This window comes from Streptomyces sp. NPDC001530, assembly GCF_042894545.1.
In the GTDB taxonomy this organism is placed as follows: domain Bacteria; phylum Actinomycetota; class Actinomycetes; order Streptomycetales; family Streptomycetaceae; genus Streptomyces.
In genome coordinates, this window is the sequence record NZ_JBIAVS010000005.1 from 56,385 (window position 1) to 277,808 (window position 221,424).

231 protein-coding genes, 4 tRNA genes, 2 pseudogenes and 1 riboswitch (2 of these 238 running past the window's edge) are annotated in these 221,424 nt (G+C 69.0%); of the genes and pseudogenes, 148 read left to right on the top strand and 89 right to left on the bottom strand.

The window, feature by feature from the left end; translation table 11 throughout:
* From nuoE to recQ, 11 genes are all read left to right on the top strand, one after another.
* Positions 1-529 carry the 3' portion of an NADH-quinone oxidoreductase subunit NuoE gene (nuoE, locus tag ACFY0T_RS10770; RefSeq protein WP_388867212.1) on the top strand. Its footprint begins 317 nt before the window's first position, so the window shows 529 of its 846 coding nt (coding positions 318-846); its start codon lies off the left edge, out of view; the stop codon is at positions 527-529.
* The gene (gene nuoF, locus ACFY0T_RS10775; protein WP_388867215.1) at positions 529-1,878 is read left to right on the top strand and encodes an NADH-quinone oxidoreductase subunit NuoF; all 1,350 of its coding nucleotides are present in this window, start codon (positions 529-531) and stop codon (positions 1,876-1,878) included. Before nuoE ends, nuoF begins: the two co-directional genes overlap by 1 nt.
* Complete coding sequence (locus tag ACFY0T_RS10780) at positions 1,875-4,379, top strand: NADH-quinone oxidoreductase subunit G (protein ID WP_388867218.1); 2,505 nt, start codon at positions 1,875-1,877, stop codon at positions 4,377-4,379. Before nuoF ends, ACFY0T_RS10780 begins: the two co-directional genes overlap by 4 nt.
* A complete protein-coding gene (gene nuoH, locus ACFY0T_RS10785; RefSeq protein WP_388867221.1) occupies positions 4,376-5,749 on the top strand; it encodes an NADH-quinone oxidoreductase subunit NuoH in 1,374 nt (457 codons plus the stop codon). The genes ACFY0T_RS10780 and nuoH overlap by 4 nt, the downstream gene beginning before the upstream one ends.
* Positions 5,742-6,344 (top strand): NADH-quinone oxidoreductase subunit NuoI, encoded by a 603-nt coding sequence (gene nuoI, locus ACFY0T_RS10790; RefSeq protein WP_388867224.1) that lies wholly within the window; start codon positions 5,742-5,744, stop codon positions 6,342-6,344. Before nuoH ends, nuoI begins: the two co-directional genes overlap by 8 nt.
* A complete protein-coding gene (locus ACFY0T_RS10795; RefSeq protein WP_388867227.1) occupies positions 6,341-7,156 on the top strand; it encodes an NADH-quinone oxidoreductase subunit J in 816 nt (271 codons plus the stop codon). The genes nuoI and ACFY0T_RS10795 overlap by 4 nt, the downstream gene beginning before the upstream one ends.
* Positions 7,153-7,452, top strand: a complete 300-nt coding sequence (gene nuoK, locus ACFY0T_RS10800) for an NADH-quinone oxidoreductase subunit NuoK (RefSeq protein ID WP_006133113.1) — start codon at positions 7,153-7,155, stop codon at positions 7,450-7,452. The genes ACFY0T_RS10795 and nuoK (ACFY0T_RS10800) overlap by 4 nt, the downstream gene beginning before the upstream one ends.
* A 14-nt stretch (positions 7,453-7,466) precedes the next feature.
* Positions 7,467-9,362, top strand: a complete 1,896-nt coding sequence (gene nuoL / locus ACFY0T_RS10805) for an NADH-quinone oxidoreductase subunit L (RefSeq protein ID WP_388867229.1) — start codon at positions 7,467-7,469, stop codon at positions 9,360-9,362.
* A gap of 5 nt (positions 9,363-9,367) precedes the next feature.
* A complete protein-coding gene (locus ACFY0T_RS10810) occupies positions 9,368-10,939 on the top strand; it encodes an NADH-quinone oxidoreductase subunit M (RefSeq protein ID WP_388867232.1) in 1,572 nt (523 codons plus the stop codon).
* Positions 10,936-12,585: an NADH-quinone oxidoreductase subunit NuoN gene (gene nuoN, locus ACFY0T_RS10815; protein WP_388867235.1), complete on the top strand. Its 1,650-nt coding sequence runs from the start codon at positions 10,936-10,938 to the stop codon at positions 12,583-12,585. The genes ACFY0T_RS10810 and nuoN overlap by 4 nt, the downstream gene beginning before the upstream one ends.
* Before the next feature lie 297 nt (positions 12,586-12,882).
* Positions 12,883-14,871 carry a DNA helicase RecQ gene (gene recQ, locus ACFY0T_RS10820; RefSeq protein ID WP_388868266.1) on the top strand — a complete coding sequence of 663 codons (1,989 nt, stop codon included), beginning with the start codon at positions 12,883-12,885 and terminating at the stop codon, positions 14,869-14,871.
* 178 nt (positions 14,872-15,049) lie between these two features.
* Here recQ and ACFY0T_RS10825 read toward each other — a convergent pair whose 3' ends face one another.
* Together ACFY0T_RS10825 and fahA are read right to left on the bottom strand one after the other, a co-directional pair.
* Positions 15,050-15,532, bottom strand: a complete 483-nt coding sequence (locus tag ACFY0T_RS10825) for a hypothetical protein (RefSeq protein ID WP_388867239.1) — start codon at positions 15,530-15,532, stop codon at positions 15,050-15,052.
* A 268-nt stretch (positions 15,533-15,800) separates the two neighbouring features.
* The gene (fahA, locus tag ACFY0T_RS10830) at positions 15,801-17,021 is read right to left on the bottom strand and encodes a fumarylacetoacetase (RefSeq protein WP_388867243.1); all 1,221 of its coding nucleotides are present in this window, start codon (positions 17,019-17,021) and stop codon (positions 15,801-15,803) included.
* Between the two features lie 228 nt (positions 17,022-17,249).
* Between fahA and ACFY0T_RS10835 the strand changes: the two genes are divergently transcribed.
* The 4 genes from ACFY0T_RS10835 (at position 17,250) to ACFY0T_RS10850 (ending at position 21,524) form a co-directional block, all read left to right on the top strand.
* Positions 17,250-18,512 carry an ATP-grasp domain-containing protein gene (locus ACFY0T_RS10835; RefSeq protein WP_388867246.1) on the top strand — a complete coding sequence of 421 codons (1,263 nt, stop codon included), beginning with the start codon at positions 17,250-17,252 and terminating at the stop codon, positions 18,510-18,512.
* A gap of 98 nt (positions 18,513-18,610) precedes the next feature.
* Entirely contained in the window at positions 18,611-19,852 is a 1,242-nt protein-coding gene (locus tag ACFY0T_RS10840; protein WP_388867249.1) for an FAD-dependent oxidoreductase, read from the top strand.
* A 374-nt stretch (positions 19,853-20,226) separates the two neighbouring features.
* Positions 20,227-21,039 carry a Cof-type HAD-IIB family hydrolase gene (locus tag ACFY0T_RS10845; protein ID WP_388867252.1) on the top strand — a complete coding sequence of 271 codons (813 nt, stop codon included), beginning with the start codon at positions 20,227-20,229 and terminating at the stop codon, positions 21,037-21,039.
* 47 nt (positions 21,040-21,086) lie between these two features.
* On the top strand, positions 21,087-21,524 hold the full coding sequence (locus ACFY0T_RS10850; protein WP_388867255.1) for a GNAT family N-acetyltransferase: 438 nt from the start codon (positions 21,087-21,089) through the stop codon (positions 21,522-21,524).
* 148 nt (positions 21,525-21,672) lie between these two features.
* On the opposite strand, the gene ACFY0T_RS10855 is transcribed toward ACFY0T_RS10850, so the two are convergent.
* The 4 genes from ACFY0T_RS10855 to ACFY0T_RS10870 form a co-directional block, all read right to left on the bottom strand.
* Positions 21,673-22,404, bottom strand: coding sequence for a transglycosylase SLT domain-containing protein (locus ACFY0T_RS10855; protein WP_388867258.1), 732 nt, complete (start codon positions 22,402-22,404; stop codon positions 21,673-21,675).
* A gap of 3 nt (positions 22,405-22,407) precedes the next feature.
* A riboswitch (cyclic di-AMP (ydaO/yuaA leader) is annotated at positions 22,408-22,564 on the bottom strand.
* Positions 22,565-22,835: 271 nt separating this feature from the next.
* On the bottom strand, positions 22,836-23,135 hold the full coding sequence (locus ACFY0T_RS10860; protein WP_388867261.1) for a hypothetical protein: 300 nt from the start codon (positions 23,133-23,135) through the stop codon (positions 22,836-22,838).
* A 75-nt stretch (positions 23,136-23,210) separates the two neighbouring features.
* Positions 23,211-25,208: a CocE/NonD family hydrolase gene (locus ACFY0T_RS10865; RefSeq protein ID WP_388867264.1), complete on the bottom strand. Its 1,998-nt coding sequence runs from the start codon at positions 25,206-25,208 to the stop codon at positions 23,211-23,213.
* 19 nt (positions 25,209-25,227) lie between these two features.
* The gene (locus tag ACFY0T_RS10870; protein WP_388867267.1) at positions 25,228-25,560 is read right to left on the bottom strand and encodes a hypothetical protein; all 333 of its coding nucleotides are present in this window, start codon (positions 25,558-25,560) and stop codon (positions 25,228-25,230) included.
* Positions 25,561-25,894: 334 nt separating this feature from the next.
* Between ACFY0T_RS10870 and ACFY0T_RS10875 the strand changes: the two genes are divergently transcribed.
* The 5 genes from ACFY0T_RS10875 to ACFY0T_RS10895 all read left to right on the top strand — a co-directional run bounded on the left by ACFY0T_RS10875 (position 25,895) and on the right by ACFY0T_RS10895 (position 31,725).
* Positions 25,895-26,905: a polyprenyl synthetase family protein gene (locus ACFY0T_RS10875; protein WP_388867270.1), complete on the top strand. Its 1,011-nt coding sequence runs from the start codon at positions 25,895-25,897 to the stop codon at positions 26,903-26,905.
* A gap of 268 nt (positions 26,906-27,173) precedes the next feature.
* Positions 27,174-28,187, top strand: a complete 1,014-nt coding sequence (locus tag ACFY0T_RS10880) for a CHRD domain-containing protein (protein ID WP_388867273.1) — start codon at positions 27,174-27,176, stop codon at positions 28,185-28,187.
* Positions 28,188-28,463: 276 nt separating this feature from the next.
* The gene (locus ACFY0T_RS10885) at positions 28,464-29,669 is read left to right on the top strand and encodes an outer membrane lipoprotein carrier protein LolA (RefSeq protein ID WP_388867276.1); all 1,206 of its coding nucleotides are present in this window, start codon (positions 28,464-28,466) and stop codon (positions 29,667-29,669) included.
* Positions 29,670-29,714: 45 nt separating this feature from the next.
* Complete coding sequence (locus ACFY0T_RS10890) at positions 29,715-30,707, top strand: ABC transporter ATP-binding protein (protein ID WP_388867280.1); 993 nt, start codon at positions 29,715-29,717, stop codon at positions 30,705-30,707.
* A complete protein-coding gene (locus tag ACFY0T_RS10895; RefSeq protein ID WP_388867283.1) occupies positions 30,694-31,725 on the top strand; it encodes an ABC transporter permease in 1,032 nt (343 codons plus the stop codon). The genes ACFY0T_RS10890 and ACFY0T_RS10895 overlap by 14 nt, the downstream gene beginning before the upstream one ends.
* Here the strand turns inward: ACFY0T_RS10895 and ACFY0T_RS10900 are convergent.
* From ACFY0T_RS10900 to ACFY0T_RS10920, 5 genes and pseudogenes are all read right to left on the bottom strand, one after another.
* On the bottom strand, positions 31,715-32,323 hold the full coding sequence (locus ACFY0T_RS10900; RefSeq protein WP_388867286.1) for a flavodoxin family protein: 609 nt from the start codon (positions 32,321-32,323) through the stop codon (positions 31,715-31,717). The genes ACFY0T_RS10895 and ACFY0T_RS10900 overlap by 11 nt on opposite strands.
* 62 nt (positions 32,324-32,385) lie before the next feature.
* Positions 32,386-33,165: an amidase family protein gene (locus ACFY0T_RS10905; protein WP_388868269.1), complete on the bottom strand. Its 780-nt coding sequence runs from the start codon at positions 33,163-33,165 to the stop codon at positions 32,386-32,388.
* A gap of 180 nt (positions 33,166-33,345) precedes the next feature.
* A pseudogene (locus ACFY0T_RS10910) lies at positions 33,346-33,978 on the bottom strand (amidase family protein); the annotation flags it as partial.
* Positions 33,971-34,210, bottom strand: coding sequence for a hypothetical protein (locus tag ACFY0T_RS10915; RefSeq protein WP_388867289.1), 240 nt, complete (start codon positions 34,208-34,210; stop codon positions 33,971-33,973). The gene ACFY0T_RS10915 and the pseudogene ACFY0T_RS10910, both read right to left, overlap by 8 nt.
* Positions 34,211-34,351: 141 nt before the next feature.
* Positions 34,352-36,970 (bottom strand): hypothetical protein, encoded by a 2,619-nt coding sequence (locus tag ACFY0T_RS10920; protein WP_388867292.1) that lies wholly within the window; start codon positions 36,968-36,970, stop codon positions 34,352-34,354.
* Between the two features lie 44 nt (positions 36,971-37,014).
* Here ACFY0T_RS10920 and ACFY0T_RS10925 point away from each other — a divergent pair, with 44 nt between their 5' ends.
* The gene (locus ACFY0T_RS10925; RefSeq protein ID WP_388867296.1) at positions 37,015-37,569 is read left to right on the top strand and encodes a hypothetical protein; all 555 of its coding nucleotides are present in this window, start codon (positions 37,015-37,017) and stop codon (positions 37,567-37,569) included.
* Here ACFY0T_RS10925 and ACFY0T_RS10930 read toward each other — a convergent pair.
* The 12 genes from ACFY0T_RS10930 to ACFY0T_RS10985 form a co-directional block, all read right to left on the bottom strand.
* On the bottom strand, positions 37,550-38,089 hold the full coding sequence (locus ACFY0T_RS10930) for an NUDIX domain-containing protein (RefSeq protein WP_388867299.1): 540 nt from the start codon (positions 38,087-38,089) through the stop codon (positions 37,550-37,552). The two genes, ACFY0T_RS10925 and ACFY0T_RS10930, sit on opposite strands and share 20 nt — an antisense overlap.
* Positions 38,090-38,347: 258 nt before the next feature.
* Positions 38,348-39,487: a zeta toxin family protein gene (locus ACFY0T_RS10935; protein ID WP_388867302.1), complete on the bottom strand. Its 1,140-nt coding sequence runs from the start codon at positions 39,485-39,487 to the stop codon at positions 38,348-38,350.
* Positions 39,484-39,789 (bottom strand): hypothetical protein, encoded by a 306-nt coding sequence (locus ACFY0T_RS10940; RefSeq protein ID WP_388867305.1) that lies wholly within the window; start codon positions 39,787-39,789, stop codon positions 39,484-39,486. The genes ACFY0T_RS10935 and ACFY0T_RS10940 overlap by 4 nt, the downstream gene beginning before the upstream one ends.
* Before the next feature lie 58 nt (positions 39,790-39,847).
* On the bottom strand, positions 39,848-40,306 hold the full coding sequence (locus ACFY0T_RS10945) for a DUF4913 domain-containing protein (RefSeq protein WP_388867309.1): 459 nt from the start codon (positions 40,304-40,306) through the stop codon (positions 39,848-39,850).
* The gene (locus ACFY0T_RS10950; protein WP_388867312.1) at positions 40,303-42,057 is read right to left on the bottom strand and encodes a type IV secretory system conjugative DNA transfer family protein; all 1,755 of its coding nucleotides are present in this window, start codon (positions 42,055-42,057) and stop codon (positions 40,303-40,305) included. Before ACFY0T_RS10950 ends, ACFY0T_RS10945 begins: the two co-directional genes overlap by 4 nt.
* A gap of 271 nt (positions 42,058-42,328) precedes the next feature.
* Positions 42,329-43,813: an ATP/GTP-binding protein gene (locus tag ACFY0T_RS10955; RefSeq protein ID WP_388867314.1), complete on the bottom strand. Its 1,485-nt coding sequence runs from the start codon at positions 43,811-43,813 to the stop codon at positions 42,329-42,331.
* Positions 43,810-45,303: an SCO6880 family protein gene (locus ACFY0T_RS10960; RefSeq protein WP_388867317.1), complete on the bottom strand. Its 1,494-nt coding sequence runs from the start codon at positions 45,301-45,303 to the stop codon at positions 43,810-43,812. Before ACFY0T_RS10960 ends, ACFY0T_RS10955 begins: the two co-directional genes overlap by 4 nt.
* Positions 45,304-45,425: 122 nt before the next feature.
* On the bottom strand, positions 45,426-46,595 hold the full coding sequence (locus ACFY0T_RS10965; protein WP_388867320.1) for a hypothetical protein: 1,170 nt from the start codon (positions 46,593-46,595) through the stop codon (positions 45,426-45,428).
* A 1-nt stretch (position 46,596) separates the two neighbouring features.
* On the bottom strand, positions 46,597-47,382 hold the full coding sequence (locus ACFY0T_RS10970; RefSeq protein ID WP_388867323.1) for a hypothetical protein: 786 nt from the start codon (positions 47,380-47,382) through the stop codon (positions 46,597-46,599).
* A gap of 47 nt (positions 47,383-47,429) precedes the next feature.
* Positions 47,430-47,723, bottom strand: coding sequence for a hypothetical protein (locus ACFY0T_RS10975; protein WP_388867325.1), 294 nt, complete (start codon positions 47,721-47,723; stop codon positions 47,430-47,432).
* 354 nt (positions 47,724-48,077) lie between these two features.
* Entirely contained in the window at positions 48,078-48,350 is a 273-nt protein-coding gene (locus tag ACFY0T_RS10980) for a hypothetical protein (RefSeq protein ID WP_388867328.1), read from the bottom strand.
* Positions 48,347-48,889, bottom strand: coding sequence for a DUF6668 family protein (locus ACFY0T_RS10985; protein WP_388867330.1), 543 nt, complete (start codon positions 48,887-48,889; stop codon positions 48,347-48,349). Before ACFY0T_RS10985 ends, ACFY0T_RS10980 begins: the two co-directional genes overlap by 4 nt.
* A 173-nt stretch (positions 48,890-49,062) precedes the next feature.
* Here ACFY0T_RS10985 and ACFY0T_RS10990 point away from each other — a divergent pair, with 173 nt between their 5' ends.
* Genes ACFY0T_RS10990 through ACFY0T_RS11000 form a run of 3 tightly spaced genes read left to right on the top strand, consistent with a single transcriptional unit; the run spans position 49,063 to position 52,861 of the window.
* Positions 49,063-50,097, top strand: a complete 1,035-nt coding sequence (locus tag ACFY0T_RS10990; RefSeq protein ID WP_388867333.1) for a peptidoglycan DD-metalloendopeptidase family protein — start codon at positions 49,063-49,065, stop codon at positions 50,095-50,097.
* A gap of 14 nt (positions 50,098-50,111) precedes the next feature.
* Complete coding sequence (locus tag ACFY0T_RS10995; protein WP_388867336.1) at positions 50,112-50,894, top strand: hypothetical protein; 783 nt, start codon at positions 50,112-50,114, stop codon at positions 50,892-50,894.
* A gap of 8 nt (positions 50,895-50,902) precedes the next feature.
* Positions 50,903-52,861: a hypothetical protein gene (locus tag ACFY0T_RS11000; protein ID WP_388867339.1), complete on the top strand. Its 1,959-nt coding sequence runs from the start codon at positions 50,903-50,905 to the stop codon at positions 52,859-52,861.
* A gap of 790 nt (positions 52,862-53,651) precedes the next feature.
* Here ACFY0T_RS11000 and ACFY0T_RS11005 read toward each other — a convergent pair.
* A complete protein-coding gene (locus ACFY0T_RS11005) occupies positions 53,652-54,122 on the bottom strand; it encodes a VOC family protein (RefSeq protein ID WP_388867342.1) in 471 nt (156 codons plus the stop codon).
* A gap of 37 nt (positions 54,123-54,159) precedes the next feature.
* On the opposite strand from ACFY0T_RS11005, the gene ACFY0T_RS11010 reads away from it, so the two are divergent.
* Positions 54,160-54,762 carry a CGNR zinc finger domain-containing protein gene (locus ACFY0T_RS11010; protein ID WP_388868272.1) on the top strand — a complete coding sequence of 201 codons (603 nt, stop codon included), beginning with the start codon at positions 54,160-54,162 and terminating at the stop codon, positions 54,760-54,762.
* A gap of 103 nt (positions 54,763-54,865) precedes the next feature.
* On the opposite strand, the gene rarD is transcribed toward ACFY0T_RS11010, so the two are convergent.
* A complete protein-coding gene (gene rarD, locus ACFY0T_RS11015; RefSeq protein WP_388867345.1) occupies positions 54,866-55,840 on the bottom strand; it encodes an EamA family transporter RarD in 975 nt (324 codons plus the stop codon).
* Positions 55,841-55,992: 152 nt separating this feature from the next.
* The gene (locus ACFY0T_RS11020) at positions 55,993-56,847 is read right to left on the bottom strand and encodes an SDR family oxidoreductase (protein ID WP_388867348.1); all 855 of its coding nucleotides are present in this window, start codon (positions 56,845-56,847) and stop codon (positions 55,993-55,995) included.
* Positions 56,848-56,940: 93 nt separating this feature from the next.
* Here ACFY0T_RS11020 and ACFY0T_RS11025 point away from each other — a divergent pair, with 93 nt between their 5' ends.
* Positions 56,941-57,345, top strand: a complete 405-nt coding sequence (locus ACFY0T_RS11025; RefSeq protein ID WP_388867350.1) for a winged helix-turn-helix transcriptional regulator — start codon at positions 56,941-56,943, stop codon at positions 57,343-57,345.
* 33 nt (positions 57,346-57,378) lie between these two features.
* Here ACFY0T_RS11025 and ACFY0T_RS11030 read toward each other — a convergent pair whose 3' ends face one another.
* From ACFY0T_RS11030 to ACFY0T_RS11050, 5 genes are all read right to left on the bottom strand, one after another.
* A complete protein-coding gene (locus ACFY0T_RS11030) occupies positions 57,379-58,458 on the bottom strand; it encodes a 2-oxoacid:ferredoxin oxidoreductase subunit beta (protein ID WP_388867353.1) in 1,080 nt (359 codons plus the stop codon).
* On the bottom strand, positions 58,451-60,379 hold the full coding sequence (locus ACFY0T_RS11035) for a 2-oxoacid:acceptor oxidoreductase subunit alpha (protein ID WP_388867356.1): 1,929 nt from the start codon (positions 60,377-60,379) through the stop codon (positions 58,451-58,453). Before ACFY0T_RS11035 ends, ACFY0T_RS11030 begins: the two co-directional genes overlap by 8 nt.
* 283 nt (positions 60,380-60,662) lie before the next feature.
* A complete protein-coding gene (locus tag ACFY0T_RS11040; RefSeq protein ID WP_388868275.1) occupies positions 60,663-61,322 on the bottom strand; it encodes a response regulator in 660 nt (219 codons plus the stop codon).
* Between the two features lie 257 nt (positions 61,323-61,579).
* Positions 61,580-62,935, bottom strand: coding sequence for a sensor histidine kinase (locus ACFY0T_RS11045; protein ID WP_388867359.1), 1,356 nt, complete (start codon positions 62,933-62,935; stop codon positions 61,580-61,582).
* 382 nt (positions 62,936-63,317) lie between these two features.
* Positions 63,318-64,511, bottom strand: coding sequence for a sensor histidine kinase (locus tag ACFY0T_RS11050; RefSeq protein WP_388867362.1), 1,194 nt, complete (start codon positions 64,509-64,511; stop codon positions 63,318-63,320).
* A gap of 296 nt (positions 64,512-64,807) precedes the next feature.
* Between ACFY0T_RS11050 and ACFY0T_RS11055 the strand changes: the two genes are divergently transcribed.
* The 14 genes from ACFY0T_RS11055 (at position 64,808) to ACFY0T_RS11120 (ending at position 78,050) form a co-directional block, all read left to right on the top strand.
* Positions 64,808-65,200, top strand: a complete 393-nt coding sequence (locus ACFY0T_RS11055; RefSeq protein WP_388867365.1) for an NADH-quinone oxidoreductase subunit A — start codon at positions 64,808-64,810, stop codon at positions 65,198-65,200.
* Positions 65,191-65,808 carry an NADH-quinone oxidoreductase subunit B gene (locus ACFY0T_RS11060; protein WP_388867368.1) on the top strand — a complete coding sequence of 206 codons (618 nt, stop codon included), beginning with the start codon at positions 65,191-65,193 and terminating at the stop codon, positions 65,806-65,808. The genes ACFY0T_RS11055 and ACFY0T_RS11060 overlap by 10 nt, the downstream gene beginning before the upstream one ends.
* The gene (locus tag ACFY0T_RS11065; protein WP_388867371.1) at positions 65,805-67,067 is read left to right on the top strand and encodes an NADH-quinone oxidoreductase subunit C; all 1,263 of its coding nucleotides are present in this window, start codon (positions 65,805-65,807) and stop codon (positions 67,065-67,067) included. The genes ACFY0T_RS11060 and ACFY0T_RS11065 overlap by 4 nt, the downstream gene beginning before the upstream one ends.
* A complete protein-coding gene (locus ACFY0T_RS11070; protein ID WP_388867374.1) occupies positions 67,064-68,032 on the top strand; it encodes an NADH-quinone oxidoreductase subunit H in 969 nt (322 codons plus the stop codon). Before ACFY0T_RS11065 ends, ACFY0T_RS11070 begins: the two co-directional genes overlap by 4 nt.
* Positions 68,032-68,655: a NuoI/complex I 23 kDa subunit family protein gene (locus ACFY0T_RS11075; RefSeq protein WP_388867378.1), complete on the top strand. Its 624-nt coding sequence runs from the start codon at positions 68,032-68,034 to the stop codon at positions 68,653-68,655. The genes ACFY0T_RS11070 and ACFY0T_RS11075 overlap by 1 nt, the downstream gene beginning before the upstream one ends.
* Positions 68,652-69,332 carry an NADH-quinone oxidoreductase subunit J gene (locus ACFY0T_RS11080; RefSeq protein ID WP_388867381.1) on the top strand — a complete coding sequence of 227 codons (681 nt, stop codon included), beginning with the start codon at positions 68,652-68,654 and terminating at the stop codon, positions 69,330-69,332. The genes ACFY0T_RS11075 and ACFY0T_RS11080 overlap by 4 nt, the downstream gene beginning before the upstream one ends.
* The gene (nuoK, locus tag ACFY0T_RS11085; protein ID WP_388867384.1) at positions 69,332-69,706 is read left to right on the top strand and encodes an NADH-quinone oxidoreductase subunit NuoK; all 375 of its coding nucleotides are present in this window, start codon (positions 69,332-69,334) and stop codon (positions 69,704-69,706) included. The genes ACFY0T_RS11080 and nuoK (ACFY0T_RS11085) overlap by 1 nt, the downstream gene beginning before the upstream one ends.
* On the top strand, positions 69,703-71,694 hold the full coding sequence (locus ACFY0T_RS11090; protein WP_388867387.1) for an NADH-quinone oxidoreductase subunit L: 1,992 nt from the start codon (positions 69,703-69,705) through the stop codon (positions 71,692-71,694). The genes nuoK (ACFY0T_RS11085) and ACFY0T_RS11090 overlap by 4 nt, the downstream gene beginning before the upstream one ends.
* A gap of 6 nt (positions 71,695-71,700) precedes the next feature.
* Complete coding sequence (locus ACFY0T_RS11095; protein ID WP_388867389.1) at positions 71,701-73,278, top strand: NADH-quinone oxidoreductase subunit M; 1,578 nt, start codon at positions 71,701-71,703, stop codon at positions 73,276-73,278.
* Entirely contained in the window at positions 73,275-74,774 is a 1,500-nt protein-coding gene (locus ACFY0T_RS11100; protein ID WP_388867393.1) for an NADH-quinone oxidoreductase subunit N, read from the top strand. Before ACFY0T_RS11095 ends, ACFY0T_RS11100 begins: the two co-directional genes overlap by 4 nt.
* Positions 74,775-74,997: 223 nt before the next feature.
* On the top strand, positions 74,998-75,861 hold the full coding sequence (gene htpX, locus ACFY0T_RS11105; RefSeq protein ID WP_388867396.1) for a zinc metalloprotease HtpX: 864 nt from the start codon (positions 74,998-75,000) through the stop codon (positions 75,859-75,861).
* The gene (locus tag ACFY0T_RS11110) at positions 75,858-76,250 is read left to right on the top strand and encodes a YccF domain-containing protein (RefSeq protein WP_388867399.1); all 393 of its coding nucleotides are present in this window, start codon (positions 75,858-75,860) and stop codon (positions 76,248-76,250) included. The genes htpX and ACFY0T_RS11110 overlap by 4 nt, the downstream gene beginning before the upstream one ends.
* A gap of 33 nt (positions 76,251-76,283) precedes the next feature.
* Positions 76,284-77,432 carry a barstar family protein gene (locus ACFY0T_RS11115; protein ID WP_388867401.1) on the top strand — a complete coding sequence of 383 codons (1,149 nt, stop codon included), beginning with the start codon at positions 76,284-76,286 and terminating at the stop codon, positions 77,430-77,432.
* Positions 77,433-77,483: 51 nt separating this feature from the next.
* Positions 77,484-78,050 carry an SMI1/KNR4 family protein gene (locus ACFY0T_RS11120; protein WP_388867404.1) on the top strand — a complete coding sequence of 189 codons (567 nt, stop codon included), beginning with the start codon at positions 77,484-77,486 and terminating at the stop codon, positions 78,048-78,050.
* A 77-nt stretch (positions 78,051-78,127) separates the two neighbouring features.
* Here the strand turns inward: ACFY0T_RS11120 and ACFY0T_RS11125 are convergent, their stop codons facing one another.
* The gene (locus tag ACFY0T_RS11125) at positions 78,128-79,372 is read right to left on the bottom strand and encodes an APC family permease (protein ID WP_388867407.1); all 1,245 of its coding nucleotides are present in this window, start codon (positions 79,370-79,372) and stop codon (positions 78,128-78,130) included.
* 202 nt (positions 79,373-79,574) lie between these two features.
* Here ACFY0T_RS11125 and ACFY0T_RS11130 point away from each other — a divergent pair, with 202 nt between their 5' ends.
* The 4 genes from ACFY0T_RS11130 to ACFY0T_RS11145 all read left to right on the top strand — a co-directional run bounded on the left by ACFY0T_RS11130 (position 79,575) and on the right by ACFY0T_RS11145 (position 81,074).
* Positions 79,575-79,841, top strand: coding sequence for a GlsB/YeaQ/YmgE family stress response membrane protein (locus ACFY0T_RS11130; RefSeq protein WP_388867410.1), 267 nt, complete (start codon positions 79,575-79,577; stop codon positions 79,839-79,841).
* Between the two features lie 354 nt (positions 79,842-80,195).
* Positions 80,196-80,594 (top strand): hypothetical protein, encoded by a 399-nt coding sequence (locus ACFY0T_RS11135; protein WP_388867412.1) that lies wholly within the window; start codon positions 80,196-80,198, stop codon positions 80,592-80,594.
* A complete protein-coding gene (locus ACFY0T_RS11140; RefSeq protein WP_388867415.1) occupies positions 80,591-80,842 on the top strand; it encodes a hypothetical protein in 252 nt (83 codons plus the stop codon). Before ACFY0T_RS11135 ends, ACFY0T_RS11140 begins: the two co-directional genes overlap by 4 nt.
* Positions 80,843-80,909: 67 nt before the next feature.
* A complete protein-coding gene (locus ACFY0T_RS11145; RefSeq protein WP_306511108.1) occupies positions 80,910-81,074 on the top strand; it encodes an Rmf/CrpP fold protein in 165 nt (54 codons plus the stop codon).
* 93 nt (positions 81,075-81,167) lie between these two features.
* On the opposite strand, the gene ACFY0T_RS11150 is transcribed toward ACFY0T_RS11145, so the two are convergent.
* On the bottom strand, positions 81,168-81,377 hold the full coding sequence (locus ACFY0T_RS11150) for a hypothetical protein (protein ID WP_388867418.1): 210 nt from the start codon (positions 81,375-81,377) through the stop codon (positions 81,168-81,170).
* Positions 81,374-81,562, bottom strand: coding sequence for a hypothetical protein (locus ACFY0T_RS11155; protein ID WP_388867421.1), 189 nt, complete (start codon positions 81,560-81,562; stop codon positions 81,374-81,376). Before ACFY0T_RS11155 ends, ACFY0T_RS11150 begins: the two co-directional genes overlap by 4 nt.
* 242 nt (positions 81,563-81,804) lie before the next feature.
* Here ACFY0T_RS11155 and ACFY0T_RS11160 point away from each other — a divergent pair, with 242 nt between their 5' ends.
* The 3 genes from ACFY0T_RS11160 to ACFY0T_RS11170 are packed head-to-tail and all read left to right on the top strand — an operon-like array spanning position 81,805 to position 83,446.
* Positions 81,805-82,062, top strand: a complete 258-nt coding sequence (locus tag ACFY0T_RS11160; RefSeq protein ID WP_388867424.1) for a hypothetical protein — start codon at positions 81,805-81,807, stop codon at positions 82,060-82,062.
* Positions 82,037-82,570 carry a DUF6879 family protein gene (locus ACFY0T_RS11165; protein ID WP_388867427.1) on the top strand — a complete coding sequence of 178 codons (534 nt, stop codon included), beginning with the start codon at positions 82,037-82,039 and terminating at the stop codon, positions 82,568-82,570. Before ACFY0T_RS11160 ends, ACFY0T_RS11165 begins: the two co-directional genes overlap by 26 nt.
* 24 nt (positions 82,571-82,594) lie before the next feature.
* Positions 82,595-83,446, top strand: coding sequence for a helix-turn-helix domain-containing protein (locus ACFY0T_RS11170; RefSeq protein WP_388867430.1), 852 nt, complete (start codon positions 82,595-82,597; stop codon positions 83,444-83,446).
* Between the two features lie 55 nt (positions 83,447-83,501).
* On the opposite strand, the gene ACFY0T_RS11175 is transcribed toward ACFY0T_RS11170, so the two are convergent.
* The 11 genes from ACFY0T_RS11175 to ACFY0T_RS11225 all read right to left on the bottom strand — a co-directional run bounded on the left by ACFY0T_RS11175 (position 83,502) and on the right by ACFY0T_RS11225 (position 91,643).
* Positions 83,502-83,840, bottom strand: a complete 339-nt coding sequence (locus ACFY0T_RS11175; protein ID WP_388867433.1) for a DUF6303 family protein — start codon at positions 83,838-83,840, stop codon at positions 83,502-83,504.
* Complete coding sequence (locus ACFY0T_RS11180; RefSeq protein ID WP_388867436.1) at positions 83,837-86,056, bottom strand: phage tail tape measure protein; 2,220 nt, start codon at positions 86,054-86,056, stop codon at positions 83,837-83,839. The genes ACFY0T_RS11175 and ACFY0T_RS11180 overlap by 4 nt, the downstream gene beginning before the upstream one ends.
* Positions 86,057-86,063: 7 nt before the next feature.
* Positions 86,064-86,771 (bottom strand): hypothetical protein, encoded by a 708-nt coding sequence (locus ACFY0T_RS11185; protein ID WP_388867439.1) that lies wholly within the window; start codon positions 86,769-86,771, stop codon positions 86,064-86,066.
* On the bottom strand, positions 86,768-86,914 hold the full coding sequence (locus ACFY0T_RS11190) for a hypothetical protein (protein ID WP_388867442.1): 147 nt from the start codon (positions 86,912-86,914) through the stop codon (positions 86,768-86,770). Before ACFY0T_RS11190 ends, ACFY0T_RS11185 begins: the two co-directional genes overlap by 4 nt.
* Positions 86,911-87,420 (bottom strand): helix-turn-helix domain-containing protein, encoded by a 510-nt coding sequence (locus ACFY0T_RS11195; protein WP_388867444.1) that lies wholly within the window; start codon positions 87,418-87,420, stop codon positions 86,911-86,913. Before ACFY0T_RS11195 ends, ACFY0T_RS11190 begins: the two co-directional genes overlap by 4 nt.
* Positions 87,413-88,012, bottom strand: coding sequence for a hypothetical protein (locus tag ACFY0T_RS11200; protein WP_388867447.1), 600 nt, complete (start codon positions 88,010-88,012; stop codon positions 87,413-87,415). The genes ACFY0T_RS11195 and ACFY0T_RS11200 overlap by 8 nt, the downstream gene beginning before the upstream one ends.
* Positions 88,005-88,325 (bottom strand): hypothetical protein, encoded by a 321-nt coding sequence (locus ACFY0T_RS11205; RefSeq protein WP_388867450.1) that lies wholly within the window; start codon positions 88,323-88,325, stop codon positions 88,005-88,007. The genes ACFY0T_RS11200 and ACFY0T_RS11205 overlap by 8 nt, the downstream gene beginning before the upstream one ends.
* A 391-nt stretch (positions 88,326-88,716) precedes the next feature.
* Positions 88,717-90,234 (bottom strand): phage/plasmid primase, P4 family, encoded by a 1,518-nt coding sequence (locus ACFY0T_RS11210; RefSeq protein ID WP_388867453.1) that lies wholly within the window; start codon positions 90,232-90,234, stop codon positions 88,717-88,719.
* The gene (locus ACFY0T_RS11215) at positions 90,234-90,758 is read right to left on the bottom strand and encodes a hypothetical protein (RefSeq protein WP_388867456.1); all 525 of its coding nucleotides are present in this window, start codon (positions 90,756-90,758) and stop codon (positions 90,234-90,236) included. Before ACFY0T_RS11215 ends, ACFY0T_RS11210 begins: the two co-directional genes overlap by 1 nt.
* A 139-nt stretch (positions 90,759-90,897) precedes the next feature.
* Positions 90,898-91,275 carry a hypothetical protein gene (locus tag ACFY0T_RS11220; RefSeq protein WP_388867458.1) on the bottom strand — a complete coding sequence of 126 codons (378 nt, stop codon included), beginning with the start codon at positions 91,273-91,275 and terminating at the stop codon, positions 90,898-90,900.
* Positions 91,276-91,424: 149 nt separating this feature from the next.
* Complete coding sequence (locus tag ACFY0T_RS11225) at positions 91,425-91,643, bottom strand: helix-turn-helix domain-containing protein (protein WP_388867460.1); 219 nt, start codon at positions 91,641-91,643, stop codon at positions 91,425-91,427.
* 89 nt (positions 91,644-91,732) lie between these two features.
* Here ACFY0T_RS11225 and ACFY0T_RS11230 point away from each other — a divergent pair, with 89 nt between their 5' ends.
* Both ACFY0T_RS11230 and ACFY0T_RS11235 read left to right on the top strand, forming a co-directional pair.
* On the top strand, positions 91,733-92,575 hold the full coding sequence (locus ACFY0T_RS11230) for a helix-turn-helix domain-containing protein (protein WP_388867463.1): 843 nt from the start codon (positions 91,733-91,735) through the stop codon (positions 92,573-92,575).
* On the top strand, positions 92,568-93,926 hold the full coding sequence (locus ACFY0T_RS11235; protein ID WP_388867465.1) for a tyrosine-type recombinase/integrase: 1,359 nt from the start codon (positions 92,568-92,570) through the stop codon (positions 93,924-93,926). The genes ACFY0T_RS11230 and ACFY0T_RS11235 overlap by 8 nt, the downstream gene beginning before the upstream one ends.
* Positions 93,927-93,945: 19 nt before the next feature.
* Here ACFY0T_RS11235 and ACFY0T_RS11240 read toward each other — a convergent pair whose 3' ends face one another.
* On the bottom strand, positions 93,946-94,434 hold the full coding sequence (locus ACFY0T_RS11240; RefSeq protein WP_388867468.1) for a YajQ family cyclic di-GMP-binding protein: 489 nt from the start codon (positions 94,432-94,434) through the stop codon (positions 93,946-93,948).
* Between the two features lie 223 nt (positions 94,435-94,657).
* On the opposite strand from ACFY0T_RS11240, the gene ACFY0T_RS11245 reads away from it, so the two are divergent.
* Positions 94,658-94,739, top strand: a tRNA-Tyr gene (locus ACFY0T_RS11245).
* Between the two features lie 134 nt (positions 94,740-94,873).
* Here ACFY0T_RS11245 and ACFY0T_RS11250 read toward each other — a convergent pair.
* From ACFY0T_RS11250 to ACFY0T_RS11290, 9 genes are all read right to left on the bottom strand, one after another.
* Positions 94,874-96,286, bottom strand: coding sequence for a tyrosine-type recombinase/integrase (locus ACFY0T_RS11250; RefSeq protein ID WP_388867470.1), 1,413 nt, complete (start codon positions 96,284-96,286; stop codon positions 94,874-94,876).
* 60 nt (positions 96,287-96,346) lie between these two features.
* Positions 96,347-96,535 (bottom strand): helix-turn-helix transcriptional regulator, encoded by a 189-nt coding sequence (locus ACFY0T_RS11255; RefSeq protein WP_388867473.1) that lies wholly within the window; start codon positions 96,533-96,535, stop codon positions 96,347-96,349.
* Positions 96,536-96,691: 156 nt separating this feature from the next.
* Complete coding sequence (locus ACFY0T_RS11260) at positions 96,692-97,948, bottom strand: DUF3631 domain-containing protein (RefSeq protein ID WP_388867475.1); 1,257 nt, start codon at positions 97,946-97,948, stop codon at positions 96,692-96,694.
* The gene (locus ACFY0T_RS11265; RefSeq protein ID WP_388867477.1) at positions 97,945-98,133 is read right to left on the bottom strand and encodes a hypothetical protein; all 189 of its coding nucleotides are present in this window, start codon (positions 98,131-98,133) and stop codon (positions 97,945-97,947) included. Before ACFY0T_RS11265 ends, ACFY0T_RS11260 begins: the two co-directional genes overlap by 4 nt.
* A gap of 152 nt (positions 98,134-98,285) precedes the next feature.
* Positions 98,286-99,200 carry a bifunctional DNA primase/polymerase gene (locus ACFY0T_RS11270; RefSeq protein ID WP_388867480.1) on the bottom strand — a complete coding sequence of 305 codons (915 nt, stop codon included), beginning with the start codon at positions 99,198-99,200 and terminating at the stop codon, positions 98,286-98,288.
* Positions 99,201-99,288: 88 nt separating this feature from the next.
* Complete coding sequence (locus ACFY0T_RS11275; protein WP_388867482.1) at positions 99,289-100,572, bottom strand: DNA cytosine methyltransferase; 1,284 nt, start codon at positions 100,570-100,572, stop codon at positions 99,289-99,291.
* A gap of 88 nt (positions 100,573-100,660) precedes the next feature.
* Positions 100,661-101,095, bottom strand: coding sequence for a single-stranded DNA-binding protein (gene ssb, locus ACFY0T_RS11280; RefSeq protein ID WP_388867485.1), 435 nt, complete (start codon positions 101,093-101,095; stop codon positions 100,661-100,663).
* Positions 101,096-101,117: 22 nt separating this feature from the next.
* A complete protein-coding gene (locus tag ACFY0T_RS11285; RefSeq protein WP_388867488.1) occupies positions 101,118-101,411 on the bottom strand; it encodes a hypothetical protein in 294 nt (97 codons plus the stop codon).
* A 16-nt stretch (positions 101,412-101,427) separates the two neighbouring features.
* Complete coding sequence (locus ACFY0T_RS11290; RefSeq protein WP_388867491.1) at positions 101,428-101,736, bottom strand: hypothetical protein; 309 nt, start codon at positions 101,734-101,736, stop codon at positions 101,428-101,430.
* 57 nt (positions 101,737-101,793) lie between these two features.
* On the opposite strand from ACFY0T_RS11290, the gene ACFY0T_RS11295 reads away from it, so the two are divergent.
* A complete protein-coding gene (locus ACFY0T_RS11295; RefSeq protein WP_388867494.1) occupies positions 101,794-101,937 on the top strand; it encodes a hypothetical protein in 144 nt (47 codons plus the stop codon).
* A gap of 21 nt (positions 101,938-101,958) precedes the next feature.
* On the opposite strand, the gene ACFY0T_RS11300 is transcribed toward ACFY0T_RS11295, so the two are convergent.
* From ACFY0T_RS11300 to ACFY0T_RS11350, 11 genes are all read right to left on the bottom strand, one after another.
* Entirely contained in the window at positions 101,959-103,356 is a 1,398-nt protein-coding gene (locus ACFY0T_RS11300; protein ID WP_388867497.1) for a transfer protein, read from the bottom strand.
* On the bottom strand, positions 103,356-104,162 hold the full coding sequence (locus tag ACFY0T_RS11305; protein ID WP_388867500.1) for a hypothetical protein: 807 nt from the start codon (positions 104,160-104,162) through the stop codon (positions 103,356-103,358). The genes ACFY0T_RS11300 and ACFY0T_RS11305 overlap by 1 nt, the downstream gene beginning before the upstream one ends.
* A 58-nt stretch (positions 104,163-104,220) precedes the next feature.
* The gene (locus ACFY0T_RS11310) at positions 104,221-104,649 is read right to left on the bottom strand and encodes a hypothetical protein (protein ID WP_388867503.1); all 429 of its coding nucleotides are present in this window, start codon (positions 104,647-104,649) and stop codon (positions 104,221-104,223) included.
* A gap of 5 nt (positions 104,650-104,654) precedes the next feature.
* Positions 104,655-105,647 carry a hypothetical protein gene (locus ACFY0T_RS11315; RefSeq protein ID WP_388867504.1) on the bottom strand — a complete coding sequence of 331 codons (993 nt, stop codon included), beginning with the start codon at positions 105,645-105,647 and terminating at the stop codon, positions 104,655-104,657.
* Positions 105,648-106,648: 1,001 nt separating this feature from the next.
* Positions 106,649-106,843 (bottom strand): hypothetical protein, encoded by a 195-nt coding sequence (locus ACFY0T_RS11320; RefSeq protein ID WP_388867507.1) that lies wholly within the window; start codon positions 106,841-106,843, stop codon positions 106,649-106,651.
* A 3-nt stretch (positions 106,844-106,846) separates the two neighbouring features.
* The gene (locus ACFY0T_RS11325; RefSeq protein ID WP_388867510.1) at positions 106,847-107,350 is read right to left on the bottom strand and encodes a hypothetical protein; all 504 of its coding nucleotides are present in this window, start codon (positions 107,348-107,350) and stop codon (positions 106,847-106,849) included.
* Positions 107,351-107,366: 16 nt separating this feature from the next.
* On the bottom strand, positions 107,367-107,876 hold the full coding sequence (locus ACFY0T_RS11330) for a hypothetical protein (RefSeq protein ID WP_388867513.1): 510 nt from the start codon (positions 107,874-107,876) through the stop codon (positions 107,367-107,369).
* A gap of 143 nt (positions 107,877-108,019) precedes the next feature.
* On the bottom strand, positions 108,020-109,141 hold the full coding sequence (locus ACFY0T_RS11335; RefSeq protein ID WP_388867516.1) for a hypothetical protein: 1,122 nt from the start codon (positions 109,139-109,141) through the stop codon (positions 108,020-108,022).
* A 36-nt stretch (positions 109,142-109,177) separates the two neighbouring features.
* Positions 109,178-109,555, bottom strand: a complete 378-nt coding sequence (locus ACFY0T_RS11340) for an RRQRL motif-containing zinc-binding protein (RefSeq protein ID WP_388867518.1) — start codon at positions 109,553-109,555, stop codon at positions 109,178-109,180.
* On the bottom strand, positions 109,555-109,884 hold the full coding sequence (locus ACFY0T_RS11345; protein WP_388867521.1) for a hypothetical protein: 330 nt from the start codon (positions 109,882-109,884) through the stop codon (positions 109,555-109,557). Before ACFY0T_RS11345 ends, ACFY0T_RS11340 begins: the two co-directional genes overlap by 1 nt.
* Positions 109,881-110,174, bottom strand: a complete 294-nt coding sequence (locus ACFY0T_RS11350) for a hypothetical protein (RefSeq protein ID WP_388867523.1) — start codon at positions 110,172-110,174, stop codon at positions 109,881-109,883. The genes ACFY0T_RS11345 and ACFY0T_RS11350 overlap by 4 nt, the downstream gene beginning before the upstream one ends.
* 664 nt (positions 110,175-110,838) lie before the next feature.
* Here ACFY0T_RS11350 and ACFY0T_RS11355 point away from each other — a divergent pair.
* Positions 110,839-111,597, top strand: coding sequence for an XRE family transcriptional regulator (locus tag ACFY0T_RS11355; RefSeq protein ID WP_388867526.1), 759 nt, complete (start codon positions 110,839-110,841; stop codon positions 111,595-111,597).
* 2 nt (positions 111,598-111,599) lie between these two features.
* Positions 111,600-112,073 (top strand): NUDIX domain-containing protein, encoded by a 474-nt coding sequence (locus tag ACFY0T_RS11360; protein ID WP_388867529.1) that lies wholly within the window; start codon positions 111,600-111,602, stop codon positions 112,071-112,073.
* Here ACFY0T_RS11360 and ACFY0T_RS11365 read toward each other — a convergent pair.
* A complete protein-coding gene (locus ACFY0T_RS11365) occupies positions 112,061-112,627 on the bottom strand; it encodes an HD domain-containing protein (protein ID WP_388867532.1) in 567 nt (188 codons plus the stop codon). The two genes, ACFY0T_RS11360 and ACFY0T_RS11365, sit on opposite strands and share 13 nt — an antisense overlap.
* Position 112,628: 1 nt before the next feature.
* Positions 112,629-113,090 carry a GntR family transcriptional regulator gene (locus ACFY0T_RS11370; protein ID WP_388867535.1) on the bottom strand — a complete coding sequence of 154 codons (462 nt, stop codon included), beginning with the start codon at positions 113,088-113,090 and terminating at the stop codon, positions 112,629-112,631.
* Positions 113,091-113,214: 124 nt separating this feature from the next.
* Between ACFY0T_RS11370 and ACFY0T_RS11375 the strand changes: the two genes are divergently transcribed.
* Together ACFY0T_RS11375 and ACFY0T_RS11380 are read left to right on the top strand one after the other, a co-directional pair.
* The gene (locus ACFY0T_RS11375; protein ID WP_388867538.1) at positions 113,215-113,442 is read left to right on the top strand and encodes a hypothetical protein; all 228 of its coding nucleotides are present in this window, start codon (positions 113,215-113,217) and stop codon (positions 113,440-113,442) included.
* Positions 113,439-113,666, top strand: a complete 228-nt coding sequence (locus ACFY0T_RS11380) for a LexA family protein (RefSeq protein ID WP_388867540.1) — start codon at positions 113,439-113,441, stop codon at positions 113,664-113,666. Before ACFY0T_RS11375 ends, ACFY0T_RS11380 begins: the two co-directional genes overlap by 4 nt.
* Positions 113,667-114,023: 357 nt before the next feature.
* Here ACFY0T_RS11380 and ACFY0T_RS11385 read toward each other — a convergent pair whose 3' ends face one another.
* The 3 genes from ACFY0T_RS11385 to ACFY0T_RS11395 are packed head-to-tail and all read right to left on the bottom strand — an operon-like array spanning position 114,024 to position 116,616.
* Complete coding sequence (locus tag ACFY0T_RS11385) at positions 114,024-114,233, bottom strand: hypothetical protein (protein WP_388867543.1); 210 nt, start codon at positions 114,231-114,233, stop codon at positions 114,024-114,026.
* A 9-nt stretch (positions 114,234-114,242) separates the two neighbouring features.
* The gene (locus tag ACFY0T_RS11390; RefSeq protein WP_388867545.1) at positions 114,243-115,781 is read right to left on the bottom strand and encodes a S8 family serine peptidase; all 1,539 of its coding nucleotides are present in this window, start codon (positions 115,779-115,781) and stop codon (positions 114,243-114,245) included.
* The gene (locus ACFY0T_RS11395; protein WP_388867548.1) at positions 115,774-116,616 is read right to left on the bottom strand and encodes a hypothetical protein; all 843 of its coding nucleotides are present in this window, start codon (positions 116,614-116,616) and stop codon (positions 115,774-115,776) included. The genes ACFY0T_RS11390 and ACFY0T_RS11395 overlap by 8 nt, the downstream gene beginning before the upstream one ends.
* A 127-nt stretch (positions 116,617-116,743) precedes the next feature.
* Between ACFY0T_RS11395 and ACFY0T_RS11400 the strand changes: the two genes are divergently transcribed.
* Positions 116,744-116,980 (top strand): hypothetical protein, encoded by a 237-nt coding sequence (locus tag ACFY0T_RS11400; RefSeq protein WP_388867550.1) that lies wholly within the window; start codon positions 116,744-116,746, stop codon positions 116,978-116,980.
* 88 nt (positions 116,981-117,068) lie between these two features.
* Positions 117,069-117,215, top strand: coding sequence for a hypothetical protein (locus tag ACFY0T_RS11405; protein ID WP_388867553.1), 147 nt, complete (start codon positions 117,069-117,071; stop codon positions 117,213-117,215).
* A gap of 347 nt (positions 117,216-117,562) precedes the next feature.
* Here ACFY0T_RS11405 and ACFY0T_RS11410 read toward each other — a convergent pair whose 3' ends face one another.
* The 3 genes and pseudogenes from ACFY0T_RS11410 to ACFY0T_RS11420 form a co-directional block, all read right to left on the bottom strand.
* A complete protein-coding gene (locus ACFY0T_RS11410) occupies positions 117,563-118,786 on the bottom strand; it encodes a DNA cytosine methyltransferase (protein WP_388867556.1) in 1,224 nt (407 codons plus the stop codon).
* A gap of 117 nt (positions 118,787-118,903) precedes the next feature.
* Positions 118,904-122,983, bottom strand: coding sequence for an AAA domain-containing protein (locus ACFY0T_RS11415; RefSeq protein ID WP_388867559.1), 4,080 nt, complete (start codon positions 122,981-122,983; stop codon positions 118,904-118,906).
* A gap of 349 nt (positions 122,984-123,332) precedes the next feature.
* Positions 123,333-123,401: pseudogene (locus ACFY0T_RS11420) on the bottom strand (50S ribosomal protein L37); the annotation flags it as partial.
* Between the two features lie 238 nt (positions 123,402-123,639).
* Between ACFY0T_RS11420 and ACFY0T_RS11425 the strand changes: the two are divergent.
* The 3 genes from ACFY0T_RS11425 (at position 123,640) to ACFY0T_RS11435 (ending at position 127,050) form a co-directional block, all read left to right on the top strand.
* Positions 123,640-125,058: a DNA sulfur modification protein DndB gene (locus ACFY0T_RS11425; RefSeq protein WP_388867561.1), complete on the top strand. Its 1,419-nt coding sequence runs from the start codon at positions 123,640-123,642 to the stop codon at positions 125,056-125,058.
* A gap of 536 nt (positions 125,059-125,594) precedes the next feature.
* The gene (locus ACFY0T_RS11430; RefSeq protein WP_388867563.1) at positions 125,595-126,254 is read left to right on the top strand and encodes a hypothetical protein; all 660 of its coding nucleotides are present in this window, start codon (positions 125,595-125,597) and stop codon (positions 126,252-126,254) included.
* A gap of 583 nt (positions 126,255-126,837) precedes the next feature.
* Positions 126,838-127,050 carry a hypothetical protein gene (locus ACFY0T_RS11435; RefSeq protein ID WP_388867566.1) on the top strand — a complete coding sequence of 71 codons (213 nt, stop codon included), beginning with the start codon at positions 126,838-126,840 and terminating at the stop codon, positions 127,048-127,050.
* 94 nt (positions 127,051-127,144) lie between these two features.
* Here ACFY0T_RS11435 and ACFY0T_RS11440 read toward each other — a convergent pair whose 3' ends face one another.
* Positions 127,145-127,519 carry a nuclear transport factor 2 family protein gene (locus tag ACFY0T_RS11440; protein WP_388867568.1) on the bottom strand — a complete coding sequence of 125 codons (375 nt, stop codon included), beginning with the start codon at positions 127,517-127,519 and terminating at the stop codon, positions 127,145-127,147.
* Between the two features lie 8 nt (positions 127,520-127,527).
* Positions 127,528-128,184, bottom strand: a complete 657-nt coding sequence (locus tag ACFY0T_RS11445) for an SDR family oxidoreductase (protein ID WP_388867570.1) — start codon at positions 128,182-128,184, stop codon at positions 127,528-127,530.
* Between the two features lie 111 nt (positions 128,185-128,295).
* Between ACFY0T_RS11445 and ACFY0T_RS11450 the strand changes: the two genes are divergently transcribed.
* Positions 128,296-129,372 carry a hypothetical protein gene (locus ACFY0T_RS11450; RefSeq protein WP_388867573.1) on the top strand — a complete coding sequence of 359 codons (1,077 nt, stop codon included), beginning with the start codon at positions 128,296-128,298 and terminating at the stop codon, positions 129,370-129,372.
* Positions 129,373-129,616: 244 nt separating this feature from the next.
* On the opposite strand, the gene ACFY0T_RS11455 is transcribed toward ACFY0T_RS11450, so the two are convergent.
* On the bottom strand, positions 129,617-130,867 hold the full coding sequence (locus ACFY0T_RS11455) for an amidohydrolase family protein (RefSeq protein ID WP_388867576.1): 1,251 nt from the start codon (positions 130,865-130,867) through the stop codon (positions 129,617-129,619).
* A 303-nt stretch (positions 130,868-131,170) separates the two neighbouring features.
* Between ACFY0T_RS11455 and ACFY0T_RS11460 the strand changes: the two genes are divergently transcribed.
* The 9 genes from ACFY0T_RS11460 to ACFY0T_RS11500 all read left to right on the top strand — a co-directional run bounded on the left by ACFY0T_RS11460 (position 131,171) and on the right by ACFY0T_RS11500 (position 136,822).
* Positions 131,171-131,243, top strand: a tRNA-Thr gene (locus ACFY0T_RS11460).
* A gap of 46 nt (positions 131,244-131,289) precedes the next feature.
* A tRNA-Met gene (locus ACFY0T_RS11465) sits at positions 131,290-131,362 on the top strand.
* Between the two features lie 88 nt (positions 131,363-131,450).
* Positions 131,451-131,615: a 50S ribosomal protein L33 gene (rpmG, locus tag ACFY0T_RS11470; protein ID WP_004571794.1), complete on the top strand. Its 165-nt coding sequence runs from the start codon at positions 131,451-131,453 to the stop codon at positions 131,613-131,615.
* Between the two features lie 211 nt (positions 131,616-131,826).
* On the top strand, positions 131,827-132,279 hold the full coding sequence (locus ACFY0T_RS11475) for a MaoC family dehydratase N-terminal domain-containing protein (RefSeq protein ID WP_369248548.1): 453 nt from the start codon (positions 131,827-131,829) through the stop codon (positions 132,277-132,279).
* Position 132,280: 1 nt separating this feature from the next.
* On the top strand, positions 132,281-132,709 hold the full coding sequence (locus tag ACFY0T_RS11480) for a MaoC family dehydratase (RefSeq protein ID WP_388867580.1): 429 nt from the start codon (positions 132,281-132,283) through the stop codon (positions 132,707-132,709).
* Positions 132,710-132,934: 225 nt separating this feature from the next.
* On the top strand, positions 132,935-133,504 hold the full coding sequence (locus ACFY0T_RS11485; protein ID WP_388867583.1) for a TetR/AcrR family transcriptional regulator: 570 nt from the start codon (positions 132,935-132,937) through the stop codon (positions 133,502-133,504).
* A gap of 104 nt (positions 133,505-133,608) precedes the next feature.
* Positions 133,609-135,075 (top strand): DHA2 family efflux MFS transporter permease subunit, encoded by a 1,467-nt coding sequence (locus ACFY0T_RS11490; RefSeq protein ID WP_388867585.1) that lies wholly within the window; start codon positions 133,609-133,611, stop codon positions 135,073-135,075.
* Positions 135,076-135,102: 27 nt separating this feature from the next.
* Positions 135,103-135,483: a DUF3291 domain-containing protein gene (locus ACFY0T_RS11495; RefSeq protein ID WP_388867588.1), complete on the top strand. Its 381-nt coding sequence runs from the start codon at positions 135,103-135,105 to the stop codon at positions 135,481-135,483.
* Positions 135,484-135,766: 283 nt separating this feature from the next.
* Positions 135,767-136,822: a UDP-N-acetylmuramate dehydrogenase gene (locus tag ACFY0T_RS11500; protein WP_388867591.1), complete on the top strand. Its 1,056-nt coding sequence runs from the start codon at positions 135,767-135,769 to the stop codon at positions 136,820-136,822.
* A gap of 97 nt (positions 136,823-136,919) precedes the next feature.
* Here the strand turns inward: ACFY0T_RS11500 and ACFY0T_RS11505 are convergent, their stop codons facing one another.
* Positions 136,920-137,552: an NAD(P)-dependent oxidoreductase gene (locus ACFY0T_RS11505; protein WP_388867594.1), complete on the bottom strand. Its 633-nt coding sequence runs from the start codon at positions 137,550-137,552 to the stop codon at positions 136,920-136,922.
* Between the two features lie 136 nt (positions 137,553-137,688).
* On the opposite strand from ACFY0T_RS11505, the gene ACFY0T_RS11510 reads away from it, so the two are divergent.
* A complete protein-coding gene (locus ACFY0T_RS11510) occupies positions 137,689-138,300 on the top strand; it encodes a TetR/AcrR family transcriptional regulator (RefSeq protein WP_388867597.1) in 612 nt (203 codons plus the stop codon).
* Positions 138,301-138,330: 30 nt separating this feature from the next.
* A complete protein-coding gene (locus tag ACFY0T_RS11515; RefSeq protein ID WP_388867599.1) occupies positions 138,331-139,011 on the top strand; it encodes a hypothetical protein in 681 nt (226 codons plus the stop codon).
* On the opposite strand, the gene ACFY0T_RS11520 is transcribed toward ACFY0T_RS11515, so the two are convergent.
* Positions 138,992-140,020, bottom strand: a complete 1,029-nt coding sequence (locus ACFY0T_RS11520) for an adenosine deaminase (protein WP_388867602.1) — start codon at positions 140,018-140,020, stop codon at positions 138,992-138,994. The genes ACFY0T_RS11515 and ACFY0T_RS11520 overlap by 20 nt on opposite strands.
* A 128-nt stretch (positions 140,021-140,148) precedes the next feature.
* Entirely contained in the window at positions 140,149-141,375 is a 1,227-nt protein-coding gene (locus tag ACFY0T_RS11525; RefSeq protein WP_388867605.1) for a pyridoxal phosphate-dependent aminotransferase, read from the bottom strand.
* A 248-nt stretch (positions 141,376-141,623) separates the two neighbouring features.
* Between ACFY0T_RS11525 and ACFY0T_RS11530 the strand changes: the two genes are divergently transcribed.
* From ACFY0T_RS11530 to tuf, 16 genes are all read left to right on the top strand, one after another.
* A tRNA-Trp gene (locus ACFY0T_RS11530) sits at positions 141,624-141,696 on the top strand.
* A 108-nt stretch (positions 141,697-141,804) separates the two neighbouring features.
* Positions 141,805-142,086, top strand: coding sequence for a preprotein translocase subunit SecE (gene secE / locus ACFY0T_RS11535; RefSeq protein WP_189190363.1), 282 nt, complete (start codon positions 141,805-141,807; stop codon positions 142,084-142,086).
* A 77-nt stretch (positions 142,087-142,163) separates the two neighbouring features.
* Entirely contained in the window at positions 142,164-143,030 is an 867-nt protein-coding gene (nusG, locus tag ACFY0T_RS11540; protein WP_388867609.1) for a transcription termination/antitermination protein NusG, read from the top strand.
* 169 nt (positions 143,031-143,199) lie between these two features.
* Complete coding sequence (rplK, locus tag ACFY0T_RS11545) at positions 143,200-143,634, top strand: 50S ribosomal protein L11 (RefSeq protein WP_028805116.1); 435 nt, start codon at positions 143,200-143,202, stop codon at positions 143,632-143,634.
* Between the two features lie 79 nt (positions 143,635-143,713).
* On the top strand, positions 143,714-144,439 hold the full coding sequence (gene rplA, locus ACFY0T_RS11550; protein WP_388867613.1) for a 50S ribosomal protein L1: 726 nt from the start codon (positions 143,714-143,716) through the stop codon (positions 144,437-144,439).
* A 166-nt stretch (positions 144,440-144,605) separates the two neighbouring features.
* Complete coding sequence (locus ACFY0T_RS11555) at positions 144,606-145,517, top strand: hypothetical protein (protein WP_388867616.1); 912 nt, start codon at positions 144,606-144,608, stop codon at positions 145,515-145,517.
* 155 nt (positions 145,518-145,672) lie between these two features.
* Positions 145,673-146,539 (top strand): DUF1396 domain-containing protein, encoded by an 867-nt coding sequence (locus ACFY0T_RS11560; protein ID WP_388867619.1) that lies wholly within the window; start codon positions 145,673-145,675, stop codon positions 146,537-146,539.
* A 303-nt stretch (positions 146,540-146,842) separates the two neighbouring features.
* Positions 146,843-147,373, top strand: a complete 531-nt coding sequence (rplJ, locus tag ACFY0T_RS11565; RefSeq protein WP_388867621.1) for a 50S ribosomal protein L10 — start codon at positions 146,843-146,845, stop codon at positions 147,371-147,373.
* A 113-nt stretch (positions 147,374-147,486) separates the two neighbouring features.
* Positions 147,487-147,870 (top strand): 50S ribosomal protein L7/L12, encoded by a 384-nt coding sequence (rplL, locus tag ACFY0T_RS11570; protein WP_388867624.1) that lies wholly within the window; start codon positions 147,487-147,489, stop codon positions 147,868-147,870.
* A 658-nt stretch (positions 147,871-148,528) separates the two neighbouring features.
* The gene (rpoB, locus tag ACFY0T_RS11575; RefSeq protein WP_388867627.1) at positions 148,529-152,017 is read left to right on the top strand and encodes a DNA-directed RNA polymerase subunit beta; all 3,489 of its coding nucleotides are present in this window, start codon (positions 148,529-148,531) and stop codon (positions 152,015-152,017) included.
* A 100-nt stretch (positions 152,018-152,117) separates the two neighbouring features.
* Entirely contained in the window at positions 152,118-156,017 is a 3,900-nt protein-coding gene (locus ACFY0T_RS11580) for a DNA-directed RNA polymerase subunit beta' (protein ID WP_388867630.1), read from the top strand.
* A 357-nt stretch (positions 156,018-156,374) separates the two neighbouring features.
* On the top strand, positions 156,375-156,893 hold the full coding sequence (locus ACFY0T_RS11585) for a hypothetical protein (protein WP_388867633.1): 519 nt from the start codon (positions 156,375-156,377) through the stop codon (positions 156,891-156,893).
* A gap of 270 nt (positions 156,894-157,163) precedes the next feature.
* Entirely contained in the window at positions 157,164-157,535 is a 372-nt protein-coding gene (gene rpsL, locus ACFY0T_RS11590) for a 30S ribosomal protein S12 (protein ID WP_003948652.1), read from the top strand.
* A 2-nt stretch (positions 157,536-157,537) separates the two neighbouring features.
* A complete protein-coding gene (rpsG, locus tag ACFY0T_RS11595) occupies positions 157,538-158,008 on the top strand; it encodes a 30S ribosomal protein S7 (protein ID WP_003998848.1) in 471 nt (156 codons plus the stop codon).
* A 39-nt stretch (positions 158,009-158,047) separates the two neighbouring features.
* The gene (gene fusA, locus ACFY0T_RS11600; RefSeq protein ID WP_388867636.1) at positions 158,048-160,174 is read left to right on the top strand and encodes an elongation factor G; all 2,127 of its coding nucleotides are present in this window, start codon (positions 158,048-158,050) and stop codon (positions 160,172-160,174) included.
* Between the two features lie 142 nt (positions 160,175-160,316).
* Positions 160,317-161,510 carry an elongation factor Tu gene (gene tuf, locus ACFY0T_RS11605; RefSeq protein WP_115906452.1) on the top strand — a complete coding sequence of 398 codons (1,194 nt, stop codon included), beginning with the start codon at positions 160,317-160,319 and terminating at the stop codon, positions 161,508-161,510.
* Positions 161,511-161,627: 117 nt separating this feature from the next.
* On the opposite strand, the gene ACFY0T_RS11610 is transcribed toward tuf, so the two are convergent.
* From ACFY0T_RS11610 to ACFY0T_RS11630, 5 genes are all read right to left on the bottom strand, one after another.
* Positions 161,628-162,863: a cytochrome P450 gene (locus ACFY0T_RS11610; protein ID WP_388867639.1), complete on the bottom strand. Its 1,236-nt coding sequence runs from the start codon at positions 162,861-162,863 to the stop codon at positions 161,628-161,630.
* A gap of 70 nt (positions 162,864-162,933) precedes the next feature.
* On the bottom strand, positions 162,934-163,500 hold the full coding sequence (locus ACFY0T_RS11615; RefSeq protein ID WP_388867641.1) for a Uma2 family endonuclease: 567 nt from the start codon (positions 163,498-163,500) through the stop codon (positions 162,934-162,936).
* Between the two features lie 84 nt (positions 163,501-163,584).
* Entirely contained in the window at positions 163,585-163,920 is a 336-nt protein-coding gene (locus ACFY0T_RS11620) for a hypothetical protein (protein ID WP_388867644.1), read from the bottom strand.
* Between the two features lies 1 nt (position 163,921).
* Positions 163,922-164,770 (bottom strand): helix-turn-helix domain-containing protein, encoded by an 849-nt coding sequence (locus ACFY0T_RS11625; protein ID WP_388867647.1) that lies wholly within the window; start codon positions 164,768-164,770, stop codon positions 163,922-163,924.
* Positions 164,771-165,013: 243 nt separating this feature from the next.
* Positions 165,014-165,478, bottom strand: coding sequence for an ATP-binding protein (locus tag ACFY0T_RS11630; protein ID WP_388867650.1), 465 nt, complete (start codon positions 165,476-165,478; stop codon positions 165,014-165,016).
* A 140-nt stretch (positions 165,479-165,618) separates the two neighbouring features.
* On the opposite strand from ACFY0T_RS11630, the gene ACFY0T_RS11635 reads away from it, so the two are divergent.
* From ACFY0T_RS11635 to ACFY0T_RS11835, 41 genes are all read left to right on the top strand, one after another.
* Positions 165,619-166,467 (top strand): helix-turn-helix domain-containing protein, encoded by an 849-nt coding sequence (locus ACFY0T_RS11635; RefSeq protein ID WP_388867653.1) that lies wholly within the window; start codon positions 165,619-165,621, stop codon positions 166,465-166,467.
* On the top strand, positions 166,464-166,673 hold the full coding sequence (locus ACFY0T_RS11640) for a DUF397 domain-containing protein (protein WP_388867656.1): 210 nt from the start codon (positions 166,464-166,466) through the stop codon (positions 166,671-166,673). The genes ACFY0T_RS11635 and ACFY0T_RS11640 overlap by 4 nt, the downstream gene beginning before the upstream one ends.
* A gap of 80 nt (positions 166,674-166,753) precedes the next feature.
* Positions 166,754-171,370, top strand: coding sequence for a DUF6531 domain-containing protein (locus tag ACFY0T_RS11645; protein ID WP_388867659.1), 4,617 nt, complete (start codon positions 166,754-166,756; stop codon positions 171,368-171,370).
* On the top strand, positions 171,371-172,354 hold the full coding sequence (locus tag ACFY0T_RS11650; protein ID WP_388867661.1) for an SUKH-3 domain-containing protein: 984 nt from the start codon (positions 171,371-171,373) through the stop codon (positions 172,352-172,354). It abuts the gene before it with no gap.
* A 780-nt stretch (positions 172,355-173,134) separates the two neighbouring features.
* Positions 173,135-173,443 (top strand): 30S ribosomal protein S10, encoded by a 309-nt coding sequence (gene rpsJ / locus ACFY0T_RS11655; RefSeq protein ID WP_003948644.1) that lies wholly within the window; start codon positions 173,135-173,137, stop codon positions 173,441-173,443.
* Between the two features lie 17 nt (positions 173,444-173,460).
* A complete protein-coding gene (gene rplC / locus ACFY0T_RS11660; protein WP_355782961.1) occupies positions 173,461-174,105 on the top strand; it encodes a 50S ribosomal protein L3 in 645 nt (214 codons plus the stop codon).
* Positions 174,106-174,113: 8 nt separating this feature from the next.
* Positions 174,114-174,770, top strand: a complete 657-nt coding sequence (rplD, locus tag ACFY0T_RS11665; protein ID WP_388867664.1) for a 50S ribosomal protein L4 — start codon at positions 174,114-174,116, stop codon at positions 174,768-174,770.
* A complete protein-coding gene (gene rplW, locus ACFY0T_RS11670; RefSeq protein ID WP_151482633.1) occupies positions 174,770-175,186 on the top strand; it encodes a 50S ribosomal protein L23 in 417 nt (138 codons plus the stop codon). Before rplD ends, rplW begins: the two co-directional genes overlap by 1 nt.
* Positions 175,187-175,225: 39 nt before the next feature.
* Positions 175,226-176,062, top strand: a complete 837-nt coding sequence (gene rplB, locus ACFY0T_RS11675) for a 50S ribosomal protein L2 (RefSeq protein ID WP_099500625.1) — start codon at positions 175,226-175,228, stop codon at positions 176,060-176,062.
* A 12-nt stretch (positions 176,063-176,074) separates the two neighbouring features.
* The gene (rpsS, locus tag ACFY0T_RS11680) at positions 176,075-176,356 is read left to right on the top strand and encodes a 30S ribosomal protein S19 (protein ID WP_010986346.1); all 282 of its coding nucleotides are present in this window, start codon (positions 176,075-176,077) and stop codon (positions 176,354-176,356) included.
* 41 nt (positions 176,357-176,397) lie between these two features.
* Positions 176,398-176,745: a 50S ribosomal protein L22 gene (gene rplV, locus ACFY0T_RS11685; protein WP_023547379.1), complete on the top strand. Its 348-nt coding sequence runs from the start codon at positions 176,398-176,400 to the stop codon at positions 176,743-176,745.
* Entirely contained in the window at positions 176,745-177,587 is an 843-nt protein-coding gene (rpsC, locus tag ACFY0T_RS11690; RefSeq protein ID WP_189190334.1) for a 30S ribosomal protein S3, read from the top strand. The genes rplV and rpsC overlap by 1 nt, the downstream gene beginning before the upstream one ends.
* A 5-nt stretch (positions 177,588-177,592) precedes the next feature.
* Entirely contained in the window at positions 177,593-178,012 is a 420-nt protein-coding gene (rplP, locus tag ACFY0T_RS11695) for a 50S ribosomal protein L16 (protein ID WP_099500627.1), read from the top strand.
* Positions 178,012-178,236 carry a 50S ribosomal protein L29 gene (gene rpmC, locus ACFY0T_RS11700; protein ID WP_003998824.1) on the top strand — a complete coding sequence of 75 codons (225 nt, stop codon included), beginning with the start codon at positions 178,012-178,014 and terminating at the stop codon, positions 178,234-178,236. The genes rplP and rpmC overlap by 1 nt, the downstream gene beginning before the upstream one ends.
* A complete protein-coding gene (gene rpsQ, locus ACFY0T_RS11705; RefSeq protein WP_388867669.1) occupies positions 178,236-178,523 on the top strand; it encodes a 30S ribosomal protein S17 in 288 nt (95 codons plus the stop codon). The genes rpmC and rpsQ overlap by 1 nt, the downstream gene beginning before the upstream one ends.
* A 108-nt stretch (positions 178,524-178,631) precedes the next feature.
* Positions 178,632-179,000, top strand: coding sequence for a 50S ribosomal protein L14 (rplN, locus tag ACFY0T_RS11710; RefSeq protein WP_003998823.1), 369 nt, complete (start codon positions 178,632-178,634; stop codon positions 178,998-179,000).
* A 2-nt stretch (positions 179,001-179,002) separates the two neighbouring features.
* Complete coding sequence (gene rplX / locus ACFY0T_RS11715; protein WP_030046380.1) at positions 179,003-179,326, top strand: 50S ribosomal protein L24; 324 nt, start codon at positions 179,003-179,005, stop codon at positions 179,324-179,326.
* A complete protein-coding gene (rplE, locus tag ACFY0T_RS11720) occupies positions 179,326-179,883 on the top strand; it encodes a 50S ribosomal protein L5 (RefSeq protein ID WP_019329632.1) in 558 nt (185 codons plus the stop codon). The genes rplX and rplE overlap by 1 nt, the downstream gene beginning before the upstream one ends.
* Positions 179,884-179,888: 5 nt before the next feature.
* Positions 179,889-180,074 carry a type Z 30S ribosomal protein S14 gene (locus tag ACFY0T_RS11725; RefSeq protein ID WP_003956452.1) on the top strand — a complete coding sequence of 62 codons (186 nt, stop codon included), beginning with the start codon at positions 179,889-179,891 and terminating at the stop codon, positions 180,072-180,074.
* Between the two features lie 210 nt (positions 180,075-180,284).
* Positions 180,285-180,683 (top strand): 30S ribosomal protein S8, encoded by a 399-nt coding sequence (rpsH, locus tag ACFY0T_RS11730; RefSeq protein ID WP_055706474.1) that lies wholly within the window; start codon positions 180,285-180,287, stop codon positions 180,681-180,683.
* 24 nt (positions 180,684-180,707) lie between these two features.
* The gene (rplF, locus tag ACFY0T_RS11735) at positions 180,708-181,247 is read left to right on the top strand and encodes a 50S ribosomal protein L6 (protein ID WP_369248584.1); all 540 of its coding nucleotides are present in this window, start codon (positions 180,708-180,710) and stop codon (positions 181,245-181,247) included.
* A 3-nt stretch (positions 181,248-181,250) separates the two neighbouring features.
* Complete coding sequence (gene rplR, locus ACFY0T_RS11740; RefSeq protein WP_369248585.1) at positions 181,251-181,634, top strand: 50S ribosomal protein L18; 384 nt, start codon at positions 181,251-181,253, stop codon at positions 181,632-181,634.
* A gap of 64 nt (positions 181,635-181,698) precedes the next feature.
* The gene (rpsE, locus tag ACFY0T_RS11745; protein ID WP_016645168.1) at positions 181,699-182,304 is read left to right on the top strand and encodes a 30S ribosomal protein S5; all 606 of its coding nucleotides are present in this window, start codon (positions 181,699-181,701) and stop codon (positions 182,302-182,304) included.
* Positions 182,304-182,486, top strand: coding sequence for a 50S ribosomal protein L30 (gene rpmD, locus ACFY0T_RS11750; protein WP_003974250.1), 183 nt, complete (start codon positions 182,304-182,306; stop codon positions 182,484-182,486). The genes rpsE and rpmD overlap by 1 nt, the downstream gene beginning before the upstream one ends.
* 2 nt (positions 182,487-182,488) lie before the next feature.
* The gene (rplO, locus tag ACFY0T_RS11755) at positions 182,489-182,944 is read left to right on the top strand and encodes a 50S ribosomal protein L15 (protein WP_067018996.1); all 456 of its coding nucleotides are present in this window, start codon (positions 182,489-182,491) and stop codon (positions 182,942-182,944) included.
* A gap of 245 nt (positions 182,945-183,189) precedes the next feature.
* On the top strand, positions 183,190-184,503 hold the full coding sequence (secY, locus tag ACFY0T_RS11760) for a preprotein translocase subunit SecY (RefSeq protein WP_388867673.1): 1,314 nt from the start codon (positions 183,190-183,192) through the stop codon (positions 184,501-184,503).
* Positions 184,503-185,159 (top strand): adenylate kinase, encoded by a 657-nt coding sequence (locus tag ACFY0T_RS11765; protein WP_388867675.1) that lies wholly within the window; start codon positions 184,503-184,505, stop codon positions 185,157-185,159. The genes secY and ACFY0T_RS11765 overlap by 1 nt, the downstream gene beginning before the upstream one ends.
* A 227-nt stretch (positions 185,160-185,386) precedes the next feature.
* Positions 185,387-186,223: a type I methionyl aminopeptidase gene (gene map / locus ACFY0T_RS11770; RefSeq protein WP_388867678.1), complete on the top strand. Its 837-nt coding sequence runs from the start codon at positions 185,387-185,389 to the stop codon at positions 186,221-186,223.
* Positions 186,224-186,375: 152 nt separating this feature from the next.
* Positions 186,376-186,597, top strand: coding sequence for a translation initiation factor IF-1 (gene infA / locus ACFY0T_RS11775; protein ID WP_003948620.1), 222 nt, complete (start codon positions 186,376-186,378; stop codon positions 186,595-186,597).
* Positions 186,598-186,667: 70 nt separating this feature from the next.
* Complete coding sequence (rpmJ, locus tag ACFY0T_RS11780) at positions 186,668-186,781, top strand: 50S ribosomal protein L36 (protein WP_003998809.1); 114 nt, start codon at positions 186,668-186,670, stop codon at positions 186,779-186,781.
* 202 nt (positions 186,782-186,983) lie between these two features.
* The gene (gene rpsM, locus ACFY0T_RS11785) at positions 186,984-187,364 is read left to right on the top strand and encodes a 30S ribosomal protein S13 (RefSeq protein ID WP_388867681.1); all 381 of its coding nucleotides are present in this window, start codon (positions 186,984-186,986) and stop codon (positions 187,362-187,364) included.
* A 64-nt stretch (positions 187,365-187,428) separates the two neighbouring features.
* Positions 187,429-187,833, top strand: a complete 405-nt coding sequence (gene rpsK, locus ACFY0T_RS11790) for a 30S ribosomal protein S11 (RefSeq protein ID WP_003956432.1) — start codon at positions 187,429-187,431, stop codon at positions 187,831-187,833.
* A 140-nt stretch (positions 187,834-187,973) separates the two neighbouring features.
* Entirely contained in the window at positions 187,974-188,996 is a 1,023-nt protein-coding gene (locus tag ACFY0T_RS11795) for a DNA-directed RNA polymerase subunit alpha (protein ID WP_003966937.1), read from the top strand.
* Between the two features lie 116 nt (positions 188,997-189,112).
* A complete protein-coding gene (gene rplQ, locus ACFY0T_RS11800; RefSeq protein WP_388867684.1) occupies positions 189,113-189,622 on the top strand; it encodes a 50S ribosomal protein L17 in 510 nt (169 codons plus the stop codon).
* Positions 189,623-189,737: 115 nt separating this feature from the next.
* Entirely contained in the window at positions 189,738-190,595 is an 858-nt protein-coding gene (gene truA / locus ACFY0T_RS11805; RefSeq protein WP_388867687.1) for a tRNA pseudouridine(38-40) synthase TruA, read from the top strand.
* A gap of 306 nt (positions 190,596-190,901) precedes the next feature.
* Entirely contained in the window at positions 190,902-192,515 is a 1,614-nt protein-coding gene (locus ACFY0T_RS11810) for a glycosyltransferase family 2 protein (protein WP_388867689.1), read from the top strand.
* Positions 192,512-193,519: a glycoside hydrolase family 26 protein gene (locus ACFY0T_RS11815; protein ID WP_388867692.1), complete on the top strand. Its 1,008-nt coding sequence runs from the start codon at positions 192,512-192,514 to the stop codon at positions 193,517-193,519. Before ACFY0T_RS11810 ends, ACFY0T_RS11815 begins: the two co-directional genes overlap by 4 nt.
* Positions 193,516-195,249 carry a hypothetical protein gene (locus tag ACFY0T_RS11820; protein WP_388867695.1) on the top strand — a complete coding sequence of 578 codons (1,734 nt, stop codon included), beginning with the start codon at positions 193,516-193,518 and terminating at the stop codon, positions 195,247-195,249. Before ACFY0T_RS11815 ends, ACFY0T_RS11820 begins: the two co-directional genes overlap by 4 nt.
* Positions 195,246-196,826 carry a glycosyltransferase family 39 protein gene (locus ACFY0T_RS11825; RefSeq protein WP_388867698.1) on the top strand — a complete coding sequence of 527 codons (1,581 nt, stop codon included), beginning with the start codon at positions 195,246-195,248 and terminating at the stop codon, positions 196,824-196,826. Before ACFY0T_RS11820 ends, ACFY0T_RS11825 begins: the two co-directional genes overlap by 4 nt.
* A 39-nt stretch (positions 196,827-196,865) precedes the next feature.
* The gene (locus ACFY0T_RS11830; RefSeq protein WP_388867700.1) at positions 196,866-198,170 is read left to right on the top strand and encodes a UDP-glucose dehydrogenase family protein; all 1,305 of its coding nucleotides are present in this window, start codon (positions 196,866-196,868) and stop codon (positions 198,168-198,170) included.
* Between the two features lie 3 nt (positions 198,171-198,173).
* The gene (locus tag ACFY0T_RS11835; RefSeq protein ID WP_388867703.1) at positions 198,174-198,926 is read left to right on the top strand and encodes a polyprenol monophosphomannose synthase; all 753 of its coding nucleotides are present in this window, start codon (positions 198,174-198,176) and stop codon (positions 198,924-198,926) included.
* 65 nt (positions 198,927-198,991) lie between these two features.
* Here the strand turns inward: ACFY0T_RS11835 and ACFY0T_RS11840 are convergent, their stop codons facing one another.
* Entirely contained in the window at positions 198,992-199,879 is an 888-nt protein-coding gene (locus tag ACFY0T_RS11840; RefSeq protein WP_388867706.1) for a hypothetical protein, read from the bottom strand.
* A gap of 74 nt (positions 199,880-199,953) precedes the next feature.
* On the opposite strand from ACFY0T_RS11840, the gene ACFY0T_RS11845 reads away from it, so the two are divergent.
* From ACFY0T_RS11845 to glmM, 4 genes are all read left to right on the top strand, one after another.
* Positions 199,954-201,195: a glycosyltransferase family 87 protein gene (locus ACFY0T_RS11845; protein WP_388867709.1), complete on the top strand. Its 1,242-nt coding sequence runs from the start codon at positions 199,954-199,956 to the stop codon at positions 201,193-201,195.
* A 247-nt stretch (positions 201,196-201,442) separates the two neighbouring features.
* A complete protein-coding gene (rplM, locus tag ACFY0T_RS11850) occupies positions 201,443-201,886 on the top strand; it encodes a 50S ribosomal protein L13 (RefSeq protein ID WP_388867711.1) in 444 nt (147 codons plus the stop codon).
* A gap of 42 nt (positions 201,887-201,928) precedes the next feature.
* Positions 201,929-202,450 (top strand): 30S ribosomal protein S9, encoded by a 522-nt coding sequence (gene rpsI, locus ACFY0T_RS11855; RefSeq protein ID WP_369248599.1) that lies wholly within the window; start codon positions 201,929-201,931, stop codon positions 202,448-202,450.
* A 183-nt stretch (positions 202,451-202,633) separates the two neighbouring features.
* Positions 202,634-203,992 carry a phosphoglucosamine mutase gene (glmM, locus tag ACFY0T_RS11860; RefSeq protein ID WP_388867714.1) on the top strand — a complete coding sequence of 453 codons (1,359 nt, stop codon included), beginning with the start codon at positions 202,634-202,636 and terminating at the stop codon, positions 203,990-203,992.
* Here glmM and ACFY0T_RS11865 read toward each other — a convergent pair.
* Both ACFY0T_RS11865 and coaA read right to left on the bottom strand, forming a co-directional pair.
* Entirely contained in the window at positions 203,989-204,936 is a 948-nt protein-coding gene (locus ACFY0T_RS11865) for a DUF389 domain-containing protein (protein WP_388867717.1), read from the bottom strand. The genes glmM and ACFY0T_RS11865 overlap by 4 nt on opposite strands.
* A gap of 16 nt (positions 204,937-204,952) precedes the next feature.
* Positions 204,953-205,942: a type I pantothenate kinase gene (gene coaA, locus ACFY0T_RS11870; RefSeq protein ID WP_388867720.1), complete on the bottom strand. Its 990-nt coding sequence runs from the start codon at positions 205,940-205,942 to the stop codon at positions 204,953-204,955.
* A gap of 168 nt (positions 205,943-206,110) precedes the next feature.
* Between coaA and glmS the strand changes: the two genes are divergently transcribed.
* The 8 genes from glmS to ACFY0T_RS11910 all read left to right on the top strand — a co-directional run bounded on the left by glmS (position 206,111) and on the right by ACFY0T_RS11910 (position 214,751).
* Complete coding sequence (glmS, locus tag ACFY0T_RS11875; RefSeq protein ID WP_388867722.1) at positions 206,111-207,958, top strand: glutamine--fructose-6-phosphate transaminase (isomerizing); 1,848 nt, start codon at positions 206,111-206,113, stop codon at positions 207,956-207,958.
* 102 nt (positions 207,959-208,060) lie between these two features.
* Complete coding sequence (locus tag ACFY0T_RS11880) at positions 208,061-208,432, top strand: holo-ACP synthase (RefSeq protein ID WP_388867724.1); 372 nt, start codon at positions 208,061-208,063, stop codon at positions 208,430-208,432.
* Positions 208,433-208,774: 342 nt separating this feature from the next.
* Positions 208,775-210,205 carry an NAD(P)H-hydrate dehydratase gene (locus ACFY0T_RS11885; protein ID WP_388867727.1) on the top strand — a complete coding sequence of 477 codons (1,431 nt, stop codon included), beginning with the start codon at positions 208,775-208,777 and terminating at the stop codon, positions 210,203-210,205.
* A 227-nt stretch (positions 210,206-210,432) separates the two neighbouring features.
* Complete coding sequence (locus tag ACFY0T_RS11890) at positions 210,433-211,317, top strand: L,D-transpeptidase family protein (RefSeq protein ID WP_388867729.1); 885 nt, start codon at positions 210,433-210,435, stop codon at positions 211,315-211,317.
* Positions 211,318-211,427: 110 nt separating this feature from the next.
* Complete coding sequence (alr, locus tag ACFY0T_RS11895) at positions 211,428-212,585, top strand: alanine racemase (RefSeq protein ID WP_388867732.1); 1,158 nt, start codon at positions 211,428-211,430, stop codon at positions 212,583-212,585.
* 55 nt (positions 212,586-212,640) lie between these two features.
* Complete coding sequence (locus ACFY0T_RS11900; RefSeq protein ID WP_388867735.1) at positions 212,641-213,876, top strand: alpha/beta fold hydrolase; 1,236 nt, start codon at positions 212,641-212,643, stop codon at positions 213,874-213,876.
* A complete protein-coding gene (gene tsaE, locus ACFY0T_RS11905) occupies positions 213,842-214,375 on the top strand; it encodes a tRNA (adenosine(37)-N6)-threonylcarbamoyltransferase complex ATPase subunit type 1 TsaE (protein WP_388867738.1) in 534 nt (177 codons plus the stop codon). The genes ACFY0T_RS11900 and tsaE overlap by 35 nt, the downstream gene beginning before the upstream one ends.
* 202 nt (positions 214,376-214,577) lie before the next feature.
* The gene (locus ACFY0T_RS11910; RefSeq protein ID WP_388867741.1) at positions 214,578-214,751 is read left to right on the top strand and encodes a hypothetical protein; all 174 of its coding nucleotides are present in this window, start codon (positions 214,578-214,580) and stop codon (positions 214,749-214,751) included.
* 3 nt (positions 214,752-214,754) lie between these two features.
* Here the strand turns inward: ACFY0T_RS11910 and ACFY0T_RS11915 are convergent, their stop codons facing one another.
* A complete protein-coding gene (locus tag ACFY0T_RS11915) occupies positions 214,755-215,309 on the bottom strand; it encodes a hypothetical protein (protein WP_388867744.1) in 555 nt (184 codons plus the stop codon).
* 110 nt (positions 215,310-215,419) lie between these two features.
* Between ACFY0T_RS11915 and tsaB the strand changes: the two genes are divergently transcribed.
* The 7 genes from tsaB to ACFY0T_RS11950 form a co-directional block, all read left to right on the top strand.
* Positions 215,420-216,067 (top strand): tRNA (adenosine(37)-N6)-threonylcarbamoyltransferase complex dimerization subunit type 1 TsaB, encoded by a 648-nt coding sequence (gene tsaB, locus ACFY0T_RS11920; RefSeq protein ID WP_388867747.1) that lies wholly within the window; start codon positions 215,420-215,422, stop codon positions 216,065-216,067.
* Between the two features lie 17 nt (positions 216,068-216,084).
* Entirely contained in the window at positions 216,085-216,600 is a 516-nt protein-coding gene (gene rimI / locus ACFY0T_RS11925) for a ribosomal protein S18-alanine N-acetyltransferase (RefSeq protein WP_388868278.1), read from the top strand.
* Entirely contained in the window at positions 216,593-217,690 is a 1,098-nt protein-coding gene (gene tsaD / locus ACFY0T_RS11930) for a tRNA (adenosine(37)-N6)-threonylcarbamoyltransferase complex transferase subunit TsaD (protein WP_388867750.1), read from the top strand. The genes rimI and tsaD overlap by 8 nt, the downstream gene beginning before the upstream one ends.
* The gene (locus tag ACFY0T_RS11935) at positions 217,687-217,938 is read left to right on the top strand and encodes a hypothetical protein (protein WP_388867753.1); all 252 of its coding nucleotides are present in this window, start codon (positions 217,687-217,689) and stop codon (positions 217,936-217,938) included. The genes tsaD and ACFY0T_RS11935 overlap by 4 nt, the downstream gene beginning before the upstream one ends.
* Before the next feature lie 188 nt (positions 217,939-218,126).
* Positions 218,127-219,176 carry a LacI family DNA-binding transcriptional regulator gene (locus tag ACFY0T_RS11940; protein ID WP_388867756.1) on the top strand — a complete coding sequence of 350 codons (1,050 nt, stop codon included), beginning with the start codon at positions 218,127-218,129 and terminating at the stop codon, positions 219,174-219,176.
* A 197-nt stretch (positions 219,177-219,373) separates the two neighbouring features.
* Positions 219,374-220,681, top strand: coding sequence for an extracellular solute-binding protein (locus ACFY0T_RS11945; protein ID WP_388867759.1), 1,308 nt, complete (start codon positions 219,374-219,376; stop codon positions 220,679-220,681).
* A gap of 8 nt (positions 220,682-220,689) precedes the next feature.
* Positions 220,690-221,424, top strand: the 5' portion of a protein-coding gene (locus ACFY0T_RS11950; protein WP_388867762.1) for a carbohydrate ABC transporter permease. 297 nt of this gene lie beyond the right edge of the window; 735 of the gene's 1,032 nt are visible here — the first part of the coding sequence; it begins with the start codon at positions 220,690-220,692; its stop codon lies beyond the right edge, outside the window.

Below are 221,424 nucleotides of genomic sequence, written 5' to 3' on the forward strand. Positions count from 1 at the left end.
CCTCTGCGCGGTCATGGGCGGCGACGCGATCTTCGAGGCCCTCCAGGACCACCTGGGCGTCGGCAACGGCGAGACCACCGACGACGGCAAGGTCACCCTGGAGCACATCGAGTGCAACGCGGCCTGCGACTTCGCGCCGGTCGTGATGGTCAACTGGGAGTTCTTCGACAACCAGACCGTGGACTCCGCGAAGCGCCTCGTCGACGACCTGCGCGCGGGAGAACAGGTCACACCCACCCGCGGCGCCCCCTTGTGCACGTTCAAGGACACCGCCCGGATGCTGGCCGGCTTCCCCGACGAGCGCGCCGGGGCCGTCGAGGCGGGCGGCAGCGCGGGACCCGCCTCACTGGTGGGCCTCCGCCTGGCCAAGGGGGAGGCCGCCCCCGCGCGCGTGGTGCATCCGCGAGGCGGGTGGACGCCTCAGGACCAGCCTCCTGCCGAGCACTTGAGCTCACACGAAGCGCCGCAGGAGACGTCGGCCTCCGACCCGTCCCACCCGGCGGGTCCTGTCGCCGAGGAGGGGGAGTGATGACGTTGACAACCGAGATCAATGAGACGAGCCCCGAGAAGCTGCTCGCACCCGTGCTGTCGGCCTTCTGGGACGAGGAGAAGTCCTGGACGCTCGACGTCTACCGGAGGCACGAGGGGTACGAGGGGCTGCGCAAGGCGCTGGCCATGTCGCCGGACGACCTGATCGCGTACGTCAAGGACTCCGGACTGCGCGGCCGCGGGGGCGCGGGATTCCCCACCGGAATGAAGTGGCAGTTCATTCCTCAGGGTGATGGCAAACCTCACTATCTAGTTGTCAACGCCGACGAATCGGAGCCGGGAACCTGCAAGGACATCCCGCTCCTGTTCGCGAACCCGCATAGCCTCATCGAGGGCATTGTGATCGCGTGTTATGCCATCCGGTCTTCGCATGCCTTCATCTATCTGCGCGGTGAAGTGGTCCCTGTACTGCGGCGGTTGCACGAGGCCGTGCGTGAGGCCTACGCGGCGGGCTACCTCGGCGAGAACATCCTGGGCAGTGGACTCGACCTCCAGCTCACCGTGCACGCGGGCGCGGGCGCGTACATCTGTGGTGAGGAGACCGCACTGCTCGACTCGCTCGAAGGCCGCCGTGGTCAACCGCGGCTTCGTCCCCCTTTCCCTGCCGTCGCGGGCCTCTACGCGTGCCCAACTGTCGTAAATAACGTCGAGTCGATCGCGTCAGTTCCCGCAATTCTGCAAAAAGGCAAGGAATGGTTCCGGTCGATGGGCAGCGAGAAGTCCCCCGGCTTCACGCTCTACTCGCTCAGCGGCCACGTCGCCAATCCCGGCCAGTACGAGGCACCGCTCGGCATCACACTCCGTCAACTCCTCGACATGAGCGGCGGGATGCGCCCCGGACACCGGCTGAAGTTCTGGACGCCGGGCGGCTCCTCGACGCCGATGTTCACCGACGAGCACCTCGACGTCCCTCTTGATTACGAAGGAGTGGGTGCCGCGGGTTCCATGCTCGGGACCAAGGCGCTGCAGTGCTTCGACGAGACGACGTGCGTCGTCCGCGCCGTCACCCGCTGGACCGAGTTCTACGCCCATGAGTCCTGCGGCAAGTGCACGCCGTGCCGCGAAGGCACCTACTGGCTGGTGCAGTTGCTGCGCGACATCGAGGCCGGCAAGGGCGTCATGTCCGACCTCGACAAGCTGAACGACATCGCCGACAACATCAACGGCAAGTCCTTCTGCGCCCTCGGCGACGGCGCCGCCTCGCCGATCTTCTCCTCGCTCAAGTACTTCCGCGAGGAGTACGAGCAGCACATCACGGGCCGCGGCTGCCCCTTCGACCCGGCCAAGTCGACTCTCTGGGCGGACCAGCACACGGAGGTGAACGCATGACCGTGACCACCAGCGCTCCCTCCGGAGGCGGGGAGGCGGCGGTCCCGCCGGAGGATCTCGTCTCGCTGACGATCGACGGCGTGGAGATCAGCGTGCCCAAGGGCACCCTGGTCATCCGGGCCGCCGAACAACTCGGCATCGAGATCCCCCGGTTCTGCGACCATCCGCTGCTCGACCCGGCCGGTGCCTGCCGCCAGTGCATCGTCGAGGTCGAGGGCCAGCGCAAGCCGATGGCGTCCTGCACGATCACGTGTACGGACGGGATGGTCGTCAAGACCCATCTCACCTCGCCCGTCGCCGAGAAGGCCCAGAAGGGTGTGATGGAGCTCCTGCTCATCAACCACCCGCTGGACTGCCCGGTCTGCGACAAGGGCGGCGAGTGCCCGCTGCAGAACCAGGCCATGTCGCACGGCCACGCCGAGTCCCGCTTCGAAGGCAAGAAGCGGACGTACGAGAAGCCGGTCCCGATCTCCACACAGGTGCTGCTCGACCGCGAGCGGTGTGTGCTGTGCGCCCGCTGCACCCGGTTCAGCAACCAGATCGCGGGCGACCCGATGATCGAACTGCTCGAGCGGGGCGCGCTCCAGCAGGTCGGCACCGGTGAGGGCGACCCCTTCGAGTCGTACTTCTCCGGGAACACGATCCAGATCTGCCCGGTGGGCGCGCTGACGTCGGCGGCGTATCGCTTCCGCTCGCGCCCCTTCGACCTCATCTCCTCGCACTCCGTGTGCGAGCACTGCTCCGGCGGCTGCGCCACGCGCACCGACCACCGGCGCGGCAAGGTCATGCGGCGCCTCGCCGCGCCCGACCCCGAGGTCAACGAGGAGTGGCTGTGCGACAAGGGGCGGTTCGCGTTCCGGTACGCGCAGCAGCGGGACCGGCTGGACACGCCTCTGGTGCGCAACGCCGACGGTGTCCTCGAACCCGCCTCCTGGCCGGAGGCCCTGTCGGCTGCCGCTGAGGGGCTGTCCGCGGCTCGGGGCCGGACCGGCGTCCTGACCGGCGGCCGTCTCACCGTCGAAGACGCCTACGCCTACAGCAAGTTCGCGCGCGTGGCCCTCGACACGAACGACATCGACTTCCGCGCGCGCGTGCACAGCGCCGAGGAGGCCGACTTCCTGGCAGCCCGGGTCGCCGGACGCGGACGGGACCTCGACGGTACGGGCGTCACGTACACCTCTCTGGAGAAGGCGCCCGCCGTCCTGCTCGCCGGATTCGAGTCCGAGGAGGAGGCGCCCGGCGTCTTCCTGCGGCTGCGCAAGGCGTGGCGCGGGCACGGGCAGAAGACCTTCTCGATCGCCACGCACGCGACGCGCGGTCTGGCGAAGGCGGGCGGCACGCTGCTGCCCGCCGCGCCCGGCACCGAGACCGAATGGCTGGACGCCCTCGCGAGCGGCGTCGGCCTGGAGGGCGACGGCGCGAAGGCAGCCGAGGTCCTGCGCACCGAGGGCGCGGTGATCGTCGTCGGCGAGCGGCTCGCGGCCGTGGCGGGCGGGCTCACCGCCGCCGTACGGGCCGCGTCCGCGACCGGCGCCGAACTGGTGTGGATTCCGCGCCGGGCCGGGGAGCGCGGCGCGATCGAGGCGGGAGCGCTGCCGTCGCTGCTGCCGGGCGGACGTCCGGCCACCGACCCGCGCGCGCGGGAGGAGGTCGCGGCCGCCTGGGGCGTCTCCGAACTCCCGCACCGCTACGGCCGCGACACCGGCCAGATCGTCGAGGCCGCCGCCGGTGGCGAACTGCGGGCCCTGGTGGTCGCGGGCGTGGAGGTCGCCGACCTTCCCGACCCGGCACGCGCGCGTGCGGCACTTTCCGAAGTGGGCTTCCTGGTGTCGCTGGAACTGCGCCCCAACGAGGTCACCGAGCACGCCGACGTCGTCCTCCCTGTTGCCGCGGTTGCCGAGAAGGCGGGCACCTTCCTCAACTGGGAGGGCCGGGCCCGCCTCTTCGAGGCCGCGCTCAAGCCCGACCAGATGACCCGCCGCCTGGCGCCCACCGACGCGCGCGTCCTGCAGATGCTGGCCGACGCCATGGACGTACACCTGGGTCTGCCGGATCTGCGCACCGCGCGCAGGGAGCTGGACCGGCTCGGCGCCTGGGGCGGGCCGCGGGCCACCGACCCCCTGGAGAGCGCGGCTCAGTTGCCGCGGCCGGCTGCCGGAGAGGCCGTGCTGGCCGGGCACCGGCTGCTGCTCGACCAGGGCCGCCTCCAGGAGGGCGACGAGGCGCTCGCCGGGACCCGGCACGCCGCACGCGCGCGCGTGTCGGCCGCCACGGCCGCCGAAGCCGGAGTCAAGGACGGCGACGTCCTCGCCGTGACCGGTCCCTCCGGAGTGGTCGAACTCCCGCTGCAGATCACCGAGATGCCCGACCGCGTGGTCTGGCTCCCGCTGAACTCCACCGGAGGGGGCGTCGCCTCCGACACCGGGGCGCTGCCCGGCGCACTCGTCCGCATCGGCCCGGCGACCCTCGCCGCCGAGGCCCCCAAGGAGGTGGAGGCATGACGCCGTACCTCGCCGCTGAAGACCTCTCCATGTTCGGCCGCGACCCCTGGTGGCTGGTCGTCATCAAGGCGGTCTTCTGCTTCGCCTTCCTGATGGTGACCGTGCTCTTCTCCATCGTGTGGGAGCGCAAGGTCGTCGCCTGGATGCAGCTGCGCATCGGCCCCAACCGGCACGGCCCCTGGGGCATGCTCCAGTCGCTCGCCGACGGCATCAAACTGATGCTCAAGGAAGACGTGATCGTCAAACGCGCGGACAAGGTGGTCTACGTCCTCGCACCGATCGTCGCGGCCATCCCGGCCTTCATGGCGATCGCGGTGATCCCCTTCGGGCCGGCCGACAACGAGATCTCGATCTTCGGCCACCGCACCACGATGCAGCTCACCGACCTGCCGATCGCGATGCTCTACGTCCTCGCGATCGCCTCGGTGGGCATCTACGGGATCGTGCTCGCGGGTTGGAGTTCTGGATCCACCTATCCACTGCTGGGCGGTCTGCGGTCCTGCGCGCAGATGATCTCCTACGAGATCGCCATGGGCGCCGCGTTCGCCTCGGTCTTCCTCTACTCCGGGTCGATGTCGACGTCGACGATCGTCGAGCAGCAGCAGGACCGCTGGTACATCATCCTGCTGCCGGTCTCGTTCCTGATCTACATCGTGACGATGGTCGGCGAGACCAACCGCGCCCCCTTCGACATGCCGGAGTCCGAGGGCGACCTGGTCGGCGGCTTCAACACCGAGTACTCGTCGATCAAGTTCGCGATGTTCATGCTCGCCGAGTACGTGAACATGGTGACGGTCTCGGCCGTGTCGACCACGCTCTTCCTGGGCGGCTGGCGGGCCCCCTGGCCGATCAGCACCTTCTGGGAGGGCGCCAACCACGGCTGGTGGCCGATGGCCTGGTTCGTGCTGAAGGTGCAGCTCCTGCTGTTCTTCTTCATCTGGCTGCGCGGCACGCTCCCGCGCGTCCGCTACGACCAGCTGATGAAGCTCGGCTGGAAGGTCCTCATCCCGGTCTCCGTGGTCTGGCTGATGCTCGTCGCGACCGTACGGACGCTGAGGAACGAGAACTACGACTTCGCGGACATCGCCCTGTACGTCGGCGGAGGCGTCCTCGTCCTGCTGCTGCTCTCGTTCGTCGCGGACATCTTCCGCGACAAGCAGGGCGCCCAGGAGGCGCCCGCCGAACCCGCCGCCTTCGACCCGATGGCCGGTGGATTCCCCGTACCGCCGCTGCCGGGACAGGAGCTGCCGCCGGTGCCGCGACGCCGCCCGCGCCGCGAGCGGGAGCTGATTGTCAGTGGTGGGTCCGATACTGCGAGTGACGGATCAATTGGCGGATCTCGTGACGGAAAGGAGGGGTCCGATGGCTGAGGAGCCGAAGGAGACCAAGCCCGGTTTCCAGAACCCCGTAGCCGGCTTCGGCGTGACCTTCAAGGCCATGTTCAAGAAGCGGCTGACCGAGCAGTACCCGGAGCAGCAGAAGACCACCGCCCCGCGGTTCCACGGCCGGCACCAGCTCAACCGCCATCCGGACGGCCTGGAGAAGTGCATCGGCTGTGAGCTGTGCGCCTGGGCCTGTCCCGCGGACGCCATCTACGTGGAGGGCGCGGACAACACCGACGAGGAGCGCTACTCGCCGGGCGAGCGGTACGGCCGCGTCTACCAGATCAACTACGCCCGCTGCATCCTGTGCGGCCTGTGCATCGAGGCGTGCCCGACGCGCGCGCTCACGATGACGAACGAGTTCGAGCTCGCCGACAGCAGCCGCGCCAACCTCATCTACACCAAGGAGCAGCTGCTCGCCGGTCTCGAAGAGGGCATGGTCGACACGCCGCACGCGATCTACCCGGGCATGGACGAGCAGGACTACTACCGGGGTCTGGTGACGGAGGCGGCACCCGGCACTCAGCGCCAAGTCGCCGTCTCCAAGGGCGAGGAGCCGGCTGGAGAGGAGGTGGAGGCATGAACAATCTGGCCGCCTACTCCACCTCAACCGGAGAGGCCTTCCAGTTCTGGGTCCTCGGCACCTTCGCCGTGATCGGCGCCCTGTGCACCGTCTTCATGAAGAAGGCCGTACACAGCGCGCTCTGCCTCGCCGGGACCATGATCATCCTGGCGGTGTTCTACCTCGCCAACGGTGCCTACTTCCTGGGCATCGTGCAGATCGTCGTCTACACCGGCGCGATCATGATGCTGTTCCTCTTCGTCGTCATGCTCGTCGGTGTCACCGCGGCGGACTCCCTGAAGGAGACCATCAAGGGGCAGCGCTGGCTGGCCCTGCTGTGCGGGCTCGGCTTCGGCATCCTGCTGTGCGCGGGCATCGGCAACGCGTCCATCAAGGACTTCAACGGCCTGTCCAAGGCCAATGCGAACGGGAACGTGGAGGGCCTCGCCGCCCTCATCTTCACGAAGTACGTGTTCGCCTTCGAAATCACCGGCGCCCTGCTCATCACGGCCGCCGTCGGCGCCATGGTGCTCACGCATCGCGAGCGCACCGAGCGCGCCAAGACCCAGCGCGAGCTGTCCGAGCAGCGCGTACGGGAGGGCAAGCACCTACCGCCGCTGCCGGCACCCGGCGTCTACGCCCGGCACAACGCGGTGGACATCGCGGGCCTGCTCCCCGACGGCACCCCGTCCGAGCTGACCGTCAACAAGACGCTGCGTGAGCGCGGGCAGATCCGTGATGTGTCGACCGAGGCGCTGAGCGACCTGAAGGCCCTGGAGCAGCGCGCCGAGGAGCGCCTGGAGCGCACGAATTCAGGGGAGGCGTCGAAGTGAACCCGGTCAACTATCTCTATCTCGCCGCCCTGTTGTTCACGATCGGCGCCACCGGCGTGCTGATCAGGCGGAACGCGATCGTGGTGTTCATGTGCGTCGAGCTCATGCTCAACGCCTGCAACCTCGCGTTCGTCGCCTTCTCCCGTCTGCACGGCAATCTCGACGGCCAGATCATCGCCTTCTTCACGATGGTCGTCGCCGCCGCGGAGGTCGTGGTCGGGCTCGCGATCATCGTGTCGCTGTTCCGTTCCCGCCACTCGGCCTCGGTCGACGACGCCAGCCTGATGAAGCTGTAAGGGGTCGCTGAATCGTGGAGAACCTGATTGCGCTGCTGGTAGCGGCGCCTCTGCTCGGAGCGGCCGTACTGCTGTGCGGCGGAAGGCGGCTGGACGCCGTCGGCCACTGGATCGGTACGGCGCTCGCCGCCGCCTCCTTCGTGATCGGCGTGGTGCTCTTCGCCGACATGCTGGGCAAGAACGCGGAGCACCGGGCCATCGGCCAGCACTTGTTCACCTGGATCTCGGTCGGCAACTTCCAGGCCGACGTCTCCTTCCAGCTCGACCAGCTGTCGATGACGTTCGTACTGCTGATCACCGGCGTCGGCTCGCTGATCCACCTGTACTCGGTCGGGTACATGGAGCACGACGAGCGCCGACGTCGCTTCTTCGGCTATCTGAACCTGTTCCTCGCGGCGATGCTGTTGCTCGTCCTCGCCGACAACTACCTCCTGCTGTATGTCGGCTGGGAGGGCGTCGGCCTCGCCTCGTACCTGCTGATCGGCTTCTGGCAGCACAAGCCGAGCGCCGCCACGGCCGCGAAGAAGGCCTTCCTGGTCAACCGCGTCGGCGACATGGGCCTGTCGATCGCCATCATGCTGATGTTCACGACGTTCGGGACCTTCGCCTTCAAGCCGGTATTCGACAGCGTGGGCGACACCTCCGAGGGCAAGCTCACCGCCATCGGCCTGATGCTGCTGCTCGCCGCCTGCGGCAAGTCCGCCCAGGTGCCACTGCAGTCCTGGCTCGGGGACGCGATGGAGGGTCCGACCCCGGTCTCGGCCCTCATCCACGCCGCGACGATGGTGACCGCGGGCGTCTACCTGATCGTCCGCTCCGGCGCGATCTTCAACGCCGCGCCCGACGCGCAGCTGGTGGTCACCGTGGTCGGTGCCGTCACGCTCCTCTTCGGTGCGATCGTCGGTTGTGCGAAGGACGACATCAAGAAGGCGCTCGCCGGTTCGACGATGTCGCAGATCGGCTACATGATCCTCGCGGCGGGCCTCGGCCCCATCGGCTACGTCTTCGCGATCATGCACCTGGTGACGCACGGCTTCTTCAAGGCCGGGCTCTTCCTCGGTGCCGGTTCGGTCATGCACGGCATGAACGACGAGGTGGACATGAGGAGGTACGGCGGCCTCAGGACGTACATGCCGATCACGTTCGTCACCTTCGGCCTCGGCTACCTCGCCATCATCGGCTTCCCGGGCCTGTCCGGCTTCTTCTCCAAGGACAAGATCATTGAGGCGGCCTTCGCCAAGGGCGGCACCGAGGGATGGATCCTTGGTGGCGCGGCCCTCCTTGGCGCGGCGATCACCGCGTTCTACATGACGCGCGTGATGCTGATGACCTTCTTCGGAGAAAAGCGCTGGCAGCCGGACGCGGAAGGCCACGAGCCGCACCCGCACGAGTCGCCCAGGTCCATGACGGTCCCCATGATCGTGCTGGCCTTCGGATCGGTCTTCGCGGGCGGCCTGTTCAGCATCGGCGACCGCTTCCTGCACTGGCTGGAGCCCGTCACCGGGCACGAGGAGGGCAACTCGCCCGTCAGTGCCCTCACGGTCACGCTGGCCACCATGGTGCTGCTCGTCGTCGGTGCCGGAATCGCGTACGCCCAGTACGGGCGCCGTCCCGTCCCGGTGGTCGCCCCGCGCGGTTCCCTGGTCACCCGGGCCGCCCGGCGCGACCTGCTCCAGGACGACTTCAACCACGTCGTGCTGGTGCGCGGCGGTGAGCACCTCACACGCTCCCTGGTCTACGTCGACCACTCGCTGGTCGACGGGGTCGTCAACGGCACGGCGGCCTCGATGGGCGGCCTCTCCGGGCGGCTGCGCAGGCTGCAGAACGGCTATGCGCGCAGTTACGCGGTCTCGATGTTCGGCGGTGCGGCGATCCTCATCGCCGCGACCCTGCTGATGAGGGCGGTCTGATACCAATGTCCTTTCCTCTGCTGACAGCGACGGCGGCGCTCCCGGCCCTCGGGGCGATCGCCACGGCCGCCGTGCCGGCCGCGCAGCGCGTCGCCGCCAAGTGGCTGGCGCTGCTCGTCTCGCTCGGCACCCTGGTGCTCGCCGCCGTCACCCTGGTGCGTTTCGATCCCGACGGCGACCGCTACCAGCTCACCGAATCCCACGCCTGGATCAAGGACTTCGGGGTGCGGTACGAGCTGGGGGTGGACGGCATCGCGGTGGCGCTCATCGCGCTCACGGCGCTGCTGATCCCCTTCGTGATCCTCGCGGGCTGGCACGACGCGGACCCGCACGAGACCGGTAGCAGGCGCTGGCGGCCGACGCAGGGCTTCTTCGCCCTGATCCTGGCCGTCGAGGCGATGGTGATCCTCTCCTTCGAGGCCACCGACGTCTTCCTCTTCTACATCTTCTTCGAAGCCATGCTCATCCCGATGTACTTCCTCATCGGCGGCTTCGGAGACAGGGCTCACGAGCACGGCGACAAGGCCGCGGCGACCCAACGCTCCTACGCCGCCGTGAAGTTCCTCCTCTACAACCTGGTCGGCGGCCTGATCATGCTGGCCGCCGTAATCGGCCTCTATGTAGTGGCCGGAAACTTCTCGCTCCCGGAGATCGTGCAGGCGCGGGCCAACGGCTCGCTGCACATGGCGACCAGCACGGAGCGGTGGCTGTTCCTGGGCTTCTTCTTCGCGTTCGCGGTGAAGGCGCCGCTGTGGCCGCTGCACACCTGGTTGCCCAATGCCATGGGTGAGGCCACCGCCCCGGTCGCGGTACTGATCACCGCGGTGGTCGACAAGGTCGGCACCTTCGCGATGCTGCGCTTCTGCCTCCAGCTGTTCCCGGAGGCGTCGAAGTGGGCGACGCCGGTCATCCTCGTACTGGCGCTCATCAGCATCATCTACGGGGCGCTGCTCGCGGTGGGCCAGCGGGACATCAAGCGGCTGGTCGCGTACGCGTCGATCTCGCACTTCGGGTTCATCATCATGGGCATCTTCGCGATGACCAGCCAGGGCCAGTCGGGCGCGACGCTGTACATGGTCAACCACGGGATCTCGACGGCCGCCCTGATGCTGGTGGCGGGCTTCCTGATCTCGCGGCGCGGTTCGCGTCTGATCGCCGACTACGGAGGGGTGCAGAAGGTCGCCCCGGTGCTCGCGGGCACCTTCCTGATCGGCGCACTCGCGACCCTCTCGCTCCCCGGGCTCGCGCCCTTCGTGAGTGAATTCCTTGTCCTGGTGGGCACGTTCACGCGCTACCCGGCCGTCGGCATCATCGCCACCTTCGGCATCGTCCTCGCCGCGCTCTACACACTCGTCCTCTACCAGCGGACGATGACGGGCCCGGTGAAGGAGGAGGTCGCCAAGATGCCCGACCTCAGGGTGCGCGAGCTCCTGGTGGTCGCTCCCCTGATCGCCCTGCTGATCTTCCTGGGCGTCTACCCGAAGCCGGTCACCGACATCGTCAACCCGGCGGTCAACCAGACCATGTCAGACGTACACAAGACGGACCCCAAGCCCGAGGTGGAGGCGGCCAAGTGAGCGCAGCAGCCGTCCACAGCCTGTGGACAACCGCGGCCGACCCGATCTCCAAGATCGACGCGCCGAAGATCGAATACGGGCAATTGTCACCCACCTTGATCGTCATCGGCGCGGCGGTCGTCGGGGTGCTGATCGAGGCGCTCGTGCCGCGCAAGTCGCGCTACTACGCCCAGGTGTTCGTGTCCGTCGTGGCGCTCGCCGCCGCGTTCGCTGCCGTCATCGCGCTCGCGGCGGGCGGATACGGCACCACGAAGGCGCACATCGCGGCGATGGGCGCGATCGCGGTCGACGGGCCCGCACTGTTTCTCCAGGGCACGATCCTCCTTGCCGGTCTGCTCGGCGTGTTCACCTTCGCCGAGCGGCGGCTCGACCCGGAGGCGCACGGCAACCGCGTCGACTCGTTCGCCGCGCAGGCCGCGTCCGTGCCCGGCAGCGACAGCGAGAAGGCCGCGGTGAAGGCCGGGTTCACCACTACCGAGGTGTTCCCGCTCCTGCTCTTCGCGATCGGCGGCATGCTGGTCTTCCCGTCGGCCAACGACCTGTTGACGCTGTTCATCGCGCTGGAAGTCTTCTCGCTGCCGCTCTACCTCCTGTGCGCGGTGGCCCGCCGCAAGCGGCTCATGTCGCAGGAGGCCGCGGTCAAGTACTTCCTGCTCGGCGCCTTCGCCTCCGCGTTCACGCTCTTCGGCATCGCCCTGCTGTACGGCTACGCGGGCTCGGTGTCGTACGCGACGATCGCGCAGGTCGTCGACGGCACCATCGCCAATGTCGACCCGGCGCTCGCCGGCACCATGGGCAATGACGCGCTGCTGCTCATCGGCGCCGCCATGGTCGTCATGGGCCTGCTGTTCAAGGTCGGCGCGGTGCCGTTCCACATGTGGACGCCGGACGTCTACCAGGGCGCGCCGACACCGGTCACCGGCTTCATGGCGGCGGCGACGAAGGTGGCCGCCTTCGGCGCGCTGCTGCGTCTGCTGTACGTCGTCCTGCCGGGACTGCGCTGGGACTGGCGGCCGGTCATGTGGGCCGTCGCGATCGTCACCATGCTGGGTGGCGCGATCGTCGCGATCACCCAGACCGACATCAAGCGGTTGCTGGCGTACTCGTCGATCGCGCACGCGGGCTTCATCCTCGCGGGTGTCATCGCGACCTCGCCGGACGGCGTCTCGTCGGTGCTCTTCTACCTGGGCGCGTACTCGTTCGTCACGATCGGTGCCTTCGCCGTCGTGACGCTCGTACGGGACGCGGGCGGCGAGGCCACGCACCTGTCCAAGTGGGCGGGCCTCGGACGAAGGTCCCCGCTGGTGGCGGCCGTGTTCGCGGTGTATCTGCTGGCCTTCGCGGGCATCCCGCTGACCTCCGGTTTCGCCGGGAAGTTCGCCGTGTTCAAGGCGGCGGCCGAGGGCGGCGCGGGCGCGCTGGTCGTGGTCGGTGTGATCTCGTCGGCCATCGCGGCGTTCTTCTACATCCGCGTGATCGTGCTCATGTTCTTCAGCGAGCCGCGGCCGGAGGGACCGACGGTCGCCGTGCCGTCGCCGCTGACCATGACGGCGATCGCGGTGGGCGTGGCGGTCACGCTGGTGCTGGGTGTGGCGCCGCAGTACTTCCTGGACCTGGCGGGCCAGGCCGGGGTCTTCGTCCGCTGAACCACGCAGGTGCCGGGCCCCGCTCCCTCCTCGGGAGCGGGGCCCGAGGCATGTTCAGTGGGCTGCATGGGCCGCATGGGCTGCGTGGCCTTGCTGGGCTTGGCGGGGTGGGTACTTCACCGGGGGCCAACGGGCTGAAGGCAGGTGGGAGCGCCGGCCAGGGCGAGCGCGGCGCCGGTGCGTACGGAAGCCGGCCGGTCGCAGCCTGTGGATAACTCTGAGGCTGTCGGTGCGGACCCCTATGGTGGCTGTCGTGGGCGAAGCGCGACATACGGGGGACGACGGGCGATGAGCGGGATGGGCGGGACAGGTGTGATGACCGGAGCGGACACGACGGAGACTCTCGGCGAGAGCGAGGCACTGGCCACGCTCCACCGGGTCTTCGGGTACGGCGCCTTCCGCGGCGAGCAGGAAGCGATCATTGAGCATGTGGTGGCGGGCAGTGACGCCGTTGTCCTGATGCCGACCGGTGGCGGCAAGTCGCTCTGCTACCAGATTCCAGCCCTGGTCAGACCCGGTACGGGCGTCGTGGTCTCCCCTCTCATCGCGCTGATGCAGGACCAGGTCGACGCGCTGCGCGCGCTGGGCGTGCGCGCCGGGTTCATGAACTCGACGCAGGACTTCGACGAGCGCCGGGTGGTGGAGGCGGAGTTCCTGGCGGGGGAGCTGGACCTGCTCTATCTGGCCCCGGAGCGGCTGCGTCTGGACACCACACTCGACCTGCTGTCGCGCGCGAAGATCTCGGTCTTCGCGATCGACGAGGCGCACTGTGTGGCCCAGTGGGGCCACGACTTCCGCCCCGACTACCTGGCCCTGTCACTGCTGGGCGAGCGCTGGCCGGACGTCCCACGGATCGCGCTGACGGCCACCGCCACCCGCGCGACACACAAGGAGATCACCCAGCGCCTGGGTATGCCGAAGGCCCGCCACTTCGAGGCGAGCTTCGACCGCCCCAACATCCAGTACCGGGTCGTCCCGAAGGCCGACCCCAAGAAGCAGCTGCTGTCCTTCCTGCGCGAGGAGCACACGGGCGACGCCGGCATCGTGTACTGCCTCTCGCGCAACTCGGTGGAGAAGACCGCCGAGTTCCTCTCGCGCAACGGCATCGAGGCGGTGCCGTACCACGCGGGGCTGGACGCGGGCACCCGCGCGGCCCACCAGTCGCGCTTCCTGCGCGAAGAGGGCCTGGTCGTGGTCGCCACCATCGCCTTCGGCATGGGCATCGACAAGCCGGACGTACGGTTCGTCGCCCACCTCGATCTGCCGAAGTCCGTCGAGGGCTACTACCAGGAGACGGGCCGCGCGGGCCGTGACGGACTGCCGTCCACGGCGTGGATGGCCTACGGCCTTCAGGACGTGGTCCAGCAGCGCAAGCTGATCCAGGGCTCGGAGGGCGACGAGGCGTTCCGCCGCCGGGCGGCCTCTCATCTGGACTCGATGCTGGCGCTGTGCGAGACGGCCCAGTGCCGGCGCTCCCAGCTCCTGGCCTACTTCGGCCAGGACCCGCGGACTCCCGCGTGCGGCAACTGCGACACGTGTCTGACGCCGCCCGAGACCTGGGACGGCACGGTCGCGGCGCAGAAGGTGCTGTCCACGGTGGTGCGGTTGCAGCGCGAACGGGGGCAGAAGTTCGGGGCGGTCCAGATTGTCGACATCCTGTTGGGCCGCAGGACCGCCAGGGTGATCCAGTTCGACCACGACCAGTTGTCCGTCTTCGGCATCGGCGAGGAGCTGTCCGAGTCCGAATGGCGGGGTGTCGTACGGCAGTTGCTGGCGCAGGGGCTGCTCGCGGTCGAGGGCGAGTACGGGACGCTGGTGCTGACCGAGGCCAGCGGGACCGTGCTGCGGCGCGAGCGCGAGGTGCCGTTGCGCAAGGAGCCGCCGAAGCCGGTGACCGCCCGGTCGGGGTCCGGTTCGGGATCGGGCCGGGGCGAGCGCAAGGCCAAGCCCGCCGCGGTCGAGCTGCCCCCTGAGATCGCCCCCGCCTTCGAGGCCCTGCGCTCCTGGCGCGCCGAACAGGCCCGCGAACAGGGCGTCCCCGCGTACGTCATCTTCCATGACGCCACGCTGCGGGAGATCGCCACGGTGTGGCCCACGTCCGTGGCCGACTTGGGCGGCATCAGCGGCGTGGGCGAGAAGAAGCTGGCGACGTATGGGGAAGGGGTGCTGGGGGTGCTCGCCTCGCTGAGCGCGCCCGGAGCCCCGCCGGACGTCGCCCCCGACGAGGCGCCGGACCCGGACTGGCCCGAGATGGAAGCGGAACCGGACCCGGAGGACTGGATATAGGGGCGAGGTGCCCGGCGCCGTCCGAGCCGGCGCCCTCGCCGCAGCACCGGCGCGGCTACGCCTCCAGGGCTCCCCGCACCGCCGCGATCACCATCGCCTCGTCCGCCCCCAGGGCCCGGGCTTCCGTCACAAACCGGGCAGTTCGCGATACGGCCCAGTGCGCCGTCGCAGGTCATGTTCATAGCGCGCCGGACGCCGTGGACGCGGTGCCCAGGAGCGGTGCGGACACGAGCAGACCCCAGGCCCCGACGATCGCCAACGCCCGATCGCGGCGCGTCCGGTCGTCGCCGGGACGGCGGGCGATCCGTAGCAGCGACCAGGCGCAGGCCGCGGTGGAGGGGGCGAGGGAGGCGAGCGCCGGGAGGCCGTAGTGCAGGCCGGGCCATGGACCGTACGCCTCCGACGCGCCCCGGCAGGCGGCCGTGACCGGGCGCCCCGCGCGGCCCATGTCGTCGGGCGAGGCGACCGCTGCGGCCACGGTCAGGAGGACGACCAACGCGGCTGCCTGGGCCAGGAGCAGCAGGGTCAGCCGGGCGGTCGTAGTCAGGGATCCTGCGCGGGGCCAGGCCCGCCGTGCGGACGGTGCATTGCGGACGGCGCCCTGCGGACGGCGCCCCGCGGGCCCGGCGTCAGCGCGTCGGCCACCAGTAGGCCTGGCCACCGTGCAGAGGCCGAAGACCGGGATGGCGTACCGGATGCCGATCCCGAGGCCGTCGTCCAGCGCCTTGCCACCGGCCAGGCGGGGCCTGGGGCGCGGGTGGGTGGGGGCTGCGTGCGTGGGTACTGCTCGCCCCCGCCGCCCCTACCCGTCCCGTCCTTCTGGGGCTCCGCCCCAGGCCCCGTCACGAGGCCCCGTCACGAGGCTCCGCCCAGGCTCCGTCACGAGGCCCCGCCCCCCAGGCCCTCGATCGGCCTGAACGGCCGCGTCCTCACATGCCGGACGGGCTGAGAACTCGGCCCCTCACCTTGCCCAGGCCCACCCGCGTCCCGCCCGGTCCCGGGGCCCACGCCGTCAGGGTGACCTCGTCGCCGTCTTCCAGGAAGGTGCGCTTGCCGTCGGGGAGGTCGAGGGTGTCGCGGCCGTTCCAGGTGAGTTCGAGGAGGGAGCCGCGTTCGGTTTCGGAGGGGCCGCTGACCGTGCCCGAGCCGTAGAGGTCGCCGGTGCGCAGGGAGGCGCCGTTGACCGTCATGTGGGCCAGTTGCTGGGCGGCCGTCCAGTACATGGTGGAGAAGGGGGGTTCGGAGACGACGTGGCCGTTGATCGCGACGGAGATGTGGAGGTCGTAGCCGCCGGGGTCCTCGGAGGAGTCGTCGAGGTAGGGGAGAAGGGGGTGCGTGCGGGTCGGGGGCGCGACGCGGGCGTCCTCCAGTGCGTCGAGCGGGGTGATCCATGCCGACACCGACGTGGCGAAGGACTTGCCGAGGAAGGGGCCGAGGGGGACGTACTCCCAGGCCTGGATGTCGCGCGCCGACCAGTCGTTGAGGAGGCAGAGGCCGAAGACGTGGTCGCGGAAGGCGGAGAGGGGGACGGGGGCGCCCATGGACGAAGGCGTGCCCACCACGAAGCCGACCTCCGCTTCGATGTCCAGGCGGATGGAGGGGCCGAAGGTCGGAGTGGTGTCGGAGGGGGGCTTGCGCTGGCCCGACGGGCGTACGACCTCCGTGCCGGACACCACCACCGTGCCGGAGCGGCCGTGGTAACCGATCGGCAGGTGCTTCCAGTTGGGGGTGAGGGAGTCGGCGGCGTCGGGGCGGAAGATCTGACCGACGTTCCGGGCGTGGTTCTCGGAGGCGTAGAAGTCGACGTAGTCCGCCACCTCGAAGGGGAGGTGCAGGGTCACCTCGGAGAGGGGGTGGAAGTGGGGTTCGAGGGTCTCCCGGTGGGCCGGGACCGTCACCCAGGCCGTGAGCGCGCGCCGTACGTCGGACCAGGCCGTGCGGCCCGCCGCGAGCAGCGGGTTCAGGGTCGGTTGCGCCAGCAGCTCGGCGTACGGGGAGCCGAGCGCCCGGGCCGCCGCGCCCGCGTCGAGTACGTGGTCGCCGAGACGCACGCCGACGGTGCGCTCGGAGGAGCCCACCCGGCTGAAGACGCCGTACGGAAGGTTGTGCGGGCCGAAGGGATCGCCCTCGGGGACATCGAAGGGGGGCATCGGGTGCTGCCTCACTTTCGGATTCGTACTCGCCATGTGATCCATGTGTTCCACGCGTTCCATGTGGTCGGGGCACACGTTACGGGGGAGTGACCGTGCTGTGGCAGGGCCTAAAGAGTTCGCAATGTCCGAATAGGCCTTGTCGGACGCGTCAATTCCGGCTTAGCGTCCTTTGGGGGACACGGACGGGGTGGGTCCGGTCCGTAGGGGGGACGCGTGGGGGGACCCGTGGCCAGGAGCTCCAGCAGTGTGCCGGTCGACGCCGACCGGGACGTTCCGGGGCTCATAGTGAAGTTCGGCGACTACCCGCTGCATCACGGTGGGGTGGGCGCCATCCGCAGCCTGGGCCGGCTCGGGATACCGATGTATGCGATCACCGAGGACCGTTACACGCCGGCCGCGGCCTCGCGTTATCTGCGCCGCGCCTTCGTCTGGCCGACGACCGGGACGGAGGAACCGGAGCGACTCGTCGAGGGACTGCTGCGGATCGGGCGGCGGATCGGGCGGCCGACGGTCCTCGTCCCGACGGACGAGGAGGCCGCAGTCCTGATCGCGGAACACCAGGAGGAGTTGGGGGACCGTTTCCTCTTCCCGCGCGTCGACGCCAAGCTGCCGCGCCGCCTCGCCAGCAAACAGGGGCTGCACGAACTGTGCGTGGAACACGGCATCCCCAGCCCGGCGGCCGCCTTTCCACAGTCGTACGAGGAGATCGTCGCGTTCGCCGAGAGCGCCCGCTTCCCGCTCGTCGCCAAGAACCGCGAGGCGTTCGTGCGCCGCAGCCGGCCGGCGGTGAACGGGACGACGAGGATCGCGACGCGCGAGGGACTGCTCACGCTCGCCCGCGACTGGGGCGCGCAACCCGGCGTGATCCTCCAGGAGTACCTGCCGAGGGAGGAGGCAGAGGACTGGATTGTGCACGCGTACTTCGACGCGGAATCGACGCCGCTCGCGATGTTCACCGGCGTGAAGGTCCGCTCCTGGCCGCCGCACGCGGGAATGACGGCGAATGCGTATGTCGTCGACAATCCGGAACTCGCGGACCTCGCCGCGCGTTTCATCAAACAGATCGGCTTCAGCGGAATCATCGACCTCGACCTGCGCTTCGACCGGCGCGACGGACAGTACAAGCTCCTTGACTTCAACCCACGGATGGGCGCGCAGTTCCGGCTCTTCGAGAACGAGTCGGGGATCGACGTCGTCCGTGCCACGCATCTGGACCTGACCGGACGCACCGTTCCAGAGGGGGAACAGCGCGCCGGTCACCGGTACATCGTGGAGAACATCGACCTGCCGGCCCTGCTCGCCTACCGGCGCAGCGGATACACGACACCGCACGCGCCGGCTCGCGCGAGCGGTACGGAGCTGGCGTGGCTCGCGGGTGACGACCTGCGGCCGTTCTTCACGATGCTCGCGCGCTTCGTGCGGCCGGGCGCGAAGCATCTGTATCAGCTGTGGCGGACCAACCGCCGCGGCAACGGCACCAGTAAGTAGCCCCCGTACGACGAGTGCGACCCGTTCCACCCATTCGTTCGACCCGCTCGACCTGTACGACCACGAAGTGACGGAAGTACGTCCTGGGGAGGGACTTCGTGATTCATCCGGTAGCAGTCATCGGTGCCGGGCCATTCGGCCTGTCCACCGCCGCCCATCTACGGGCGCGCGGTGTCCCGGTGCGTGTCTTCGGCGAGCCCATGGTGAGCTGGCGCGACCACATGCCCGAGGGGATGCTCCTGAAGTCGACCCCGGCCGCGTCCACCATCGACGCCCCGCAGCGCGGGCACACGCTCCTCGACTACTGCAACGCGGCGGGGATACCGCGGTTGGTCACGGACGAGGACATCATCCCGGTCGAGACGTTCATCGCGTACGGGGAGTGGTTCCAGCAGAGGCTCGTGCCCGAACTGGAGCGGGTGCGGGTCGTGTCGGTCGACCGAAAGGGCGGCCGCGCGGGCTCCGGTGGCTCCGACGACTCCGGTGACTCTGGCGGCTTCGAACTCAAGCTGGACTCGGGTGAGTTGTTCACGGCGCGGGCGGTCGTGGTGGCCACCGGCCTGTCCGGACTCGCCCATCTGCCCGCCGAGCTCGCGGGCGCGGCGGCGGACGGACCCACCCCCACGGGCCCTGTCTCCCACAGCTCCCAGCACCACGAGCTGAGCCGGTTCTCCGGCAAGGAGCTCATCGTCGTCGGCGCGGGTCAGTCCGCCCTGGAGACGGCGGCGCTCGCGGCGGAGGCGGGGGCGCAGGTGCGGGTGGTGTCGCGCGGCAAGGGTACCGTCGCGTTCGGCGCGCCCCCGTGGAAGCAGCCGAGGTTCCGCCCCGAGTCGCCCTTCGGCCGTGCCTGGTCGCTGTGGGCGCTGAGCTACTACCCGCAGCCGTACCGCTATCTGCCCGCGCAGGCCCGGCACTACCTGGTCCGCCGCGTGCTCGGTCCGCTCGGCGCCTGGTGGCTGCGCGACCGTTTCGAGGGCAAGGTCGACGTCCGCGAGGTCTCCCGGATCGTCAGCGCCGGGGCCACCGACGGCCACCCCGTCCTCGCCGTGCAGACCCTTGGCGGCCGGGTCGAGGAGCTCTCCGCCGACCACGTCATCGCCGCGACCGGCTATCGCGTCGACATCGCCGCGATGGACTTCCTCGGGCACGAGCTCCGCACCGAGCTGGCGGTCAGCCGGGGTACGCCGAAACTCGGCGCGGGGTATCGGTCCTCCGTGCCCGGCCTGTACTTCACGGGGTTGCCGGCGGCGGCTTCGTACGGGCCGGTGATGCGGTTCGTGTGCGGGACGGAGTTCGCTTCACCGCGGCTGGCCAAGCATTTGGTGGCCGCGCACGGGTAAGTCGGGGGCCGGGGGGCGCCCTCGCGCGGGGTGAGCCCCCAACTCGCGGACTTCACCCACGACTTCACCCTTCCATTCGCCGCTGCCCCCGGAGGCGCCTGTCTGCCTGGCGCCTCCGGCCAGACAACTCACCACCTGGGAAACACCGTTGGACGCACGGGGAGTGGCAGCGCACAGCCGGCCGTCAACATGACGACGTGCGGTCGCGCACCCAACAGGGGCTTTCGGCTTGCCCCGACAGGGGCGTCGTACGCGCTGGTTATCGAGGTGGCGGGCCCAGATCGCCGTGCGGTGAACGGAGTTGCTGACGGGATACCGGACGTCGTCCGGTTCACGCCGGGCCGATGAGTCATTCGATCCGTATTCTTCGGATCATGGCCGCTCCGACTGCATATTCACTCATCGCCACTGACCTGGACGGGACGTTGCTGCGCGGCGACGACACACTCTCCGACCGGTCGCGCGCCGCGTTGGCGAGAGCCACGGCTGCGGGCGCCCAGCATCTGGTGGTGACGGGACGGCCGGCGCCGAGGGTCCGACCGCTCCTGGACGAACTCGGCGGCGAGGGGCTGGCGGTGTGCGGGCAGGGGGCGCAGCTGTACGACGCCGGGGCGGACCGTCTGCTGTGGTCGGTGACCCTGGACAGGGAGTTGGCCGAGACGGCGCTCGGCAAGATCGAGGCGGAGGTCGGGCTGCTCTATGCGGCGGTGGACCAGGACGGCGTGGACGGGCTCACGCTCATCGAGCCGGGGTATGTGATGCCGCATCCGACGCTTCCGGCGGTACGGGTACACCGCCGCGACGACCTCTGGACGGAGCCGATCAGCAAGGTGTTGCTCCGTCACCCGTCCTTGTCCGACGACGAGTTGGCGTCGGCGGCGCGGGGCGTGGTCGGTTCGCTGGCGACGGTCACCATGTCGGGGCCGGGCACCGTCGAACTCCAGCCATGCGGCGTGACCAAGGCGACGGGCCTCGCCCTTGCCGCCGCTCACCTCGGGCTCACCCCCGCCAGCACCCTCGCCTTCGGCGACATGCCCAATGACATCCCCATGTTCGACTGGGCCGCCCACGGCGTCGCCATGGCCAACGCCCACCCGGAACTGAAGGCGGTCGCCGACGAGGTGACCCTGTCGAACGAGGAGGACGGAGTCGCGGTGGTGCTGGAGCGGCTCTTTCGGGCCCGTTAGGCCCGGCGGCGCCGGAACCTCTCGGGGTGGCCGATACGCTCCGCGGCATGGACGTTCAGGTGGAGATCATCCGGGAAGCGAGTCAGGAACTCGTCGATGCCTTCGGCCGGTTGCTGCCGCAGTTGTCCTCGACCGCCGAACCCCTCGACCGCGCGGCGGTCGACCGGATGGTGTCCTGCGATGCGAACACGGTGCTGGTCGCCCGGGCGGCAGGCGAGATCGTCGGCACCTTGACCCTGGTGCTGCTTCCTGTGCCGTCCGGGCTGCGCGGTCGTATCGAAGACGTGGTCGTGGACACCGCGGCGCGTGGCCGGGGGGTCGCGGCGCTGTTGACGCGGGAGGCTCTGCGCTTGGCCCGGGAAGCGGGCGCCCGGACCGTCGATCTCACCTCTCGGCCGGATCGCCAGGCGGCGAACCGGCTGTACGAACGCCTTGGGTTCCAGGCCCGGCAGTCGACCGTCTACCGGTACCTGGTGGAGGGGTAGTCGGACGGCTGGGCATCCGACCGGCCCAAAGGACAGCCGACCAAGCCGATAGACAGCCGACTAGCCCGAAGGCCCGATAGACAGCCGGCCGACCTGATGGCCAGCCGACCGGCTGGATGGACAGCCGGCCGGCCGGACCGACGGCCGGTCAGTACGCCCCGTTCACATTGTCGATCGAGCCGTACTTCGCCGCCGCGTAGTTGCAGGCTGCGGTGATGTTGGCGACCGGGTCGTACGGGTCCATCGCGGTGCCGGGGACGTGGTAGGCCTTGAAGGTCGGGTCGATGACCTGGAGGAGACCCTTGGACGGGATGCCGGCGGCGGCGTTGGAGTCCCAGTTGTTGATGGCCCTGGGGTTGCCCGAGGACTCGCGCATGACGTTGCGGTAGATGCCGTTGTAGGTGCCCGGAATGCCCGCCTTGGCCATGATGTCCAGGGAGTGCTTGATCCAGCCGTCGAGGTTGTTGGTGTACGTCTTGGCGGAGGCGGGGGTGACCGTGCTCGCCTTGGACGCCGTGCTCGACTTGATGGTCTTCGTGCCCACCGTCAGCGTCAGGCCCGGGCTGAGCACGGCCGGGTTCGCGCCGATCACCGCGCGGTTGGCCTCGTACAGCTTCTTCCAGCCGCCGCTCGTCGGGTTCTTCTGCGCGATCTTGGAAAGGGTGTCGCCCGCGACCACCTTGTAGGTGAGGAGCTGGACGTCGAGAGTCGTGGCCGCGGCGGCCTTCGTGACCTGCGCCACCTGTGTCGGCTGGGCGGCGTGTGCGCTGGTCGCGCTCACGAGGGGAAGTGCGAGCGCGACTCCGCTCGTGCCCGCCGCGATCAGACCGCGGGTGAGGGCGTTGGGCTTGGGACGGCGGTGCGTGCCTCGTCCGGGCATGGCGACATTCCTCTCCGGCGCCTGCGAGGTGAGCTGTCGGGTTCGGGCTGGAGGTGCCCGGCCGCGCTGTGGGCGCGGCTTCACCCCGAGCCGCTCCGGTGTCCGGAACGGCGGCTTACCTGGGTCCCCCGCTCCTGCCGTGCGTGGGTGGGTGGGGTTTCCGGGCGGCGGCAGGATTCGGCGATCCGCCCGGATCGGGGCGAACGTATGCGAGAGCACATGTCGGGAACAAGCCCCGAATTCATGGCTCAGTCCGCTTTAACCTTGGAAAAGGAGAGGATGAATTGCCCGATTGTACCGGAATGTGATCCTCAACTTGCCTTCCGCGAAGGGGGAATCGAAGAAGTGGGGTGGAATGTCGGGATCACTCGGGCGTGACCCAACTCACTCGCCCGAGGCCCATCAAAGCGGCAATGCGGTCAACTCGGGCATTACGGTTCGAGTGTCCAGGCGGGGGAGTGCCTGGGGGGAGCCGGGCGCACCTCCCACACGGAGAGGTCCGTGTCGCGGTCGTCGTCGGGGAGGCGGCCCGCGTTGGGCTTGAAGTAGAGGCCGTAGCCCCAGTATTCGGGGAGTTCGTGGCACATCAGGTCGGGATACGGCTCGAACTTCCGCCCCCTGTATGCCCTGTTGATCCTCGCCACGGCCTCCGCGCGTGAGATCCCGAAGCGCGTGACCATCTCGTGGGCCATCTCGCGGAAGTAAGCGAGCATGCCCTCGTCGAGGTCCATCAGGAATTCCCCGGTCCGTGGCTCCCTGTCACTCCGCGCCATGGCCTCAGAATCCCCTACGACGCCTCCGCGTCTCTAGCCCGCCGTTCGGGGGATTCTCTTCTCCCATGTCCGGTGGAAGACCACCTCGCCGCCGTCCTTGCAGATCACCTCGTTGGAGGTGATGAAGTGCGAGGCGTCGCAGGTGATTTCGGAGGTCGTCGAGACGCGCGCGTCCCAGGCCAGGTCCGGGCGGTGCAGACGGACCGACCAGGTGGAACGGGCGCGGGCCGACAGCGGGTCCGAGTCGCTGATGGTGTACGTCTCCAGCGCGTCCTCGGTGAATTCGAGGCCGTCCGGGTAGAGGCGGGTGCCGCCGTAGCGGGGGGCGACCTCCAGGCGCCAGGTACCGGCGGCCACGTCGCGGACGACCAGGCGTTCCGGACGGGGTTCGTCCAGCGTCGCCGGGACGACCACGCCCAGGGGCTCGGACTCCTCCGGCTCCTCGAAGGCGACAGCGGGCGCCGACTCCCTTGCTCGTACGGGGAGTTCGAGGACGCTGCTCGTCGGGTCCAGGGTGAAGCCGGCCTCCGAGCCCGGCTGGGGCCAGATCCAGGGCCAGTACGCAGAGGAGAGGGAGAGACGGATGCGGTGGCCAGGCGGGAACGCGTAACCGATGCCGTTCAGGTCGAAAGCCACGTCCTCCGTAGTACCCGGTTTCCAGGGAACCGCCTGGTCACGACCGTGGCGCGCTGACAGGTTCAGCGCACCTCGGGTGATGAGCGTCGAGGCGCCGTCGGGCGCCACGTCGCAGAGGCGGGTGATCACCTGGCCCCGGGGGACCGAGGACGTCAGCCGCAGACGGACCCGCGGACGGCCCAACACCCAGGTCTCCTCCGGCACTTCGAACTCGAAGCAGGCCGATCGCGCGTCCTCCTCCCGCTGGTCCGGAGGCAGGTCCGGGTCGTTTCCGTAGGGGAGGAAGCGGCCCGCGTCCACCCCTGTGTGCTGGGGCGAGCGGACCAGCACCGGCGCGCCCTGGAGCGCGTACGAGACGGGGGTGACTGTGGGGGAGGGCCAGGCGTCATCCGCCACCCAGCGGCCCGGCAGTACGTCGTACACCGTCGCCGGAGGGTGTGCGTCCATCACGTACGAGCGCAGGAGCGGTTCCGACATGACCCCCGTGTCCGTGTCCCGGAGCCAGTGGTCCCACCAGCGCAGGGTCTCCTGGAGGAAGCCGATCGCCGGGCCGGGCGGCAGGCCCCGATCCGGGTACTGGTGAGACCAGGGGCCGATCAGGCCGCGTACGCGCTCGGGCGGCAGGTTCTCGACCAGCCGCAGCACCGTGTCGCGGTACGGGTCGTGCCAGCCGCCGACCGCCAGGACCGCTGCCCGGATGGTGCCGTAGTCCTCGCAGACGCTGCCGTGGCGCCAGTACGCGTCCCGGGTCTGGTGGGACAGCCAGGTGTGGACGAACGGGTCCACCGCCTGCAGGCGCCTCACCCACATGTCCCGCCACATCACCTGGCCCACGTGCACCGGATCCGGCGGGCGGGAGACGAAGGCGAGCATGGTGGCCGCCCAGGCGTGCATGTCGACGGCGAGGACGGAACCTCCCATGTAGTGCGTGTCGTTGTCGTAGCGATCGTCCGTCGAGCAGACCGTGACGATCGCCTTGAGCGGCTCGGGCGCGAGGGCCGCGATCTGGAGGGAGGTGAAGCCGCCCCAGGAGATGCCGAACATGCCGACCCTGCCGGTGCACCAGGGCTGGGCGGCGAGCCAGTCGATGACCTCCACCCCGTCGGCCGGCTCGACCTCCGAGTACGTGTCCGTCGGCATGCCCTCCGAGTTCCCGTGGCCGCGGACGTCCACGCGGACGGAGGCGTAGCCGTGGCCCGCGTACCAGGGGTGACGTTGCCAGTCGCGGGACGCCGTCCAGTCGGTCAGGCGGTACGGGAGGTATTCGAGCAGCGCCGGTACGGGTTCGTCGGTCAGCGGGCGCCAGACGCGGGCGTACAGACGGGTGCCGTCCAGGAGCGGGATCCAGAAGTCCTCGTGAGTGGTGTCGTACGGGAAGGACGTACGGATGTGCATGAGCGTCACCCCAGTGGCGTCAGCGGACCGGGTGCATCGTGCGGCGCAGCCGGAGGGCGGCGACGGCCGGCAGGCCCAGGCCGATCAGGCGGACGGCGCGGCGCGTCGCTTCCGGGGCGAGGGCGCATTCCGCCGCTTGTGTGCGCCCGGCCGGGTGACGGCGGCCGGTCACGTACGGGATCAGGCCGAAAATGCCGAGGAACGCGAAGCGCTCCCAGACCTCCCGGCCGGAGAGGGGCAGCAAGCCCCTGGTCTGGCCGAAGAACAGGCCCCTGGCCTGGCCGAAGAAGGCGTGGTCGTCACCCGGGCGGGGCCGGTCGGCGGGCTTGGCTTCGACGGCTCTTCGGGACACGGATGCCTGCCCCTTCCCAAGTCAGTACATGTCCGGTCGAATCGGCTGATCAAGAACATACCGTTCGTGATCCGATACCGCCCTGGTACGCGGGGCGCCTCCACTTCGGCGCGCGGGTGTCTGCCGGTCGGGTGCGGGGGTACCTGCAGCTCGGGCGCGCGGGTGTCTGCCGCCGGGGCGAAGTCGCGCGAGGGACGGTGGGCGCTCGTGGTGATCGAAACGTGACCGGATACGCTGACTTGAGTGATGGCAGCGACACATCGACAAACCGTGTCATCGACCGAATGATCGACCGAGTTCGCCATGTGATCGTCAGCAGACAGGAGAACCTCTCGTGACCGTCGTCGGGCCGTTCGGGCTGAGCGTGCGGGACCAGGCTCTCGAAGCCGATGTCCAGGCCGGATTGGCGGCTGTGGAGGAGGGCTTGCTCGAAGTCACCAAGAGTGAGGTCCCCTTCATCACGGAGGCCGCGCAGCACCTCCTGCGTGCCGGTGGAAAGCGGTTCCGGCCGCTGCTCGTGATGCTCGCCGCGCAGTTCGGGGACCCGTACGCGCCGGGTGTCGTGCCCTCGGCCGTGGTCGTCGAGCTGACGCATCTCGCCACGCTGTACCACGACGACGTGATGGACGAGGCGGATGCGCGGCGCGGGGTGCCCAGTGCGAACATCCGCTGGGGCAACTCGGTGGCTGTCCTCACCGGTGACTTCCTCTTCGCGCGTGCCTCGCACACCCTGGCCGACCTCGGGCCCGAGGCCGTCCGGATCCAGGCCGAGGCGTTCGAACGGCTGGTGACCGGTCAGATCCTGGAGACCGCGGGGCCGCGCGACGGGCGTGACCCGGTCGATCACTACCTCGATGTGCTGGGTGGCAAGACCGGCTCGCTGGTCGCTGTCGCGTGCCGGTTCGGCGCCATGATGTCGGGGGCCGACGAGACGGTCGTGGACGTGCTGACGCAGTACGGGGAGCGGCTGGGGGTCGCCTTCCAGCTCGCGGACGACGTGCTGGACATCGCGTCCGACTCGCACGAGTCCGGGAAGACGCCGGGGACGGATCTGCGCGAGGGGATTCCTACGCTGCCGGTGCTGCGGCTTCGTGAGCGGGTGGAGCGGCTGGGGCTGGCCGAGGACATCGCGCTGTGCGAGTTGCTCGACTCCGACCTGACGGATGACGCGCGGCACGCCGAGGCGCTGGCCCGGTTGCGGGTCCATCCGGCGCTGGAGCAGGCCCGTCGGGACACCGTGCGGTACGCCGAGGAGGCGCGGGCCGCGCTGGCTCCGTTGCCGGAGTGCGATGCGAAGGCGGCGCTGGTGGAGCTGGTGGATGCGGTGGTGCATCGGGCCGGCTGACGGCACCGGAGTTTTTCGCCCCCTCCGCCCCTACCCTCCCCCAAGCTCTCGGCTTCGCTCGAGCAGGGGGGACCCCCATCGTCCCTGAGGGCTCCGCCCCCAGACCCCCGTATCGCGCTACGCGCTCGTCCTCAGACGGCGGACGGGCTAAAAGATATGTGGCGCACGTCACATTGTTGGATTGAGTCCAATCTCAGATCCATTCCGTAACACTCTCCAGAAGCTGACGCAGGGGGCGTTGGCTGAGATACGGGGAGAAAACAGAATCATGGGATCGAACGCCACGTTCGCTACGTTCAGCACGCGTCGTAAGAGCCTGATCCTGACCGGCGTCGCGGTGGCCGCCGCGGCCGGTGTCGCCGCTGCCGTCATCCCGGCGGTCGCCGACAGCGGCAGCCAGAGCAAGGGGCACTCCGGGCACGGCGACCAGACCATCGCCGTGCAGAGCGGAGTGCTCGACGGCAGCGGCGGCACCATCCTCGCCACCAGCCTCAACGGCGCCAACGAGGTGCCCGTCCAGGGCGGCCCCGCCGTCGGCGACAAGGATGGCGCGGCGCTGGAGTTCATCAAGGTCAAGGGCGACAAGGTGTCCGTCGCCGTGACCTGGCGCGGCACCGGAAAGCCGACCCTGCTCCACATCCACCAGGGCGCCAAGGGCACCAACGGCGGCGTCAAGGTCGACTTCACCAAGCTGCTGAGCAAGGCCAAGGGCCACAGCGTCGTCGGGACCGTCAAGGTCGAGGACGCCGCGCTGCTCTCCCAGCTGAAGACCGACCCCGGTTCGTTCTACGCCAATCTGCACACCGCCGAGTTCCCGGGCGGCGCCGTCCGCGGCCAGCTCCACAAGGTCACCGGCACCTTCGACTTCCGGCACGCCCTGAACAACTTCCAGGCGTCGGTCGTCAAGGGCAAGCAGATCTACGAGTGCAAGCCGGTCGAGGGCGGCGGCTACGCCTTCGCCCAGCGTGACGTCGCGGCCCTGCTCGGCGGCCACATCGCACACTCGTTCGTGAAGCCCAACTCCGGTACCCCGCAGTGGGTCGCGCCCGACCACAGCGCGGTCACCGGCGCGCTGATCTCCAAGACCCCGAACGGTGACAAGAACATCCCCGAGCTCGACCTCAAGGCCACCCAGTCCGGCAAGCACCACGGCCTGCTGGCCGGGACGCAGGAGATCCTGCGCCTCAACACGGTGGGCGGCGTGGCCCCGGCCGGGTCCTGCTCGCCGGGCACCATCGTGGGTGTTCCGTACCAGGCGGACTACGTGTTCGTGCAGCGCTGAGCCAGCCGTTCCGAGTCTCACGGGCGGTGTCTCCCCATACGACCCCTACGGGTCGGGGGAGGCACCGCCTCCTCACGTCATACCGCAGGAGTACACGGAGTTGAGTCCGGGGTCTGACGCTTCTCTCTGGCCGATTTGGTCAGATTGAGGCAGACATTCCCCGGGGGACAACCCCGGACCCCCGACACTCCTCACCGGTTCGGGTGAGAATGGCGGCTTAGGGGTGGAAGAGCGTGAGGACGGTAGGCCGCCGCCGACGACGGAGGTAAGGCACACATGGCACCGTACGAATCCGACGACACGCGGGCCGACGAGGTCGACGACGTGCGCGCCGGCCGACGCAAGGCCGCGCGCTACGTCGTTCCGGTCGCGGTGGTGGGGGTGGCGGCGGCGACCATCGGGCTCGTCCCGGCGCTCGCCGACTCCGGCGACCCCGACCTGCCGAAGATCACCGCACAGCAGCTCATCGAGAAGATCGCCAAGTCGGACGTCCAGCAGCTGTCCGGCACCGTCAAGATCAGCACCGATCTCGGACTGCCCAGCCTGGGCGGCCTGGAGAGCGGCCTCATGTCCGGCGCCGCGGAGGGCGACGGCGGCTCCTCCGCCGACCCGCAGTCCAAGCTCCTCGAACTCGCCTCCGGCACGCACACGCTGCGCGTCGCGGCCGACGGCCCGGACAAGGGCAAGATCTCCCTGCTGGACAGCGCCGCCGAGTACAGCGTCATCCACAACGGCGACGAACTGTGGGCGTACGACAGCAAGTCGAACGAGGTCTACCACGCGACCGCGCCCAAGTCCGAGCGCCAGAAGGAGCACAAGGACGAGGACGTCCCGGCGACTCCCAAGGACTTCGCCGACGAGGCCCTCAAGTCCGTCGACGACACGACCTCCGTGACCGTCGACGGCACGGCCCAGGTCGCGGGCCGTGACGCGTACAAGCTGCTCATCAAGCCGAAGCAGTCCGGCTCCACGGTCGGCGCGATCAGCATCGCGGTGGACGCGAAGACCGGGATGCCGCTGAAGTTCACGCTGACCCCGGCGAGCGGTGGCGCGGCCGTCGTGGATGCGGGCTTCACCAAGGTCGACTTCGCCAAGCCGGCCGCTTCGACCTTCGACTTCACTCCGCCGAAGGGGGCGAAGGTCACCGAGGAGAAGGAAGGGGACCACGCCGATCTGAAGGCGCCGAAGTCCGACGAGGACTTTGCCAGCGGCCTCGACGGCCTGAAGACCCTCGGCAAGGGCTGGAACTCCATCGCCGAGTTCGACACGGGCGGCGAGGGCATGCCGACGGGCGGCTCCGGCAACGGCGACGTCGACGGGTTCCTGAACTCCCTCGGCGACCACGTCACCGGCACGTTCGGCTCGGGCACGGTCTTCTCGACCCGCCTGGTCAACGCGCTGATAACGGACGACGGCAAGGTGTACGCCGGTGCCGTCACCAAGGACGCGCTGGTGAAGGCGGCCAACGCGGCCGTCAAGTAGGCCCTGCGGCACGTCCCCTATGAGCAAGCCGAATTGAGGGAGTCCATGGAGGAACTGCCCGCCGCGGAACCAGGCACGGTGGACGCGCGAGGCACGGTGCCCGTCGAGGACACCGTCATCGCCACCCGCGCGCTCACCAAGCGCTACCGCGGCGGACAGCTCGCCGTCGACGGCCTGGACCTGACCGTCCCGGCGGGCAGCGTCTTCGGCTTCCTCGGACCGAACGGCTCGGGCAAGACCACCACCATCCGCATGCTGATGGGCCTGATCGAGCCGACCTCGGGCACGGCGCGCGTGCTGGGGCAGCCCATGCCCCGCGCCACCCGCGCCGTGCTCCCGCACGTGGGCGCCCTCATCGAGGGACCCGCGCTGTACGGCTTCCTCTCCGGCCGCGACAACCTCATCCGGTACGACGCCGCCGACCCGACCGCCGACCCGCGCACCCGGCGTACGCGCGTCGCGGCCGCCCTCGACCGGGTCGGACTCACCGCCGCCGCGGGCAAGAAGGCGAAGGCGTACTCGCTCGGCATGAAGCAGCGGCTCGGGCTCGCGGCCGCGCTGCTGCAGCCCCGCCGCCTGCTTGTCCTGGACGAGCCGACCAATGGCCTGGATCCGCAGGGCATGCGCGAAATCCGCTCCCTGGCAAGGGAGTTGGCCTCCGACGGTTCGACCGTCTTCCTCTCCTCGCATCTGCTCGACGAGATCGAGCAGGTGTGCACGCACGCCGCCGTGATGGCCCAGGGGCGGCTCATCACACAGGGCGCGGTCGCGGATCTCGCGGCAGGTGCGCGGGGCCGCCTGGTCGTGACCACCCCGGACCCGGGGGACGCGGCGCGCGTACTGAAGGAACAGGGCGTCGCGGACCTCGTCGTGACCGGGACGGGCGTGACCGCCGAGCCTCCGGACCGCGAACTCGCCGAGCTGAACGCGGCGTTGGTCACGGCGGGCGTCCGGGTCCGCGGCTTCGGGGTGGAACGGGCCTCGCTGGAGGACGCGTTCGTGGCGCTGACGGGGGAGGGGTTCGATGTCGCGGGCTGAGGCAGGGGCAGCGGCAGAGACGCAGGCAGCGGCTGAGGCGGCGGCAGAGACGCAGGCAGCGGCTGAGGCCGCGGCGGAGACAGAGGCAGCGGCTGAGGCCGCGGTCCTGGAGGGCGCGGTCCTGGAGGGCGCGGTCCTGGAGGGCGAGGTCGTGGAGGGCGCGGTCGTGCGGAAGCCGAGTCCCCTGTGGACGTTCGGGCTCTTCCGCAGCGAGCTCGTCACCACCTTCCGGCGCTGGCGGACGCTCGCGCTGCTCGGCGTGCTCGCGGCCGTGCCGATCCTCATCGGCGTCGCGATCAAGATAGAGACGAGCGACGGCTCGTCGGCGGGGGGAGGCGGCGGCGAAGGGCCGGCGTTCATCTCGCAGATCACCAACAACGGCCTGTTCCTGGTGTTCACGGCGCTGGCCGCGACGCTCCCCTTCTTCCTGCCGATGGCGATCGGCGTCATCGCGGGCGACGCGATCGCGGGCGAGGCCAACGCGGGGACGCTCCGCTATCTCCTGGTCGCCCCCGCGGGCCGTACGCGCCTGCTCCTCACCAAGTACGCGACCACGATGACGTTCTGCCTGGTCGCGACCCTGGTCGTGGCGGCGTCCGCGCTCATCGTGGGCGCGCTGCTGTTCCCGCTGGGCGAGTTGACCACGATCTCCGGGACCCGGATCAGCTTCACCGAGGGGCTCGGGCGGGCCCTGTTCATCGCGCTGGTCGTCGCCGTCTCACTGATCGGCGTCGCGGCGCTCGGCCTGTTCATCTCCACGCTGACCAACAGCGGCATCGCGGCGATGGCGACGACGGTCGGTCTGCTCATCACCATCCAGATCCTCGACCAGATCCCCCAGCTCCACGCGATCCAGCCGTACTTCTTCTCCCACTACTGGCTGTCCTTCGCCGACCTCATGCGCGACCCCGTGTACTGGGACGACCTGGTCCGCAATCTCGGCCTTCAGGGGCTGTACGCCGCCGTGTTCGGGTCGGCGGCATGGGCGCGGTTCGCGGCGAAGGACATCACCGCGTGAGCGCGTCCTGGGTGGCCTCGTAAGGGAAGCGTGCGAGCTGCGGCTCCCGTGCGAAGAACGTCTTCGCGCGTGCCAGTGCCTCCGTGTCCTTCAGTACGTCGCCACGCCTGCTGCCGTTGCCGAGCAGAACCCCGCCGAAGCGCATCTTCATGTATGCGGCCGAGTTGTTGAGCGTGCCGATCAGCGGTTCGGCGACCACCGGCTCCTCGTGCGCGAGGGCGGTGACGCCCCAGAGCGTGCGGCCGGCCAGGGTTGCCTTGAAGTCCACGCCGGGGGTGCGCAGCCAGCCCGACCAGTAGTCCAGGTAGCGCTTGGTGAGGCTGGACACCGAGTACCAGTACAGCGGCGAGACGATCACGATGTCGGTGGCCGCGAGCGTGGCGTCCAGCAGCAGCGCCGGGGTGCTCCCGGTGGGAGAGGGCACGTGGTCGCTGTCGCGCCGCAGGTCCACGAAGTCCGGCAGCGGATGCTCGGCGAGGCTCAGCCAGCGTTGCTCGACGTCTCCGGGCAGCTGTTCGGCGGCCTTGCGGGCCAGCAGCTCGGTGTTGCCGCCGGAACGGCTGCTGCCGAGCACGAACAGGAAGGTGCGGCGGCTCATAGGTTCCCCCGGGGTGTACGGCGAACGGTGATTACATGCGTTAACAATATATGCGCACGCATCTAGTTGTCCAGGGCGGTTGGAGTCGCCGACCGATTGAGCTCGTTCAGCTGTGCGACGCGCAGCAGCAGCGGCTCGGCACCGTGCCGGGCCACGAGTTGGAGGCCCACCGGGCAGCCGTCGGGACCGAGGCCCGCGGGAACGCTCGCCGCCGGGTGGCCACTCAGGTTGAAAGCCCAGGTCAGGGCGGTGGAGTAGCGGTCGCCCGGACCCTCGTGGCCGTGCGGTGGGTTCGGTGTGGTCGGGGTCAGCAGGAGCGGAGCCTCGCCGAAGAGCTCGGCGAGCCGCCGGTCGTTGGCCTCCCGGAGCGGCCGAGCCACGGCGGCATCGGCACCCGGCGTCCGCAGCGCCAGCCAGGCGGGGCCGGGGTCGTCCAGACGAACGTCCCACGACACCAGCCGTACGATCCCGGCCTCGACGAGCCGCTCCACCGCGCCGTACGCGAGGGCCGCGATGTCCGCATCGGTGTCGGCGAAGCCGAGGTCGGGGGACCAGATGGCGGGGATGGGGGACAAGTGTGGGGGCGGGGGCTGGGGCTGGGCCGGATCGGACATCCGGCCCGGGTCCTGGTTGTGGGTCGGGTCGGACATCCGGCTCGGGTCCGGGGTCAGGCTTGGGTCCGGGGTCAGGCTTGGGTCCGGGGTCAGGCTTGGGTCCGGGACCCGGCTGAGGTCCGGGTTCTGGCTCGGGTTCGGGTTCTGGCCCGGGTCCAAGTTCAGGCTCGGGGTCAGATCTCGGCTCGGGTGGCCCATGTCGGGCGGGGGCTGGGTCGGGGCCGACATCCGGCGCGGGTCCTGGCTCTGGCGCGGGTCCTGGTTCTGGCCCAGGTCCAAGTCCGGGCTCGGGGTCAGGTCTCGGCTCGGGTGGCCCACGCCCGGCCCCACGCCCGGACCCACGCCCGGCCCCACGCCCGGACCCACGCCCGGCCCCAGGGCCGGGCCTGGGCCCGAGCTCGGGCCCTGCGTCCGCGACGTGCTGCCGGACACGATCCGCCAGTACGCGGCCGCGTCCGACGCGTGGCGCGTGATGACGCCGGCCGCCGTGAGGCCCGTACGGTCGGCGGACGGGAGACGGCCGTTCGTGGTCTTGAGGCCGAAGACGCCGCACCACGCGGCGGGGATCCGTACGGAGCCCGCGCCGTCGCTGCCGGTCGCCATCGGGACCAGCCCCGCGGCGACCGCGGCCGCGGACCCGGCCGAGGAACCGCCCGGGGTCCGGTCGGCCCGCCAGGGGTTGACGGTCCGTCCGTGCGCCCCGAGCCCCCACGTCTGCCAGGCAGTGCCCGGTCCGGGCACCGACGTGGCCCCCACCGGCACGCACCCGGCAGCGACCAGCGCGCCCGCCGTACGCAGCCCGCGGCGCCCCTTCACGCCGATCGGAACCCCCGCGAGTGGCAGCCACTCGCCCGCGGCGACCCGCGCGTCCACCTCGCTCGCCCACCGCGGCGCCGCCTCCTCCCACACCTCGGAGAAGGCGCACAGGGCGCGGTCGCCGCGGGCGATCCGCTCCAGTGCCGCCGCGACCACGTCGACCGCCGTCGTCTCGCGGGCGCGGACGGCTGCGGCGATCTGCCCGGCGGTGAGGGCGTCAGGCATCCCGCCGTACCGCGACCAGCAGACCGGCGCCGTTCTCCTTCAGGGTGAACAGTGCCCCGCCCTTCGTTGTCCCGGCCGGGAGGAGGGTGCTCCCGGGCAGGGCCTTCGGGTTACCGCTGCTCACGTTCACCGTGACCACGGACTTCGCACCGCTGTCGGTGTCGGTCTCTCCGTACGCGGTGCCGTCGTCCGCGAGGCCGAACCGCCGTCCCCGTCTCCGTCCGCTTCGCAACCGGCGAGCAGCACCCCCGCCAGGGTCGCCGCTATGGCTGCTTCCATACCGCGCATGTATCAGCCCTTCACCTTCGATTCGGGCAACGCATGTCTGGAGGACGGCCGGAACATTCCGGCCGCCCTGATCTGCTCTGGTCCGTCACCGGCCGGGCGCGCCTCCGCCGCCGCCCGGCTGCGGAGGCCGGGGAATGCGCGGCGGTTGGGCGGGCGAGCCGGTGCCCTTCGCCGGAGGGGACGCCGAACCCGGCGCGGAGGACCTGCGGGTGGACTGCAGGCGGGCCGCGCCCGCGATCGGGTTGCCCCCCGTTCCCGCGGTGGGCGCGCCCGTGCTCGCCGTAGTACCCGCGGTCGTGCCGGGGGCTGCGCCGGTGCCCGTGCCGGCCGCCGGGCCGCCCGCCGCCTGCTCGGCCCGGTGCTTGGCCAGGTTGGAGCCCTGGAGGGCGGTGGCCATGAAACCGGCCGCCACGTTGCCGCTCTCCGGCGGTGCCGTCTTGCGGTCGACGACGGCGAGCCGGGCCATGTCCTCCCGGCTGAAGACGTTGCCGGGCAGCATCCGGGACGCGGCCCCGGTCACGTCGACCGTGTGCTTGCGGTCGCCGGCCTCGAAGTGCAGCCGGTAGCCGAGGTACTGCTCGCGCTTGTCGAAGAGGAGCTCGCCCTTGACCTGGCCGCCCTGCTGCCGTGCCCAGGCGTCGAGGGTGTCCGCGGCCTGCGGCAGCCGGGCGACCCGCCCCAGGCAGGCGACGTACGCGTCGCCCTCGACATGGCGGGCCTTCAGCCGGACGCCGCCGTCGGGCGTCTGCACGGTCTCGACGGCGCCCAGCCGCTGGTTGGCGACGGTGACGAGGCGTCCGTTGCCGCCGAGTTCCGCGTCGTACTTCTGGCGCATCGCCAGGTACTGGGAGTCGTTGTGGAGGACCCAGGGCGCCGCGGTGCCCACCATCGTCACCCGGGCGTTCGGGTTGCCCTCCAGGATGATCTCCGTGTTGGCGATGGCGCCGCCGCCGATGCCGGCGATCACCCAGTCGTCCGCGACCGTGGGGTCGTAGTTCCCGTCGCCGACCTCGTCACCGAGGAGCACCCGGCCCGGTGCGGCGGCGGTGGCCTGCTCCCACTTGGCGGTCGCCTCGAGGGTCTCCCGGGCCCCGGCCACGCTCGGGCCGGTCGCGGACCGCAGGACGTCGGCCACCCGCGAGTCGTCGAGCACCTCCAGCGACGCGGCCGCGCGGCCCTCCCCGGCCGGCAGCGCGGCCAGCCGGTCGCGGGCCTCCAGCGCCTCGGGGGTGCCGGCCGCGGTGAGGTGGCCGCTGAGGACCTGTGTGGCCTCCGCCACCGTCGGTATCTGCCGGTTGACCCCTGGCACGACCTCGGGCGGCACGCCGGTCGCCACCAGCGGCGTCCCCACCACCTCGACCTTGACCGGGGGCGACCCGTCCGCCGGGGTGATCTCGGCGAGCAGCCGGCCCTCGTCGCCCAGACTCAGTGAGGCGCGCCCGTCGACGAGGGGGCCGCGCGCGGCCGCGGTGTCCTCCCAGAGCTGGAGCGCGGCCAGCGAGACACGCTCCTTCGGGTCACCGAACTGGTACGGGTCCCAGCCGACCTCCGTGAGATGGCGCACCTGGTCCGCCGACTGCACGATGCCCTTGATGGGGTCCACGTGCCACCGGCCGCGCGAGTCGACGAGCAGCACGTCGGGGTCGCGCCCAGCGAGCGAGGCACCGCCGCCGATCATGATCTCGCGCTGCGGATACCGCCCTTCGGGCAGCGTGGCCGCCTCGGCGCGGAGTTGGTCCAGCGTCTGCCAGCCGACCTCGGTGCGCTGCCGGGCCGCCTCGTCGCGCGCTGCGCCGAGCTCCTCGCGGGGGACGGGCGTGCCGTCGGGACCCCGGCCCGGCAGCGGGAAGTCGGGGGCAGAACCCAGCGGGGGCTGGGCCTCGCGGGCCTGGGTGACGCGCGCCCGGTGGCCCTGGACGACCTGGGCGTCGGCCGTGCTCAACTGCTCGACCGGCTTGGCGAGTTCGCGCAGCGCGCGGAACGCCTCCGGAGGCATGTGCGGCTTCACGACGTCGATCCGGATGTCGGCCGCGTACTGCTCGACGGCGCGGGCCGCGGTGTTCTCGGCCGGTGCGCCGGGCCGCATGCCCGTGTGGTCGATCAGCTGGGACAGTTCGCCGCGGGCCTCCGTGCGCTGATCCGGAGCCAGCGCCGTGTCGTTCACGCGGGTCGCGAGGTAGTTCAGCTCGCCGATCCGGCCCAGGTCCTCGTTCGACAGCTGGAGCCGCTCGGGCAGCGTGGCGCCCCGGGCCAACAGGTTCTGCGCGGCCGGTGCCTCGCCCCGGGCCGCGCGTTCCCGCACGGAGAGCAGTTCGTTGACCTCGTGGCTCAGGGCCCGGCCGATCTGCTCGGGCGCGATGCGGTCGGACAGCTGGACGACATGGTTGTCGGAGGCGGTGTTGACGAAGCTGCGGGCGACGGTCCGCTCGGGCAGGGACGCGGTCTCCAGCCGGATGGTGAGCGACTTGCCGCGGTCGTCGGTGAGGGCGAAGAAGCGCCGGTCACCGTCCTCGGCGATGCCGTTCGAGCGCAGCCGGTCGGCGTACAGTCCCTGGACCACCACGGGCAGCGTGGCCTCGGCCTGCCGGAGGAGCTGCTCCTCCGGCGCCCGCTTGCCGCTGTCGGCCCGGAAGCCGGTACCGAGGACGTCCATCGCAGTGATGGCGACCTCTTCGGGACGCTCCGCACTGCTGTCCTGGTTCACTGACGTCTCCCCCTCCGGCGTCTTGAGTCCCGTAGGATCATGGCATGTTGATCGCTCGTTCGATGCAGGAAGCGCACCTCTACATGGATCTCCACGCGTGCGTCTGCGGCGCGGAGGAGTTCGAGAGGGAGCACCGCCTGGAGGACCGGGATGGAGTCCTGGTCACCGTGTACGAGGGCGTGTGCCCCCAGTGCGGTCGTACGCGGTCGTTCGAGTTCCAGCTGTCCGAGGAACTGCCCCCCGCGCCCCCGGCGTTCGGCGGTGCCGAACCCTCGCGGATCATCGACCCGGGCGAGTTCATGTGGATCGGCGACCAGGTGTCGACCGAGTCCGGGCTGCGCCTGCTGAACACGCCGCTCGCCGAGCACCGGGAGATCCGGCCGGCCACCGCGTACGCGATCGCCGCCTTCGAGGAGGTCGCCAAGTTCCTCCCGGAGGGCGCGGACCGGATTCCGGAGGACCGGTTCACCTCGAAGCGCGGGCGCGAGATGTACGCGAAGAACCCGGACCGGTTCACGCGTGAGGAGATCGCCGACGACCTGGAGCGCAAGCGGTCCATCCTCGCCAACATCGACCGCTTCAGTCCGCCGCAGGGCTGACGTCCAGCAGCAGCGCCATGACGCCGACCAGCGTGGCGCTGCTGACGATCTCCCTGCGGGCGATCATCCCGCCGATCCAGGAGAGCGGAATCCACTCCAGCCGGTCCGACTCGTTGCGTTCGGTCGGCTCGCCGGTCCGCCGCGCGTCGTCCGTGCGGAACACGAAGTGCCGTGCGTCGGTGATCCCGGCCGCGGGCTCCGCGTAAACCAGCTCCCGCAGTGTTCCCGGGCGCCATCCCGTTTCCTCCTCCAGTTCCCGTGCCGCTGCCTGCGCGGCCTCCTCGCCGTCCTCGACCAGCCCCATGGGCAGTTCCCACGCCCAGGTGTCCGTGACAAAGCGGTGGCGCCACATCATCAGCACGCGCCGCTCGTCGTCGACGGCCGCCGTCACGGCGACGTCCCGCAGTCTGACCACGTGGTAGTCGGCCCGCGTGCCGTCGGGCTGTTCGACGTCCAGTGAGCGCAGCCGTACCCATGGGGTGTCGTGGAGTGTGTGCTCGCCGTGGACGGTCCACCGCATGTCGGTCCCCTTCCCTCACTTCTCGGGTTCCCCTGTCTTCGGCGTCCGCGGAAATGTCTGGGTAATTGACAAGGACTTGTCGGACTTGGTCGGCGTTGCTCGGATTCCCGAGGTGTCCACTGAGGCAGTGGCTCCAGGTCCTCGACGCCGCTGGTTCGTTCCTTGCCCGTCATGTATTCCTCCGCTCGGTGCCGCCCGGGTGCTGGTGTCCTGCGGGGCCGGAGCCTGCGGTGGACAGCTCTGCGGCCGGGCGACCGCCTACCTCGCGGGTCCACCGCCCACGCCCGGCGGTGGTGGCGGCCGGAAGCCGCGCGGTGGCGGTGAGGGTACGGCGTTGCTGGTGGCGGCGCCCGGGACAGCGGTTGTGCCCGAGCCGGAGCGGAGCCCGCTCGCGACGGCTGTGCGGATGACGGCGTCGTTCTGCCGGCAGGCCGGTGATGTTTCGACCGGGCCGGTGCGGACGACCTGCCCCGGACCGGGCGTGGGTGCGCCCGTCGCCGTCCGTACACCGAAGTCCCCCCGCTCGGACGTGATCAACCCCGTCGCGAGCCTGCTCTCCACCAGTTTCTCCGCGTTCTCCCGCCCGATGGAGAAGCCACGCCCCGAACTGCTCTCTGCGTAGATGCCCTTGATCAGGCCCTCAGGCGCCATGCGCCCGCCGTACCAGTCGCGGCCTGCGTCGAACTCGGCGCGTCCTTGCTGCCAGCGGTTCGCGTTCTGGGCCAGGCACTGCTCGACGGGCACCTCGACCGACAGCATGACGCGCTGGGTGTAGCCATCCCTGCGCAGGTCGTCGAGGAGCTGGCCGCTCCGTTGCACGTCACGCAGAGCGGTGTCGTAGAGGAGGTTGTGGCCCTCGGACCTGGCCCACTGTTCGAAGACGCTCAGGAGGTGCGCCGATTCCCGGTGAGTGAGCGAGGCCATCTCGGAAGGTGAGACGCGGCGGCCGTCCGGTAACTCATGTGCCTGAGGGGTTAGTTGGGGAGCACCCCCGTGCTCGAAGATGGCCACCTTGAACTCATCCGGATCGAGGACCACGTAGTCGCGTACGTCGACACCGTGCACCTCGGCCAACGCGCGCCCCAACTCCTCGCCCTGGCTCTGCCATTCGGCCAGCCCGCGCAGTGCGCCGCCCTTGCCCGCGCCGGGCGCGCCCGCGGTGAACAGGGCCGCGTGGCCGTCGCGGGGCAGTTCCGCGCAGCGGGACTTGAACTCGTCGAGAATCGCGGTGTGCATGCGTTCGCGCTCGGGGGTCCAGAGCACTCCTTCCCGGAACTGCGCGAAGGTGTCTCGGTCACCAGGTCCCAGATCGCCGCCGATGGCCATGCGGGTCTGCAACTCCCGGTACAGCGTGCGGTATTCGGGTGCGAGCCCCGTCTCCGGTCCCTCGGGTGTCATGGCCGCCGCCCCTTCCCGCCGGTCTGGTCCGACCGGTCGATGCGCCGCTGGATCTCCTCCACGTCTTCGCGTGTCAGCTGTCCGAGAAGGCGGGCCGCGGCCACTACCAGCATCGTGTTGTCCTGGTGGGTCGGTTCTGTATGCAACTCGTCCAGCTCCTCCTCGGCCTCGAAAGGCCAGGAAGCCACGGTGGCGATCATCCGCTCGCGCTCGACCAGTCCGGCAGCGTAGAGCCCGAGGTAGGCGCGGAGGGAGGGCGTGGTCGCGTTGTCGGGGGGAGGGACGCGGGGGATGCCGGTCATGAGAGGTGGCTCCTCGTGGCTGGGCGGACGGTGGAGAGAAGCACGGGGCAGCCGGCGGTCACCGGACGTCGGCCTCGTAGGAATCGGACTCGTCGTACGCCGCGACGGCGCGCCCGGTGTCGTACGGTTCGACCGTCGGCGCCGCCTTCACCCGGTGGCTGCCCGCTTTGCAGCCCGCGAACGGCCCGCTGGGCGACCGGAGTTCGGCGAGCACGGGGCCGAGGTGGTCGCGGTGCCAGACGGCAGGGCCGGACGCGCCCGCGGCCGGGTCGGTGTGCTCCTGCCAGGCCAGCCACAGCCCGTGCAGCCGGGCGACCGCCTCCAGGTGCTCCCACCAGCGCGGGCACCAGGGCTGCTGCGAGGTGACCTCGCGGCCGTACACCGGAAGCAGCAAGTCGGCGACCCAGAGCGCGAGTTGGCTCATTTCCTCGGCGTACTCCTGGCCGACGAGGTAGAGGATGAACGGCGGGGCGGCGGGCCCCTCCTGGACCTGCTGCTCGGTGGCGGTGGTCGTCATCGCGTGATGATCCCTTCGGCGGCGCGGGCGGTGATGGCCTTGACCTCGGCCTGCGCCGCGGTCGCGATACGGTCGGCGCCGGGTTCGGCGTACCAGGGGCGCAGCCGGACCAGGGCGGGCTTGATGCCGGTGGCCAGGAGCAGCGCGGTGCCCTTGGGCAGGGCGCGGATGCGGTCGGCGGGCAGGATGCGCTCGAGGCGGTACGAGGTCGAACGGGAGCGCCCGTCCTTGCTCTTGGACCAGCTGACCGTCGACACGTCGTGCTCGCCGACCAGCCGGGAGATCTTCTCCACGAAGTCCGCGTCGTCGAGGCCGGCGCCGAGCAGCTTGATGGTGGCTGCTCCCCAGAGCGCGTCCATGCCGGCCTCGCCCCACACCCGTACGCCTTGCCGGTAACTCTGCAGCAGCGTCACGATGTTGATGCCGCGCGAGCCGAAGTGCGAGTACAGGTCGGGGAGATCGGAGATCCGGCAGACGTTGGCGGCCTCGTCGAGCACGGCCGTCATGGGCGGATCGAGGCGTCCGCCCATCCGCTCCGCCGCCACGACTCCCGCACGCAGCACGGAGTCCGCGGCCGCCGCGATGACACCGGCCGCCGAGCCGCCGCCGTCCTTGGAGAGGAGGTACAGCGTGTCGGTGGACAGGACGTGCCGCTCCGGCAGGAACTGCGGCAGGTCCGGGTCGGGCGTCACCCATGCGGCGATGCTCGGGTCCAGCAGACAGGCCACGCACTGGCGGGCCGTCTCGTAGATACCGTCGCGGGTCTCCACGGCGCCCTGCATGGTGCCTTGCAGCTGGTCGGCGAGGGCTGCCATGCCGGCGTCCCGCAGCAGGTCGACGGGGGTGCGGTCCGCCGGGTCGGCCAGCCAGGCGAGTACCTCGCCGATCCGGCGTTCGCCGCGGTGGGCCGCGTGGAAGAGAGCGGTGAGGGTGTTCTGCGCGGCCGAGATCCAGAAGTCGCGCTTGGACGCGTCGTCGTTGACGGCTCCGACGAAGTGGCCCGCCAGGCGGCGGGCGCCCTCGATCGTGGCGGCGTCGGCGAGCATGTCCCACCACAGGGTGCGGGGGGTGTGGGCGATGCCCTGGGGGTCGAACGTCCACACCCTTCCTACGCGTTCGCGCTCCGCGCGGGTCACGCTGTAGACGTCCGCCTTGTTCGACGTCAGCAGGACGCTGCCGCGGGCCCGCAGTACGCGCGGTACCGCGATGCCCGTGGACTTGCCCGCCCGGGGGGCCATCAGGTCAAGCTCCACGTCCTCGTAGCTGGAGCGCAGCTCCGGGCCGCCCGGCTCCAGGTTGCCGAGCAGGTTCCCGGTGTCGTCCGGGGTGATCTTCCCCAACTTGGCCAGCGACGGCCGGAGTTGCCGTGCGCGCTGCGCCGCGCCCTTGGGCAGGAGCCCGGCGAGCTCCTTGCGGCCGGCGAGTCCACTGGGCTTGGCGCTCCGTCGCCGCACCAGCACGACAAGTGCGACGACCAGGGCCACGACCACGCCGAACACGGTCGCCATGCCGGCCGCGACCGCGGTCGTCGACGCCTGTGGCCACACTGTGGCCGGGCCGTCCTTGACCAGCGCCGACAGGGTGGTCAGCCCGAACGGCGGCGGATCCCACCCGGCTCCGCTCGCCGCCGCCCCGATGGTCCCGCCCAGCCAGGCCCCGAAGAAGACTGTGCCGACGAGAAAGGCAACCCCCGGCACGATCCAGGGAAGGAAATCCTCCCCGCTGCTGTGGTTCTTACGTGTGCTGCTCATCTGTGGTCCCCCCGATGGTTTTCGCCCCCGCCGCCCCTACCCATTCCCGTACCTGAGGGGCTGCCGCCCCCCAGACCCCCCGCTTCGGCCTGAACGGCCTCGTCCTCAAACGCCGGACGGGCTGAGTGACGCGCCCCGTCAGGGGCGCGGGGAACTGCGCGACCAGCCACCACCCACCCGCAGCCGAAGGACCACCCGGGGGTCTGGGGGCGGAGCCCCCAGGGACGGGTAGGGGCGGAGGGGGCGAAGAAAGGTTGTCCGGGATGGGTACTCATCGCCCGGCTCCCTTGGAAAGGCTCGGCTTTCCCGCCTCCGACCACCGGGTGTTCGTGTTGTGCAACGCCCGCTCGGTGTCCGTGATGGACACCTTGATCGGGATGCCGGGGCGTCCGCCGACCTTGATCAGGAAGCGTCCGCGCCCGGGCGGTTCCTCGTTGCCGCCCGTGCTCGCCCACCCGGGCGGCGACGACCAGGATGACACCAGCTCGATCTCCCGCTCGGACATGCCGACGATCTCGCCGAGTTCCTTCATCTCCGTGCGGGGGAGCCCGGCGCAGACCACCATCCCGGCCCGCTCCACGAAGCCGCGCGCCTTCGCACGGTCGGCCTCGGTGCCCAGCGCCTCCGCGTCCTTCAGCGTGTGCGTGATCTTCGCGTCGCCGAGCCCCAGCGACCGGTTGAGGCGGGTCAGCGCGTCGATCCGCTCGACGATGCCGGAGGCGGCCCGCAGGGGGCGCCACAGCTCGTCCAGGACGGTGAAGAACCACCGCTGGGGGGCCAGACCCGCGTCCGCGAGCGCATGGGCGGCCGCCACCGTGCCCAGCCCGTCCGACCACGCGGCGAGCATCGCGGCCGCGGTCAGCTGCGTATCCGCCTCGCCGATACGCGAGATGTCCACGCACACGGCCGGCGAGGCCGGGTTGATCCGCGTCGAGGTCTCGGACGCGAACGTGTCGCCCAACGGCCCGTCCAGGACGCCGAGCAGGGAACGGTGCAGCGGGTCCACGGCCTCCTGGTAGCGGGCGACGTTCCCCCGGTCCAGGGTGACCGCCCGGACCCGGTCCGGCCCCTCGTCCAGCACCTTCAACAGATCCGGCAGCAGCGGCGCCCGCCCCGGCTTCGTACGCTCCGCGAGATGGTGGAGACAGGCCGACAGCACCGACTGCTCGTGGTCGTCCATCGGACGGCCCCGCACGATCGTGATGAGCGCGGCGACCATGTTCAGCACACGACCGTGCGCCTCCGCCGCCAGGATGCGTCCGCGATCACCGCCGATGCGTACCGCCGCCTCACCCATCGCACCCGGGTCGAGGACGTTGATGCCCCCGACACCACGGCCGATGGAAATCACCTGGCCGCCCAACGCCCTTACGGTGTCCGCGTAGTCCGGCTTCAGGTCCCCGAGCACCAGCGGAGTGATGCCCGTCGCGGACATGCCGATGAGCATCCGGTTGACCAGCGTCGACTTGCCCAGGCCCGGCATGCCGAGCATGAACAGGGACGGGTTGGAGATGTAACGGGCGCGGGTGAACCAGGAGATGGGGTCGCCGCACACCGTCGCGCCGGTGTGCAGGTGCTGCCCGAGCGGGACTCCGGTCATGGGCGCGCCGGAACCCGCCGCGAAGGGCCACAGCCCGCACGCCTGAACCGTGGTCGCGCGCCACATGGAGGGCGGGTCCACATGCCCGACCTGGCCTCCGCCGGGCCCGTACCAGCCACGCGGCGGAGCACTGGGAATCGAATGCACGGCACTCACAGCGCCTCCCGGATCTGGTACGGAACGAGGGTGTGCTCCCACGGCAGCAGGCCGACCGGCAGCGTGCAGGTGAAGGCCGAGGCCTGCATACGGTCCGCGGGGCGCATCAGGATGCGGGAGGACGCCTGGAGGTTGCGCACGGTGATGCCCGCGTCCTGCAGCTGCTCCTCGTCGTCGACGGTGACCGTCACCATCAGCGAGAACTCCACGAGCCCGGCGCCCGCCGCCTCCTCGGCCGCGGTCTGCTCGGCGGCCTGCATCTCCGAACTGGCCCGCGCCTGGACGAGACCGCGTCGCGAACCCGCCATGAAGTGGGCGGAGCGACGGTCGGACTCCACGATCCGGGCGGACGTCGCCGGGTCGATGGGGCGGTAGATGAGGGAGACCCGCTTGCGCCGGGTGCCCGGCGCGGGTTCGAGCAGACCGCGCAGGACGCTCGAGCGCACCGTGCCGCGCGGCGCGAGCGTCAGCATCCAGGTGCGCGAGACACCCGAGTCGTGCTTGTAGTTCGTGACGGTCTCGACCGCCGCCGCCGGGCCCGCGTCGCTCCACTCCAGCCCGGTGGTGGCGTGTTCGGCGCGGGCGCTGAGCACGTCGGGGGCGATGGCGGGGTCGTACGCCACCCGTACGATCTCGGCGAGCCGCTCGGCGGAGAGCGGGTAGGCGCTGCCGCCGCCCGCGGCCACCAGGCCCGAGAGCAGGCCGGGCAGGCGCATCGACAGATCCGTGATGATGTCGTCGATGTCGCGCTTGGGTCCGCCCGCCGGGCCGTAGGTGAGCGCGATGTACGTGTGCATCTCGGAGGACGCGGACGGGTAGCGCTCGACGACCTCCTCCATCACGGCGCGGGCCGCGGCCGGAGCGTCCGGCGAGATGCGCGGGAGGACCTCGGCCGCCAGCCGTGTACCCGTGTCCGGGGCGGTCTCGACGACCACCTGGGCGCCGCGCAGACCCGGCTCGTGCGAGAGCCGCGCGAGCCAGTCGCCCCAGGAGGCCACCCAGATGTCGACCTGCTGCGGGTCGACCAGCGAACCGCCGTCCGGTTCGCAGGCGAGGACCACGGTGTACAGGCCGCGGCCCGGGTGGTGCAGCACCCCGAACGAGCGGTTGTAGGCGTCGCGGCCCTCGTACATCTTGGTGCGCGCGAGCAGGCCGGGCGGCTGGAAGCGGCCGCCGGGGCGCTTGGACAGCGGCCCGGAGACGTAGGTGTGCGAGCCGTTGGCCTTCCGCTTCATCCAGCCGACGCGGATCGCGAGGACCTGGTAGACGTTGCGGCCGTCGACCGTGCGCAGCGCCAGCGGGGCGAGGAAGAGCCCGACCGGCACGAGCACGGTGATCGCGGCCATCAGCGAGACCAGCGACGCCAGTAGCGCCACCAGCAGTCCGCCGAAAGCGACGACGGTGCCGAGCAGACCCAGCGGACCGAGTCCGGGACGGCGGGGCCTGCGCCAGTTCCCGTACGTGGGACGCGTCATGGCGTCGGTGGACATGGGGTTCCTTCTTCCGGCTCAGCTCGAAGTGCGTGGGGTGTACGGGGGTTGGGGCGGCGCCTGTCGGGCGGTGGCCTGTCGGGCGGCGGTCGCCCCAACCCCCGGGCAAGGGCCTGTCGGCCTTACTGGTTGTGGCCCTTCATGCCGTCGTTGTCGTCGAGGGAGTTGGCGACCTCCGTGGCGGCCGCGACACCGGTCTGTACGGCGACCGCGGCGGCCTGGACCGCGACGGCCGCGCCGCCCGTGGCCGCACCCGCGGCGGCGGCACCCGCCCCACCGGCGGCCGCTCCGCCCGCGCCTCCCGCGCCACCGGCCGGAACGCCACCCGCCGGAGCGCCGGCGCCCGCGGACGGCGAGCCCTTCGGGCCGGCCGCGCCACCCGCGCCCGCACCGCCCCCGCCGCCTCCTCCGGCACCGCCCGCGGCGATGCTGACGGCGCCGGTCGCGATGTTGTTGGCCGCGTTGAGGGCGACCGTGCCACCGGACGTGCCGCCGAGCGCCGCCGTCGCCGGGACGATCAGCTTGAGCAGGGCCGGCAGGGCGAAGACCGCCATGATCAGCATGCCCAGGCCCGCGATGGTCTGGTCGAGGTTCTTGGTGTCCTGGGTCATCGACGTGGCCGAGTAGATGATCAGGGCGGCCGCCGGTTTGTAGAGCAGCCAGGCCGCCAGCCAGCCGACGTGCTTCTTCCACCAGCCCTCGCCCCACCCGGTCATCGAGGAGACGGCGGCCAGCGGCAGCGTGCCGACGAGCATGATCATGACGCCGATGCGGATGTACATCAGACAGATCTGCACAAAGCTCGACAGCATCACCAGCAGACCGAAGATGAGCACCAGGCCCGGCTGGTTGAGCGTCAGCACGCCGAGCATCGTCGACGCGGTGTCGCCGAGGTCGGACTTCTCGTACACGTGCTGGGCGTACAGGTCCGACGCCTTGGTGAGCGCCTGGACCACCGGCACGGCGACCGCGCCGACGAGGATGACCTTCCACATCCCCAAGAAGGCCTGCTTCATCGGCTGGCCCTTGCGGTCGAGGGCCATTCTGATCGCGGCGACCAGCAGCGAGGCCACGGCCACATAGGCGACGATCCAGTCGACCTCCTTGTCGATGAGGCCGATGGGCTTCGAGGGGTCGTCCACGTCGACGTTCATCCAGACGCCGTTGAGCGCCTTGAGCACCTCCGACGCGGCGTCGCCGATCGCCTTGGCGAAGACGACGACGGCACCTTGGGTGAACTGGGTACCGACCTCGTCGATCACGCAGTCGTATATCCGCCAGGAGCAAGCCATCTCACGCCTCCCAGGTGACGAAGCCGTCGGTGCCGCTGATCTGCGACATGCCCGAATAGACGGTGCCGTCGGCGTCGGGCGCGAGCTTCCAGTCGCCGTCCCGCCACTGCACGGTGACCGACGCGGTGCCGTAGGCGTCCTTGCCGGGGACGCGGACCACGAACATCACCGTCGTCTTCTCCTTGTCGTACGACAGGACCGTGAAGCCGGCGTAGCCTCCCGCGTCGGGCTTGCCCGAGGTGGGCTTGTCGCCCTCCGCGGAGCGGCTCCTGATCAGCGCCTCGCGGCCCGCGCCGGGGACGACCTGCTGGTCGACGACCTGGCGCCAGCCCTGGTAGCTCAGGTGGTCGGTGATGGCGTGGGCGGCCATGACCGCGCCCATCGGCGTGTGCGCGAAGCAGGACCAGACCGGTCCGTCGTACTTGAGCGGGCCGACCGTCTTGGAGACCGGCACCAGACCCGTGCCGTTGGCCTTCCAGGTGAAGTCCTTCGGAGCCGCGGTCGGCTTCGCCTGGTCGCTGTCGTCGGTGCGGCAGCCGGCGGGCCGGGTGTCCGAACCGCCGCTGCCACCACCCGAGTTCGCGTCCGAGGAGGCGGACGGGGCGGGCGTCGGGTCCGCGCCGCCAGACGCGTTCGCCGACTTCCCGTCGCCGCCGCTCAGCATCGTGAAGCCGGCGAGCACGAGCAGCACCAGCAGGAACCCGGCCGACAGGATCCAGCCTCGCTGCTGCCAGAACGGCTGCTCCCACTCCCCGCTGCCCCCTTGGGACCGGCCGGAGTTCAGCATGGTTTGTGCTCCCTTCGCATCAGGTTCTGATCGGACGTGGGATCAGGTCAGGCGAAGACGAAGGTGACGACGGGGCCCGCTGTGGCGACCAGGACACAGCCGCCGAGGACCATGCCGAGGCGGCCCATGTGCTCCGAGCCCTCGCCGCGGCGCATCGAGATCGCCATCATGGCGCCGGTGATGAGCACACCCGCGACGCCCGCCGCGGTACCGGCCCAGGCGAGGATGCCGAGGACGGTGTCGACCTTGCCGGTCAGCGCGTTCGGCGCGTCGCTCTTGGGGTTGGGGACCTTGCCGTCCGCCAGGTAGATGTGGGCCTTGGCTGCTATCGCCTTGAACATGGCTTCTCCCCGATGTGGTCGGCTGCCGGCCGACAACGTGCTTGATGTGAGCGGTGCTTGACCGTGCTTGCTCGATGTTGCTTGTGGGTTCTTGCGGGTGATGGAGGGCTGCGTGACGCCCGAGTTCCCGGTTGCACAGTGAGCTTGGCGACTCCTGTGAGGTCCGGCCAAGCGATGTAGTGATCCAGCACCTGTCGGTGACGTGTCCGTGACAGACGGGAAGAGATCGTCATCAAGTACCAGGTGGGCAGCCCGAGGAAATGAACTGAGGAACCTTCAGAAATGGCTGAGGCACCCTCAGATCTGAGGGTGCCTCGCAGGAGAAGGGCCAGCAGGGGGGCGGGGGCCGTTGCTTCAGATCACGAAATCGACGATCGGCCCCGCCGCCGCGCCGATGACGCAAGCGCCCATCACCATCAGGAACTGGCTCAAGTGCTCCTCCCCGTCACCGGCCTTGACAGCGATCGCCATGCGCGAGCCCACGATCATCAGCCCCGCCACGCCGGCCGCGGTGACCAGCCAGGCGATGATGTTCAGGACCTTGTCGAGTTCCGTGGTGACACCGGCCGGCGGGCCGTCGTCGGCGGCCAGGGTCAGTGCGGTGGTCATGGCGTGCAGCGTGTTCATGGCGTGGTCCTCCCGGTCAGTCGGGCCAGTGATGTGAGCTCGCGCGGCAGCGGTCCCGTGAGGTCGCCGGTGCGCCAGGCGGGCACCCACGGCACCCGGTAGACGTCGATGACCGAGCCGATCACCTTGATGCGCTGGGCGAGTTGACGGGGCAGCCGGCCGGGCGCGTCCGCGACCAGGACGATGGCGTCGAGGTCGAGTCCCGGGGGCGCGTCACCGCGGCGGAAGATGTCGAGGGTGTGCGAGACGGCGTCCAGACCGGCCGCGTGCGTACGCCCGACGAGCAGGACGGACCCCGGCTCGCCCTGGTCCGGCCGGGGCCAGTTGCGGCCCGTGTCATGGCCGCCGAAGACGGCGGCGAGCGTGGAGGCACCGGCGCCGCCATGGGTGGCGACCCAGGCGAACCGCCGTGCGCTCACGGCGACTTGACCCGATCCCGACCCCGCTCTTTCCTCCGGTTGCTGCGGCTCCGATTCACCGACCGGCCCGCGAATCCAGATCTCGGGCCCGTCGAGCCCCTGTTGCGCGATCCCCTGCATCGCCACTCTCCTCCGTTGTCGGCCCACCGATCTTCACGGCGCCCGAACAGGTTAGGTAACGGGGCGTGAGTTCCTGGGACGAGCCTGTGACGCCGTGGTGACGCATGCATCGGGTGTGAGCCGAGAGACTCAACTGCATGTACACGACCGGATCTTGAGGCTGAGGGGAGCCGATGTCCAACGGGGGCGGAAGCACCATGACCTGGGTGGTCGGCGGCTGTCTCGCCGCGGTGATCATGCCGGTGATCATGATGGTCGCGGTGAGCGGATCGGAGAGCGAGGCGGATACGGGGTCGGGCGCGGGCGGTGGGCTGAAGAACGGCACCGTGCCCGCGGCGTACGTGCCCTGGGTCCTGAAGGCGGGCGCGATGTGCGACGTCATCAAGCCCGCCGTCATCGCCGCGCAGATCGAGGCCGAGTCGGGCTGGAACCCCAACGCCCAATCACCCGTCGGCGCCGAGGGGTTGTCGCAGTTCATGCCTGGCACCTGGACGACCTGGGGCCGCGACGACGACGGCAACGGCCGTATATCCCCGTACGACCCCGGGGACGCGATCATGGCGCAGGGCCGTTACGACTGTGCCCTCGCCAAGCAGGTCGAGGGCTACAAGAGGCGCGGCGAGGCGCAGGGCGAGACACTCGACCTCGCGCTCGCCGCGTACAACGCGGGACCGGGCGCGGTGCAGCAGTACGGCGGCATGCCCCCGTACACCGAGACACAGAACTACGTCGCCCGCATCAAGTCGCTGATATCCAAGTACGAGTCGGTCGACGACGCGCCGGGCAAGCTCCCGGACGGGCAGCAGATGGCGATGCCGATTCCCGGCGACCCGCCTGTCACCTCCCCGTACGGCATGCGCATGCACCCGATCCTGCACGTCTACAAGCTGCACACCGGCATCGACTTCGGCGCCGCGGCCGGTACGCCGTTCAAGGCGGCCCGGGACGGCACGGTCACCTCCGCGGGCTGGGCCAACGGCTACGGCAACCGCGTCGTCATCTCGCACGGAACCATCAATGGCGACCAGATCTCGACGACGTACAACCACATGTCCGCAATCAACGTCAGTGTCGGGCAGAAGGTGAAGGTCGGCCAGCAGGTCGGCGCGGTGGGCTCCACCGGTTACTCGACCGGACCGCACGCGCACTTCGAGGTCATGCAGAACGGCAAGTACGTGGATCCGGCACCCTGGCTGGGGCTGAAGTGAGGAGGGAGGCGAGGATGAGGACGCGTACGACGATGGGTACGGCGATGCGTACCAGGGCACGTACGACGATAGGTACGGCGATGCATACGGGGACGATCGCCGCGGCGGTCGTGTCCGTCACCGGGCTGTTGGCGTTGACGGGCTGTGGCTTGCAGGATCACCGTGACGCGGTGGGCGCGCCCGGTTCGTCGCCCTCCGTGTTCCCGTCGGTGGCGCCCAAGGCGCCGCTGCCGTCGGGCAAGCCGCTGGGCGCGGACGCGCGGGTGCCGAGCCCGTCGGGCGTCGACGGGACGGACGCGACAGAGGTATCGGAGGTGTGGGCGCAGGTGGCGTACGGCTATGACACGAAGTACGACTCCGGTCCGCACGATGCCGTGCTGCGCTCGGCCCGCTGGTTCACGGCGAAGAAAGCCGCCGCCGAGCGGTCGTACCGGCCCGCGAGCGGCGCCGGCAACGACTGGAACAACTGGGCCGACCACAAGGCCTGGACCACGGTGGACGTGACGTCGGACGACGACGGCGACGGCCCCACCGACACGGCCGTCCTGGCCTACCGCGCCCTCTTCGTCGAGGGCACGGCCCACGGCCGCGACGGCTGGACGGGCATGGGGCCGCGCGCGAACGTCTTTCTCAAGCTGACGCGTACGGGCCGTGGGCAGCCGTGGCACGTCGACGAGGTGACAGCGGTGGAGGCCGCGGTTCCCCCGTCCCCGGCGTCCTCTTCGCCGTCGTCCTCCTCTTCGTCTCCGTCGTCTTCTTCTCCGTCCGCCCCTTCCTCCCCTGATCACCCCGAGTGAGGGAACCGATGTCTCGACTCAGCCGCGAACAGAAGCGGGAACTCAAGCGGCAGCGCTCGGCCGGTGCCGCGCCCGGGGGGCAACCGGCCGCCGGGGTGACCCCGATCGAGGTACGGGTGCCGGCGTCCACGGCCGGCGCCACGGTCGGCGGCATGCCGGTCGTCGCCGCGCACGGCGAGACCGTCCAGGCCGCCGTCCTCAACTACCTCCACCGCCTCGCCCTCGCCACCGGCCACCCCGTCCTCGCCACCATCCACGACGAACGCATCGGCTTCGTCGTCCCGCTCCAGGTGTACGTGGACGGCTCCAGCCGGTACGCGGGGGAGCCGGTGCGGGTGGGGGCGGGGACCGCGGCTTCGGCGGTGCCGGGTGCTTCGGCGGAGGCGCAGGCGCGACGCCAGGTTCAGGAGCCGCAGCCGCCTGCGCAGCCGCGGCCGACGGCACCGGTTCCGACTGCTCCCGTTGCCGCTTCCGCATCCCGTGAGCGAGCGCCCGAGGGGCCGGCGACCGGGGTGCCCGCCGCGCCCGAGACGCCGCCGGTTCCGCGTCGGGACAAGGCGACGTATGTGCTGCGGGCGGTCCCGGAGCCGACACCGGAGCATGCGCCGGCGCCCGCGCCCACGTCTGTCGCGGAGACGGACCCCACGCCCGCGCCCGCGCCTGTCCCGAACCCGGAACTCGGGTCGGCACCTGCTCCTGCACAGGCATCTGCGCCGCCTGCACCGGCTCCGGCACCTGCACCTGCACCGGCTCCGGCACCTGCACCTGCACCGGCTCCGGCACCTGCGTCGGCTCCGGCGCCTGCGCCCGCGCCCATGCCCAGGCCTGAGTCGGCACCGGCTCCGGAACCCGTGAGGACCGTGGCGTCCGCCGGTCCGGCGCCTGTTCCGGCGAGTGGCGCGATGCCCTCCGCACCGGCACCCGTTGCGGCGAGTGCTGTCGTGCCGCCCCCGGCGTGGGTGTCGGTGAGCGAGCCTGTGCCCACCGCCCCGGCACCGGTGTCAGCGGTTCCCGCCGCACACGCTGCCCCGGCCCCCGATGCCGTACGCCCGTCGGAGGCACCCGCTCCGGCCCCCGATGCCGTACGCCCGTCGGAGCCACCTGCCCCGGCACCTGAACCCGTACGCCCCGCAACGCCCCCCGCCGCCCCCGCGCCCGGCGCCCCCACCCCGTCGACCTTCGTGTTGCGGGCGGTGCCGGAGCCCAAGCCGTTGCCTGGGACCGCAGCGACGCATGTGTTGCGGGCGGTGCCGGAGTCGGCGGCCGGGGTGGCGGCGGCGCCGACCGGGGAGTTCGGGCCGGCTCCGGTGGCCGAAGCCGGTCCCGCGCGGAAGGCGGCCCCCGCGATGGACGTCATGTTCGGGGCGGAGCCCGAGCCCGAGCCGGAGCCGAAGCCCGCTCCGGTGCGGGGCTTCGACGCGGTCGCCGAGGCGGTGCTGGCGCCGAGTCCGCCCGAGGAGGGCGAGGGCGCGGCGGCCTTCCTCGTGGAGCCCGTGGCACGGATCAACGAGGCCGTGAAGATGGGCCGGATCGAGGCGGCCGCGGGGATGGCGGAGCAGGCCGTCGCGGAGGCGGCGCAGTCGCTGGGCGAGGAGCACCCGGAGGTGCTGAAGCTGCGCGAACTGACCGCGTACATCGCCTACTTGGCCGGTGACGCGTTCAGGTCGTTCCACCTGTCGCTCGACCTCGCCAGGGTCCGCCGACGCCACCGCGACCCGCGCGCCGCGTACGGCAACGTACAGAGCGCGGCCGCGGCCTGGCGCGCCGTCCGCGACCCGTTGCAGGGCCTGCACCTCGGACGGGATCTGATCGGCGTGTGGACCGAGCTCACAGCCGACGGCGGCCCCGCCGCCGACGACATCGAGCAGCTCGAATCGGCCCGCACCCGCATGGGCCGCCTCGCCGAACGCGCCCGCGTCCTGGCCGACAACCCCTACACCCAGAGCCCCCGAGCCCATGGCCAGTGACGACCGCAGGGAGCGAAGGACCGGGGCGGCGGGGACCGACCGGCCCGGCGGCAGCGGCAGGGGCAGCGGTCCGGCCGGGCCGCGACAAGGCGACCACCACGGCCGCGAGCGGGCCGACGCCGCCCGCCGTCGCTCACCGCGCCCACGCGAGTCGCGCCCACGCACCGAGGTATACGTCAACGAACTGACCGGCACGATGAGTTGGCGCACACTCCAGCCGGCACGACCGGGCGGAACCGACCGAACCAGCGGAACCGACCGAACGAGCGGAACCGACCGAACGGACCGAAGCGGCGGCCGCCCTCGCCCCCGCGTCACCTCCCGAGGCGCCGCTCCCATCCCCACGCACCCGGCCGCCGTACGGGCCGCGGTGAGCGTGCCGGCCGAGACGCTCACCCCGGGCCAGTTGCAGCAGCACCTGGCCCAGGTAGGTGCCCTGCGCTCCCGCGTCGCGGCCGACGTCGCCGTCGGCGGGCGTGTGCCGACGGCCGTGGCGGCCCGTATGCGCTCGGGCTCCACGCCGGCCGCCGCACACGCCCTCACCGCGGAACGCTCTTCCACGGCAAGGGAGTTGAGCAGACGGGGGCCGGGACAACCTACGAGGACAACTCCCCCACCGCATACGCCAACGCGTCCGCCTTCTGGTCCAGCGCCGCGTCGGTGATGTTCGACCTGTCGACGTGCGTCCCTGTCATGGCGACCCGTCGATGGAGGCCTTGCAACCGGCACCGCCGTGCGCACGGTTGCCGCCGTTGGCGGTGGCGATCGACTGCAACTGGGCGAGATGCCTCTACTGCACGCAGAACTCATTCCCCTCCGGATCCGCCATCACCACCCACTCGCCCGCCGGCTCCTTCACCTGCCGGAGCACGCTCGCGCCCAGCGCCGCCAGCCGCTCGACCTCGTCGGCGCGGCGGCCCTCACCCGGGTGCAGGTCGAGATGGAGCCGGTTCTTGACGGTCTTCGGCTCCGGTACGCGCTGGAAGAGGAGCCGCCGCCCGAGTCCGATGCCGCGCTCCTGGTCGTACGGGTCGTCCGGATGCCGTACGGCGATCAGGTCCCGGAAGGCAGGGCGGCCGTGGAAGTCGATGGTGGCCTCGGCCGGCAGGGCGCCGAGGCTCAGCAGCCGCTCGACGAACGTGCTGTTGTCCTCGACCTCGTAACCGAGCGCGGCGGCCCAGAAGTCGGCCTGGGCGTGCGGGTCGGCGGCATCGATGACGAGTTTCCAGTGCACCGGCGTAGGCGTAGGCGTAGGTGTCATGGTAACCACTTATAGTGGTTACGTGAGCGAGCGTGCAATGGAATCGCCCGGGCTGACCCTCGTGTCGTACGACGGCAAGCCCTTCCGTTTCGACCCCGGCGCGCTCTGCCTGGAACTGCTGACGACGGGCGGCCCGGGCGAGTTCGCCCGCCACGAGATGCTGCACGAACCCGCGGACCTGGTGGCTTGGGCGAAGCGGAGCCGCCTACCAGCGGGCTTCGAACTCTTCGTCACCCAGACGGAGTTGGAGGGGGCACGAACGCTCCGCGACGCACTGTTCCTCGTAACCGCCGACCGGGCTCACGGCCGCCCTCTGAATCCCGTGCACGTCGCGGTCGTCAACGCGGCCGCCGCCGAGCCGCCGCTCGTTGCCCGCATCGAGCCGGACGGCACGCGTGGGTGGGCGCCCGGTGCGACCGGTACGCGGCTCCTGTCCACGGTCGCGCGCGACGCCGTCGACCTCTTCACCGGGCCGCACGCCCGTCGCATCCGCGAGTGCGGCGCCCACGACTGCTACCTGCTCTTTGTCGACACCTCCCGCCCAGGCCGCCGCCGCTGGTGCGCCATGGAACACTGCGGCAACCGCCACAAGGCCCGCACACACCGAGCCCGCCACGCAAACCCAGCCCCCGCCACCTGAGATTGCGGGGGTCTGGGGCGGAGCCCCAGGGACGATGGGGGGTCCCCTGCTCGAGCGAAGCCGAGAGCTTGGGGGAGGGCAGGGGCGGCGGGGCCGAAAAGCCCTACGCGCGCTCCCGAGCGGCGCTGACCGTTCCGGTGGCGACGGCCGTCCGAGCGGCCGCGGCCCCACCCCTGAGCGCCCGCGCCGCCCGCCGCGCGGTGCGCAACGCGTCGAACGTGAGCAGCGCCAGCGCGAGCCAGACCAATGCGAACCCGGCCCACCGCTCGGGCGGCATGGCCTCATGGAAGTAGAGGATGCCGAGCAGGAACTGGAACACGGGGGCGAGGTACTGCAGCAGCCCCAGCGTGGACAGCGGCACCCGAATCGCCGCCGCCCCGAAGCAGACGAGCGGAAGCGCGGTCACCACTCCGGTCGCCGCAAGCAGCGCCGAGTGCCCCGCACCCTCCGTACCGAAGGTCGCACCCCCCGTCGACCCCAGCCACACCAGATACGCCAGCGCCGGCAGGAACTGGATCGTGGTCTCGGCGGCGAGGGACTCGATACCGCCGAGGTTGACCTTCTTCTTCACCAGCCCGTACGTGGCGAAGGAGAACGCGAGGCACAGGGAGATCCACGGCGGACGGCCGTACCCGATCGTGAGGACGAGCACCGCGGCGAAGCCGACACCGACCGCCGCCCACTGCACCGGCCGCAGCCGTTCCTTCAGAAGGAGCACGCCCATCGCGATGGTGACGAGCGGGTTGATGAAGTAGCCGAGCGACGCCTCCACCACGTGTCCGCTGTTCACGGCCCAGATGTAGACGCCCCAGTTGACGGTGATGACCGCCGCCGCGACCGTCACGAGACCCAGCTTGCGCGGCTGCCGCAGCAGTTCGCCGGCCCAGGCCCACCGCCGCATCACCAGCAGCGCGGCGCCGACCACGGCGAGGGACCACACCATCCGGTGGGCGAGGATCTCGACCGCCCCGGCGGGCTTCAGCAGGGGCCAGAAGAGGGGGACGAGCCCCCACATACCGTACGCCGCGAAGCCGTTCAGCAGACCTATGTGCTGCTCGCCCTTCGACTTCCCGGCCACCGGCGCCTCCCTCTGGTCTTTCAGGCCGCTCTCATGCGGCGGAGCAGCCTGGAAGAAGGTAGCGCCGAGCACCCCCGCCTGTCATGCCCGTATCGCTATACGGTCATGACAGGCGGGGGTATGGAAGACGGCGCCCAGGGCCTGAGGGGGAGTCAGCCCTTCAGCGCCGCCGCGATCGACTCGGCGATCGGCGTGGTCGGGCGGCCGGTCAGCCGGGACAGGTCGCCGGTGGTGACCGCCAGCTCGCCCTTCTCGATCGAGGCGTCGACGCCCGCGAGGGTGGCCGCGAGCGGCTCGGGCAGCCCGGCGCCGGTCAGGATGCCCGTGTACACCTCGACGGGAACGGCGTTGTAGGCGATCTCCTTGCCGGACTGCGCTGCCACCTCGGCGGCGTACTCCGTGAAGCCCCACGCGGTGTCGCCGCTCAGCTCGTACGTCTTGTTCCCGTGGCCCTCGCCGGTCAGCACCGTCACGGCGGCAGCCGCGTAGTCGGCCCGCGCGGCGGAGGCGACCCGGCCCTCACCGGCGGCCTGGACGACGGCGCCGTGCTCGAGGACGGGGGCGAGGTTCTCGGTGTAGTTCTCGTTGTACCAGCCGTTGCGCAGCAGGGCGTACGGCAGACCGGACGCCAGGATCGCCTCCTCCGTGGCCCGGTGGTCGTCGGCCAGGGCGGCGGTCAGGCTGCCGGGGGCGCTGGTGTAGGCGAAGAGCGCGGCCCCGGCGGTCTTGGCGGCGTCAAGGACGACCTGGTGCTGGCCCACGCGACCGAGGTGGAACTCGTTGCCGGAGATGAGCAGCACCTTGTCACCGGCGGAGATGACGCCGTCGAAGGTCTCGGGAGCGTTGTAGTCGGCGACCGCCAGCTTCACGCCGCGGGCCGCGAAGTCGGCGGCCTTCTCCTTGTCTCGGACGACGGCCGTGATCTGGTCCGCGGGGACCTTTTCCAGCAGCCCCTCGATGACGAAACGGCCGAGGTTTCCGGTGGCTCCGGTGACGACGATGCTCATAACGGGAACAACTCCTTGTGGGATGGATACGCCACTAACCATAGGAGCTGCACTAACTTCACGAAAGTACCCACTTTGAAGTAAGGTACTGGCATGGCCGTAAGTACCTCAGACAGCAGTCCCCGTGCCGCAGTCGGCAAGTGGAACGTCGACGGCGAGTCGATGTGCCCCTACCGCCTCGTCCTGGAGCACGTCACCAGCCGCTGGGGCGTCCTCGTCCTGATCCAGCTCCTGGAGCGCCCGCACCGCTTCAGCGAGCTGCGCCGCGCCATCGGACGCGTCAGCGAGAAGATGCTCACCCAGACCCTGCAGACCCTGGAGCGGGACGGCCTCGTCCACCGGGACGCCAAGCCGGTGATCCCGCCCCGGGTCGACTACTCGCTCACCCACCTGGGCCGCGAGGCCGCCGAGCAGGTGCGCACCCTGGCGAGCTGGACCGAGAAGCGGATGGACGAGGTGCGGAAGGCCCGCCAGGCATACGACGAGGCCCGGGCCTGACGCGGCACCCGGGCCTCTTGATCGTGAGAGGTACTAGCCGACGACCGTCCAGGTGTCCCCGCCCGCCAGCAGCGCGGCCAGGTCGCCCTTGCCGTTCTGCTCGATGGCCGTGTCCAGCTGGTCCGCCATCTGCGAGTCGTAGACGGGCCGGTCGACGGACCGGAAGACGCCGATGGGGGTGTTGTGCAGCGTGTCCGGGTCGGCGAGCCGCGAGAGCGCGAAGGCCGTGGTGGGGGAGTCCGAGTGCGCGTCGTGGACCAGGATCTCGGACTCGTTCTCCGGCGTGACGGCGACCACCTTCAGGTCGCCGGTCAGCTGATCCCGTACGACACCGCGGTGACCGTCGGCCCCGAAGCGGATCGGCTGCCCGTGCTCCAGCCGGATCACCGCCTCCTGGGCCTGCTGCTTGTCCTCGAGGACGTCGAAGGCGCCGTCGTTGAAGATGTTGCAGTTCTGGTAGATCTCCACCAGTGCCGTGCCCGGGTGGGCGGCGGCCTCACGCAGCACGCTCGTCAGGTGCTGGCGGTCCGAGTCCACCGTGCGCGCCACGAAGGACGCCTCGGCGCCGATCGCCAGGGACACCGGGTTGAAGGGCGCGTCGAGCGAGCCCATCGGCGTCGACTTGGTGATCTTGCCGACTTCGCTCGTCGGCGAGTACTGCCCCTTGGTCAGACCGTAGATCCGGTTGTTGAAGAGCAGGATCTTCAGGTTCACGTTGCGGCGCAGGGCGTGGATGAGGTGGTTGCCGCCGATGGACAGGGCGTCGCCGTCGCCGGTGACGACCCAGACGCTCAGGTCACGCCGCGACGAGGCGAGTCCGGTGGCGATGGCGGGCGCACGGCCGTGGATGGAGTGCATGCCGTACGTGTTCATGTAGTACGGGAAGCGTGACGAGCAGCCGATGCCGGAGACGAAGACGATGTTCTCCTTGGCGAGGCCGAGCTCCGGCATGAAGCCCTGGACCGCCGCCAGGATCGCGTAGTCACCGCAGCCGGGGCACCAGCGCACTTCCTGATCGGACTTGAAGTCCCTCATGGACTGCCTGGCCTCGGCCTTGGGGACGAGCGAGAGCGCCTCGATCGTGCCCGTGCCTTCCGTGGACGTCTCAGCCATCGATGGCCTCCTTGAGAGCCGTGGCGAGCTGCTCAGCCTTGAACGGCATGCCGTTGACCTGGTTGTACGAGTGCGCGTCCACCAGGTACTTCGCCCTGACGAGGGTGGCGAGCTGACCGAGGTTCATCTCGGGGATCACCACCTTCTCGTAACGCTTCAACACCGTGCCCAGATTCCGCGGGAAGGGGTTGAGATGGCGCAGGTGGGCCTGCGCGATGCTCTCTCCGGCGGCGCGCAGCCGGCGTACGGCGGCGGTGATGGGTCCGTAGGTGGAACCCCAGCCGAGGACGAGGGTCTTTGCCTCGTCCGGATCGTCGACCTCGATGTCGGGGACGTCGATGCCGTCGATCTTCGCCTGGCGGGTGCGGACCATGAAGTCGTGGTTGGCGGGGTCGTAGGAGATGTTGCCGGTGCCGTCCTGCTTCTCGATGCCGCCGATGCGGTGCTCCAGGCCGGGCGTGCCGGGGATCGCCCAGGGGCGGGCGAGGGTCTGGGGGTCGCGCTTGTACGGCCAGAAGACCTCGGTGCCGTCGTCCAGGGTGTGGTTCGGGCCCTGGGCGAACTGCACGCGCAGATCCGGGAGCTCGTCGGTTTCCGGGATGCGCCACGGCTCGCTGCCGTTGGCCAGGTAGCCGTCGGAGAGGAGCAGGACGGGGGTGCGGTACGTGAGGGCGATCCGCGCCGCTTCCAGGGCCGCGTCGAAGCAGTCGGCCGGAGTCCTGGGGGCCACGATCGGCACCGGGGCCTCGCCGTTGCGGCCGTTCATGGCCTGGAGCAGGTCCGCCTGCTCGGTCTTGGTCGGCAGGCCGGTCGACGGACCGCCGCGCTGGATGTCGATGACGAGCAGTGGCAGTTCGAGCGAGACCGCCAGGCCGATGGTCTCCGACTTCAGCGCCAGACCCGGACCGGAGGTGGTGGTGACGCCCAGCGAACCGCCGAACGCCGCGCCCAGCGCCGCGCCGATGCCGGCGATCTCGTCCTCGGCCTGGAAGGTCCGTACTCCGAAGTTCTTGTGCTTGCTGAGCTCGTGCAGGATGTCCGAGGCCGGGGTGATCGGGTACGAGCCGAGGTACAACGGCAGGTCGGCCTGCTGGGAGGCCGCGATCAGGCCGTACGACAGCGCCAGGTTCCCGGAGATGTTGCGGTAGGTGCCGGTCGGGAAGGTCTTGGCGGCCGGGGCGACCTCGTAGGAGACGGCGAAGTCCTCGGTGGTCTCGCCGAAGTTCCAGCCCGCGCGGAACGCGGCGATGTTGGCGGCCGCGATCTGGGGCTTCTTCGCGAACTTGGACTGCAGGAACTTCTCGGTGCCGTCGGTCGGCCGGTGGTACATCCACGACAGCAGACCCAGCGCGAACATGTTCTTGGAGCGCTCGGCCTCCTTGCGGGAGAGCGAGAACTCCTTCAGGGCCTCGACGGTCATCGTGGTGAGCGGGACGGGATGGACGCTGTAGCCGTCCAGGGAGCCGTCCTCCAGCGGGCTGGTGGCGTAGCCGACCTTCTGCATCGCCCGTTTGGTGAACTCGTCCGTGTTGACGATGATCTCCGCGCCGCGCGGCACATCGCCGATGTTCGCCTTCAGCGCGGCCGGGTTCATGGCGACCAGGACGTTCGGTGCGTCACCGGGGGTGAGGATGTCGTGGTCGGCGAAGTGCAGCTGGAAAGACGAAACGCCCGGCAGTGTGCCTGCGGGCGCTCGGATCTCGGCGGGGAAGTTCGGCAGGGTCGAGAGGTCGTTGCCGAAGGATGCTGTCTCGGAGGTGAAGCGGTCGCCGGTGAGTTGCATGCCGTCACCGGAGTCGCCCGCGAACCGAATGATCACTCGGTCAAGGCGGCGGACGTCTTTGACCCCGGCCGCTTTGCGCTGTTCTCCTACGACGGCTCCGTCGGCCTGCTCCGCTGGGCTACTGACCTGGCTCGTCACTGAACTGGACCTCCCTCGAGGCGGCTGTCTGGGAGGGGCCTGCCCACAGGCCTTCCCAATTTCAACCCTACGTCGGTAAGGGTCACCTTCCCGCGACCATTCGCATGGTGGACACCATTTTGAGACGACCGGGCACCCTGACTTGTCATGATTTACCCGCCCCCCGGTCCTTCCCTGAAGACGCTCCCCGCTCATCCATCGGTTCTGGCTTCCCGGATTTCTGGTTTCTGGGCTTCTTGTGGCACATGGAGTCGTACTCAACAACTGACACAGTGTCAGGTGCTCATGAGTTGAGGTAGGTGAGCACGGCCAGAACACGCCGGTGATCCCCGTCACTCTGGGACAGGCCCAGCTTCAGGAAGATATTGCTGACGTGCTTCTCGACCGCGCCGTCGCTGACCACGAGCTGCCGCGCGACGGCCGAGTTCGTACGCCCCTCGGCCATCAGCCCCAGGACCTCCCGCTCCCGCGGGGTCAGCCCCGCGAGCACGTCCTGCTTGCGGCTGCGGCCGAGCAGCTGCGCCACGACCTCCGGGTCGAGCGCGGTACCCCCCTGGGCCACCCGCACCACCGCGTCCACGAACTCCCGCACCTCGGCGACCCGGTCCTTGAGCAGATAGCCGACGCCGTGGCTGGAACCGGCCAGCAGTTCGGTGGCGTACTGCTCCTCCACGTACTGCGACAGCACGAGGACGCCGAGGCCAGGATGCGCCTTGCGCAGCTGCACCGCGGCCCTGACCCCCTCGTCGGTGTGCGTCGGCGGCATCCGCACATCGGCGACGACGACGTCCGGCAGCGCGTCCTGGGCCGCGAACTCGGTAATGGTCTTGATCAGCGCGTCGCCGTCACCGACACCGGCCACGACGTCATGCCCACGGTCGGTCAGCAACCGGGTCAGGCCCTCCCTGAGCAGCACTGAATCCTCGGCGATGACCACCCGCACCCTGTCCTCCACGATTCTCGGCCCCCCAGAGCCTGTCCCCGACCCGTGCCGGGTTCGTCCCTGCTCGTACGACAGGCCCCAGCATTCCAGCATTCGGACCGGCCTGCGCCCGGGCGGGGATTTTTAGCCCATCCGGCGTTTGAGGACGAGCGCGTCAGCGCTGTACGGGGGGTCTGAGGGGGAGCCCCCAGGTACGGGACGGGTAGGGCTGAAGGGGGCGAAACATCCGTCGGCGAGCCCCCACGCCGCAGGGACACTCACCCCCGCCAGGGCAGCTCGGCGGTCACCCGCGTGGGCCCACCCACCGGCGAGTCCACCACCAGAATCCCGTCCACCGCATCGAGCCGCTCCGCGAGCCCCGCCAACCCCGACCCACCGGAGACATCGGCTCCCCCTGCACCGTCGTCGCACACCTGGATCATGAGCCGGTTCTCGGACCGCCACACATCCACCGTGGCCAGCGTCGCCCGCGCGTGCTTGCTGATGTTCTGCAGCAGCTCGGACACCGTGAAGTACGCGATCCCCTCGATCGCGGGCGCGGGCCGGGCCGTCAGATCGACATCGACCTGCACCGGCACCGCGCACCGCGAGGCCACCGCGGACAGCGCGGCGTCCAGTCCCCGGTCGGTCAGCACGGCCGGATGGATCCCGCGGGCCAGATCCCGCAGCTCCTGCAACGCCGTCTTCACCTCACCGTGCGCCTCGTCCACCATCCGCGCCGCGGCCTGCGGATCCTCGGTCAGCTTCTCCTTGGCCAGGCCGAGCCCCATCGCGAGGTTGACGAGCCGGGCCTGCGCCCCGTCGTGCAGATCGCGCTCGATGCGCCGCAGGTCGGCGGCGGCCGTGTCGATCACGACCCCGCGGTCGGACTCCAGCTCGACCACCCGCGTCGCCAGCCGCGACGGACCGAGCAGCCCACGCACCATCAGCCGGTCCACTGTCGTCAGCGCCCGCACGATCCACGGCGTGGCCATCGTGAAGAGCAGCCCCACCAGCGAGGTCACCGTGACCTCGAAGGGGTTGTCGAGGTAGACGGAGTGCGACCCGTCGCCGTACAGCTGAAGCCCGCCCTGGCCGCCGTACATCGGGAAGACCCAGAACCACAGCGGATACGTCAGCAGCGCCCATCCGTACGCCCAGAAATTCAGCGCCACCACGAAGGAGAACACCGCCCACGGGAACTGGACCACCGCGTACAGCAGATGCCGCCACGACGTCCCGCTCTTGAGCATCGCGCCCATCCACGCCATCGCCCCACGCTGCTTCATCCGCAGCGGCTCCGGCTCGGACACCTCGACCCCGAGCAGCCCGCGCGCCCGCGCCCGCTCCAGCGTGCCGAAGCCGCGACAGCCGGCCAGGGCCGCCGCCAGCACCGGTATCCCGAGGAAGGTGATCAGCAGGCCGGCGCCGAGCGAGAACATCGTGACGGCGAACGTGAACATGATGATGCTGAGCGGCAGGCCCAGCATCACATAGCCCAACTCACGCCAGCTGCGGGCCTCGATCGGCGCTCGCAGCGGGGCAGGGAGACGGTGCCGCCGCTCACCGGCGCCCGCCCCGTGGAATCCGGGCCCGCTCCGGTGCCCGTATCCCTGTCCGTACTCCGTGGCCATCGGTCCCGTCCGTTCTACTCGTCCTGCGCGTCGGCTCGTACCTCAACCCTGCTGTCCACGGCGCCGACCGACCATGGAGCGGGTCGGCGTCTTGGGGCGGGGGTTTTCCCTACCTCGCGGGGATCCGCTGATACGGACCCTGGAGCGGGCCGGGGTCCGTATACGGCTCCGAGCGGACCGGAGCCGTATGGGGTTCTGAGCGGGCCGGAGCCGTACCGGGCTTTGAGCGGATCGGAGGCGTGCGGAACCGGAGTGCACCGGAGGCGTATGGAACCGGAGCGAACCGGAGGCGTACCGAACCGGAGTGCACGGAGGCGTACGGAACCGGAGTGCACGGAGGCGTACGAGCGGGGCCTCGGGCGGACCCGAGCCGTACGGCTCCCTACCGCGCGGGCTCGTCCTGTCGGTTCCGCCACGGCAGCTCCGCCGTGATGAGCGTCGGACCGCCGACCGGTGACTCGATGACGAACAGCCCGTCGACGGCGCCGAGCCGGTCCGCGAGGCCCGCCATCCCCGTACCGCCGTCGAGGCCGGCCCCGCCGCGCCCGTCGTCCCACACCTGGATGAGCAGCCGGTCGTCCGACCGCCACACGTCGACGGACGCGGACTTCGCCCCGCTGTGCTTGCTCACGTTCTGCAGCAGCTCGGAGACGGTGAAGTAGGCGATGCCCTCGATGGCCGCGGCCGGTCGCGTCTCCAGCTCGGCCGTCACCTTCACCGGCACGGTGCACCGCGAGGCGACCGCCGACAGCGCGGCGTCCAGCCCCCGGTCGGTGAGTACCGCCGGGTGGATGCCGCGGGCCAGATCGCGCAGTTCCTGCAGCGCGAGTTTCACCTCGCCGTGCGCCTCGTCGACCATCGCCGCGGCCGCGTCGGGATCCTCCAGAAGCTTCTCCTTGGCCAGGCCGAGCCCCATCGCGAGGTTGACGAGGCGGGCCTGCGCCCCGTCGTGCAGATCGCGCTCGATGCGCCGCAGGTCGGCGGCGGCCGTGTCGACCACGACCCCGCGGTCGGACTCCAGCTCGGCGATCCGCCGCTCCAGCTCGTCGGAGGGCGACAGCAGCCCGCGCACCAAGGCCCGGTCCACGTTCGTCAGCCCCCGCGCGATGAACGGCAGCACCGGCCACAGCACGAACAGCGACGTGAGCGTGACCGTGAAGGTGACGATGCCCCACGGCAGCCGTATGAAGTCGTACAGCACCGTCCGCCAGCCCACCGGGTCCTTCAGGCTCGACCAGAGCCAGCCGAAGAAGCCGGTCCGGCGCACGGGCAGCGGGCTCGGCTCGTCGATCCGCACCCCGAGCAGCGCCCGCGCCCGCGCCCGCTCCGCCTTGCCCAGCTGACGCGCGCCACGCAGCCCGCCCGCGAGCAGTGGCAGACCGACCACCGTCACCGCGAGCCCCGCGCCCGTGAACATCAGCGTCGCGACATATATGAAGCCGACGATCGAGAGCGGCAGGTTGGCCAGCAGATGCGCGATCTCCTTCCAGGTCTGCCCGCCATAGGCGAAACGGGCCGGTGGCAGGCGGTCGTCGTCGGCTTCCGCTGCGCTCGTCGATGAGATGCGTTCGGTCATAGGCGTTAGCGTGCCCGGCGGCGGGGCGCGGCGCCATGAGGTGGACCGCCACGATCCACTGGGGAAAACCCCACCCTCCTGGGGCGGACCCCGGGACACCCTCCCGGGGCGGGCCCGGGGACACCTCCCGGGGCGGGCCCGGGAACCTTCGCGCGTGGCCCAGGTGTGACGGGCTGCTTACCTTGTCTTTAGCAGGCCCTAGACTCCCGTCCGTACAGATCGTCGAACACGGCGCATCACAGAGTGCGCGACGGCGCACTCCGGGGCGCAACGAGGTCAGGGAGCGAGGGGCTGACGTGCCGGAACCGACCGTCGTCGCGGCGGGCTACTTCCAGTCCTACTCGGTCGTCGGACTGCTCGCCCTCGTGGGCGTGCTGTTCGTCGCGATCGCCTTCGGGGCCGGCCGCCTGCTGCGGCCCGTGATCCCCACCCCCGAGAAACTCCTGACGTACGAGTGCGGCGTCGACCCCGTCGGCGAGGGCTGGGCCCACACCCAGGTCCGCTACTACGTCTACGCGTTCCTGTATGTCATCTTCGCGGTCGACTCGATCTTCCTGTTCCCCTGGGCGACGGTGTTTGCTGGAGATGGGTACGGCGCGACGACGCTCGTCGAGATGTTCATCTTCCTCGGCTTCCTGGCCGTGGGCCTGCTGTACGCATACAAGAAGGGCGTCCTGACATGGACGTGACCCCTGCTCCTGAGCCTGTTCTGCTTCCCGAGCCGAAGCGACTGGGCGCGCTCGCCCGGCTGGCCCCCGAGCCGATGAAGGTGGTCCTGAACTGGGGCCGCCGCTACTCGCTCTGGGTCTTCAACTTCGGCCTCGCCTGCTGCGCGATCGAGTTCATCGCCGCGTCGATGGCCCGCCACGACTTCATCCGCCTCGGCGTCATCCCCTTCGCGCCGGGCCCCCGCCAGGCCGACCTGATGGTCGTGTCCGGCACGGTCACGGACAAGATGGCGCCCGCCGTGAAGCGCCTGTACGAGCAGATGCCCGAGCCGAAGTACGTCATCTCCTTCGGCGCCTGCTCCAACTGCGGCGGCCCCTACTGGGACTCCTACTCCGTCACGAAGGGCGTCGACCAGATCATCCCCGTCGACGTCTACGTCCCCGGCTGCCCGCCCCGCCCGGAGGCCCTGCTCCAGGGCATCCTCAAGCTCCAGGAGAAGATCGCCCGCGAGTCGCTGGGGGAGCGGTACGGGTCCGGGGCGGCGCGTCCGACCGCGGCCGCGCGTCCGTCCGCAGCCGCGCTCCAGAGCGGCCTGGTACAGCCTCCCGCCCGGGGTGAGGACCGATGACCGTCGGCTGGCTCCCCGCCCCTGTCGAGGAACTCTTCGGCCCCGAGGCCACGGCCGAGGAGTCGTACGAGGTCCTGACGGTCGACGTACCGCCGACGTCCTGGATCGCCGCCCTGGAGACCGCACGTGACGCCCTGGGCTGCACCTATTTCGACTGGCTGAGCGCCGTCGACGAACCCGGCACCGGCTTCCGCGTCTCGGCCCACGTCGTGGCGCTGCCCCCGGCCTCGGTACGCCGCCTCCTCGTCCGTACGACCGTCCCGCACTCCGCGCCCGTCCTGCACTCCGCCGTTTCCGTGTACGCGGGCGCCGCCTGGCACGAGCGCGAGACCCACGAAATGTTCGGCGTGAGCTTCGAGGGCCACCCGGGCCTGGACCCCTTGCTGCTGCCGGAGGGCTTCGAGGGCCACCCCCTCCGCAAGGACTTCGTCCTGGCCGCCCGCGTCGCCAAGGCCTGGCCCGGCGCCAAGGAGCCCGGCGAGTCCGACCACGGCGGCCCGAAGCGCCGACAGATGCTCCCGCCCGGCGTCCCCGACCCCAACGAGTGGGGCCCCCTCAAGGGCCAGCTCCCCCCGGCCCCGTCCCGCCCCGCCCGCGGCGCCGCCCGCGCGGCCGGCGACCGCCCCGTACGCAGGGCCCGCACGGCGGGGGAGGGCTCGGCGAGCCAGACGCCGACGACGGCGACCGCGGGTACGGGTGCCGCTGGTGCTGGTGCTGGTGCTGGTGCTGGTGCTGGTGCTGGTGCCGGTGCGGAGGCCCCTGTGCGGCCGCGCCGCGCGCGGAGCGCGAGCCAGGGCTCGGCAAGCCAGCAGGCCGCGGCCTCGGGCCCCGACCAGCAGGCGCCCGACCAGCAGGCCGCCGCCTCGGCCCCGACGCCCACCGAGCCGACGGCTCCCGCGGCGCCGGCCAAGCCCGCCGCGCCCCGCAGCTCGGATGCGCCGTGGCACCACGCCCGGCCTGCTTTCGACGAGCCGGAGCCGGAGTCGACGTCGGAACCGAAGCCGGAGCCGAAGGCGGAGCCGGCGTCGGAACCGAAGGCGGAGCCGAAGTCGACACCGGAACCGAAGGCGGAAACGAAGCCGGAGCCGAAGTCGGAGCCGGACCAACGCTCTGAGGGCACCCCGGAACCGGGCCCCGAGGGCACCCTGGAACCGGGCCCCGAGGCGACCCGGGAACGGGGAGCCGCCCCGAAACCCCCAGCCCAACCCGACACCGCCAAGACCCCCGACCCCGACGACCCCTCCGGAGGCACGCAGTGAACGACGCTCTCGACGTCGCTCTGCGACTCCTCGTCGTCTTCGTCGTGTTCCTGACGTTCCCCCTGATCGTCGGACAGACCGAGCACAAGGTGATGGCCCACATGCAGGGCCGCCTCGGCCCGATGTACGCAGGCGGCTTCCACGGCTGGGCCCAGCTCGTCGCGGACGGCGTGAAGTTCGCGCAGAAGGAAGACGTCGTCCCCGCCGGCGCGGACCGCCGTATCTTCCAGCTCGCCCCCGCCGTAGCCCTCCTCCCGTACCTCCTGGTCCTCCTCGCGATCCCCATCGGCCCGGGCGAGGGCGCCGTCGGCGAGGTCGTCGACGCGGGCATCTTCTTCGTCCTCGCCGTGATGGGCGTGGGCGTCCTCGGCTCGCTCATGGCGGGCTGGGCCTCGGCCAACAAGTTCTCCCTCCTCGGCGGTCTCCGCACCGCCGCCCAGCTCCTCGCGTACGAACTCCCGATGCTGCTGGCCGCCGCCTCCGTCGCGATGGCGGCCGGCACTGTCTCCCTCCCGGGCATCCTGGACGCCTTCGAGTGGTGGTGGCTGCCCTGGCAGATCGTCGGCGCGATCGTCTTCTTCGTGGCCGGCCTCGCCGAACTCCAGCGCCCGCCCTTCGACATGCCCGTCGCCGACTCCGAGATCATCTTCGGCGCGTACACCGAGTACACGGGCCTGCGCTTCGCCCTCTTCCTCCTCGCCGAGTACGCCGGAATCGTCGTCCTGTGCGGCCTGACCACCGTCCTCTTCCTGGGCGGCTGGCACGGCCCGTGGGGCGCGGACGGTCTCGGCTGGGTCTGGACCCTGCTGAAGGCCGCGATCCTCGCCTTCGTCGTGATCTGGCTGCGCGTGACCTATCCCCGCCTGCGCGAGGACCAGCTCCAGAAACTCTCCTGGACCCTCCTCGTCCCCCTCTCCCTCGCCCAGATCGCCCTCACCGGCATCGTCAAGGTGGTGATCTCCTAGTGGCCCCCATTCCCGGCTCGGGCCTTGCCAAGGGCCTGGCCGTCACCCTCCGCACGATGACGAAGAAGCACGTCACCGCGCAGTACCCGGACACCCAGCCCGAACTCCCGCCCCGCTCCCGCGGTGTCATCGGCCTCTTCGAGGAGAACTGCACGGTCTGCATGCTGTGCGCCCGCGAGTGCCCGGACTGGTGCATCTACATCGACTCCCACAAGGAGACCGTCCCGCCCGCCGCACCCGGCGGCCGCGAGCGCAGCCGCAACGTCCTCGACCGCTTCGCCATCGACTTCTCCCTGTGCATGTACTGCGGTATCTGCATCGAGGTCTGTCCTTTCGACGCGCTCTTCTGGTCCCCGGAGTTCGAGTACGCGGAGACCGACATCCACGAACTCACCCACGAGCGCGACAAGCTCCGCGAGTGGATGTGGACCGTCCCGGCCCCGCCCGCCCTCGACCCCGGCGCCGAGGAACCGAAGGAGCTTGCCGCCGCCCGCAAGGCCGCCGAAAAGCTCGCCGCCGAGCAGGCCGAGCAGGCCGAGCAGGCCGAGCAGGCCGAACGGGCAGCGCAGACCGCGCCCCCTGCCTCCGGCACCTCCGACGCCGCCTCGGAGGGAGAGTCGTGACCTTCGCCGCCGCGCACATCGCGACGACCGCTGCCGCACCCCACGGCTTCCTCTCCCCGACCGGCGTCGAGATCGCCTTCCTCCTCGTCGGCCTGGTCACCTTCGGCGCCGCGATCATCACCGTCACCACCAAGCAGCTGGTGCACGCCGCCCTGTGGCTGGTGGCGACGCTCGGCGGTCTCGCCGTCGAGTACCTCCTGCTCACCGCCGAGTTCATCGCCTGGGTGCAGGTCCTCATCTACGTCGGTTCCGTCGTCGTCCTCCTCCTGTTCGGTCTGATGCTCACCAAGGCGCCCATCGGCCCCTCCCCGGACGCCGACTCCGGCAACCGCTGGGCCGCCCTGACCGTGGCCGTCGCCGCGGCCGCCGCCCTGGTCTGGGTCGTCGTCGACGCCTTCCGCACCACCTGGGTCGACCTGGACGGCGCCCCCGCCGGCTCCACCCAGGTGACCGGAGCGAGCCTCTTCCAGAACTGGGTCCTCCCCTTCGAAGCGCTCTCCGTCCTCCTCCTCGCCGCCCTCGTCGGCGCGATCGTCCTCTCCCGCAAGGCGAAGGCGGACGCGGCGACCACCGCGAGCGCCCCCGCCGGCGGGACCGTCCCGAGCACCAGGACCAGCCGGACCATCCCGAGCGGGACCGTCCCCAGCGGCCCGAGCGACAAGGAAGGGACCCGCTGATGCACCTCGCCTATCCCGCCGTGCTCTCCGCCCTCCTGTTCTGCACGGGCCTGTACGGAGTCCTCGCGCGCCGCAACGCGATCCTGGTCCTGATGTCCGTCGAGCTGATGCTCAACGCCGTCAACCTGAACCTCGTCGCCTTCGACGTCTGGCTCTCCAGGGCCGCCCGCGACACGCTCCACTCCGGCCAGGCGCTGACGCTGTTCACCATCGCCATCGCCGCCGCCGAGATCGGCATCGGCCTGGCGATCGTCCTCGCCGTGTACCGCAATCGCGGCACCTCGGACATCGACAAGCTCCGCGACAGCGCCGAGCCGCACGGCCCCGACGAAGCCACCGTCACGGCAGACGAGAAGGCTGAGGCCACCGCGTGACCACGACCACCCTCGCCGTCCTCGTCCCCCTCCTTCCGTTCCTGGGCGCCGTGGCCGGACTGCTCCTCGGCCGCACGGCCCCCGGCTTCGTCCGCCCCCTCGCCGTCCTGCCGCCCCTCACGTCGCTCGTCCTCGCCGTACTGGTCGCCGTACGCCAAGGCGGCGACCAGGCCATCAACACCGCCACCGAGCTGACCCCGACCGGCTCGGTCCCCATCGAACTCGCCCTGTACATCGACGGCTTCGCCGCCCTCGTCGCCGTCCTGGTCGGCGTCGTCGCGTCCTGCGTGCAGATCTACTCGACGGGCTATCTGCGCGACGACCCGCGCTATCCCTCCTACGCCGCTCTCGTCTCCCTCTTCACCTCCGCGATGCTGCTCGTCGTCTACTCCGGCGACCTGATCGTGCTCCTGGTCGGCTGGGAGATCATGGGCATCTGCTCGTACTTCCTGGTCGGCCACTACTGGGAGACCCCCGAGGCCCGCGCCGCCTCGATCAAGGCCTTCCTGGTCACCAAGCTCGGCGACGTCCCCTTCCTCATCGGTCTGTTCGCCCTTGGCACCGACGCCGGGTCGTTCCGCATCACCACGGTCCTCGGCACCGTCGCGAGCGGTGGACTGCACCACCCGACGCTGATCGCCCTGCTGCTCCTCGCCGGTGTGGCGGGCAAGTCGGCGCAGTTCCCGCTGCACACCTGGTTGCCCGACGCGATGGCGGGCCCCACACCCGTCTCCGCGCTGATCCACGCCGCGACTATGGTCGCCGCCGGTGTCTACTTCATCGCCCGGCTCCTTCCCGTCTTCCAGGCCTCGTCGGCCGCGATGGTCGTCCTCGCCGTCATGGCCGCCGTCACGATGGCCGGCTCGGGGCTCGCCGCGCTCGCCCAGGACGACATCAAGCGCGTCCTCGCGTACTCGACAATCGGCCAGCTCGGCTACATGACCGGTGCCCTCGCCGTCGGCGACCGCGGTGCCGCCGTCTTCCACCTCCTGTCCCACGGCGCCTTCAAGGCGCTGCTCTTCCTCGCCGCGGGCGTGATCATCCACGCCTCCGGCACCAACTCGCTGGCCGTCATGTCCCGTATGAAGGACCTGCGCGCCCGCGTCCCCGACGCCTACTGGACGATGACCGTGGCGCTGCTCGCACTCGCCGCGATCCCGCCGTTCAGCGGCTTCTTCTCCAAGGAGGCCGTCCTCGGCGCCGCCGAGCACGTCGCCACCGGCCACACCGAGCACGCCCCCGGCGCCGCGGGCTGGATCGTCCTCGTCGCCGGCCTGATCACCGCCGTACTCACCGCCGCGTACGCCACCCGCCTGTGGCTGCTGGCCTTCCGCGGCCGGGGCGCCGAGGCCCCCGACCACGGCAGGCAGCCACTCACCATGACCGTCGTGCTGTGGGTCCTCGCGGTCCCGTCGCTCGCCTTCGGCCTGGCGTACGGCCCGCTGCCCGACTGGTTCGACGGCCGCGACCTGACGCCGGTCCTCACCACCTCCGTACTCGCCACGGGGCTCGCCCTGGTCGGCGGACTGGTCACATACGGAGCCTGGCGGCACACCAGCGCGATGGCGGCGCGCGTGCCGCTGGGTGCGGTCGTGGCCCACCCCGATGCCGACGCCGGGACGGTTGAGGCCGAGGCGATCGCGCTGCACGCGCCGGCGTTCGGAGACATGGCCTCCGCTTCCGACCCGGCGGACCCGGGCCGACTACTGCTCGGCCCGCTGCACCGCCACGCGGCCGTCGGCTTCCACCTCGACGCCGTGTACACGGCACTCTTCGTCCGCCCGGTCCAGGCCGGAGCCGCACTCGTCCAGTTCCTCGACCGAGAGGTCGTCGACACCTACGTACGCGGCGCGGGCGCCCTACCCCGCTGGCTCGGCGCGGCCGTACGGCGCGCACAGACCGGCAATGTGCAGACCTATGTGAGCGCGCTGCTCGCCGGCACCGTCGTCCTGGTGGTCGCCGCCCTCCTCGTCGCCACGGGAGCGTGAGCAGGCGTGATCGATATCAGCGAATCCGTGATGCAGATCCTTCTGGCATTCATCGTCGTCGGCCCGCTCATCGGCGCGGCCGCCGCTCTCCTGCCGGCCCCGCCCGGGCTGAAGGGGAAGTCGCCCGAGCAGGCCGTGCTGCGGCACGGCGTGACCGTGACCGGCGCGGTGCTCATCGCCGCGATCGTCCTCGCGCTCGGCTTCGACCACGACCACCCGTCGAAGATGCAGGCCACGACGGACATCAGCTGGATTCCCGCACTCGACGTGCGGATCCACCTCGGCATCGACGGCATTTCCCTCCCCCTTCTGGTCCTGACCGCGCTGCTGACCTTCCTCTGCGCGCTGTACTCCTACTTCAAAATGCCTGCGGGCCCGACCCCGAAGGCCTTCGTCGCACTGCTGCTCGTCCTCGAGTCCGGCACGCTCGCGACCTTCGCCGTCCTCGATCTGCTGCTGTTCTTCCTCGCGTTCGAGATGGTGCTCATCCCGATGTACTTCCTCATCGCCCGGTGGGGCGGTGCGGAACGCCAGGCCGCCGCCTGGAAGTTCATCCTCTTCACACTGCTCGGTTCGGTTGTCATGCTGCTGGGCCTGCTCCTGATCGGAATCAAGGCGGGCACATTCGACATGGTGGCACTCGCCACTGACAACGGCCGGTCGCTGACCACATCCGTGCAGGTCATCGCCGTTTTGGCGATCGGAATCGGGCTCGCGGTCAAGACGCCGATGTGGCCGCTGCACAGCTGGCTGCCGGACGCCCACACCGCTGCGCCCACCGTCGGCTCGGTCCTGCTGGCCGGCGTGCTGCTGAAGATGGGTACGTACGGGTTCGTCAGGATTCTGCTGCCGATCACGCCCGATGGGATGCAGACCTTCGCGCCGTACCTCGCCGCCTTCGCCGTCGTCGGGATCATCTACGGATCCCTGGCCTGCCTGGCCCTCGCCAAGCAGGGCGCGAAGGGCGATCTCAAGCGGCTCATCGCGTACTCGTCCGTCGGTCACATGGGCTTCGTGCTGCTCGGCATCGCGACGATGACACCGACCGGCGTGAATGGCGCGCTGTTCGCCAACATCGCCCACGGCCTCATCACCGGCCTCCTCTTCTTCCTCGTCGGGGCGTTGAAGGACCGCACGGGCACCACCGACCTCGACACCCTCGCCGAGGAGACCGGCGCCGCGCTGTACGGCAAGGCCCCGCGTCTCGGCGGCCTGCTCGCCTTCGGCGCGGTCGCCTCGCTCGGGCTGCCGGGCCTCGCCGGGTTCTGGGGCGAGATGCTGGCGCTGTTCGGCGCGTTCAAGCCCGCCGACGACCTCAGCCGCCCCGCGTATCTGACGTTCATGGCGATCGCCGCCTTCGGCACCCTGCTCACCGCCGCGTACATGCTCGTCGTCGTACGCCGCGTCTGCATGGGCGCCACCCCGCAGCAGGGCAGCCCGAAGCTCGCCGACGTCCAGAGCTACGAGTTCGCGGCCTGGACGCCGCTCGTCGCCCTCACCGTCGTCGCCGGCCTGTGGCCCAAGGCCCTCCTCGGCCTCACCGACCCGGCCGTACAGCAGCTCCTCGCAGGAGGCACCCGATGAGCTCCCTGGTCCAGTCCGTCGACTGGCTCGCCATCGCGCCGCCCACCATCGCCGCGGTCGTCGGACTCGTCGTGCTCGTCGCCGACCTCTTCATCGGCGACGCGAAGAAGGCCGTGCTCGGCTGGGTCTCGGTGGCCGGCCTCGCCGTGTCCGCGCTGATGCTGCTGCCCCTTCTGGACGGCGACCGCGCCACCTTCTGTCTGACGGGCGACGCGGACGTCTGCAGCTATACGGCGGACCAGTTCACGCTCGTCATCCAGTTCCTGGTTCTCGGCGGGGCGCTCCTGGCGGCCCTGCTGTCGGTCACCGCCCTGAAGGACGCCAACAGGGAACTCCCCGAAGGGGAGTTCTGGTTCCTGCTGCTCTCCTCGGCCGCGGGCGCGGCCCTGCTGCCTGCCTCCCGCGACCTCGCGACCCTCATCGTCGCCCTGGAAGTCGCCTCGCTGCCCGCCTTCGCGCTCGTCGGCATCAGGCGCGGCGACAAGAAGTCCTCCGAAGCGGCCCTGAAGTTCTTCCTGTCCTCCGTCACCGCGACCGCCGTGAGCCTGATGGGCGTCAGCTTCCTCTACGCGACGACCGGCACCCTCTACCTCACCCAGATCGCCGAGAAGATCCAGCACGTCGACGGGCAGTTCCACACGCTCGCCCAGGCGGGCGTCGTCCTCACCCTTGTAGGCTTCGCTTTCAAGACGGCCGCCGTGCCCTTCCACTTCTGGGTGCCGGACACCTACGTGGGGGCGCCTTTGCCGGTCGCCGCCTACTTGTCGGTCGTCGGCAAGGCGGTCGGCTTCTCCGGGCTGATCCTCGTCACGGTGGTCGCCCTCCCGTCGTACGCCGACGTCTGGGGCCCGGCGCTGGCCGTGCTGGCCGCCCTCACCATGACGGTGGGCAACGTCGGCGCCCTGCGGCAGCAGGCCACGCGCGCGTACAGCGCGGTACGGCTGCTCGCCTGGTCCTCCGTGGGCCAGGCCGGCTACCTCCTGGTGCCGATCGCGGCCGCCAGCTACTCCAAGGACGCCGAGAAGGCCATCGGCTCCACCGTCGCTTACGCCCTGATGTACGCGGTGGTGAACCTGGGTGCCTTCGCCGTGGCCGCCCTCGTGGCCCGCAGGAGCCCCCTGAACCGCATCAGCGACTACCGGGGCCTGTACGCCGCGAGCCCCCTGTCGGCGCTGGTCCTCGGCTTCTTCCTGCTCTGCCTCGCGGGCCTGCCGCCGGGCATCATCGGCCTCTTCGCCAAGGTCACCGTGTTCTCGGCGGCCGTCGACGCGGGGCTCGGCTGGCTGGCCGTGGTCATGGCCGTCAACGTCGTGATCGCGCTCTTCTACTACCTCCAGTGGACGACGCTGCTGTTCCGCGCCCCCGAGGGCGAGCCCGGCATGCACCGCTTCCCGGCCCCGCTCACGGCGGCGATCGCCCTGACGGCCGTCCTGGGAGTCGCCCTCTCCGGGGCACCCCAGGTGGTCCTGCGCTTCTCGGCGACCGGCCTCTTCTGACCGGACCGCCGTAGAACAGCCCTCGACACGGGCGCAAAACACTCCCCACGCGCGCGTGGCCGTCGTCCGCCATCACCCGTACGGCCCACGCGCGCCGCCGCGCGCACAAGGGAACTAGTGCTCCCCGTCTGGCGTTGACCAGTACGGGAGGGTCCACTGAAGAGTGGAAGCAGAGCATCAGCAAGCAAAGGGTTCCCCTGCCGCACCACTTGGAGGGCGTACCGTGCACCGCCGGCACAACGGGCTCAGGACCGCCGTACTCCTCGGGGGACTGTCCGCACTCATCATCGTCATCGGCAGCTTCTTCGGGCGTACCGGCCTCGTCATCGCACTGTTCATCGCGATCGGGACGAACGCGTACGCGTACTGGAACAGCGACAAGCTGGCTCTACGCGCGATGCGCGCGCGCCCGGTGAGCGAATTCGAGGCCCCTGCCCTGTACCGCATGGTCCGCGACCTCTCCACCCAGGCCCGCCAGCCCATGCCGCGCCTGTACATCTCGCCGACCGAGGCGCCGAACGCCTTCGCGACGGGCCGCAACCCGCGCAACGCGGCGGTGTGCTGCACCGAAGGCATCCTGCGCATCCTGGACGAGCGCGAGCTGCGCGGCGTCATCGGACACGAGCTCAGCCATGTCTACAACCGCGACATCCTCATCTCGTCGGTCGCCGGTGCCCTCGCTTCCGTGATCATGTTCCTGGTCAACTTCGCCTGGCTGATCCCGGTCGGCCGCTCGAACGACGACGACGGTCCCGGCATCCTCGGCCTGCTGCTGGTCATGATCCTGGGACCGATCGCCGCGTCCCTCATCCAGCTCGCCATCAGCCGCTCCAGGGAGTACGAGGCGGACGCGTCCGGCGCCCAGCTCACCGGCGACCCCCTCGCCCTCGCGAGCGCGCTGCGCAAGCTCGACGCGGGCACCAAGCAGCTGCCGCTGCCCCCGGAGCCGCGCATCGAGACCGCAAGCCACATGATGATCGCGAACCCCTTCCGCCCGGGACAGGGAATGTCGAAGATGTTCTCTACGCATCCGCCGATGGCGGAGCGTATCGCCCGGCTCGAGCAGATGGCAGGTCGTCACAAGTGAAGACAATTCTGAATGTCATTTGGCTCGTCCTGAGCGGCTTCTGGCTGTTCCTCGGATACCTGGTCGCGGGTGTGCTGCTGTGCATCACGATCATTGGTATCCCGTTCGGCATCGCCGCCTTCCGCATCGGCATCTACGCCCTGTGGCCGTTCGGCTATACGACGGTGGAGCGCCGCGACGCGGGCGCGCCGTCCTGCATCGGCAACGTCCTGTGGCTGATCCTCGCGGGCTGGTGGCTCGCCCTCGCCCACATCGTCACGGGCATCGCCCTGTGCATCACGATCATTGGCATCCCGTTCGGCATCGCCAACTTCAAGCTCATCCCGGTCTCGCTGCTGCCCCTGGGGCGCGAAATCGTGCGCACGGACCAGCCGTTCGCGTCGCGCTAACGAGTGGGCACAGGGGTGGAGCCGCCGAGGTACGTGCTGCTTTCGTACGACGCCGAGGCCGAGTTCAACGGCGCGGACGGGTACGAGGAGACATGGGCCACGTGCGCGGACGCCGAGGGTCTCTTCGACGATCCGCCCCCTCCCGCGCGGGGGACGTACGAACTGCTGGGATGCGTGCCGGAAGGCGAGTTGAGTATCGCCCTGGCACGCGCGCGTGCCGAAGGTTCGGCGCCACTTGGCTCCCTCGCCCTGGAAACCCTCGACAAGAAGGGCGAACGCGTCGGCGTGTGGCTGTGGCACTTGGAGGACGTACGCGTCCTCGGCGACCGCCCGTGCGCGCGTGACCTCTCGCTCCGCGACATCACCATCGAGGCGTCCGAGTCCGAGGACAACGGGTCCGACTATCCGCAGTGCCCGCCGCTCTCCCCGGGCTACCGGCTGCTCAGCGCCGAGGAAGCACCATGGGGTACGTGCAAGGACTTGGCGCACGTCCGGCACGAACAGCGACCCGAACCGATGGAGACCCCGCTGCGGCTGCTCGGCTGCATACCTCGCGGAGCCCTCCAGTCGGCACTGAACGCGGGCGAAGAGGACTTGGGGCACGCGAAGGTGCTCCGCCTCGACAGGCACGGCCGCACCGTCCAGTCGGCCGTCGAGGGCGAACTCACCGCGTGGATCCCGTCCGCGCGGGGTCGCGGTCTGATAGACCTCACCCTCGAACCCTGGTCGGAGCGTCCACCGACCGCGGCCTCCGAGGTCTGGGACCTGTGGGGGGAGGGCCGCCCGTCCGAGCCCAGCCTCTGGGCTCGATGCAGTGCCAAAGGCCGTGACTTCTGGCTCAGCACGGCCCGGGTCAACCGTGTACCCGGTGAGCCGGACGATCCCCCCGGCGCCACCTACCACCTCGACGGCCGCCACATCACCGACGAGCCCGGCTTCTTCTGCGCGCTCGGCGAAGCGGTGAACGGTCCCGGGGGGTACTTCGGCTGGGGCCTCGACGCCCTCAACGACTGCCTGCGCGGCCGCTGGGGTGCCGAGCCGCCGCTCACGCTCGTCTGGCACGACGCGGACGTCGCCCGCACCTGCCTCGGCGTCACCCCGCACACCGGCTACCGCCCCCTGACCTTCGAAGAGTTGCTCGCGTTCTTCGCCGAAAAACGCGTCGACGTCCGTCTCGCTTGAGGGTTATCCACAGGCCGCCCGATTGTCAGTGGCGCGCTGCATCATGAACCCATGACCGAAATCGAGCAGTTGCTGGCACGGGTCGCCTCGGGGGCCCGCAACACCCGCCCGTGGGGCTGGCCGTCGCTCCCCGAGCCCGTGGACGCGGCCGCGCTCTCCCGTGCCGAGGCCGCCCTGGGCTTCGCCCTGCCGCCTCTGCTCGCCGCGCTCTACCTGCGTATAGGGGACGGCGGATTCGGTCCGGAGTACGGCCTGTTGCCCCTCCTCGACGGCCCACCGTCGGGTGAGCCGGCGGTCGTTCCGCAGTACCTCGCCAACCGCGAGAGCGGCCGCAAGGACCCCGACTGGCCCTGGCCCGAGGGCGTCCTGCCGATATCCCACTGGGGCTGCGGAATGTACGCGTGCGTGGACTGCCACAGCCCCGAGGGCACAGTCCTGCTCTTCGAGCCGAACGCCGACGACGCCGACCACGCCTGGTACGTGGACGCACCCGACCTCGCGACCTGGCTGCGCGCCTGGCTCGACGGCACGGGCTGGTACGAGGAGTCCAACGACGGCATGGACATGGACCCTTGGCCCGACTTCCGCATACGCACGGCGGCGGCGCAGGCCTCGTAGCCCACGGCCCTGCCCCGGGGCCGGTGCAAGGGCGCGGCCACCGTCGGCGTCGACGGTGGCGCGTCACCCCGTCGGGGCTACCGCGAAGTCATCCACCGTCGCACGCCGTACGCCGCAGCCCCCACCGCCAGCACCGCCGCGCCCACGACCACCGATACCCCCGGCAGCGCGAACGCCAGCGTCACGCACCCGACGAGTCCCACCACCGGCACGACCCGCGATGCCGGCGCCGAACTCAGCGTCCAGGCCGATGCGTTGGCCACCGCGTAGTACGCCAGCACACCGAAGGAGGAGAACCCGATCGCGCCCCGCACATCCACCGTCGCGGCCAGCGCGGCGACCACCGCGCCCACGGCCAGCTCTGCCCGGTGCGGCACCTGGAAGCGCGGATGCACGGCGGCCAGGGCGCCCGGCAGATGACGGTCACGGGCCATGGCCAGCGTCGTCCGCGATACGCCCAGGATCAGGGCGAGGAGTGAGCCGAGCGCGGCCACGGCGGCACCCACCCGCACCACCGGCACGAGCCCCGGCACACCGGCCGCCCGCACCGCGTCGGCCAGCGGCGCCGAGGCGTGCCCGAGCCCACCCGAGCCGAGCACGGAAAGGACAGCCACCGACACCGCGGCGTACACCACGAGCGCGATGCCCAGGGCCAGGGGGATCGCGCGCGGGATGGTGCGGGCCGGATCCCGTACCTCCTCACCGAGCGTCGCGATCCGCGCGTACCCGGCGAACGCGAAGAACAGCAGCCCGGCCGCCTGCAGCACCCCGCCCGCGCCGGCGGAGACTCCGATGTCCAGCCGCCCGGCGTCGGAGGCGTCCGAGCCGAGGCACACGACCACCACGGAAGCGAGGACCGCCAGGACCACCGCCACGATCGTCCGCGTCAGCCGGGCCGACTTCTGCACACCGCCGTAGTTCACCGCGGTCAGGGCCACCACGGCCGCCACCGCCACCGCATGCGCCTGTTCCGGCCAGACGTACGCGCCCACGGTGAGCGCCATCGCCGCACAGGAGGCCGTCTTGCCGACGACGAACGACCAGCCCGCCAGATACCCCCAGAAGGCCCCGAGCCGCTCGCGCCCGTACACATAGGTGCCGCCGGAGGCGGGATACAGCGCAGCCAACCGCGCCGAGGACATCGCGTTGCAGTAGGCGACCACGGCGGCGACCGCGAGTCCGAGCAGTAGCCCGGATTCGGCCGCCCGCGCCGCAGGGCCCAGCGCCGCGAAGATCCCGGCACCGACCATCGAGCCGAGCCCGATGACCACGGCGTCCCCGACGCCGAGGGTGCGCCGCAACTCGGAACCGGACTGTGTCATGCGCCGCACCCTACTGATCAGTGCAACCGGCAGACACCGCGGTGACGTCCTGTTCATCAACACGGCACCAACACGCGCGCAACCCGCGGCAGGCAACACAAACGCAGGCACCAGCAGAGTCACAGCCCGGCCGGACCGAGAACAGCGCCGGATCACAGCGCCGGGACAGCGTGGGCACAGCGCGGAAGGGCAGGTTCAGGGCATGGGCATCATCGGCTGGATCATTCTGGGGCTGTTGGCCGGCGCCATCGCCAAATTCCTGCTGCCGGGACGCGACCCGGGCGGCTTCTTCGGGACGACCCTCATCGGCATCGCGGGCGCGTTCATAGGCGGCTGGATATCGGCCCGCTGGCTGGACCACCCCATCACCAAGCACTTCTACGACGGAGCCACCTGGGCCGCGGCGATCGGCGGTTCGCTGGTCCTGCTGGTCATCTACCGCATCCTGTTCGGCGATTCGCGCCGCTGAGCGCGTACCCCGAGGCCGCGGCCAGCAGGCGAGAAGGGTGGGCACTCCGGTGCCCACCCTTCTTCGTACGTCACCGCCGGCGGTCGTCCTACCGGTAGTTCACGTACCGCCCGCTTGATCCTCTGACCTGCACGTGATCCCCGAAAGGGCGATTGACGTGCGAAAACTACTGACAGTATTTGCCAGTGTTTCACGGCGTTATCCGCGGCCTTGTGCCCTCGTTGTGCCCTCTGGCCCCCGAGGTCCTCCGACTCCCGCTCGTCTCCACCCCCGGAGACACGGCGGCCCCGAACCGGTGATGACAGCACCGGCCGGGGCCTTGATCCGAACCCCTTCCGATCAAGGAGTCAGACCATGAGCATCACAGTACCGATCCCAGAGCAGCTGACCGCCGCGCAGGCAGACGGCCGTGCATGCGTCGCCTGCGGCAGCGAGGAAGCGGCCATGCGGCCGGTTGGCGACCGCGCCGGCGTTCAGCTCTTCGCATGCGTCGCGTGCATCGACCGCGCCAACGCACCCAAGTCCGCCGGCGAGCCGCTGTGGGGGCACGCTGCGGACCATGTGCGCGATCGCCTGTCCGCGTACTGTCCGCCCGTGGATGTCGCGCGCACGGTGGCGCGGCGGTTCCTCGACGAGGCGCACGCCATCGATGTGGACACGGCGCACGCCGCGAAGATGTACGCGTCGTGGGGTGCCGTGACGGCGGTGCTGAGCCAGTTGCTCGACGCGCTCGACGCGGAGGAGCGCCAGTGAGCAAGCAGCAGCGGTTGTCCGTGCGCCGCACGCCGGACTTTGACAACGATCTGGCCCTGTTGCAGGGGCCGGGTGTGACGGCGTCGGATGCTGTCCGACACGCGGTGCGGCTGCTCGCGCAGGCACACCGGTACGCCGACCAGCGGGCGCAGATCCACGGCGGCCAGCGGCCCGCCGCACTGTCCATTCGGACCCGTGACCTGTTCCCGGTTGCACCGGCGGCCGACGGGGACGAGCAGGGCGTGTGACGCCGCAGGGCTCATCCGTCGGACACGGGTGGGCCCTGTCATACGTGCAGGTCAAGACAGGGGGACGATGGGTACGCGCGAGTCCATTGCACGAGCAGTGATCGATGGCACTGAGGCCGGGCGCCGAGGCGACCCTCCGACCGTTTGCCCCTACCGCGGCATACTGCGCACCGCATGGATCAAGGGTTACGCGCGCACCGCGCCACCCCTGCCCGACAACGGCGACGCGTAGCACGCGAGAGCGGCCCCGGCCGGGATTCCGGTCCGGCCGGGGCCTGGTCCCGCCTATCCCCCGGAGCTCACGGGGTACGGGGACGGGCGGGGGCTAGGTGCGCGCGGCGCGGTACGCCCTCCACAGCTGGTCCGCCGTCGAGCATCGCCGCTCTCCGTACCCGCAGCCGTCGCACCCGGTGGCGTGGTTGATGTAAGCCCGGTATGCGGTCTGCATGCGGCTGTACGTGCCGCTGTCGGCGACCCGCTGCATGTGACCGGACGCGCTGCCGGAGTCGCGCCACTCCCAACGCGTGCCGCTCATGACGCGCTGCCGTCGTGCGGGTGGTTGCGGATCTCGACGCTGCAGTCCGTCGCCCGGGACGGGTTACCGGCGGCCGCGTACTCGGCCCGCTGCCGGGCGAGGGCACCGCAGACGCCACAGCCATGCGCCGGGGGCGGCGGGTCGAGAGGCAGTCCGAGGGTGATGGGCAGTTCCTGGGTCGTCATCCGCATGCCTCCGCCGGCGAGGGCTGCCCGGGCACCAGGGCGCGGCGTGTGCGCGAGCAGAGGGGTAGGGCTACCGCTGGTCACGACGCTAGGAGCGTGATGTGCAGCACGGCCAGCAATGTGCATGGATGTGCGCACACACATCTAAGGAGCCGACCGACCGATTCGCACCCTTGACGGCGTGGCGTTCCCGGCATCAGGTTGGTGCACATCCGCGCACGACCACGACGCTGGAGGCAGTCATGGACCTACAGTTCATCGGCATCGACCCCGACACCGGCAAGAACGGATCGCCCACAGCATGGGTGGACCAGGAGACCGCGGACATCGTGATCCAGAGCTACACGGCCGACGAGGCAACCCAAGCGCAGTGCGTGGACCGCACCGCACCCGGGCACGCCAAGAGCATCCCCGACCACGAGACCGTGATCCGTATCCCGGCCCGCCTGGTCCCGATCCTGAGGGAGGCCTGCGATGCCGCAGAACGTGCCCAGCTTTGACGGGCTGTTCGAGGCTGCGCAGCGCTCCGCCGTGCACCTCGAGATGCGCGACCAGTACGCCGTCGGAGACGAGGCCGAGGACTTCAACACCTGGGCGCAGACCGGCCATCGGGACACCGACCCCGCCTCTGAGTACTGGGCGCCCTGGACCGACATGATCTCCCGGGCGGTCGCCCGCGGCGTCGTCGTCCGCCGGGCCCGCATCGTGTCCGAGCCGGTCACCGACTACATCCGCTACGAGCACGCCGGGACCGTCGTCAACGTCGCCGCCGGCGAGCAAGTGCGGTGGCTGCCCCGGTCGCGCGCGGTCGACCTGATGCTGCCGGGCGCCGACCTGTGGATCTTCGACGGGGCGCAGGTGTTGTTCAACCACTTCACCGGGGACGGCAACTGGGCATCCCCGGACATGGAGTTGCGGACCGAGCCGGGCATCGTCAAGCAGTGCGCGGACGCGTTCGAGGCGATCTGGGACCGCGCCATCCCGCACGACCACTACGAGATCCGCTGACAGAGAGAGCACTACGGCCAGCTCATGTCCATCTCCCCGTCTTCCTCGGCCCAGGCCGCCCGCGAGAACGTGGCGCGGCAGCTCCGCGACCTGAGACGAAATGCCGGTCTGACAGTCACTGAGTTGGCCTCCGAGTGCGGCTGGCATCACGCCAAGACCAGCCGCATCGAGAACGCCCGCACGCCGCCCTCGCCGACGGACATCCGCCTGTGGTGCCGCGCGACCGACGCCGCCGACCAGGTGGCGGACCTGATCGCGGCATCGCAGCATGCGGAGTCCCTGTACCGCGAGTGGCGGCAGCGCGTGCGCACGGGCCTGGCCAAGCTGCAGGACAGCTACGTCGAGCTGTACCGATCGACGGAGCTGCTCCGCGTCTACTCCCCGGTCTTGATCCCTGGACTGCTGCAGACGGAGGGCTACGCGAAGGCCCTGCTGAGCATGAACGCCCGCTTCCTCGGTGTCCCCGACGACGCCGCCATTGCCGCGGCGGCGCGCGTGCAACGCTCCCAGGTCATCCATGAGCCGGGCCATCGCTTCGTGTTCCTCATCGAGGAGGCGGTGCTCTACTACCAGCTGGGCGACGAGGACGCGATGGCCGCGCAGCTGGGCTATCTGCTGACCGCCGGGGCGCTGCCGCAGGTGTCCTTCGGCATCATCCCGGCCGGGACGCGGGAACGTGATCTGTGGCCGCAGGAGACGTTCGACGTGCATGACGACACCCTGGTGTCAGTCGAGTTGCTCTCGGCCGAGGTGAACGTCACGCAGCCGTCGGAGATCGCTCTGTACGTGAAGGCGTTCGAGCAGCTGCGGAGCATGGCCGTGTACGGCGCGGAGGCGCGCGCCCTGATCGTGAAGGCCATCGACGCCCTGCGTTGAGTCCTGACGCACGACAGCGCCCGGCGTCCTCGCGGTGAGGGTGCCGGGCGCTTGGTCAACCGCGTGCAGGCTCTGCGCCGTCTGCGGGTAGTTCCTCCACACCCAACGGACGTACCTCCGTGTACGCGGCCAACATCACGTTGCCTTGCTCGTCGACGCCCTCGGTCCACGTCCACGCCTCCGGCCCGCCGCGTACGACCGCGTAGCCGAGTGAGGCGAGGGCGTCGTATCGCTGCATGAGGGACGGCGGCCCCGACTGGTCCGGCCACGCCACGGACAGCAGCGACAGGCCTGACAAGTCCGGCCGGGCAAGGTGGAGCACCCATTCCCCTATGCCGCCCTCGACTCTCCAGCCGAGGGCCGCGTGCGTGGTCTGGCCGTCAGCCACAGTCACGACCTCCCCGTGACGGCGAACTGCACGTTCCCACCGCGCGAGCCGACCGCGCCGCGCATCAGGGCGAGGACCAAGTCAGCGGCGCCGCCGTTGTCGCGGGAGGTGAGCTCGATCGTCAGCGGTCCGGATCCTCCGGCTCCCCCGGACACCGCGCCGCCGGTCTGAGCGGCCACATGCGCCGCGGTGGCCTGCCCAGCCGTCGGGACCGAGACAAGGTTCCGCATGGTCTTGTCGATGACGCCGGAGTTTTCCTCTGCACCCATGGCGACGCCGGCCGGGATCCACCGGCCAACCTCGTCGGCCAGCACGCGCGACGGCGAATTGATGCCGAGCGCCTTTGCAATCGGCCCCGGGATGATGGCCTTAGCCCAGCCGATCAGCGTGTCCTTAAGCCAGCCGCCCATGCTTTTGATGCCGTTCCACAGGCCGCGTACGACGTCCTGACCCTTACCGATCAGCAGCCCCGACAGGGAGCCGATAGCGCGGGATATCTGCCCCGGAAGGCCGCGCACCCACGTAATGAAACTGGTGACCTTCTGCACGGACGCGTCACGGAAGGACTGCCATCCGCGCGTTGCAGCACTGCGCAGCGTGCTACCCATGGCGCCGATTGCCGAACCGATTTGACCGGGCAAGCTCGCCAGCCACGTGACCAGTTCGAGGCTCTTACGTATGGCAAGGTTCTTCATGTCGCCGAACCAGTCGGCCACCCACCCCGGTATCGCGGCGAGAAAGCCGACCGCGAGCAGGATCCCATCCTTGGCCGAGGTGATCTGTTGCAGCACCCAGTCCCACGCAACAAGCGTCGCGGCCTTGATCTGGTCCCAGTAGGTCATGACGAGAATGACCAGTCCGGCGAGCGCGACCGCAATGCCGCCGATGATCCAAAACATTGGGTTGGCCAACATCGCCGAGTTCATCGCCCAGACGCCGAGAGAGGCGAGGAAGAACGCCGTGCCCAATGCAGTCACACCCAATGCGGCGGCCTTGAACACGCCAGAGTGTTCCTGTACGAAGTTAAAGAACTCGGTCATTTTCGGAATGACGTTGCGGCCGAGGAAGTCGACAAGGCTCTGTTGCAGCTTGCGCTTAAACTGCTCCACCTGTGTGGAGGCGTTGTCGCGCAGGGTGTCGCCTGCCTTGTCCGCTGCTCCGCTGAAATCCCCTAGCCGCGAGGTTGCTTGCGACGGGTCCACCGCCAAAAGTGCGTCCTGCATCGTGAGGGCTTCCTCACCGAACAGGGACACCATGGCGGCGGAACGCTTCGCCGGGTCCTTCGTCTGCCGCAACTTGTCCATGAGGTCGTCAAGAGCCTTACCGGCGGCCGGGCCACCCTCGGCGAACGATTTCGCCATGGCCTTACCGTTCAGCCCCAGACTGGTGAACACGTCCGCGGAAGATGACGCGTTCGCGGCCATCTCTTCCAGCGCACCCGTGAGGGTCTCCGCGGACGGGGCGCCCGCGTCGAGGCCTTGCAGGACCGTGCCGAGCGCCTGCTCACCCGTGAGGCCAAAGTGGCTGAGGTTGTTCGCGGACTGGGTGATCGTCTCGGTCAGGTCACCAAACCGGTTGGCGCCCCGGTCGGACGCATGGACGATCATGTCGAGTGCTTCGGTGGCGTTTTTCGCCAGACCGTTGCGGACCATGGCGCCGGCCGCGTTGGCGGCGTCGCCCATATCAATCTCAAGCTTCTGGGACAGGTCCGAGACCTTCGTAGAGATGCTCTCGATCTGGGCGTTCGTTGCGTCGGGCCGCAACAGCCCCGCGTTCATCGTTGCTTTGATCGCGTCCGCGGCGCCCTGGAAATCCTCCGTGATCGCGTTCGCGTACAGCTCGCCTGCGATGTGCCCGAGCCGCTCCGCCTCGGGCCCGGTGGCGCCGAGTTGTGCGCCAAGTTTGGCGCTGATCTTCTCCTGTTCCATCGCCGAGGCAATGCCGCCCATGAGGGCGGCGCCGAGCGCTCCGCCAACTGCGCCGAGGGCGAGGCCCTTGAGCTTGCCGGTGATGGACTCGCCGGCCGTGTCGGCGCCGTCGCTGGCGCCCTCGTCGAGGCCCTCGCCGAGGGCGTCGCCGGCGTCCTGCCCGCCCTCGCGGGCGCGCTGGGTGATGCGGGACAGTGCGGACCGCAAACGGGACTGGAAGCCGTTCAGGCCCTGCTCGGCCTCGGTGTCGTCCACGGTGATCGTGGCGGCAAGTTCGCCTACGGTGAGCGCCATCGGGGCATCACTCCCCGCCGGAGGGTGTGGCCGGGCGGGCGGCGAGGGCGAACTCGGCCCGCACCGCGGGAACCTGCCTCAGCACATCCTCGGCCTTGCTCGACAGGTACTCGACCTTCTCGGACACGGCGGCCTGGTCGACGGCGTTCGGCACGGCCAGTCCGATCGCGGCGGCGACGGCGAGAGCCGGCGTGATGCCCACACACGCGACGGGCTGCGGCTGGTAACGCCACACGGTGTCGTGATCGGCGGCCACCCCGTACCGCTTGCCGACCTCGTGCGCGGGCGCGACCCCGGCGAGCTCCAGCTCGGCTCCGATCCGCTTCACACGCTCGGTCATGCCCAGGATGCGCTCGCGGCGGGCGGCGGTCGCCGCGTACAGGTCGGCGAGTGCGTCGACGGCGGCCCGCATTTTCGCGGCGAGCTCGGCGGAGTCCTCCTGCTCGACCAGGGCGCCTACTTCGGCGGCGACCTGCTCGGCGCGGGCGTGCCTGTCGGCGTCCTCGGCGGCGGCCATCTTGCGGCGTGCGGCGGTGATGCGGAGGTCGGCGAAATCGGCGAGCTCGCGGGCGGCGGTGAGGTCCTTCGGCGTCACGGTGTCGTCGCCGGCGCGGACCTTGTCGGCGAGGGCGGCGGCGAGTTCCTCGGCCTCAGTCTTCTCGGCCTCGGCGGCGGCGAGAGCATCGCGGGCCTGCTCGGGGGTGGGGGTCTTCACTGCTGCGGCTCCTCGGGCTGGGCGGCCGGCGCGGGCCGCTGGATGGCTAGGTCGTGGGCGACGGCGGCCCGTAGGGCGTCGTCCTGCGGGGGCGGTTGCGCCTGCTCGTATCGGCGGCTGATGGCTGCAAGTAGCGCGATCATGCTGCGGTTCTCCCGTGGCGGTAGTTGTCGAGGGCGGCCCGGTCGATCGCCCATGTGCGGGCGCCGATCCGGCGGGCAGTGATAGCGCCGGTGCGGGCGAGGCGCCGCACGTACTCGGGTGTGCAACCGAGTAGTGCGGCGGCTTCCGGCACCGACACTTCCGTTCCCGTAGACACGTTGCCGGTCGGGGGCGGCGCGGTGCCGTTATCGGAACTGTGTTCGATATCGATGCGCTGTGCGGCCGTGTGGAGCGCGTACAGGAGTTGGCGGACGCCGGGGCCGATCTCTCCGCCGTCGGCGCGCACACGGGCCGTCAGGTCGCGGACGAGGGCGCGCAGTACGTCCCCGGCGACGGCCGACGGAATGACGACCGATCCGTCGGGCCGGACGAGGTCGAGGGGCGGTTCGTCGGGCCGGTTCCTACGGATTTGGTATCCGCTGCTGTCGGCATTGCCCCTGCTCGGGGTAGGGGTGCTCACGCCGTGGTCACGGCCGGGGCTACTCATCGGCAGCACCGGAGGCGTCCTGGTGTCTGTCGACGGTGGTGCGGGCGGCACGGTCCGCGGCGATGCGCTGCTCCAGCTCGGCGAGGGACGGGCCCCCGGGCGTGTAGCAGGCGCGGGCGGCGTCAGCGACGCTCATGCGGTCCATCGCGTCGCATCCGGCGCGCCAAACGCGAGCGGCGCGGTACATGGCCTCTTCGCGGGCGGCTTCCTGCTCGTGCTGCTCGCGTTCGAGGCGCTGCAAGATCGCTTCGACCTCGGGGGCGAGGCGGCCGGCGGCGCGGTCGCTGGCGAGGCGGTGTAGGGCGCGGTCGAGGACGGCGCGGGCTGCGGCGATGCACTCGGCGCGTGAGGGAAGCGGCTCAGCCATGGTCGTTGTCCGTTCTGGCGAGTGGCGCGGCCGTTCGTCGGCAGCGTCGGGGGACGGCTCAACGCGGCTGCGAGCGGCGAGGTTGCGCAGCTTGACGGCGTGCCGTGCCGTTAGGCCGAGGCGACGGCGCTCGGCGAACTCCGCACGGTCGGACTGCTGTTGGGCGCGGCGTACGCGTACGGCGGCGATGCGGGCCGCTATCGCCTGCTCGGCATGGCTAGCCACGGGCGCCACCTGACCCGCGGCGGGCAGCCTTGCGCATGAGTCGGTCGAGGTTCTGCTGTTCCCGGGCCAGGGCGGTGCGGTGGCGGGTGGAGTTGCCCTCGGCTTCGGTCGTGTCCTTGGCGAGCCGGTTGAGCGTGTCCGCGGCGGCGAGGGCGATGCGCTGCACCTCGGCGAGTAGGGCGGGATCGTGGCGCCGGCCTTCCTTGGCGAGGCGTGCTAGGGCGCGGCGGAACTGGCGGTTGGCGTCGTCGAGCTGGTTGCGGCCGGGGTAGCCGCTCGGCTGCTCGTCAGGCGTGGTGGGGCTGCTGTGCATGGGGTTGGTCCTCTCGTACATGTCCGCGCGGCTACGCGCGAGGGGGCTCGCGACCGGTCGCGGACGCGGTCGCTGCCTCTCAGGTGCGCGCGCGAGACAGGGCGTGCCGCGCGGCGACAGGGGCGGTGGGTTGTGCTGGGGCGTTTGGTGGGGGGCGGGGCGTGGTCCGGGTGTTGGTCCGGATCGGTCCGGGGGCGTTCGGCCCGTGTTTCCGCTGGTCATGCGGGGGTGGTCCGGGTGGTCCGGGCGAAGTCGCGGAACTATTTCTGAGTGGTGCTTGCGGGTGCGTGCCTGCGTGTGCGGGAAACTTTTTGGAATTGCCCAGACCACCCGGACCGGGGGGTGTGACCTGCGGGTTTGCAGGCCAATCACCTGGACCGATCCCGGACCACTACCCGGACCACCTCGGACCGGTGGCGGGCCGGTCGAGGCGTACGCCGAAGTAGGTCGGTGTCCGTACGCCACCGATACGGCGCTTGGACTCCTTGATGCCGACGCCAGCGGCGAACAGGTCGCGGCTGAACGTGGCCTTCGTGCCGCTGTAGTCGCGTCCCTCGCTGCGGCACCAGTCGCGCCACGCCTCGTACAGGTCGTCTTTCGGTACGTAGGCTTCGGGGTCGACGTGGCACCAGTCGTCGAGGAACGCGCGGATCGGGCTCGTGCTGGCGGCGAGGAGGGCGACGGCTTCGGCGGACGATGTGGGCTCGACGAGGCGTCCGCGGGTGGTGAGTCGGTCGAGGCCGTCGAGGGCCCAGTTCAGGATGCCGGGCATCTCGCGGGCCAAGTCCCGTTCGAGGGTGGTGTCTTCGCGGCCGAGGTTGCTGATTGCCATGGTGAGGATGAGCAGCCGGGACGCGATGGCGCCGGACGAGTCGCGGAACGCAGGCAGTTCGTTCGACAGCAGCATGAACCGCGCCGGGAGGCGCCCGGACCATGGTTCCTTGTGCTTCCGGTCCACAGTGACCGCGTCCTCGCCGGAGATCGTGAGCAGGCGCTCGACGATGGTCTCGGCGCCTTGCCGGGGCAGGCGGGCGTCCGCAACGATGGCCAGGGACTTTCCCACGAGGTCGGCAAGGCCGAAGTTCGTCGTCAGGCTCGACATGGTGGGACCGGTCATGTTCCGCTTGCCGACCAACGCGGTCAGGGTGCGGGCGATCGTGCCCTTCCCGGACCGCATCGGGCCGACGATGAGCAGCATCTTTTGCAGGTCGGTGCGGCCGGACAGGACGTAGCCGAACCATTCCTGTAGGGCCTGGATCGCCTCGGGGTCGTCGGGCCAAATGGAGTTCAGGAAGGCGAGCCAGCGGGCCGGGGCGGGCGCCTGTGGGTCGTAGTTGAACGGCACTGACACGCGGTTGAAGAACATCGGCGTGAGCGGGTGCAGGGCGCGTGTGGCCACGTCGAGGAGGCCGTTTTGGCACGCGACGATGGTCCGCCGGTCGCCCTCGCGGTCGGGGGCTGCAAGCCACGTCGGGGGCTCGGTGTCGGCCGGCAGGTGCACGATCGCGGCCATGGCCTCCATGAGATTCGCGACCTTTGCGGAGGTCGGCGCCCAATCGAGGGTCTTTTCCTGCCCGTTGCGGTCAGTGGCGGTGTAGGTGGCGTACTCGACGCGGGGGTACAGCTCGGCGCGCATCGCTGCGGCGTCGTCTTCGTCCCAGTGCGGGCCGCACCACCGCATCCATGTACCGCGCCAGTGGCGCAGCGTGAACGTGCCGTGGGCCTGCCAGTCGGGGAGCAGGGCGCGAGCAACGGCCATGGGGTTGGTGGGTGCGGGAAGGTGCAGCGAAGCGGCCGGCGTCTCGTTGAGCGGCGGCTCATAGTCGGGGGTGAGGTGGGGGAACAGCCGAACCACCGGCTCAGGCTCGGGCCTGGCCGGTGGCACGGAGTCGCCGTATGCGGCGGTCATCAGGCGGCGTGCTCCTGACGCTGGTTGGTGGGGAGGTCGGCTTGGCGGCCATCGATGTGGTGGCGATACCAGCCGGGTCGGCCGGGAATGGTGACGGGCGGCCAACCTGGGGTGGCGGTGACAGGGCGTGGCGGGCGGTGGCCAGCGCGGGCGCGGATCTCGGTGGCGGAGATCCGCCTGGCAAGGGCCGGGGCGATCCGACGGGCCTCGGCGTTCGCGTCGGCGATCACGCGGCGCCACCATTCCTCGGGGTCGTCGGCGAGTAGCCGGTCAAGTTCGTCGACCTCGGCGCGGTGGCGGCGCCACTGCTCGGCGGCCTCGAAGATCGCGGCGGCTTTCCTGGGGTCGTCGACGAGCAGCGTGCGCCACGCGGGCGAGCCGTAGGGCGGCCAGGTGTCGACGCCGAGGGCGGTCACCTGGGCGGACGCCCACAGGGCGACGGCGTCGGTCTCGGCGGGGTTCTGGTGGACGGCAGTCATGGGCGCCGCCTGCGGCGCGGTGCGACGTTGTACGCGGTGCCGCATGGCGCCTTCTTCTCGCCCATCGACGCGTGGCGGTGCCAGTTGCCGCAAGAGGGGCAGCGGACGGCGTACTCGGTTCGGCCCTTGGTGGCGACGAGTACAGGGGACACTCGGCCGGGCATGGCGGCGGACGGGGCGGCCTTCATCGGGCATCGCCCCCGAGCGCGCGGGTGATCGCATGCAGGGTGACGGCGGCCATACGGCGTGCGTCGCGCGGGTCGTGGCCGGTCTGCTCGGCCTCGGCGGCACGGTCGCGAATGAACTCCTCGGCGGTGACGATGAACAGGCGCAACCGGGCTTCGCTGTGCGGGTGGATCCCATCGTGGAAGGTCTCGCCGTGTACGAGGGCGTCGGCCAGGTCGTCGACGGCGCGGGCGACGCGGACTCGCGGCATCGGGTTGCGGGTCGGCCCGCTGGCGGCCTGCGCGAGGGCGGCAGCGATTGCGGCGCGCGCCTCGTCGAGGGCGTCGGCGGGGTCGGTCGCGGTCGAGGCCAGGGCGGGGGTGATGGTGTCTGCCATGATGGCTGTGGTGCTCCGGTCTGTGATGGGGCCGGTCCGCGGCTTGGCGTTCGTGGGACCGGTCCCTTTCGGTTTGTCTGGGGTGCCGCGGCCGTCAGCAGCGGCGTTTCCGGTGTTCGCAGCACCGGGCGCCCTGCTGGCGGCTGTTCTCATGCCGCGATCGTCTGGACGTTGAGCCACTCCTCGATGTCGTCCCAGCGGGCGCGGAGGTGCTTGCCGACCTTGATCAGCTTCGGCCCGCCTCCACGGCTGGACCACTGATAAACCGTGCCGATCGGCACGTCGAGGTAGTTGGCTATTTCCTGGGCCGTGGCGAGCTTCCGTCGCTGTGCCGGAGTGGTTTGGGGATGGGTGACGCGGCTGGGCATGACTCTCCAGTGAAGAGAAGGGAATCTTCCGCTGCACCGATCTTGCCGTTGTCTGGCGTCTTCGTCAAGCGAACGATATTGTTCTCTCCATGAAGCAAGACGCCGGACAGGAATCCGTGCCAGACCACGGCTCCAAAGAGCCAATGACGGAGGAGGCATGGGCTGTTGAGCTGGAGCAGGCACCCGCTTTCAGCGCCGCGCTCGGCCGACGGCTACAGGACCTTCGAGAGGCCAAGCAACTTACTGCTGAGGAGATGGCCCGATCTGCCCAGCGTCTCGGCCTGTCGTGGCATCGTCCGACTGTCGGCCAGATCGAGAAGGGGAAGCGCGGGATCACCGCGCCGGAACTCCTGTTGCTCCCGCTGCTGTACGGCGTACCTCTGGCTGAACTGTTGCCGGAAGGCGCGGTTTGGCTCACGGACCAGGTCGCCGCCCGGCGAGAGGCGATCCTGTACCTGCTGGACCGCGGCGGTAGCGAGATGCGCTGGTCTGCCTTCCAGAAGCCGGGCCACTGGCACCTCAAGCGAGATGAAGACTTCAGCGTTGAGGTCATGGCCGACCTCGCCGCTCGCTCCCTGGCCCGATGGCCCATGGTCGCGGACACACGACGCGACTTCTGGGAGACGCCGGACGAGGCTGAGATCAAGGCAGCGAAGCGGCTGGACACGACACCCGAGTACGTGGCCTACACGGCACGCGAGTTGTGGGGGCGCGGACTTGCAGCCGAGCGGGACGCGCGGCTCGCCGAACGTGCGGAACTGCCGGAGTCGCCGCGGGCACTCCAGGCCGCGCGTGGGCACATTACCCGTGCCCTGCTCTCCGAGTTGGAGCCAGCTATTCGAGAGCACGAGAAGAACCGCATTGACCTGGACAAGGGGTATCGCTGGGTGCACCGGAGCGAGATCGAGGGGGAGGAGCCGGATCATGGCTAACGTCTACGACCGGTGGCACTTGAGCCGCCCGCGCAAGGGTGCCAACCCCTGCACCGAGCACAGCAGCAAGACCCGCACCCTCGTACCGTCCGCCGACCACGGCAAGGGCAAGCGGTGGCAGGTCCGTTGGCGCGATGCGGCGGGGGAGCAGCAGAAGGAGAACTTCGCGAAGCGCAGCCAGGCAGACACCCGCGCGGCGACCGTTCAGGCGGACCTCGACCGCGGTCTGTACGTCGACCCCGCTGCGGGCAAGGAGAGCTTCCGCTCTGTCGCCGAGCGCTGGCGCACCTCGGCCGTGCACCGCGGCGGCACCTCGTCGCGCGTCGAGCGGGCCCTACGGCTGCATATCTACCCGACGTTCGGCGACCGCCCGGTCGTGACGATCCGGCCCTCGGAAGTGCAGGCCTGGGTCAAGGACCGGTCGCAGGTCCTCGCCCCGTCCACGCTGCGGGTGACGTTCGCCTACCTGGTCACCGTGATGCACACGGCCGTCCGGGACCGGACGATCGCGCTGAACCCGTGCGCCGGCATCAAGTTGCCGGAGGTCCGGCGAGCGGAGATCGTGCCGCTACACGCCGATGCCGTGCGCGCACTGATCGAGGCCGCGCCGCCCCTGCACCGCGCGATGATCCTGCTCGCCGCGGCCTCCGGGCTACGGCAGGGCGAGGTGTTCGGCCTCGAAGTCGACTGCATCGACTTCCTGCGGCGAGAAGTGACGGTTCGGCAGCAGCTCATCACCCCGGACAAGGACACCGACGCCGACGAGGACGAGACACCCGAGCCGTACCTCGGAGAGCCCAAGACGCACGAGAGCTACCGCACGGTGCCGCTGGCCACCCCCGCGGTCAACGCGCTCGCCGCGCACCTCCAGCAGTATTCGGCGGTCGGGGTCGACATCGAGGACCGCACGGACCCACGGAAGCCGAAGCGACGCAAGGCGCAGATGCTGTTCAGCAACGGCCGCAACGAGGTGATCAAGCGGGCGAGTTGGTCGCACGTGTGGGCGCGGATGGAAGAGCGGGCGAACGAGGCGCTCGGCAGGGCCTACGCGGAGGCGTACGCGGCATGGGTGCAGAGCGGTCGGCCGGAGGGCCAGGAGCCCGCACCGGTCCGCGTGCCGGAGGGCGCGAGCATGCACGACCTCCGGCACTTCTACGCCTCGGCACTGATCAAGAACCGCGAGAGCGTGAAGACCGTTCAGCGGCGGCTCGGTCACTCGAAGCCGTCGATCACGCTCGATATCTACACGCACCTCTGGCCAGATGACGAGGACACAACGCGGGCGGCCATTGAGGCGGTCCTCGGTGATGTGCCCGCGTTGTGCCCTCCGGCCGCGGCCATTTTGAGTTAGTGCAGCTCAGAGGGTTAGATCACCGGTAGTTCACGAACTGCAGCGCGAAGTCGAAGTCCTTGCCCTTGAGGAGCGCCTGCACGGCCTGCAGGTCGTCACGGCTCTTCGAGCTGACGCGCAGCTCGTCGCCTTGGACCTGTGCCTTCACGCCCTTCGGGCCCTCGTCGCGAATGATCTTCGCCACCTTCTTCGCGTTCTCCTGGGAGATGCCCTCCTCGATGGTCGCGAAGATCTTGTACTCCTTGCCGGAGAGCTGGGGCTCACCGGCGTCCAGCGCCTTCAGCGAGATGCCGCGCTTGACCAGCTTGGTCTCGAACACGTCGAGGATGGCCTTCACCCGCTCCTCGGAGTTCGCTTCCATCAGGATCTTCTCGCCGGACCAGGAGATGGAGGCGCCGACGTTCTTGAAGTCGTAGCGCTGCGAGATCTCCTTGGCGGCCTGGTTGAGGGCGTTGTCGACCTCCTGCCGCTCGACCTTCGAGACGATGTCGAAACTGGAGTCGGCCATGTCCTGTGGCTCCTTGTATCGGGTGTGGATCGGGGTGCATGGGGATGCATGGGGGCGGCCGTCGAGCCCGGCATCGGTCCCGGGCCGCATCCGCATAAGCCTAGCCATCCCCTTCCCTCCAAGCGCCGATCAATGGGGTGGCGAAGCACCCCCAGCCATCAGGTATCGTTTACGTCGTTGCCAGGGAGCACCGCCCCAAAGCGGGTCTCACAGCAGCAAACCCGGCGGTGTGCCCGAGCGGCCAAAGGGAGCAGACTGTAAATCTGCCGGCTCAGCCTTCCCAGGTTCGAATCCTGGCGCCGCCACATGAAGGTAGACCCTCTCCGAACTGCGGAAACGTAGATCGGAGGGGGTCTCTTCGTATTCGAACAACGTCATTCGAACGAGGGTCGAAATGCGTGGCTTGTCTCACCTGATCTCGGGTGAGTCCCAGGTCTGATCAGTGCGTGTCCCCCAGGCGTCCCCCGGGGGAGAGGCCAGCCCCGTCCCATTCCCGCAGGCCAGCCTCAATCTGGAGGTTCGCCCGCTCCTGGGCTTGCGCCAGAACCTTCGCGTAGACGCGTAGCAGCACGGCTACCGAGTGTCCGGCCCGACGTGCGACCTCCATCGGGTCTACCCCGCTGTAGAGCCAGAACGAGACCCCGGCGCATCGAAGGTCGTACGGTCGCCGGGCGAGCGGCGATGCCTCCTGCTCCGGCGTCAGCGCGTCGCCTCGGGCGCTTGCCCACACCTCGCCATATCCCGTGTCCTGAATCACGCCCCCACGATTTGTGTGGAACAGGCGGCCGTCCGGAGCAGTGCCATAGCGCTCGATGTGCCAACGGAGCATCGCGACGAAGTGGGGAGGGATGGGCACCACACGCGAGTCTCGCTGCGCTCGCGCCTTGAGGTGGCGGACTTGGTGGGCCCGACCGTCGTCCGTCCAGTCGCGGCCGGCGTGGACGATCCCGCCGCGAAGGGTGAGCTTGCCCCATCCCCTCTTCGGCAAGTGGCACTGGGGCGCGGTCAGCCCAACCGCTTCGGCGGGGCGCATAGCGGCGTAGTACAGGCACCCGAAGAACGCCTCAAGGTGGGCACCCCGATCGCCCTGCCCCCGTACGGCCTCAAGCAGAGCCCGCACCTGACGAGGGTTGGCGACGCTCGCCGGGTCAACCTCTTCGGTCGACTTCGGCGCCGACCACTTCACGGTGGACAGTGGGTTGACCGGAACGCTGAAGTAGCGCCGTTCGACCGCGAGCCCCAAGACATCGCTGAGGCATGCCCTCTTGCGCCGCGCCGTGCGCGCGCCGGCGGAGGAGCCGTTGAGCAGTGTCGACAGGGCGTCCAGAGCCAGACGGAGCGTGGCGGGGTCTTCGAGAGCGGCCACGGGCAGGGAGTTCTTCTCCAGCCAGCGGAGTGCGTCCGTGACGTCGCTGGGGTGCTCCTGGGGCCAGCGACTCTTGTTGTACGCCCAGCCGTACAGGGCGGTGCGGAGTACGCGGGGAGAGGGCTGCCCGACGGTTGTCTTCACGAGCGCGGGAGTGATGGTGGCCAGGGCGTCGGCGTCGTTGCGGCGCGACTTGGCGGGGAGCTTGTCCCACCTGCGGTCAATGTACGCGCGCGTGTGCTCGTACCAGGTCACGGAGCCGTTGAGCGCGCGGAGTTCGGAGGCGGGGAGGCCAGTCTCCACGTCGAACTGTTCGCCCTTGCGCAGGGCGGTCATCAGCTCCGAGCGACGGCCGTCAGCCTGGGCTTTGACCGTGTAGCTCTTGGAATGCTTCTGGGTGCCCACAAGCCACCGGACGCGGTAGGGCTTCGGGCGGTCGCGGCGGGTTTCGATGCTGTAGATCCTGACGTCGTACGTGAGGGGCATGGCTCTCCGAGCAGTGAGAGAGCCCGCCCCAAGTGGGGCGGGCTCGATGGGGCGGGGTCGTCAGGCGGCGCGTTCCTCGCAGCTCTCCCACCAGGCGTCAAGGTCATTGCGGCTGACGCGGACCTGACCGTTGGGGAGCTTGCGGAGACGGGGGGCCTGGCCGCGGGCGCGCATGCGGTAGAAGGCAGCTCGGCTCATGCCGATCTCTTTGAGGACTTCGGGGAGCTTGAGCATCTCGAGGCGTGCCATGTTGCGACTCCTCGTCTTGAGGCCTCTGAGGGATCCGCAACATCCGCCACGCCGCAACATTGCTGGTCAGCGGCTTGGATTTGTGGCGGACGGCGGTTGTGTTGCGGATAGGTGCCGCCACGCGACTGGGCGGCGGCACCTATCGAGTGCGGCTGGTCAGCCAGCAATGCGGAGTTGGCGTGTGTCGGTTTCCGTGAACTCGTGGCGGCTCTCGGAAGGGCCTTCCGCCACAGATTCACCCCCGTCGACCTGCGATGTTGCGGACGTTGCGGATGTTGCGGACTTCTCGGGGGGAGGGGGGCAGTAGCGGGCCCACGCGTCGCTCAGATCCTCCGAGTAGTAGCCCTTCGGGGTGCCGCTGCCGACACGGATGCCGCGCGGCCGGATGGGGCTGTTGTCGGGGCGGACGTACTGGCTCAGGAGCTTGGACAGGCCCCGGGCCGTCAGCGCCTTGCCGTCGTCGGCCAGGTCGGCCCACGGAGCGTCATCGAGGCCCAGGAGGACTTCGAGGATGGCAGCGGTGGGCATGCGGTCGGCGCCGCAGAACACGCGGTCGCGAAGGTCGGTCAGGAGGCGGACACCAACTGAGGCTTCGTCGCCTTGCTGCGCGGACTTGATGAGGGTGATGCAGGCGGCGCGGGCCCGCTCGGGCCAGTGGCCACCGGCTGCGTCTGCGACCGCGAGAAGGGGTTCCCACACGTCGGCTGGCCGGTCGGAGACGCCCTCAGGCATCTCTGGCCACGCTGCGGCGATCTGGTCGTGGATGGTGGCGGTCCAATCGGCGAGCCGGTCGCGCAAAGCGTGGCCCTGCTTCTCGTGGACACGCCGGCGATACGGTTCGGCCTTCTCGTTGGGGGCCTTCTTGCGCATGCGGATGATGACCGAGCGGGTCAGGATCGTGTCGGGTAGCGAGCCGAGTCCGGCCATGGCGACCGCGCAGAACGAGGAGAACCACTCCGTGTTCTGGTTGGATCCGTCACCGACGCAGCGCAGGGACTTGGCGCCGCGCCGGTAGCCGGAGTTGAGGAAGCCGCGAACTTCCTCGTTGCCCCCGGCTTTGGGCCCGAACACCGTGTCGATCTCGTCGAAGAGCAGCGTCGGCGTTCCTCCGTCGGCTTCCACGAGCCGGAAGAGTGCGTTGGCGGAGGCGTTGACGGTGGTGGCCGCGCGCGGGGTGAGGGTTTCCACGATCTCCAGCGCGCGGGACTTGCCCGACCCCGGCTCCGGGGAGAGGAACGCCAGGCGGGCGGTGCCGTCGAACGCGTCGATGAGGTGGGCGTGGGCGTCCCACAGGGCGACCGCGACGTAGGCGGCTTCGGTGGGGAAGACGTTGAAGCGACGGTGGAACGCTTCGACCTCATCGAGCAGGGCCGCGCCGTCGATGGACGGCTCGGACGTGTTGGCGCTGGTCATGCGGTGTTCCTCCCTTCCTGTGCGGGGGTGGTGCGGTGGGGGCAGGTGCCGACGTGGACGCGGGTGGTCAGTTCGATGACGGCCTGGCGCCTGCGGGCGCGTTCGTGGTGGCCGCAGGCGCACAGCCAGTCCGCGACGGGCACGCCCGTCATGCGGATCTGCAAGCCGGGCTGAGTGCCGGTCACAGTGATCACGGGCGGTCGTGGGGGAAGGGCTGAAAGGACGGCCTGACGGCCGCCGTCCTTCGTGCCACGGCCTCCGTCCAGGTCCGGAAACGACGGGCAGGTTCGGCCTGGCGTGGGCGTATGAGGCTTTTCAGGGCGGCGGGGTTGGGTGTTCACGCGGCCTCCCGCGGGCGGCAGGTGCGGATGGACCAGTCCAGGGCGCTGCGGATGGTGGTCCGGCACTCGGTCACCGGCAGTCCGGCCGCCTCGCCGGCCGCCTGAAAAGCCTCCTCCACCACGTCTCGGGCGATCTCGCCCCAGGCCACGAACCGTCCCAGGGCGCGGGCGCCCACCAACAGCCGGTTGTTCCGCCCGCCCTCCGAGGTGCCGCGGACGGCGGCCGTCTCGCGTTCCAGCGCTACCGTGGCGCGGGGGGTGGCCTGCCCCCAGATGAGGAGCGGGGCGGGCGGCGCTGCGGGCGTGGGAGGCGCCTGGAGTGCGACCAGGAGCCAGGCGGGCAGGTCCGCCACGGGCAGGTCGTCGGCCACCTCGTAGGCGCCCTGTCGCGTGGTGCTGCCCACGGCCACGACGTTGCCACCCCAGGCGCGGGTGTCGACGTACGGGGCCAGGGTGCGGGAGGTGTTGTGCAGGCGGAGGCCGGGCGGGGCGGTGAAGTACAGGTGCATGCCGCCGGAGGGCGTCCGCACCGTGTAGGTGGCGGGCCAGGGCACTCCGGCGCGCTCGCAGAGCGCCAGGAAGTTTGCCGCGCCGTCAGGCGCGTCCGAACTGCCCTTCCCGCTCTGTTCCTTGGGCACGTCCAGGTCGACGACGACCAGGCCGGAGGGGCCCGGGGCGATGCCGACGTTGAACGCGCCCGCGGTCCAGGCGGCGCGGATGCGGTCAGGGTCGGTGGTGGCGCGCTGCTCCCACTTCACGTGTCCGTCGGCGCATTCGTCGGCGAGGCGGCAGGCGCGCTCGCCGTGCAGGGCGGAACCCTTGCCGCCGGGCCGCAGTGGGTGGACGTGCCAGCCGCGGGCGGCGGCTTGCAGCGCTGCGGACAGCAGCGCGGAACGTGCGTCATGCGTCATGCTGGAGTTCTCCAGTTCTCTGAAGTGGTGCTGGAAACCGGGGCGACCGCGTGTCTTTGGCGAGATGGGGCGGTCGCCCCGGGCGTCTTCAGGCGATGTCCAGGGCGAGCTGGGACGGGGCCTGGCGGGCGGCGGCGGGTGCGGCGTCGGCGGTGAGCAGGGTGCGGTAGGCGAGTGCGGCCTGGTGGATGACCACGCCGTTGCCGAGGATCTTGAGCTGGTCGGGGCGGGACAGGCCCAGGTCCGGGCTGGTCACCCAGCCGGGATCGGCGCCCATCATCCATTCCACGAAGGCGGGGGACAGGCGGCGGTTGCCCTTGGTACCCGCCTCGGTCGGCTCCGGCGCCGGGCGCCCCAGGACGGCCTCCCACCGGTGGATGGCGGGTCCGTAGTCGGTGCCGTTGGTGGCCATCCACTGGCGGCCGTCGGCCAGGTCGCGGGCCAGGTACTCGATGGAGGGGCGCGAACTCGCACCCTGTGAGGCGGACCGGTTGCGGCCGTAGCGGGAGGCGGTCGGGGTGGGCAGCAGGTTGACGACCACCTCGTTCAGCGGGCGGGAGTTGGTCCCGAGCAGGTTGGAGGCGCCGGACTTCCAGTCGCGGGCGGCGGGGGTGGGCAGCAGGGTGACGGCGGTGCGCAGGTTCATGCCGCCCTGGCGCTTGGGGGAGGTGCCGGGGCCGCCGGTTCCGTCGGCGGCGGCGGGGGTGGGCAGCAGCCTCAGGCGTCCGTTGGGGGTAGCAAGAAGACCACTTCGTCCTCCAGCGTGGGCCCGTGCCCGCCCGCCTTGCGCTTGTCCGGGTGCTGGGGTCCCCCGTTGCGTCCCAGTTGGGACGTGGGGGTCTTCAGCAGCGGGATACGCGACGGCGAACCAGCGGTCGCGTCGGTGGCAGGCTCCGACTTCGGGATCTCCAGCGCGTAGGCACATCCACCGTGCGTCGTACCCGCACGCGGCCAGGTCAGCGGCGACGACGTCGAGTCCCCGGCTGCGGAGGGCGGCCACGTTTTCCAGGAAGACGAGGCGGGGTCGAAGATGGCGAATGGCGTGGGCGATGGTTTTCCACAGTCCCGATCGGTCACCGGCGATCCCTCCCCGAGGTCCGGCGTTGGAGATGTCCTGGCAGGGAAACCCAGCGGTCAGCGCCGCCGGGCGCGGCAGCGTGGCGGCCAGCGCCAGCCAGTCGACGGCCGTGATGTCGCCCAGGTTGCGGGCACCGGGCAGACGGGCGGCCAGCAGCCGGGATGCGGCTGGATCCTTCTCACCGACCATGACAGTGGGCAGGCCCGTGACGGCTTCCACGGCCAGGTCCAGCGCACCGGACCCGGTGCACAGGCTGATGTTGCCGCTCTCCGGCGGCACGACGGGATGGGCCATGCTGGAGTTCTCCAGTTCTCTGAAGTGGTGCTGGAAACCGGGGCGACCGCGTGTCTTTGGCGAGATGGGGCGGTCGCCCCGGGCGCATCTAGAACGGCGGCTTCTCCCCGCCACCTGCGGTGTTCCACGGGTCGCCGGACGCGTCAGGCTTGCCTGCGGCCTTGCCGTTGATGGCGACGGTGGTGAAGCGGAGCGAGGCGCCGATGTCGTCGACCTCTACGGCGAGCATCGAGCGGTTCTCGCCCTCCGGCGTCTTCCAGTCGTGCTGACGGATCCGGCCGGACAGCACCACGCGCGAGCCCTTCGTCAGGGACTCGGCGACGTGCTCGGCGAGGGAGCGCCAGGCGGCGCAGCGGAAGAACGTGGACGTCCCGTCGCGCCACTGGCCGGAGTCCTTGTCGAAGGTGCGCGGCGTGGACGCCACCGTGAACTTTGCCAAGGCCTGGCCGGAGTCGGTGAACTTCAGCTCCGGGTCGGCGGTCAGGTTGCCGATAACCGTGATCGGGGTCTCTCCGAACGACATGCTGTCTCCTGATCTCGCAGGGTTAGAAGGGCGGTTCGTTGCTGTAGCCGTCGGGGCCCCACGGGTCCCGGCCGTCGTCGCGCCGGCGCAGTCCGAGGGGGTGGCGCGGCAGGGGCAGCAGGACCAGGCGGCGGCTGTCGTTCCAACAGGGGCAGGGCTCCCAGTCGGTACCGTCGTACTCGCCGGTCTCGGGGTCTCCGTAGTCGAACTCGATGGCGCCCTCGCCGTCGCACTCCGGGCAGTCGGGGGCGGGGGTGTCGGTCAGGACCAGCGCCCGGCGGGGCCAGTCGGTGATGCGGATACGCAGTCGGATCACAGGTCTCCTTCGTGGATCACTTCTTGGCGCGGGCGACTTTGAGGGTGATGCCGCCGACCCCGACGGGTCCGGCAGCTCCGGCGATGACCGTCGCGGTGTGGGCGGCGGCATCGAGCAGGGCGCACAGGGCGGCGACCAGTCCCCAGCCGCCCAGGGCGGCGGCACCGGCGATGGCGAACGGGACCAGAACCCGCCGCCAGGGGATGCCGGTCGGGGTGGTGCCGTTGACGACGATGACGACCGGTGCTCCGGTGGCTTCGGCGCGTCGGTAGGCGTCAGCGGGTATGTGCGGGGCGAGGATCCCGGGCGGGTCTGTCTGGTGCATGACGTGCTCCCTTCGGCATGCTGAGATGGAGGGTCGTGCGAGCGAAGAGGGGATCTGATGCCGCACCTGCACTTCGACTGCTGGCGCTGCGACGAAGAGAACGTCGTCCACGGCGAAGGCTGCGACTGCTGCGACCTCGTCGAAGTCCCAGACGAGTGGGACTGCTGGAACTGCGGTGCGGTGAACGCCACCCCCGACTAGCAGGCCAGGGCGTGCCTGGCCCTATTCCGTGAGCGTGTGGGTGCCGCCGTCGGAGGTGATCAGACCGTCGGCCTTCAGGTCCCCGAGCGCGTTTCGAACGGATCCGGGCTTGACGGCCTTGCCGCCGTCAGCCTTGAGGGCTTCCAAGACGCCGTAGGTATCCAGCGGGCCGTCCTGCAGCGCGCGGAGGATCCGGTCGGGCAGCCGCAGCGAGCGACCGGGCGAGACGGCCCCGGAGGGCGCCCGCGTCGACGTCCCGTCGCCGTCCTCTTCGTCGAAGAGCGGCAGGATGACGCCCGTGCCGCGCACGGCGTACTGCTCACCCGCCATGTCCACGGAGGCGGCTTCCACGCCCGGCACAGAGCCGTTGCCGTACAGCTCAACGATCTCCGGGTCCAGGCCCGGGGCGGGGGCGATGGAGCCGACGCGGGAGAACCGCAGCATGGCCGTGGGGTGTTCGCCCGTCAGGTGGTAGGCCATGCCCTGTGTGCCGGGGCGGTCGTCATCGTCGTCGCCCAGGTCCAGGCGGGAGCGCAGGGTACGGACCCCGAGGTACTTCGGGATCGGCTGAAGGGTCTCCCCGGTGGGCAGCAGGCCGTCGGAGACGAGTTGCCGCATCATGCCGGAGGACCAGCGCAGCAGGATCACTTCGCCTTCCTTGAGCATGCCGCGCAGGGTGTCGCTGCCGCCCATCTCTTCCAGGTGGGACGCCTGCGCAGCCAGGCCGACGCCGACGCCGACCGAGCGGCCCGTACGCCCCAGTTCCTTGACCAGGGCGGTGGCCTCTTCGCGGTACGGGGCGCCCTTCTCCAGCAGGCGGTTCGCCTCATCGATCCAGACGAACAGCAGCGGGTCGGGATCGTCCTTCAGGAACGCGGTGCGGCCCATGGCCGCGTACCGGCGCATGCGCTCCTCGGCGACAGCGACGGCCGCCCGGAGCATGTGGATGGCCTCTTCCTGCGTGGTGGCGTGCCAGTCCACCTGGCCCTTGGCCTCCGGCACGGACTGGCCGGACTTCAGGTCGGCCAGCCACGTGACGGCGCCGTTGCGCTTCAGGGCCGCGAGGATGAGCTGAAGGCTGCGGCTCTTGCCGGCGCCGGTCGTGCCGAACAGGGCGATGCGCTGCGCGCTGCCCGTGAGCATGTCGTACAGCCGCAGGTAGACCGGGCGGCCGTTGTGGTACCGGCCGATGATGATCCGGCCCTTGCGGTCCATCATCAGGTCGCGGTCGGTCGGCACAGGCGTGGAGGCGAGCGGGTTGGAGGGGTAGACGGTGACCATGGCGCGGCTCATGCCGTCCTGTTCGACGACGACGCGCGAGGGGTCGTCCACACGTAGGGCCGCGCACAGGGCCAAGTGGTCGTAGCGCCCCAACCCCCCGTAGGGCGTGGCGACTTCTAGTTCAACGATCTGACCCATCAGGAGAGTTCCTTGTCTAGGTCGAAGGTGTTGACCTTCAGCAACTGAGTGCCGGGAAGCACCTGCGCGGCGATGTGCTCAGCCCACGCCGACTCGGGGTCGGTGGCCGTCGGCGCCTGGCCGACCGTCAGCCGCTTGACCCCCGCCCCGCGGCCCGGCACGGCCGTGATGCTGATCAGGTCTTCGGGCACGTCCATGAGGGCGGACAGGTGCGCGAGCGAGATCAGCGGTACCGGCTGACCGGGAGCGGCCACGACGACGGCCCGCAGGGAAGCCGGGCCGGTCTGCTCCGGCTCCGTTAGGCGCGTGCCGGGGGCGATACCGTCCTCAACGGCCACGCGCTCCGCCCACCACTGCGACAGCGGGTGCGCCTCGACGGCCTCAACGACAGCCAGCGTCTCTACGGGCGTCGGTTCCCTGCCGAGCAGGGTCCGCGCCAGGCGCGCGGGCCGGAAGAACCACACGCTGGCCGTCCATGCGGCCACCGCCACGGCTTCGCCCCAGTGGGTGCCGGAGACGATCCGTTCCGCCGCGAGGGTGACCAGCAGACCGGCACCGGGGGCCACGTACAGGACCCTCGAAGCGGCCTTCACGAACCAGTCGGCCAGACTGAACGCGGTGGCGAACACGAGACCGGTAGCGGTCGCGGTGACCGTGGCGAGTGCGGTCGGACCGGCGAACTCCCCGGTGAACAGGCCGCAGGTCAGAGCCGCCGATCCGGCCAGGGTGGCGGCGCGGCCCGCGCGGTCGCGGACGATGGCGGTGTACGTACGCAGGGGCAGCATGGGCGGGTCCTTCCGTGGCATGGGGACAAGCGGAGGGCGGCCCGATCGGTGCGGGCCGCCCTCGTGTGTGCTGGCTGGTCTAACGGTTGCTGTAGTACTCGCGGTCGGCCACGGAGCCGTTCTTGGAGGCCATGGCGTCGGCGACCGGGCCGTAGTCGGCGCGGTGCGCATCGGCCGTCTGCTGGAACATCACCGACAGGTCGGATGCGGCCTCCGCCATCGCGTCGGCCTCTGCCAGGACCGAGCGCATGACGGCGGCGGCATCGTGATGCGCGGCCACCACGTCGGCGTCCACGTGCAGCGAGGCGGCCTTGTCGGCGAGCCGGTCGACCGAGGCGGCGCACCCCTCCACGTACCGGTACGCCGACCGAACCGCCTCGGACAGGTAGCCCAGGGCCACGCCCGCGGCGGTCAGTTGGACGAGCAGGATGCCGTACCGCACCCCCTCGCCGATGACCTCCGCCGTGGTGGCCAGGACCCCCTTCGTACGGGGGACGAGATCAGACATAGGCCCTACTCCTCGTGGTATTCGCGCTCGGCGGGGGCGACGTGTCCAGCGTCGCGGACAGCGTCGGCCACGTGCTTGTCCTCCGCCGCGGCCTTGTTCCCTGCGGCGGCGATGGCCTCGGAGGCTCGCGGAAGGGTCTCGGCGACGGCCTCAGCGCGGTTCTTGACCGTCTCGGCCTTCTCCATGAGTCGGACGACCATGCCCGCCAAGAGGCCGGGGACCTTCAGGTCCAGGATCTTGGCGTAGAGGACTTCCAGGCGGTCCGCCATGTCTTCGCACTTCTCGGCGACGGTCCGCGCGTGGTCGGCTCCGGCGAGGATCTCCTCTGCCATGTCGGCGTCCGCCTCGATGACGTCATAGACCGTTAGGTCGCTGTCGGTGTACTGCGTGCTCTTGACCGGTGCGGTCACGGGTCCTCCTGCCGGGGCTCGGGGCGGTGCCGGCGGGGCTGTGGTGCCGGGCCGCTGCGTGTGCGGTTCGGGCGCGGCGGGCAGGCCCCGCTGTCCGGTCGTCACCGGGGCGGGTGTGGGCCGGTCGGTCCGCTCCGCGGTGACCGTGTAGTCCACGACCCAACCCGGCGGCGGCTTCAGCCACTCGCCGTCGCTGCGGGGCGTGTCGAAGGGGCCCGCGGTCGTCGGCTCCTGCCGGGGCCGCCGCGTCCTGGTGTGTCGTGTCCGGGTCCTGGTGCCGGGCCGCCTGCGGCTCGTCGTGCCCTTCGTGCGCCCCCGTCGGCCGCCACTCTTCGGGCCGGTCGTGGGCGCCGTACGTCCGTGCCAGGGGCGATCCCCCGGCTTTCCCCCGGGTGCGTGGACGGACGACGCGCCGCCCGACCTCTTTGTGGGGGCCTTCTTGGTCAGGTCGACCTTTGCGGCGTCCGGCTTCTTCAGTTCCGGCTTGACCTTGCCGGCCGTCCCCTTGGGCTTCGTGACGGTGCTGAGGACGGGCGGATCCAGGTTCCTGCGCCGCTTCTTGAGTCGTCGGCGCGCTTCCTTTGCCACGGCCTCTGGCAGCGTCCGACGGTCCTTGCCGGGTCGGGAGCCACCGGAGCCCGTCGGGGCCTTTCCCGCTTGCTCGTGCTTGCGCGCCGGACCGTTGCGGATCCGGTCGGCCGCACGGTCACGGGCCGCCGCGCGGATGCCGGGCCCCTGACGGTGCGCCGGGGTCCTTCCGTCCGCAGGGCGACCGGAGCTCCTGAGCGCGTTCCTGCGTGCTTCTCTCGCTCCTCGGTGCTCCGGAGTGCCAGCAGGCCCCCTACGGCTGCCAAAGAGAGCGCCGGAGCCGCGCCGGGATGACTTCCGGTCCGGGCCGCTGGATGGCCGCAGGGCCGCGGGAACACCCCGGGAGGCGGCGGCCGTGCCCCTCGGGGAACCCGCGGACCGCGGTAACGCGTGCCGTCCGCTGCTCCCCCGTGCCGACCGGCCGAAATCGGGACCGGACGGAATGTGGGACCGTCCCCTTTCCCGTCCGGCAGCTGTACGGGACTGTGCGGCGACGGCCTTGTGGTGTTCCGCGCGCGCTTTGAGGTATTCGGCGACGTGGAATGCACCCCGCAGGGCGGCCACGGCAATGCCGGCCGCCATCACCATCGTCATGGCGGCCACGTTCCGCATCGGACCGGCTGACGGGTCCACGACGGAATTCACCATCGGTGCGGGATCCGCCTCCGAATCATCCGCGTCTTCGTCTTCGCCCGGAATTACCGGATCGGGCAAGAACAGATGCGACGGGGGCGCGGCGCCTGGAGCAGGCGGGAGGACCGGGAAGGACCCCGTGTCCTCCGGGGTGTCGTCACCGGGGTCCGGCGGGGTTGCCGGCGGGGGGTCGGCCAGGCGCACCAGGGGCAGGTCAATGACGTTCCCCTGGCCGTCATCGTCGGCCATGTCCCCTCCTCTCTATGACTACTTGACGTGACGGGGATCGGTGCCTTACGCGCGCGTGACGCGCGCATGTGGGCCCCCGGGGTCGCTCAGGGGACGGTGATGATGATGAGCGCGGAGCGTTACCCCACGACCGACGACAGCCGGCCGTGGAGCAGGCGGACCAGGTCGACCCACAGCGGGTCATCGTCGGAGGCGTAGGCGCGGGCCATATCGACCAGGACGATGGCCCGCTGACGGTTCGTCGTCGCCGCTTCCTGGCGCTGCTTCCAGCGCTGCGCTTTGAGTTGGCGACTGCGCAGGGACCCTTCCGCCATTGCTCAGGCTCCCCTCGACAAATAGTCCATGAAGGACGGTCCGTCGCCGTCGTGCTGGACTGCCGGAGCGGAATTCGGTGCCATTCCCGGCCCCAGGGGGCGGACGTTCTGAGCGGAATTCACGGCCGCCGCCGGTCCCTTGCCCTGTGCCTTCAGCTCCTTGGCCCGCTTCTTCTCTAGGGCCTTTTCCTCCCGCTTCGCGGGCAGAGCCTCGTAATTCTTCTCGTAGCGCTTGTTCACGGCTACCAGGGACGTCAGCGCGCTTTCCAGGTCGTCAACCGCCTGGAAGAACGGCCGGACCGTCGACCACGCCCGAATCCGGTCCTGATACGGCAAGTCGCCGTACAGGCGGCCGTCCTCGGCCAGGTCCGCCTGAAGCTCACGGGCCAGGCGGCGCAGGTCGTCGATGACCGGCTGCAACTGCTCCCGCCGCTGCTGGAGGTGGATCCGGCGCCCCGCGGGGCTGCGGAGCGCGTCCGGCGTCCACGTGTTGTTGTTCTGAGCCATCAGGTATTCCCCTCAGTCAGTGCGTACGACGGACGGTGAGCCAGGCGGTCTGTGCGGCGATCAGGGTGAGCAGCCAGACCAACTCCAGCGGCCCGGCCAGCGGCCCGAACGCCGCGGCCAGGACCACCCACGCCAGCGCGGTGGTGCCGAGCAGGGCCACCGCGATGCGCCAGCCCCACACCGCGCGGTCGGCTGCTGGGCGGCGGCGCTGCACGAACGTGAGCCACAGCAGCGGGCCCGCCGCCGTGGGGGCGAGCACCAGGCCGGACCACCACGCCAGCGTGTGCAGCACGGCCGTGCCGAGCAGGGCCAGTAAGGCGAAGCCGGTCGGCGCGAGCGGGCGGCGGAAGCGACAGAGCGCGCGTCCCAGGAAGCCGAGCGCTTCGCGGGTCAGGGAGGGACGTTCGGGTACGACGACCACGAACGGCTGGGCCGAGCGGCGTCCGCGCTGGCGCGGGATACGCACGGTGGTGGCCCCGGCGGGCACCTTTAAGGCGCGGGCACGGGCTCGGGTACGGCTGGACACAGTGGATCTCCTGTCTGTGCGATCGTGGGCAGAGCGGACCAGGGCAATTCGCGTGCCCTGGTCCGTCTTCGTCGGATGCCTTGCGGCGCTCTGCGGCCGTCATCAGCCCGATTCGCGCGGGCTGGTGGTGCCCTGAAGGACGCTCAGACCTCGTTTTCTTCGTGGGACAGCAGGGCGCCCCACGCTGCCCGTACGCGCTTCTCCCCACCGACATATCCGCCCTCGCGGAACGCGGCGGCGGCCTGGCGGTAGGACATCGGGGGGTCGACCGAGTAGCGCAGGTGCCGGAGTACGACGATGAGCTGTGTGTCCGTCAGGGGCGTGGCGGGCTCCGGCGTCGTTACGCCGGCGACGGCGGCCACCTCATCGAGCGTCACGGCCCCCGCTGCGGGCAGCCGCACTTCATCGGGCTCTTCCGCGACCGGTTCGCCGTCCGGCGTCACGGGCGTCACGGGGCCCTGCGTCACGGGTGTGACGCGCTCCGGAACGATCGTCTCGGCATCGGGCGTGACCTGCGTGTCTTCCGGCGTCACGGGGGGTGCGACGCACCCGTCCACCGGGGCCGTGGCGGCGGGTAGTTCCCGGGTGGCCGTGGCCTCGACGGCGGGGGGCGTCACGGGCAGTGCGAACATGCCCGCCAACGCGGCGTCCGCGCCGGCCGTCATCCGCTCACGCTGCACCTCGACCAAGTGCGAGCCGAGTTCGGCATCCCCCGTGCCGACCCGCTTCGCGAGCTTCCACGACTCCAGCTCTGAAGCCTTCCGGGCCTTCTCGTCGGGGTGGTTCGCCGCGCGGGCCCGATGGTAGGCGAGCCGCTGCATGACCTCCGCGTTGCGGCGCTGCGCCTCCGCGTCCATGCCGGTCCGGTAGACCACGATCCGGCGGGCCAGCAGGCCCATACCCTCCGCAGACACGCACATGGCCATGGGGGTGATGGCGAACACCACGGCCTCCGTGGTGGTCTTCGCGACGGCCGCGCCGGTCAAAGAGGCCACCGCGGGCAGCGTCCACAGACCGATCCGCACGGCCGCCGGCGAAGACTGCCCCAGCATGGTCAGGCCCACCAGAACCAGGGCCAGGACCAACGTTGCGCCCTCCCCGGCGGCCACCACGCCAAGCGCCGTGGCCGACCGGTGGAACACGCTCGTGATGTTGCTGTAGGTGCCCCACGCGCCCAGCGCGCCGAACGCGACCATGGGCACCGTGGCGGAACCCAAGATGAGTGCTTGGCCCCTGCTCAGGGCCTTGTCGGGCGTCTCCTTCATCGAGTCGTCTCCTTGCTGTCGAAGGTGCGGGAAGAGTCAGGCGGCGTGCTGTTCCTCGTGTGCGCACAGCACGCACATGCCGAGCGAGGGCGGGATGCAGTAGCCGACATCGAGCAGGCACTTCGGGCAGGTGCGGCGGGCGAGCATCGCCAACGCGAGCGCGCCCCACTTGCGCGACGTCATCGGCCGTACCGGCTTCGCCAGATCGATCCGGTAGAGGTAGGCGACCTGCGGTGGGCGCCGGTAGCGCGGGAGCAGCGTCTGCGCCGCGATCGGCTGACCGCCGGGGCGCAGGCCGCGGGCTCGTAACTGCCGCCTGGTGGCCAGGCCGTCGGGCGCGTAGCGCCACGGGTAGGTGGGGATGCCGTGCCGGGCGCCGGAAGGGTCGTAGCACTTGCCGAACGCCGGCGGCATCAGATCGTCGTCCCGACCAGTTGCGGGGCGGTGATGTCGCCGTAGCCGACCAAGTCCAGACCCGAGCCCGCATGGTCTGCGGTCGCCTTCAGGACGCGCGTACGGCCATCACTCTGCTCGCGGTAGTCCACGGCGTCCGGGGCGATGCCCAGGGCGTCGCGCCATGCCTCGAAGCCGGACAGGTTGTCGAAGAACGTCAGCTTCAGCCGGTCCGGGTAGATGGTGGACACCTCCACGGATGGCGCCGGCAGGTGCCCGAAGTCCGCAACCAGTAGCCGCAGCGCCCGCAGCGGCACGGCCAGGTCGTCCAGCGCCAGTCCCTCGCTCATGCCGCAACCCCCCGACGTGCCGGACGACGGCGGGCGGGGCGGTCCAGCGGGACCACGTTGAACAGGTCCGGGTGGTCGTCGACTACCCGCGCGGCCAGGCGGATCAGGTCGTCAGGCAGGTTGCCGTACTCGGGGTCGGCGAGGATGTCACGCGCCGCGTCCAGCCGCGCCGCGCGCTCCTCGTCGCTCTCGCCCTCCACCCCGAGCCACAGCTCAACCGGGGTACCCAGCGCCAGTTCCGCGAACTCCGTCTCGGTGGCGTCCTCATGACCGGCAACGATGCACTTCATGGAGATCTCTCCTCACAGTGAACGGCCCGTCATCACCCCGGAGTTGCCTCGACGGGGGCGCGCCGTGGAAAGGAACCGCACCGGGTGCGGTGCGGGCGGACCTTCGAAAGTCCTCATCAAACGGGCAGGCCACCGACGTGACGCCGACACCCTGCCCGCATGACGAGTGACGGGAAGCCCGTCACTGTCGTCTCGCGGCTCCGTACGCGCCTTGCTCCGCCTCCCTTGGACGGCGCGCGGTTACCGCGCCACTCAGTCGTCACTCGCTGAGTGGTTGCTCCCTGGGTGCCATGGGCTGGGTGCGGCCCAATCACCGGGGTCCCCGTGATCCGTTCCCTGGGTCTACGCCCGAGGGTCAGACGAACGGCTTAGCCGATGACACCGATCGATCCGTGAAGACGACGGGCTTTTACGTCTCCCCTGCCGCTCGAACCGCGTGTAAGCGGGTCCGGCGGGGTCCTGCTGTGATGCAGTACCTGTTTTACAGGTACTGCATAGTGCTCCGTCAAGTACTGGCACGGAACCCATTGGTGTTTGCGCCGGGACTTCTTGGCGCACAATCAGAATCGCCCCAGGTCAGGGGAGTTGGTCACCCCACCCGTGGACAGCTTTGGTTGATCTCGCTACCGTCAAGAACTCCCTAGATGTCCAACGGAGGGGGCAGATGTCCAACGAGCGTTTGCGATCGGCCCTGTTGGCGCGAGGCATGACCATTCAGAGCCTCGCTGAGGAGATCAAGGTCAACCCGAAGACCGTTGAGCGCTGGATCACGCAAGGCAAGGCGCCGTACCGGCGGCATCAGTACGCAACGGCGGCAGCGCTCAAGGTCGACGTGACGACGCTGTGGGACGACGACCGCAATGCCGAGAGCGCAACGGACCTGTCGAAGGCCGAGATCGTCACCGTCTACCCGCATCGCCACACGGTGCCGTCAGGCCTCTGGCGCGAGATGTGCGAGCGCGCCACGGAACGCATCGACATCCTCGTGTATGCCGGCATCTACCTGGCAGAGGACCCTCTCTTCTTCTCGACGCTGAAGGAAAAGGCCGAGAGCGGCGTCCGTATCCGAGTGCTCATGGGCGACCCAGAGTGCGAAGCCGTCATACGACGCGGCATCGACGAAGGGCATCGCATCATGGATGGCAAGATCCGCAATGCGCTGGTCAACTACCGCCCGCTGTTCACCAGTAACCCCGAGATTTCCTTCCGCCTGCACGACACGGTGCTCTACAACTCGATCTACCGCGCTGATGACGAGATGTTGGCCAACACGCACGTGTACGGCATCGGCGCGTACATGGCGCCCGCGTTCCACCTGCGGCGGCTTCCCGGAGGCGGTCTGTTCGACACCTTCGCCAATAGCGTTCAGCAGACCTGGGAAGGCGCCAGGCCAGTAACCGAACACGACATCACGGGAGCTTGAACATGGGACGCATCGACTACTTGCACGACCCGGACGCCCCGTCGGCCAACTCGGTCGTGCCCTCGGTCGTGGCGTTCGTCCGGAACGACGCGGGCCAGGTGCTCATGATTCAGCGGTCCGACAACGGGCGTTGGGCGCTACCCGGCGGCGGCCACGACGTGGGCGAGTCCATCAGTGACACCGTGGTTCGGGAGGTCTGGGAAGAGACCGGCATCAAGGCCGAAGTCGTCGACCTGTCCGGCATCTACACGGACCCCGGTCACGTCATGCAGTACGACGACGGAGAGGTGCGCCAGCAGTTCAGCATCTGCTTCCGCGCGCGGCCGATCGGCGGTGAACTGCGTACGAGCAACGAGACGACACAGGTCCGCTGGGTTGACCCAGCGGACCTGGCGAAGCTAGACGTCCATCCCACCATGCAGCTCCGAATCGAGCATGCGATGGACCGGACGCGGCCAACTCCCTATATCGGCTGACGCTTGGCGGCGGCGACCCGTTCGAGGACGCGCGACGTGCACGCGAGGATCTCCGGTTCGGCGCGACGGATAAATTTCCCGATCAGGCTGTCTGGCCCGTAGCGACCAGCAATCTCGTTGACGCGGTCGACGGGGTTCGTAGGCGTACCGTCCGGTGTGGTGTTCATGTCGCAGTAGCAGAGGGCGTCGTTCAGGTGCGCGCTCTCGCGGGGGAACTCGCCGTCTAGCTCAACACGCAAGCCACGAGCCTCCGCCTCCATCCACGCACAGGAGTGGTGGGCAACCAGGTTCACGACCCGTTCGTCCGCGCTTGCCACGTCTCGGAGGTGGCGGGCGCCGTCGAGCGGGTGGAAGCCCGTCTTAGCAAGGTCTGGCGAATAGCCGATGTCATGCAGGACAGCCGCGGCTTCCAGCAACTCGGCGTCCTCGCCGAGGACAAGCGCGATAGTCCGGGCTCGCGCGGCGACTCCCAACGAGTGCTGCCACCGTCGTGGCAGAGGCTCAGCGAGTAGGGACTCCGCCAGGGGATAGGCCCACTCCGTCAGCTCCGACAAGCTACGAACGCTCCTCTCGAATCGGCACGGCGCGTACTGTCCGCACCTTGCCCTGCCCTCCACTCGCCAGCACCCCGGCGGCCTCTAGCTTGTCGAGAGCCTTGGTCACTGTGGGGCGGGAGACCCCGAACCTTTCCGCCAAGTCCGATGCGCTCGGGAAATCTGCTCCGGCGGCAAGTCCCTCGGCCGTGATGACGTCCGCGATGCGCTCGTCCAGCGGTCGCCGGTCGACTGCCTCGCCGGCCCGTACGACTCGCCACCGGCCGCCGGCCACCGGTTCGGCTACGCCATCCTCCTGGAGAACCTTGAAGGCGCGAAGCGCGACGCCGCGCGAGATCTTGTGATCGCGCACGAGGTCGGAGGCAGATGGCAGCTCCGTCATCTCTGGGTTCGCCTTGATCTGGGCCTTCACCACCTCCGCGACCTGCAAGAAGGTTCCCCGAGGGCTGGCCTGCTGCGACACGCGCTCTCCCTCCCCGTCTACTTGTCGTCCGGCTCAAGCTTCCCACGCTCGACTCTGCCAAATGTTGGTGGTCCAAGCCGCTTCGACGTGCGTCGGAAATCGAACACATGCTTGAATTTGAGCTATGGCGCACACGACGTTCCCGCCCGACCTGATCGAGACTCAGCGCGACTGGATCCGCACCTACGAAGCGTTGGCCAGACGGCCGCTCCACACCGCAGCGCTGCGCCGCCGCCTGCAGGAACTGTCTTCCCGGCTTGCGTCGCACCCGTTCTGGGACACGGGGGTCGGCCGCTCGCCTGCAGCCAGAGTGGAGCTGCGGCGACAGGCCAGAGCGGAGGAGGGGGCGTGAACATCAGGGGAGATCACCTTACGGAGCGAGAAGAACGCATCCTGAAGTGCATCCGGGAACGGATCGCCGAGCGCGGGGAGGCTCCCACGATCCGGGAGATTGGCCGGAGCGTCGGCCTGTCGAGCCCGTCCTCCGTGGCGTACCACCTTGAGCAGATGGAACAGCTTGGGGTCATCCGGCGCACCGAAAGGCGCGGGTGGGGGCGGGGCATCGCCCTGGGCTAGCGATGGGCGCCAAGGGTCCGATTCCGCCTAGAAGCGAACATGTGAACGATCCACTTCCGCTTACCGTCTCGACCTGCTGCGCTTCCCGGAGCGCAGCAGGAGCGCGACCTCGCCGCACCGCGAAGCTGAGCGGCGCCGCGGCGAGCAGCGGCGGCCACCCACCCCGGATCGGCTCATCGAGCTGGGCATCGGCGATGGGCGTCCCCCGGTGAGCGTGCACGCCAGCTGGTGCCGCGAGGGCAAACGGAAGAAGGCGTGCTCGGGGAGGGCAGCGAGACGGCTGCCGCTGAGATGCACAGCAAGGAGGCTCTCAAGGCAGGGCGGAGTACCGAAGCGAGAGAGGCGAGGAACAGACAGTTAGCGGGTCAGTGACCGCGCAGGCTGTTCGGGCGCGACAGACCACTCGTCCGATGACGCCAGGGCGCGCTTGGCTGCATCCTCGTCCGATTCGACCAGGAAGATATTCGGCATCTGCTGGTCGACCAGGCGGGACCCGGCAGGAAGCTTCGCAAGGAGCTCATCGGCGCTCACCGTCTGAGGGCCGCGGTACCAGATCACCAGTCGCACGAGACCACCCTACGGCATTCGCCCTGCTCCTTCATGGGCTAGTGAAAGCCCGATGGGAACGGCGCGGCTGAGCAGGTAGTTCTTCATGTTGGTGGTGCGTTGTCGGTCTGCAGGGTCGGTGAGCCACTGTGTTCCGGTGAGAGCTCGTGCCGCAGCCGCAGTGGCGACAGCGCAGGCTTGTGACGTGCCGCTGAGCGGCCCGTATCCTCCGCCTGGCTGGACAGACAAGATTCCGACTCCTGGGGCAACGAGGTCTACGGCGCCTTCGGGCTGGTAGTTCGAAAAGGCTGCAAAGAAGTCGTCTGGGTCTCGCTTTGACCTGAGCCCGACCAGGCTCCTTTCCAAGGAGTCGGCTGGGAACGTGCCGATCCTTCCTACGGCGGCCACCGCCAAGGTGTTGGGAAGGGCGGCGGGCAGGGTGACGTTGCCCCCCCAGTCGTTGCCAGCGGCTGCTATCAGGATTGCGCCGCGATCGGCAGCCCAAACATCTAGGTCTCGGAGGTTGGTGTCGTATGCGAGGCCACCGAGGCTCAGATTGACCAAGTGGCAACCGTTTTGTACCGCTGCGACCACTGCCATGAGTACTTCGAATGACGTGGCCTCCTCTGATTGAGCGCCAAATACCCTGTAGCTAAAGATCTCTGCAGCGGGAGCGATGCCAGCCAGTGCCCCGCTTTGGGAGTTCGCGATGACTCCGGCCACGTGTGTGCCATGACCGGTCCCGTCGTCACCGTATTCTTCCTCGGGCTCGCCCCTGACCAGGTTCTTGCCGGCGACGACAGGCACGGCTTCAGCGTCGATGCCGTGATCCACAACTGCGACCCGTACGCCGGCCCCACTGGTGAGCGCTGGCTGATAGGCGCGGCGGGCGGCGTCGACATGTGTGGTGGCTACCGGATCCAGCTGGATCTGGTAGGCCGGGGAGTTGATCACGAAATTCTCTAGATACCTCCCCCAGTACCCGGTGCGCGGTGGTTCTACAAAGAGACGTTCAACCTTCAGAGGCACCTTTGATACCCGTAGCGAAAGCTGTCCAGAATTGTCACTGACCCCCGTGTCGCCGATTGCGTGAAGGACCTCTTCAAACAGTGTGACCCTGGCCCCGGGCACTGGCCTCCCGGTGGCAACGTCAAGTACCTTCATTTCCAAAGTGGTTCTGCTACCCGAAAGAGGTATAGGGGTTGGACCGGGATGGGTTGACACTGTTCGGTACTTGCAGTTGGGCACAAGCCGCACCACGCCCGAAGCTCGGATACTCCGACGAATTTCCGCCGTGACACGCACAAGTTTGGGGCCGCTGGCGAAGGCTGAGCCCAGCAGTTGGACCTGCCCGTCATCTGGGCTGTCGGCAGGCTGGAGCCAGCCCTCGGTTCCTATTTTAAAGTCGCTGTCCATTTGGAAACGACGGATTCCATCCTTTTCCAGCATCTCATGGAGCTGGTTGAGGAAATAGTAATCCTCCCCATAGTGGGACTCCAAGCCTTCACCCGGTAGGAGGATGAGCTCCTCGACGTTGTCACTCTCCAGCTCCGGGTGTTCATTATTCACTGTCTTTTCCCCTGATCTTCTTGAGCTCCATCAAGGGAGCGCCGTTCGGGGCGAGTCTCGCCGCGGCACCCAGGGGTGCGTCCCCTTCCATAGTCAGCATCAAGCTGAGGGATACTCCTCCTGCCTTGGCATGCAGCATGGTTGGACCACCGTCATCGATGCCCAACTCGAAGCATTTGAAGGCGAATGTCACAGGGGTCTGTCCCGTATACGTGACCTCATGGCTGCGGGCTGAATCCACAGATACGCTTACAGCTCCGTTCACCAAACCCTCAAGAGTGGGAAATTCGACTCTTGCGGCAGTCCCACTGCCTCGCTCGTAACGGACCATCAGTTCCTTGGCCACAGCCACTTCCGTGACAATGTAGAGCTGACGTCCGGTATCCAGAAATGGACGAAAAAGAGGGCTGTCCCATCGGAGATCCCCGGTCTCGATGTACTCGGATACAGCGCTTGGTTTGACCTGGATCTTCTGGACTTCCCGAAAGATGAATTGCATTGTCTTCGCGTTGGTGTATTTGGCGGACGCGTCCAGAGCGCCTCCTAGGGCGCCGACGAAGGAAGATAGGAGCGAGGCGCCCATCCCGAAGGACATCGCGCTGCTCGATCTTCCACTGATGTCCGCAGCTGGAACTGGCGGCGATGGCCTTGGCTGTTGAGTCTGTGAGTCTTTGATGAGGTCCTGCAGCTCACCAAGCCATTCCGCCTGTGGGCCGCCGTCTGAGCGGCCAATGACCGCGGGCGGAACAAGACCCGCGTAAGGGTGCTTAACCACGTTGTAGTCGAGGCCAGTTAGGTAAGTCGCAGCCTTGTCCGAACAGAAAACCATGGCCACCAACTCCGAAGGTCGCGTCTGACGCCTGCTATCCGAGCCATTGCCGAACTTGCCAGACCACATAAGCCATCGCACGGCCGGATACGCCACATGGGGGGCAGAGGGCGTCCGTACAACGGCACCGCTGATGGCGATTCTCATAGACTGGGCGGACCTGGTCCGCGCGGCTGACCCCGCCTTGCCAGTCGTTCTCCTCGAGGGGTTCGACGAGCTGCTCCAGGCGACCGGCTGCACCAGCGGCCGACGGAGCCTTGACTCGGCCATTAAAGACTCCACCCACCGCGTGGGTAGGCTGACCGGGCAGCCGTTCCTGTCAGGGACGTTGACGACGAAAGACGAGGACATCGGCCTCGTCACCTCGTGAGATAATGATCGCGGTTGCTGAGTTGAACTCGACTCCCGAGCCGTTTAAGTCCATCGCAATGTGTGTGATCGCTGCCACCGTCATCTGCATGTCGTTCGATCTCTCGACGCGACTCAAAGGGGGCAAGGTGATCATCATGAAGCTCTGGAATAGGTGTAAGGGCCAGCAGGTGGCCGCCGCGTTGGATTGGGTGCCCGCCCTGTGGGACCTCTTTCACAACGCGGAGTCGGGTTGAGCTCAGCAACCATGTTGCCGTGCGCCCGCGGTCCTCACGCCAGACCGCCGGCGGCTCGTAGAGGGATGCCCTTACCCGTCAAGATCATCTAGGGTTCTGGCACAGCGTCCGACACGAACAGGTGCGGTCCATGCCGGACCTGAGTGGACAAACAGTCGAGGCGCAGGCCGGGGTGACCGACGTCCACGGCTCCCCATAATCGACCTGGTAACGATGGGCCACAGGGTCAAGATCCATGCACCGGGCGGGCTCCGCCTGAACAGATGAGGGACCCGCCGTCGGCTCGCCCGTTTATTGCGACTCCACTCAGCGGGACGCGCGTCCACTCACGGACGCCCCCACCTGGGTTAAGCGACTCCCTCGATAACCAGTCGCGGAGACGGGCCACGACCATGACCCGGATGCGCTTCCTTTTCCCCGATATGCTCTCGGTAGACATCCGGAACGGCGAGTACGGGCTCCTCGCCGGGAATTACCCGCCGCCGGGGGCGCAACAAACTAGGTCGTCGAGACATAAGTAGCTCGCGTTCCTCGTCGCCCCCCAGCCCAAGCTGTGTGACGATTGATCGCCCTAGCACCTCAGCCAACAGAGGAGGGGTTGCATTTCCTACGACTCGCCGCTGCACTCGCTCAACGCCTGAAAACCGCCAGGCATCAGGAAAGCTCTGGAGACGGGCTTGCTCGCGGACAGAAAGCGGTCGATTTTCCCAGTGGAATGGCCCTGTGCTGGGCCCAGGTGAGGCTGGCAGAGTCCAGGACGGGCGATCCTTGGCTAGCTTCAGCAAGAACGACCAATAGCGAGTCCGCCAGCCAAAAATCTCTTCCCCGTCACCCCGTGCTGTATGGTGCAGGTAATTCTTTCCTTCGGGAATCGAGGCCAACAGCCCGGACCAATACCCGGAACGCTCAGGCTTTTCCGTCTCCTTCAGATCCCAAAGTGCGTCCCAAGACCTCACGGGCCTGCCAAGATGCGACGGTTTTGGAAGCACTACGTCCTGGCCTTCACGGTAAGCAATCGCGATAGCCCTCTGCCGGTGCTGTGGGACACCATAGTCAGCAGAATCGACGATCTTCCATGACAGGCCATAATTCGTGCCGTGCCTCCTGTTGATGCTGTCGAGTCGCTCCATGACAACATCAATTGCGCTTTCTCTGCCCTGCAGAAATCCGGAAACATTCTCAATGAGTAGCGCTTTCGGAAGAAAGCCGTCTATCAGGTCGAACATGCCGTGGATACTCTGCGCTCGCGGATCACGCATGCCAACGCGAGCCGCCCTGTTCCACTGTGCGGCCTTGGAAAATGGCTGACAGGGAGGCCCCCCAGCAATCAGATCCAGTTCGCCCCGCTTCAGCCCAAGTTCCGCTGGATTCAGCCAACTTGCCGCAGCAGCCACGTCGCCGTTGGCTGGGAGCCACCATGAAGGTCGATTTGCCCGCAGAACAGCCTGCGCATCACTGTCAGTCTCAAGACACGCCACGGTCGCAAGCCCCGCACGCTCAAGGCCGATGTCTAGGCCGCCAGCACCCGTAAATAGGGATAGAACACGCCCAAAGGGCCTGCGCGCCCGCACCTGGTCAGCCTCCTGTGGCCTCGGTAAGCCTCCGTGTCGAGCTCACAGTATCTGAGACCTGGTTGTCAAGTGACCTGGTCGTTTGTCGAGCGCGCAGCTCCACAACTTCGTGTTCCCTTAGTGATCAAGCTGTCGGGGGACCGTGTACACCTCATACGCTGCGCCGCTGACACGCCCCTCCCCGACCTGACGAGTGCAGAGCGAGCGCAGCGACTTCCACAGCAAAGCGGCGTGGTAGTCCTCTAGCTCCGCCGGCAACGCGTCCAGCAGAGATCGCGCACAGACGACGATGAGCCGCTCCTGGGCCCTACTGAAGGCGACGTTCGACCGGTTGAGATCGAGCAGGAAACGTGCATTTGATGCGATGGCTGCAGGATCGCTCGCCGTTCCGCTCACAACGATGGTCGGCCTCTCACCACCCTGTAGCCGCTCCACAGTGTCGATCACTCCCACAGCCGGGTTGGAGATGTGGGCCGAGAGCATAGAACGCTGCGCTCTGTGTGGCGTGATGATGGCGACGCTATCCGTTGGTAGCGAATTGTTCGAGGCCAGTACCTGTTGAATAATTTCAAGCTCGACCGTATTGCTCTGCCTCGACGACTTATCGTCATGCAAAACAAGGTACAGTCCTGTATCCCCGCGCCAAACCCTCTCCAACCCCTGACGATCGGCGTCTTCGTCCACTTCGCCATCGATAGCCGACGCTTCCTTGAGGCTCTTGAGTTCAATCTCGTCGAGGCGGTAGAGCCGGGCGATGACTTCAGTAATCAGCGGCGGCAGGCGGAATGTCAGCTCAAGTGCCGAGCGGCGCACGGAATGGGGTCCAATGTCTTCACGCGCTCCAATTCCACGCAAAGCATTGAAGGCGCTCGAAAACGGCTGATACACAACGGAGGGGGGACGATCTTCGTGATCCCAGTCATGTGCAACAATCGGCTCCAACTGACGATGGTCGCCAGCCACAAGTACATCGCCATCTGGAGATACCAACGTGGCCAGGGCCAAGAAGTGGGGGAGCACCATCATCGAGCCCTCATCGACGACGAGCAAGGGAACTGAGAAACCTCCCCTGCTTTGCCATGTCGCCTTAGTGTTCAAATTCTTTGCCATTTTAAGTAGCGCGGCTGTCGTACCCCCCAGGACGACAACTCCGTTCTTGCTGAGCTTCTTGATGGCATTGGTGCTCGAGTTGGAGCGAATATCCGTCGCGCGGAAAGAATTTCCTGTCGCCGGAATCTCCGTCGAGTGGATTCGACCGATCTCGATATCCGGAATTACTGCGCCAGCCTCTTCGCCAGCCGCGCGCACTTCCGGAAGCACTCGCTGCAAACGCTCCAACAACGTGTCGACCGCGGCATGTGTATGTGCCGCCACCAAGACAACATCGCCAGCCTGCAAACGATGAGCAGCCCGAATTGCAATAGCGACGCTGGTCGTCTGGGTCTTTCCCGTTCCAGGCGGGCCTTGCAATACCTGCATGCGCGTGTCAAGTCCTTCGATGACCGCCTGCGCCTGGTCGGGGGACAGCCCGAAACCAGTTTGGAATTCGATACCTTCGACGACCGCCTGCCATTGCACTGTTTCGGCTGGTGTCAGCGGTGAGCGAGGAGTGACTCTCGGTCGCTCAGGATCAAGCCATGGATAAACGTGGGAGCCGACTGCACTGGTAAGCCGATCTTCAACCCTGCCAGCCACATAGTCCGAGGGCGACTCGTCCAGTGTCGCGAAGTCAAAGACGGGCTCAGCGTCACGACTGTATCCCCCTTGCAGGACGTAACGAGACTCCGGATTGAAAAACTCCTCGATCTCGATTTCCCCAGTAGCCCAATCGATGGCCTTGATCGTCCCCGTGCGTCCACCCTTGCGTAGCTGGCGGATGCTTTGGCCGCGGTACACATCTTCACTACACGGGTTGATCCGGCACATCGACCCCACTTGGAATGGAGACCTGTTCCGGAGCTCTTCGAGTTCCAGCCCATATTCTGCCGGAACGATTGCGGCAGTCAGACGCCCCTTCCCCAAGCTTTGCACTCCGGCAAGCGGCAGCGTCCGACCCGTCGGGACACGAGATGCCGGTGGCTGAATGTTGGTCGCCGTCCAGTCATTCAATTTCACAAAGTGATCAAGGCGCAGAAAGTCGATGCCAGCAGCAGCGACATCATTGACTCCCAGAGTGAACCGCCGGAGATCCGCAACCTGTAGCGTCGGCTTCAGGATATCGGGATTCTTGAAAGCAATGGCTTCCTCGACCCACCGCAGCGCAAGAATGCGAGCTTTCAGATATTCCTTCAGCATTCCGATCTCGCCGGCTTGCTGGTAGCGCCGAATCGCATTCCGTGTGTTAGTCGGAATATCAATTGCGGCGTTGTCGGGATCCGGCAACGTGTCCCAGGCCGCATGCCAATATGGGGCGGGGAGGCTGTCATGAAACCGACTCCGGATTTCAAAGCGATGCGACAAAACCGAATCTCGCGCACCCTTGGCCGCCCAATTTCCCTGACTGTCAATCCCGAGGCTGGTTTTGAAGTCGAAGATGTCCTGCGTAAATACCTGGTCCAGATCTACTTCCTGACCCGCAACGCGCCGACGCCAATGATAAGAACGTCCAAACCAGGGCAAGGAGGTGACAACAGAAAGACCTCGTCCTGTCCACCCCAGGGCGTAGCGATTGTTCACCTCGTCTTGCACGCAGGAATAGATGAGCTGTTCCAGGCTCTCCCTGCAGCCCAGCAGCTCTCGTAGGGCGCTCAGCAATTTTCCACTGGTCCGTGAACAGGCCTCAACGAGCCTGCTCATCTCACTGCGAGACCAAACATAGAAGTGCAGCTTGACGTCTCCACCATCCGAAATCTCGGCGATGGCAGTTGTCAAGTCACTGAAGAAGGATTGCAGGATCTGACGTTCGGAACCCGTGTCGGAGAGATATTCTCCGCTCCATTCGGACGACTGGAAGTGAACGATCGACTGTCCCTGCACCGGCCGCGGATCGCCCCATTGCTTCCGGCCGTCCGAGTCGACTGTGCGCACCCGCTCGACGACATCGGGGCTTGGTCTCCGGGTTTCACCCTGTGCATCAGTCCAGAGGGTATGGATCGCGCCGTCGCTCTTGGTGATATGCGCCGCTACCGCTCCGATTCGATTCTCTGTGTAATCGTAGTCAACTGAGAGGTAAATCCGAACTACCCTCTGGCCATCCTGCTCATATTCCGGAAGCTGACTCGTGGGAGAGGGGCTATAAGCTTGGACACGGAAGTTATCAGGGTTTTCGTCGCCACCTGGCAAAGTTGACCGTCGAGCAGCTGCAAGGGTGCGCAACCGTTCAACCGGTTCGGTAAATCCAGGGTCTGCGCGAACAACACGGGCGCGAGGGTCATCGGAATCAATCTCTGCGAGCTCGTCGATTGTTCGGATTCCCGCTTGTCGTAGCGCAGCAGCCGTCGGTGCACTGATTCCCAACAGCTCGTGCCTCCTCTGTCGGGCACTCTCTGTCAAACAGTCAACGCTGAAAACGCAGCCGTCACACTTGGCATCGAGCTGATAGCCGAGGTCGTCGAGTTCGGTTCCCATGATCCCGGCAAGAGTCCCGTCGTCGGCCACGAGCCTCAGGGCATCTGCCTCTTCGAGGGACAGGTCCAACGGCACCAGAGTCATAATCTGCTGTCGTTCATTGGTTTCCGCATCGATCCGCGCTACGACACATTCGACGCGCTCGGGGTCAAGGCGCTCGCCAGCAATCGTCAACGGATGAGAAGCGAGCCTCTCCTTGATCAACAGGGCATAGAAGGCGACTTGCAGCCGCTGATAGGTCCTGTCCCGACGGCTGGCCTTGCACTCGACCACCCGAAGCACTGGCCGGCCACCCTGCCACAGGAGCACAAGGAAGTCGGCTCTGCCTTCAACATCAAAGGCACCCAGACTGCCGACCAAGCGGATCTCGCGTCCATACGCGGTCTGCTGGCCCTCCAGGCCCTCCAGGCCCTCCAGAGCAGCCGCGAAGTCGTCCCACGAGGGGAAGGCGCCAGTCTCCTCAACACTGGGCATATGCGGAGCTACGTCGCTGAACCCGGCTTCCTGCAGCTCCTGTTCCCAGTGGCTCTCTTGCTCCTTGCCGCGTGCGGACAGGACGTAGTCCAGCGGGTTGAAGAGGCGCTCAGCGAAGGGAAGGCGGCGTGTCAGCCGCCGACGGTTGGAGTCCAACTTGAATCGCCGCTGACACGACTGGTGTCGAACGAACTCACCGATCTCGGATACTCGCACCTGCGGGCGAACCGCCCCCGTCGAGACCGCACTTGACTCTTGCACTGCCCAGCCCTCCCGTACCGACCTTGCTCGAAGTCTAGGCACGGGGTATGACAACGGCCCCTGTCGTGCGGACTATTCATGGACAGAGGGAGGGTCGGGACAGCACTGGAGCGTGCTGACCAGCGCATCCTTGAGTGACCGTACCGGCCTCCGGAGCCGTGCGCCCAGGTTCGAATGTTCCCTGCCCAACTTTAGAAAGGCGCCCAGTCTTCAAGAGAACCCCTCGGCCGTCTGCTCGGTTGGCTCAGGCGTTGGGATGCTTGCCGTGATTGGCCTTCTTCTTACGGCCGCTTCGCTTGTTCCCTCGCTTAGCCGGCTCTGTGTGCTGCCGGCGCGGCTCCTCTGCTTCCAGGCCCGCCCTCCAGTCTCCGCTCCGACGCTCGGTCGGGGGCGGCGAAACGGCCCAGGCGTGTGGGGCCCTGCATCACACGCGGGGCGGCGGGTGCGGATTGTCGTGGTGCGGGTGGCGGGGCTGACTGAGGAGGAGCGACATCGGTGGCCCCATCTGTGGAGGGTACTTCCGGTCCTAGACGTAGCCGCGGTGGGGATCGATGCAGCCGCGGGGAGTGGTTGGGTGTCAAATCCCCATCCGCGGTTGCGTCTTGCTCATCCGCGGCTGTACCTTGAAGGAGCTGGCGGGGAGTCAGGTCGGCAAAAACAAGCCGCAGTTGGAGGGGATCGGCATGTCGGAAACACCCGTGGCCAAGTTCGCCACTCGCATCCAGGTCGACAAGGGGCAGCCCATCCGGGTGATGCCTGTCAGAGAGCACCTCTCGCTGGCTACGGTGACCTGGGGTCACTTGTCACGGATCGTGCCTGACCCTCGGCGGGCGGAGGACCCGAAGGCACTCCCGTATCTCTCCGCGGCTGAACGTGAGCAGGCGGAGATCCGGAATGAGATCCAACGCATGATCCAGGGAACGAAGAAGAAGGAAAACGCCAAGGACTACGCGCAGTACATCGCGAACGGCATTGCTGGCGTCCGCGGCGAGAGCTGGGCCACTCCTCCCTTCGCCCTCTGGATCCCCCAGGAGCTGGAACACGTCGAGGCCGACGGCCCATTTGGCGTCGACCACATCGCCTACCTGCCCTTCGATGCGAGCGGGGTCCTCATGGACGCCGAGACTCAGCACCTGGCGCATATCCACTTGTCCGAGAGTCCCTCGCTCTACGGAGTCACGCGGGAGCAGGTCAGCAGTCGACTCGTGTGCGTGGAGATTTACCACGGCATCCCCTTGAGTGCTGCCCGCCAGATCTTCCACGACCGCAACCTGCTCGGAGTGATCCCGAACAAGAACGTCGCGCTCAATTCCGACTCGAACGACGCCGCCACCAGCATCACCTTCGCGCTGATGGAGCGCGTCTCCGTGCCGCACTCGCTCACGGGACAGGACGTCTCCCTGAAGTCGTTGGTGGCCACGAACAAGAGGCAGCTCAAGGTAGGAGACCCGGAGTGGATGACCCTGTCGACGCTCCGCTCCTTCACGGTCACGACGATCTTCGGTCGCTCCGGGTTCGAGAAGACAAGTGGTGCGGTCACGGAGAAGGACTTGCCGAAGGACTACAGCAAGGAAGAGGCGGGGTCCGGGGTTGCCCGAGTCGCCAGTCTGCTCTTCCGGACCTTCGCCGAGGAATTCAGCTCCCGCACCGAAACCGTCATCGCTGCTCCCGCGGTACTGGCAGCACTCGGAGCCGTCGGACACAGGTGCATGCCCTGGAGCGATGAGCCGCGCCGATCAACGGAGGAGCTCAGCGCTCTGCTCTCGGACGTGATCTGGAAGCGAGACCCTGCGATCTGGAACGGCATCGCTGGCAAGACCACCGCCTCCGGTGCTCTGTCGGTCGCCGGAGGTGTGAAGGACAACGGCTCCAAGACGGCCACCGCGCTGGAGGATGCAACGTCCCATACCTTCCACCGCATCCGCGGCAAGCTCACCACGGAACAGCAGGTCCGTCTGCCCCTCGGCTAAGTAGGGCGCCTGGGAGGCGCGTTTCCCCCAGACGTCCCCCGGAGAGCCCAGAAGCGGGTGAAAGGCCTGGTCAGGCTGTGCAGAGCTGGCCCGCTGTAAATCTGCCGGCTCAGCCTTCCCAGGTTCGAATCCTGGCGCCGCCACATGAAGGTAGACCCCCTCCGAACTGCGGAAACGCAGAGCGGAGGGGGTTTCTTCATGCCTCCGGGCGATCTTTCGGCTGGAATCGAACACTCCCGCGAGACGCAGGCCGTAGGGCCGCGAGCCACGCCCAACAGGCTTCATCTGCAGCCCATGCCTGCTGCTGCCTCGTGTCTTGAGCGCGCGGCAGTTTGGGCGGAGGGCGAGCATGGTCTCGGGGTCTCTCCCTTGTCGCGTTTGCGGTCATCACGTCACACCGTCCGCGCCCCGTGACGGCCTTGTCCCGGCTCTGTGACACGAGGAGTTCCAGTGCTGCGGTGCGCCGAGGCCGTTGCTACGGTCCCGCTCCGGGGTGCGGCCGATTGGGCCGCCTGTGAACAGGGGGGACGTCCCAGATGAATGCCAACCGCCTCAGACCCGCCGTGCTCGCGCTCGCGGCCGTCGCGCTGACCGCTGTGCTCGCCGGGTGCAAGGAGGGCAGCTCGGCCACCGGGGCCGACGCAACACCGAGCGCGGGCGCAACGGCCACCCCATCGCCCAGCACGACCGCCGGGAAGCCCGACGCGACGCCGAGCGCGGGCGTCACGGCCACCCCATCGCCCGCCGCGGCCGTCAGCGGCACGCCCGCCGGCAAGCCTGATGCCAAGCACACCGGATCAGCCGCGACCAGCACGCCCGCCGCCGACTGCGCCAGCGAGCCGCCGAGCCCGGACCATGTCGACCCCGACGAGATCGCGGTCTACCGAGTTGAGGAACTCGACGGCAGCACCGGGAAGGTGAACCTCGTCATCGAGCACGGGGCCTGGGGGTGCCCGGGGAAGGACACTGACGGCGCGCCCTTCGTCGTCACGGGCGAGGACAGCCGCTGGGCTCTCGACCAGGCCGCGTATGTCACCGCCACCAACCCCATCACCGACAGCAGTGAGAACCAGCGGATCGGCGTGCAGGAACTGATCGACTGGATCAATGCGCACCCCGACTCCGGCCTGGTGTTCAAGTACGAGACCGGCGAGGACGGCGCCATCCACCGCCTGGAGCAGGTCTTCACGCCGTAGCCGGCACGGAGCCTGCTGATCTCCACCCTGGCCGAGCAAACGCCGATCCGTACGCCGATCCCAAGGGCAACGCACAACACCGACGAGGCCTTCCCAGGTTCGAATCCTGGCGCCGCCCCACTCGGTTGGCGACGCTCGCGAGCGTTGGGATCCTCTCCCGCATGGCCAACTGGGCAACCTTCGTCGTCGTGTCGGACGGTGGCGGTCATTCGGCGTATGAACCCCGCTTCGGAGCGGTCGGACTCGATCTCGATCTGCTCGCGGGGCCGGAGGCCGTGCTGTCGTTCATCCGCGCCCACACTCCCGTGGAGGGCCAGCGGCGGGACAACACCCGGTGCGAAGGGGCGGTGCTGGTCGACCCGCATCGGAAGGTGCTGCTCGCCCATGTCTGGGATGGGCCGACCACCCGTTTCGCCACCGCGCGGCCGCCTGGCAGCTGCTGCGCGCGGCCAGCGCGGCAAACGGGCGGTTCGTGCCCCCGCCGGTCCGGATGCCGCGCGCCATTGAGGAGGTACGGGAGGAAGCCCGGCGGCACCGGGGCAGCGCGGATACGACCCTGCTGCCGACCGGGCACACTGGTCCCATGTCATCGCGTCGCAGGAACTGCCCCGAGTGCCGTCGGGAGATCGCCGTGGTCGCGGGGCGGTTCGCGCGGCATGATCCGCCAGGTGCGCGGGGGAGCGGGGAGCTGGTCTCGTGTCCCGGGTCGCGCAGGCAGGCGCAGCTCGGGGTGGTGCAGCCGGCACTGGACGGGTATGCCGTTCCGGGGTTTCCGGGGCAGCTGCCGCTCTTCTGACCGACCACAGGGACCGACCACAGGGACCACACAGGGACAGGGAAGCCCCACACGCCTCCCCACACCCCCCACACACAGAGCCAGCCTCAGGTCGTCAGGGCTGTCGTACGTCCATCCGGCTCACCAAGCCGTCCTCGTCGAATCGGTACACGTGCTCCACCGTTCCATCCGCCCACTGGTCGCCCGTTTCGGCCCGCAGGCCGGGGCGGACGGTGGCCACGACCCGTTCGCCGTCCTCGTCGAGGTGCAGCCCCTCCAGCCGTACGAGAGGGTGCCCGGCCGCGAACTGGCGGGCCCAGTAGGCGCGGACCTCCTCGCGGCCGTGCAGGCGCACGCCGTCGAGGACATTCGGCCAGTCCACGTCAGGGGCCAGGCAGCGGGGGATGAACGCGTCGCGCGCGTCCGTGCTGAAGACGTCGTACATCGCCCGCAGCAGAGTCTCCTGCGCGGCCGGAACCCCCATCGCCATGGGCCCGCTCAATTGCCCGCCACCGACTTGACCGCAACCGAGATCGGTGTCGAGCCGCTGATCAGTTCCAGCGTCAGGCCGGCCGTCGCCGGGGTGTCCACCAGTTCCGCGATGACCGCGGCGACGTCGTCGCGCGGGATCGTGCCACGGCCGGTGGAGACCTCCATGCGTACGAGTCCGGTGCCGGCGTCGTCGATCAGGCCTCCAGGGCGAAGGATCGTCCAGTCCAGGCCCGTACGCGTGCGTACGTACTCGTCGGCCCCGCCCTTGGCGCGCAGATACGCGTCGAAGACGCTCTCGCCCGGGTGCGCCGGGTCCGCGCCCATGGACGACACGACGATGAGACGGCGTACGCCGGTGCGTTCCGCCGCGTCCGCGAACAGGATGGCGGCGCCCCGGTCCACGGTGTGCTTGCGTTCCGCGCCGCTGCCCGGGCCGGCGCCCGCCGCGAAGACGGCCGCGTCCGCGCCCTGCATATGCGCGGCGACCTCCTCCACCGAGGCCGACTCCAGATCGCACAGCACCGGCTCGGCGCCGGCCGCGCGCAGATCGTCGCCCTGTTCGGGATGGCGGATGATCCCCGCGACCTCGTCACCGCGCGCGGCGAGCAGCCGCTCCAGCCGCAGCGCGATCTGACCATGACCTCCAGCGATGACAATGCGCATGTTTCCGACCGTACGCCCGGATGGACGCGTTCGCCGCACAACCCTGTGGACCACTCACGTGTCACATGGGTGATCACTGTGAACAAGAGAACGAAAGAACGAGGGGATGTCGTGCGGGCACCGCGCGGCGTCGTAGAGGAGATCACCATCACCGTCATACGCAAGACCGTCACCGCGGCCGGCTGTGCCGCCGTCCTCCTCGCCACGGCGGCCGCCTGCGGCACGGTTCAGAACCTCACCGCGGGTCAGAAGGTCGACCACGCCGTCGACCGGCTCGGTGAACAGAAGTCGCTCGCCTTCCAGTTGGACCTCGCCGCCGACCCCGACGCGCTCACCGCGCTCGCTGGCGACGCCGACTCCGAGGACGCCCTCCCGCCGGAGTTCGCGAAGCTCCTCAGCGGGCTGCGCGTCGATGTCGCCGTCAAGTCGAAGAAGGCGCTGGCCGATTCGGGTGAGAAGGACCTCATCGGTACGAGTATGAAGATCGCGGGTGCCGAAGGCGTCCTGGTCGAGTACCGGGTCGTCGGCGACTTCACGTACTACCGCGCCGACATGAAGGCTGTCGGCAAGGCCATGGGTGTTCCCATGCCGTCGGCCGACGATCTCCCGGCGAGCGAGAAGGAGTTCAGGAAGGTCCTGGAGGGCGACTGGGTGAAGATGAACACCCAGGACCTCGCCAAGGGGCAGGAGTCCTCGGGGTCCTCGAAGTCCTCCGCGGACGGTGCCGACGACATCGACGCCAAGACCCAGCGGAAGATCGTGGCGGCCGTACGCGGTGTCATCGCCCACGACGTCACCTTCCACGCCGAGGACGGCCGGGACGGCACCGAACGGGTCGTCGCCAAGGCCAACTTCCGTGAACTGATCAGGGGAGTCTTCGACAAGCTCCGGCCGCTGGAGGGCGACCTTCCGCCGGGTACGGACCTCCCCTCGGACAAGGACCTCAAGGACGCTCCGAACAAGAAGGTCGCGGTCGACTTCACGCTGAAGAACGGCGACCTGACCCAGGTCAAGGTCGACCTCTCCGTCCTCGCCGACGACCCGAAGGCCCCCAAGCTGCCGCTGATACTGAAGTTCTCCGAGGCGGGCGACGTCAGCGCGCCGTCGGGGGCCACGGAGATTCCCGCGGACAAGCTGCCCGGGGGCAGCCCGTTCGGTGGTGGCCTGTTGGGCGGCGGCACGCTCTGAGACGCCCGCCAGGCTCTCGGACGAGGGCGGGCGGGCACGCCAGGCGCCAAGACACGCCAGGCGTCTCAGACGCACGCCACGCGCGCGTGGACGTACACATACGGCTCACGCGCGCGTGGACGCACAAAACCGCCCCACGCTCGCGTGGACGTCGCACAGGAAGCTCTCTACGCGCGCGTAGACGTCGTGCAAGAAGCGCCCCACGCGCGCGCAGACCCCCGAAAAGCGCCACGCGACGCACCCGCTACGACGGCTGCCCCCGCCCCTGCCGAGGCAGCTCCAACCCCGCTACAGCCGCCGAGTTGCAGTACTCCCGCACCGCGCTGGTCCGCGCGACCACGTGCCCCCGGTGCACCACGAGCCGGCTGTACGCGAGCGACAGCGCCCCCGCGAGCCGGTCCCCGCGTACGGCGAGCAACTCGGCCGGAAATCCCGCCTCCACGCGCACCTCGGGCAACCCGAGGGCGGCCCGCGCGGCACAACTCACCGCGCCGTAGGCGTCCCCGGGCCGCAGCCCGTACCGCGAGGCCAGCAGATACGCGGCCTCCAGCGGGTCCCCGCGCCCCACCGGATTCGCCACGTCGCGGAGGGCGCCGCTGCCCGCCGCGACCCGTACCCCGGCCGCCCGCAACAGCCGTACGGGAGCGGTCCCGCGCCGCTGCACGGCACCGCAGCCGCCCTGCGGCAGGCACACCACGGTCACGCCCGCCGCGGCGAGTTGGTCGGCCGCCCGGGAGGCCGACCCGGCGGGCAGCAGGCCGAGCCCGCCGCACGGGCCGAGCGTCACGCCGGCCCGCAACCCCCCGGCCATCGCCGCGAGCCGGGCGAGCCGCGCGGGGTCGTCGCCGTCCGTGTGCAGGTCGACGGGGCAGCCGTGTTCGGAGGCCAGTTCCAGGATCGCCTCCACGTACCCCGTCGGATCGGGGTCGGCGTCCGGGCAGCCGCCCAGCACGGAGGCGCCCATCTTCACGGCGTCCCGCAGCATCGCGAGTCCGTCGGCCCCGGCCACCCCGGTCAGTACCCGGGGCATCGCCACTGCCGTCAGTTCCGCGAGCCCGCGCAGCGATCGACGCGCCTGGAGCACCGCGGCCAGCGCGTCGAGCCCCTGTACGTCGCCGACGTGCACGTGCGAGCGCAGGGCCGTCGCCCCGTGCCCGAGCTGCAGCAACGCGGCCTCGGTGGCCCGGCGCTGGATCTCCTGGGCGTCGTACGTGAGGGGGCCGTCGCCGTCGGCCGTCAGGGCCGTGTCGCCGTGCGCGTGCGGTTCGGCCGGGGCCGGCAGGAGGAGGTAGCCGTCGAGGTCCACCTTCGCGGCGAGGACCCCGGAGGCGCCGGTCGTCAGGCTCCCTGCGGTGCCGACCGCCTCGATGCGCCCGCCGCCCAGCCGCACGTCCACGGTCCGGCCGTCGGTGAGCCGTGCCCCGCACAGCAGGAGGCCGGCCGTGTCGCTCTGTCCCGGCGAGGAGCGGGGCGGCTGCGGCTGACTGTCGGGCATCGCTCTCCTGGGGCTCGGGGGCGGCTGCGGGAGGGGCGACTGCGGAGAGTGGGGGCACAAGATCACGCAGCGTGAGTCGAGCCTAGGACGGCGATCCGTCCGTGTTTGGGAGGAGCGCAATAGTCGTACCGGTGTGGTCCACCGGCGAGTCCGGGCCCCGGCACGGCTGCGATCACGGCTGCGATCGGTGGTGTGTGAGGGGCTGCGGGAACGCCCGGGGGAACGGTGGGGAACAGGCCGGGGCGGGTGCGGCGAAACGGATTTGGGCGATCGGCAGCCGACCGTGTAATGTCTTCATCGCTCGCCCCAATAGCTCAGTCGGCAGAGCGTCTCCATGGTAAGGAGAAGGTCTACGGTTCGATTCCGTATTGGGGCTCTGGTGTGAGAGGTTCCCGCCGTGAGGCGGGGCCCGATCGCATCACAGCGGTGTAGCTCAGTCGGTAGAGCAAGCGGCTCATAATCGCTGTGTCACCGGTTCAAGTCCGGTCACCGCTACTGACAGTAGCCGATTGTGGGGTCGGTCCTTCGATCGGCTACTCTTCTATGCGTTAATCGTCCCATCCGTTCGTCAAGGAGCACTCCTGTGGCTGCCACCGACGTCCGCCCGAAGATCACGCTGGCCTGCGTGGAGTGCAAGGAGCGGAACTACATCACCAAGAAGAACCGGCGTAACGACCCGGACCGACTGGAGATGAAGAAGCACTGCCCGCGTTGCAACGCGCACACCGCGCACCGCGAGACGCGATAAATCAGGCTCGTACACGAGGCCGTCCCCTTCGCGGGGGGCGGCCTCGCGTCGTTGTACAGCCGGCCTCGGGTCGCTGTACGGCCGACCTCGCCTCGTTGCGAAGTCGGCCTTGTGCAGTCGGCGTTATAGAGCCAAGACAGTCTGTCCAGCTAAGACGGTCAGTCGGCTGTGACATCCAGTCCAGCGAAGACAACCAGGAGGTGCCGAGCCCATGGCGCTCGACCAGTCCTTCGTGGGGCGGTCCTACCCGCCCACCGACCCCTATGAGGTCGGCAGGGAGAAGATCCGCGAGTTCGCGGAGGCCGTGGGGGACAGTAACCCTGCGTACACGGACCCGGAGGCCGCCAAGGCGCTCGGCCACCCGGATGTGATCGCCCCGCCGACTTTTGTGTTCGCGATCACCTTCAAGGCCGCGGGGCAGGTCGTCCAGGACCCGCAGCTGGGCCTCGACTACAGCCGTGTGGTGCACGGGGACCAGAAGTTCGCCTACACACGTCCGGTGCGCGCGGGCGACCGGCTCACGGTCACCTCGACCATCGAGTCGATCAAGTCCCTGGCGGGCAACGACATCCTGGACATCCGTGGCGAGGTCCACGACGAGGCGGGCGAGCATGTCGTGACGGCCGTCACCAAGCTTGTGGCGCGCGCGGCGGAGGAGGGCTGACATGGCGGCGAAGATCTCTTACGCGGACGTCGAGGTCGGCACCGAGCTGCCGGCCCAGACGTTTTCCGTGACCCGTGCCACGCTCGTGCAGTACGCGGGCGCCTCCGGGGACTTCAACCCGATCCACTGGAACGAGAAGTTCGCGGTCGAGGTCGGGCTGCCCGACGTCATCGCGCACGGCATGTTCACCATGGCAGAGGCGATCCGCGTCGTCACCGACTGGGTCGGCGACCCGGGCGCGGTCGTCGAGTACGGCGTCCGCTTCACCAAGCCCGTCGTCGTCCCGAACGACGACAAGGGCGCGACCATCGAGGTCAGCGCCAAGGTCGGCGCCAAGCTCGACGACAACGCCGTCCGCGTCGATCTCACCGCGACCAGCGCGGGCCAGAAGGTCCTGGGCATGTCACGAGCGGTCGTACGACTGGCCTGACGGCGGCAATCAGTGACGGTGAGTAAGGGGCGTCCGCCTTTGCGGGCGCCCCTTACTCGTACTCCCTGGGAAGACCAATAGCCACTCGTACTCCCTGGGGCGACCAGACCAATAACCACTCGTACTTCCGGGGGCTCCAGTAACTCACTCGTGCTCCCCGGGGCCCAGCAGCACTTCCCAGTACCCCCCTTGACGTAGTTAGTGATTGAGTACTAACTTCGTCGCATGGTCAGGATGAGCGCAGAAGAGAGGCGCGAGAGCGTCATCCGTGCGGCGATGAGCGAGTTCGCCCACGGTGGCTACAACGGCACCTCCACCGAGGCGATCGCCAAGCGCGTGGGTGTCTCGCAGCCGTACCTCTTCCGGCTCTTCCCGGGCAAGAAGGCGATCTTCCTCGCGGCGGCGGAGTACTGCATGGAGCTCGCCCGGCGCACCTTCGAGGAGGCCGCCGAAGGGCTGGAGGGCGAGGAAGCCCTGCACGCCATGGCGAGCGCGTACGTCAAGGTCATCGCGGAGCAGCCCGAGCGGCTGCTCATGCAGATGCAGATGTACGTCGCGGTGGCGGCGGCCGAGGAGGCCGGTGACCACGAGCTGGGCGAGGCGGTACGGGCCGGCTGGATGCGGCTCTGGGACACCGTCCACGTGCCGCTCGGGGCGGACGTGGACGAGACCGCGACCTTCATGGCGTACGGAATGCTCGTCAATTGCCTGGTGGCCATGGGCTTCCCGCCCGAGCACCGGGTCTGGGAGGGGCTCTACCCGTCGGCGCGGGTCACGGGCCGGCTGGAGAAGTAAGGCGACAAGGGCGGTGACCGCTGCCCTTTCATGCCCGCGAAAGTTAGTCATTAATAACTAACCCGACAACCGACCATCGACAGCGATCACGCTCTGGGGGAGCGATGTCACAGCGAACCGCACAGATGGCACAGACGACACAGACCGCACGTCGCGGGGGATCGGCCTGGGCCCTCGTCATCACCAGCGTCGCCGGATTCATGGCGGCCCTCGACAACCTCGTCGTCACCACCGCACTGCCCTCCATCCGCAAGGACCTCGGAGGAGCGCTGGACGACCTGGAATGGACCGTGAGCGCCTACACGCTCACCTTCGCCGTGCTGCTGATGTTCGGTGCGGCCCTGGGCGACCGGTTCGGCCGCCGCCGGCTCTTCCTCGTCGGGCTGAGCGTCTTCACCGGCGCGTCCGCCGCCGCGGCGATGGCGCCCGGTATCGACTCCCTGATCGCCGCCCGCGCGGTACAGGGCGTCGGCGCGGCGATCATGATGCCGCTGACGCTGACCCTTCTGACGGCCGCGGTACCGGCCGCCAAGCGCGGGATGGCGTACGGGATCTGGGGTGCCGTGAACGGACTCGCGGTCGCCTCCGGGCCCCTCATCGGGGGCAGCCTCACCGAACACGTGTCCTGGCACTGGATCTTCTGGCTGAACGTTCCGCTCGGCCTGGCCCTGCTGCCGCTCGCCCGACTGCGCCTCTCGGAGTCGTACGGCACCGGCGCACCGCTCGACATCCCCGGCACCCTGCTCGCCAGCGGCGGTCTCTTCGGGATCGTGTACGGCCTGGTCCGCGGGCCCGCCGACGGCTGGACCAGCGGGCTCGTCCTGACCGGCCTGTTCGCCGGTACCGCGCTGCTCACCGGCTTCGTCTTCCACGGCATCCATGCCAAGAACCCGATGCTGCCGATGCGGCTCTTCCGCTCCCGCGCCTTCGCCGGGATCAATGCCGCGAGTCTGCTGATGTTCCTCGGGATGTTCGGCTCGATCTTCCTGCTCAGCCAGTACATGCAGGGCGTGCTGGGTTACTCGCCGACCGAGGCGGGGCTGCGGATGCTGCCGTGGACCGGTATGCCGATGCTCGTCGCGCCGATCGCCGGCTATCTCTCCGACCGCGTCGGCGGGCGTCCGGTCGTCGCCACCGGGCTCTTCCTGCAGGCCACCGGGCTCGCGTACTACGCCTCCGTGGTCGGCGCCGACGTCTCGTACGCCGCCCAGCTGCCCGCCCTGATCATCAACGGCATCGGGATGGCCCTGTTCTTCGCTCCGGCCGCCAACCTGGTCATGTCCACCGTCCGGCCCACGGAGCAGGGCGTCGCCTCCGGCGCCAACAACGCGCTGCGTGAGGTGGGCGGAGCGCTCGGCATCGCGGTGATGTCCTCGATCTTCTCCGCGCAGGGCGGCTACGAGTCCGCGCAGAGCTTCGTCGACGGCCTGCGGCCCGCGCTGATGGTGGGCTCCTCGGTGGTCGCCCTTGCGGGCATCGCGGCCCTGCTCATCCCGACCGCCCGGCACGCGGCGCGGACGGAGGTCGTGGCCTCCACGCCGGCGCCCGCTCTGGAAACCGTCTCCCACTGAAGTCCCTCTCCTGGAAGGAGCCCGGCCATGCCCACTCTCCCCTGGACCACGCCCAACACGCCGCCGCAGGACGCCGAGGTCCATGTCATGGCCTCCCGGTTCGAGACCCGCACCCTCTGGGGAGCGCTCCGGTTCTTCGCACGGACGCCTGGTGTGTGGCGGCAGGTCGGCAAGGCGCCTGGTGCGTACGGGGCCTCCCTGAAGGCGGCGCCCCTGCGGCGGACCTTCTGGACCGTGTCCGCCTGGGAGTCGCCCGCGGCCCTCAAGCAGTTCGCCCGCTCGGGCCCGCACGCCCCGGCCGCGGGCGGCCTCCGGCCCCAGATGAAGGACGCGGCCTTCCTCACCTGGACGGCGTCCGCCGACGAACTGCCCCTCGACTGGACGGACGTGCTGCGCCGCTTCGACTGAGCCGCGCACGAGAAGAACTCGTAGGAGCACGAGAAGAACTCGTAGGAACTGCGTACGACCGACCGGAGCCGCGCCGAGAAGAAAGGGCCCTGTCCTGACGGGCAGGGCCGTTCTCGTGCCTCACGCGCACGGGTAGGCACGGGTAGCCGGGCACGAGCCGGTGCCTCGCGCGCACCGGTGGCCGGGGCGCGATCTCGTGCTGCGTGCCCACCGGTGGCGCGATCTCGTGCCGCGTGCCCACCGGTGGCCGGGCGGCCCTGCCCCTTCTCGTACTCTTAAGCCCGTGCAGGAACTCCACGATGCCCCGCTCGCCCCGCTGACCACCTTCCGGCTCGGGGGCCCGGCGACCCGGCTGATCACCGCCACGACCGACGCCGAGGTGATCGCCGCCGTGCGCGAGGCCGACGACGCCGGTACGCCGCTGCTGCTCATCGGGGGCGGATCGAACCTGGTCATCGGCGACAAGGGCTTCGCCGGGACCGCCCTGCGCATCGCGACGAGCGGCTTCGCCCTCGACGGTACGAGGCTGGAGCTGGCGGCGGGCGAGGTGTGGACCGACACGGTCGCCCGCACCGTCGAGGCCGGGCTCGCCGGGATCGAGTGCCTCGCCGGGATCCCCGGCTCCGCCGGCGCGACCCCGATCCAGAACGTGGGCGCGTACGGTCAGGAAGTGTCGTCGACCATCACCGAGGTGATCGCGTACGACCGCACGACGCGCGAGACGGTCACGCTGACGAACGCCGAGTGCGCCTTCTCGTACCGCCACAGCCGTTTCAAGGCCGACCCCGAGCGCCATGTCGTGCTGCGCGTCCGCTTCGAGCTGGAGGACGCGGACGGGCTGAGCGCACCGATCAAGTACGCCGAGACGGCCCGTGCCCTCGGCGTCGAGCCCGGCGACCGGGTGCCCCTCGCCGACGCCCGCGAGACGGTTCTCAAACTGCGCTCCGGAAAAGGCATGGTGCTCGACCCCGAGGACCACGACACCTGGTCCGCCGGGTCGTTCTTCACCAACCCGATCCTCACGAACGAGGAGTTCGCCGCCTTCCACGCGCGCGTGCGGGATCGGCTCGGCGCCGATGCCATGCCGCCCTCGTACCCGGCGGGCGACGGTCACACCAAGACCTCCGCGGCCTGGCTGATCGACAAGTCGGGCTTCACCAAGGGCTACGGCAGCGGGCCCGCCCGGATCTCCACCAAGCACACGCTGGCCCTCACCAACCGGGGCGAGGCCACCACCGAGGACCTCCTCGCGCTGGCCCGCGAGGTTGTCACCGGCGTCCGTGCCGCCTTCGGGATCACGTTGGTCAACGAGCCGGTGACGGTGGGCGTCAGCCTCTGAGGGGGCTCTGCATAGGGGCGCTTTTCGAAAATCTGCCACCTGGCAGGCGACCCTGGCAGGCCACCTGGCAGGCCTAGTGGATCTCCTAGTGGGTCCCTCAGTAGGCCACGCCTACGCCCTGCTTCACCGTCCCCGCGTCATCGATCATCGCCAGCATCGCGTGGGCCACATCGGCGCGCGCGATGAACCGGCCCTTCAGTGGAAAGCCTCCGACGGCCGTGCGGTACGAGCCGGTCACCGGCTTGTTCTGCAGCCGGGGCGGGCGGACGACCGTCCAGTCCGTCGCGCTGCGGGCCAGCTCGTCCTCCATCTCCTTCAGGTCGGCGTAGACGTCCTTCAGGAGCCCCGAGATCAGACCCCGCATGGCACGGTCGACGAACGCGGCGCCCTCCGGGTCGGGACCGACGGGACCCGCGCTCACGACGAGCAGCCGTCGTACCCCCTCCGCCTCCATGGCGGCCAGCACGCTGCGCGTCAGCCGGGCCGCGACCCCCGCGTCCTTGCGGCTACGGGCGCCCAGCCCGGAGAGGACCGCGTCCCGGCCGGCAACGGCGGGGCGCAGCGCCTCCGGGTCCCTGAGGTCCGCACGGAACACCTCCAGGCCCGCGCCCGTGACGGTCAGCCGAGCCGGATCCCTTACGACGGCGGTGACCTGGTGGCCCGACTCCAGCCCTTGTCGCACGATCTCCTGGCCGATGCCTCCGGTGGCACCGAAAACGGTGAGCTTCATAACGTACTCCCATCGAGTGGGTGGGCATTGCACTGTGGTGGGTGAGTATTCACTCACCCCTCCTTCCTCCTAGAGTGAGTAAGTACTCACCCACCCGTCAAGCTTGATGGGAGAAGCCATGGAATCCTTGGGGCCCATGCAGCAGAAACCTGCCCGGCTCCGCATCCTCGACGCGGCGCACGAGCTCATGCGCACCGTCGGCCTCGCTCGCGCGACCACCAAGGAGATCGCCAAGGCGGCGGGCTGCTCCGAAGCGGCGCTCTACAAGTACTTCGCGAGCAAGGAGGAGCTCTTCATCAAGGTGCTGGAGGAGCGGCTGCCCAAAGTCGGCCCCCTGCTGGACAGGCTCATGGCCGAGCCGGCGGAGCACACCGTCGAGGAGAACCTCACCGAGATCGCCCGCCAGGCGGCCCTCTTCTATGAGCAGAGCTTTCCGATCGCCGCCTCCTTGTACGCGGAAACGCAGCTCAAGCGCCGCCACGACGAGGCCATGCGGGCGATGGGCGCGGGGCCGCACATGCCCATCCGGGGAGTCGACGCGTATCTCCAGGCCGAGCAGCGGGCCGGGCGCATCCACCCCTACGCCGACACCTTCGCGGCCGCCTCGCTGCTCCTCGGAGCCTGCGCCCAGCGCGCCTTCGCCTACGACTCCACGGAGGAGGGCAAGCCGCCGCCCCTGGACACCTTCGCGCCGGGCCTCGCCCGCACGCTCCTGCGCGGTATTTCGCTTGCCGGTGGCCCGGCCTGACGATCACCCTGGGCTCATGAGGCATCCCAAATGCGGCTGAGACTCCGCCAGTTCACACCCCGCACCGGCCCGCATGAACACCGTGTCGTGCAGCCCTGGACCCCGCTGCGCCACACCTCGCTCCGTGACCCCGAAGCCTCGCTCGGCATGCTGATGGGCGACCACGACGGGCTGAACCGGCTCGCGGGCCTCTTCTCGTTCGCCGCGTACTCCAGGCACACGATCGTGCATGTGCCGCTACGGGAAGGGCCGCTGCCGCCGCACGTGGGCTGCGACGACCTCGTCGACCTCGTCCTGGTCCATCACTCGGCGGGCCTGCGCCCCAGCAAGTGGCCGGAACTGCGCCGCAGGCTGACGCACGGCACCCCGCTCACCGTGCGCACGGACGAGGCCCGCACCGCGCGCGACGCCGAAGCCTGGCAGCGGCGGCGCGACCGGCCGGACACGCGGGACTGGCTACGCCACGGCACGCACGCGCGGACGTTCTTCCTGATCGGCAGCCGTGACGTCTTCGCCTCCGCCGCCATGGCCTTCTCGTACGCGGCGGGCTGGGGACCGCGCCAGAAGGGTGTGGTCAAGGGGAAGGCAGCCTTCATGACCTCGATCTCCTGCGAGCTGCAGGAGGCCCCGGACACCTGGCGCAGCCCGGAGGTCGTCATCGGTTTTCAGCCGTATCCGCCCTACGCCCACTTCAAGCGGCCGGGCCGCTGAGCCAGTCGTCGACCCCGGCCAGCAGCTTCGCCCGGACGTCCTCCGGGGCGGCCGAACCGCGGATGGACTGCCGCGCCAGTTCGGCGAGCTCGGCGTCCGTGAAGCCGTGGTGGCGGCGGGCGATCTCGTACTGGGCGGCCAGGCGGGAGCCGAAGAGCAGGGGGTCGTCGGCGCCGAGGGCCATCGGAACCCCGGCCTCGAAGAGCGTGCGCAGGGGGACGTCCTCCGGCTTCTCGTAGACCCCCAGGGCGACGTTCGAGGCCGGGCAGACCTCACACGTCACCCCGCGGTCCGCGAGGCGCTTCAGCAGCCGCGGGTCCTCGGCGGCCCGCACCCCATGGCCGATCCGCGAGGCGTGCAGGTCGTCCAGGCAGTCGCGGACGGAGGCCGGCCCGGTCAGCTCGCCGCCGTGCGGTGCGGACAGCAGTCCGCCGTCCCGCGCGATCGCGAAGGCCCGGTCGAAGTCCCGCGCCATACCCCGCCGCTCGTCGTTGGAGAGCCCGAACCCGACGACGCCCCGGTCCGCGTACCGCACGGCCAGGCGGGCCAGCGTACGGGCGTCCAGCGGGTGCTTCATGCGGTTCGCGGCCACCAGGACGCGCATCCCGAGCCCGGTCTCCCGCGAGGTCGCCTCCACGGCGTCCAGGATGATCTCCAGCGCCGGGATCAGACCGCCCAGACGAGGCGCGTACGACGTCGGGTCGACCTGGATCTCCAGCCACCCGGAGCCGTCCTTGACGTCCTCCTCGGCGGCCTCGCGCACCAGGCGCCGAATGTCCTCGGGATCTCTGAGGCATGACCGCGCGGCGTCGTACAACCGCTGGAACCGGAACCAGCCGCGCTCGTCCGTCGCCCGCAGCTTGGGCGGCTCCGCGCTGGTCAGCGCCTCGGGCAGATGGATCCCGTGCTTGTCGGCCAGTTCCAGCAGGGTGGTGTGCCGCATCGAACCGGTGAAGTGCAGGTGCAGATGGGCCTTCGGCAGTTCAGAGAGATCACGTACGCGCTCCATTCGAGGATCCTGCCGTACGTTCCTGTCGTCCCGGTAGCGCTTTCCCCGTTAGTGGTCTTGCTCGCACGAAGAAGCGGGCCGCCTCCCCGAAGGGAAACGGCCCGCACACGCGCGTGGAGCGCGAAACGTCAGTCGCGGGCTTCCGCCAGCAGCTTCTGGATTCGCGACACGCCCTCGACGAGGTCCTCGTCACCGAGGGCGTACGACAGACGCAGATAGCCCGGCGTGCCGAAGGCCTCGCCCGGGACGACCGCGACCTCGGCCTCCTCCAGGATGAGCGCGGCCAGCTCGACCGTGTTCTGGGGGCGCTTGCCGCGGATCTCCTTGCCGACCAGGGCCTTCACCGACGGGTACGCGTAGAAGGCGCCCTCGGGCTCCGGGCAGAGCACGCCGTCGATCTCGTTCAGCATGCGCACGATGGTCTTGCGGCGGCGGTCGAAGGCCTCGCGCATCTTGGCGACGGCCTCCAGGTCGCCGGAGACGGCGGCGAGCGCGGCGACCTGGGCCACGTTCGAGACGTTCGAGGTGGCGTGCGACTGGAGGTTGGTCGCGGCCTTGATGACGTCCTTCGGGCCGATGACCCAGCCCACACGCCAGCCGGTCATGGCGTAGGTCTTGGCCACGCCGTTGACGACGATGCACTTGTCGCGCAGCTCGGGCACCACCACGGGCAGGGAGTGGAACTCCGCGTCCCCGTAGACCAGGTGCTCGTAGATCTCGTCGGTCAGGACCCACAGGCCCTTCTCGGCGGCCCAGCGGCCGATCTCCTCGATCTGCTCGCGGGTGTAGACCGCGCCCGTCGGGTTGGACGGGGAGACGAACAGCAGCACCTTGGTGTTCTCGGTGCGGGCCGCCTCCAGCTGCTCGACCGAGACGCGGTAGCCGGTGGTCTCGTCGGCGACGACCTCCACGGGGACACCGCCGGCGAGACGGATCGACTCCGGGTACGTCGTCCAGTACGGGGCCGGGACGATGACCTCGTCGCCCGGGTCGAGGATCGCGGCGAAGGCCTCGTAGATGGCCTGCTTGCCGCCGTTGGTGACCAGGACCTCGGCGGCCTCCACCTCATAGCCGGAGTCGCGCAGGGTCTTCGCGGCGATCGCGGCCTTCAGCTCGGGCAGGCCGCCGGCCGGCGTGTAGCGGTGGTACTTGGGGTTCTTGCACGCCTCGATGGCGGCCTCGACGATGTAGTCCGGGGTCGGGAAGTCGGGCTCGCCGGCGCCGAAGCCGATCACCGGACGCCCGGCGGCCTTGAGGGCCTTGGCCTTGGCGTCCACGGCGAGGGTGGCGGACTCGGAGATCGCGCCGACTCGGGCGGAGACCCGGCGCTCGGTGGGAGGGGTTGCAGCGCTCATGGGACCCATCGTTTCAGACCGGAAACGCCCCCGGCACGCGGGTTTCACAGACTGAACATCAGCAGAACATCCGTCCGGATCCGGGCGGCTCACCAGTCGATCTTCTGCGGACAAAGCCCGTACGGACACTTTCTGTTCGACGACCGGCTCAGGACCACGTACACTCTCACCTCGTTGGCCTTCACCGGCCGCACCCACCCGGTGCACAACGAGCACTCGGGAGGATGCGGTACGTTGGGGGAAATCAAAGGGTCGTAGCTCAATTGGTAGAGCACTGGTCTCCAAAACCAGCGGTTGGGGGTTCAAGTCCCTCCGGCCCTGCTACACACACCTTTCGCCAGGATGTGTGCGCATGTACGTACTGCAATGCACCGCCGTGCGGCTCAACCGGGCGCGGCACGGCCACGACCCGGAATCAGGTGAGGACGAGTGACGGACGCCGTGGGCTCCATCGACATGCCTGATGCCGAGGCGCCGGAGTCCAAGAAGAAGGCCCGCAAGGGCGGTAAGCGTGCCAAGAAGGGCCCGCTGAAGCGCCTTGCCACCTTCTATCGCCAGATCGTTGCGGAGCTCCGCAAGGTGGTCTGGCCGACTCGCAATCAGCTGACGACGTACACCACAGTGGTGATTGTGTTCGTCGTCATCATGATCGCCCTGGTGACCGTGATTGACTATGGGCTCAACCACGCCGCCAAGTACGTCTTCGGCTGAGCCGAGAGCGAAGGGCGCCGTCACCGGCGCCCCTTTCGCGTGTTCCACCCCCATGTATCCAGGAAGAAGCAGCCACCGTGTCTGACCCGAACCTGAACGACGCCATCGAGTCGGTCGAGTCCGTTGACGACGAGCTCGACATCGTCGAGGGCGCGGACGTCGAGGACGAGGTCGAGGCTGCCGACGCCGCCGCCGGCGAGCCCGCCGAAGAAGCGGCCCTGCACGTCGAGGACGAGTCCGGCGAGGACGTCGAGGACGAGGACGTCCCCGCCGTCGCCGAGGACGAGGACGCCGACGAGGCGGAGGCCGAAGAAGAGGCCGAGCCGGTCGACCCCGTCACTGCCCTGCGCGAGGAACTGCGCACTCTCCCCGGCGAGTGGTACGTCATCCACACGTACGCCGGTTACGAGAACCGCGTGAAGACCAACCTCGAGCAGCGCGCCGTCTCGCTGAACGTCGAGGACTTCATCTTCCAGGCCGAGGTGCCGCAGGAAGAGGTCGCGCAGATCAAGAACGGCGAGCGCAAGACGATCAAGCAGAACAAGCTCCCGGGCTACGTCCTGGTCCGCATGGACCTGACGAACGAGTCCTGGGGCGTCGTCCGCAACACCCCCGGCGTCACCGGCTTCGTGGGCAACGCCTACGACCCGTACCCGCTGACCCTGGACGAGATCGTCAAGATGCTCGCCCCGGAGGCCGAGGAGAAGGCCGCCCGCGAGGCCGCCGAGGCCGAGGGCAAGCCCGCTCCGCAGCGCAAGGTCGAGGTCCAGGTGCTGGACTTCGAGGTCGGCGACTCGGTCACCGTCACCGACGGCCCGTTCGCCACGCTGCAGGCGACCATCAACGAGATCAACGCCGATTCGAAGAAGGTCAAGGGCCTCGTCGAGATCTTCGGCCGGGAGACCCCGGTCGAGCTCTCCTTCGACCAGATCCAGAAGAACTAGCACCTTCTGGAGCCATCGCTTCCGACCAGGTCAGACGGGCTGTCAAAAGCTCGTCTGACCTGCTCGGTTTTTGGCCGCGCACAGATACCCGTTATCGTTGTGCGGTATGCCTCCATCCGGATGAACCGGGCGGAAGCTGAAAACTCTCACTAGGACCCGGAGAGAGCACATGCCTCCCAAGAAGAAGAAGGTCACGGGGCTTATCAAGCTCCAGATCCAGGCCGGCGCCGCCAACCCGGCTCCGCCGGTCGGCCCCGCGCTGGGCCAGCACGGCGTCAACATCATGGAGTTCTGCAAGGCCTACAACGCCGCGACCGAGTCGCAGCGCGGTTGGGTCATCCCGGTGGAGATCACGGTCTACGAGGACCGCTCCTTCACCTTCATCACCAAGACGCCGCCGGCCGCCAAGATGATCCTCAAGGCCGCGGGTGTCGAGAAGGGCTCCGGCGAGCCGCACAAGACCAAGGTCGCCAAGATCACCGAGGCGCAGGTCCGCGAGATCGCCACCACCAAGATGCCCGACCTCAACGCCAACGACCTGGACGCCGCCGCGAAGATCATCGCCGGCACCGCCCGTTCCATGGGCATCACGGTCGAGGGCTGACACCCAACCTCGTAGGACACCCCGTGGCAGGGCCTGCTCGGCCCGTACCACGACTCCTCAGAACACATCAGGAGCAGTAGTGAGCAAGCGCAGCAAGTCTCTCCGCGCTGCGGACGCCAAGGTCGACCGGGAGAAGCTCTACGCCCCGCTCGAGGCCGTCCGTCTCGCCAAGGAGACCTCCACGACCAAGTTCGACGGCACCGTCGAGGTCGCCTTCCGTCTGGGTGTCGACCCGCGCAAGGCCGACCAGATGGTCCGTGGCACCGTGAACCTCCCGCACGGCACCGGTAAGACCGCCCGGGTCCTGGTCTTCGCGACCGGTGACCGTGCCGAGGCCGCACTCGCCGCGGGCGCCGACATCGTCGGCTCCGACGAGCTCATCGACGAGGTGTCGAAGGGCCGTCTGGACTTCGACGCCGTCGTCGCCACCCCGGACCTCATGGGCAAGGTCGGTCGTCTCGGCCGTGTCCTCGGTCCCCGTGGTCTCATGCCGAACCCCAAGACCGGCACCGTGACCCCGGACGTCGCCAAGGCTGTCACCGAGATCAAGGGTGGCAAGATCGAGTTCCGCGTCGACAAGCACTCGAACCTGCACTTCATCATCGGCAAGGTGTCCTTCGACGACACGAAGCTGGTGGAGAACTACGGCGCCGCGCTGGACGAGATCCTTCGTCTGAAGCCGTCGGCCGCCAAGGGTCGCTACATCAAGAAGGCCGCGATCAGCACCACGATCGGCCCCGGCATCCTGGTCGACCCGAACCGCACCCGCAACCTCCTCGTCGAGGAGGACCCGGCCGCCGTCTGAGCCTTCGGCTCACCCCGGTGACCGCGTCGCGTACGCGTTTTTGACACGGGCCCCGCAACCTTTCGAGGTGCGGGGCCCGTCCCTTTTCCCGGAACGCAATTCGGATACGGGTGTCAGTGGGCTGCGCTAGCGTGCAGATCACAGAATTCGCATAGGGGTGGGACGAATGAAGAGCAGGACCGTGCGCCGCGTGACCCTCTCGATCGCGCTGACGACCGCTCTGGCGGGGGTGGCCGCCTGCGGCTCCTCCGGCGGCTCCGGGAGCTCCGGCAAGGACGACAAGGCGGTGCACAAGGGCACGACGCACGTCAGCCCCATAGCCGCCCTGCGCTCGGCCGAGAAGTCCACCGACAGCGCCGACTCGGCCAAGGTCGAGTCCACCACGACCATGGGCACGATGATGTCCATGAAGGCGGACGGCGTCATGGGCTGGGCCGACGGCCTCACCGGCACCATGACGATCACCTACACCGGCGGCACGATGGCCGACACCATGCGTCAGACGGGCAGCACGTCGATGCAGGCCCGCTATCTGCCCGACGCCTACTACGCGAAGATGAGCGACAAGTTCGCCGAGCAGACGGGCGGCAAGCACTGGATCAAGTACGCCTACGACGACCTGGCGAAGTTGGGCGGTGGCTCGGGCGCGTACCTGAAGGACCAGATGCAGAACACCACGCCGAACCAGTCGGTGAAGCTCCTGCTGGCCTCCGGTGACGTGACGAAGGTCGGCGAGGAGACGGTGCGCGGCGAGAAGACCACGCACTACTCGGGCACGGTGAATGTCGCGGACCTGGCGACCAAGACCTCCAACCTCAGCGCGAGCCAGCTGGAGGATCTGAAGAAGCAGCTCACGGCGGCCGGCGTCAGCACGGAGAAGGTCGACATCTGGGTCAACGGCGACGACCTGCTGGTCAAGAAGGTAGAAAAGGGCGAGCTGTCGACCGGCACGATGTCCTCGACGGCGTACTACAGCGACTACGGCGTGAAGGTCTCCGCCACGGAGCCCCCGGCGAGCGACACCGCCGACTTCAAGGACCTGCTGAAGCAGGGGAGCACGGGAGGCACCACCTCCTGAGCCCTTACCCGTATCAGACCTCCTGAGCTCCACGAGGCCTCCCGGAGCTCCCACGAGACCTCCTGAGTCCCACAAGAATTCAGAGGATCACCTGAGCCCCCTGGGATACGCTCACGGCCGACTGTGAATCGACCATTTGTTTCCTCGGGGGAATCATGGGGCTTTCTGTGCACGGAGTCGTACGGCGCAGAGCGGCGGGCGCGGCGCTCGCCGCTCTGGTCCTCGGCGGGGGTGGCGTCGCCTGTACGAAGGGCGACGCGGGGGAGTCGCCGGACATGACGCCCGCGGCGGCTGTCGCCAAGGCGGCGAAGAACACGGACGACATCACCTCCCTGCGCTACCGCATGTCGGGCCGGGTCCCGGAGCAGGGCCGGGTCAGGGCCGAGGCCTCGCTGAGCATGAAGCCGCTGGCCATGAGCATGAAGACGGCCGCGCTGGACGGGGCCGACAAGGGCGAGGTCGAGCTGCGGCTGGTCGGCGGTGCGCTCTACATGGGCGGGGGCGAGGAAGCCGCCAAGGAGCTGGACGGCAAGCACTGGATGAAGTTCGACCTGTCCGGGCACACCAAGACCGCCAGTGGCCTGGCCCTCGACACCACCAAGATCCGCGACCGGGCCGACCAGAACCCGGCCCAGGAGTCCACCTTCCTGACCGGCTCCAAGGACGTGAAGAAGGTCGGCAGCGAGACTGTCGACGGCGTGAAGACCACGCACTACAAGGGGACGGTCACCCTCGACGACCTCCGCGCGTCCCTGAAGAGCAAGGACAAGGCCACCCGCGAGAAGCGCGAGAAGAGCCTCGACCAGTACGAGAAGATGGGCGTCGACAAGCTCACCATGGACGCGTGGATCGACGGCGACGACCACACCAAGCAGTTCCGCATGCAGGGTGACGCCACCAAGGGCACGCTCGACGTGACCATCACCTTCCTCGACTACAACGAGCCGGTGACGATCAAGGCCCCGTCCGCCAAGGACACGGTCGACCTGGCCCAGCTGGCGAAGGACGCCCAGAAGGGCTGAGCCCTTCCGAAGGGCCGAGCCCGCCGAGCGGATTTGCTTGACAGTGACCCAATCACGTACTGTTCCCCAGAAGCCAAAGACCGCTGGTCGTTGCCATGTGCTCGCAAGAGGGCATGGCGGCCGAAGGATCCGCTGAAACTGCGGACGACCCGCGTAGGTGACTGTGGATGTGCTCCCGGAGTTCGCTTGCCCAGCCTGCGGACGAACCGGTCGAGCTACGCCCCGTGCGCCTGCGCCGGGGCGTTTCGTTTTGCCCAGCCCCTTCCGAGCGGTCCTCATCACCCGGAAGGAGGCCGACGCTCTATGGCAAGGCCCGACAAGGCTGCCGCGGTAGCCGAGCTCGCGGACCAGTTCCGCAGCTCGAATGCCGCCGTGCTGACCGAGTACCGGGGTCTCACCGTGGCGCAGCTCAAGACGCTGCGTCGTTCGCTCGGTGAAGACGCCCAGTACGCCGTGGTGAAGAACACGCTGACCAAGATTGCGGCCAACGAGGCCGGGATCAACACGCTCGACGACCTGTTCAACGGTCCGACGGCGGTCGCCTTCATCACCGGTGACCCGGTGGTGTCGGCGAAGGGTCTTCGTGACTTCGCCAAGGACAACCCGAACCTCGTCATCAAGGGCGGTGTCCTTGACGGCAAGGCGCTGTCCGCCGACGAGATCAAGAAGCTTGCGGACCTTGAGTCCCGCGAGGTTCTGCTCGCCAAGCTGGCGGGTGCCTTCAAGGGCAAGCAGTCCCAGGCTGCCCAGCTCTTCCAGGCGCTCCCCTCGAAGCTCGTCCGCACCGTGGACGCGCTCCGTGCCAAGCAGGCCGAGCAGGGCGGTGCCGAGTAATTCGGCTCGCGCATTGACCACCGCCGCCTAGGCAGTGGTCGCAGCGGGCCGAAAGTACGCCCGCCTCACATGTACATCCGGCACCAGCCGAATTAGTGGAAGGATCGCCCATCATGGCGAAGCTCAGCCAGGAAGACCTGCTCGCGCAGTTCGAGGACATGACCCTCATCGAGCTCTCCGAGTTCGTGAAGGCGTTCGAGGAGAAGTTCGACGTCACCGCCGCCGCCGCGGTCGCCGTTGCCGGCCCCGCCGGCCCGGCCGCCGTTGCCGAGGCCGCTGAGGAGCAGGACGAGTTCGACGTCATCCTCACCGGCGCCGGCGACAAGAAGATCCAGGTCATCAAGGTCGTGCGTGAGCTGACCTCCCTGGGTCTGAAGGAGGCCAAGGACCTCGTGGACGGCGCCCCGAAGCCCGTTCTCGAGAAGGTCGCCAAGGAGGCCGCCGAGAAGGCCGCCGAGTCCCTCAAGGGCGCCGGCGCCTCCGTCGAGGTCAAGTAACACCTCGCGGTCCGCACGGACTGCTCGCGAGCTTTCACAGCCGCTCCGGGAGCGCCGCAACGCGTTTCGGTAGCGCTGTAACGCTGACGCACTGAAGAGCGATCACCCATCTGGGTGGTCGCTCTTCGGCGTTCCCAGGGGTCCCGTAGCGGCTGCCTTGCGCTGTCGGTCGCGGCGAGTATGGTGATCTTCGTTGTGCCTCCGGCCGCGCCCGTGACGGGCTGCAAGACGGGCTGCAAGACAGGTTGCACGTGACGATCGCGGCACTTGCTTTGGGCATGGGGGGCCTTGACGAACCGCACGCAGCGCGCAATTCTCAGGACGCGTCGTCACAACGATCCGGATCCGAGGCATGGATCGACGGCGAAGAGGGCAGTATCGATGTGCATTGAGGGCGTGGCTTGCCGCAGGTGTTGAGAACAACGAGGGTCTCAAAAAACCGGGACTGGACATCAGTGGGCCGAGTGGCTACACTGACCCTTTGCGCTGCCTGTTAGCTGCCTCCTGCCCGTCACCAGGGGCATGCCCGTGCTTGAGCACCGACGATTGAATCGTCCCTGACCTGGCCTTCTTAGGCCACTTCGGGAACGGCCTTCTCTGTGTCCAACATGGGACCGGTACGCGCGTAGTGAGTCCGAGCCCTCGGAAGGACCCCCTCTTGGCCGCCTCGCGCACTGCCTCGACCGCGAATACGAACAACGGCGCCAGCACCGCCCCGCTGCGCATCTCCTTTGCAAAGATCAAGGAGCCCCTCGAGGTTCCGAACCTTCTTGCGCTGCAAACCGAGAGCTTCGACTGGCTGCTCGGCAATGACGCGTGGAAGGCTCGTGTCGAGGCGGCTCTGGACAGCGGACAGGACGTCCCCACGAAGTCCGGTCTGGAAGAGATCTTCGAGGAGATCTCTCCGATCGAGGACTTCTCCGGGTCGATGTCGCTGACGTTCCGCGACCACCGCTTCGAGCCCCCGAAGAACTCCATCGACGAGTGCAAGGAGCGCGACTTCACGTACGCCGCGCCCCTCTTCGTCACGGCTGAGTTCACCAACAACGAGACCGGCGAGATCAAGTCCCAGACGGTCTTCATGGGCGACTTCCCGCTCATGACCAACAAGGGCACCTTCGTCATCAACGGCACCGAGCGTGTCGTGGTGTCGCAGCTCGTCCGCTCGCCGGGTGTCTACTTCGACTCCTCCATCGACAAGACGTCCGACAAGGACATCTTCTCGGCGAAGGTCATCCCGTCCCGGGGTGCCTGGCTGGAGATGGAGATCGACAAGCGCGACATGGTCGGTGTCCGCATCGACCGCAAGCGCAAGCAGTCCGTGACCGTTCTGCTCAAGGCTCTCGGTTGGACGACCGAGCAGATCCTCGAGGAGTTCGGCGAGTACGAGTCCATGCGCGCCACCCTGGAGAAGGACCACACCCAGGGCCAGGACGACGCGCTGCTCGACATCTACCGCAAGCTGCGTCCGGGCGAGCCCCCGACCCGCGAGGCCGCGCAGACGCTGCTCGAGAACCTGTACTTCAACCCGAAGCGCTACGACCTCGCGAAGGTCGGCCGCTACAAGGTCAACAAGAAGCTGGGCGGCGACGCCCCGCTCGACGCCGGCATCCTGACCGTCGAGGACATCATCTCGACGATCAAGTACCTGGTGAAGCTGCACGCCGGTGAGACCGAGACGGTCATGGGCGAGAACGGCGCCTCGATCGTCGTCGAGACCGACGACATCGACCACTTCGGCAACCGTCGTCTGCGCAACGTCGGCGAGCTCATCCAGAACCAGGTCCGTACGGGTCTGGCGCGTATGGAGCGTGTCGTCCGCGAGCGGATGACGACTCAGGACGTCGAGGCGATCACGCCGCAGACCCTGATCAACATCCGGCCGGTCGTCGCCTCCATCAAGGAGTTCTTCGGCACCAGCCAGCTGTCGCAGTTCATGGACCAGAACAACCCGCTGTCGGGTCTCACCCACAAGCGCCGTCTGTCGGCTCTTGGCCCGGGTGGTCTCTCCCGTGAGCGGGCCGGCTTCGAGGTCCGTGACGTGCACCCGTCGCACTACGGCCGCATGTGCCCGATCGAGACCCCTGAAGGCCCGAACATCGGTCTGATCGGCTCGCTCGCCTCCTACGGCCGGGTCAACGCCTTCGGTTTCGTCGAGACCCCGTACCGCAAGGTCACCGGCGGTGTCGTCACCGACGAGGTCGACTACCTCACGGCCGACGAAGAGGACCGATTCGTCATCGCGCAGGCCAACGCGCCGCTGACGGACGAGCTCCGCTTCGAGGAGTCCCGCGTCCTGGTCCGCCGTCGTGGCGGCGAGGTCGACTACGTCCCCGGTGACGACGTCGACTACATGGACGTCTCGCCGCGCCAGATGGTGTCGGTCGCGACCGCCATGATCCCGTTCCTCGAGCACGACGACGCCAACCGTGCCCTCATGGGCGCGAACATGATGCGTCAGGCCGTGCCGCTGATTAAGTCCGAGGCACCGCTCGTCGGCACCGGCATGGAGTACCGCTGCGCCGTCGACGCCGGCGACGTGCTCAAGTCGGAGAAGGACGGTGTGGTCCAGGAGGTCTCCGCGGACTACATCACCACCGCCAACGACGACGGTACGTACACCACGTACCGCCTCGCGAAGTTCTCCCGCTCGAACCAGGGCACCTCTGTGAACCAGAAGGTTGTCGTGGACGAGGGCGCCCGGGTCGTCGCCGGCCAGGTCCTGGCCGACGGTCCGGCGACCGAGAACGGCGAGATGGCGCTCGGCAAGAACCTGCTCGTGGCGTTCATGCCGTGGGAGGGTCACAACTACGAGGACGCGATCATCCTGTCGCAGCGCCTCGTGCAGGACGACGTCCTCTCCTCGATCCACATCGAGGAGCACGAGGTCGACGCCCGTGACACCAAGCTCGGCCCCGAGGAGATCACCCGGGACATCCCGAACGTCTCCGAGGAGGTCCTCGCCGACCTCGACGAGCGCGGCATCATCCGCATCGGTGCCGAGGTCATCGCCGGCGACATCCTCGTCGGCAAGGTGACCCCCAAGGGTGAGACCGAGCTGACCCCGGAGGAGCGCCTGCTGCGCGCGATCTTCGGTGAGAAGGCCCGTGAGGTCCGTGACACCTCGCTGAAGGTGCCGCACGGCGAGACCGGCAAGGTCATCGGCGTCCGCGTCTTCGACCGCGAGGAGGGCGACGAGCTTCCCCCCGGTGTGAACCAGCTGGTGCGCGTGTACGTGGCGCAGAAGCGCAAGATCACCGACGGTGACAAGCTCGCCGGCCGTCACGGCAACAAGGGTGTCATCTCGAAGATCCTGCCCATCGAGGACATGCCGTTCCTCGAGGACGGAACTCCGGTCGACATCATCCTCAACCCGCTCGGTGTCCCGTCCCGAATGAACCCGGGACAGGTCCTGGAGATCCACCTCGGCTGGCTCGCCAGCCGCGGCTGGGACGTCTCCGGCCTCGCGGACGACTGGGCGCAGCGCCTGCAGGCCATCGAGGCCGACCAGGTCGCCCCGGGCACCAACGTCGCCACCCCCGTCTTCGACGGTGCGCGTGAGGACGAGCTCGCGGGTCTGCTGCAGCACACGATCCCGAACCGCGACGGCGAGCGCATGGTGCTCCCGACCGGTAAGGCGCCGCTGTTCGACGGCCGCTCCGGCGAGCCGTTCCCGGAGCCGATCTCGGTCGGCTACATGTACATCCTGAAGCTCCACCACCTGGTCGACGACAAGCTGCACGCCCGCTCGACCGGTCCGTACTCGATGATCACCCAGCAGCCGCTGGGTGGTAAGGCCCAGTTCGGTGGCCAGCGCTTCGGTGAGATGGAGGTGTGGGCGCTGGAGGCTTATGGCGCCGCGTACGCCCTCCAGGAGCTGCTGACCATCAAGTCCGACGACGTCACCGGCCGCGTGAAGGTCTACGAGGCCATCGTCAAGGGCGAGAACATCCCCGAGCCCGGCATCCCCGAGTCCTTCAAGGTGCTCATCAAGGAGATGCAGTCTCTCTGCCTCAACGTGGAGGTGCTGTCCAGCGACGGTATGTCCATCGAAATGCGTGACACCGACGAGGACGTCTTCCGCGCGGCGGAGGAGCTCGGCATCGACCTGTCCCGGCGCGAGCCGAGCAGCGTCGAAGAGGTCTGACGGGAGTTTGGCCGGGGGCTCAGCGATGAGCCTCCGGCCGGCCCCAGGACCCCCGTATCAGACCCCTAAGACTTACAACCCTGAGAGGGATTGACGCATAGTGCTCGACGTCAACTTCTTCGATGAGCTCCGGATCGGTCTGGCCACCGCTGACGACATCCGTCAGTGGAGCCACGGCGAGGTCAAGAAGCCCGAGACCATCAACTACCGCACCCTCAAGCCCGAAAAGGACGGACTCTTCTGCGAGAAGATCTTCGGTCCGACCCGGGACTGGGAGTGCTACTGCGGTAAGTACAAGCGTGTCCGCTTCAAGGGCATCATCTGTGAGCGCTGCGGCGTCGAGGTCACTCGCGCCAAGGTGCGTCGTGAGCGGATGGGCCACATCGAGCTGGCCGCTCCCGTCACCCACATCTGGTACTTCAAGGGCGTTCCGTCGCGGCTGGGCTACCTGCTCGACCTCGCCCCGAAGGACCTGGAGAAGGTCATCTACTTCGCGGCGTACATGATCACGTACGTCGACGAGGAGCGCCGCACCCGCGACCTGCCCTCGCTGGAGGCCCACGTCTCCGTCGAGCGTCAGCAGATCGAGAACCGTCGCGACGCCGACCTGGAAGCCCGCGCCAAGAAGCTCGAGACCGACCTGGCCGAGCTCGAGGCCGAGGGCGCCAAGGCCGACGTACGCCGCAAGGTGCGCGAAGGTGCCGAGCGTGAGATGAAGCAGCTGCGTGACCGTGCGCAGCGCGAGATCGACCGTCTCGACGAGGTGTGGACCCGGTTCAAGAACCTCAAGGTCCAGGACCTGGAGGGCGACGAGCTCCTCTACCGCGAGCTGCGTGACCGCTTCGGCACGTACTTCGACGGTTCGATGGGTGCCGCGGCGCTGCAGAAGCGCCTGGAGTCCTTCGACCTGGACGAGGAGGCCGAGCGCCTCCGCGAGATCATCCGTACCGGCAAGGGCCAGAAGAAGACCCGTGCGCTGAAGCGGCTGAAGGTCGTGTCTGCCTTCCTGCAGACCTCCAACAGCCCCAAGGGCATGGTCCTCGACTGCGTCCCGGTCATCCCGCCGGACCTTCGCCCGATGGTGCAGCTGGACGGTGGCCGCTTCGCGACCTCCGACCTGAACGACCTGTACCGCCGTGTGATCAACCGCAACAACCGTCTGAAGCGACTCCTTGACCTCGGCGCGCCCGAGATCATCGTGAACAACGAGAAGCGCATGCTTCAGGAGGCCGTCGACGCGCTCTTCGACAACGGCCGTCGTGGTCGCCCGGTCACGGGCCCCGGCAACCGTCCGCTGAAGTCCCTCAGCGACATGCTGAAGGGTAAGCAGGGTCGATTCCGTCAGAACCTGCTCGGTAAGCGTGTGGACTACTCCGCGCGTTCCGTGATCGTCGTCGGTCCGCAGCTGAAGCTGCACCAGTGCGGTCTGCCCAAGGCCATGGCGCTGGAGCTCTTCAAGCCGTTCGTGATGAAGCGCCTGGTCGACCTGAACCACGCGCAGAACATCAAGAGCGCCAAGCGGATGGTCGAGCGCGGCCGCACGGTCGTGTACGACGTCCTGGAAGAGGTCATCGCGGAGCACCCGGTTCTGCTGAACCGTGCGCCCACGCTGCACCGCCTCGGCATCCAGGCCTTCGAGCCGCAGCTGGTCGAGGGCAAGGCCATCCAGATCCACCCGCTCGTCTGCACCGCGTTCAACGCGGACTTCGACGGTGACCAGATGGCCGTCCACCTGCCGCTCTCCGCGGAGGCGCAGGCCGAGGCCCGCATCCTGATGCTGTCCTCGAACAACATCCTCAAGCCGGCCGACGGCCGCCCGGTCACGATGCCGACCCAGGACATGGTCCTCGGTCTGTTCTTCCTGACCACGGACGGCGAGATGCGGAACGTGAAGGGCGAGGACCGCTCCTTCGCGTCCGTGGCCGAGGCGATCATGGCGTTCGACGCCGGCGAGCTCTCGCTGCAGTCGCGCGTGGACATCCGCTTCCCGGTGGGCACCATCCCGCCGCGCGGCTGGACCCCGCCGGCACAGGAGGAGGGCGAGCCGGAGTGGCAGCAGGGTGACACCTTCCGCCTGCGGACGACCCTGGGCCGCGCGCTCTTCAACGAGCTGCTGCCCGAGGACTACCCGTTCGTCGACTACGAGGTCGGCAAGAAGCAGCTCTCCGAGATCGTCAACGACCTCGCCGAGCGCTACCCCAAGGTCATCGTGGCGGCGACGCTCGACAACCTGAAGGCGTCCGGCTTCTACTGGGCGACCCGTTCCGGTGTCACCGTGGCCATCTCCGACGTCGTCGTTCCCGAGGCGAAGAAGGAGATCGTCAAGGGCTACGAGGCGCAGGACGAGAAGGTCCAGAAGCAGTACGAGCGCGGTCTGATCACCAAGGACGAGCGCACGCAGGAGCTCATCGCGATCTGGACCAAGGCGACCAACGAGGTTGCCGAGGCGATGAACGAGAACTTCCCGAAGACCAACCCGATCTTCATGATGGTGAACTCGGGTGCACGAGGCAACATGATGCAGATGCGTCAGATCGCCGGTATGCGTGGTCTGGTGTCGAACGCCAAGAACGAGACGATCCCGCGTCCGATCAAGGCCTCCTTCCGTGAGGGCCTGTCGGTGCTGGAGTACTTCATCTCGACTCACGGTGCTCGTAAGGGTCTGGCGGACACGGCCCTCCGTACCGCCGACTCGGGTTACCTCACCCGTCGTCTGGTCGACGTCTCCCAGGACGTCATCATTCGCGAGGAGGACTGCGGTACCGACCGCGGCCTGCGTCTGCACATCGCCGAGCGCGGCGCCGATGGCGTCCTGCGCAAGGCGGACAACGTCGAGACCAGCGTGTACGCACGTGCGCTGGCCGAGGACATCACCGTCGACGGCAGGGTGCTGGCCCCGGCCAACACCGACCTCGGCGACGTCCTCATCGACGAGCTGGTCAAGCACGGCATCGAGGAGGTCAAGACCCGTTCGGTCCTGACCTGCGAGTCCGCCGTCGGCACCTGCGCCATGTGCTACGGCCGTTCGCTGGCCACCGGCAAGCTGGTCGACATCGGTGAGGCGGTCGGCATCATCGCCGCCCAGTCCATCGGTGAGCCCGGTACGCAGCTGACGATGCGTACCTTCCACACCGGTGGTGTGGCCGGTGACGACATCACCCAGGGTCTGCCCCGTGTCGTCGAGCTCTTCGAAGCCCGTACGCCCAAGGGTGTCGCCCCGATCTCCGAGGCCTCCGGCCGCGTGCGGATCGAGGAGACCGAGAAGACCAAGAAGCTCGTCGTCACCCCGGACGACGGCAGCGACGAGACGGCGTTCCCGATCTCGAAGCGCGCCCGTCTCCTGGTGTCCGAGGGCGACCACGTCGAGGTGGGCCAGAAGCTCACCGTGGGTGCCACCAACCCGCACGACGTGCTGCGCATCCTGGGTCAGCGTGCCGTCCAGGTCCACCTGGTCGGCGAGGTCCAGAAGGTCTACAACTCGCAGGGTGTGTCGATCCACGACAAGCACATCGAGATCATCATCCGGCAGATGCTGCGCCGGGTGACGATCATCGAGTCGGGCGACGCGGAGCTGCTGCCCGGCGAGCTGGTCGAGCGCTCGAAGTTCGAGACCGAGAACCGTCGTGTGGTCCAGGAAGGCGGCCACCCGGCCTCCGGCCGTCCGCAGCTGATGGGTATCACCAAGGCCTCGCTGGCGACCGAGTCGTGGCTGTCGGCGGCGTCCTTCCAGGAGACGACCAGGGTTCTGACGGACGCGGCGATCAACGCCAAGTCCGACTCCCTGATCGGCCTCAAGGAGAACGTCATCATCGGTAAGCTCATCCCGGCCGGTACGGGTCTGTCCCGCTACCGCAACATCCGGGTCGAGCCGACCGAGGAGGCCAAGGCCGCGATGTACTCGGCCGTCGGCTACGACGACATCGACTACTCGCCGTTCGGCACGGGCTCCGGCCAGGCCGTTCCGCTGGAGGACTACGACTACGGTCCGTACAACCAGTAAGCGAGTCGCTTGAGTTGAAGGGCGGCCACCCGTTTGGGGGTGGCCGCCCTTCGGCGTGCCCCCCGCACGTTACGATCCGGCCAGGTCGTCTGTGAACTGCCAGGCATGCAAAGGGTGTTGGGGCGCGGAGTGGAGGCGGCCCGGTTGTCCTTCGGTCTTGTGGCTGCGGTGGTGGTTCCATGGGGCGTTGGCTGGCAGCGCTCCCGCCCAGGATTCATGGTTCTCTTCACGCTTGCTTAAGGCGCCTACACGATCGCTCCGTACAGGGCTCAGGAGAGGCCGTGGATCGCACTTGGTGCCACGCTCCTGGTGGCCGGTGGAGCAGTTCTTTGGCACCACTCGACGGGTATCGCGGGCTTGGGCTTCTCCGTCACGCTGCCTCTGTCCTCAGGGACTCTGGCGGCGCCCAGGCGCCTCGGCCTGACAGCCTTTGGTACCGCCGCGCTCGTGTCCGTGTGGGCGGCGGGGGCGACCACGGCTTCGCTCGGCGTCGATCTGCTGCTGAGCGACCGTACGGCCGTCATCTCTTCGGCCCTGCTCATCTCCGTGTTCGGCGGGCGAGCCCTGGCCAAAGCCGCCACGGTGCCCGTCGGAGTACTTTCTCATCGGTGCGCCGGCCAGTGTCATCGCGGCGTTGACGATGGGCATGGCTGCTCGTCCGGCGATTGGGCTGCCTGTCCTCTGGGAGATCTCTTGGAGCTGAGCGGGCACCCACTGATTCGGAAGCTGTTGTCCCTCAACCTGCCGCCTACCGAATACGTGATAGCGGGCTGTCCGCTGCCTGAGGTGCTGGCCTGGAAGGAAGAGCTCGATCGTGAAAAGGATCAAGAGGACATCAGGCTGATCCGGCGCCATCTGCGGCGCTCGGGGGCCTGAGCGGACATCTCGTGAAAGCCCGGCGTGTCGGGCCCCACGGCATTTGTTTTGACCGAAGTCCGTGAGGTAGGTACGCTCAGACCTTGTGCCTGGGGTGTGCCCTGGCTCCCGTGCGTGCCTTTAAACCGCAAGGGGGGCCGTAACCGGCCGCCGTAATCTGCGCCCTTTTCGCCTCGCGGCGGGAGTCTGCAGCTTCGACACACCCGACCGCGTGGGTCGGCGACGTTCCAGGTTAGCTTCACCATTCGGCACACAGAAACCGGAGAAGTAGTGCCTACGATCCAGCAGCTGGTCCGTAAGGGCCGGCAGGACAAGGTCGAGAAGAACAAGACGCCCGCACTTGAGGGTTCCCCTCAGCGTCGTGGCGTCTGCACGCGTGTGTTCACGACCACCCCGAAGAAGCCGAACTCGGCCCTGCGTAAGGTCGCGCGTGTGCGTCTGACCAGCGGGATCGAGGTCACCGCTTACATTCCGGGTGAGGGACACAACCTGCAGGAGCACTCCATCGTGCTCGTGCGCGGCGGCCGTGTGAAGGACCTGCCGGGTGTTCGCTACAAGATCATCCGTGGTTCGCTCGACACCCAGGGTGTCAAGAACCGCAAGCAGGCCCGCAGCCGCTACGGCGCCAAGAAGGAGAAGTAAGAATGCCTCGTAAGGGCCCCGCCCCGAAGCGCCCGGTCATCATCGACCCGGTCTACGGTTCTCCTCTTGTCACGTCGCTCATCAACAAGGTGCTGCTGAACGGCAAGCGCTCCACCGCCGAGCGCATCGTCTACGGCGCCATGGAGGGCCTGCGCGAGAAGACCGGCAACGACCCGGTCATCACGCTGAAGCGCGCTCTCGAGAACATCAAGCCGACCCTCGAGGTCAAGTCCCGCCGTGTCGGTGGCGCCACCTACCAGGTGCCGGTCGAGGTCAAGCCCGGCCGCGCCAACACCCTGGCGCTGCGCTGGCTGGTCGGTTACTCCCGCGCCCGTCGCGAGAAGACCATGACCGAGCGTCTGCTCAACGAGCTTCTCGACGCTTCGAACGGCCTCGGCGCGGCCGTGAAGAAGCGCGAGGACACCCACAAGATGGCCGAGTCCAACAAGGCCTTCGCGCACTACCGCTGGTAGTCGCTACCCCCATCGAGACCGAGAGAAGACTGAAGCCTTATGGCTACCACTTCACTTGACCTGGCCAGGGTCCGCAACATTGGGATCATGGCCCACATCGACGCGGGCAAGACGACGACGACCGAGCGGATCCTGTTCTACACCGGTGTCTCGTACAAGATCGGTGAGGTCCACGACGGCGCTGCCACCATGGACTGGATGGAGCAGGAGCAGGAGCGTGGCATCACGATCACGTCTGCTGCGACCACCTGTCACTGGCCGCTTGAGGACAACGACTACACGATCAACATCATCGACACCCCGGGGCACGTCGACTTCACCGTTGAGGTGGAGCGCTCCCTGCGTGTGCTCGACGGTGCCGTGACGGTGTTCGACGGTGTCGCCGGTGTCGAGCCGCAGTCCGAGACGGTGTGGCGTCAGGCCGACCGTTACGGCGTGCCGCGCATCTGCTTCGTCAACAAGCTCGACCGGACCGGCGCGGAGTTCCACCGCTGCGTCGACATGATCTCGGACCGCCTTGGTGCGCAGCCGCTGGTCATGCAGCTTCCGATCGGTGCCGAGGCCGACTTCAAGGGCGTTGTGGACCTGGTCCGCATGAAGGCGCTCGTGTGGTCCGCCGAGGCGGCGAAGGGCGAGATGTACGACGTCGTCGACATCCCCGCCACGCACACCGAGGCCGCTGAAGAGTGGCGCGGCAAGCTGGTCGAGGCCGTCGCGGAGAACGACGAAGAGATCATGGAGCTGTACCTGGAGGGCCAGGAGCCCACCGAGGAGCAGCTGTACGCCGCGATCCGTCGCATCACCATCGCGTCCGGCAAGTCCAGCGACACCACGGTCACCCCGGTGTTCTGCGGCACCGCGTTCAAGAACAAGGGTGTTCAGCCCCTGCTCGACGCGGTCGTGCGCTACCTCCCGACTCCGCTTGACGTCGAGGCCATCGAGGGCCACGACGTCAAGGACGCGGAGCTGGTCGTCAAGCGCAAGCCGTCCGACGACGAGCCGCTCTCCGCCCTCGCGTTCAAGATCATGAGCGACCCGCACCTGGGCAAGCTCACCTTCGTCCGGGTCTACTCGGGCCGCCTGGAGTCCGGCACCGCCGTGCTGAACTCCGTCAAGGGCAAGAAGGAGCGCATCGGCAAGATCTACCGCATGCACGCCAACAAGCGTGAGGAGATCGAGTCGGTGGGCGCCGGCGACATCGTCGCCGTCATGGGCCTGAAGCAGACCACCACCGGTGAGACGCTGTCCGACGACAAGAACCCGGTGATCCTGGAGTCCATGGACTTCCCGGCGCCGGTCATTCAGGTCGCCATCGAGCCCAAGTCCAAGGGTGACCAGGAGAAGCTGGGTGTCGCCATCCAGCGTCTCGCGGAGGAGGACCCCTCCTTCCAGGTTCACTCGGACGAGGAGACCGGCCAGACCATCATCGGTGGTATGGGCGAGCTGCACCTCGAGGTGCTGGTCGACCGTATGCGCCGTGAGTTCAAGGTCGAGGCCAACGTCGGCAAGCCGCAGGTCGCGTACCGCGAGACGATCCGCAAGGCCGTCGAGCGCGTGGACTACACCCACAAGAAGCAGACCGGTGGTACCGGTCAGTTCGCCAAGGTGCAGATCGCGATCGAGCCCATCGAGGGCGGCGACGCCTCGTACGAGTTCGTGAACAAGGTGACCGGTGGTCGCATCCCGAAGGAGTACATCCCTTCGGTCGACGCCGGTGCGCAGGAGGCCATGCAGTTCGGCATCCTCGCCGGGTACGAGATGACGGGCGTCCGCGTCACGCTTCTCGACGGTGCCTACCACGAGGTCGACTCCTCCGAGCTCGCGTTCAAGATCGCCGGTTCGCAGGCCTTCAAGGAGGCCGCGCGCAAGGCCAGCCCCGTGCTGCTCGAGCCGATGATGGCCGTCGAGGTCACCACGCCCGAGGACTACATGGGTGAGGTCATCGGCGACATCAACTCCCGCCGTGGTCAGATCCAGGCCATGGAGGAGCGGGCCGGTGCCCGCGTCGTGAAGGGCCTCGTGCCCCTCTCGGAGATGTTCGGCTACGTCGGCGACCTCCGCAGCAAGACCTCGGGTCGCGCAAGCTACTCGATGCAGTTCGACTCCTACGCCGAGGTTCCGCGGAACGTCGCCGAGGAGATCATCGCGAAGGCCAAGGGCGAGTAACACACCCCGTTTACACGCTTTAGGCTTGACACCGACCGCCGGGGTCGGACCACACGGAAAAACCCCGGCGGGCGGCATCCCAGCAAAGATCACCTGGCGCCGATGAGTAAGGCGTACCAGAACCACTCCACAGGAGGACCCAGTGGCGAAGGCGAAGTTCGAGCGGACTAAGCCGCACGTCAACATCGGCACCATCGGTCACATCGACCACGGTAAGACGACCCTCACGGCCGCCATTACCAAGGTGCTGCACGACGCGTTTCCGGACCTGAACGAGGCCTCGGCCTTCGACCAGATCGACAAGGCTCCTGAGGAGCGCCAGCGCGGTATCACCATCTCCATCGCGCACGTCGAGTACCAGACGGAGACCCGTCACTACGCCCACGTCGACTGCCCCGGTCACGCGGACTACATCAAGAACATGATCACGGGTGCGGCGCAGATGGACGGCGCCATCCTCGTGGTCGCCGCCACCGACGGCCCGATGCCGCAGACCAAGGAGCACGTGCTCCTGGCCCGCCAGGTCGGCGTTCCGTACATCGTTGTCGCCCTGAACAAGGCCGACATGGTGGACGACGAGGAGATCCTGGAGCTCGTCGAGCTCGAGGTCCGTGAGCTCCTCTCCGAGTACGAGTTCCCGGGCGACGACGTCCCGGTCGTCAAGGTCTCGGCGCTCAAGGCGCTCGAGGGCGACAAGGAGTGGGGCCAGTCGGTCCTGGACCTGATGGCCGCCGTCGACACCGCGATCCCGGAGCCGGAGCGCGACGTCGACAAGCCGTTCCTCATGCCGATCGAGGATGTCTTCACGATCACCGGTCGCGGTACGGTCGTCACCGGCCGTATCGAGCGTGGTGTCCTCAAGGTCAACGAGACCGTCGACATCATCGGCATCAAGACCGAGAAGACCACCACCACGGTCACCGGCATCGAGATGTTCCGCAAGCTGCTCGACGAGGGCCAGGCCGGTGAGAACGTCGGTCTGCTGCTCCGCGGCATCAAGCGCGAGGACGTCGAGCGCGGCCAGGTCATCATCAAGCCCGGTTCGGTCACGCCGCACACCGAGTTCGAGGCCCAGGCCTACATCCTGTCCAAGGACGAGGGTGGCCGCCACACGCCGTTCTTCAACAACTACCGTCCGCAGTTCTACTTCCGTACGACTGACGTGACCGGTGTTGTGACCCTCCCCGAGGGCACGGAGATGGTCATGCCGGGCGACAACACTGAGATGAAGGTCGAGCTCATCCAGCCCATCGCCATGGAAGAGGGCCTGAAGTTCGCCATCCGTGAGGGTGGCCGGACCGTGGGCGCCGGCCAGGTCACCAAGATCAACAAGTAAGTCTTGTTGGCTTGATCGCCTGGTAGCTCCTTAGGGCTACAGAAGGGGCCCGTACGACTTCGGTCGTACGGGCCCCTTTGCCTTTCCCGGGGTACCGGGCGATTCGCTGTTCTGGGGCTACCAGGCGATCGGCAGGGCCACCGGGCCGCGGATCATCGTGCGCTGCCGGAAGGGGACCTGATCGGCGGGCACGGCGAGCCGGAGGTCGGGGCAGCGCTCCAACAGGGTGTCGATGAGCAGCTCGATCTGCATACGGCAGAGGACGGCGCCGGTGCAGTAGTGCGGTCCGTTGCCGAACGCCACATGGGCGCCGGCGTCCCGGTCGCAGTTGATCCGGTCGGGGTCGGGGAAGACGTCCGGGTCGCGGTTGGCGGCGAGGTAGGAGACGTAGACGGGGTCGCCCGCGCGGATGCGGACGCCCTGGATGACGACGTCCTCCAGGGCGACGCGGGGCAGACCCACGGCGGTGCGGTGCGGAATGTAGCGCAGGAGTTCCTCGATGACGGCGGGGCGTCCGGCGGGGTCGCTGCGCACGCGGTCCATCAGCTGGGGTCGGGTCATCAGGAGGTAGAACATCTGGCCGCTGTTGTTGGTGAGCGCCTCGCCGCCGATCTGGAGCGGGCCGGCGACGCTGATCGCCTCTTCCTCCTTGAGCTCACCGCTGCGCACCGCGCCGCCGAGCAACGACAGGACGTCGTCCCCGTCGCTGTCCCGACGATCGCGGATGGCCTGCGCGATCCACCCGAACAGGCCCTTCTTGGCGCGCTCGGCGGCCTCGGCGCCGCCCGCGGTGGAGATGATCTCCCGCGTCCAGTCGTGCACCTTCTGCCGCTCGTCGGCGGGCACGCCCATGACCTCGCAGACGACGGAGATCGGAAAGGGCTCGAGGACGCGCTCCACCAGATCGGCGGGCGGCCCGTCCTGCACCATGGCGTCGACCAGCTCGTCGAGCATCTCCTTCGCGCGGGGGCGCAGCCGCTTCACCGCGCCCACCGTGTACGCGGTCGACGCGGCGCGGCGCAGCCGGTTGTGGTCGGGCTGGTCGGCCCACGCCAGCGCGCCGGGCCGGGGCGCGAAGTGCGGCGCCAGCCGCGTGAACTGCCGGACGGAGGCCTCCTTCCGGCTGAACCGCGGATCGTTCGTGATCATCTTCACGTCGTCGTACCGCGTCGCCAGCCACGCCCACTCCTCCTCCCCGTGCGGAAGCCGGATCCGCGTCAGCGGCCCTTCCTTCATCAGCTCCGCGAGCACCGGCTCGAACTCGGTCCCGTCCAGCTGACCTGCGGGCCATTCACGGATGGGGGGAAGGGGCTGCTCGGCGTGCTCGGCGAGGGTGGTGGTCTCTTCTGCCATGGGTCCACCATCGGGCGCCTGGGGTGGGGTGTCGCGGGGGAGTGCTCCAGACGGATTTTGTCGCCGGGCCTCAGCCCTCTGAGTAGCGCGGCAGGCCTTCGGTCGAGATCGTCCAGTCGGCAATGGTGACGTCCTCGCCGTACACGAAGTCCTTGCGGGTCGCGTAGCGCGGGCCGTTCGGCGTCTGGTGGATGTCGGAGAGCACCGCGCCCGAGCCCGTGCGCGGGTCGAAGATCACGTACAGCGGGATGCCCAGCAGCGGGTAGTCCCTTACTTTGCTCACCCAGTCGTTGTCCGGGTTGGAGCGGGAGACGACTTCGATGGCGGCGATGAGCGCGCACGGGTCGAAGGAGCCGTCCCCCTCCATGTCGGCCTCGGCGATCAGCATCACGTCGGGGTGGCGCATGATGCCCTCGGGTACATCCTCCACGTCCGGGGTGCCCGTGTGAGCCACGAGGTCCTCCGGCATGACCTTCTCCAGGCGTCTCCGGAGGCGCGCTCTGGTCAGTTCGTGGGGGCCACTGGGCGCTGTCAGATCGTGGACGATCCCTTCCCGAGTGATCTCGAACTTGCCGGGAAGGGCGTCGTCCATGGACTGAACGAACTCCCGCATCGCCTTATAGAGATGGGCGGTCATGTCAGCCGGCCTCCATCGGGAGGAAGTCAGCAGGAGCCGTGCGGGCGGTTTCCTCCGCGCCGAAGATGTACTCCCACTTCCAGCTCACGCGAGGACCGCCCGCATGGCTTCGTCCAGGACAGCGCTCAACTCCCGCAGGGCTTCCCGTGCAACAGCCGGGTCTTCGTGCTCCAGGTTGGCCTTCGTGTTGGTGTAGAGGGCGGACAGATCAGGGCGGCGGGCGATTTCGATCTCCCTGGCCCAGATCAGGACCCAGCTCTGTACAGGACTCAGGGACTGCCACTCGACCGCCTTGGCGAAGGCTTCGTCCTTCTCGGCCTGCATCTCCTCCAAGCGGCCGGGGGCGACGACGGCGAGGGCCGCGCGCAGGGCATCAGGCGTCTGCTCGGGGCGGGGGATCAGTTCGTGGTGAGCGCTCATGCTAGGCGGCCTCCGGGAGATCGGATCGGCAGTCGCGGCAGCGACCGGGTTCGGGGGCGCGAAAGGCGCGGTCGCAGCCGTCGCAGTTCTGGAGGGGGTGCGGGCGTACGGCTACTGGGGTGACGGGCACCGGTGGTGGGAGGAGTTCGGTGAGACGGTGGGCGAGGAGGGCGGTCGGGTGCCGTAGGGGCTCGCGGGGGAGTCCTGCCGTCAGGGTGCGGCGTACGGCTTCGGGGGCGGCGCCGCGTTCCAGCCAGGCGGTGACGGCCGGGGCGAGGCGGTGTACGTCGCGTTCGGGGAGCAGGAGGCGGGGGTCGTCGCGGTGCGGGCTCGCCAGGAGTGCGGTGGCTGTGCGGTGGTGGGCCAGGTCGTGGGTACGGGGTTCGGGGAGTGGAGGCTTCGAGCGGGACTCGACGCGCGGCGTCGGCGGAATCTCGTCGGCAGGCCGTACGGGGGCGGGGACCGGCCTTTTCCTGGGGGCGGGCCGGGGTTGCGAAACGCGTGTCGGCTGGTTGTACGACACCGTGTGCGTGACGACGCGTCCGCTCGGGAGACGCTCCCGCCTGCGGGACAGATAACCGTGCGCCTCCAACTCCCGCAGGGCCGCCGCGATTCTCGTCTCGCCCTCGGGGAAACGGGCGGCGAGCGTCTTGATGTCCACGCGGGCACCGGCGGGCAGCGACTGGATGTGGGCGGCGAGGCCGATCGCGGTGAGGGTCAGCTCGCGGTGCTGGGCGAGGTGGTTGCCGATCACCGTGAAGCGGGTGGTGTGGCGGACGTTGATGTGGGTGATGCCCCGCGGAATCCGGGGCTGGGCGCACGGGGGCGCGCTAGAGTTCTGCGTATCCATCAGGAAGCCCTAACTTCCTCGGTGGTCAGGCCCTCGATCGGGATCGCTAGTCCCGGCCGGGGGCCGTCGCATGTCTGCGGTTGTGGCGCTTGTGGTCGCGAGCATATGCGTGCCAACGGGCAAGAAATCCAGCGGAGTTGGTGATCGTCACCCTTGCGAGTGACGGGAGGCTGGTGGGGTTGGGAGGGGTTTTCTCCCTGGGGAATTCAAAGGCTTTGATGCCGCGACCGCCCGCTTCGCGGTTCACCGGGACGTGGTGGACCGCGTTCCGGTGAGAGCCCCTTCGCGTACGAGAATCAGCTCGGCCCAGACCGTCTTGCGCGGCGGTGGACCGGTCGTCACGCCCCAGCGGTCGGCCAACGCCTCGACGAGGACGAGCCCACGCCCGGACTCACCGTCGCTGGTGGACGGTTGAGCGTGCGGGAGCCGATCACCCCGTGTGTCCGCGACCTCGACGCGGAGGACGCCCTCCGTCGCCGTAAGGCTGAGGTGGAAGTCCCGTCCCGATACGCGCCCGTGCGTCGCAGCGTTGGCCGCCAGCTCGGCGACGACGTGCGCGGCGTCCTCGAACGGCAGCCCCCATGCCCGGAGTTGCTCGGTCGCGAGCAGCCGAGCCAGCCGGGCCCCGCGCGCGGTGGCAGAGAGCTGGACGGTGAACTCACGTACGGCGAGGGCGGCTTGGACGGCTTCGGCGATTTCGGGGTTCATGTGACTCAGCGTGGCCGAAGCTGCCTACGCTGAGCAGTGATGATGCCTGTGCGTACGGTGACTGTCCTGCCGTTGTCCGGTTCTGTCTTGGCTGTCCTGGGGGTCGTACGGGTACGGGTGCGCGTTGGAGGTGGGTGGCTATGAGTAGCGAGGGCGCGGACGAGCCAGGGTGGGATGTCAGCCCGGAGGACGAGATCGCTCCGGTGGTGGAGTCGACCGGGCGTCAGGTGAGGCTCTGGCGGGAGGCCGCCGGTATGCGGGTGGTCGACTTCGGGCGGGCCATCGGGTACGGGGAGGACCTGGTCAGGAAGGTGGAGCGCGGGGCGCGGATTCCTCGGGCAGACTTCCTGGAACGGGCGGATGAGGTCCTGAACGCGGGTGGGCATCTCAGGGCGTTCAAGGAGGACATGGAGAAGGCTCGGTATCCGAAGAAGGTGCGGGAGCTGAAGATGTTGGAGGAGCGGGCGGTCGAGCTGCTGCTGTACAGCAACCACAACATCCATGGGCTGTTGCAGACGCCGGAGTACGCACGGGCGCTGCTCGGTACGTGGCGACCGGCGTACTCGCTGGACGAGTTGGAGCGCATGGTTGCCGCGCGGGTGGCTCGGAAGTCCATCTTCGAGCGGTCACTGGCTCCCGAACTCAGCTTCGTGCAGGAAGAGGTGACGCTGCGCCGTCCGGTCGGGGGCACAATGGTGCTGCGCCAACAGCTCGAACACATGCTGGAGGTGGCTCGGTTGCCGTACGTGGAACTCCAGGTCATGCCGACGGCTCGCGCGAACCACCCCGGGACGGGCGGGCGGATCCAGGTGCTGAAGTTCGGAGACGGTACGGCAGTGGGGCGCACCGACGATGAGTTCGCCGGCCGTCCTGTCTCTGATCCGAGGCACACACGGATCCTCGAACTGCGGTATGGCATCATCCGGGCCCAGGCTCTTACGCCAGGGGAGTCTCTGGCCTTCATCGAGCAAGTGCTGGGAGAAACATGATCCACGAAACCTCAGCCGAGGACGCTTCCGGGCTGAAGTGGTTCAAGAGCAGCTACAGCGACAGCAGCAACGGCAACGACTGCGTCGAGATAGCCACCACCCCCGCCACCATCCACCTCCGTGACTCCAAGAACCCCCAGGGCCCGCGCCTCCACTTCGCGCCCGCCGCGTGGGCGGACTTCGTGTCATACGCCGCTCAGAGCTGATCCACGCCCCGTCGCCGACCTCCTGTAAATTCGCTGATGCGTACGAGAGTTACTGAGGCGAACGTGACGGGGGTTGCGGCGTGGCGGGGAACCGGCCGAAGGATTGGCATGTCCTGGACTTGGACAAGGACCCCACTCCCGGGGACCCGGATCGCGTCCGCCATCTGGCCAAGAACCTGCACGACTTCGCCGACGACGTATCGGATGCCCTTCGCCTGATCAAGGGGATGGCGGACGAGGACGCGGTCCTGAAGTGGGCGGGGAAGTCGGCGAAGGCGTTCCAGGACGAGTTCTCGGACGTGCCGAAGCAGCTGAAGAAGTTGAAGAAGTCGTACGAGATGGCGGGGGACGCCCTCACCGACTACTGGCCCAAGCTGGAGCGCGCCCAGGCACTGGCGGACAAGGCCCTGGCGAAGGGCCGCGAGGCGCAGTCGGACCTCTCCTCGGCCAAGTCCCGCCTTTCCTCGGCTGATTCGTGGGTGACGAAGGCCAACAAGGAAGCGGACAAGTACAAGGACGACCCGACCGGTAGCAAGGACGCCGAGAAGCCGGACGAGGCGAAGGTGCGGGCCGCGACCCGGGACGCGCAGCACGCCAAGTCCGCCCAGACCTCGGCCCAGTCGGATGTCACGTCCGCGAACAGTGCGCTGGACGCGGCGAAGAAGATGGCTGAGGACGCCCGCAAGATGCGGGAGGAGGCGGCGAAGACCGCCAAGGACAAGATCGACGAGGCCTCCGACGCGGGCATCCACAACCGCAAGTGGTGGGAGGAGGTCGGGGACTGGTTCTCCGACAACTGGGACACCATCGTCGCGGTCTGCAAGGTCGTCGTCGCGGTGGTCGGCATCATCGCGATGATCATCGGTGGTCCGATCCTCGGCGCCATCGTCCTCGTGGCCGCGCTCGTCGTCCTCGCGGACACGCTCAATAAATACGCGAAGGGTCAGGCCTCCCTGTGGGATGTCGCCTTCGCGGCGTTGGACTGCATACCCGGCGGCAAGGGCCTGACCAGCCTCGGCAAACTCGCCAAGGGCATGAAAGCCCTGGGTAAAGGCGGCCTCAAGGCCATGGCGAAGAGCCTGGGGAAGAAGGGCCTGCGCAAGGAGGCCGACGACGCCCTGGCCAAGAGCAAGCCCGGCAAGGGGCGCTGCTTGAACGGCGATCCCATCGACATGGTCTCCGGCGAGATGTTCATGGCCGAGACCGACGTCGAACTGCCTGGACTGCTTCCGCTGGTCCTACGGCGCACACACCTGTCGACGTACGCGTGTGGTCGTTCTTTCGGGCCGTCCTGGGCCTCCACTCTGGACGAACGCCTAGAGCTGGACGACCAGGGCGCCGCCTTCGCCACCGAGGACGGCATGATCCTCCTTTATCCGGTGCCGGAGCCCGGCACATCGGTGATGCCGTCGGAGGGTCCGCGCTGGCCGCTGGACTGGGACGGAGAGCCTGGCGCGCCTTTGCGCATCACCGACCCGATCAGCGGTGTCACACGCCATTTCTCCGCCCGGCAGCGACCCACGGCGGCCGACCACGCGTTCACATTGTTCATCGCCGCGATCACGGACCGCAACGGATACCGTGTCGACTTCGATCGTGATGCTGACGGAATCCCCGTCGCCGTTCGCGACTCGGGCGGCCACTACATCCATGTGGACACCGAGGGCGAGCGCGTCGCCGGCCTTCGCCTGCGTAATCCGGAAGACGGTCCCCGCGGCACCCTCCTGAGGCGCTTCGGTTACAGCCCCGATGGCGACCTCACGGAGGTGTACAACTCCAGTGGTCTGCCGCTGAAGCTCACGTACGACGATCGTGCGCGCATCACCTCGTGGACCGACCGCAACGGATCCTGGTACCGCTTCACCTACGACGACCAGGACCGGTGCATACGCGGGGAGGGCGCGGACGGACGTCTCTCCTGCTCCGTCGCGTACGACACTGAGGGCAGGGAGACGCGCTACACCGACGCGCTCGGCAACACCACGACGTACCGGTACAACGAGCTTCACCAGCTCGTCGCCGCGACCGACCCGCTCGGCAACACCACGTACTCCGAGTGGGACCGCTACGACCGCCTGCTCTCGCGGACGGACCCCCTCGGCCGGACGAGCCGCTACGTGTACGACGAGCTGGGCGCGCCGATCTCCGTCGTCCGGCCCGACGGCAGCTGTGAGTCGGCCGAGAACAACACGTTCGGACAGCCGGTCTCGGTCACCCAGGCCGACGGTCACGTCTGGCACATGGAGTACGACCCCCGTGGGAACCTGATCGCCGAAACGGATCCCACAGGGGCACGGGTCACCTACCGGTACGAAGAGAACGGCGCGCTCGGCGCGGTCACCGACGCCCTCGGTCGTACCGCCCTCCTGGAGACGGACGCGGCGGGCCTGACCGTCGCGTCCACCGACGCAGAGGGCGCGACCACGAGTTATGCGCGTAACGCGTTCGGCAGAGTCGTCGCCGAGACCGACCCGGACGGGTTCGTCACCCGGCTGAGCTGGACGCCGGAAGGCCTGCCAGCCCGGCGCGTCCTGCCCGACGGCAGCACGGAACGGCGTGTGTACGACGGTGAGGGCAACCTCGTCGAGCACGCGGACCCCCAGGGCCGGACCACCCGCTTCGAATACGGCGGGTTCGACCTCCTGGCAGCGCGTACCGACCCCGACGGTTCGCGTCTGGAGTTCGTCCACGACCGCGAGTTGCGCGTCACTTCGGTGATCAACCAGCAGGGTTCCGCGTGGAGTTACTTCTACGACGAAGCGGGACGGCTTGTCCGGGAGCGGGACTTCGGTGGACGCGAACAGAGCTACCGGTTCGACGGGGCCGGCCGCCTCGTCGGCCAGACCAACGGCGCAGGCGAGTCCATCGAGTACATCCGCGACCACTTCGGCAAGGTCACGGAACAGCGGACCCCGGAAGGCGTCACCGCGTACGCGTACGACGCCATCGGACAGGTACGGCGCGTGGTCAGCGGCGGCATGGAGCTCACGTACGAGCGGGACGCCCGCGGCCGGGTCGTCGCCGAGACGTGCAACGGGGCGACGGTGCGCTCGGACTACGACCTGCTGGGCAGGCGAGTCCGCCGTGTGACCCCGTCGAACGCCGAGAGCGTGTGGGAGTACGACGGACGCGACCGGCCGGTGTCGCTGCGGACGGCGGGCAGGACCGTCACGTTCGGGTACGACTCGGCGGGCCGGGAGATCGAACGCCGTGCGGGCGATGTCGTCCTGCGACAGACCTGGGACACGGCCGGCAGGCTGAGTTCGCAGACCGTCACCGCTGGGCCGGCTGATCCGGGGGGTCTGGGCGGACCGCGGCGCATCCAGCATCGCGCCTACCGCTACCAGCCGGACGGAACGATCGCCGCGATCAGGGATCTTCTCAACGGCGACCGTCGCGTCGACCACGACGTTTCGGGACGGGTCACCGGCGTGCGGGCGGCGACGTGGTCGGAACGCTACGCGTATGACGCGGGCGGCAACCTGAGCGAAGGCGAATGGTCGAACGACCTCCCCGTCCATCCCGTCCAGGGTGCGACGGAAGGGACCGTCCGCAGGGCTGGGGACATCGCCTACGAGTACGACGCCCAGGGCCGGGCGGTGGTCAGGCGGAGAAAACGCCTCTCGCGCAAGCCGGACGTATGGCGGTACCGCTGGGACAGCCAGGACCGCCTGGTCGGAGTGACCACTCCCGACGGCACCGAGTGGGCCTATGAATACGACCCTTTCGGTCGGCGCGTCGCGAAACGTCGGTTCGCCTCCGACGGCGTCACCGTGGTGGAGGAGGTGACCTTTGTCTGGGACGGCTTCGTTCCGGCTGAGCAGGTCGCCAGGTCGGGTGACAAGGCGCCCGTATGCACCGTGTGGGACTGGGAGCGGGACCGGTTCAGCCCGGTCACCCAGGTGGACAGGGTGCGGGCGGGCGAACTTTCCCAGGAGTGGGTGGACGATCGCTTCTACTCGATCGTCACCGACGTGGTCGGCACGCCCACCGAACTGTTCGACGAAGCAGGGGAGTTGGCCTGGCAAGCGCGAACCACGGTATGGGGCGCACAACTCGAGGACCGGCTGCCCGACGGGGGGCACTGTCCGCTGCGCTTCCCGGGCCAGTACCACGATCCTGAATCGGCGCTCAACTACAACTATCACCGCCACTACGACCCCGAGACCGGCCAGTACGCCTCCTTCGACCCTCTGGGCCTGGCGCCCGGGCCGAACCCCCGCACCTACGTGGCCGATCCCTTCACGGCCGTCGACCCCTTCGGGCTGGCGCCCTCCTGCGAGGATGCGGCACGGGACGCCGCCCGGCGGCGGGCCGACCTGGAGCAGCAGCGTCCGGGAGCCAGTAAGAAGACCAGGCCGACGAGCACGGCCGGACTATCGGTGCCGGGGCACGACCAGGTGTTCCACGGTGCGAGCCTCAAGGGCGGCGGCAGCCACAATCTCCACCCTGACGTGCAGGCCGCATACGATCGGGTCCCGCAAGCCATCAAGGACAGCGTCGGCGGAGCGCACTCGAAGTGCGGTGAGGCCGAAGCGCTGTCGGACGCCATGAAGGCGGGGGTGGATCCCCGGGGCGGAGTGAGCGCGGCCGTGAACGTTCGCGCGCCGGGCAACCCCATGCACAACACTCCGAAGGCGCCCTGTGCGTCCTGTCAGCATGTTCTTGATCAACTGGGTGTGAGGGCGGTGTTGTGAATGGGGAGTGACCAGACCACCTGGTCCTGGTCTTCGGAGACCGAAGGTGTGCTTCGCCGGGCGGGCTGGCGGCCGGACCGTGCGGTGCCGACGGACACGTGGGAGTGGATCCTGCGGGAGCGCGGTTCCTTCGTGCCCCACGACGCTGCTCGACGCTTCCTCCGTGCCTTCGGCGGGCTGGTGACGTACGGCTGGCCCGCCGACCCGGTCACGACCCGGTCGGCCATCCGGTTCGATCCCCTCCAGGCCGAGTGGGAGGACGAGACGTACGCCAGGATGAGTCGAGAGGCCGGGACTCCCCTGTACCCCGTGGGCAGGGCGGATGAAGGGAACAGCCGCCTGGGCATCGCCGAGGACGGTCGGCTCTACATCGCCGGGGACCGCGTGGAACTGCTCGGTGTGACCGTGGAACAGGCCCTGGACCGGCTGATCGCGGCACAGGGCGCCAGGGGTGTGCCCCGGACCGCCGACGTGCCCCCCGGCGGTGCCGAGGCGTTCTGGCGGCGGCTCGATGGCGTGGCCGCCGACGACGACGCGACCGAGCGGCGCTGGTCTGCCCAGACGCATCGCGTGCTGCGGGCGGGCGGCTGGTTTCCGGGCCGGTCGGTCCCCGTGACGACCTGGGAGAGCATCCTGCTGGAGTCCGGCGAGTACGAGATCCACGATGCCGCGCGCCGGTTCCTCGCGGAATTCGGTCACGTCGGGATCCCTCCCCGCGCCCCCCTGGACACCATGCCGTGGACGGACTTCCAGCTGGACCCGCTCCTGGCGATGTGGGACGCCGAGATCCTCGACGACCTCGGTGAGCAGGCCGGAGCCGATCTCTACCCTCTCGGCATGGTCGACCGCCGGAACCGGTACCTGGCGATGGCGGAGGACGGCGCGGTCTACATGGGCATGGATTCGGTCTCGCTGTGGGCCGCCACACCCGACGAGGCCCTGGAAAAGCTCACCAGGCCGGTCCGCCCAGAGGCTCTGCACTGATTCACGGGCGGGGCCGGACCTCGGGCCCCGGGTTTGACCCACGTCGCTCCCGAGGTATTCCCTCCAGCCCGATTGGCCAGCCCCCGCCGTGACCGACCTTGTCGGAACGCCCATCGAACTCCTCGACGAATCGGGAAACACCATCTGGCGCCTGCCCTCGACTTCGCCGAACACTCGATCGGGATCCAGGCGGACGCGATCGAGGCGAGGCTTCGAGCCGCGTGCCTCGAATACGTGGCGGCCGCTCGCGAGGCGGTCGGTATCGGCGATGGGTGCTGGCCGCGGTGCGGGGCACCGTGCAGGGCCGGACGCGACCCCGGCGCGGCTCCTTGGAGGCCAGTCCCGCGGTCCCAGCCGAGCCGGGTTTGACCTACGTCACCCTCGGGGTACGATCCTCGGCTCGATTGGCCAGCCCCCCGCCCCGTATGGCAGACTAACGGGGTTGCTCGGTCGAGTGCCGATGCTGCGCGCCTCCCGCCGGGAGGACTGGAAGCGAGTCCCACAGTACTCGTCGCTCCAACTGTCGGAAGGCAGCGCTGGGGCGGACGTACGGGAATCTTCCGGGAAGTGTCAGCGGGGTGCCGACCAGGCGCCCGGTGGGTGTCCAGCCCCCGGTCCTGCGGTTGCTTTTGGGCTGAGCCGCGTCCCTTGGCAGGGAAATCCACTACGGATATCTCTGTCAGCAGGAGCGCGACACGCCCGACCGCGTGGGTCGGAGGTAAGGGACGCGGACCCCCGGGTACCAGAGCGTTTTACGAGACAAAGGACTACTGAGTAGCCATGGCGGGACAGAAGATCCGCATCCGGCTCAAGGCCTACGACCACGAGGTCATCGACAGCTCGGCGAAGAAGATCGTCGAGACGGTGACCCGCACTGGTGCGTCGGTCGCGGGCCCGGTGCCGCTGCCCACTGAGAAGAACGTGTACTGCGTCATCAAGTCGCCGCACAAGTACAAGGACTCGCGCGAGCACTTCGAGATGCGCACGCACAAGCGCCTGATCGACATCCTCGACCCGACGCCCAAGACCGTTGACTCTCTGATGCGACTCGACCTCCCGGCCGGTGTCGACATCGAGATCAAGCTCTGAGGGCCGGTGATCTGAGAATGGCTAAGCAGATCAAGGGCATCCTGGGCGAGAAGCTCGGCATGACGCAGGTGTGGGACGAGAACAACCGTGTTGTTCCCGTCACCGTCGTCAAGGCCGGGCCCAATGTCGTGACCCAGGTTCGTACGAACGACACCGACGGCTACGAGTCGGTCCAGATCGCCTTCGGCGAGATCGACCCGCGCAAGGTGAACAAGCCCCTCAAGGGCCACTTCGCCAAGGCCGACGTCACCCCCCGTCGTCACCTCGTCGAGATCCGTACCGCTGACGCCAGCGAGTACACCCTCGGCCAGGAGATCACCGCCGAGACCTTCGAGGCCGGCGTCAAGGTGGACGTGACCGGCAAGAGCAAGGGCAAGGGCTTCGCCGGTGTCATGAAGCGTCACAACTTCAAGGGCCTCGGCGCCGGTCACGGCACCCAGCGCAAGCACCGCTCTCCCGGTTCCATCGGTGGCTGCGCCACCCCGGGCCGTGTGTTCAAGGGCCTCCGCATGGCGGGTCGTATGGGCAACGAGCGGGTCACCACCCAGAACCTGACCGTCCACGCCGTTGACGCGGAGAAGGGTCTGCTGCTCATCAAGGGCGCGGTTCCCGGTCCGAACGGCGGCCTCGTCCTGGTCCGCACCGCGGCCAAGGGGGCCTGAGGTAACCGATGAGCACTGTTGACATCCTTTCGCCGGCAGGCGACAAGACCGGGACGGTCGAGCTCCCCGCGGAGATCTTCGACGTCGAGAAGGTCAGCGTTCCGCTGCTTCACCAGGTCGTCGTCGCGCAGCTGGCCGCTGCCCGCCAGGGCACGCACAAGACCAAGACCCGCGGTGAAGTCCGTGGTGGTGGCAAGAAGCCTTACCGCCAGAAGGGCACCGGTCGCGCCCGTCAGGGTTCGACCCGCGCGCCGCAGTTCGCCGGTGGTGGCGTCGTGCACGGTCCCGTGCCGCGTGACTACTCGCAGCGGACCCCGAAGAAGATGAAGGCCGCGGCCCTGCGCCACGCCCTCACCGACCGGGCCCGCAACGCTCGTATCCACGTCGTCACCGGCGTGATCGAGGGCGAGACCCCCTCCACCAAGGCCGCCAAGAGCCTGCTCAGCAAGATCAGCGAGCGCAAGAACGTGCTCCTGGTCATCGAGCGCTCCGACGAGGCCGCGCTGCTTTCCGCGCGCAACCTGCCCCAGGTCCACATCCTGGAGCCGGGCCAGCTGAACACGTACGACGTTCTCGTCTCGGACGACGTGGTCTTCACCCAGGCCGCTTTCGAGTCCTTCGTGTCTGGCCCCAAGGCCGCTGACACCGAAGGGAGCGAAGCCTGATGGCTACGCGTCACCCGAGCATCGCCTCGAAGGCCGCCAAGGCCGCCAAGGCCGCGCGCGTCGCCAAGGCGAAGCGCCACGCCACCGAGGGCAAGAACACCGTCGAGACCCCGCTGAGCAAGTCCTTCACGGATCCCCGTGACGTGCTCCTCAAGCCGGTCGTCTCGGAGAAGAGCTACGCGCTGCTCGACGAGGGCAAGTACACCTTCGTCGTGGACCCGCGGGCCAACAAGACCCAGATCAAGGAGGCCGTCCAGGCGGTCTTCTCGGTCAAGGTCACCGGGGTCAACACGATCAACCGTCAGGGCAAGCGCAAGCGCACCCGCACCGGCTTCGGCAAGCGTGCGGACAGCAAGCGCGCGATCGTGACCCTCGCTGAGGGCGACCGTATCGACATCTTCGGCCAGGCCTCCTAACGGAGCGCCCTGGTCCGAATATCGGACGAGGACTGAGAAATGGGAATCCGCAAGTACAAGCCGACTACGCCGGGCCGCCGTGGCTCCAGCGTCGCCGACTTCGTCGAGGTCACGCGGTCCACGCCGGAGAAGTCGCTGGTCCGCCCGCTGCACAGCAAGGGCGGCCGTAACAACGCCGGTCGTGTGACCGTTCGCCACCAGGGTGGCGGACACAAGCGCGCCTTCCGAGTGATCGACTTCCGTCGTCACGACAAGGACGGCGTGCCGGCGAAGGTCGCGCACATCGAGTACGACCCCAACCGCACCGCGCGCATCGCGCTGCTGCACTACGCCGACGGCGAGAAGCGCTACATCCTCGCCCCGCGCAACCTGCAGCAGGGTGACCGCGTCGAGAACGGTCCCGGGGCCGACATCAAGCCGGGCAACAACCTGGCCCTCCGCAACATCCCGGTCGGTACCACGATCCACGCGATCGAGCTCCGTCCCGGTGGCGGTGCCAAGTTCGCCCGCTCCGCCGGTACCTCCGTGCAGCTGCTCGCGAAGGAGGGCCAGATGGCTCACCTCCGCATGCCCTCCGGTGAGATCCGCCTGGTCGACGTGCGCTGCCGCGCCACCGTCGGCGAGGTCGGCAACGCCGAGCAGAGCAACATCAACTGGGGTAAGGCCGGCCGCAAGCGCTGGCTGGGCGTTCGCCCGACCGTTCGCGGTGTGGCGATGAACCCGGTTGACCACCCGCACGGTGGTGGTGAGGGCAAGACCTCCGGTGGTCGCCACCCGGTCTCCCCGTGGGGTCAGAAGGAAGGTCGTACTCGTTCGCCCAAGAAGGCTTCGAACAAGTACATCGTCCGCCGCCGCAAGACGAACAAGAAGCGCTAGGAGCGGGTTTAGATGCCGCGCAGTCTCAAGAAGGGGCCCTTCGTCGACGACCACCTGATCAAGAAGGTGGACGCCCAGAACGAAGCCGGTTCCAAGAACGTCATCAAGACCTGGTCCCGTCGCTCGATGATCATCCCGGCCATGCTCGGCCACACGATCGCGGTGCACAACGGCAAGACCCACATTCCGGTGTTTGTCACCGAGTCGATGGTCGGCCACAAGCTCGGCGAGTTCTCGCCGACGCGCACCTTCCGGGGTCACGTCAAGGACGACCGGAAGTCGAAGCGCCGCTAACGCGGGGTGGAATGACCATGACAGACACTGGAAGGACAACCATGGAAGCCAGGGCCCAGGCGCGGTACATCCGCGTTACGCCCATGAAGGCCCGCCGCGTGGTGGACCTTATCCGTGGCATGGATGCCACGGAGGCTCAGGCGGTCCTGCGTTTCGCCCCGCAGGCCGCGAGCGTGCCGGTCGGCAAGGTGCTGGACAGCGCCATCGCCAACGCCGCGCACAACTACGACCACACCGACGCCGACAGCCTCTTCGTCTCCGAGGCGTACGTCGACGAGGGCCCGACCCTGAAGCGGTTCCGGCCGCGTGCCCAGGGCCGCGCCTACCGGATCCGCAAGCGGACCAGCCACATCACCGTGGTCGTCAGCAGCAAGGAAGGAACCCGGTAATGGGCCAGAAGGTTAACCCGCATGGGTTCCGGCTCGGTGTCACCACGGACTTCAAGTCCCGGTGGTACGCCGACAAGCTGTACAAGGACTACGTCAAGGAAGACGTCGCCATCCGTCGGATGATGACGTCCGGCATGGAGCGCGCCGGCATCTCGAAGGTTGAGATCGAGCGCACCCGTGACCGCGTGCGGGTGGACATCCACACCGCGCGTCCGGGCATCGTCATCGGCCGCCGTGGCGCCGAGGCCGACCGCATCCGCGGCGACCTCGAGAAGCTCACGGGCAAGCAGGTCCAGCTGAACATCCTCGAGGTCAAGAACCCCGAGACCGACGCTCAGCTGGTTGCTCAGGCCGTTGCCGAGCAGCTGTCCTCCCGCGTCTCCTTCCGCCGTGCCATGCGCAAGAGCATGCAGTCGGCGATGAAGGCGGGCGCCAAGGGCATCAAGATCCAGTGCGGTGGCCGTCTCGGCGGCGCCGAGATGTCCCGCTCGGAGTTCTACCGCGAGGGCCGTGTGCCCCTGCACACGCTTCGCGCGAACGTCGACTACGGCTTCTTCGAGGCCAAGACGACCTTCGGCCGTATCGGTGTGAAGGTCTGGATCTACAAGGGCGACGTCAAGAACATCGCCGAGGTCCGCGCCGAGAACGCCGCTGCCCGCGCCGGCAACCGCCCGGCCCGTGGTGGCGCTGACCGCCCGGCCGGCCGTGGTGGCCGCGGTGGCGAGCGTGGCGGTCGCGGTCGTAAGCCGCAGCAGCAGTCCGCGCCGGCTGCCGAGGCCCCCAAGGCCGAGGCTCCCGCCGCCGCTGCCGCTCCGGCTGAGAGCACCGGAACGGAGGCCTGACCGACATGCTGATCCCCCGTAGGGTCAAGCACCGCAAGCAGCACCACCCCAAGCGCCGTGGTCAGGCCAAGGGCGGTACGCAGGTTTCGTTCGGCGAGTACGGCATTCAGGCCCTCACGCCGGCGTACGTGACCAACCGCCAGATCGAGGCGGCTCGTATCGCGATGACCCGCCACATCAAGCGTGGTGGCAAGGTCTGGATCAACATCTACCCGGACCGCCCGCTGACGAAGAAGCCCGCCGAGACCCGCATGGGTTCCGGTAAGGGTTCCCCCGAGTGGTGGGTCGCGAACGTGCACCCGGGCCGGGTCATGTTCGAGCTGTCCTACCCCAACGAGAAGATCGCCCGTGAGGCCCTGACTCGCGCAGCCCACAAGCTGCCGATGAAGTGCCGGATCGTCAAGCGCGAGGCAGGTGAAGCGTGATGTCGGCCGGTACCAAGGCGTCCGAGCTGCGCGAACTGGGTGACGAGGAGCTTCTCGCGAAGCTTCGCGAAGCCAAGGAAGAGCTGTTCAACCTCCGCTTCCAGGCGGCGACCGGTCAGCTCGAGAACCACGGTCGGCTGAAGGCCGTCCGTAAGGACATCGCGCGGATCTACACCCTGATGCGTGAGCGCGAGCTGGGCATCGAGACGGTGGAGAGCGCCTGATGAGCGAGAGCAACGTGACTGAGCAGAACACCGAGGCGCGCGGATTCCGCAAGACCCGCGAGGGTCTGGTCGTCAGCGACAAGATGGACAAGACCGTCGTCGTCGCCGTCGAGGACCGCGTGAAGCACGCCCTGTACGGCAAGGTCATCCGCCGTACGAGCAAGCTCAAGGCCCACGACGAGCAGAACGCCGCGGGTGTCGGCGACCGCGTCCTCCTCATGGAGACCCGGCCGCTGTCCGCGACGAAGCGCTGGCGCATCGTCGAGATCCTCGAGAAGGCCAAGTAATTACCTGAGGGGTTTCCCTCAGGTTCGTTCCGCCAGGCTCGGCAGGGGCCCAACTCCCGTACGGGACACGGCCCCTGCCGGGAACCGGCAGACAATCAGGAGATAGACGTGATCCAGCAGGAGTCGCGACTGCGTGTCGCCGACAACACTGGTGCGAAGGAAATCCTTTGCATCCGTGTGCTCGGTGGCTCCGGTCGCCGCTACGCGGGCATCGGTGACGTCATCGTCGCCACCGTCAAGGACGCGATCCCCGGTGGCAACGTGAAGAAGGGTGACGTCGTCAAGGCGGTCATCGTTCGCACCGTCAAGGAGCGCCGCCGTCCGGACGGCTCGTACATCCGCTTCGACGAGAACGCCGCCGTCATTCTGAAGAACGACGGTGACCCTCGCGGCACCCGCATCTTCGGCCCGGTCGGGCGTGAGCTGCGCGAGAAGAAGTTCATGAAGATCATCTCGCTGGCTCCGGAGGTGCTGTAAGCATGAAGATCAAGAAGGGCGACCTGGTCCAGGTCATCACCGGTAAGGACAAGGGCAAGCAGGGCAAGGTCATTGCCGCTTACCCGCGCGACGAGCGCGTCCTGGTCGAGGGTGTCAACCGGGTCAAGAAGCACACCAAGGCCGGCCCGACCGCCAAGGGTTCGCAGGCCGGTGGCATCGTCACGACCGAGGCCCCGATCCACGTCTCCAACGTCCAGCTGGTCGTGGAGAAGGACGGCAACAAGGTCGTCACGCGCGTCGGTTACCGCTTCGACGACGAGGGCAACAAGATCCGCGTTGCCAAGCGGACGGGTGAGGACATCTGATGGCTACCACCACCACTCCGCGTCTCAAGACGAAGTACCGCGAGGAGATCGCGGGCAAGCTGCGTGAGGAGTTCTCGTACGAGAACGTCATGCAGGTTCCCGGCCTCGTCAAGATCGTGGTCAACATGGGTGTGGGCGACGCCGCCCGCGACTCCAAGCTGATCGAGGGCGCCATCCGCGACCTCACCACGATCACCGGTCAGAAGCCGGCCGTCACCAAGGCCCGCAAGTCCATCGCGCAGTTCAAGCTGCGTGAGGGTCAGCCGATCGGTGCCCACGTCACGCTCCGTGGCGACCGCATGTGGGAGTTCCTGGACCGCACCCTGTCGCTCGCGCTGCCGCGCATCCGCGACTTCCGCGGCCTGTCCCCCAAGCAGTTCGACGGCCGTGGCAACTACACCTTCGGTCTCACGGAGCAGGTCATGTTCCACGAGATCGACCAGGACAAGATCGACCGCGTCCGGGGTATGGACATCACCGTGGTGACCACGGCGACCAACGACGCTGAGGGCCGTGCCCTTCTCCGTCACCTCGGCTTCCCGTTCAAGGAGGCGTAAGCGAGATGGCGAAGAAGGCTCTCATTGCCAAGGCTGCTCGTAAGCCCAAGTTCGGTGTGCGCGCGTACACCCGCTGCCAGCGCTGCGGCCGTCCGCACTCCGTGTACCGCAAGTTCGGCCTGTGCCGCGTCTGCCTTCGTGAGATGGCTCACCGTGGCGAGCTGCCGGGCGTGACCAAGAGCTCCTGGTAATCCCGTAATTCGGGATTCCAGAGGCTCTCGGTAAGCAAAGGGCTCTGTCAGGTGCCCACCCCTCCATGGCTTAGGCTAGGAGGGTTGGGCGCCTGACGCCCGTACGACTTACTACGCCGTAGGTCCCCGCACCGCACCCGTCCCGCCTCTGAGCGGGGAGAGGGATGGCGCATACAGGAAACCCCGGCGAGAGAGGCCGAAGGCCAATTCATGACCATGACTGATCCGATCGCAGACATGCTTACGCGTCTGCGTAACGCGAACTCGGCATACCACGACTCTGTGTCGATGCCGCACAGCAAGATCAAGTCGCACATCGCGGAGATCCTCCAGCAGGAGGGCTTCATCACGGGCTGGCGTGTCGAGGACGCCGAGGTCGGCAAGAACCTCGTCCTCGAGCTGAAGTTCGGCCCGAACCGTGAGCGCTCCATCGCGGGCATCAAGCGGATCTCCAAGCCCGGTCTCCGGGTTTACGCGAAGTCCACCAACCTGCCGAAGGTGCTCGGCGGCCTCGGCGTGGCGATCATCTCCACGTCCCACGGGCTCCTCACCGACAAGCAGGCCGGCAAGAAGGGCGTAGGCGGAGAAGTTCTCGCCTACGTCTGGTAACGGAAGGGAACGGAGGAAACAGCTATGTCGCGTATTGGCAAGCTCCCCATCACGGTTCCCGCCGGCGTGGACGTCACCATCGACGGCCGTACGGTCCAGGTGAAGGGCCCCAAGGGCTCGCTCTCCCACACCATTGCGGCGCCGATCGAGATCGCTAAGGGCGAGGACGGCGTGCTGAACGTCACCCGCCCGAACGACGAGCGTCAGAACAAGGCCCTCCACGGCCTGTCCCGCACGCTGGTGGCGAACATGATCACCGGCGTGACCCAGGGTTACGTGAAGAAGCTCGAGATCAGCGGTGTCGGTTACCGCGTCCTGGCGAAGGGCTCCAACCTGGAGTTCTCGCTCGGCTACAGCCACCCGATCACCGTCGAGGCCCCCGAGGGCATCACCTTCAAGGTGGAGGCCCCCACCCGTTTCTCGGTCGAGGGCATCGACAAGCAGAAGGTCGGCGAGGTTGCGGCCAACATCCGCAAGCTGCGCAAGCCTGACCCGTACAAGGCCAAGGGCGTCAAGTACGAGGGCGAAGTCATCCGCCGCAAGGTCGGAAAGGCGGGTAAGTAAGCCATGGCATACGGTGTCAAGATTGCTAAGGGCGACGCTTACAAGCGTGCTGCCATCAAGCGTCGTCACATCCGGATCCGTAAGCACATCTCGGGTACGGCTGAGCGTCCGCGCCTGGTCGTGACGCGCTCGAACCGCCACATCGTGGCCCAGGTCATCGACGACGTTAAGGGTCACACCCTGGCGTCGGCGTCGACCCTGGACACCACGATCCGTGGTGGCGAGGCCGACAAGTCCGCGCAGGCCAAGCAGGTCGGCGCCCTGGTCGCCGAGCGTGCCAAGGCTGCCGGTGTCGAGGCTGTCGTATTCGACCGTGGTGGCAACCAGTACGCCGGGCGCATCGCCGCCCTGGCGGACGCCGCCCGCGAAGCCGGACTCAAGTTCTGAGTCGCCCGTCGCGCAGCGACTGATTGATGCTGCGTAGCTAGCGGAAAAAGAGAGAGGTAATCCAATGGCTGGACCCCAGCGCCGCGGTGGCGGTGCCGGTGGCGGCGAGCGGCGGGACCGGAAGGGCCGTGACGGCGGCGCAGCTGCCGCCGAGAAGACCGCGTACGTTGAGCGCGTTGTCGCGATCAACCGCGTCGCCAAGGTTGTGAAGGGTGGTCGTCGCTTCAGCTTCACCGCGCTGGTCGTGGTGGGCGACGGTGACGGCACCGTGGGTGTCGGTTACGGCAAGGCCAAGGAGGTGCCGGCCGCCATCGCCAAGGGTGTGGAGGAGGCCAAGAAGCACTTCTTCAAGGTCCCCCGTATCCAGGGCACCATCCCTCACCCCATCCAGGGTGAGAAGGCCGCGGGCGTCGTCCTGCTCAAGCCGGCTTCGCCGGGTACCGGTGTTATCGCCGGTGGTCCCGTGCGTGCCGTCCTCGAGTGCGCCGGCGTTCACGACATCCTGTCGAAGTCCCTGGGCTCCGACAACGCGATCAACATCGTGCACGCGACCGTGGCGGCCCTCAAGGGCCTGCAGCGTCCCGAGGAGATCGCGGCTCGCCGTGGTCTGCCCCTCGAGGACGTCGCCCCCGCGGCTCTTCTCCGTGCGCGTGCCGGGGCTGGTGCGTAATGGCGCAGCTCAAGATCACGCAGGTGAAGTCGTACATCGGCAGTAAGCAGAACCACCGTGACACCCTGCGCTCCCTTGGTCTCAAGGGCATCAACACGCAGGTCGTCAAGGAGGACCGCCCCGAGTTCCGCGGCATGGTGCACACCGTCCGCCACCTCGTGACGGTCGAGGAGGTCGACTGATCATGGCGGAGAACAACCCGCTCAAGATCCACAACCTCCGTCCCGCCCCGGGCGCCAAGACCGCCAAGACCCGTGTGGGTCGTGGTGAGGCGTCGAAGGGTAAGACGGCCGGTCGTGGTACCAAGGGCACGAAGGCCCGCTACCAGGTTCCGGAGCGCTTCGAGGGTGGGCAGATGCCCCTCCACATGCGTCTTCCGAAGCTGAAGGGCTTCAAGAACCCGTTCAAGACCGAGTACCAGGTCGTGAACCTCGACAAGCTGGCCGCGCTCTACCCCGAGGGTGGCGAGGTCACGGTCGAGGGTCTCGTGGCCAAGGGTGCCGTGCGCAAGAACAGCCTCGTCAAGGTCCTCGGCCAGGGCGAGATCTCCGTGGCGCTGCAGGTGACGGTCGACGCCGTCTCCGGCTCCGCCAAGGAGAAGATCACCGCCGCCGGCGGTACCGTCACCGAGCTCGTCTGACCTCATCAGGCGTCTCGATGACTTGAGCGATCCCGACCGGGGATGCCCCACAAATGGGGCATCCCCGGTTGGTCGTTCCAAGGGGGGCAGTGTCGCCGGTAAGGTGGCCTGCACTGCACATTTTCGTCCGGTGTGCCTCACGGGGAACTCCGGACGGCATTTGACTGTTGGTTAGCTGTCAGTTATCCGTCGAACCTCAAGACCGTCACCTCTGACGCAGTAGCGCGGGGGTCGCAGGAGGCACCGTGCTCACCGCGTTCGCCCGGGCGTTCAGGACGCCCGACCTGCGCAAGAAGCTGCTCTTCACGCTCGCCATCATCGTGGTGTACCGGGTCGGTACGCACATTCCCATCCCGGGCGTCGACTACAAGAACGTCCAGTTCTGCATGGACCAGGCGAAGGCCAACACCGGTCTGTTCGGTCTGGTGAACATGTTCAGCGGTGGCGCTCTGCTGCAGATCACGATCTTCGCGCTCGGCATCATGCCGTACATCACGGCGAGCATCATTCTGCAGCTGCTGACGGTGGTGATCCCGCGCCTCGAAGCCCTCAAGAAGGAGGGCCAGGCCGGCACCGCGAAGATCACGCAGTACACCCGTTATCTGACGGTGGCCCTCGCCATCCTCCAGGGCACCGGTCTGGTCGCGACCGCGCGCAGCGGCGCCCTGTTCAGCGGCTGCCAGCTGGCCGGTCAGATCGTGCCGGACCAGTCGATCTTCACGACCATCACCATGGTCGTCACCATGACCGCCGGTACGGCCGTCGTCATGTGGCTCGGCGAGCTCATCACCGACCGCGGCATCGGCAACGGCATGTCGATCCTGATGTTCATCTCGATCGCCGCGACCTTCCCGTCCGCGCTGTGGGCGATCAAGACGCAGGGCTCCCTGGCCGACGGCTGGATCGAGTTCGGCACGGTCATCCTCGTCGGCCTCGTCATGGTCGGCCTGGTGGTCTTCGTCGAGCAGGCCCAGCGCCGCATCCCGGTCCAGTACGCGAAGCGGATGATCGGCCGCCGGTCCTACGGCGGTACGTCCACTTACATCCCGCTGAAGGTGAATCAGGCGGGTGTGATTCCCGTCATCTTCGCGTCGTCGCTGCTCTACATCCCGGCCCTGATTGCCCAGTTCTCGAAGAGCGACTCGGGCTGGAAGACCTGGATCACGCAGAACCTGACCAAGGGTGACCACCCGATTTACATCAGTCTGTACTTCCTTCTGATCGTTTTCTTCGCGTTCTTCTACGTGGCGATCTCGTTCAACCCCGAGGAAGTCGCGGACAACATGAAGAAGTATGGTGGCTTCATCCCGGGCATCCGGGCTGGCCGACCGACCGCTGAGTATCTGAGCTACGTACTCAACCGGATCACCTGGCCGGGTTCGCTGTATCTGGGTCTGATCGCTCTCGTGCCGACGATGGCGTTGGTTGGCTTCGGGGCAAGCCAGAACTTCCCGTTCGGCGGGACCAGCATCCTGATCATCGTGGGTGTGGGTCTTGAGACGGTGAAGCAGATCGAGAGCCAGCTCCAGCAGCGCAATTACGAAGGGTTCCTCCGCTGATGCGAATCGTCCTCGTCGGGCCGCCCGGTGCCGGCAAGGGAACACAGGCCGCGTTCCTCGCCAAGAACCTGTCGATCCCGCACATCTCCACGGGCGACCTGTTCCGCGCCAACATCAGCCAGCAGACGGAGCTCGGCAAACTGGCGAAGTCCTACATGGACAAGGGCGAGCTGGTACCGGACGAGGTCACCATCGCGATGGCCAAGGACCGCATGGAGCAGCCCGACGCGGAGAACGGCTTCCTCCTCGACGGCTTCCCGCGCAACGTCTCGCAGGCCGAGGCGCTCGACGAGATGCTGCAGGCCGAGGCCATGAAGCTGGACGCGGTCCTGGACCTGGAGGTCCCCGAGGACGAGGTGGTCAAGCGCATCGCCGGCCGCCGCATCTGCCGCAACGACTCGGCGCACGTCTTCCACGTCTCGTACAAGCAGCCGAAGCAGGAAGGCGTCTGCGACGTCTGCGCCGGCGAGCTGTACCAGCGTGACGACGACTCCGAGGAGACCGTCCGCAAGCGCCTCGAGGTCTACCACACGCAGACCGAGCCGATCATCGACTACTACAAGGCCCAGGGCCTGGTCGTCACGATCTCGGCGCTCGGCAAGGTGGAAGAGGTCACCGGTCGCGCGATGGAGGCGCTGTCCCGCGAGGCCGCGTGATTCTCGCGGGGGCGCGTTGAGCAGCGGTACGTCGTCCCGTCGTGAGGGCGCGTAAGCAGTACGTCGTTTCGGCCGCGGCACCCCGGGGGGTGCCGCGGCCGAAGTGTGGGGCGGGTCTGCGCCTCCATGGCCACCGGTGCGCGGCTGCTTCGCGCCGCGAGGCCCGCATTGTCCCCCGTATCGTTGGAGCAGTCCGTACTCTCCGGTCCAGAAAGGCCGCAGCCGCCATGGTGCAGATCAAGACCCCCGAGCAGATCGCCAAGATGCGCGAGGCGGGGCTGGTCGTCGCCGCCATTCATGCGGCCACGCGTGAGGCGGCCGTGCCCGGTGCCACGACCAAGGATCTCGACGAGGTCGCCCGCAAGGTGCTGGCGGAGCACGGGGCGAAGTCGAACTTCCTGGGGTACGGCGGTTTCCCGGCGACCATCTGCACCTCGGCCAACGAGGTCGTGGTCCACGGCATCCCGGACGAGAAGACCGTCCTGAAGGACGGCGACATCATCTCCATCGACGCGGGCGCGATCGTGGACGGCTGGCACGGGGACGCGGCGTACACCGCGTTCGTGGGCTCCGGTCACGCTCCGGAGCTGATCGAGCTCTCCCGGGTGACCGAGGAGTCGATGTGGGCCGGCATCGCGGCGATGAAGCAGGGCAGCCGGCTCGTCGACGTCTCCCGTGCCATCGAGACGTACATCCGCCGCCAGCCGAAGCCCGGCGGCGGCCGCTACGGGATCATCGAGGACTACGGCGGCCACGGCATCGGCACCGAGATGCACATGGACCCGCATCTGCTGAACTACGTCGAGCGCAAGCGCGGCAAGGGCCCCAAGCTGGTCCCCGGCTTCTGCCTCGCCATCGAGCCGATGGTGTCCTTGGGGACACCGAAGACCGAGGTCCTCGAGGACGACTGGACCGTCATCACGACGGACGGCACCTGGTCCTCCCACTGGGAGCACTCCATCGCCCTGACGGAGGCCGGCCCCCTGGTCCTCACCGCCCCCGACGGCGGCAAGGCCAAGCTGGCCGAGTACGGGATCACGGCGGCCCCGGACCCCCTGGCTTAATGATCTCCCTAGTGGGGCATTCTTTCTCGATTCGTCTTTCCGCAGGGGCTGACGTAGACTGACTCGTCGGCTCTCGTGCATCCGCATGTCTGCATGCGCCCGCAAGGGAACGTAGGGGAGTCGATCAAGGTAGTCGATTCGAAGGGCGAAGCGTGGCCAAGAAGCAAGGTGCCATCGAGATCGAGGGCACTGTCGTCGAGTCTCTTCCGAACGCCATGTTCAAGGTCGAGCTCCAGAACGGCCACCAGGTCCTGGCACACATCAGCGGCAAGATGCGCATGCACTACATCCGCATCCTCCCTGACGACCGGGTCGTGGTGGAGCTGTCTCCGTACGACCTGACGCGTGGCCGGATCGTCTACCGGTACAAGTAGATCTTGCCCTTACTCCGTGCTCCCGGTTGCGGGACACGGGTGGTGGCACTGACCCGGAGAACCTCACCTAATGAAGGTCAAGCCGAGCGTCAAGAAGATCTGCGACAAGTGCAGGGTGATCCGCCGTCACGGCCGGGTCATGGTCATCTGCGAAAACCCGCGCCACAAGCAGCGCCAGGGCTGACGCACGACCGAACCTTCTGCACCCGCAGATATTTCGCGCGACGCAAGCAGTACATGTTCATACGCAGAATCCAGGGCTGAGTCTCAGCGAGATCATCGGACCTGATACCCCCGGGCGGAGGCCGGGGACCCAGTTCGTACCTGGTACGGCGGCTGGGAATCGGTTCTGCGGAAGACCTCCGAACGACAACTGGAGCCATTGAATGGCACGCGTTTCCGGTGTTGACATCCCGCGCGAAAAGCGCGTGGAGGTTGCCCTCACCTACGTGTTCGGCATCGGCCGGACCCTCTCGCAGAAGACGCTGGCCGAGACCGGCGTCAACCCGAACACCCGCGTTCGTGACCTCTCCGAGGAGGAGCTGGTCAAGATCCGCGAGTACGTGGACAACAACATCAAGACCGAGGGTGACCTCCGTCGCGAGATTCAGGCCGACATCCGCCGCAAGGTGGAGATCGGCTGCTACCAGGGTCTGCGCCACCGCCGTGGCCTGCCCGTCCACGGTCAGCGCACCAGCACGAACGCTCGTACCCGCAAGGGCCCGCGTCGCGCCATCGCCGGTAAGAAGAAGCCGGGCAAGAAGTAGTCCTCAGCGGACGCTCACCAGCGGTCTTCGCTGTAGGACCGACCACCTCCCGTAGGAGTAATAGATGCCCCCCAAGGGTCGTCAGGGCGCTGCCAAGAAGGTGCGCCGCAAGGAAAAGAAGAACGTCGCTCACGGGCACGCTCACATCAAGAGCACGTTCAACAACACGATCGTCTCGATCACGGACCCCTCGGGCAACGTGATCTCCTGGGCCTCCGCCGGCCACGTCGGCTTCAAGGGCTCGCGCAAGTCCACCCCCTTCGCCGCGCAGATGGCCGCCGAGTCGGCCGCCCGCCGCGCGCAGGAGCACGGCATGCGCAAGGTCGACGTCTTCGTCAAGGGTCCCGGCTCCGGCCGTGAGACCGCGATCCGCTCCCTCCAGGCCACTGGCCTCGAGGTCGGCTCGATCCAGGACGTCACCCCCACCCCGCACAACGGCTGCCGTCCGCCCAAGCGCCGCCGCGTCTGAGGCTCGGTTGTCTTGAGGATTCGGGCGGTACGGCTTTTCGGCCGTGCCGCCCGTACCCTTGCAATACCCGCACTGTGAAACGTGCGGTTCCGTCGGGCGTCAAATAGCGGGCGTCCACGAAAGAAGGATCTGATCCACACATGCTGATCGCTCAGCGTCCCTCGTTGACCGAAGAGGTCGTCGACGAGTTCCGCTCCCGGTTCGTGATCGAGCCGCTGGAGCCGGGCTTCGGTTACACCCTCGGCAACTCCCTGCGTCGTACGCTCCTCTCCTCGATCCCGGGTGCGGCGGTCACGTCCATCCGCATCGACGGCGTTCTGCACGAGTTCACCACCGTGCCGGGCGTCAAGGAGGACGTCACCGACCTGATCCTCAACATCAAGCAGCTGGTCGTCTCCTCGGAGCACGACGAGCCGGTCGTGATGTACCTGCGCAAGCAGGGCCCGGGTCTGGTCACCGCCGCCGACATCGCGCCCCCGGCCGGTGTCGAGGTGCACAACCCCGACCTCGTCCTCGCCACGCTCAACGGCAAGGGCAAGCTGGAGATGGAGCTGACCGTCGAGCGCGGCCGCGGCTACGTCTCCGCCGTTCAGAACAAGCAGGTCGGTCAGGAGATCGGGCGCATCCCGGTCGACTCGATCTACTCGCCGGTGCTGAAGGTCACGTACAAGGTCGAGGCGACCCGTGTCGAGCAGCGCACCGACTTCGACAAGCTGATCGTCGACGTCGAGACCAAGCAGGCCATGCGTCCGCGTGACGCCATGGCGTCGGCCGGTAAGACCCTGGTCGAGCTGTTCGGTCTGGCCCGCGAGCTCAACATCGACGCCGAGGGCATCGACATGGGCCCGTCCCCCACGGACGCCGCCCTTGCCGCCGACCTCGCGCTGCCGATCGAGGAGCTGGAGCTCACGGTCCGCTCCTACAACTGCCTCAAGCGTGAGGGCATCCACTCCGTGGGTGAGCTCGTCGCCCGCTCCGAGGCCGACCTCCTGGACATCCGCAACTTCGGTGCGAAGTCCATCGACGAGGTCAAGGCGAAGCTGGCCGGCATGGGCCTGGCGCTCAAGGACAGCCCGCCCGGATTCGACCCGACCGCTGCCGCCGACGCCTTTGGCGCCGACGACGACGCGGATGCCGGGTTCGTGGAGACCGAGCAGTACTGATCGGTTTCACTTCCGGGGGTCTCGCAGAGACCCCCGGATCTCCGACGGGCATCCGCCCGCTCGGATACTGACCTCGGTACCTGATACGGCCGGGGCAGACACCTAGGAGAAACACCATGCCGAAGCCCACCAAGGGTGCCCGTCTGGGCGGCAGCGCCGCGCACGAGAAGCTGCTCCTCGCGAACCTCGCGAAGTCGCTCTTCGAGCACGGCCGCATCACCACCACCGAGGCGAAGGCCCGTCGCCTGCGCCCGTACGCGGAGCGTCTGGTCACCAAGGCGAAGAAGGGCGACCTTCACAACCGCCGTCAGGTGCTCCAGGTCATCACGGACAAGAGCGTCGTCCACACGCTCTTCACCGAGATCGGCCCGCGCTACGAGAACCGCCCGGGTGGTTACACCCGTATCACCAAGATCGGTAACCGTCGTGGCGACAACGCGCCCATGGCTGTCATCGAGCTGGTGGAGGCCCTGACCGTGGCCCAGCAGGCCACCGGTGAGGCCGAGGCGGCCACGAAGCGTGCCGCGAAGGACGCCGAGGCTGCGGCTCCGGCTGCTGCCGAGGTTGTTGAGGACACCAAGCCGGCTGCCGACGAGGCCGCCGCCGAGGAGTCCAAGGACGCCTGAGGCACTGCCTTGCGTTGAGCGGGTCCGCCCCCTGCGGGGCGGGCCCGCTTTCGCGTTCCCCTGGTGGGGGCGGATCGCCGTTCGCGGCTGTGCGTGTGGCTGAGAGGATTTAGGTGTGAGTGACGAAGTGCAGCCCGGTTTCGTGCGGGTGCGGTTGGACCTTTCCTATGACGGGACCGCGTTTTCCGGGTGGGCCAAGCAGGCCGGGGGGCGGCGGACCGTGCAGGGGGAGATCGAGGATGCCCTGCGGACGGTTACGCGGTCGAAGGACACGACGTATGAGCTGACCGTGGCCGGGCGGACCGATGCCGGGGTGCACGCACGGGGGCAGGTCGCTCATGTGGACCTGCCTCGGGAGGTCTGGGGCGAGCACCACGGGAAGCTGCTCAAGCGGCTCGCCGGCCGCCTGCCCAAGGACGTGCGGGTGTGGGCCCTCAGGGAGGCGCCCACCGGCTTCAATGCTCGCTTCTCCGCGATCTGGCGGCGGTACGCATACCGGGTCACCGACAACCCGGGCGGTGTCGATCCGTTGCTGCGCAACCATGTGCTGTGGCACGACTGGCCGCTCGACATCGACGCCATGAACGAGGCGGCCCGGGGACTGCTCGGGGAGCACGACTTCGCCGCCTACTGCAAGAAGCGCGAAGGGGCGACGACGATTCGTACGCTCCAGGAGCTGAGCCTCGTACGCGGCGATGACGGGATCATCACCGCCACCGTGCGTGCCGACGCCTTCTGCCACAACATGGTGCGGTCGCTCATCGGGGCCTTGTTGTTCGTGGGGGACGGGCACCGGGGTGTCGAGTGGCCCGCGAAGGTGCTGGGCGCCGGCGTACGGGATTCCGCTGTTCATGTCGTACGGCCGCACGGGCTGACGCTCGAAGAAGTGGGTTACCCCGCCGACGAGTTGCTGGCCGCGCGGAACAAGGAGGCGCGGAACAAGCGGACGTTGCCGGGGGCGGGCTGCTGCTGAGGGCCCTTTGGCGGCTGCACAACGTGACGGTCGAGTTGCTGGAGTCCCGCGGTCGCTGACCGAGGAGAGCCGGTGTCCGCCCGGTGTGCGTGGCGTGAAACCTATTAGTTACCTGTAATTTCCACGTAGATAGCGCACTTATCGTCATTTACCGGGCGTAAGGCCCTTGTTGGCTCTTACGACTTTCTTACCCCTCGGATAACCTTTCGTCTCTCGGTCTCGCGTTCTATGCGGGGCCGTTTGCGGTGGGGGTAGCACGGGCCATCGGCCCGGAGGGTGGGAATGTCATCACTTGACTCTGCCCGCATGTCCGGAGCGGCAGGCGCTGGGGGGCGCAGGGCCGCACGGCACGGAGGACGGCATGGCGGTGCTGAGGCACCGCTCGGGCTGCTGCCCGCGCCGCCCTCGCATGCGGAGAAGTACTCGTACGTGAAGCGGCGCCTGTGGGTGCTGACGCTCGCGTCGGTCGTCAGCTTCGGGTGCCTGACCGTCAGTCAGGTCGCGCTGACGCAGGCCAGTCCCCTGATGTGGATCTTCGCGCCTCCGCTCGCCTTCACGGTGGTCTACTACCTCGTATCGCTGCGGGTGAACGGCTTCACCAGGGACTTCGACTTCGCGTACCACCAGCAGCTGGTGCGCGGCTGGCGGCCCGCGGTCTACCCGACCGTCGACGTCTTCCTGCCCGTGTGCGGCGAGCCCATCGAGGTGCTGCACAACACCTGGACGCACGTACGGCAGCTGGCCGACCGCTATCCCGGGCGGTGCGTGCCCTTCGTCCTCGACGACGGTGCGAGCCCGGAACTGGCCGCGATGGCCGCCGACTTCGGGTTCCGCTACGGCACCCGGGAGAACCGCGGCTGGTTCAAGAAGGCCGGCAACCTGCACTACGGCTTCGGCCAGTCGGACGGCAAGTACATCCTCATCCTCGACGCCGACTTCACTCCGCGCTCCGACCTGTTGGAGGAGCTGCTGCCGTACATGGAGGCGGACGAGCGCATCGGGATCGTGCAGTCCCCGCAGTACTTCCGGGTGCTCGACTCGCAGAACTGGATCGAGCGGGGCGCGGGCGCCGTACAGGAGCTCTTCTACCGTTCCGTGCAGGTGTCGCGGCAGGGCAGTGACGGCGCGATATGCGTCGGCTCCTGCGCGATCTACCGGCGGGCGGCGCTGGACACCAACGGCGGTACGACGCTGATCGAGCACTCCGAGGACGTGCACACCGGATTCGATCTGCGCGGGCTCGGCTGGGACCTGAAGTACGTGCCCGTCGCGCTGTCCACCGGGGTCTGCCCGGACGCGGCCGGCGCCTTCTTCAACCAGCAGTACCGCTGGTGCTCCGGCTCGATGTCGCTGCTCGGCAGCAAGAAGTTCTGGGACGCGCCGATCCGGTTCTCGAGCCGGCTCTGCTACATGTCCGGGTTCTTCTACTACATCCACACCGCGCTGTTCACCTTCGTGGCGCCGCTCGTGCCGATCGTCCTGCTGCTCACCAGCCCGGAGATGCTGCAGGTCAAGCATCTGGTGTGGGTGCTGCCCAGCATCGTCTACACGACCATGATCTTCCCGATGTGGCACAAGGCGCCGTACCGGCTCGAGGCCTGGTCGGCGCGGATGATGTACGGCTGGGCGCACGTCTTCGCCATCTGGGACATCCTGCGCAAGCAGCGCATGGGCTGGCAGCCGACCGGGTCCAAGGGCGCGAAGAAGAACAAGACCCGGCGGTTCTGGCTGGGCCTGTGGATCTGGAGCGGCGGTACGGCCGTGGTCTGGGTCGGCGCCGCCGTGTACCGGCTGTTCACCGGCTACCCGCCGGACTTCGCCCTCGTCCTGTCCTCCGGGCTGTTCTACGCGCTGGTCGTCGCCCGCGCGCTGATCCAGCCCAAGGAGCACCACACCGCCCCCGCAGGTGACATCGCATGATCCGCAAGACGCTGCTCCCGCTGGCACTGGTGCTGATGGCCCTGGCGGGGGTCTCCGGCTGTGGCCTGCTCGGGGGCGACAGCGACCCCGCCGCCGACGCCGCCCGTGAGCCGTCCGCCCACTCCTCCGCGGGGGCCGCGCAGCAGGTTCCGTACGACGTGCAGCCGTTGCTGCATCCGGCCAAGAAGTACTTCGGGGTCGCCGTGGACGGTGCGCCCAGCTCGATGAAGCCGGTGGACGCGTTCGCGAAGACCGTCGGCAAGCAGCCGAACCTGGTCGGGTCGTACTCGTCGTGGGGCGACGGCTTCAACGCCGAGGGTGCGCAGAACGTGTTCGAGGACGGCGGGCTGCTGTACGTCTCGTGGGAGCCGTTCAAGCCCGGCCTCGACAAGATCGCGGACGGCTCGCAGGACTCGTACATCAGGAAGTTCGCGGCGAGCGTCCGCGAGACCAATGTGCCCGTCGCGATCAGCTTCGGGCACGAGATGAACGGCCACTGGTACCCGTGGGGGACCAAGGACACGAAGGCCGCGACCTTCGTGACGGCGTGGCAGCACATCCACAGCCTCTTCCAGGAGGTCGGTGCCACCAACGTGATCTGGGTGTGGAGCCCCAATGTGGTCAACCCCGTTCCGTCCGTGAAGCTGAAGTCGTACTGGCCCGGTGACGCGTACGTCGACTGGGTCGGGATCGTCGGCTACTGGACGACGACCGGCGCCCACACCTTCGACACCCTGTACGGGCCGACGCTGCGGCAGGTGGCCACCTTCACCGACAAGCCGGTGCTGATCAGCGAGACCTCGGCGGAGCCCGGGGAGCGGCGGCGCGCCGATGTGCGCGGGCTGCTCGGCGGGGTCGCGGAGAACGACGACGTCATCGGCTTCCTCTGGTTCAACATCCCCAAGCGGGCCGACTGGCGCATCCAGAGCAGCCCGCTCGCCCTGGCCGAGTTCAAGCGCCTGATCGCCGACGACGCCTTCGGATTCGAGGTGCCGCGGTCATGAGCGGTGAGCAGGAGTACGGGCTGCGGTCCGGGCAGCAGTACTGGCAGCAGCAGGGCTCGCAGGGGCAGCAGGTCCCGGCGGCCGGGCAGGTCCCACATGCCGCACAGGTCCCGCAGGCCGCACAGGGTCAGGAAACGTTTCTGCAATATTCGGGGCAGCAGCAGCCGGGCCAGCAGACCGGCCATCCACAGCCGGGCTGGCAGGAACAGCCCAGCCCCGGCCCCTGGCAGCAGCAGTACCCGCCCTACAGCGCCCCGCAGGCCCACGCCGAGGACCCCGACGCCGACTACTACGTCCCGCACTACACGGTCCTCGACCCGGAGACCGAGTCCGAGCCCGAGCCCGAACCGGGCTATGTGCTGCCCGAAGTGCCCGTCTCCGCCTGGTCGGTCGACAACAGCCGCTCGGCATGGATCAGCCGCGGTGTGCTGGTGCTGATCCTGCTGGTCCAGGCGGGTCTGTCCTACCGGCTCGACGGGAGCGCCTTCGCGCAGGAGGCGAAGTTCCTGACGTCCGACGGCACGCTCTCCGGGCTGCTGTCGGACGTGGGGCTGACCGGCGCCCGGACGCTGAGCCTGGCCTGGGCGCTCGGCGCGACGGCGCTGCTGTTCGGCGCGACCCGACTGCTGTTCAATGCGCGGGCCGGTCTCGCCGCCGCCGCGATGTACTCCGTACTGGAGTCGACCGCCTTCACCGGCCGGTACGCCTCCCTGCACTCGTTGTCGCTGTTCCTGCTGACCGCGGCCCTGTGGCTGCTGGCCAGGACCCGCCAGTCGAGCCCCGCGGCCGTGCTGCTGGCGGCGCCCTTCGCGGCGCTGGCGCCCTTCGCCGCGTACTCGGCGGCTCTGTACCTGCCGTCGCTGACGGTGCTTGCCGTACTGACCGCCTACCGCTTCCGCGGGGCCGGCGCCTTCGTGCGGGGCGGGCTCTTCGCGGCGGCGACCGGAGCCCTGTGCTTCGTCGGCGTCGAATTGCACGGCATGCCGCACGGCTGGAACGCGCACGCCACCGACAGCGCGGCGAGCCTGCTCAAGGAGAGCGCCGAGTGGGGCGGCGTCGTCCTGCTCGTGGCGGTGATCGGCGCCGTCGGCTTCGCCCGCCGGGCCCGGATGGGCGAGATGCCCTGGGCCGAGGGCTCCGCGCCGGGGACGATCAGAAGGGCCTCCCTGGGGCTCACCATGTGCGGCACCGCCCTGCTGGCCCCGCTCTACCAGGCGTATCTCGGCAACGGCAGCTCGCTGCACATCCACGTCGGCTTCGGCCTGCTCTTCGCGGTGCCGATGGCGGGCCTCGGCATCTCCCGGATGATGGGCGCCCACTTCCGCTACCCGCAGATCGGCATCATGATCTACGTCGCCGCCCTGGTCGTGGGCATGGCGCAGACGCGGGAGCTGTACCGGCCGCCGGACTCGGCCGCCATGATCGGCGCGCTGCGCGAGGTCGTGGCCGAGCAGGGCGCCAAGGGGAGCTACCTCAGCGACGAGCCCGAGATCTCCGCGTACTACCTGCGCACCCACACCGACCCGGGCCAGTGGCACCGGGCCGGGCGCGGGGCCGCACTGGCGTCCGCCGTGAAGAAGGGCTCCTACGACGCGATCGTGCTGCGCGCCGCCTCGGTGCCCGACGTGCTGCGCGGCGACGCGCACTACCGGCTGCTGGCCGTGCTGCGGCCCGCCGACAAGGACAGCGGCGACGGGCAGGCGCCGTACCGGATCTGGGTGAAGCGATGACGGCGGCGTACACACCGGACGAGGCGACGCGGGCCACACCGGACGAGGCGACGAGGGCGCACGCGCAGGCTCCGCAGCCGGAGCCCGGGACGCAGGGGCGCGCGGCCCGGCGCCGTGCCGATCGCGGCGGAAAGGGCTCCGCGCTGCTCGTCTTCGCGCTGCCGACGCTGGTCGCGCTCGCGTGTGTGCTGCCGGGCCTCGGCAAGCGCCAGCTGTGGCGCGACGAGCACGCCACCTGGTGGGCGTCCTCGCTGTCGTGGCACTTCCTCGGGCGGCTGATCGACAACATCGACGTCGTCTTCACGCCGTACTACGCGGGCATGCACCTGTGGATCGCGGTGGCCGGTGACTCCCCGGCCGCGCTGCGGCTGCCGGGGGCGCTGGCCATGGGGGTCTCGGCCGGGCTGGTCGGACTGCTCGGGCGGCGGATGTTCGCGGTGCGGGCCGGGCTGCTGGCCGGGCTGCTGTTCGCGGTGGTCCCGGCGATCACGCGGTACGGGCAGGAGACGCGGCCGTACGCCTTCGCCACCCTCTTCGCGCTGCTCGCCACGCTGCTCCTGCTGCGGGCCCTGGAGAAGCCGAGCCTGCGGGACTGGACGCTGTACGCGCTGGCGATCGCGGCGACCGGGTTCGGCCACCTGGTCGCGATGTCCGTGATCGCCGGGCATCTGGGCCTGGTCGTGCTGGCGAAGAAGCGCGGCGACCGCATCGCGCACTACGCCTTCGCGGGCGCGGCGCTGCTCGGCCTGTCCCTCACGCTGCCGATGGTGGCGCAGGGGTCCGGGCAGAGCGGGCAGATAGCGTGGAACACCACCACGACCGAGGACCTGATGGACTTCCCGGAGAAGCTGTTCGGGTCGTGGATCACCGGCGGAGCCGTGATGGCGCTCGGCGTGCTCGGACTGCTGGCGGCCCGCCGCTACGCGCTGCTGCTCGGCACCTGGGCCGTACTGCCGCCCGTGCTCACCTTCCTGACCGCTGATCAGCTGCACCTCTTCCTGCCGCGCTATCTCCTCTTCACCATCCCGGCGTGGACCCTGCTCGTGGCCGCCGCGGTCACCCGGCTCGCGGGGCGGCTCGACCCCGGGGCCCGTCGGGGCGCCGCCGTGAAGGCCTTCGGGGGGCTGCTGGTGGCGGCCGTCGCCGCCGCGTACGCCTTCGTGGCGTGGCCCGCGATCGGCGACGCGAAGAAGGACCTGCCCGACGAGCCGGACTACGCGGCCGCGGCGAACGCGATCGCGTCCGGCGAGAAGCCGGGCGACGGCATGATCTTCAACGGCGGGCTGTCCGAGCGCCGCGCCATGGCGTACGAACTGCGGGACCGCAAGGCTCCCAAGGACGTCCTCATGGAGTGGACCCCGCAGCAGAACGGCTCGTACGGCGCCAGCGAGTGCAAGCGCCCGGCCCGCTGCCTCAAGGGAGTCGACCGGCTCTGGCTGGTCTCCACGGTCAGCGACGGCCGCCCGCCGCTGACCGGCGCGCAGGAGAAGACGGCCGCGGCGATCGAGAAGGACTTCAAGGCCGTGCGCACGGTGAAGCTGCACCGCGTCGTCGTACAGGTGCTGGAACGCACGTAGCGGCCGGACCGGAACATGAAGGTTAAGGAGGCCGCCCGTATGCGGCTCACAGTCATCGGCACCGGCTATCTCGGCGCCACCCACGCCGCCTGCATGGCGGAGCTCGGGCACGACGTGCTCGGCGTCGACGTCGACCCCGACAAGGTGGCCGCGCTGGCCGCCGGGCGGGTGCCGTTCCACGAGCCGGGCCTCGGCGAGCTGGTGCGCAGGCACCTCGCCTCCGGGCGGCTGCGCTTCACCACCTCCTACGAGGAGGCGGCGGCCTTCGGCCAGGTGCACTTCGTGTGCGTCGGCACCCCGCAGCGCGAGGACTCCGAGGGCGCCGACCTCACGTACGTGGACGCGGCCTTCTCGGCGATCGCCGCGCACGCGACGGACGGCGCGCTGCTCGTCGGCAAGTCCACTGTGCCGGTGGGGACCGCCCGGCGGCTCGCGGACACGCATGACGCCGAGGTCGCCTGGAACCCGGAGTTCCTGCGCGAGGGCTTCGCCGTCGAGGACACGCTGCGGCCCGACAGGCTGGTGTTCGGGGTCGAGTCCGAGCGCGCGGAAGCGGTCCTCCGGGAGGTGTACGCCCCTGTCCTCGCCGCCGGGACCCCGCTGGTCACCGCCGACTTCCCGACCGCCGAGCTGGTCAAGACGGCCGCCAACGCCTTCCTCGCTACCAAGATCTCGTTCATCAACGCGATGGCCGAGGTGTGTGAGGCCGCGGGCGGCGATGTGTCGGTACTGGCCGAGGCCATCGGCCACGACGAGCGGATCGGAGGGAAGTTCCTGCGCGCCGGAGTCGGCTTCGGCGGCGGCTGTCTGCCCAAGGACATCCGCGCCTTCGCCCACCGCGCCGACGAACTCGGCGTCTCGCTCGGCTTCCTGCGCGAGGTCGACGCGATCAACATGCGGCGCCGGGACAAGGTCGTCGCGCTCGCGCGCGAGCTGTGCGGGGGAGCCGTACTCGGCGCCCGGATCGCCGTCCTGGGCGCCGCCTTCAAGCCGGGCTCGGACGACATCCGCGACTCGCCCGCGCTGAACGTGGCCGCGCGGCTGCGGCTCGACGGCGCCGACGTCACGGTCTACGACCCGGAGGCGATGGACAACGCCCGCAAGGCGTATCCGCTCCTCGGGTACGCCGTCTCGGCCGAGGAGGCGCTGCGCCGCGCCGATCTCGTGCTGCATCTGACCGAGTGGCCGCAGTTCCGGGAGCTGGACCCCGCGCGGCTCGTCCCACTGGTCTCGCGTCCGCGGATCGTGGACGGCAGGGGGGTGCTCGACGCGGACCGCTGGACCGCGGCGGGCTGGCGGTTCCGGGCGCTGGGACGACCCGCGCCCGTAGGGGAGGGGAAGTAGGAGATGACGTACGACGTGGGGGCGGACGCGGCGGTCACCGTGGTGATGCCGACGTACAACGAGGCCGCGAATCTGCCCCGGATGGCCGAGGCGGTGCTCCAACTGCCGCTCGCCGGGCTGCACTTGAAGATCGTGGACGACTCCAGCCCGGACGGCACCGGGCGGATCGCCGAAGAGCTCGCCGAGAAGTACAACGCCGACGGCCGGCGCCGGATGAGCGTGCTGCACCGGACGGAGAAGGACGGGCTGGGGCGGGCGTACACGGCCGGGATGAGCGCCGCGCTCGACGAGGGCGCGGAGTATGTCGCGCAGATGGACGCCGACGGCAGCCACCCCGTGGACGCCGTGCCACGGATGCTCGGCACGGCCGTGGCCACCGGCGTGGGGCTCGTCATCGGCAGCCGGTACGTCGAGGGCGGCTCGCTCGACGAGGACTGGGGTGTGCACCGGGTGCTGCTCTCGCGCTTCGCGAACGGGTACGCCCGCGCCGTGCTCGGCACCAGGATCCGGGACATCACGGCCGGGTTCAACCTGTGGTCGGCCGCGACCCTGCGCGATGTCGACCTGGCCACGCTGGACAGCGCGGGCTACAGCTTCCAGGTCGAGCTCAAGTACAAGGCCGTACGCGCCGGACACAGCGCCGTGGAGATCCCGATCCGCTTCGAGGAGCGGACCGAGGGGGTCTCCAAGATGACGCTGCGGACGCAGCTGGAGTCGGCGGTGGTGCCGATCCGGCTGCGGATGAAGCACAAGTAGCGGCCTCTGGCGGGCTTTTGCGCGGGCGGCGGCCGGCTGCTCGTCGGTCGCCGCCGAACGCCCGGCTACTCGTTGGCCGCGGCGGACGCCTGGGCCTCGCCGCGGCGGCGGATCTGCCGGAAGGCGAACTCGGCCAGGTCGTCGCCGGTCGTGAAGACCTTGGTGTCCTTCGTCGTCACGTCCTTGCCGTTGGTGAACCCGGCGAGCGTGAAGTAGGCGTAGCGGCCGTAGGAGTTGGTGGTCGAGCGGCAGACGGCGGCGTTGCAGAAGGACTTGATGCCGTTGCCGGCCAGCGAGGCGATGATGCTCTTCTTGTCCGCCTCGCCCTTGGCCTTGGCCGCCTTGGCCTCGGTGTCGAAGACGGCCACGCCGACCGTCACCGCGACGCCGTCCTTGGTGTAGGTGACGCGCAGGACGCGCGTGCAGCCGTTCTTGGTGAGGACCGAGCGGAGGGTGTCCTTGGCGGCCGAGGCGCAGTTCTTCGTGTCGGCCGTCGGGCCCTTGCGGTAGACGCGGTCGCCCATCGTCAGCTGCGTACCGGGGAAGAGGATGTCCGGGCTGAGCGGCGCCGTGTCCTTCTTCGCGCTGGATATGAAGTCCTTTGGGTCCAGCGGGGGAGGGGCCGAGGTCGGCTCGAACGACGGCTCCGGCGCGCTGGTGGAGCTCGGGATGTCCGCGGTGGCCGGCAGGTTGGAGGGCTGGTTCGAGGCCTGACTGTCCCCGTTCGCGGAGACCACGGCCACGGCGACGGCCGCGCCGACCGCGACCGTGGCGAGCGCTCCGCCGCCGATGAACAGCAGTCTTCGGCGCTTGTTGCGCGACTCGGACGCCTCGGCGAGTGCCGCCCAGTCAGGAGTCCGATCGGCGGTCTGGTTGCCCCACTGAGGCTGCTGAGAACCCGGCTTCCAGGGATCCCACGGAGGCTGCCCCTGCCCACCCTGCCCATAACTCATGCGCCGCATCTTAGACGGGGGTTGGGGGGTGCCGTTCCGCATCACGGCGCACTTGAGCCCCTAGCGTGACCTGCATGAACGAGGGCAAAAGTGACATCTCCGGGTGGTTGGCGCATCGGGCGTCCTGGCATGCGTGGGCGGTGCTGGCCGTGGTGCTCTGCGTCCCCGTCGTCAACGTCGTGCGCAGGAGCCGGGACGGCGGGATGGACAACGCGATCGTCGTCCGGGCCGCCCGGACCTGGCTGGACGGCGGCTCGCCCTACGCCGACCCGCACTTCCTCTATCTGCCCGGCGCGGTGCTCGCGGCGGTGCCGCAGGCGCTGCTGCCGCTGGCCGCGCTGCGGGTACTCGTCCCGCTGACGGTGACTGGGCTGCTGGTGGTGGGCTGGGCCTGTGCGCTCCGGATCCACGGGATCGTGTGGCGCAGCCGCTTCGGCGTGCTCGGCCTCATCGCTCTCGCGCTGGGCTTCGCGCCCTTCGGGCATCTGGTGACGCTCGGCAACTGGACCGTGACGGCGGCGGCCGCGCTGCCGCTCGGGCTGCTGTGCGCGGTGCGGGGGCGGTGGGTCGCGGCGGGGGCCGTGATCGGCGCGGCGATCGTCCTGAAGCCCCTGCTCGCGCCGGTGGCGCTGCTCTTCGTCTTCGCCCGGCGGTGGCGGGGGCTGGGCTCCCTTGTGCTGGTGCCGGCGGTGGTCTCCGGTGGGGCGGCGCTGCTGATGCCCGATCCTGCGGGGTTTGTCACACGGACGTTGCCGTTTCTGCTGCGTGGGCACGACAGGTTCGTACGGCTGTACGAAGCTTCGCCGGGGGCGGTGCTGGCCCGGCTCGGGGTGCCCCAGGGGGTGGCTTCCCTGGTCGCCTTCGTGGCCGCGGGGGCGGGGGTGTGGTGTGCGTACCGGCGGTGGCGCCGCGCCGATCCTGGGCCGCTGCGGGTCGTCGAGACCGCCGTGATGCTGATGCTCTCGGCGTTTCTGGTGTCGCGGCCGTCTTACGACCACTATCTGCTGGTCGTGGTGCCGCTGCTGGTCGCGGGGGTGCCGTTTCCTGGCGCGGTGGCCCGCAGCCCGTGGTTCTGGGTGGCTCTCGTGCCGCAGGTCCCTGGGGTTACCTGGCCTTACCTGGAACCGTTGACTCGGCGGGCCTTCCGGGACTGCGTAGCCTTGTGTGTGCTGTTTGCCGCGGTGGCCGTGCGGCCGGAGCTGTCTGTGACAAGGCGCCCGGCGCTGCAGGCTGTGCCCACCCTCCCCCAAGCTCTCGACTCCGCTCGAGCAGGGGGGACCCCCATCGCCCTGCGGGACGATTGCCCACAGCAGTAACGACAGCGGTAGACGTACGTGCTCGACCCGCGTTTTGACCCATCCAGGTCGCCGCAGGTAGGCTTGCAGTTCGTTATGTGTATTGGCTTGCTCATTCTCACGTGGGGGGCCCTTACACCGGTCCACCGGGGCCGATGACCAGCGACCAGCACTCGGTATGCGTCACCGAGGTGCGGTCAGGGCTGTCGTGATCGTCCGTGGTGGCCTTGTCAGGACCCACTCACTGAAGAAGCGAAGGCTACGAACCGTGCGTACGTACAGCCCCAAGCCCGGCGACATCACTCGCCAGTGGCACGTCATCGACGCCCAGGACGTCGTCCTCGGCCGTCTGGCGACCACCGCCGCCAACCTTCTGCGGGGCAAGCACAAGCCGATCTTTGCCCCGCACGTCGATGCCGGTGACTTCGTCATCATCATCAACGCCGACAAGGTGCACCTGTCCGGCAACAAGCGGACCCAGAAGATGGCGTACCGCCACTCCGGTTACCCGGGTGGTCTGCGCTCCGTCCGCTACGACGAGCTGCTGGACAAGAACCCCGAGAAGGCCGTCGAGAAGGCCGTCAAGGGCATGCTCCCCAAGAACACCCTGGGCCGTCAGATGCTCTCGAAGCTGAAGGTCTACTCGGGCGACCAGCACCCGCACGCTGCCCAGCAGCCGGTGCCGTTCGAGATCACCCAGGTCGCGCAGTAAGTCCGGCCACCCCCTAAGACTGAAGAGAATCTGAGGAGAATCGTGGCCGAGACCACCGTTGAGCAGCCGGTCGAAGAGACTGAGCTCGTCGACATCGACCAGTACACCACCGAGTCCGAGGTCCCCGTCGAGGGCGAGTACACCTCGGAGTCCCTGGCGTCCCGCTTCGGCGAGCCCCAGCCGGCCGCCGGCCTGGGCCGTCGCAAGAACGCCATCGCCCGCGTCCGGATCGTCCCGGGCACCGGCAAGTGGAAGATCAACGGGCGTACGCTCGAGGACTACTTCCCGAACAAGGTGCACCAGCAGGAAGTCAACGAGCCCTTCAAGGTGCTCGAGCTCGACGGCCGCTACGACGTCATCGCCCGCATCTCGGGTGGCGGCGTCTCCGGCCAGGCCGGTGCCCTGCGCCTCGGTGTCGCCCGTGCGCTGAACGAGGCGGACGTCGACAACAACCGCGGCGCCCTGAAGAAGGCCGGCTTCCTCAAGCGCGACGACCGTGCGGTCGAGCGCAAGAAGGCCGGTCTCAAGAAGGCCCGCAAGGCTCCGCAGTACAGCAAGCGTTAATCTTCGCTGCCTGCTCGTACGCGTAGTCGTAGTACGCGTAGTAGTCCGAACGCCCCGGCGGCACGCCACAGTGCCGCCGGGGCGTTCGTTTATCACAGCCCATGGGCGTATAACGGCACAAGGTGCTCAAAGGCCCGTGTGATCGGATGACTTCCGAACTCTGAAGCTTCCTCAGGAGGACAAGTGGGACGACTCTTCGGCACGGACGGCGTGCGCGGTGTCGCCAACGCGGATCTGACGGCCGAGCTCGCGCTCGGGCTCTCCGTGGCGGCGGCGCACGTACTGGCCGAGGCGGGCACGTTCGAGGGCCACCGGCCGGTCGCGGTGGTCGGGCGGGACCCGCGCGCGTCCGGGGAGTTCCTGGAGGCCGCCGTGGTCGCGGGCCTGGCCAGCGCGGGCGTGGACGTCCTGCGCGTCGGTGTGCTGCCCACCCCCGCGGTGGCGTACCTCACCGGGGCGCTGGGCGCCGACCTCGGCGTGATGCTCTCCGCCAGCCACAACGCCATGCCCGACAACGGCATCAAGTTCTTCGCCCGCGGCGGCCACAAGCTCGCCGACGAGCTGGAGGACCGGATCGAGGGCGTCTACGAGGAGCACCGCACCGGCGCTCCCTGGGACCGGCCCACCGGTGCCGGGGTCGGCCGCGTGCGCTCCTACGGCGAGGGGTTCGACCAGTACGTCGCTCACCTCATCGGCGTACTCCCGAACCGCCTCGACGGTGTGAAGGTCGTCCTCGACGAGGCGCACGGTGCCGCCGCCCGGGTGTCGCCCGAGGCCTTCGCGCGCGCCGGCGCCGAGATCATCACGATCGGCGCGGAGCCGGACGGGCTCAACATCAACGACGGCTGCGGCTCCACCCACCTGGCCAAACTCCAGGCCGCCGTCCTCGAGCACGGCGCCGACCTCGGTATCGCGCACGACGGCGACGCCGATCGCTGCCTCGCCGTGGACCACACGGGCGCCGAGGTGGACGGCGACCAGATCCTGGCCGTCATCGCGCTGGCGATGCGGGAGCGTTCCGCACTGCGCGCCGACACCGTTGTCGCGACGGTCATGTCCAACCTGGGCTTCAAGCTCGCCATGGAGCGCGAGGGGCTCTCCCTCGTCCAGACCGCGGTCGGCGACCGCTATGTCCTGGAGGAGATGAAGGAGCACGGGTACGCGCTCGGCGGCGAGCAGTCCGGGCACGTCATCGTCCTCGACCACGCCACCACCGGCGACGGCACGCTGACCGGTCTGCTCCTCGCGGCCCGGGTCGCCCAGACGGGCCGTACGCTCCAGGACCTCGCCTCGGTCATGGAGCGGCTGCCTCAGGTGCTCATCAACGTGCCCGACGTCGACAAGTCGCGGGTGAAGACCTCCGCCGAGCTGGCCGCCGCGGTGGCCGACGCCGAGCGCGAACTCGGCTCCACCGGGCGGGTGTTGCTCCGCCCCTCGGGGACCGAGCCGCTCGTACGGGTCATGGTCGAGGCCGCCGACATCGACCACGCGCGGTCGGTGGCCGGACGGCTCGCCGACGCGGTCAAGTCGGCGCTCGGCTAGAAGCGGCTCAGTGCGGCGGTGCGTTCACGCTGTCGGCCCCAGAGCCACTTCTGGGCCAGCAGCGTGAGCGTGCCGGCCAGCACGATGCCCAGCAGGTTCAGCAGCAGCTGCTCGGTGGAGCCCCATGCCTGGTGGTACTCGGTGTAGCTGAAGGCGACGGCGGCGTTCGCGGCGGCCGGGACCGTGGTCACCGAGATGGCGACGCCCACCAGGGCGCCCGACTTGGCGGACGTCAGGGACAGGGTGCCCGCGCAGCCGGCGAGGACGGCTACGACGAACGAGAACCAGTCGGGCCGGTAGATGAAGTTGGTGTTGGGGCGCTCGGCGTCCAGTTGTGTCTCGCTGAACAGGCCGACCGCGTCCATGAAGTAGCTGAAGGCCACCGTCACCAGCATCGCGATGGCGAAGCCCACGAGCAGCGCGGTCAGTGAGCGCCACGCGAGCCGCGGGGCGCGCCGCACCAGGGCCGTGCAGAACCCGGCGAGCGGCCCGAACTCCGGTCCCACCGCCATCGCGCCCACGATCAGGATCGCGTTGTCGAGGACCACACCGCAGGCCGCGATCATCGTGGCCAGCGTGATGAACGCGACGTAGGTGACCGAGAGCGTGGATTCCTCGTGCGTCGCGTCCGCCAGGTGCTCCCACAGCACCGCGTCGGCGCCCTCGCCCGGCGCCTCCTCCTCCGCCTTCTCGGCCCGCTTCGACAGCGACAGATCGATGTTCTCCACGGCGATCGAACCGGTCTCGTCGATCCCCAGCTCTTGTAGCCCGGTGAGGAGTTCGTCCCCGGCCTCCCGGGCGACATCGCACAGGACGACATCGCCCACGGGGTTGCGGGCGGCGCCCGGCAGCACGGCCAAGTGCGTGGTGCCGACCGTCCGCTCGATCAGGCGTACGACGTCGTCGGTACGGTCGGCGGGGGTGATCAGGCGCAGATGCAGCATGGGCGCAGCGTAGTGGTCAGAGTTTGCGCAGGCTCAGGCGCTGCACCTTGTGGTCCGGGCCCTTGCGCAGGACCAGGGTCGCGCGGCCGCGTGTGGGCGCCACGTTCTGCAGCAAATTGGGCTTGTTGATGGTCCGCCAGGTCGTGCGGGCGTAGTCGAGCGCCTCTTCCTCGGAGACCTGGGTGTACTTGCGGAAGTACGAGTCGGGCTTCTGGAAGGCGGTCTGGCGGAGCTTCTTGAACCGGTTGAGGTACCAGCGCTCGATGTCCTCGGGCCGGGCGTCGACGTACACACTGAAGTCGAAGTAGTCCGCGAGGCCGACGCGGGTGCGGCCGTCCTTGCCGGGCAGGGCCGGCTGCAGCACGTTCAGGCCTTCGACGATCAGGATGTCGGGGCGCCGGACCGTGAGCTTCTGGCCGGGCACGATGTCGTAGATGAGGTGCGAGTAGACGGGGGCGGTGACCTCGTCCTTGCCCGCCTTGATGTCGGCGACGAAGCGGGTCAGGGCGCGCCGGTCGTACGACTCGGGGAAACCCTTCCGCGACATCAGCCCGCGCGCCTCCAGCTCCTTCGTGGGGAGCAGGAAGCCGTCCGTGGTGACCAGCTCGACGCGCGGGTGCTCGGGCCAGCGGGAGAGCAGGGCCTGCAGGAGCCGGGCGACGGTGGACTTGCCGACGGCCACGGAACCGGCGACTCCTATGACGAACGGGGTGCCCGCCTGGGAGCCCTTCTCGCCGAGGAAGGTGTTCAGCGCCCCTCTGAGGCCGTCCGTGGCACCGACGTACAGATTCAGCAGTCTGGACAGCGGCAGATAGATGTCCCGGACCTCGTCGAGGTCGATGACATCGCCCAGACCGCGCAGCTTCTCCACCTCCTCCGCGTTCAGCGGGAGCGGCGTCTTTTCGCGCAGCGCGCTCCACTCGGCACGGGTGAGGTCGACGTAGGGAGTCGCCTCCGGCCTGGACCGGTGGGCGCTCCGCGGCAACGAGGAGACCGGAGAGATCACAGTCCATTGTTACGGGAGTATGGACGGGATGGAGGGTGGGGTCCGTCACGCGGGGTCACCCGGGGGCCGCGCGCGAGGCCCGGCGGCCGGTGCGAAAGGCGGCTGGAATTTCCGATATCGGGCACGGGATGCCGGGTTCGGACGGCCGCGGGACCGTACGCTGCCGCCATGTGCGGAATCGTGGGATACGTGGGGTCGCAGTCGGCGCTTGATGTGGTGATGGCCGGACTGAAGCGGCTGGAGTACCGGGGATACGACTCGGCGGGCGTCGCCATGCTCGCGGACGGCGGGCTCGCCGCCGCGAAGAAGGCCGGCAAGCTGGTCAACCTGGAGAAGGAGCTGGTCGACCGGCCGCTGCCGACCGGCACGACGGGCATCGGGCACACACGCTGGGCCACCCACGGGGGGCCCACGGATGCGAACGCGCATCCGCATCTGGACAACGCGGGCCGGGTCGCCGTCGTCCACAACGGCATCATCGAGAACTTCGCCCTGCTGCGCGCCGAGTTGGCCGAGCGGGGCCACGAGCTGGCCTCCGAGACGGACACCGAGGTCGTCGCGCATCTGCTCGCCGAGGAGTTCTCGTCCTGCGCGGACCTGGCGGAGGCGATGCGGCTGGTGTGCCGGCGGCTGGAGGGCGCGTTCACGCTGGTCGCGGTGCACGCGGACGAGCCGGACGTGGTGGTCGGAGCGCGACGGAACTCGCCGCTCGTGGTGGGCGTTGGAGAGGGCGAGGCCTTTCTCGCCTCGGACGTCGCCGCGTTCATCGCCCATACGCGGTCGGCGATCGAGCTGGGTCAGGACCAGGTGGTGGAGCTGCGCCGGGACGGCGTGACGGTCACCGGCTTCGACGGCCGCCCCGCCGACGTGCGCTCGTACCACGTCGACTGGGACGCCTCCGCGGCCGAAAAGGGGGGTTATGACTACTTCATGCTCAAGGAGATCGCCGAGCAGCCCAAGGCTGTCGCCGATACGCTCCTCGGCCGCATCGACGCGTCCGGCTCGCTGACGCTCGACGAGGTGCGGATCCCGGCCGCCGTCCTGCGAGAGGTCGACAAGGTCGTCATCATCGCCTGCGGTACGGCGTTCCACGCCGGGCTGATCGCCAAGTACGCCATCGAGCACTGGACACGGATCCCGTGCGAGGTGGAGCTGGCGAGCGAGTTCCGCTACCGGGACCCCATTCTGGATCCCCGTACGCTCGTCATCGCCATCTCGCAGTCCGGCGAGACCATGGACACGCTGATGGCGCTGCGGCACGCCCGCGAGCAGGGCTCCAAGGTGCTTGCGATCTGCAACACGAACGGATCGACGATCCCGCGCGAGTCGGACGCGGTGCTGTACACGCATGCCGGTCCCGAGGTCGCCGTCGCCTCGACCAAGGCGTTCCTCACCCAGCTGGTCGCCTGCTATCTGGTCGCGCTGTACCTGGGCCAGGTCCGCGGCACCAAGTGGGGCGACGAGATCCAGGCCGTCATCCGCGAGCTGTCCCGGATCTCCCGCGAGGTCGAGCGGGTCCTGGAGACCATGGAGCCGGTACGGGAGCTGGCGCGCTCCCTCGCCGACAAGAACACCGTGCTGTTCTTGGGGCGGCATGTGGGCTACCCGGTCGCGCTCGAGGGGGCTTTGAAGCTCAAGGAGCTGGCGTACATGCATGCTGAGGGCTTCGCGGCGGGCGAGCTGAAGCACGGGCCGATCGCGCTGATCGACGAGGACCTGCCGGTGGTGGTCGTGGTGCCGTCGCCGCGCGGCCGCTCGGTCCTGCACGACAAGATCGTGTCCAACATCCAGGAGATCCGGGCCCGGGGTGCGCGCACGATCGTCATCGCGGAGGAGGGCGACGAGGCGGTCGTGCCGTACGCCGACCATCTGATCCGCATCCCCGCGACGCCCACCCTCCTCCAGCCGCTGGTGTCGACGGTCCCCCTGCAGGTGTTCGCCTGCGAGCTGGCGACGGCTCGGGGGAACGAGGTGGATCAGCCGAGGAACCTGGCGAAGTCGGTGACGGTGGAGTGAGCGGGAGGGGGCGCGCGGCTGCCGGTGCCGTGCCGGTGGTGGCAGCGGCACGCGCTGCCTTGTGGAGCGGACCCCCGTGCCCGGCCCCTTAGGGTGCGAGGCATGAGCATCATCGGGGTCGGTATCGACGTGGCCGAGATCGATCGGTTCCGGGCATCGCTGGAGCGCACGCCCGGGCTGGCCGAACGGGTCTTCCTGGAAGAGGAGTTGTACCTGCCGAGCGGCGAGCGCCGGGGCATCGCGTCGCTGGCCGCGCGCTTCGCCGCGAAGGAGGCGCTCGCCAAGGCGCTCGGCGCTCCCGCGGGCCTCCACTGGACCGACGCCGAGGTCTATGTGGAGGACAGCGGCCAGCCGCGGCTGCGGGTCAAGGGCACGGTGGCGGCCCGGGCGGCCGAACTGGGCGTGCGGTCGTGGCATGTGTCGCTGAGTCATGACGCGGGGGTGGCTTCGGCGGTGGTGGTGGCGGAGGGGTAGTTCGGCCGGCTCGGCCGGGGGTGACGCCGGGGACGACGCCAGGGGCCTTCCTGGGCTTCGCGTGCATGGCGGGGTGTTGGTGCGTTTCGAGCGGGCGCCGGGTGGCGGTGCGTTTCGAGCGCACGGTGGGTGGCGGTTGGTTCGGACGCATGGCGGGTGTCGGTTCGTTCGAGCGGGCGGCGGGTGCGGTTGGTTCGGGCGCGCGGGGGGTGTCGGTGCGTTTCGGGCGGGCGCCGGGCTTCGGTTCGATTGAGCGGGCGCCAGGCGGGGTTCGTTCGGGCGGGCGGCCGGTGTCGGTTCGTTCGAGCGCACGCCGGGCCTTGGTACGGGAGACTCGGCGGTATGCGTACTGCGTACAGCGTGGAGACCGTAAGAACCGCCGAGCGGGAGCTGATGGCGCGGCTTCCCGAGGGAGCGTTGATGCAGCGCGCGGCCGCCGGACTGGCCGCGGCCTGCGCGGAGTTGCTGGGCCGGGTGTACGGCAGCCGGGTCGTGCTGCTGGTGGGGAGTGGGGACAACGGTGGCGACGCCCTCTACGCGGGGGCGCGCCTCGCCCGCCGCGGCGCGGGCGTCACCGCGGTGCTGCTCGTCCCCGAACGGACGCATGCCGGAGGCCTGGCCGCGCTGCGGCGGGCCGGGGGCACCTCAGTCGCGCCCGGCGCCGCCGAACCACTCATCCGGCGCGCCGACCTCGTCGTCGACGGCATCGTCGGGATCGGCGGCAAGGGCGGACTGCGGCCCGACGCCGCGCCGCTGGCCGAGCTCGCCCGTGAATCCCGCGCGGCCGTGGTCGCCGTCGATCTGCCGAGCGGCATCGAGGCGGACACCGGAGAGGTCCTCGGCGCGGCGGTCCGCGCCGATCTGACGGTGACCTTCGGGACGCACAAACCGGGGCTGCTCATCGATCCGGGGCGCGAGTACGCCGGTTCCGTACGCCTCGTCGACATCGGCCTCGAGCTGCCCGCCGAGGCCGAGCTGGAGGCCCTGCAGCACGCGGATGTCGCCGCGCGGCTGCCTTTGCCGGGGGCCGCGAGCGACAAGTACCGGCGCGGTGTCGTCGGGATCGCCGCCGGGTCCGCGCGCTATCCCGGGGCGGCGGTGCTCGCCGTGTCCGGTGCGCTGCGGGGCGGGGCGGGGGCGGTGCGGTACGTCGGGCCCGCCGCGGACGCGGTGATCGCGAGCTTCCCGGAGACTCTCGTCTCCGACCGGGGGCCCAGGCGGGCCGGGCGGGTGCAGGCGTGGGTCGTGGGGCCCGGGGCCGGGGACGACGCGTCGGCGGTCGCGGAGGTGCTGGAGGCGGAGGTGCCGGTGCTGGTGGACGCGGACGGGTTGCGGCTCGCGGACCGGGGCGCCGTGCGGGCCCGTCGTGCGCCCACGTTGATGACCCCGCACGCGGGGGAGGCGGCCGCGCTGCTCGGGGTGTCGCGTGAGGCTGTGGAGGGGGCTCGGCTCGCTTCCGTGCGGGAGCTTGCGGGGGTGTATGGGGCGACGGTGTTGCTCAAGGGGGCGACGACGTTGGTGGCTGATCCCGGGGGTGGGGCCGTGCGGGTGAATCCGACGGGGACGGCTTGGCTGGCCACCGCGGGGAGCGGTGACGTGCTCTCGGGGCTGGCCGGGTCGTTGCTCGCGGCAGGGTTGTCCGCGTTGGAGGCGGGGAGCGTCGCCGCGTATCTCCACGGTCTCGCGGGGCGCTTCGCGGCGGACGGGGCGCCCGCCGGGGCCCACGACGTCGCGTCCGCGATCCCGGACGCTTGGCGCGACGTACGCGACTGACCGCGGGGAGGACTCTCTTCGCCCCTCCGCCCCTACCCGTCCCGAACTGGGGGGTGCCACCCCCAGACCCCGCTTATCGGCCTTGACGGCCTCGTCCTCAAACGCCGGACGGGCTGAAACCCCCTCCGGGGGCGAAGAACCCTCCCCAGAACGGGGGACCCGGCCCGCGCGGCTCACCCGGATTCGTGGCGCCGTTGCGTATGGCTGATCGCATGATGATCAGACGAATGACGGGCCGGAGCACGGCCGTGGTGCTCGCGTTGCTGGCCGTTTTGCCCGTGTTGCCCGGTGAGAGTGCGCTGGCGGACAGCGGACCCCCCGTTCCCCGGCCCGGGAGTCTGGTGCCGGGCGTGGTGACGGGGTCGTATCAGCCGTGGCAGATGGATACGCCGGATCAGATGCTTCCGCCGAGGGTGTACACGCCGACCAGCGAAGAGGACGCCATCGAGCCGCGCAGCGCCTCCGTCCCCACGGACACACTCATTGAGTACGTACCGATCTTCGACGCCGCTGCCGGTGCCACCGTGACGTGCAGCAAACGGACGGGCCCCTATCAACGGCAGGTCGAGCGGTGGTTGAAGCTGAAGGTGGACGGAAAGCAGTCCGCCGCCGACTGCCGTGCCATCCGCGCGTTTCAGACGCGGTACAAGATCAAGCCGAACAGCGGCTTCGCCGGACCGGTCACCTGGGCCTATATGCAACTGCTCTCGGCGAAGAAGAACCCGAACGCGGCAGGGAAGTGCCCTGTCCGGACCTCTCGGATCGCCTGTGTGGATCTGGGCCGTCAGCTCACCTGGGTGCAGAAGGGGAAGAAGGTGCTGTGGGGGCCGGTGCCGATGCGCAGCGGGCGGGCCGGATACCGGACGCGTACCGGCTGGTTCAAGATCTACTGGAAGCACAAGAACCACTGGTCGACGCTCTACAACAGCCCCATGCCGTACAGCCAGTTCTTCAGCGGCGGACAGGCCTTCCACGCCATCTACGGCAGCGTCTACGACCCCAACGGCTCCTGGGGCTGCGTCAATCTGGGACTTTCCGACGCCCGCAAACTGTGGAGCGTCCTGAAGACGGGCGATCGGGTGTACGTGTGGGGCCGCAGGCCGGGCACCTGACGTGACACCGCCGCCAGCTGGTCGCACGGCCGGCCGCCGGATCGCCGGGCGGCCCCTTCCGGTACCGGCGCCGGGGGGCTGTCAGACCCCTCTGAGACACTGGGGGCGCGATGAACGAGACAGCACCCCTGCGCGCCCGCGCCGAGATCGACCTGGCAGCCCTGCGGGCCAACGTGCGGACCCTGCGCGCCCACGCGCCGTCCGCGGCCCTGATGGCCGTGGTCAAGTCCGACGCGTATGGCCACGGGGCGGTGCCGTGTGCCCGCGCGGCGCGCGAGGCGGGCGCCACCTGGCTCGGCACCGCCACCCCCGAGGAGGCTCTCGCCCTGCGCGCGGCCGGACTCGACGGGCGGATCATGTGCTGGCTCTGGGCGCCCGGCGGGCCCTGGAAGCAGGCCATCGAGGCCGATCTCGACGTGTCGGTGAGCGGGATGTGGGCGCTGCGGGAGGTCGCGGCGGCGGCCCGGGAGATCGGCGCGCCCGCCCGCGTCCAGCTCAAGGCCGACACCGGCCTCGGGCGCAACGGCTGTCAGCCCGCCGACTGGCCCGAGCTGGTCGGGGAGGCGCTGCGCGCCGAGGGCGAGGGGCTCATCAAGGTCACCGGTCTCTGGTCGCACTTCGCCTGTGCCGACGAGCCCGGACACCCCTCCATCCAGGCCCAACTCACCCGTTTCCGCGAGATGCTGACGTACGCCGAGGAGCGGGACGTCCGCCCCGAGGTGCGGCACATCGCCAACTCGCCCGCCACGCTGACCGTCCCCGAGAGCCACTTCGACCTCGTACGCACCGGGATCGCGATCTACGGGATTTCGCCGAGCCCGGAGCTCGGCACCCCGGCCGACTTCGGGCTGCGTCCGGTGATGACGCTGAGCGCGTCACTCGCGCTGGTGAAGCGCGCTCCGGGGGGCCACGGCGTCAGCTACGGCCATCACTACACGACGCCCGGCGACACGACCCTCGGCCTCGTGCCCGTCGGCTACGCGGACGGCATCCCGCGGCACGCCTCCGGCACCGGCCCGGTGCTGGTCGGCGACAAGTGGCGGACGGTCGCGGGCCGGGTCGCGATGGACCAGTTCGTCGTCGACCTCGGCGGGGACGAGCCGGAGCCCGGCGCGGAGGCCGTCCTGTTCGGTCCTGGCGACCGCGGCGAGCCGACCGCCGAGGACTGGGCCCGGGCGGCGGGCACGATCGCATACGAAATCGTTACCCGGATCGGAACCCGCGTCCCCCGCGTCTACGTGAATGTGAATGAGGAACGAGACGGGTAGCACCCCCTGACGGAGCAGCACCCGGTGGCGAGCGAAGAACGAAGAGGAGCGGGACGTGAGCGAGAGAAGCGCGGAGGCCGTCACGAGTGCGGCCTCGGCGGCCGCCGCCTCCGCCGGGAACTGGCGCAAGGCCGGTGTCGTGGGCGCCGCGATAGGCGTCGTCGCGGCGGGCGCGGCCGCCGGAGTGGCCATAGAGCGGCTCACGGTCGGCCGCGGCATGCGCCAGAAGGCCCGCCTCGCCCTCGACTCGGCGGGCCCGTACGGCTCACTGCGCGGCACCCCCGGCAAGGCGTACGCCGATGACGGCACCGAGCTGTACTACGAGGTCGACGATGCCCAGCCGGAGGCCCCGCTCGCCCCGCGCCGCCGCCGGCTCTTCGGCCGCAAGGCCCCGGCCCCCGTCACCGTCGTCTTCAGCCACGGCTACTGCCTCAACCAGGACTCCTGGCACTTCCAGCGCGCCGCGCTGCGCGGTGTGGTGCGCACCGTGCACTGGGACCAGCGCAGCCACGGGCGGTCCGGGCGGGGCGCGGCCCAGACCGAGGACGGGACGCCGGTCACCATCGACCAGCTCGGCAGCGACCTGAAGGCCGTCATCGACGCGGCCGTGCCCGAGGGCCCGATCGTGCTGGTCGGGCACTCCATGGGCGGCATGACCGTCATGGCCCTCGCCGACCAGTACCCCGAGCTGATCCGCGACCGGGTCGTCGCCGTCGCCCTCGTCGGTACGTCGTCGGGGCGGCTCGGCGAGGTCAACTTCGGGCTGCCCGTCGCGGGCGTCAACGCGGTGCGGCGCGTGCTGCCCGGTGTGCTGAAGGCGCTCGGTCAGCAGGCCGCCCTGGTGGAGCGGGGACGGCGGGCCACGGCCGACCTGTTCGCCGGCGTCATCAAGCGGTACTCGTTCGCCGGCCGGGACGTCGACCCCGCGGTCGAGCGGTTCGCCGAGCGGATGATCGAGAGCACGCCGATCGACGTGGTCGCCGAGTTCTATCCGGCGTTCACCGATCACGACAAGACCGCGGCGCTCACCCACTTCGCGGACCTGCCCGTCCTCGTGCTCGCCGGGGTCAAGGACCTGGTGACCCCGAGCGAGCACAGCGAGGCGATCGCCGACCTGCTGCCGGACGCCGAGCTGGTGCTCGTCCCCGACGCCGGACACCTGGTCATGCTGGAGCACCCCGAGGTCGTCATAGACCGTCTTGCCGACCTCCTCATGCGCGCGGGAGCCGTCCCGGCAGGGGCTACCGTGGGTGCCTATGGAAGCACCAGTAGCACCGCACAACCCGGCTGAGTCCGCGCAGGACGGCGTCAGCGTGCAGATCACCGTCAACTCCCCCGAACAGATGCAGGAGTTGGGCCGCCGCCTCGCCAAGCTGCTGCGCGCGGGCGACCTCGTGATGCTGAACGGAGAGCTCGGCGCGGGCAAGACCACGCTCACCCGCGGGCTCGGCGAGGGGCTCGGCGTGCGCGGCGCGGTCACCTCCCCGACCTTCGTCATCGCCCGTGTGCACCCCTCCCTCGGGGACGGTCCGCCGCTCGTCCACGTGGACGCGTACCGCCTCGGCGGCGGGCTCGACGAGATGGAGGACCTCGACCTCGACGTCTCGCTCCCCGACTCGGTGATCGTCGTGGAATGGGGCGCGGGCAAGGTCGAGGAACTGGCCGACGACCGGCTGCACGTCGTCATCCACCGGGCGGTCGGCGACACCACGGACGAGGTACGGCATGTGACGGTCATCGGTCTGGGCGAGCGCTGGACGCCGGTGGATCTGAGCGTGCTCGCGGCCTGACCAGGCCGTTTCCGCGCGTACTCGCGGCCTGACCAGGCCGCTTTCCCACCCTCGGCAGAACTCCCGTTCGTATATTTGCCCAACGTTCCGACAACACGTCGGCAAGATATTGCGTTCGGCGTCCCGGCCGTGGTCACATGGACATCAGTCCGTAGTTAGGTCTACCTAACCACGCTTGCCCCCGAAGCCCCAGGAGGCGTCCATGTCGGCTTCAGAACGTGACGTGCCGGCGGCGCAGCCGCGCGTGGTGGCCGGGGTGTCGATGCGGGAACTGCTGGCGTCGTGTGCCGCGGCCGAGGCGGTGTCGAGGCCACCGCGCGAGCCCGCGCCGCGCACGACGGAGCCCATGGAGGTACGGCGCCAGGAGGCGGCGTAACCGCTACTGGATGACGACGATCTTCACGCCGATCGTCGCGAACTCCCACATCGCGTTGCCGTCCGCGCGGGACTCGCGGATGCCGCCGAGCTTCTTCGAGGAGTCCGGCGCGGCCGTCGAGCCGTTCACCGCCGCGCTGAAGCCGATCGCCACGCCGTCGACCAGCGTGAACCGTACGACGTGCTCGATCTGCACCCCGTCCGATCCGGTGACCGCACGGTTGCGCGACGTGACCGCGTAGGTGCCGGCGGCCGGGTCGACCGTGCCCGGGGTGACCTTGAAGGTGCGCTGGACCTTGTTGCTCGCGTCGACCAGCCACACGCGGTCGCCGTCGGTCGAGTAGACGACCCGCTCACCGGTGCCGGACTGGGCGGGCAGTGCCGCCGGGTTCTTCTTGTCCCTGGGCGTCTTCGACACGGAGGCCTTGGGCGACGCGCTCGTGTGCGGCTTGCCCAGGGTGTCCGGCACGTTCGCGGACGCCTGGTAGGCGAGGAAGCTGACTGCGGCGATCGCCGCCACGGTGAGCCCGGCCACGAATCCCGAGCTGCTCCTAGCCACCTTGTGTGCCCACCTCTCGTACCGCGCAAGTCCTTGCTGTGACGGTAGCAGCAGGGAAGCGCGAGACCTGGGCGGCCGTACGTCCGGCTCGGGCGCCGTACGCTGTTTGCGTGCTCTTGCTCGCTCTGGATACCGCCACCCCCGCCGTGACCGTCGCCCTGCACGACGGCACGTCCGTCATCGCCTCGTCGAGCCAGGTGGACGCGCGTCGGCACGGGGAACTGCTGCTGCCCGCCGTCGACCGCGTCCTCGCCGAGGCGGATACGCGACTCGACGCCATCACCGGCATCGTCGTCGGCGTCGGCCCCGGTCCGTACACGGGCCTGCGCGTCGGCCTCATGACCGCCGACACCTTCGGGCTCGCGCTCGGCGTGCCCGTACACGGCCTGTGTACCCTCGACGCGCTCGCGTACGCGGCCGACGTCGAGGGTCCCTTCGTCGTCGCGACGGACGCCCGGCGCAAGGAGGTCTACTGGGCGCGGTACGCCGACCGCCGTACGCGCGTGTCGGAGCCCGCCGTGGACCGGCCCGGCGACCTGGACCTCGACGGCCTGCCCGCCGTCGGCGCGGGCGCGCTGCTCTACCCCGACACCTTCCCGGACGCCCGCGCGCCCGAGCACGTCTCGGCGGCCGCACTGGCCTCCCTGGCCGCGGAGAAGCTCGCCGCCGGCGAGGAGCTGGAGGCCCCCCGGCCGCTCTATCTGCGCCGCCCGGACGCCCAGGTGCCCAAGAACTACAAGGTGGTCACCCCCAAGTGACGACCGAGCTGCGCGAGATGCGCTGGTGGGACATCGATCCCGTACTGGAGCTGGAGAAGGACCTCTTCCCCGAGGACGCCTGGTCACGGGGGATGTTCTGGTCCGAGCTGGCCCATTCCCGCGGGACGGAGGCGACCCGACGGTATGTCGTCGCCGTCGAGGGCGACCGGCTCGTCGGGTACGCGGGACTCGCCGCCTCCGGCGACCTGGGCGATGTACAGACCATCGCCGTCACCCGTGACCAGTGGGGCACCGGGCTCGGCGCGCGGCTGCTCACCGAGCTGCTGCGGGCCGCGACCGCGTTCGAGTGCGCCGAGGTCATGCTCGAGTGCCGCGTGGACAACGTCCGCGCGCAGAAGCTGTACGAGCGCTTCGGCTTCGAGCCCATCGGCTTCCGACGCGGCTACTACCAGCCGGGGAACGTCGACGCCCTGGTGATGCGCCTCCACACCGCGTCCGACAGCGGCACCGCCCCGGGCTCGACCTCCGTACCAGGAACACCAGGAACACAAGGAACCGAGATCAATGGCTGACGAACCGCTCGTCCTCGGCATCGAGACCTCCTGCGACGAGACCGGCGTCGGCATCGTCCGCGGCACCACCCTGCTCGCGGACGCGGTCGCCTCCAGCGTCGACGAGCACGCGCGCTTCGGCGGGGTCGTGCCCGAGGTCGCCTCCCGCGCCCACCTGGAGGCGATGGTGCCGACCATCGACCGGGCGCTGAAGGAGGCGGGGGTGAGCGCCCGCGATCTCGACGGCATCGCGGTCACCGCCGGGCCCGGGCTCGCCGGCGCGCTGCTCGTCGGGGTCTCGGCCGCGAAGGCGTACGCGTACGCGCTGGGCAAGCCGCTGTACGGCGTCAACCACCTCGCCTCCCACATCTGCGTGGACCAGCTGGAGCACGGGGCGCTGCCGGAGCCCACGATGGCCCTGCTCGTCTCCGGCGGCCACTCGTCCCTGCTGCTCTCGACGGACATCACCTCCGATGTACGTCCCATGGGCGCGACCATCGACGACGCGGCCGGCGAGGCCTTCGACAAGATCGCACGCGTGCTGAACCTCGGCTTCCCGGGCGGTCCGGTCATCGACCGGTACGCGACGGAGGGCGACCCCAAGGCCATTGCCTTCCCGCGCGGGCTCACCGGGCCGCGCGACCCGGCGTACGACTTCTCCTTCTCCGGTCTGAAGACCTCCGTGGCCCGTTGGATCGAGGCCAAGCGGGCGGCGGGGGAGGAGGTGCCGGTGCGGGATGTGGCCGCGTCCTTCCAGGAGGCCGTGGTGGACGTGCTGACGAGGAAGGCCGTACGGGCCTGTCGCGACCAGGGCGTCGACCACCTCATGATCGGCGGTGGCGTGGCCGCCAACTCCCGGCTGCGCGCGCTCGCCCAGGAGCGCTGCGAGGCCGCCGGGATCCGGCTGCGGGTGCCGCGGCCGAAGCTGTGCACGGACAACGGCGCGATGGTGGCCGCGCTGGGCGCGGAGATGGTGGCGCGGAACCGGGCCGCCTCCGACTGGGACCTGTCGGCGGACTCGTCGCTGCCGGTGACGGACCCGCACGTACCGGGGCAGTCCCATGCGCATGATCACGTGCATGAGGTCTCGAAGGAGAACCTGTACTCGTGACCGTCGCGCTGATGTGGGAGGCGCGGGCCGTCGCCGGGCGGGGCGAGGAGCTGCTCGCCTGGGTGCGGGCGCAGGAGCTGGCGGCCTCGCCGCTGCGCCGGGAGACCTTGCGGGCGCCCCAGGACCGGGTGCTCGTCATCACCTGGTGGGATGCGGCGTACGACGCCGAGCTGCCCGAACTGCCCGAGCCGGACGGGGAGTTGGTGACCCGGGCGGTGCACCGGTGGCGGTTCGAGTCGGTGGCCTGAGGGCGGTTCGAGGCGGGGTCCTGACGGGGTTCGATTCGGTGTCCTGACGGCGGTTCGAGGCGGGGTCCTGACGGCTGGCACCTCGGTCTCCTGACGCGTCCATTTCCGGCCGGGCTTCCCGTCGACCTCGGTTTTCCGGAAGACTCCTGCAAAGTTTCGCTGGTGCCGAGGGGAACGCTGGGGGAGTCTTGGACACGTCGACGGAGGTGGGCGCAGTGGCCCGGGAGAGCATCAAGAACAAGGTGACGATCACCGAGATCGCCCGGCAGGCCGGGGTCTCGGTGCCCACCGTGTCGCGTGTCGTCAACGGCCGCTCCGACGTGTCGCCGGAGACCCGGGCCCGGGTCGAGGACCTGCTGCGGCACCACGGCTACCAGCGCAAATCGTCCGCGCCGGGGGACCGGGCCGCCCTCATCGACCTGGTCTTCAACGACCTCGACAGCCCCTGGGCCGTGGAGATCATCCGAGGAGTCGAGGAGGTCGCGCACGCCGCCGGTGTGGGCACGGTGGTCTCCGCGATCCATGGCGCCTCGGGCTCGGCCCGGCAGTGGATGACCAATCTGCGCGCCCGGGCCTCCGACGGTGTCATCCTGGTGACCTCGGTCCTCGAACCCCGGCTGCACGAGGAGCTCAGGCGCCTCGGCGTGCCGCTCGTCGTCATCGATCCGGCGGGGTCGCCGTCCCTGGACGCGCCCACCGTCGGCGCCACCAACTGGGCGGGCGGCATGGCCGCGACGGAACATCTGCTGGGCCTCGGCCACCGCCGGATCGGTTTCATCGCCGGGCCGGTGCGGCTGCTGTGCTCGCGGGCCCGCCTCGACGGCTACCGGGCCGCGCTGGAGGGCGCGGACATCGCGGTCGACGACGCCCTGATCGTGCCCGGCGACTTCTACCACGAGTCCGGCTTCGACGGCTGCAACACCCTGCTCGACCTGGACGAACCGCCGACCGCCCTGTTCGCGGCCAGCGACCAGATGGCACTCGGCGCGATCGAGGCGCTGCGTCGGCGTGGCCTGCGGGTTCCGGAGGACATGAGTGTCGTCGGCTTCGACGACCTTCCGGAGGTGCGGTGGTCGGCTCCGCCGCTGACGACGGTGCGGCAGCCGCTTGCCGACATGGGCAAGCTGGCCACCCGTACGGTGCTGCGGCTCGCCGTGGGCGAGGAGCCCGCCTCTCCCCGGGTGGAGCTTGCCACCGAGCTGGTGGTGAGGGCCAGTACGGCCCTGCGGGCCGATTAAGGCAGTTCATTCACTGCGGGCCGGTGGGGGCTGGTCGCGCCGTTCCCCGCGCCCCTTACGGGGCGCGGCCGGCCACGAACCACCCGCAGCCGAAGAACCCCCGATATTTGTCAGGAGCGTTGACATACCCGTCCCACGCCCGTAATTTCCGTGCGCACTCGACCGATAATTTTCGGCACTCTTCCGGAAGGTGCGCGATGCGAGCGTTGGGCAACACCTCTCCTCTCTCCCGCCGAGGTTTCCTGGCGGCTTCCGCGGCGGCCGGTCTGGGGGCGGCCACACTGACCGCGTGTGGTTCCTCCGGCAGCGGAAACAGCTCGGGCAAGACCACGATCGAGTGGTGGAACATCACCACCACCCAGCCCGCGAAGAAGCTGTGGGCCCAGCGCGCCAAGGAGTTCGAGGCCGCGCACCCCGACGTGAAGATCAAGATCGTGACGCTGGAGAACGAGGCGTACAAGTCGAAGATGACCGCGCAGATCGCCTCGGGCAAGCTGCCGGACATCTTCCACACCTGGGGCGGCGGCGTCCTCAAGCAGCAGCTCGACGCGGGACTGGTCGAGGACCTGACGGACCGGGTCGCCTCGTGGACCGGCAACTACGTACCCGCCTCGATGGCGGCCTACAAGTTCGACGACAAGCTGTACGCCGTCCCCTTCGACATCGGCGCGGTCGGCTTCTGGTACAACAAGGCGCTCTTCAAGAAGGCCGGCATCACCGCACCGCCCACCACCTGGTCCGGCTACCTCGACGCCATCAGGGCCCTCAAGAAGGCGGGCATCACGCCCATCGCCCTGGCCGGCAAGGAGAAGTGGCCCGGCATGTACTACTGGGCGTACCTCTCGATGCGCGTCGCCGGTCTCGACGCGATGCAGAAGGCCTCCGACGACGCCGACTTCACCGGCGACGACTTCGTCAAGGCCGGCCAGCACCTCAAGGACCTCGTCGCGCTCCAGCCCTTCCAGAAGGGGTTCCTCGGCGGGGCCTACTCCGACCCCAACGGTGAGGCGGCCCTGATGGGCAACGGCAAGGCGGCCATGGAGCTGATGGGTCAGTGGGCGCCGATCGTCGAGGCCGACTCCGGCAAGGGCATCGGCAAGGACCTCGGCTTCTTCTCCTTCCCCGCGGTCGAGGGCGGAAAGGGCGCGCTCACCGAGGTGTTCGGCGGAGGCGGCGGCCACGCGCTGCGCAAGGGTGCGCCGCAGGAGGCGCTGGACTTCCTGAAGTTCTTCGCGGAGAAGGAGTTCGCGGAGAAACTCATCAAGGAGACCGGCCTGATACCCGTGTCCAAGGACACGGCCAGCGCGCTCACCGACCCCAACCTCACCGCCGTCTCCGAGATGCTGACCAAGGCCACCGGCTTCCAGCTCTACCTCGACCAGGCGTACGCCCCCGCCGTCGGCCAGGAGATCAACGACAGCGTCGCCGCGCTCATCGCGGGCTCCAAGTCGCCCGAGCAGGTGACGCGTTCGGTCACCCAGGTCGCCAAGAGCGAGAAGAGCTAGCGCCGCCGATGACCCACTCGACTTCGACCTCCGCGACCTCTTCGGCGGGCTCGGCGCCGTATGTGCCCGAGGTCGGCAAGTATGACGACCAGGACTTCGCCGCCCCCGGCCCGGGGCGCCGCAGGTCGCCGCTGCGCCGGGTGCGCGACTGGCTGTCGGCCGTCGTGTTCACGGTCCCCGCCCTCGTCCTGTTCGGCATGCTCGTGCTGGTGCCGATGGGCTACGCGATCTACGTCAGCTTCTTCAACTGGGGCGGATTCGGCTCGCCTTCGGACAGCGTCGGCCTCGACAACTACACGCGGCTCTTCAAGGACCCGGTGTTCCTGGGGGACTTGGGGCGCGGCGCGCTGCTCATCGGCTTCTCCATCCTCGTGCAGCTGCCGTTCGCGCTCGCCATGGCCGTGCTGCTCAACCAGAAGCTGCGCGGCCGGGCCGTGTACCGGATGCTGTTCTTCGCCCCGTACATCCTGTCCGAGGTCATCACCGGCGTGCTGTTCAGCATGATCTTCGCGCCGGGGGAGGGGCTCGCCGACAAGGTCCTCGACAAGGTCGGGCTCGGCGGGCTGGGCGGCGACTGGTTCGCCGGTGAGCACAGCGTCCTGCCGACCCTCTTCATCGTCATGACCTGGAAGTACTTCGGCTTCCACATGATGCTCTACCTGGCGGGCCTGCAGGGCATCCCGGCCGAACTGCAGGAGGCGGCGCGCATCGACGGCGCCGGCACCTGGCAGCGCTTCTGGCAC

Excerpts from the sequence above, each read along its gene's own strand:
- nuoF (WP_388867215.1), top strand. The coding sequence starts at position 529 with ATGACGTTGACAACCGAGATCAATGAGACGAGCCCCGAGAAGCTGCTC.
- ACFY0T_RS10780 (WP_388867218.1), top strand. The coding sequence starts at position 1,875 with ATGACCGTGACCACCAGCGCTCCCTCCGGAGGCGGGGAGGCGGCGGTC.
- nuoH (WP_388867221.1), top strand. The coding sequence starts at position 4,376 with ATGACGCCGTACCTCGCCGCTGAAGACCTCTCCATGTTCGGCCGCGAC.
- nuoI (WP_388867224.1), top strand. The coding sequence starts at position 5,742 with ATGGCTGAGGAGCCGAAGGAGACCAAGCCCGGTTTCCAGAACCCCGTA.
- ACFY0T_RS10795 (WP_388867227.1), top strand. The coding sequence starts at position 6,341 with ATGAACAATCTGGCCGCCTACTCCACCTCAACCGGAGAGGCCTTCCAG.
- ACFY0T_RS10810 (WP_388867232.1), top strand. The coding sequence starts at position 9,368 with ATGTCCTTTCCTCTGCTGACAGCGACGGCGGCGCTCCCGGCCCTCGGG.
- recQ (WP_388868266.1), top strand. The coding sequence starts at position 12,883 with ATGGGCGGGACAGGTGTGATGACCGGAGCGGACACGACGGAGACTCTC.
- fahA (WP_388867243.1), bottom strand. The coding sequence starts at position 17,021 with ATGCCCCCCTTCGATGTCCCCGAGGGCGATCCCTTCGGCCCGCACAAC.
- ACFY0T_RS10845 (WP_388867252.1), top strand. The coding sequence starts at position 20,227 with ATGGCCGCTCCGACTGCATATTCACTCATCGCCACTGACCTGGACGGG.
- ACFY0T_RS10850 (WP_388867255.1), top strand. The coding sequence starts at position 21,087 with ATGGACGTTCAGGTGGAGATCATCCGGGAAGCGAGTCAGGAACTCGTC.
- ACFY0T_RS10855 (WP_388867258.1), bottom strand. The coding sequence starts at position 22,404 with ATGCCCGGACGAGGCACGCACCGCCGTCCCAAGCCCAACGCCCTCACC.
- ACFY0T_RS10860 (WP_388867261.1), bottom strand. The coding sequence starts at position 23,135 with ATGGACCTCGACGAGGGCATGCTCGCTTACTTCCGCGAGATGGCCCAC.
- ACFY0T_RS10865 (WP_388867264.1), bottom strand. The coding sequence starts at position 25,208 with ATGCACATCCGTACGTCCTTCCCGTACGACACCACTCACGAGGACTTC.
- ACFY0T_RS10880 (WP_388867273.1), top strand. The coding sequence starts at position 27,174 with ATGGGATCGAACGCCACGTTCGCTACGTTCAGCACGCGTCGTAAGAGC.
- ACFY0T_RS10885 (WP_388867276.1), top strand. The coding sequence starts at position 28,464 with ATGGCACCGTACGAATCCGACGACACGCGGGCCGACGAGGTCGACGAC.
- ACFY0T_RS10890 (WP_388867280.1), top strand. The coding sequence starts at position 29,715 with ATGGAGGAACTGCCCGCCGCGGAACCAGGCACGGTGGACGCGCGAGGC.
- ACFY0T_RS10895 (WP_388867283.1), top strand. The coding sequence starts at position 30,694 with ATGTCGCGGGCTGAGGCAGGGGCAGCGGCAGAGACGCAGGCAGCGGCT.
- ACFY0T_RS10900 (WP_388867286.1), bottom strand. The coding sequence starts at position 32,323 with ATGAGCCGCCGCACCTTCCTGTTCGTGCTCGGCAGCAGCCGTTCCGGC.
- ACFY0T_RS10905 (WP_388868269.1), bottom strand. The coding sequence starts at position 33,165 with ATGTCGGCCCCGACCCAGCCCCCGCCCGACATGGGCCACCCGAGCCGA.
- ACFY0T_RS10925 (WP_388867296.1), top strand. The coding sequence starts at position 37,015 with ATGTTGATCGCTCGTTCGATGCAGGAAGCGCACCTCTACATGGATCTC.
- ACFY0T_RS10930 (WP_388867299.1), bottom strand. The coding sequence starts at position 38,089 with ATGCGGTGGACCGTCCACGGCGAGCACACACTCCACGACACCCCATGG.
- ACFY0T_RS10935 (WP_388867302.1), bottom strand. The coding sequence starts at position 39,487 with ATGACACCCGAGGGACCGGAGACGGGGCTCGCACCCGAATACCGCACG.
- ACFY0T_RS10940 (WP_388867305.1), bottom strand. The coding sequence starts at position 39,789 with ATGACCGGCATCCCCCGCGTCCCTCCCCCCGACAACGCGACCACGCCC.
- ACFY0T_RS10945 (WP_388867309.1), bottom strand. The coding sequence starts at position 40,306 with ATGACGACCACCGCCACCGAGCAGCAGGTCCAGGAGGGGCCCGCCGCC.
- ACFY0T_RS10950 (WP_388867312.1), bottom strand. The coding sequence starts at position 42,057 with ATGAGCAGCACACGTAAGAACCACAGCAGCGGGGAGGATTTCCTTCCC.
- ACFY0T_RS10960 (WP_388867317.1), bottom strand. The coding sequence starts at position 45,303 with ATGTCCACCGACGCCATGACGCGTCCCACGTACGGGAACTGGCGCAGG.
- ACFY0T_RS10965 (WP_388867320.1), bottom strand. The coding sequence starts at position 46,595 with ATGGCTTGCTCCTGGCGGATATACGACTGCGTGATCGACGAGGTCGGT.
- ACFY0T_RS10970 (WP_388867323.1), bottom strand. The coding sequence starts at position 47,382 with ATGCTGAACTCCGGCCGGTCCCAAGGGGGCAGCGGGGAGTGGGAGCAG.
- ACFY0T_RS10975 (WP_388867325.1), bottom strand. The coding sequence starts at position 47,723 with ATGTTCAAGGCGATAGCAGCCAAGGCCCACATCTACCTGGCGGACGGC.
- ACFY0T_RS10980 (WP_388867328.1), bottom strand. The coding sequence starts at position 48,350 with ATGAACACGCTGCACGCCATGACCACCGCACTGACCCTGGCCGCCGAC.
- ACFY0T_RS10985 (WP_388867330.1), bottom strand. The coding sequence starts at position 48,889 with ATGCAGGGGATCGCGCAACAGGGGCTCGACGGGCCCGAGATCTGGATT.
- ACFY0T_RS10990 (WP_388867333.1), top strand. The coding sequence starts at position 49,063 with ATGTCCAACGGGGGCGGAAGCACCATGACCTGGGTGGTCGGCGGCTGT.
- ACFY0T_RS10995 (WP_388867336.1), top strand. The coding sequence starts at position 50,112 with ATGAGGACGCGTACGACGATGGGTACGGCGATGCGTACCAGGGCACGT.
- ACFY0T_RS11000 (WP_388867339.1), top strand. The coding sequence starts at position 50,903 with ATGTCTCGACTCAGCCGCGAACAGAAGCGGGAACTCAAGCGGCAGCGC.
- ACFY0T_RS11005 (WP_388867342.1), bottom strand. The coding sequence starts at position 54,122 with ATGACACCTACGCCTACGCCTACGCCGGTGCACTGGAAACTCGTCATC.
- ACFY0T_RS11010 (WP_388868272.1), top strand. The coding sequence starts at position 54,160 with ATGGAATCGCCCGGGCTGACCCTCGTGTCGTACGACGGCAAGCCCTTC.
- ACFY0T_RS11020 (WP_388867348.1), bottom strand. The coding sequence starts at position 56,847 with ATGAGCATCGTCGTCACCGGAGCCACCGGAAACCTCGGCCGTTTCGTC.
- ACFY0T_RS11025 (WP_388867350.1), top strand. The coding sequence starts at position 56,941 with ATGGCCGTAAGTACCTCAGACAGCAGTCCCCGTGCCGCAGTCGGCAAG.
- ACFY0T_RS11030 (WP_388867353.1), bottom strand. The coding sequence starts at position 58,458 with ATGGCTGAGACGTCCACGGAAGGCACGGGCACGATCGAGGCGCTCTCG.
- ACFY0T_RS11045 (WP_388867359.1), bottom strand. The coding sequence starts at position 62,935 with ATGGCCACGGAGTACGGACAGGGATACGGGCACCGGAGCGGGCCCGGA.
- ACFY0T_RS11050 (WP_388867362.1), bottom strand. The coding sequence starts at position 64,511 with ATGACCGAACGCATCTCATCGACGAGCGCAGCGGAAGCCGACGACGAC.
- ACFY0T_RS11060 (WP_388867368.1), top strand. The coding sequence starts at position 65,191 with ATGGACGTGACCCCTGCTCCTGAGCCTGTTCTGCTTCCCGAGCCGAAG.
- ACFY0T_RS11065 (WP_388867371.1), top strand. The coding sequence starts at position 65,805 with ATGACCGTCGGCTGGCTCCCCGCCCCTGTCGAGGAACTCTTCGGCCCC.
- nuoK (WP_388867384.1), top strand. The coding sequence starts at position 69,332 with ATGCACCTCGCCTATCCCGCCGTGCTCTCCGCCCTCCTGTTCTGCACG.
- ACFY0T_RS11100 (WP_388867393.1), top strand. The coding sequence starts at position 73,275 with ATGAGCTCCCTGGTCCAGTCCGTCGACTGGCTCGCCATCGCGCCGCCC.
- ACFY0T_RS11120 (WP_388867404.1), top strand. The coding sequence starts at position 77,484 with ATGACCGAAATCGAGCAGTTGCTGGCACGGGTCGCCTCGGGGGCCCGC.
- ACFY0T_RS11125 (WP_388867407.1), bottom strand. The coding sequence starts at position 79,372 with ATGACACAGTCCGGTTCCGAGTTGCGGCGCACCCTCGGCGTCGGGGAC.
- ACFY0T_RS11130 (WP_388867410.1), top strand. The coding sequence starts at position 79,575 with ATGGGCATCATCGGCTGGATCATTCTGGGGCTGTTGGCCGGCGCCATC.
- ACFY0T_RS11135 (WP_388867412.1), top strand. The coding sequence starts at position 80,196 with ATGAGCATCACAGTACCGATCCCAGAGCAGCTGACCGCCGCGCAGGCA.
- ACFY0T_RS11145 (WP_306511108.1), top strand. The coding sequence starts at position 80,910 with ATGGGTACGCGCGAGTCCATTGCACGAGCAGTGATCGATGGCACTGAG.
- ACFY0T_RS11150 (WP_388867418.1), bottom strand. The coding sequence starts at position 81,377 with ATGAGCGGCACGCGTTGGGAGTGGCGCGACTCCGGCAGCGCGTCCGGT.
- ACFY0T_RS11155 (WP_388867421.1), bottom strand. The coding sequence starts at position 81,562 with ATGACGACCCAGGAACTGCCCATCACCCTCGGACTGCCTCTCGACCCG.
- ACFY0T_RS11160 (WP_388867424.1), top strand. The coding sequence starts at position 81,805 with ATGGACCTACAGTTCATCGGCATCGACCCCGACACCGGCAAGAACGGA.
- ACFY0T_RS11165 (WP_388867427.1), top strand. The coding sequence starts at position 82,037 with ATGCCGCAGAACGTGCCCAGCTTTGACGGGCTGTTCGAGGCTGCGCAG.
- ACFY0T_RS11170 (WP_388867430.1), top strand. The coding sequence starts at position 82,595 with ATGTCCATCTCCCCGTCTTCCTCGGCCCAGGCCGCCCGCGAGAACGTG.
- ACFY0T_RS11180 (WP_388867436.1), bottom strand. The coding sequence starts at position 86,056 with ATGGCGCTCACCGTAGGCGAACTTGCCGCCACGATCACCGTGGACGAC.
- ACFY0T_RS11190 (WP_388867442.1), bottom strand. The coding sequence starts at position 86,914 with ATGATCGCGCTACTTGCAGCCATCAGCCGCCGATACGAGCAGGCGCAA.
- ACFY0T_RS11195 (WP_388867444.1), bottom strand. The coding sequence starts at position 87,420 with ATGAGTAGCCCCGGCCGTGACCACGGCGTGAGCACCCCTACCCCGAGC.
- ACFY0T_RS11205 (WP_388867450.1), bottom strand. The coding sequence starts at position 88,325 with ATGCACAGCAGCCCCACCACGCCTGACGAGCAGCCGAGCGGCTACCCC.
- ACFY0T_RS11210 (WP_388867453.1), bottom strand. The coding sequence starts at position 90,234 with ATGACCGCCGCATACGGCGACTCCGTGCCACCGGCCAGGCCCGAGCCT.
- ACFY0T_RS11215 (WP_388867456.1), bottom strand. The coding sequence starts at position 90,758 with ATGCGGCACCGCGTACAACGTCGCACCGCGCCGCAGGCGGCGCCCATG.
- ACFY0T_RS11220 (WP_388867458.1), bottom strand. The coding sequence starts at position 91,275 with ATGGCAGACACCATCACCCCCGCCCTGGCCTCGACCGCGACCGACCCC.
- ACFY0T_RS11225 (WP_388867460.1), bottom strand. The coding sequence starts at position 91,643 with ATGCCCAGCCGCGTCACCCATCCCCAAACCACTCCGGCACAGCGACGG.
- ACFY0T_RS11230 (WP_388867463.1), top strand. The coding sequence starts at position 91,733 with ATGAAGCAAGACGCCGGACAGGAATCCGTGCCAGACCACGGCTCCAAA.
- ACFY0T_RS11235 (WP_388867465.1), top strand. The coding sequence starts at position 92,568 with ATGGCTAACGTCTACGACCGGTGGCACTTGAGCCGCCCGCGCAAGGGT.
- ACFY0T_RS11240 (WP_388867468.1), bottom strand. The coding sequence starts at position 94,434 with ATGGCCGACTCCAGTTTCGACATCGTCTCGAAGGTCGAGCGGCAGGAG.
- ACFY0T_RS11250 (WP_388867470.1), bottom strand. The coding sequence starts at position 96,286 with ATGCCCCTCACGTACGACGTCAGGATCTACAGCATCGAAACCCGCCGC.
- ACFY0T_RS11255 (WP_388867473.1), bottom strand. The coding sequence starts at position 96,535 with ATGGCACGCCTCGAGATGCTCAAGCTCCCCGAAGTCCTCAAAGAGATC.
- ACFY0T_RS11260 (WP_388867475.1), bottom strand. The coding sequence starts at position 97,948 with ATGACCAGCGCCAACACGTCCGAGCCGTCCATCGACGGCGCGGCCCTG.
- ACFY0T_RS11270 (WP_388867480.1), bottom strand. The coding sequence starts at position 99,200 with ATGACGCATGACGCACGTTCCGCGCTGCTGTCCGCAGCGCTGCAAGCC.
- ACFY0T_RS11275 (WP_388867482.1), bottom strand. The coding sequence starts at position 100,572 with ATGGCCCATCCCGTCGTGCCGCCGGAGAGCGGCAACATCAGCCTGTGC.
- ssb (WP_388867485.1), bottom strand. The coding sequence starts at position 101,095 with ATGTCGTTCGGAGAGACCCCGATCACGGTTATCGGCAACCTGACCGCC.
- ACFY0T_RS11290 (WP_388867491.1), bottom strand. The coding sequence starts at position 101,736 with ATGCACCAGACAGACCCGCCCGGGATCCTCGCCCCGCACATACCCGCT.
- ACFY0T_RS11295 (WP_388867494.1), top strand. The coding sequence starts at position 101,794 with ATGCCGCACCTGCACTTCGACTGCTGGCGCTGCGACGAAGAGAACGTC.
- ACFY0T_RS11300 (WP_388867497.1), bottom strand. The coding sequence starts at position 103,356 with ATGGGTCAGATCGTTGAACTAGAAGTCGCCACGCCCTACGGGGGGTTG.
- ACFY0T_RS11305 (WP_388867500.1), bottom strand. The coding sequence starts at position 104,162 with ATGCCACGGAAGGACCCGCCCATGCTGCCCCTGCGTACGTACACCGCC.
- ACFY0T_RS11310 (WP_388867503.1), bottom strand. The coding sequence starts at position 104,649 with ATGTCTGATCTCGTCCCCCGTACGAAGGGGGTCCTGGCCACCACGGCG.
- ACFY0T_RS11320 (WP_388867507.1), bottom strand. The coding sequence starts at position 106,843 with ATGGCGGAAGGGTCCCTGCGCAGTCGCCAACTCAAAGCGCAGCGCTGG.
- ACFY0T_RS11325 (WP_388867510.1), bottom strand. The coding sequence starts at position 107,350 with ATGGCTCAGAACAACAACACGTGGACGCCGGACGCGCTCCGCAGCCCC.
- ACFY0T_RS11335 (WP_388867516.1), bottom strand. The coding sequence starts at position 109,141 with ATGAAGGAGACGCCCGACAAGGCCCTGAGCAGGGGCCAAGCACTCATC.
- ACFY0T_RS11340 (WP_388867518.1), bottom strand. The coding sequence starts at position 109,555 with ATGCCGCCGGCGTTCGGCAAGTGCTACGACCCTTCCGGCGCCCGGCAC.
- ACFY0T_RS11345 (WP_388867521.1), bottom strand. The coding sequence starts at position 109,884 with ATGAGCGAGGGACTGGCGCTGGACGACCTGGCCGTGCCGCTGCGGGCG.
- ACFY0T_RS11350 (WP_388867523.1), bottom strand. The coding sequence starts at position 110,174 with ATGAAGTGCATCGTTGCCGGTCATGAGGACGCCACCGAGACGGAGTTC.
- ACFY0T_RS11355 (WP_388867526.1), top strand. The coding sequence starts at position 110,839 with ATGTCCAACGAGCGTTTGCGATCGGCCCTGTTGGCGCGAGGCATGACC.
- ACFY0T_RS11360 (WP_388867529.1), top strand. The coding sequence starts at position 111,600 with ATGGGACGCATCGACTACTTGCACGACCCGGACGCCCCGTCGGCCAAC.
- ACFY0T_RS11375 (WP_388867538.1), top strand. The coding sequence starts at position 113,215 with ATGGCGCACACGACGTTCCCGCCCGACCTGATCGAGACTCAGCGCGAC.
- ACFY0T_RS11400 (WP_388867550.1), top strand. The coding sequence starts at position 116,744 with ATGGCGATTCTCATAGACTGGGCGGACCTGGTCCGCGCGGCTGACCCC.
- ACFY0T_RS11405 (WP_388867553.1), top strand. The coding sequence starts at position 117,069 with ATGTCGTTCGATCTCTCGACGCGACTCAAAGGGGGCAAGGTGATCATC.
- ACFY0T_RS11425 (WP_388867561.1), top strand. The coding sequence starts at position 123,640 with ATGCAGCCGCGGGGAGTGGTTGGGTGTCAAATCCCCATCCGCGGTTGC.
- ACFY0T_RS11430 (WP_388867563.1), top strand. The coding sequence starts at position 125,595 with ATGAATGCCAACCGCCTCAGACCCGCCGTGCTCGCGCTCGCGGCCGTC.
- ACFY0T_RS11435 (WP_388867566.1), top strand. The coding sequence starts at position 126,838 with ATGTCATCGCGTCGCAGGAACTGCCCCGAGTGCCGTCGGGAGATCGCC.
- ACFY0T_RS11440 (WP_388867568.1), bottom strand. The coding sequence starts at position 127,519 with ATGGCGATGGGGGTTCCGGCCGCGCAGGAGACTCTGCTGCGGGCGATG.
- ACFY0T_RS11445 (WP_388867570.1), bottom strand. The coding sequence starts at position 128,184 with ATGCGCATTGTCATCGCTGGAGGTCATGGTCAGATCGCGCTGCGGCTG.
- ACFY0T_RS11455 (WP_388867576.1), bottom strand. The coding sequence starts at position 130,867 with ATGCCCGACAGTCAGCCGCAGCCGCCCCGCTCCTCGCCGGGACAGAGC.
- ACFY0T_RS11475 (WP_369248548.1), top strand. The coding sequence starts at position 131,827 with ATGGCGCTCGACCAGTCCTTCGTGGGGCGGTCCTACCCGCCCACCGAC.
- ACFY0T_RS11480 (WP_388867580.1), top strand. The coding sequence starts at position 132,281 with ATGGCGGCGAAGATCTCTTACGCGGACGTCGAGGTCGGCACCGAGCTG.
- ACFY0T_RS11485 (WP_388867583.1), top strand. The coding sequence starts at position 132,935 with ATGGTCAGGATGAGCGCAGAAGAGAGGCGCGAGAGCGTCATCCGTGCG.
- ACFY0T_RS11490 (WP_388867585.1), top strand. The coding sequence starts at position 133,609 with ATGTCACAGCGAACCGCACAGATGGCACAGACGACACAGACCGCACGT.
- ACFY0T_RS11495 (WP_388867588.1), top strand. The coding sequence starts at position 135,103 with ATGCCCACTCTCCCCTGGACCACGCCCAACACGCCGCCGCAGGACGCC.
- ACFY0T_RS11505 (WP_388867594.1), bottom strand. The coding sequence starts at position 137,552 with ATGAAGCTCACCGTTTTCGGTGCCACCGGAGGCATCGGCCAGGAGATC.
- ACFY0T_RS11510 (WP_388867597.1), top strand. The coding sequence starts at position 137,689 with ATGCAGCAGAAACCTGCCCGGCTCCGCATCCTCGACGCGGCGCACGAG.
- ACFY0T_RS11515 (WP_388867599.1), top strand. The coding sequence starts at position 138,331 with ATGCGGCTGAGACTCCGCCAGTTCACACCCCGCACCGGCCCGCATGAA.
- ACFY0T_RS11520 (WP_388867602.1), bottom strand. The coding sequence starts at position 140,020 with ATGGAGCGCGTACGTGATCTCTCTGAACTGCCGAAGGCCCATCTGCAC.
- ACFY0T_RS11525 (WP_388867605.1), bottom strand. The coding sequence starts at position 141,375 with ATGAGCGCTGCAACCCCTCCCACCGAGCGCCGGGTCTCCGCCCGAGTC.
- rplK (WP_028805116.1), top strand. The coding sequence starts at position 143,200 with ATGCCTCCCAAGAAGAAGAAGGTCACGGGGCTTATCAAGCTCCAGATC.
- ACFY0T_RS11555 (WP_388867616.1), top strand. The coding sequence starts at position 144,606 with ATGAAGAGCAGGACCGTGCGCCGCGTGACCCTCTCGATCGCGCTGACG.
- ACFY0T_RS11560 (WP_388867619.1), top strand. The coding sequence starts at position 145,673 with ATGGGGCTTTCTGTGCACGGAGTCGTACGGCGCAGAGCGGCGGGCGCG.
- rplJ (WP_388867621.1), top strand. The coding sequence starts at position 146,843 with ATGGCAAGGCCCGACAAGGCTGCCGCGGTAGCCGAGCTCGCGGACCAG.
- rplL (WP_388867624.1), top strand. The coding sequence starts at position 147,487 with ATGGCGAAGCTCAGCCAGGAAGACCTGCTCGCGCAGTTCGAGGACATG.
- rpsG (WP_003998848.1), top strand. The coding sequence starts at position 157,538 with ATGCCTCGTAAGGGCCCCGCCCCGAAGCGCCCGGTCATCATCGACCCG.
- fusA (WP_388867636.1), top strand. The coding sequence starts at position 158,048 with ATGGCTACCACTTCACTTGACCTGGCCAGGGTCCGCAACATTGGGATC.
- ACFY0T_RS11610 (WP_388867639.1), bottom strand. The coding sequence starts at position 162,863 with ATGGCAGAAGAGACCACCACCCTCGCCGAGCACGCCGAGCAGCCCCTT.
- ACFY0T_RS11615 (WP_388867641.1), bottom strand. The coding sequence starts at position 163,500 with ATGACCGCCCATCTCTATAAGGCGATGCGGGAGTTCGTTCAGTCCATG.
- ACFY0T_RS11620 (WP_388867644.1), bottom strand. The coding sequence starts at position 163,920 with ATGAGCGCTCACCACGAACTGATCCCCCGCCCCGAGCAGACGCCTGAT.
- ACFY0T_RS11625 (WP_388867647.1), bottom strand. The coding sequence starts at position 164,770 with ATGGATACGCAGAACTCTAGCGCGCCCCCGTGCGCCCAGCCCCGGATT.
- ACFY0T_RS11630 (WP_388867650.1), bottom strand. The coding sequence starts at position 165,478 with ATGAACCCCGAAATCGCCGAAGCCGTCCAAGCCGCCCTCGCCGTACGT.
- ACFY0T_RS11635 (WP_388867653.1), top strand. The coding sequence starts at position 165,619 with ATGAGTAGCGAGGGCGCGGACGAGCCAGGGTGGGATGTCAGCCCGGAG.
- ACFY0T_RS11640 (WP_388867656.1), top strand. The coding sequence starts at position 166,464 with ATGATCCACGAAACCTCAGCCGAGGACGCTTCCGGGCTGAAGTGGTTC.
- ACFY0T_RS11650 (WP_388867661.1), top strand. The coding sequence starts at position 171,371 with ATGGGGAGTGACCAGACCACCTGGTCCTGGTCTTCGGAGACCGAAGGT.
- rpsJ (WP_003948644.1), top strand. The coding sequence starts at position 173,135 with ATGGCGGGACAGAAGATCCGCATCCGGCTCAAGGCCTACGACCACGAG.
- rplC (WP_355782961.1), top strand. The coding sequence starts at position 173,461 with ATGGCTAAGCAGATCAAGGGCATCCTGGGCGAGAAGCTCGGCATGACG.
- rplD (WP_388867664.1), top strand. The coding sequence starts at position 174,114 with ATGAGCACTGTTGACATCCTTTCGCCGGCAGGCGACAAGACCGGGACG.
- rplW (WP_151482633.1), top strand. The coding sequence starts at position 174,770 with ATGGCTACGCGTCACCCGAGCATCGCCTCGAAGGCCGCCAAGGCCGCC.
- rplB (WP_099500625.1), top strand. The coding sequence starts at position 175,226 with ATGGGAATCCGCAAGTACAAGCCGACTACGCCGGGCCGCCGTGGCTCC.
- rpsS (WP_010986346.1), top strand. The coding sequence starts at position 176,075 with ATGCCGCGCAGTCTCAAGAAGGGGCCCTTCGTCGACGACCACCTGATC.
- rplV (WP_023547379.1), top strand. The coding sequence starts at position 176,398 with ATGGAAGCCAGGGCCCAGGCGCGGTACATCCGCGTTACGCCCATGAAG.
- rpsC (WP_189190334.1), top strand. The coding sequence starts at position 176,745 with ATGGGCCAGAAGGTTAACCCGCATGGGTTCCGGCTCGGTGTCACCACG.
- rplP (WP_099500627.1), top strand. The coding sequence starts at position 177,593 with ATGCTGATCCCCCGTAGGGTCAAGCACCGCAAGCAGCACCACCCCAAG.
- rpmC (WP_003998824.1), top strand. The coding sequence starts at position 178,012 with ATGTCGGCCGGTACCAAGGCGTCCGAGCTGCGCGAACTGGGTGACGAG.
- rpsQ (WP_388867669.1), top strand. The coding sequence starts at position 178,236 with ATGAGCGAGAGCAACGTGACTGAGCAGAACACCGAGGCGCGCGGATTC.
- rplX (WP_030046380.1), top strand. The coding sequence starts at position 179,003 with ATGAAGATCAAGAAGGGCGACCTGGTCCAGGTCATCACCGGTAAGGAC.
- rplE (WP_019329632.1), top strand. The coding sequence starts at position 179,326 with ATGGCTACCACCACCACTCCGCGTCTCAAGACGAAGTACCGCGAGGAG.
- ACFY0T_RS11725 (WP_003956452.1), top strand. The coding sequence starts at position 179,889 with ATGGCGAAGAAGGCTCTCATTGCCAAGGCTGCTCGTAAGCCCAAGTTC.
- rpsH (WP_055706474.1), top strand. The coding sequence starts at position 180,285 with ATGACCATGACTGATCCGATCGCAGACATGCTTACGCGTCTGCGTAAC.
- rplF (WP_369248584.1), top strand. The coding sequence starts at position 180,708 with ATGTCGCGTATTGGCAAGCTCCCCATCACGGTTCCCGCCGGCGTGGAC.
- rplR (WP_369248585.1), top strand. The coding sequence starts at position 181,251 with ATGGCATACGGTGTCAAGATTGCTAAGGGCGACGCTTACAAGCGTGCT.
- rpsE (WP_016645168.1), top strand. The coding sequence starts at position 181,699 with ATGGCTGGACCCCAGCGCCGCGGTGGCGGTGCCGGTGGCGGCGAGCGG.
- rpmD (WP_003974250.1), top strand. The coding sequence starts at position 182,304 with ATGGCGCAGCTCAAGATCACGCAGGTGAAGTCGTACATCGGCAGTAAG.
- rplO (WP_067018996.1), top strand. The coding sequence starts at position 182,489 with ATGGCGGAGAACAACCCGCTCAAGATCCACAACCTCCGTCCCGCCCCG.
- ACFY0T_RS11765 (WP_388867675.1), top strand. The coding sequence starts at position 184,503 with ATGCGAATCGTCCTCGTCGGGCCGCCCGGTGCCGGCAAGGGAACACAG.
- map (WP_388867678.1), top strand. The coding sequence starts at position 185,387 with ATGGTGCAGATCAAGACCCCCGAGCAGATCGCCAAGATGCGCGAGGCG.
- rpmJ (WP_003998809.1), top strand. The coding sequence starts at position 186,668 with ATGAAGGTCAAGCCGAGCGTCAAGAAGATCTGCGACAAGTGCAGGGTG.
- rpsM (WP_388867681.1), top strand. The coding sequence starts at position 186,984 with ATGGCACGCGTTTCCGGTGTTGACATCCCGCGCGAAAAGCGCGTGGAG.
- rpsK (WP_003956432.1), top strand. The coding sequence starts at position 187,429 with ATGCCCCCCAAGGGTCGTCAGGGCGCTGCCAAGAAGGTGCGCCGCAAG.
- ACFY0T_RS11795 (WP_003966937.1), top strand. The coding sequence starts at position 187,974 with ATGCTGATCGCTCAGCGTCCCTCGTTGACCGAAGAGGTCGTCGACGAG.
- rplQ (WP_388867684.1), top strand. The coding sequence starts at position 189,113 with ATGCCGAAGCCCACCAAGGGTGCCCGTCTGGGCGGCAGCGCCGCGCAC.
- ACFY0T_RS11810 (WP_388867689.1), top strand. The coding sequence starts at position 190,902 with ATGTCCGGAGCGGCAGGCGCTGGGGGGCGCAGGGCCGCACGGCACGGA.
- ACFY0T_RS11815 (WP_388867692.1), top strand. The coding sequence starts at position 192,512 with ATGATCCGCAAGACGCTGCTCCCGCTGGCACTGGTGCTGATGGCCCTG.
- ACFY0T_RS11820 (WP_388867695.1), top strand. The coding sequence starts at position 193,516 with ATGAGCGGTGAGCAGGAGTACGGGCTGCGGTCCGGGCAGCAGTACTGG.
- ACFY0T_RS11825 (WP_388867698.1), top strand. The coding sequence starts at position 195,246 with ATGACGGCGGCGTACACACCGGACGAGGCGACGCGGGCCACACCGGAC.
- ACFY0T_RS11830 (WP_388867700.1), top strand. The coding sequence starts at position 196,866 with ATGCGGCTCACAGTCATCGGCACCGGCTATCTCGGCGCCACCCACGCC.
- ACFY0T_RS11835 (WP_388867703.1), top strand. The coding sequence starts at position 198,174 with ATGACGTACGACGTGGGGGCGGACGCGGCGGTCACCGTGGTGATGCCG.
- ACFY0T_RS11840 (WP_388867706.1), bottom strand. The coding sequence starts at position 199,879 with ATGAGTTATGGGCAGGGTGGGCAGGGGCAGCCTCCGTGGGATCCCTGG.
- ACFY0T_RS11845 (WP_388867709.1), top strand. The coding sequence starts at position 199,954 with ATGAACGAGGGCAAAAGTGACATCTCCGGGTGGTTGGCGCATCGGGCG.
- ACFY0T_RS11865 (WP_388867717.1), bottom strand. The coding sequence starts at position 204,936 with ATGCTGCATCTGCGCCTGATCACCCCCGCCGACCGTACCGACGACGTC.
- glmS (WP_388867722.1), top strand. The coding sequence starts at position 206,111 with ATGTGCGGAATCGTGGGATACGTGGGGTCGCAGTCGGCGCTTGATGTG.
- ACFY0T_RS11880 (WP_388867724.1), top strand. The coding sequence starts at position 208,061 with ATGAGCATCATCGGGGTCGGTATCGACGTGGCCGAGATCGATCGGTTC.
- ACFY0T_RS11885 (WP_388867727.1), top strand. The coding sequence starts at position 208,775 with ATGCGTACTGCGTACAGCGTGGAGACCGTAAGAACCGCCGAGCGGGAG.
- ACFY0T_RS11890 (WP_388867729.1), top strand. The coding sequence starts at position 210,433 with ATGACGGGCCGGAGCACGGCCGTGGTGCTCGCGTTGCTGGCCGTTTTG.
- alr (WP_388867732.1), top strand. The coding sequence starts at position 211,428 with ATGAACGAGACAGCACCCCTGCGCGCCCGCGCCGAGATCGACCTGGCA.
- tsaE (WP_388867738.1), top strand. The coding sequence starts at position 213,842 with ATGGAAGCACCAGTAGCACCGCACAACCCGGCTGAGTCCGCGCAGGAC.
- ACFY0T_RS11910 (WP_388867741.1), top strand. The coding sequence starts at position 214,578 with ATGTCGGCTTCAGAACGTGACGTGCCGGCGGCGCAGCCGCGCGTGGTG.
- rimI (WP_388868278.1), top strand. The coding sequence starts at position 216,085 with ATGCGCTGGTGGGACATCGATCCCGTACTGGAGCTGGAGAAGGACCTC.
- tsaD (WP_388867750.1), top strand. The coding sequence starts at position 216,593 with ATGGCTGACGAACCGCTCGTCCTCGGCATCGAGACCTCCTGCGACGAG.
- ACFY0T_RS11945 (WP_388867759.1), top strand. The coding sequence starts at position 219,374 with ATGCGAGCGTTGGGCAACACCTCTCCTCTCTCCCGCCGAGGTTTCCTG.